Origin of the sequence: Nocardioides panacisoli, assembly GCF_039537325.1 — a bacterium.
GTDB lineage: Bacteria > Actinomycetota > Actinomycetes > Propionibacteriales > Nocardioidaceae > Nocardioides > Nocardioides panacisoli.
Genome location: NZ_BAABAH010000002.1, coordinates 168,550 through 393,968, shown reverse-complemented (window position 1 = coordinate 393,968; position 225,419 = coordinate 168,550). Strand labels below are relative to the sequence as shown.

The 225,419-nt window shown below is 72.6% G+C and carries 220 protein-coding genes and 1 pseudogene (2 of these 221 only partly in view); 133 read left to right on the top strand and 88 right to left on the bottom strand.

What is annotated here, in order from left to right:
- Together ABD709_RS04890 and ABD709_RS04885 are read left to right on the top strand one after the other, a co-directional pair.
- A protein-coding gene (locus ABD709_RS04890; RefSeq protein WP_344772867.1) for a YihY/virulence factor BrkB family protein crosses the window boundary here: on the top strand, window positions 1-675 show its 3' portion. 414 nt of this gene lie to the left of the window's left edge; the window shows 675 of its 1,089 coding nt (coding positions 415-1,089); its start codon lies beyond the left edge, outside the window; its stop codon occupies window positions 673-675.
- 8 nt (window positions 676-683) lie between these two features.
- Window positions 684-980, top strand: coding sequence for a DUF4235 domain-containing protein (locus ABD709_RS04885; protein ID WP_344772865.1), 297 nt, complete (start codon window positions 684-686; stop codon window positions 978-980).
- A gap of 6 nt (window positions 981-986) precedes the next feature.
- On the opposite strand, the gene ABD709_RS04880 is transcribed toward ABD709_RS04885, so the two are convergent.
- Window positions 987-1,160, bottom strand: coding sequence for an acyl-CoA thioesterase family protein (locus tag ABD709_RS04880; RefSeq protein ID WP_344772863.1), 174 nt, complete (start codon window positions 1,158-1,160; stop codon window positions 987-989).
- Entirely contained in the window at window positions 1,157-1,423 is a 267-nt protein-coding gene (locus ABD709_RS04875; protein ID WP_344772861.1) for an acyl-CoA thioesterase, read from the bottom strand. Before ABD709_RS04875 ends, ABD709_RS04880 begins: the two co-directional genes overlap by 4 nt.
- A gap of 101 nt (window positions 1,424-1,524) precedes the next feature.
- On the opposite strand from ABD709_RS04875, the gene ABD709_RS04870 reads away from it, so the two are divergent.
- The 4 genes from ABD709_RS04870 to ABD709_RS04855 all read left to right on the top strand — a co-directional run bounded on the left by ABD709_RS04870 (window position 1,525) and on the right by ABD709_RS04855 (window position 7,754).
- The gene (locus tag ABD709_RS04870; RefSeq protein WP_344772859.1) at window positions 1,525-2,112 is read left to right on the top strand and encodes a TetR/AcrR family transcriptional regulator; all 588 of its coding nucleotides are present in this window, start codon (window positions 1,525-1,527) and stop codon (window positions 2,110-2,112) included.
- 171 nt (window positions 2,113-2,283) lie between these two features.
- On the top strand, window positions 2,284-4,065 hold the full coding sequence (locus ABD709_RS04865) for a DUF429 domain-containing protein (protein ID WP_344772857.1): 1,782 nt from the start codon (window positions 2,284-2,286) through the stop codon (window positions 4,063-4,065).
- Between the two features lie 97 nt (window positions 4,066-4,162).
- Window positions 4,163-4,969: a methyltransferase domain-containing protein gene (locus ABD709_RS04860; protein ID WP_344772855.1), complete on the top strand. Its 807-nt coding sequence runs from the start codon at window positions 4,163-4,165 to the stop codon at window positions 4,967-4,969.
- 7 nt (window positions 4,970-4,976) lie between these two features.
- Window positions 4,977-7,754, top strand: coding sequence for a helix-turn-helix transcriptional regulator (locus ABD709_RS04855; RefSeq protein WP_344772853.1), 2,778 nt, complete (start codon window positions 4,977-4,979; stop codon window positions 7,752-7,754).
- Here ABD709_RS04855 and ABD709_RS04850 read toward each other — a convergent pair.
- Complete coding sequence (locus tag ABD709_RS04850) at window positions 7,735-7,896, bottom strand: hypothetical protein (RefSeq protein WP_344772851.1); 162 nt, start codon at window positions 7,894-7,896, stop codon at window positions 7,735-7,737. The genes ABD709_RS04855 and ABD709_RS04850 overlap by 20 nt on opposite strands.
- Window positions 7,897-7,933: 37 nt before the next feature.
- Between ABD709_RS04850 and ABD709_RS04845 the strand changes: the two genes are divergently transcribed.
- A complete protein-coding gene (locus ABD709_RS04845; RefSeq protein WP_344772849.1) occupies window positions 7,934-8,650 on the top strand; it encodes a VOC family protein in 717 nt (238 codons plus the stop codon).
- 6 nt (window positions 8,651-8,656) lie between these two features.
- On the opposite strand, the gene ABD709_RS04840 is transcribed toward ABD709_RS04845, so the two are convergent.
- The gene (locus tag ABD709_RS04840) at window positions 8,657-9,775 is read right to left on the bottom strand and encodes a sensor histidine kinase (RefSeq protein ID WP_344772847.1); all 1,119 of its coding nucleotides are present in this window, start codon (window positions 9,773-9,775) and stop codon (window positions 8,657-8,659) included.
- On the bottom strand, window positions 9,768-10,448 hold the full coding sequence (locus tag ABD709_RS04835) for a response regulator transcription factor (RefSeq protein ID WP_344772845.1): 681 nt from the start codon (window positions 10,446-10,448) through the stop codon (window positions 9,768-9,770). Before ABD709_RS04835 ends, ABD709_RS04840 begins: the two co-directional genes overlap by 8 nt.
- An 88-nt stretch (window positions 10,449-10,536) precedes the next feature.
- Here ABD709_RS04835 and ABD709_RS04830 point away from each other — a divergent pair, with 88 nt between their 5' ends.
- From ABD709_RS04830 to ABD709_RS04820, 3 genes are all read left to right on the top strand, one after another.
- Window positions 10,537-11,172, top strand: coding sequence for a M15 family metallopeptidase (locus ABD709_RS04830; RefSeq protein ID WP_344772843.1), 636 nt, complete (start codon window positions 10,537-10,539; stop codon window positions 11,170-11,172).
- 33 nt (window positions 11,173-11,205) lie between these two features.
- Window positions 11,206-12,993, top strand: a complete 1,788-nt coding sequence (locus ABD709_RS04825) for a M1 family metallopeptidase (protein ID WP_344772841.1) — start codon at window positions 11,206-11,208, stop codon at window positions 12,991-12,993.
- Window positions 12,994-13,070: 77 nt separating this feature from the next.
- A complete protein-coding gene (locus ABD709_RS04820) occupies window positions 13,071-13,331 on the top strand; it encodes a TraR/DksA family transcriptional regulator (protein ID WP_344772839.1) in 261 nt (86 codons plus the stop codon).
- A 254-nt stretch (window positions 13,332-13,585) separates the two neighbouring features.
- On the opposite strand, the gene ABD709_RS04815 is transcribed toward ABD709_RS04820, so the two are convergent.
- Window positions 13,586-14,278, bottom strand: coding sequence for a DinB family protein (locus ABD709_RS04815; RefSeq protein ID WP_344772837.1), 693 nt, complete (start codon window positions 14,276-14,278; stop codon window positions 13,586-13,588).
- Between the two features lie 54 nt (window positions 14,279-14,332).
- Between ABD709_RS04815 and ABD709_RS04810 the strand changes: the two genes are divergently transcribed.
- Together ABD709_RS04810 and ABD709_RS04805 are read left to right on the top strand one after the other, a co-directional pair.
- Window positions 14,333-15,589: a kynureninase gene (locus tag ABD709_RS04810; protein WP_344772835.1), complete on the top strand. Its 1,257-nt coding sequence runs from the start codon at window positions 14,333-14,335 to the stop codon at window positions 15,587-15,589.
- A 12-nt stretch (window positions 15,590-15,601) separates the two neighbouring features.
- Window positions 15,602-15,967 carry a DUF1330 domain-containing protein gene (locus tag ABD709_RS04805; protein WP_344772833.1) on the top strand — a complete coding sequence of 122 codons (366 nt, stop codon included), beginning with the start codon at window positions 15,602-15,604 and terminating at the stop codon, window positions 15,965-15,967.
- A 6-nt stretch (window positions 15,968-15,973) separates the two neighbouring features.
- Here the strand turns inward: ABD709_RS04805 and ABD709_RS04800 are convergent, their stop codons facing one another.
- Together ABD709_RS04800 and ABD709_RS04795 are read right to left on the bottom strand one after the other, a co-directional pair.
- Complete coding sequence (locus tag ABD709_RS04800) at window positions 15,974-16,423, bottom strand: TspO/MBR family protein (RefSeq protein ID WP_344772831.1); 450 nt, start codon at window positions 16,421-16,423, stop codon at window positions 15,974-15,976.
- 29 nt (window positions 16,424-16,452) lie between these two features.
- Window positions 16,453-17,100 carry a maleylpyruvate isomerase N-terminal domain-containing protein gene (locus ABD709_RS04795; protein WP_344772829.1) on the bottom strand — a complete coding sequence of 216 codons (648 nt, stop codon included), beginning with the start codon at window positions 17,098-17,100 and terminating at the stop codon, window positions 16,453-16,455.
- Window positions 17,101-17,197: 97 nt separating this feature from the next.
- Between ABD709_RS04795 and ABD709_RS04790 the strand changes: the two genes are divergently transcribed.
- On the top strand, window positions 17,198-17,758 hold the full coding sequence (locus ABD709_RS04790) for an NYN domain-containing protein (protein ID WP_344772827.1): 561 nt from the start codon (window positions 17,198-17,200) through the stop codon (window positions 17,756-17,758).
- A gap of 16 nt (window positions 17,759-17,774) precedes the next feature.
- On the opposite strand, the gene ABD709_RS04785 is transcribed toward ABD709_RS04790, so the two are convergent.
- Window positions 17,775-18,332: a methyltransferase family protein gene (locus tag ABD709_RS04785; RefSeq protein ID WP_344772825.1), complete on the bottom strand. Its 558-nt coding sequence runs from the start codon at window positions 18,330-18,332 to the stop codon at window positions 17,775-17,777.
- Between the two features lie 32 nt (window positions 18,333-18,364).
- On the opposite strand from ABD709_RS04785, the gene ABD709_RS04780 reads away from it, so the two are divergent.
- Genes ABD709_RS04780 through ABD709_RS04770 form a run of 3 tightly spaced genes read left to right on the top strand, consistent with a single transcriptional unit; the run spans window position 18,365 to window position 19,670 of the window.
- Window positions 18,365-18,667, top strand: a complete 303-nt coding sequence (locus tag ABD709_RS04780; RefSeq protein WP_344772823.1) for a hypothetical protein — start codon at window positions 18,365-18,367, stop codon at window positions 18,665-18,667.
- Window positions 18,664-19,074 (top strand): NAD(+)--rifampin ADP-ribosyltransferase, encoded by a 411-nt coding sequence (gene arr, locus ABD709_RS04775; protein ID WP_344772821.1) that lies wholly within the window; start codon window positions 18,664-18,666, stop codon window positions 19,072-19,074. Before ABD709_RS04780 ends, arr begins: the two co-directional genes overlap by 4 nt.
- 41 nt (window positions 19,075-19,115) lie before the next feature.
- Entirely contained in the window at window positions 19,116-19,670 is a 555-nt protein-coding gene (locus ABD709_RS04770; protein ID WP_344772819.1) for a hypothetical protein, read from the top strand.
- Between the two features lie 7 nt (window positions 19,671-19,677).
- Here ABD709_RS04770 and ABD709_RS04765 read toward each other — a convergent pair whose 3' ends face one another.
- Window positions 19,678-20,118, bottom strand: coding sequence for a VOC family protein (locus tag ABD709_RS04765; protein ID WP_344772817.1), 441 nt, complete (start codon window positions 20,116-20,118; stop codon window positions 19,678-19,680).
- A 43-nt stretch (window positions 20,119-20,161) separates the two neighbouring features.
- On the opposite strand from ABD709_RS04765, the gene ABD709_RS04760 reads away from it, so the two are divergent.
- From ABD709_RS04760 to ABD709_RS04745, 5 genes and pseudogenes are all read left to right on the top strand, one after another.
- A complete protein-coding gene (locus ABD709_RS04760) occupies window positions 20,162-21,340 on the top strand; it encodes a sensor histidine kinase (RefSeq protein ID WP_344772815.1) in 1,179 nt (392 codons plus the stop codon).
- A complete protein-coding gene (locus ABD709_RS04755) occupies window positions 21,337-21,984 on the top strand; it encodes a response regulator (protein ID WP_344772813.1) in 648 nt (215 codons plus the stop codon). The genes ABD709_RS04760 and ABD709_RS04755 overlap by 4 nt, the downstream gene beginning before the upstream one ends.
- Window positions 21,985-22,067: 83 nt before the next feature.
- A complete protein-coding gene (locus ABD709_RS04750) occupies window positions 22,068-22,823 on the top strand; it encodes an ABC transporter ATP-binding protein (protein ID WP_344772811.1) in 756 nt (251 codons plus the stop codon).
- A pseudogene (locus ABD709_RS21415) lies at window positions 22,820-23,296 on the top strand (FtsX-like permease family protein); the annotation flags it as partial. The gene ABD709_RS04750 and the pseudogene ABD709_RS21415, both read left to right, overlap by 4 nt.
- 124 nt (window positions 23,297-23,420) lie before the next feature.
- On the top strand, window positions 23,421-24,203 hold the full coding sequence (locus ABD709_RS04745; protein WP_344772809.1) for an ABC transporter permease: 783 nt from the start codon (window positions 23,421-23,423) through the stop codon (window positions 24,201-24,203).
- Window positions 24,204-24,226: 23 nt separating this feature from the next.
- Here ABD709_RS04745 and ABD709_RS04740 read toward each other — a convergent pair whose 3' ends face one another.
- Window positions 24,227-26,146, bottom strand: coding sequence for an FtsX-like permease family protein (locus ABD709_RS04740; protein ID WP_344772807.1), 1,920 nt, complete (start codon window positions 26,144-26,146; stop codon window positions 24,227-24,229).
- A 3-nt stretch (window positions 26,147-26,149) separates the two neighbouring features.
- Window positions 26,150-26,884: an ABC transporter ATP-binding protein gene (locus tag ABD709_RS04735; RefSeq protein WP_344772805.1), complete on the bottom strand. Its 735-nt coding sequence runs from the start codon at window positions 26,882-26,884 to the stop codon at window positions 26,150-26,152.
- A gap of 109 nt (window positions 26,885-26,993) precedes the next feature.
- Between ABD709_RS04735 and ABD709_RS04730 the strand changes: the two genes are divergently transcribed.
- Window positions 26,994-28,322 (top strand): sensor histidine kinase, encoded by a 1,329-nt coding sequence (locus ABD709_RS04730; protein ID WP_344772803.1) that lies wholly within the window; start codon window positions 26,994-26,996, stop codon window positions 28,320-28,322.
- Entirely contained in the window at window positions 28,319-28,963 is a 645-nt protein-coding gene (locus ABD709_RS04725; RefSeq protein WP_344772801.1) for a response regulator, read from the top strand. The genes ABD709_RS04730 and ABD709_RS04725 overlap by 4 nt, the downstream gene beginning before the upstream one ends.
- A gap of 42 nt (window positions 28,964-29,005) precedes the next feature.
- Here ABD709_RS04725 and ABD709_RS04720 read toward each other — a convergent pair whose 3' ends face one another.
- Complete coding sequence (locus tag ABD709_RS04720) at window positions 29,006-29,149, bottom strand: hypothetical protein (RefSeq protein ID WP_344772799.1); 144 nt, start codon at window positions 29,147-29,149, stop codon at window positions 29,006-29,008.
- Entirely contained in the window at window positions 29,146-29,358 is a 213-nt protein-coding gene (locus tag ABD709_RS04715; protein ID WP_344772797.1) for a DUF6458 family protein, read from the bottom strand. Before ABD709_RS04715 ends, ABD709_RS04720 begins: the two co-directional genes overlap by 4 nt.
- A gap of 128 nt (window positions 29,359-29,486) precedes the next feature.
- Here ABD709_RS04715 and ABD709_RS04710 point away from each other — a divergent pair, with 128 nt between their 5' ends.
- Window positions 29,487-30,659, top strand: coding sequence for a serine/threonine-protein kinase (locus ABD709_RS04710; protein WP_344772795.1), 1,173 nt, complete (start codon window positions 29,487-29,489; stop codon window positions 30,657-30,659).
- On the top strand, window positions 30,656-30,955 hold the full coding sequence (locus tag ABD709_RS04705; RefSeq protein WP_344772794.1) for a hypothetical protein: 300 nt from the start codon (window positions 30,656-30,658) through the stop codon (window positions 30,953-30,955). The genes ABD709_RS04710 and ABD709_RS04705 overlap by 4 nt, the downstream gene beginning before the upstream one ends.
- Window positions 30,956-31,008: 53 nt before the next feature.
- On the opposite strand, the gene valS is transcribed toward ABD709_RS04705, so the two are convergent.
- Window positions 31,009-33,648, bottom strand: a complete 2,640-nt coding sequence (gene valS, locus ABD709_RS04700; RefSeq protein ID WP_344772793.1) for a valine--tRNA ligase — start codon at window positions 33,646-33,648, stop codon at window positions 31,009-31,011.
- Between the two features lie 58 nt (window positions 33,649-33,706).
- Here valS and ABD709_RS04695 point away from each other — a divergent pair, with 58 nt between their 5' ends.
- Entirely contained in the window at window positions 33,707-34,894 is a 1,188-nt protein-coding gene (locus ABD709_RS04695; RefSeq protein ID WP_344772791.1) for a SpoIID/LytB domain-containing protein, read from the top strand.
- A gap of 84 nt (window positions 34,895-34,978) precedes the next feature.
- Window positions 34,979-36,157 carry a calcium-binding protein gene (locus tag ABD709_RS04690; protein WP_344772789.1) on the top strand — a complete coding sequence of 393 codons (1,179 nt, stop codon included), beginning with the start codon at window positions 34,979-34,981 and terminating at the stop codon, window positions 36,155-36,157.
- Here ABD709_RS04690 and ABD709_RS04685 read toward each other — a convergent pair.
- Window positions 36,154-39,546 (bottom strand): pyruvate carboxylase, encoded by a 3,393-nt coding sequence (locus ABD709_RS04685; protein WP_344772787.1) that lies wholly within the window; start codon window positions 39,544-39,546, stop codon window positions 36,154-36,156. The two genes, ABD709_RS04690 and ABD709_RS04685, sit on opposite strands and share 4 nt — an antisense overlap.
- 116 nt (window positions 39,547-39,662) lie before the next feature.
- Here ABD709_RS04685 and ABD709_RS04680 point away from each other — a divergent pair, with 116 nt between their 5' ends.
- Window positions 39,663-40,649, top strand: coding sequence for a calcium-binding protein (locus tag ABD709_RS04680; RefSeq protein WP_344772785.1), 987 nt, complete (start codon window positions 39,663-39,665; stop codon window positions 40,647-40,649).
- Window positions 40,650-40,825: 176 nt separating this feature from the next.
- Here the strand turns inward: ABD709_RS04680 and ABD709_RS04675 are convergent, their stop codons facing one another.
- Complete coding sequence (locus ABD709_RS04675) at window positions 40,826-41,224, bottom strand: type II toxin-antitoxin system PemK/MazF family toxin (protein WP_344772783.1); 399 nt, start codon at window positions 41,222-41,224, stop codon at window positions 40,826-40,828.
- Between the two features lie 7 nt (window positions 41,225-41,231).
- Window positions 41,232-42,161: an NAD-dependent epimerase/dehydratase family protein gene (locus ABD709_RS04670; protein ID WP_344772781.1), complete on the bottom strand. Its 930-nt coding sequence runs from the start codon at window positions 42,159-42,161 to the stop codon at window positions 41,232-41,234.
- 123 nt (window positions 42,162-42,284) lie between these two features.
- On the opposite strand from ABD709_RS04670, the gene ABD709_RS04665 reads away from it, so the two are divergent.
- Complete coding sequence (locus ABD709_RS04665) at window positions 42,285-43,043, top strand: TetR/AcrR family transcriptional regulator (protein WP_344772779.1); 759 nt, start codon at window positions 42,285-42,287, stop codon at window positions 43,041-43,043.
- Between the two features lie 42 nt (window positions 43,044-43,085).
- Here ABD709_RS04665 and ABD709_RS04660 read toward each other — a convergent pair whose 3' ends face one another.
- The 4 genes from ABD709_RS04660 to ABD709_RS04645 all read right to left on the bottom strand — a co-directional run bounded on the left by ABD709_RS04660 (window position 43,086) and on the right by ABD709_RS04645 (window position 46,969).
- On the bottom strand, window positions 43,086-43,625 hold the full coding sequence (locus ABD709_RS04660) for a hypothetical protein (protein WP_344772777.1): 540 nt from the start codon (window positions 43,623-43,625) through the stop codon (window positions 43,086-43,088).
- A gap of 19 nt (window positions 43,626-43,644) precedes the next feature.
- A complete protein-coding gene (locus tag ABD709_RS04655; RefSeq protein WP_425575034.1) occupies window positions 43,645-45,450 on the bottom strand; it encodes an acetyl/propionyl/methylcrotonyl-CoA carboxylase subunit alpha in 1,806 nt (601 codons plus the stop codon).
- Between the two features lie 74 nt (window positions 45,451-45,524).
- The gene (locus tag ABD709_RS04650) at window positions 45,525-46,499 is read right to left on the bottom strand and encodes an NAD-dependent epimerase/dehydratase family protein (RefSeq protein ID WP_344772773.1); all 975 of its coding nucleotides are present in this window, start codon (window positions 46,497-46,499) and stop codon (window positions 45,525-45,527) included.
- A 17-nt stretch (window positions 46,500-46,516) separates the two neighbouring features.
- A complete protein-coding gene (locus ABD709_RS04645; RefSeq protein WP_344772772.1) occupies window positions 46,517-46,969 on the bottom strand; it encodes a hypothetical protein in 453 nt (150 codons plus the stop codon).
- A 64-nt stretch (window positions 46,970-47,033) separates the two neighbouring features.
- Here ABD709_RS04645 and ABD709_RS04640 point away from each other — a divergent pair, with 64 nt between their 5' ends.
- Window positions 47,034-48,224: an acyl-CoA dehydrogenase family protein gene (locus ABD709_RS04640; protein WP_344772771.1), complete on the top strand. Its 1,191-nt coding sequence runs from the start codon at window positions 47,034-47,036 to the stop codon at window positions 48,222-48,224.
- 31 nt (window positions 48,225-48,255) lie between these two features.
- Here ABD709_RS04640 and ABD709_RS04635 read toward each other — a convergent pair whose 3' ends face one another.
- The 4 genes from ABD709_RS04635 to ABD709_RS04620 all read right to left on the bottom strand — a co-directional run bounded on the left by ABD709_RS04635 (window position 48,256) and on the right by ABD709_RS04620 (window position 52,141).
- On the bottom strand, window positions 48,256-48,855 hold the full coding sequence (locus ABD709_RS04635) for a Maf family protein (RefSeq protein ID WP_344772770.1): 600 nt from the start codon (window positions 48,853-48,855) through the stop codon (window positions 48,256-48,258).
- A gap of 82 nt (window positions 48,856-48,937) precedes the next feature.
- Entirely contained in the window at window positions 48,938-50,020 is a 1,083-nt protein-coding gene (locus ABD709_RS04630; RefSeq protein WP_344772769.1) for a DNA glycosylase AlkZ-like family protein, read from the bottom strand.
- A 36-nt stretch (window positions 50,021-50,056) separates the two neighbouring features.
- Entirely contained in the window at window positions 50,057-51,718 is a 1,662-nt protein-coding gene (locus ABD709_RS04625; protein WP_344772768.1) for a DUF885 domain-containing protein, read from the bottom strand.
- A 60-nt stretch (window positions 51,719-51,778) separates the two neighbouring features.
- A complete protein-coding gene (locus ABD709_RS04620; RefSeq protein ID WP_344772766.1) occupies window positions 51,779-52,141 on the bottom strand; it encodes a DUF4345 family protein in 363 nt (120 codons plus the stop codon).
- A 122-nt stretch (window positions 52,142-52,263) separates the two neighbouring features.
- On the opposite strand from ABD709_RS04620, the gene ABD709_RS04615 reads away from it, so the two are divergent.
- Complete coding sequence (locus ABD709_RS04615) at window positions 52,264-53,346, top strand: hypothetical protein (RefSeq protein WP_344772764.1); 1,083 nt, start codon at window positions 52,264-52,266, stop codon at window positions 53,344-53,346.
- A 65-nt stretch (window positions 53,347-53,411) separates the two neighbouring features.
- Here ABD709_RS04615 and ABD709_RS04610 read toward each other — a convergent pair whose 3' ends face one another.
- On the bottom strand, window positions 53,412-53,627 hold the full coding sequence (locus ABD709_RS04610) for an acyl-CoA carboxylase subunit epsilon (protein ID WP_344772762.1): 216 nt from the start codon (window positions 53,625-53,627) through the stop codon (window positions 53,412-53,414).
- A 150-nt stretch (window positions 53,628-53,777) separates the two neighbouring features.
- The gene (locus ABD709_RS04605; RefSeq protein WP_344772760.1) at window positions 53,778-55,397 is read right to left on the bottom strand and encodes an acyl-CoA carboxylase subunit beta; all 1,620 of its coding nucleotides are present in this window, start codon (window positions 55,395-55,397) and stop codon (window positions 53,778-53,780) included.
- Between the two features lie 42 nt (window positions 55,398-55,439).
- Here ABD709_RS04605 and ABD709_RS04600 point away from each other — a divergent pair, with 42 nt between their 5' ends.
- The 6 genes from ABD709_RS04600 (at window position 55,440) to ABD709_RS04575 (ending at window position 60,345) form a co-directional block, all read left to right on the top strand.
- Window positions 55,440-56,285: a biotin--[acetyl-CoA-carboxylase] ligase gene (locus ABD709_RS04600; RefSeq protein ID WP_344772758.1), complete on the top strand. Its 846-nt coding sequence runs from the start codon at window positions 55,440-55,442 to the stop codon at window positions 56,283-56,285.
- A 27-nt stretch (window positions 56,286-56,312) separates the two neighbouring features.
- The gene (locus tag ABD709_RS04595) at window positions 56,313-56,837 is read left to right on the top strand and encodes a PH domain-containing protein (RefSeq protein WP_344772756.1); all 525 of its coding nucleotides are present in this window, start codon (window positions 56,313-56,315) and stop codon (window positions 56,835-56,837) included.
- On the top strand, window positions 56,830-57,795 hold the full coding sequence (locus tag ABD709_RS04590) for an adenylate/guanylate cyclase domain-containing protein (RefSeq protein ID WP_344772754.1): 966 nt from the start codon (window positions 56,830-56,832) through the stop codon (window positions 57,793-57,795). The genes ABD709_RS04595 and ABD709_RS04590 overlap by 8 nt, the downstream gene beginning before the upstream one ends.
- Before the next feature lie 72 nt (window positions 57,796-57,867).
- Window positions 57,868-58,200, top strand: coding sequence for a winged helix-turn-helix domain-containing protein (locus ABD709_RS04585; RefSeq protein ID WP_344772752.1), 333 nt, complete (start codon window positions 57,868-57,870; stop codon window positions 58,198-58,200).
- A gap of 33 nt (window positions 58,201-58,233) precedes the next feature.
- Entirely contained in the window at window positions 58,234-59,154 is a 921-nt protein-coding gene (locus ABD709_RS04580) for a PfkB family carbohydrate kinase (RefSeq protein ID WP_344772750.1), read from the top strand.
- A 75-nt stretch (window positions 59,155-59,229) separates the two neighbouring features.
- On the top strand, window positions 59,230-60,345 hold the full coding sequence (locus ABD709_RS04575) for a 5-(carboxyamino)imidazole ribonucleotide synthase (protein WP_344773037.1): 1,116 nt from the start codon (window positions 59,230-59,232) through the stop codon (window positions 60,343-60,345).
- Here ABD709_RS04575 and ABD709_RS04570 read toward each other — a convergent pair whose 3' ends face one another.
- Genes ABD709_RS04570 through ABD709_RS04550 form a run of 5 tightly spaced genes read right to left on the bottom strand, consistent with a single transcriptional unit; the run spans window position 60,346 to window position 65,012 of the window.
- Complete coding sequence (locus tag ABD709_RS04570; RefSeq protein ID WP_344772748.1) at window positions 60,346-61,029, bottom strand: response regulator; 684 nt, start codon at window positions 61,027-61,029, stop codon at window positions 60,346-60,348.
- The gene (locus ABD709_RS04565) at window positions 61,026-62,243 is read right to left on the bottom strand and encodes a sensor histidine kinase (RefSeq protein ID WP_344772746.1); all 1,218 of its coding nucleotides are present in this window, start codon (window positions 62,241-62,243) and stop codon (window positions 61,026-61,028) included. Before ABD709_RS04565 ends, ABD709_RS04570 begins: the two co-directional genes overlap by 4 nt.
- A gap of 35 nt (window positions 62,244-62,278) precedes the next feature.
- On the bottom strand, window positions 62,279-63,253 hold the full coding sequence (locus ABD709_RS04560) for a D-alanine--D-alanine ligase family protein (protein ID WP_344772744.1): 975 nt from the start codon (window positions 63,251-63,253) through the stop codon (window positions 62,279-62,281).
- A complete protein-coding gene (gene alr / locus ABD709_RS04555) occupies window positions 63,250-64,374 on the bottom strand; it encodes an alanine racemase (protein WP_344772742.1) in 1,125 nt (374 codons plus the stop codon). Before alr ends, ABD709_RS04560 begins: the two co-directional genes overlap by 4 nt.
- Window positions 64,371-65,012 (bottom strand): M15 family metallopeptidase, encoded by a 642-nt coding sequence (locus tag ABD709_RS04550; RefSeq protein ID WP_344772740.1) that lies wholly within the window; start codon window positions 65,010-65,012, stop codon window positions 64,371-64,373. Before ABD709_RS04550 ends, alr begins: the two co-directional genes overlap by 4 nt.
- A 104-nt stretch (window positions 65,013-65,116) precedes the next feature.
- Between ABD709_RS04550 and purE the strand changes: the two genes are divergently transcribed.
- The gene (gene purE, locus ABD709_RS04545) at window positions 65,117-65,629 is read left to right on the top strand and encodes a 5-(carboxyamino)imidazole ribonucleotide mutase (RefSeq protein WP_344772738.1); all 513 of its coding nucleotides are present in this window, start codon (window positions 65,117-65,119) and stop codon (window positions 65,627-65,629) included.
- Between the two features lies 1 nt (window position 65,630).
- Here purE and ABD709_RS04540 read toward each other — a convergent pair whose 3' ends face one another.
- On the bottom strand, window positions 65,631-66,077 hold the full coding sequence (locus ABD709_RS04540; protein WP_344772736.1) for a CoA-binding protein: 447 nt from the start codon (window positions 66,075-66,077) through the stop codon (window positions 65,631-65,633).
- A 35-nt stretch (window positions 66,078-66,112) separates the two neighbouring features.
- Here ABD709_RS04540 and ABD709_RS04535 point away from each other — a divergent pair, with 35 nt between their 5' ends.
- The gene (locus ABD709_RS04535; RefSeq protein ID WP_344772734.1) at window positions 66,113-67,282 is read left to right on the top strand and encodes an acyl-CoA dehydrogenase family protein; all 1,170 of its coding nucleotides are present in this window, start codon (window positions 66,113-66,115) and stop codon (window positions 67,280-67,282) included.
- Here the strand turns inward: ABD709_RS04535 and ABD709_RS04530 are convergent.
- Entirely contained in the window at window positions 67,239-68,249 is a 1,011-nt protein-coding gene (locus tag ABD709_RS04530) for a hypothetical protein (RefSeq protein WP_344772732.1), read from the bottom strand. The genes ABD709_RS04535 and ABD709_RS04530 overlap by 44 nt on opposite strands.
- A 23-nt stretch (window positions 68,250-68,272) precedes the next feature.
- Here ABD709_RS04530 and ABD709_RS04525 point away from each other — a divergent pair, with 23 nt between their 5' ends.
- Together ABD709_RS04525 and ABD709_RS04520 are read left to right on the top strand one after the other, a co-directional pair.
- A complete protein-coding gene (locus ABD709_RS04525; RefSeq protein WP_344772730.1) occupies window positions 68,273-69,451 on the top strand; it encodes a DUF4185 domain-containing protein in 1,179 nt (392 codons plus the stop codon).
- A gap of 83 nt (window positions 69,452-69,534) precedes the next feature.
- Complete coding sequence (locus ABD709_RS04520; RefSeq protein WP_344772728.1) at window positions 69,535-70,551, top strand: PaaI family thioesterase; 1,017 nt, start codon at window positions 69,535-69,537, stop codon at window positions 70,549-70,551.
- A 16-nt stretch (window positions 70,552-70,567) separates the two neighbouring features.
- Here the strand turns inward: ABD709_RS04520 and ABD709_RS04515 are convergent, their stop codons facing one another.
- Genes ABD709_RS04515 through ABD709_RS04495 form a run of 5 tightly spaced genes read right to left on the bottom strand, consistent with a single transcriptional unit; the run spans window position 70,568 to window position 74,650 of the window.
- A complete protein-coding gene (locus ABD709_RS04515; protein WP_344772726.1) occupies window positions 70,568-71,260 on the bottom strand; it encodes a RibD family protein in 693 nt (230 codons plus the stop codon).
- On the bottom strand, window positions 71,253-72,185 hold the full coding sequence (locus tag ABD709_RS04510) for a lysylphosphatidylglycerol synthase domain-containing protein (RefSeq protein ID WP_344772724.1): 933 nt from the start codon (window positions 72,183-72,185) through the stop codon (window positions 71,253-71,255). The genes ABD709_RS04515 and ABD709_RS04510 overlap by 8 nt, the downstream gene beginning before the upstream one ends.
- A gap of 32 nt (window positions 72,186-72,217) precedes the next feature.
- Complete coding sequence (locus ABD709_RS04505) at window positions 72,218-73,252, bottom strand: glycosyltransferase family 4 protein (protein WP_344772722.1); 1,035 nt, start codon at window positions 73,250-73,252, stop codon at window positions 72,218-72,220.
- Window positions 73,253-73,256: 4 nt separating this feature from the next.
- Window positions 73,257-73,655 (bottom strand): 6-pyruvoyl trahydropterin synthase family protein, encoded by a 399-nt coding sequence (locus ABD709_RS04500; protein WP_344772720.1) that lies wholly within the window; start codon window positions 73,653-73,655, stop codon window positions 73,257-73,259.
- Entirely contained in the window at window positions 73,655-74,650 is a 996-nt protein-coding gene (locus ABD709_RS04495) for a zinc-dependent alcohol dehydrogenase (protein WP_425575032.1), read from the bottom strand. Before ABD709_RS04495 ends, ABD709_RS04500 begins: the two co-directional genes overlap by 1 nt.
- 44 nt (window positions 74,651-74,694) lie before the next feature.
- On the opposite strand from ABD709_RS04495, the gene ABD709_RS04490 reads away from it, so the two are divergent.
- Both ABD709_RS04490 and ABD709_RS04485 read left to right on the top strand, forming a co-directional pair.
- Window positions 74,695-77,061, top strand: coding sequence for a CDP-alcohol phosphatidyltransferase family protein (locus ABD709_RS04490; protein WP_344772716.1), 2,367 nt, complete (start codon window positions 74,695-74,697; stop codon window positions 77,059-77,061).
- A 73-nt stretch (window positions 77,062-77,134) separates the two neighbouring features.
- The gene (locus tag ABD709_RS04485; RefSeq protein WP_344772714.1) at window positions 77,135-77,542 is read left to right on the top strand and encodes a hypothetical protein; all 408 of its coding nucleotides are present in this window, start codon (window positions 77,135-77,137) and stop codon (window positions 77,540-77,542) included.
- Here the strand turns inward: ABD709_RS04485 and ABD709_RS04480 are convergent.
- Both ABD709_RS04480 and ABD709_RS04475 read right to left on the bottom strand, forming a co-directional pair.
- Complete coding sequence (locus ABD709_RS04480; RefSeq protein WP_344772712.1) at window positions 77,489-78,202, bottom strand: anti-sigma factor family protein; 714 nt, start codon at window positions 78,200-78,202, stop codon at window positions 77,489-77,491. The genes ABD709_RS04485 and ABD709_RS04480 overlap by 54 nt on opposite strands.
- The gene (locus tag ABD709_RS04475; protein ID WP_425575031.1) at window positions 78,199-78,717 is read right to left on the bottom strand and encodes a sigma-70 family RNA polymerase sigma factor; all 519 of its coding nucleotides are present in this window, start codon (window positions 78,715-78,717) and stop codon (window positions 78,199-78,201) included. The genes ABD709_RS04480 and ABD709_RS04475 overlap by 4 nt, the downstream gene beginning before the upstream one ends.
- 66 nt (window positions 78,718-78,783) lie before the next feature.
- On the opposite strand from ABD709_RS04475, the gene ABD709_RS04470 reads away from it, so the two are divergent.
- The 6 genes from ABD709_RS04470 (at window position 78,784) to ABD709_RS04445 (ending at window position 82,688) form a co-directional block, all read left to right on the top strand.
- On the top strand, window positions 78,784-79,518 hold the full coding sequence (locus ABD709_RS04470; protein WP_344772710.1) for a dienelactone hydrolase family protein: 735 nt from the start codon (window positions 78,784-78,786) through the stop codon (window positions 79,516-79,518).
- Window positions 79,511-80,371 (top strand): SDR family NAD(P)-dependent oxidoreductase, encoded by an 861-nt coding sequence (locus tag ABD709_RS04465; RefSeq protein ID WP_344772708.1) that lies wholly within the window; start codon window positions 79,511-79,513, stop codon window positions 80,369-80,371. Before ABD709_RS04470 ends, ABD709_RS04465 begins: the two co-directional genes overlap by 8 nt.
- 64 nt (window positions 80,372-80,435) lie before the next feature.
- On the top strand, window positions 80,436-81,170 hold the full coding sequence (locus tag ABD709_RS04460) for a class E sortase (RefSeq protein WP_344772706.1): 735 nt from the start codon (window positions 80,436-80,438) through the stop codon (window positions 81,168-81,170).
- Between the two features lie 77 nt (window positions 81,171-81,247).
- Entirely contained in the window at window positions 81,248-81,823 is a 576-nt protein-coding gene (locus ABD709_RS04455; protein WP_344772704.1) for a hypothetical protein, read from the top strand.
- A 127-nt stretch (window positions 81,824-81,950) separates the two neighbouring features.
- Window positions 81,951-82,517 (top strand): hypothetical protein, encoded by a 567-nt coding sequence (locus tag ABD709_RS04450; RefSeq protein ID WP_344772702.1) that lies wholly within the window; start codon window positions 81,951-81,953, stop codon window positions 82,515-82,517.
- A gap of 54 nt (window positions 82,518-82,571) precedes the next feature.
- On the top strand, window positions 82,572-82,688 hold the full coding sequence (locus tag ABD709_RS04445; RefSeq protein ID WP_344772700.1) for a DUF1059 domain-containing protein: 117 nt from the start codon (window positions 82,572-82,574) through the stop codon (window positions 82,686-82,688).
- 27 nt (window positions 82,689-82,715) lie between these two features.
- Here the strand turns inward: ABD709_RS04445 and ABD709_RS04440 are convergent, their stop codons facing one another.
- Window positions 82,716-83,981 (bottom strand): LCP family protein, encoded by a 1,266-nt coding sequence (locus ABD709_RS04440; protein ID WP_344772698.1) that lies wholly within the window; start codon window positions 83,979-83,981, stop codon window positions 82,716-82,718.
- A 24-nt stretch (window positions 83,982-84,005) separates the two neighbouring features.
- Between ABD709_RS04440 and ABD709_RS04435 the strand changes: the two genes are divergently transcribed.
- Window positions 84,006-84,533 (top strand): acyl-CoA thioesterase, encoded by a 528-nt coding sequence (locus ABD709_RS04435; RefSeq protein WP_344772696.1) that lies wholly within the window; start codon window positions 84,006-84,008, stop codon window positions 84,531-84,533.
- Here ABD709_RS04435 and ABD709_RS04430 read toward each other — a convergent pair.
- Window positions 84,493-85,371: a LysR family transcriptional regulator gene (locus ABD709_RS04430; protein ID WP_344772694.1), complete on the bottom strand. Its 879-nt coding sequence runs from the start codon at window positions 85,369-85,371 to the stop codon at window positions 84,493-84,495. The two genes, ABD709_RS04435 and ABD709_RS04430, sit on opposite strands and share 41 nt — an antisense overlap.
- A 95-nt stretch (window positions 85,372-85,466) precedes the next feature.
- Between ABD709_RS04430 and ABD709_RS04425 the strand changes: the two genes are divergently transcribed.
- The 5 genes from ABD709_RS04425 to ABD709_RS04405 all read left to right on the top strand — a co-directional run bounded on the left by ABD709_RS04425 (window position 85,467) and on the right by ABD709_RS04405 (window position 89,811).
- Window positions 85,467-86,459, top strand: a complete 993-nt coding sequence (locus ABD709_RS04425) for a threonine ammonia-lyase (protein WP_344772692.1) — start codon at window positions 85,467-85,469, stop codon at window positions 86,457-86,459.
- Between the two features lie 109 nt (window positions 86,460-86,568).
- Entirely contained in the window at window positions 86,569-88,017 is a 1,449-nt protein-coding gene (locus ABD709_RS04420) for an LCP family protein (RefSeq protein ID WP_344772690.1), read from the top strand.
- Window positions 88,018-88,212: 195 nt separating this feature from the next.
- Window positions 88,213-88,875, top strand: a complete 663-nt coding sequence (locus tag ABD709_RS04415; RefSeq protein ID WP_344772688.1) for a Type 1 glutamine amidotransferase-like domain-containing protein — start codon at window positions 88,213-88,215, stop codon at window positions 88,873-88,875.
- Between the two features lie 34 nt (window positions 88,876-88,909).
- Window positions 88,910-89,473, top strand: a complete 564-nt coding sequence (locus ABD709_RS04410; protein WP_344772686.1) for a GNAT family N-acetyltransferase — start codon at window positions 88,910-88,912, stop codon at window positions 89,471-89,473.
- 86 nt (window positions 89,474-89,559) lie between these two features.
- A complete protein-coding gene (locus ABD709_RS04405) occupies window positions 89,560-89,811 on the top strand; it encodes a hypothetical protein (RefSeq protein ID WP_344772684.1) in 252 nt (83 codons plus the stop codon).
- A 17-nt stretch (window positions 89,812-89,828) separates the two neighbouring features.
- On the opposite strand, the gene ABD709_RS04400 is transcribed toward ABD709_RS04405, so the two are convergent.
- A complete protein-coding gene (locus tag ABD709_RS04400) occupies window positions 89,829-90,599 on the bottom strand; it encodes an inositol monophosphatase family protein (protein ID WP_344772682.1) in 771 nt (256 codons plus the stop codon).
- 133 nt (window positions 90,600-90,732) lie between these two features.
- Between ABD709_RS04400 and ABD709_RS04395 the strand changes: the two genes are divergently transcribed.
- The gene (locus tag ABD709_RS04395) at window positions 90,733-92,613 is read left to right on the top strand and encodes a glycosyltransferase family 2 protein (RefSeq protein ID WP_344772680.1); all 1,881 of its coding nucleotides are present in this window, start codon (window positions 90,733-90,735) and stop codon (window positions 92,611-92,613) included.
- Here ABD709_RS04395 and ABD709_RS04390 read toward each other — a convergent pair.
- The gene (locus tag ABD709_RS04390) at window positions 92,522-93,640 is read right to left on the bottom strand and encodes a phosphatase PAP2 family protein (RefSeq protein ID WP_344772678.1); all 1,119 of its coding nucleotides are present in this window, start codon (window positions 93,638-93,640) and stop codon (window positions 92,522-92,524) included. The genes ABD709_RS04395 and ABD709_RS04390 overlap by 92 nt on opposite strands.
- Before the next feature lie 128 nt (window positions 93,641-93,768).
- Here ABD709_RS04390 and glf point away from each other — a divergent pair, with 128 nt between their 5' ends.
- The 5 genes from glf to ABD709_RS04365 all read left to right on the top strand — a co-directional run bounded on the left by glf (window position 93,769) and on the right by ABD709_RS04365 (window position 100,985).
- Window positions 93,769-94,968, top strand: coding sequence for a UDP-galactopyranose mutase (gene glf, locus ABD709_RS04385; protein ID WP_344772676.1), 1,200 nt, complete (start codon window positions 93,769-93,771; stop codon window positions 94,966-94,968).
- Window positions 94,965-97,049, top strand: coding sequence for a glycosyltransferase (locus tag ABD709_RS04380; RefSeq protein ID WP_344772674.1), 2,085 nt, complete (start codon window positions 94,965-94,967; stop codon window positions 97,047-97,049). The genes glf and ABD709_RS04380 overlap by 4 nt, the downstream gene beginning before the upstream one ends.
- Window positions 97,050-97,059: 10 nt before the next feature.
- Window positions 97,060-97,965 carry an ABC transporter permease gene (locus ABD709_RS04375; protein ID WP_344772672.1) on the top strand — a complete coding sequence of 302 codons (906 nt, stop codon included), beginning with the start codon at window positions 97,060-97,062 and terminating at the stop codon, window positions 97,963-97,965.
- Window positions 97,966-98,751, top strand: a complete 786-nt coding sequence (locus tag ABD709_RS04370; protein WP_344772670.1) for an ABC transporter ATP-binding protein — start codon at window positions 97,966-97,968, stop codon at window positions 98,749-98,751.
- 152 nt (window positions 98,752-98,903) lie between these two features.
- Window positions 98,904-100,985 (top strand): N-acetylmuramoyl-L-alanine amidase, encoded by a 2,082-nt coding sequence (locus tag ABD709_RS04365; protein ID WP_344772668.1) that lies wholly within the window; start codon window positions 98,904-98,906, stop codon window positions 100,983-100,985.
- A gap of 18 nt (window positions 100,986-101,003) precedes the next feature.
- On the opposite strand, the gene ABD709_RS04360 is transcribed toward ABD709_RS04365, so the two are convergent.
- The gene (locus tag ABD709_RS04360) at window positions 101,004-101,714 is read right to left on the bottom strand and encodes a TIGR03089 family protein (protein ID WP_344772666.1); all 711 of its coding nucleotides are present in this window, start codon (window positions 101,712-101,714) and stop codon (window positions 101,004-101,006) included.
- Window positions 101,715-101,731: 17 nt separating this feature from the next.
- Between ABD709_RS04360 and ABD709_RS04355 the strand changes: the two genes are divergently transcribed.
- On the top strand, window positions 101,732-102,847 hold the full coding sequence (locus ABD709_RS04355) for a mannose-1-phosphate guanylyltransferase (protein WP_344772664.1): 1,116 nt from the start codon (window positions 101,732-101,734) through the stop codon (window positions 102,845-102,847).
- A 7-nt stretch (window positions 102,848-102,854) separates the two neighbouring features.
- On the opposite strand, the gene ABD709_RS04350 is transcribed toward ABD709_RS04355, so the two are convergent.
- The 3 genes from ABD709_RS04350 to cofD all read right to left on the bottom strand — a co-directional run bounded on the left by ABD709_RS04350 (window position 102,855) and on the right by cofD (window position 105,658).
- On the bottom strand, window positions 102,855-103,622 hold the full coding sequence (locus ABD709_RS04350; RefSeq protein ID WP_344772662.1) for a DUF3105 domain-containing protein: 768 nt from the start codon (window positions 103,620-103,622) through the stop codon (window positions 102,855-102,857).
- Between the two features lie 63 nt (window positions 103,623-103,685).
- Window positions 103,686-104,645, bottom strand: a complete 960-nt coding sequence (cofE, locus tag ABD709_RS04345) for a coenzyme F420-0:L-glutamate ligase (protein ID WP_344772660.1) — start codon at window positions 104,643-104,645, stop codon at window positions 103,686-103,688.
- Window positions 104,642-105,658, bottom strand: coding sequence for a 2-phospho-L-lactate transferase (gene cofD / locus ABD709_RS04340; RefSeq protein WP_344772658.1), 1,017 nt, complete (start codon window positions 105,656-105,658; stop codon window positions 104,642-104,644). The genes cofE and cofD overlap by 4 nt, the downstream gene beginning before the upstream one ends.
- Before the next feature lie 109 nt (window positions 105,659-105,767).
- Here cofD and ABD709_RS04335 point away from each other — a divergent pair, with 109 nt between their 5' ends.
- The 3 genes from ABD709_RS04335 (at window position 105,768) to ABD709_RS04325 (ending at window position 110,471) form a co-directional block, all read left to right on the top strand.
- Window positions 105,768-106,022: a WhiB family transcriptional regulator gene (locus ABD709_RS04335; RefSeq protein WP_344772656.1), complete on the top strand. Its 255-nt coding sequence runs from the start codon at window positions 105,768-105,770 to the stop codon at window positions 106,020-106,022.
- A gap of 143 nt (window positions 106,023-106,165) precedes the next feature.
- Window positions 106,166-109,036 carry a glycosyltransferase gene (locus ABD709_RS04330; RefSeq protein WP_344772654.1) on the top strand — a complete coding sequence of 957 codons (2,871 nt, stop codon included), beginning with the start codon at window positions 106,166-106,168 and terminating at the stop codon, window positions 109,034-109,036.
- Window positions 109,029-110,471: a DUF5719 family protein gene (locus tag ABD709_RS04325; RefSeq protein WP_344772652.1), complete on the top strand. Its 1,443-nt coding sequence runs from the start codon at window positions 109,029-109,031 to the stop codon at window positions 110,469-110,471. Before ABD709_RS04330 ends, ABD709_RS04325 begins: the two co-directional genes overlap by 8 nt.
- A 20-nt stretch (window positions 110,472-110,491) precedes the next feature.
- Here the strand turns inward: ABD709_RS04325 and ABD709_RS04320 are convergent, their stop codons facing one another.
- Entirely contained in the window at window positions 110,492-110,887 is a 396-nt protein-coding gene (locus ABD709_RS04320) for a metallopeptidase family protein (protein ID WP_344772650.1), read from the bottom strand.
- 102 nt (window positions 110,888-110,989) lie between these two features.
- Between ABD709_RS04320 and ABD709_RS04315 the strand changes: the two genes are divergently transcribed.
- The 13 genes from ABD709_RS04315 to ABD709_RS04255 all read left to right on the top strand — a co-directional run bounded on the left by ABD709_RS04315 (window position 110,990) and on the right by ABD709_RS04255 (window position 124,327).
- Window positions 110,990-111,346 (top strand): DUF3499 domain-containing protein, encoded by a 357-nt coding sequence (locus tag ABD709_RS04315; RefSeq protein ID WP_344772648.1) that lies wholly within the window; start codon window positions 110,990-110,992, stop codon window positions 111,344-111,346.
- 20 nt (window positions 111,347-111,366) lie between these two features.
- Window positions 111,367-112,743: a phosphomannomutase/phosphoglucomutase gene (locus tag ABD709_RS04310; RefSeq protein ID WP_344772646.1), complete on the top strand. Its 1,377-nt coding sequence runs from the start codon at window positions 111,367-111,369 to the stop codon at window positions 112,741-112,743.
- Window positions 112,740-112,913, top strand: coding sequence for a Trm112 family protein (locus ABD709_RS04305; protein WP_344772644.1), 174 nt, complete (start codon window positions 112,740-112,742; stop codon window positions 112,911-112,913). The genes ABD709_RS04310 and ABD709_RS04305 overlap by 4 nt, the downstream gene beginning before the upstream one ends.
- Before the next feature lie 7 nt (window positions 112,914-112,920).
- Window positions 112,921-113,949 carry an SIS domain-containing protein gene (locus ABD709_RS04300; protein WP_344772642.1) on the top strand — a complete coding sequence of 343 codons (1,029 nt, stop codon included), beginning with the start codon at window positions 112,921-112,923 and terminating at the stop codon, window positions 113,947-113,949.
- Between the two features lie 63 nt (window positions 113,950-114,012).
- The gene (locus tag ABD709_RS04295) at window positions 114,013-115,095 is read left to right on the top strand and encodes an acyltransferase family protein (protein WP_344772640.1); all 1,083 of its coding nucleotides are present in this window, start codon (window positions 114,013-114,015) and stop codon (window positions 115,093-115,095) included.
- Window positions 115,096-115,105: 10 nt separating this feature from the next.
- Complete coding sequence (locus tag ABD709_RS04290) at window positions 115,106-116,056, top strand: DUF808 domain-containing protein (RefSeq protein ID WP_344772638.1); 951 nt, start codon at window positions 115,106-115,108, stop codon at window positions 116,054-116,056.
- A 374-nt stretch (window positions 116,057-116,430) separates the two neighbouring features.
- Entirely contained in the window at window positions 116,431-117,888 is a 1,458-nt protein-coding gene (ahcY, locus tag ABD709_RS04285) for an adenosylhomocysteinase (RefSeq protein WP_344772636.1), read from the top strand.
- 69 nt (window positions 117,889-117,957) lie between these two features.
- Window positions 117,958-118,671, top strand: coding sequence for an MtrAB system response regulator MtrA (gene mtrA / locus ABD709_RS04280; RefSeq protein ID WP_344772634.1), 714 nt, complete (start codon window positions 117,958-117,960; stop codon window positions 118,669-118,671).
- The gene (mtrB, locus tag ABD709_RS04275) at window positions 118,668-120,311 is read left to right on the top strand and encodes an MtrAB system histidine kinase MtrB (RefSeq protein WP_344772632.1); all 1,644 of its coding nucleotides are present in this window, start codon (window positions 118,668-118,670) and stop codon (window positions 120,309-120,311) included. The genes mtrA and mtrB overlap by 4 nt, the downstream gene beginning before the upstream one ends.
- The gene (locus ABD709_RS04270; RefSeq protein ID WP_344772630.1) at window positions 120,308-122,074 is read left to right on the top strand and encodes an LpqB family beta-propeller domain-containing protein; all 1,767 of its coding nucleotides are present in this window, start codon (window positions 120,308-120,310) and stop codon (window positions 122,072-122,074) included. The genes mtrB and ABD709_RS04270 overlap by 4 nt, the downstream gene beginning before the upstream one ends.
- Before the next feature lie 74 nt (window positions 122,075-122,148).
- Entirely contained in the window at window positions 122,149-122,868 is a 720-nt protein-coding gene (locus tag ABD709_RS04265; RefSeq protein WP_344772628.1) for a ComF family protein, read from the top strand.
- Window positions 122,869-123,000: 132 nt separating this feature from the next.
- Window positions 123,001-123,618 carry a ribosome hibernation-promoting factor, HPF/YfiA family gene (gene hpf, locus ABD709_RS04260; protein ID WP_344772626.1) on the top strand — a complete coding sequence of 206 codons (618 nt, stop codon included), beginning with the start codon at window positions 123,001-123,003 and terminating at the stop codon, window positions 123,616-123,618.
- Between the two features lie 73 nt (window positions 123,619-123,691).
- Window positions 123,692-124,327, top strand: coding sequence for a response regulator (locus tag ABD709_RS04255; protein WP_344772624.1), 636 nt, complete (start codon window positions 123,692-123,694; stop codon window positions 124,325-124,327).
- Between the two features lie 48 nt (window positions 124,328-124,375).
- Here the strand turns inward: ABD709_RS04255 and ABD709_RS04250 are convergent, their stop codons facing one another.
- Genes ABD709_RS04250 through ABD709_RS04240 form a run of 3 tightly spaced genes read right to left on the bottom strand, consistent with a single transcriptional unit; the run spans window position 124,376 to window position 127,161 of the window.
- On the bottom strand, window positions 124,376-125,416 hold the full coding sequence (locus tag ABD709_RS04250; RefSeq protein WP_344772622.1) for an ABC transporter substrate-binding protein: 1,041 nt from the start codon (window positions 125,414-125,416) through the stop codon (window positions 124,376-124,378).
- A 37-nt stretch (window positions 125,417-125,453) separates the two neighbouring features.
- A complete protein-coding gene (locus tag ABD709_RS04245; RefSeq protein WP_344772620.1) occupies window positions 125,454-126,335 on the bottom strand; it encodes an ABC transporter permease in 882 nt (293 codons plus the stop codon).
- Complete coding sequence (locus tag ABD709_RS04240; RefSeq protein ID WP_344772618.1) at window positions 126,325-127,161, bottom strand: ABC transporter ATP-binding protein; 837 nt, start codon at window positions 127,159-127,161, stop codon at window positions 126,325-126,327. Before ABD709_RS04240 ends, ABD709_RS04245 begins: the two co-directional genes overlap by 11 nt.
- Window positions 127,162-127,256: 95 nt before the next feature.
- Here ABD709_RS04240 and ABD709_RS04235 point away from each other — a divergent pair, with 95 nt between their 5' ends.
- From ABD709_RS04235 to ABD709_RS04225, 3 genes are read left to right on the top strand one after another with little or no spacing between them, the layout of a single operon-like run.
- Window positions 127,257-128,894: a sensor histidine kinase gene (locus tag ABD709_RS04235; protein ID WP_344772616.1), complete on the top strand. Its 1,638-nt coding sequence runs from the start codon at window positions 127,257-127,259 to the stop codon at window positions 128,892-128,894.
- Window positions 128,891-129,565: a response regulator gene (locus tag ABD709_RS04230; RefSeq protein ID WP_344772614.1), complete on the top strand. Its 675-nt coding sequence runs from the start codon at window positions 128,891-128,893 to the stop codon at window positions 129,563-129,565. The genes ABD709_RS04235 and ABD709_RS04230 overlap by 4 nt, the downstream gene beginning before the upstream one ends.
- A gap of 39 nt (window positions 129,566-129,604) precedes the next feature.
- The gene (locus ABD709_RS04225) at window positions 129,605-130,810 is read left to right on the top strand and encodes a winged helix-turn-helix domain-containing protein (protein WP_344772612.1); all 1,206 of its coding nucleotides are present in this window, start codon (window positions 129,605-129,607) and stop codon (window positions 130,808-130,810) included.
- Window positions 130,811-130,888: 78 nt separating this feature from the next.
- On the opposite strand, the gene ABD709_RS04220 is transcribed toward ABD709_RS04225, so the two are convergent.
- From ABD709_RS04220 to ABD709_RS04170, 11 genes are read right to left on the bottom strand one after another with little or no spacing between them, the layout of a single operon-like run.
- Window positions 130,889-132,502, bottom strand: a complete 1,614-nt coding sequence (locus ABD709_RS04220) for a succinic semialdehyde dehydrogenase (protein WP_344772610.1) — start codon at window positions 132,500-132,502, stop codon at window positions 130,889-130,891.
- A 28-nt stretch (window positions 132,503-132,530) separates the two neighbouring features.
- Window positions 132,531-133,421: an oxygenase MpaB family protein gene (locus ABD709_RS04215; protein WP_344772608.1), complete on the bottom strand. Its 891-nt coding sequence runs from the start codon at window positions 133,419-133,421 to the stop codon at window positions 132,531-132,533.
- Window positions 133,418-135,298, bottom strand: a complete 1,881-nt coding sequence (locus ABD709_RS04210; RefSeq protein WP_344772606.1) for an AMP-dependent synthetase/ligase — start codon at window positions 135,296-135,298, stop codon at window positions 133,418-133,420. The genes ABD709_RS04215 and ABD709_RS04210 overlap by 4 nt, the downstream gene beginning before the upstream one ends.
- 17 nt (window positions 135,299-135,315) lie before the next feature.
- Complete coding sequence (locus ABD709_RS04205) at window positions 135,316-136,482, bottom strand: MlaD family protein (protein WP_344772604.1); 1,167 nt, start codon at window positions 136,480-136,482, stop codon at window positions 135,316-135,318.
- Window positions 136,479-137,510, bottom strand: coding sequence for an MCE family protein (locus ABD709_RS04200; RefSeq protein WP_344772602.1), 1,032 nt, complete (start codon window positions 137,508-137,510; stop codon window positions 136,479-136,481). The genes ABD709_RS04205 and ABD709_RS04200 overlap by 4 nt, the downstream gene beginning before the upstream one ends.
- Complete coding sequence (locus tag ABD709_RS04195) at window positions 137,507-138,643, bottom strand: MCE family protein (protein ID WP_344772600.1); 1,137 nt, start codon at window positions 138,641-138,643, stop codon at window positions 137,507-137,509. The genes ABD709_RS04200 and ABD709_RS04195 overlap by 4 nt, the downstream gene beginning before the upstream one ends.
- Entirely contained in the window at window positions 138,640-139,632 is a 993-nt protein-coding gene (locus ABD709_RS04190) for an MlaD family protein (RefSeq protein WP_344772598.1), read from the bottom strand. The genes ABD709_RS04195 and ABD709_RS04190 overlap by 4 nt, the downstream gene beginning before the upstream one ends.
- A complete protein-coding gene (locus ABD709_RS04185) occupies window positions 139,632-140,684 on the bottom strand; it encodes an MCE family protein (protein WP_344772596.1) in 1,053 nt (350 codons plus the stop codon). The genes ABD709_RS04190 and ABD709_RS04185 overlap by 1 nt, the downstream gene beginning before the upstream one ends.
- Window positions 140,681-141,742 carry an MCE family protein gene (locus ABD709_RS04180; protein WP_344772594.1) on the bottom strand — a complete coding sequence of 354 codons (1,062 nt, stop codon included), beginning with the start codon at window positions 141,740-141,742 and terminating at the stop codon, window positions 140,681-140,683. The genes ABD709_RS04185 and ABD709_RS04180 overlap by 4 nt, the downstream gene beginning before the upstream one ends.
- Window positions 141,743-141,746: 4 nt before the next feature.
- Window positions 141,747-142,589: an ABC transporter permease gene (locus ABD709_RS04175; RefSeq protein ID WP_344772592.1), complete on the bottom strand. Its 843-nt coding sequence runs from the start codon at window positions 142,587-142,589 to the stop codon at window positions 141,747-141,749.
- The gene (locus ABD709_RS04170; RefSeq protein ID WP_344772590.1) at window positions 142,586-143,404 is read right to left on the bottom strand and encodes an MlaE family ABC transporter permease; all 819 of its coding nucleotides are present in this window, start codon (window positions 143,402-143,404) and stop codon (window positions 142,586-142,588) included. The genes ABD709_RS04175 and ABD709_RS04170 overlap by 4 nt, the downstream gene beginning before the upstream one ends.
- 170 nt (window positions 143,405-143,574) lie before the next feature.
- Here ABD709_RS04170 and ABD709_RS04165 point away from each other — a divergent pair, with 170 nt between their 5' ends.
- The 12 genes from ABD709_RS04165 (at window position 143,575) to ABD709_RS04110 (ending at window position 156,706) form a co-directional block, all read left to right on the top strand.
- Window positions 143,575-144,333: a MerR family transcriptional regulator gene (locus tag ABD709_RS04165; protein WP_344772588.1), complete on the top strand. Its 759-nt coding sequence runs from the start codon at window positions 143,575-143,577 to the stop codon at window positions 144,331-144,333.
- Between the two features lie 2 nt (window positions 144,334-144,335).
- Window positions 144,336-145,172 carry an oxygenase MpaB family protein gene (locus ABD709_RS04160; RefSeq protein ID WP_344772586.1) on the top strand — a complete coding sequence of 279 codons (837 nt, stop codon included), beginning with the start codon at window positions 144,336-144,338 and terminating at the stop codon, window positions 145,170-145,172.
- Window positions 145,173-145,206: 34 nt separating this feature from the next.
- Window positions 145,207-145,614 carry a nucleoside-diphosphate kinase gene (ndk, locus tag ABD709_RS04155; RefSeq protein WP_344772584.1) on the top strand — a complete coding sequence of 136 codons (408 nt, stop codon included), beginning with the start codon at window positions 145,207-145,209 and terminating at the stop codon, window positions 145,612-145,614.
- A gap of 293 nt (window positions 145,615-145,907) precedes the next feature.
- Entirely contained in the window at window positions 145,908-146,939 is a 1,032-nt protein-coding gene (locus ABD709_RS04150; protein WP_344772582.1) for a rod shape-determining protein, read from the top strand.
- A complete protein-coding gene (gene mreC / locus ABD709_RS04145) occupies window positions 146,939-147,907 on the top strand; it encodes a rod shape-determining protein MreC (protein ID WP_344772580.1) in 969 nt (322 codons plus the stop codon). The genes ABD709_RS04150 and mreC overlap by 1 nt, the downstream gene beginning before the upstream one ends.
- The gene (locus ABD709_RS04140; RefSeq protein ID WP_344772578.1) at window positions 147,904-148,518 is read left to right on the top strand and encodes a rod shape-determining protein MreD; all 615 of its coding nucleotides are present in this window, start codon (window positions 147,904-147,906) and stop codon (window positions 148,516-148,518) included. The genes mreC and ABD709_RS04140 overlap by 4 nt, the downstream gene beginning before the upstream one ends.
- Window positions 148,515-150,650 (top strand): penicillin-binding protein 2, encoded by a 2,136-nt coding sequence (gene mrdA / locus ABD709_RS04135; RefSeq protein WP_344772576.1) that lies wholly within the window; start codon window positions 148,515-148,517, stop codon window positions 150,648-150,650. The genes ABD709_RS04140 and mrdA overlap by 4 nt, the downstream gene beginning before the upstream one ends.
- Complete coding sequence (gene rodA, locus ABD709_RS04130) at window positions 150,651-151,874, top strand: rod shape-determining protein RodA (protein ID WP_344772574.1); 1,224 nt, start codon at window positions 150,651-150,653, stop codon at window positions 151,872-151,874.
- A complete protein-coding gene (locus ABD709_RS04125) occupies window positions 151,871-152,365 on the top strand; it encodes an HIT family protein (RefSeq protein ID WP_344772572.1) in 495 nt (164 codons plus the stop codon). The genes rodA and ABD709_RS04125 overlap by 4 nt, the downstream gene beginning before the upstream one ends.
- Entirely contained in the window at window positions 152,365-154,053 is a 1,689-nt protein-coding gene (locus tag ABD709_RS04120; protein ID WP_344772570.1) for an MDR family MFS transporter, read from the top strand. Before ABD709_RS04125 ends, ABD709_RS04120 begins: the two co-directional genes overlap by 1 nt.
- Before the next feature lie 48 nt (window positions 154,054-154,101).
- Complete coding sequence (locus ABD709_RS04115) at window positions 154,102-154,683, top strand: TIGR03086 family metal-binding protein (RefSeq protein WP_344772568.1); 582 nt, start codon at window positions 154,102-154,104, stop codon at window positions 154,681-154,683.
- An 85-nt stretch (window positions 154,684-154,768) separates the two neighbouring features.
- A complete protein-coding gene (locus ABD709_RS04110; RefSeq protein ID WP_344772566.1) occupies window positions 154,769-156,706 on the top strand; it encodes a TIGR03960 family B12-binding radical SAM protein in 1,938 nt (645 codons plus the stop codon).
- Between the two features lie 7 nt (window positions 156,707-156,713).
- Here the strand turns inward: ABD709_RS04110 and ABD709_RS04105 are convergent, their stop codons facing one another.
- Genes ABD709_RS04105 through ABD709_RS04095 form a run of 3 tightly spaced genes read right to left on the bottom strand, consistent with a single transcriptional unit; the run spans window position 156,714 to window position 158,796 of the window.
- A complete protein-coding gene (locus tag ABD709_RS04105) occupies window positions 156,714-157,439 on the bottom strand; it encodes a hypothetical protein (protein ID WP_344772564.1) in 726 nt (241 codons plus the stop codon).
- Between the two features lie 56 nt (window positions 157,440-157,495).
- Window positions 157,496-158,107 (bottom strand): hypothetical protein, encoded by a 612-nt coding sequence (locus tag ABD709_RS04100; protein ID WP_344772562.1) that lies wholly within the window; start codon window positions 158,105-158,107, stop codon window positions 157,496-157,498.
- Between the two features lie 14 nt (window positions 158,108-158,121).
- Window positions 158,122-158,796 carry a DUF4190 domain-containing protein gene (locus ABD709_RS04095; protein ID WP_344772560.1) on the bottom strand — a complete coding sequence of 225 codons (675 nt, stop codon included), beginning with the start codon at window positions 158,794-158,796 and terminating at the stop codon, window positions 158,122-158,124.
- A 77-nt stretch (window positions 158,797-158,873) separates the two neighbouring features.
- On the opposite strand from ABD709_RS04095, the gene ABD709_RS04090 reads away from it, so the two are divergent.
- The 10 genes from ABD709_RS04090 (at window position 158,874) to ABD709_RS04045 (ending at window position 169,796) form a co-directional block, all read left to right on the top strand.
- Window positions 158,874-160,055, top strand: coding sequence for a winged helix DNA-binding domain-containing protein (locus tag ABD709_RS04090; RefSeq protein ID WP_344772558.1), 1,182 nt, complete (start codon window positions 158,874-158,876; stop codon window positions 160,053-160,055).
- 16 nt (window positions 160,056-160,071) lie between these two features.
- Entirely contained in the window at window positions 160,072-160,776 is a 705-nt protein-coding gene (locus ABD709_RS04085) for a TIGR03936 family radical SAM-associated protein (protein WP_344772556.1), read from the top strand.
- A gap of 322 nt (window positions 160,777-161,098) precedes the next feature.
- On the top strand, window positions 161,099-164,134 hold the full coding sequence (locus ABD709_RS04080; RefSeq protein WP_344772554.1) for an Rne/Rng family ribonuclease: 3,036 nt from the start codon (window positions 161,099-161,101) through the stop codon (window positions 164,132-164,134).
- Window positions 164,135-164,275: 141 nt separating this feature from the next.
- Window positions 164,276-164,656: a hypothetical protein gene (locus ABD709_RS04075; RefSeq protein WP_344772552.1), complete on the top strand. Its 381-nt coding sequence runs from the start codon at window positions 164,276-164,278 to the stop codon at window positions 164,654-164,656.
- A gap of 230 nt (window positions 164,657-164,886) precedes the next feature.
- Entirely contained in the window at window positions 164,887-165,189 is a 303-nt protein-coding gene (gene rplU / locus ABD709_RS04070; RefSeq protein WP_344772550.1) for a 50S ribosomal protein L21, read from the top strand.
- Between the two features lie 42 nt (window positions 165,190-165,231).
- Entirely contained in the window at window positions 165,232-165,492 is a 261-nt protein-coding gene (rpmA, locus tag ABD709_RS04065; protein WP_344772548.1) for a 50S ribosomal protein L27, read from the top strand.
- A gap of 77 nt (window positions 165,493-165,569) precedes the next feature.
- Window positions 165,570-167,120 carry a GTPase ObgE gene (gene obgE, locus ABD709_RS04060; RefSeq protein WP_344772546.1) on the top strand — a complete coding sequence of 517 codons (1,551 nt, stop codon included), beginning with the start codon at window positions 165,570-165,572 and terminating at the stop codon, window positions 167,118-167,120.
- On the top strand, window positions 167,113-168,228 hold the full coding sequence (gene proB / locus ABD709_RS04055; protein WP_344772544.1) for a glutamate 5-kinase: 1,116 nt from the start codon (window positions 167,113-167,115) through the stop codon (window positions 168,226-168,228). The genes obgE and proB overlap by 8 nt, the downstream gene beginning before the upstream one ends.
- Before the next feature lie 24 nt (window positions 168,229-168,252).
- Entirely contained in the window at window positions 168,253-168,825 is a 573-nt protein-coding gene (locus ABD709_RS04050; protein WP_344772542.1) for a DUF6801 domain-containing protein, read from the top strand.
- Window positions 168,768-169,796: an aldose epimerase family protein gene (locus ABD709_RS04045; protein WP_344773033.1), complete on the top strand. Its 1,029-nt coding sequence runs from the start codon at window positions 168,768-168,770 to the stop codon at window positions 169,794-169,796. The genes ABD709_RS04050 and ABD709_RS04045 overlap by 58 nt, the downstream gene beginning before the upstream one ends.
- 7 nt (window positions 169,797-169,803) lie before the next feature.
- Here ABD709_RS04045 and ppk2 read toward each other — a convergent pair whose 3' ends face one another.
- A complete protein-coding gene (gene ppk2 / locus ABD709_RS04040; RefSeq protein WP_344772540.1) occupies window positions 169,804-170,694 on the bottom strand; it encodes a polyphosphate kinase 2 in 891 nt (296 codons plus the stop codon).
- Between the two features lie 58 nt (window positions 170,695-170,752).
- Here ppk2 and ABD709_RS04035 point away from each other — a divergent pair, with 58 nt between their 5' ends.
- Genes ABD709_RS04035 through ABD709_RS04015 form a run of 5 tightly spaced genes read left to right on the top strand, consistent with a single transcriptional unit; the run spans window position 170,753 to window position 175,767 of the window.
- Window positions 170,753-171,922, top strand: coding sequence for a cysteine desulfurase family protein (locus ABD709_RS04035; protein ID WP_344772538.1), 1,170 nt, complete (start codon window positions 170,753-170,755; stop codon window positions 171,920-171,922).
- The gene (mnmA, locus tag ABD709_RS04030; RefSeq protein WP_344773031.1) at window positions 171,919-173,037 is read left to right on the top strand and encodes a tRNA 2-thiouridine(34) synthase MnmA; all 1,119 of its coding nucleotides are present in this window, start codon (window positions 171,919-171,921) and stop codon (window positions 173,035-173,037) included. Before ABD709_RS04035 ends, mnmA begins: the two co-directional genes overlap by 4 nt.
- Entirely contained in the window at window positions 173,034-174,050 is a 1,017-nt protein-coding gene (locus ABD709_RS04025; protein WP_344772536.1) for a uroporphyrinogen decarboxylase/cobalamine-independent methonine synthase family protein, read from the top strand. The genes mnmA and ABD709_RS04025 overlap by 4 nt, the downstream gene beginning before the upstream one ends.
- Window positions 174,051-174,094: 44 nt before the next feature.
- On the top strand, window positions 174,095-175,162 hold the full coding sequence (locus tag ABD709_RS04020; protein ID WP_344772534.1) for a hypothetical protein: 1,068 nt from the start codon (window positions 174,095-174,097) through the stop codon (window positions 175,160-175,162).
- 56 nt (window positions 175,163-175,218) lie between these two features.
- A complete protein-coding gene (locus ABD709_RS04015) occupies window positions 175,219-175,767 on the top strand; it encodes a type 1 glutamine amidotransferase domain-containing protein (RefSeq protein WP_344772532.1) in 549 nt (182 codons plus the stop codon).
- A 101-nt stretch (window positions 175,768-175,868) separates the two neighbouring features.
- Here the strand turns inward: ABD709_RS04015 and ABD709_RS04010 are convergent, their stop codons facing one another.
- Both ABD709_RS04010 and ABD709_RS04005 read right to left on the bottom strand, forming a co-directional pair.
- The gene (locus ABD709_RS04010) at window positions 175,869-177,533 is read right to left on the bottom strand and encodes an MFS transporter (RefSeq protein WP_344772530.1); all 1,665 of its coding nucleotides are present in this window, start codon (window positions 177,531-177,533) and stop codon (window positions 175,869-175,871) included.
- A 31-nt stretch (window positions 177,534-177,564) separates the two neighbouring features.
- Window positions 177,565-178,170 (bottom strand): TetR/AcrR family transcriptional regulator, encoded by a 606-nt coding sequence (locus ABD709_RS04005; RefSeq protein ID WP_344772528.1) that lies wholly within the window; start codon window positions 178,168-178,170, stop codon window positions 177,565-177,567.
- A gap of 166 nt (window positions 178,171-178,336) precedes the next feature.
- Here ABD709_RS04005 and ligA point away from each other — a divergent pair, with 166 nt between their 5' ends.
- Entirely contained in the window at window positions 178,337-180,466 is a 2,130-nt protein-coding gene (gene ligA, locus ABD709_RS04000) for an NAD-dependent DNA ligase LigA (protein WP_344772526.1), read from the top strand.
- On the opposite strand, the gene ABD709_RS03995 is transcribed toward ligA, so the two are convergent.
- The 9 genes from ABD709_RS03995 to ABD709_RS03955 all read right to left on the bottom strand — a co-directional run bounded on the left by ABD709_RS03995 (window position 180,454) and on the right by ABD709_RS03955 (window position 192,052).
- The gene (locus ABD709_RS03995) at window positions 180,454-181,629 is read right to left on the bottom strand and encodes a hypothetical protein (RefSeq protein WP_344772524.1); all 1,176 of its coding nucleotides are present in this window, start codon (window positions 181,627-181,629) and stop codon (window positions 180,454-180,456) included. The two genes, ligA and ABD709_RS03995, sit on opposite strands and share 13 nt — an antisense overlap.
- Entirely contained in the window at window positions 181,622-182,134 is a 513-nt protein-coding gene (locus ABD709_RS03990) for a SigE family RNA polymerase sigma factor (protein WP_344772522.1), read from the bottom strand. Before ABD709_RS03990 ends, ABD709_RS03995 begins: the two co-directional genes overlap by 8 nt.
- A gap of 165 nt (window positions 182,135-182,299) precedes the next feature.
- Window positions 182,300-185,107: an FAD/NAD(P)-binding protein gene (locus tag ABD709_RS03985; protein WP_344772520.1), complete on the bottom strand. Its 2,808-nt coding sequence runs from the start codon at window positions 185,105-185,107 to the stop codon at window positions 182,300-182,302.
- 41 nt (window positions 185,108-185,148) lie between these two features.
- Window positions 185,149-187,890 (bottom strand): fumarate reductase/succinate dehydrogenase flavoprotein subunit, encoded by a 2,742-nt coding sequence (locus tag ABD709_RS03980; protein WP_344772518.1) that lies wholly within the window; start codon window positions 187,888-187,890, stop codon window positions 185,149-185,151.
- Entirely contained in the window at window positions 187,887-188,672 is a 786-nt protein-coding gene (locus ABD709_RS03975) for an ABC transporter ATP-binding protein (protein WP_344772516.1), read from the bottom strand. The genes ABD709_RS03980 and ABD709_RS03975 overlap by 4 nt, the downstream gene beginning before the upstream one ends.
- Window positions 188,669-189,559, bottom strand: a complete 891-nt coding sequence (locus ABD709_RS03970; protein ID WP_344772514.1) for an ABC transporter permease — start codon at window positions 189,557-189,559, stop codon at window positions 188,669-188,671. Before ABD709_RS03970 ends, ABD709_RS03975 begins: the two co-directional genes overlap by 4 nt.
- Window positions 189,556-190,995, bottom strand: coding sequence for an aliphatic sulfonate ABC transporter substrate-binding protein (locus ABD709_RS03965; protein WP_344772512.1), 1,440 nt, complete (start codon window positions 190,993-190,995; stop codon window positions 189,556-189,558). The genes ABD709_RS03970 and ABD709_RS03965 overlap by 4 nt, the downstream gene beginning before the upstream one ends.
- A gap of 11 nt (window positions 190,996-191,006) precedes the next feature.
- On the bottom strand, window positions 191,007-191,300 hold the full coding sequence (locus ABD709_RS03960) for a 4Fe-4S dicluster domain-containing protein (RefSeq protein WP_344772510.1): 294 nt from the start codon (window positions 191,298-191,300) through the stop codon (window positions 191,007-191,009).
- Window positions 191,297-192,052, bottom strand: a complete 756-nt coding sequence (locus ABD709_RS03955) for a GntR family transcriptional regulator (protein WP_344772508.1) — start codon at window positions 192,050-192,052, stop codon at window positions 191,297-191,299. Before ABD709_RS03955 ends, ABD709_RS03960 begins: the two co-directional genes overlap by 4 nt.
- Before the next feature lie 189 nt (window positions 192,053-192,241).
- Here ABD709_RS03955 and gatC point away from each other — a divergent pair, with 189 nt between their 5' ends.
- Genes gatC through gatB form a run of 3 tightly spaced genes read left to right on the top strand, consistent with a single transcriptional unit; the run spans window position 192,242 to window position 195,581 of the window.
- Window positions 192,242-192,541, top strand: a complete 300-nt coding sequence (gene gatC / locus ABD709_RS03950) for an Asp-tRNA(Asn)/Glu-tRNA(Gln) amidotransferase subunit GatC (protein ID WP_344772506.1) — start codon at window positions 192,242-192,244, stop codon at window positions 192,539-192,541.
- Complete coding sequence (gene gatA / locus ABD709_RS03945) at window positions 192,538-194,067, top strand: Asp-tRNA(Asn)/Glu-tRNA(Gln) amidotransferase subunit GatA (RefSeq protein ID WP_344772504.1); 1,530 nt, start codon at window positions 192,538-192,540, stop codon at window positions 194,065-194,067. Before gatC ends, gatA begins: the two co-directional genes overlap by 4 nt.
- Window positions 194,064-195,581 (top strand): Asp-tRNA(Asn)/Glu-tRNA(Gln) amidotransferase subunit GatB, encoded by a 1,518-nt coding sequence (gatB, locus tag ABD709_RS03940; protein WP_344772502.1) that lies wholly within the window; start codon window positions 194,064-194,066, stop codon window positions 195,579-195,581. Before gatA ends, gatB begins: the two co-directional genes overlap by 4 nt.
- An 88-nt stretch (window positions 195,582-195,669) precedes the next feature.
- Here the strand turns inward: gatB and ABD709_RS03935 are convergent, their stop codons facing one another.
- Complete coding sequence (locus ABD709_RS03935) at window positions 195,670-196,611, bottom strand: hypothetical protein (protein WP_344773029.1); 942 nt, start codon at window positions 196,609-196,611, stop codon at window positions 195,670-195,672.
- Window positions 196,612-197,012: 401 nt separating this feature from the next.
- Between ABD709_RS03935 and ABD709_RS03930 the strand changes: the two genes are divergently transcribed.
- Genes ABD709_RS03930 through ABD709_RS03910 form a run of 5 tightly spaced genes read left to right on the top strand, consistent with a single transcriptional unit; the run spans window position 197,013 to window position 203,115 of the window.
- Window positions 197,013-198,623, top strand: coding sequence for a prenyltransferase/squalene oxidase repeat-containing protein (locus ABD709_RS03930; protein WP_344772500.1), 1,611 nt, complete (start codon window positions 197,013-197,015; stop codon window positions 198,621-198,623).
- Between the two features lie 6 nt (window positions 198,624-198,629).
- Window positions 198,630-199,544 carry a hypothetical protein gene (locus tag ABD709_RS03925; protein WP_344772498.1) on the top strand — a complete coding sequence of 305 codons (915 nt, stop codon included), beginning with the start codon at window positions 198,630-198,632 and terminating at the stop codon, window positions 199,542-199,544.
- 27 nt (window positions 199,545-199,571) lie between these two features.
- Window positions 199,572-200,654 (top strand): energy-coupling factor transporter transmembrane component T family protein, encoded by a 1,083-nt coding sequence (locus ABD709_RS03920; protein ID WP_344773027.1) that lies wholly within the window; start codon window positions 199,572-199,574, stop codon window positions 200,652-200,654.
- Between the two features lie 14 nt (window positions 200,655-200,668).
- Window positions 200,669-202,306 carry an ABC transporter ATP-binding protein gene (locus ABD709_RS03915; RefSeq protein ID WP_425575040.1) on the top strand — a complete coding sequence of 546 codons (1,638 nt, stop codon included), beginning with the start codon at window positions 200,669-200,671 and terminating at the stop codon, window positions 202,304-202,306.
- The gene (locus tag ABD709_RS03910) at window positions 202,303-203,115 is read left to right on the top strand and encodes an ECF transporter S component (RefSeq protein WP_344772496.1); all 813 of its coding nucleotides are present in this window, start codon (window positions 202,303-202,305) and stop codon (window positions 203,113-203,115) included. Before ABD709_RS03915 ends, ABD709_RS03910 begins: the two co-directional genes overlap by 4 nt.
- A gap of 76 nt (window positions 203,116-203,191) precedes the next feature.
- On the opposite strand, the gene ABD709_RS03905 is transcribed toward ABD709_RS03910, so the two are convergent.
- A complete protein-coding gene (locus ABD709_RS03905) occupies window positions 203,192-204,355 on the bottom strand; it encodes a PQQ-dependent sugar dehydrogenase (RefSeq protein ID WP_344772494.1) in 1,164 nt (387 codons plus the stop codon).
- Window positions 204,356-204,377: 22 nt separating this feature from the next.
- Window positions 204,378-205,334, bottom strand: a complete 957-nt coding sequence (locus ABD709_RS03900; RefSeq protein WP_344772492.1) for an alpha/beta fold hydrolase — start codon at window positions 205,332-205,334, stop codon at window positions 204,378-204,380.
- Between the two features lie 107 nt (window positions 205,335-205,441).
- Between ABD709_RS03900 and ABD709_RS03895 the strand changes: the two genes are divergently transcribed.
- Together ABD709_RS03895 and ABD709_RS03890 are read left to right on the top strand one after the other, a co-directional pair.
- Entirely contained in the window at window positions 205,442-206,542 is a 1,101-nt protein-coding gene (locus ABD709_RS03895) for an S-(hydroxymethyl)mycothiol dehydrogenase (RefSeq protein WP_344772490.1), read from the top strand.
- A complete protein-coding gene (locus ABD709_RS03890) occupies window positions 206,542-207,171 on the top strand; it encodes an MBL fold metallo-hydrolase (protein WP_344772488.1) in 630 nt (209 codons plus the stop codon). The genes ABD709_RS03895 and ABD709_RS03890 overlap by 1 nt, the downstream gene beginning before the upstream one ends.
- Here ABD709_RS03890 and ABD709_RS03885 read toward each other — a convergent pair whose 3' ends face one another.
- On the bottom strand, window positions 207,172-208,044 hold the full coding sequence (locus ABD709_RS03885; RefSeq protein WP_344772487.1) for an EamA family transporter: 873 nt from the start codon (window positions 208,042-208,044) through the stop codon (window positions 207,172-207,174).
- Window positions 208,045-208,094: 50 nt separating this feature from the next.
- Between ABD709_RS03885 and ABD709_RS03880 the strand changes: the two genes are divergently transcribed.
- The 4 genes from ABD709_RS03880 to ilvD are packed head-to-tail and all read left to right on the top strand — an operon-like array spanning window position 208,095 to window position 212,746.
- A complete protein-coding gene (locus ABD709_RS03880; RefSeq protein WP_344772486.1) occupies window positions 208,095-209,177 on the top strand; it encodes a beta propeller repeat protein in 1,083 nt (360 codons plus the stop codon).
- A 55-nt stretch (window positions 209,178-209,232) separates the two neighbouring features.
- Window positions 209,233-209,805 carry a helix-turn-helix domain-containing protein gene (locus tag ABD709_RS03875; RefSeq protein WP_344772485.1) on the top strand — a complete coding sequence of 191 codons (573 nt, stop codon included), beginning with the start codon at window positions 209,233-209,235 and terminating at the stop codon, window positions 209,803-209,805.
- Window positions 209,802-211,067 (top strand): MFS transporter, encoded by a 1,266-nt coding sequence (locus ABD709_RS03870; RefSeq protein ID WP_344772484.1) that lies wholly within the window; start codon window positions 209,802-209,804, stop codon window positions 211,065-211,067. The genes ABD709_RS03875 and ABD709_RS03870 overlap by 4 nt, the downstream gene beginning before the upstream one ends.
- Complete coding sequence (gene ilvD / locus ABD709_RS03865) at window positions 211,064-212,746, top strand: dihydroxy-acid dehydratase (protein WP_344772483.1); 1,683 nt, start codon at window positions 211,064-211,066, stop codon at window positions 212,744-212,746. Before ABD709_RS03870 ends, ilvD begins: the two co-directional genes overlap by 4 nt.
- 27 nt (window positions 212,747-212,773) lie before the next feature.
- Here the strand turns inward: ilvD and ABD709_RS03860 are convergent, their stop codons facing one another.
- Window positions 212,774-214,468 carry an APC family permease gene (locus ABD709_RS03860; RefSeq protein ID WP_344772482.1) on the bottom strand — a complete coding sequence of 565 codons (1,695 nt, stop codon included), beginning with the start codon at window positions 214,466-214,468 and terminating at the stop codon, window positions 212,774-212,776.
- Window positions 214,469-214,572: 104 nt separating this feature from the next.
- Here ABD709_RS03860 and ABD709_RS03855 point away from each other — a divergent pair, with 104 nt between their 5' ends.
- The 5 genes from ABD709_RS03855 (at window position 214,573) to ABD709_RS03835 (ending at window position 217,885) form a co-directional block, all read left to right on the top strand.
- Complete coding sequence (locus ABD709_RS03855) at window positions 214,573-215,136, top strand: pyridoxamine 5'-phosphate oxidase family protein (RefSeq protein ID WP_344772481.1); 564 nt, start codon at window positions 214,573-214,575, stop codon at window positions 215,134-215,136.
- A gap of 127 nt (window positions 215,137-215,263) precedes the next feature.
- On the top strand, window positions 215,264-215,746 hold the full coding sequence (locus ABD709_RS03850) for a hypothetical protein (RefSeq protein WP_344772480.1): 483 nt from the start codon (window positions 215,264-215,266) through the stop codon (window positions 215,744-215,746).
- Between the two features lie 71 nt (window positions 215,747-215,817).
- On the top strand, window positions 215,818-216,234 hold the full coding sequence (locus ABD709_RS03845; protein WP_344772479.1) for a VOC family protein: 417 nt from the start codon (window positions 215,818-215,820) through the stop codon (window positions 216,232-216,234).
- Window positions 216,231-216,932, top strand: coding sequence for a GNAT family N-acetyltransferase (locus ABD709_RS03840; protein WP_344772478.1), 702 nt, complete (start codon window positions 216,231-216,233; stop codon window positions 216,930-216,932). The genes ABD709_RS03845 and ABD709_RS03840 overlap by 4 nt, the downstream gene beginning before the upstream one ends.
- 29 nt (window positions 216,933-216,961) lie before the next feature.
- Window positions 216,962-217,885, top strand: coding sequence for a CHAD domain-containing protein (locus ABD709_RS03835; protein WP_344772477.1), 924 nt, complete (start codon window positions 216,962-216,964; stop codon window positions 217,883-217,885).
- On the opposite strand, the gene galK is transcribed toward ABD709_RS03835, so the two are convergent.
- Window positions 217,828-218,934: a galactokinase gene (galK, locus tag ABD709_RS03830; protein WP_344772476.1), complete on the bottom strand. Its 1,107-nt coding sequence runs from the start codon at window positions 218,932-218,934 to the stop codon at window positions 217,828-217,830. The two genes, ABD709_RS03835 and galK, sit on opposite strands and share 58 nt — an antisense overlap.
- Before the next feature lie 273 nt (window positions 218,935-219,207).
- On the opposite strand from galK, the gene ABD709_RS03825 reads away from it, so the two are divergent.
- The 4 genes from ABD709_RS03825 to ABD709_RS03810 all read left to right on the top strand — a co-directional run bounded on the left by ABD709_RS03825 (window position 219,208) and on the right by ABD709_RS03810 (window position 223,427).
- Window positions 219,208-220,977, top strand: coding sequence for an acetolactate synthase large subunit (locus ABD709_RS03825; RefSeq protein ID WP_425575024.1), 1,770 nt, complete (start codon window positions 219,208-219,210; stop codon window positions 220,975-220,977).
- Window positions 220,977-221,510 (top strand): acetolactate synthase small subunit, encoded by a 534-nt coding sequence (gene ilvN, locus ABD709_RS03820; RefSeq protein WP_344772475.1) that lies wholly within the window; start codon window positions 220,977-220,979, stop codon window positions 221,508-221,510. The genes ABD709_RS03825 and ilvN overlap by 1 nt, the downstream gene beginning before the upstream one ends.
- A gap of 77 nt (window positions 221,511-221,587) precedes the next feature.
- The gene (gene ilvC / locus ABD709_RS03815; RefSeq protein WP_344772474.1) at window positions 221,588-222,613 is read left to right on the top strand and encodes a ketol-acid reductoisomerase; all 1,026 of its coding nucleotides are present in this window, start codon (window positions 221,588-221,590) and stop codon (window positions 222,611-222,613) included.
- 226 nt (window positions 222,614-222,839) lie between these two features.
- Window positions 222,840-223,427, top strand: a complete 588-nt coding sequence (locus tag ABD709_RS03810) for a GNAT family N-acetyltransferase (protein WP_344772473.1) — start codon at window positions 222,840-222,842, stop codon at window positions 223,425-223,427.
- A 94-nt stretch (window positions 223,428-223,521) separates the two neighbouring features.
- Here the strand turns inward: ABD709_RS03810 and ABD709_RS03805 are convergent, their stop codons facing one another.
- Window positions 223,522-224,334 carry an ABC-2 transporter permease gene (locus tag ABD709_RS03805; RefSeq protein ID WP_344772472.1) on the bottom strand — a complete coding sequence of 271 codons (813 nt, stop codon included), beginning with the start codon at window positions 224,332-224,334 and terminating at the stop codon, window positions 223,522-223,524.
- Window positions 224,331-225,245, bottom strand: a complete 915-nt coding sequence (locus ABD709_RS03800) for an ABC transporter ATP-binding protein (RefSeq protein WP_344772471.1) — start codon at window positions 225,243-225,245, stop codon at window positions 224,331-224,333. Before ABD709_RS03800 ends, ABD709_RS03805 begins: the two co-directional genes overlap by 4 nt.
- Before the next feature lie 120 nt (window positions 225,246-225,365).
- Here ABD709_RS03800 and ABD709_RS03795 point away from each other — a divergent pair, with 120 nt between their 5' ends.
- On the top strand, window positions 225,366-225,419 hold the 5' portion of the coding sequence (locus ABD709_RS03795; RefSeq protein ID WP_344772470.1) for a DsbA family oxidoreductase. It continues 654 nt past the right edge of the window; 54 of the gene's 708 nt are visible here — the first part of the coding sequence; it begins with the start codon at window positions 225,366-225,368; its stop codon lies off the right edge, out of view.

Here is a 225,419-nt window from a genome sequence, read left to right as displayed (position 1 = left end):
TTCGCGCGGGGGACCAACCGGATCTACGAGATCGACGAGGGCCGGCCCATCTGGAAGCTGCGCCCGACGATGCTGCTCGTCACCCTCGTGACGGTGGTGCTGACCGCGCTGGTCGGCATGGCCCTGGTCGTGACCGGGCCGGCTGCCGATGCCGTCGGGAAGGCGATCGGAGTGGGCTCGACGGCGGTGACGGTCTGGAACATCGCGAAGTGGCCGGTCATGCTGGCGGTCGTCGTCGTGATCGTCGCGCTGCTCTACTACGCGACGCCCAACGTGAAGCAGCCCAAGTTCCGCTGGATCAGCGTCGGTGCGGTCGCGGCGATCCTGGTGTGGATCGTGGCGTCGGTGGCGTTCGGGTTCTACGTCGCGAACTTCTCCAGCTACAACAAGACCTACGGGTCGCTGGCCGGCGTGATCGTCTTCCTGCTCTGGCTCTGGATCACCAACCTGGCCCTGCTGTTCGGCGCCGAGCTGGATGCCGAGCTCGAGCGCGGGCGCGAGCTGCAGGCCGGTATCCCGGCCGAGGAGGCCATCCAGCTGCCTGCCCGAGACACCCGGAAGAGCGACAAGGCAGCCGAGAAGGAGCAGGAGGACATCGAGCGCGCCCGACAGCTGCGGCTGACCCATGGCGCCGACGACGACCTCGAGACGACGAGCACGGGAAAAGGACGATGACCGCCACGATGAGCGCTGAGAAGCAGACCAGCAAGTCCGCCAAGATCCTCTACCGGCCGTGGGGCCTGATCGGCAGCCTGCTCGGCGGTCTGATCGCCGGCCAGGTGTTCCAGCAGATCTGGAAGCGGGTCGATCCGCAGGGCACCGACGACCCGCCGAAGCCGCTCGAGTCGGAGTACCCCCTCAAGAAGATCCTGGTCGCCGCGGTCATCCAGGGCGCGATCTTCTCGCTCGTCCGGGCGCTCATCGCCCGCGGTGGCGCGCGGGCGTTCGAGCGGTGGACGGGGGAGTGGCCCGGCGACTGAGCCGGGTCAGGCCGCCGGCCGCTCCACCCCGGGGCCGAGGAGGGGAGCGGCCTTCTCCCACACGTCCGCGGGGATCGGCGTCGGCCGCAGGTCGCGCGCGTCCAGGAACACGACGACGCGCCGCCCGTCGGCGTGGCAGACGGCGCGGTCGGCGGAGAGCACCTGGAAGCGGTACGTCACGCTCGTCGTACGGCGCGCTCGACCCAGAAGTGCACGTCCACGTCGGTGATGCCCAGGACCGGCTGGTGGTAGGTCAGCTGCAGGTCGCGGATGACCAGCACCGACTTGCTCGGGTCGAGCCGCCAGCCCGCCTCCACCCAGAAGTCCTGGACCGCGTTGTCGAAGATCGTGGCGTAGCGCGCGTGGTAGAGCATGCCGAACCCGTCGAGGTCGGCCAGGTGGATCCGCTGGCGGACGACGACGCCCTGGCTGGTGTCGATCACGGGGCATCCCTCCTCTGAAGTATTTACGACCGATCGGTCGTGATGTGGTCGAGGCTACGCGCCGTCGCGATTTACGTCCAGTCGGACGTAGAGTGATCTACATGACCGAGACCGCCGTCGACGGCCGCCGCGCCCGCGGTGACGCGACCCGCACCAAGGTGGCTCGCGAGGCGGCGATGATCGCCACCGTCAGCGGGCTCGACTCGATCTCGGTCGGCGGCCTGGCCGAGCGTGCCGGCGTCAGCAAGAGCGGCATCCTCACCGTCTTCGGCAGCCGCGAGGCGATCCAGGTCGGCGCCGTCGCGCAGGCGCGGCGGATCTACATCGAGACGGTCATCGCGCCGGCCTGGGACAGCGAACCCGGCCGGCCGAGGCTGCGCGCCCTGGTCGGGAGCTGGCGTCGCTACCTCGAGGACCAGGTCTTCCCGGGTGGCTGCTTCCTGGCCAGCGCGATGGTCGAGTACGGCCACCGCGACGGGCCGGTCGCCGAGGCCGTGCGCCGGCTGCACCGCGAGTGGCTGGACCTGCTCGAGTCGGAGCTGCGCACCGCGGGCGCGGCGGACCCGGTCGCCGACGCCTTCCGGATCGACGCGCTCCTCGACGGCGGCAACAACCGCTTCCAGCTGTACGGCGACCGCGCCGACCTCGACCTCGGCTGCCGCCTGGCGCTGGAGGTCGTCGGCGACTGACCCGGCGGGCGCGGATTGGTTGCGCTAGGGCGCAGCCGGCGGCTCTGTTCAGTCATGGTTTGTCTCCAAGGGTGAGGTGCACCACTCATGGTGGTAAGCCCCCAGTTACCTGGCAAACGAATCCTTTGGGCGCAAGCCATCTGCTCAGGTGATGACTGGCAGGCTGCACCCATGCACTTCGTCGGAGTCGACCTCGCGTGGGGTGAGCGCAAGCCCACCGGTCTGGCCGTGCTGGACGACGCCGGCCACCTCCTGCACGTCTCGGCGGCGGACGGCGACGACGAGATCGCCGAAGCGCTGGCGCCGTACGTCGAGGGCGACTGCGTCGTCGCGATCGACGCGCCGCTGATCGTCGTGAACGAGACGGGCAACCGGCCGGCCGAGGCGGCGCTGAACAAGGACTTCGCCAGGTACGACGCCGGCGCGCACCCCTCGAACACGAAGAAGCCGGAGTTCGCCGACCGCCCGCGCGGCGCGCGGATCGCAGCGCGGCTCGGCCTCGACATGAACCCGCGGTCCGGTCGGTCGCGGCGGGCGATCGAGGTCTACCCGCATCCCGCGACCGTGGCCCTGTTCCGGCTCGGGCGCACGCTGAAGTACAAGAACAAGCCCGGGCGCGACCTCGAGGACCTCCGCGCCGAGCTGCTGGTGTTCGTCGGGCTGCTCGAGGGGCTCGCGGCCGCCGATCCGCCGCTGCTCGTGGAGGGCGACCCCGAGGGCGCGCGGGCGTGGCGGGCCCTGGCGAGCGCGGTCGCGAGCGCCCAGCGCAAGAGCGAGCTGCGCGTGGTCGAGGACCAGGTCGACGCGGTCCTGTGTGCCTACATCGGGATGTTCGCCACGCGGCGGCCCGAGGCGACGACGACGTACGGCGACTTCGAGACCGGCTACATCGTCACCCCGACGCTGCCCGACGACCTCACGCCGACGCCGCGCGGCAAGGCCGGCGCCGACGGGCCGCGCGACATCACCGCGGCGGTGACGGCGTACGCCGAGCTGCAGCCGGAGCTGCGTCTCGCCACCGAGCAGTACGTCGACCTGGTGCTCTCGATCCTCGATGACGCGGGCATCAACTACCTCACGGTCACCGGCCGGGCGAAGTCGGTCGCGTCGTTCGCGGCCAAGGCGGCACGGACCGAGGCCGACGGCAGTCCGGCGTACGCCGACCCGCTGGTCGACATCACCGACCAGATCGGGCTCCGGGTGATCACCTACGTGCAGAGCGACGTGCAGGCCGTCGTCGACCTGCTCGGCGACCAGATGGTTGTGCACGACGACCGGGACATGGGCCGGGAGACCGCGAGCCTGGGCCGGTTCGGCTACGCGAGCCGGCACCTCCTCGTCGGCCTCGACCCGGACCGCGACGCGCAGCCGGCGTACGAACGGCTCCGCGGTCGGATCGCCCAGGTCCAGATCCGGACGGTCCTGCAGCACGCCTGGGCCGAGTTCGAGCACGACATCCGCTACAAGGGCACGATCCCGGAGGAGCACGTGCCCGACTTCGACCGTCGGTTCACGCTCGCGGCGGGCCTGCTCGAGCTGGCCGACCAGGAGTTCTCGACGATCCGCGACCGGCTGCGCGGCGGCACGACCGACCCCGCTGAGGAGGATGAGGGCGAGGACGACGACCCACGGATCAGCCCGCGCGAGCTCGCGGCCTTCCTCGCCGGCCAGTACGCCGACGCCGGGTGGTCGCGCACGGACCACTACGAGTGGATCGCCGGCCTGGTCCTCGAGCTGGGCATCACCTCGATCGCCGAGCTCGGCGACGTGCTGCGCCCGATCGACGCCGCGATGCTGGTCGAACGGATGGACTACCGCTACCCGCCCGGCGCCGTGCGCCGGCTCGACGACGCGCTGCTCTGGACCTATGGCGACACCTACGTCGACCTGCGCGGCAACGCGCACCGGGCCGCGGCCCTTCGGGCGCGTCTGGCGAAGATGCGCGCCGGCTGACCGCCCCGCGCCAATCCGGGGGAGGCACCCCCATGCGCCGGCCGCGCGGGCGCGGCAGCCTCGCTGTCACCAGATCCGAGAGGGGACAGTGATGACGATGTCGGTTGCGAGGACGTTCCGCGAGGCAGAGGTGGGCGACGCCGCCGCGGAGCTGGAGAGGTACCTGCGCGGCACGTCCGCGCTGGAGAAGGTCATGGCCGGGAAGGCCACGCGGGCGCGGTGGCTGGCGGCCAGGGCCCGGTCGGTGCTCGACGCCGGCTGCGGGACCGGGGACATGCTCGCCGAGCTCGTCGCCGAGGACGGCTGGGAACGGATCGTGGGCGTCGACCACAACCCCGACCTGCTGGCTGCGGCCCGCGAGCGCCTGGGGGGCGACCGCAGGGTCGAGCTGGTCCGCGCGGACGCGACCCGGCTGCCGTACGGCGACGGCGAGCTCGGCGCCGCGGTGGTCGAGCGCACGCTGCAGCACGTCGAGGACCCGGCCGCCGTCGTCGCGGACGTCGCCCGCGTGGTCGCGCCGGGCGGGACCGTGCTGCTCGTGGAGCCCGACTGGTCGACGCTCGGTGTCGCGTCCGGCGACCCGGCGATCACCGACGCCGTGCTCGCGTGCGTTCGCGAGCAGATCCGGCACCCGCGGGTCGGTCGCGACCTGCGGCCGCTGCTCGCCGACGCCGGGTTGACCGATGTCGTCGTGGACGCGGAGGTGCACGAGACCGCGGACCTCGGCGTCGCGCGGTTCCTCGCGCTGATCGACGACGGCCTCGCCGCGCTGCGGGCGCGGGGCGAGGCGCCGACCGCCGCCCTCGACGCCTGGGAGGCCGAGCTGGCGGCGGACGCGGCCACGGGGCGCTTCTCGGCATCGCTGGTGCTGTTCGTCGCCGCGGGCACGGCGCCTGCTCGATGATGTGCAGATGACGACGGCCGCCTACCAGCCGCGGGGCGACGAGCTCGCCGCCTGGGACCGGCTGTCGACCGGCGCGCGAGCGGGGCGTGGGGGCCTCCTCGCGATCGCCGGGCCGGCCGGCTTCGGCAAGACCACGCTGCTCGACCTGCTCGGGTCGCGTGCGGCCGGAGCCGGCCTCCGCCCGCTCCGGGCGAGCGGGCGGCTGCTGCACCGCAACGCCGCGCACAGCGCCACCCGGCAGCTCCTCGAGTCCGTGGACCTCGCTGCGGTGCCGGACGCGTTCGAGGGCGTCGCGGCCCTCGCGCGGCCGCTGCTGCTGGGCGAGAACACCAGCGCCGACGAGTTCGCCCAGCAGCACGCGCTGTTCTGGCTGCTCGCGCACGTCGCGGCGGCCGGGCCGGTCGCCGTGATCGTCGACGACGCGCAGTGGCTCGACCCCGCGTCGGCCGGCTTCCTCGCCTACCTCGCCGAGCGCCGGACCGAGCTGGCCGTGGCGATCGCGGTCGCGGGCCGGAGCGTCGGGTACGACGACGAGGTGCTCCGGCTGATCCGCACCCGCGCCGATGCCCGGTGCACCCTCGTGCCGCTGCGCCCGGACCAGGTGGTGTCGGCCGTGACGGGCGACGGCTCGCTCGATGCGGAGCTGGTCGAGACGGTGGCCGAGCTGTCCGCCGGGAACCCGTTCCTGGTCTCCCAGCTCAGCCGCGCGCTGCGCGACGGCCGCACGATCCCGGCAGGAGCGGTGGCCGACCCCGACGTCGGAGTCGTCGTCCGCGACTTCGTGAGCCTCCGGAGCGCGGAGCTGTCGCGGCCGGCCCGCGTGCTGCTCGAGGCGGCGGCGGTGGCTGGTGACGGCCAGCCGTGGAGCCTGGCGCGCGTGCTGGCGGGACCGGAGGCGGCCGACGACGCGCCGCGCGTGGAGCTGCTCGACGCGCAGCTGCTGCTCGAGGACGACCGGCTGGTCCGCTTCCCGCACGCGCTGGTCTGGGAGGCGGTCCTCGACGCGATCCCGCCGGCCCGGCGGGCGGCGGGGCACAAGGTGGCGGGTCTCGAGCTCGCCGGCCAGGGTCGGGTCGCCGAGGCGGCGTCGCACCTGCTGCTCACCGAGCCCGGTCACGACCCACGGGTGGTGGACGCGCTCGTCGAGCAGGCGGCGGACGAACGCTCCCACGGTGCTCCGGGCTCGGCGGTCACGCTGCTGCGGCGCGCGCTCGCCGAGCCGCCGTCTCCCGAGCAGGCGACCGATGTCGTGCTCATGCTGGGTGAGGCGCTGCTCGTCGTCGGCGAGGTCGGCGAGGCCGCGGAGCTGCTTCGCCGCACGGTCCGCGGCTCCGTCGACGTACGCCGCCGCGTGTCTGCCGCCCGTACGGCGGCGCGCGCCTTCGTCTTCGCCGGCGACCCGCACCGGGGCGTCGAGCTGCTCGAGCAGGTGGGCCGGTCCCTCCCCGAGGACGACCCGGGCCTCCGGGAGATCCGGACCGAGGTCAGCGGCATCGACCAGACCGAGCACTCGCTCGCGGCCGGCGCGGCGCTCGCCGCGAGTGCGACCGACGACGGCAGCGGCTTCGACCGCCGCGCCGCCGAAGCGATGAGTGCCTACGACCGGTCGATCGTCTGGACGGGCACCGCGCGCGAGCAGGTCGCCCGGTTCGAGGACCTGCTGCCCGAGGCGATCGAGGTGCTCGGCGTCGAGTCGCCGCTCACCGGGATGCTCCTCAACGCGCTCGTCGTGTCCGGCGGCCAGGGGTGGCCGGCCGCTCGATCCGCGATCGCACGGATCGACTCCGTGGCCCGGACGCAGGGTTCGACGGTGGGCGTCGCCGTCGTGGCGTCGATCAGGTCGCGGCTGCTCTTCCTGGAGGGCCGGCTCCGCGAGGCCGAGGCGGACGCCGAGCTGGGGCTGGAGCTCGCCCTCCGGGGCAGCCCGCTCGTGCTCCCCTACGCCCTCTCCGGCCTGGTGCTGAGCCGCACCTTCCAGGGCCGGCTCGAGGAGGCGGCGGAGGTGCTGGAGGGTCACGGCTACGCGGAGCGGGAGGTGCCGCAGACCTCGCCGGGCGCGAACCTGCTCCTCGCCCGGATGGTGCTGCGTCGCAGCCAGGGCCGGGTCGACGAGGCGCTCGGAGATCTCGAACGCATGGCGCCGTTCGCGCGGGGCCGTGCCGGGTGGCCCTCGCCGTGGACACCGGACGTCGTGCGGATCCTGCTGGCGGCGGGGGAGCGGGACCGGGCCGAGCACATCGCGCGGGACCACCTGAGCGCGGCCGAGGCCTGGGACGCGCCGCTGCACCTCGCCGAGGCGCGCCTCCTCGCAGCGTCCTTCGACCGCGACCGGGCGCCGGCCCTGCTCGCTGGTGCATGCGAGGCGCTCGGCGAGCTCCCGGCGGGTCTGACCCGGGCGCGCGTGCTGCTCGCGCTGGGCGCCGCACGGCGCCGTGCCAACGCCCGCGCGGACGCGCGTGAGCCCCTGCTGGAGAGCCTGTCGCTGGCTGCCGCGGCGGGCGCCGAGCCGCTGGTCGCGGAGGTCCGCGAGGAGCTGGCCGCCGCGGGGCTCCGGCCGCGGCGGGTCGAGCGCTCGGGCGTCGCCGCACTCACTCCGAGCGAGCTGCGGATCTGCCGGCTGGCGGCGGCCGGCCTGTCCAACCCGGCGATCGCCCAGGAGCTGTTCATCTCTCCCAAGACGGTCGAGAACCACCTCTCGAGCGCGTACACGAAGCTCGACATCCGCACCCGCGGGGAGCTTCGGAAGCTCGAGCTGAGCCCTTCGGTCAGCGACGGTTGCGGATGACGACGATCGCGACGACGACGAGGACCAGCAAGAGCAGCACGATGGTGCCCGCCTGCCCGCCCAGCAGGTGCCGCAGGCCGAACCCGAGACCCGGCGCCCGGCGGAGGAGCGGCAGCACGAGAAACCCGGGCGACCACAGCACCGATCCAGCCTAGCCTTGGCCCGATGAGGCGATCTCGATGACGGCGGACCTCCACGCCCTCACCTTCGCCGCGCACGATCCGACGGGTCTCGCGCGGTTCTGGGGCGGGCTGCTCGGCTGGGAGCAGAGCACGGACCGCGGCGGGAGCGTCGCGATCACTCCGCCCACCGGGGCCGGCTGCGCGCTGCGGTTCGTCCCCAGCGACCTGCCGAAGACCCGGCCGAACCAGATCCACCTCGACCTGACCAGCGAGTCGCCGGAAGCCCAGCTCGCGACCGTCGAGCGCGCGCTCCGCCTCGGCGGCCGGCCCCTCGACATCGGTCAGGGCCCCGAGGAGGAGCACGTCGTGATGGCCGATCCCGAGGGCAACGAGCTCTGCGTGATCGAGGCCGGCAACCGGTTCCTCGCGGACTGCGGCACGATCGGCGCGATCAACTGCGACGGCTCGCAGGCCGTCGGCTACTTCTGGAGCAAGGCACTGGACTGGCCGCTGGTCTGGGACCAGGACGAGGAGACCGCGATCCAGTCGCCCCGCGGCGGCAGCAAGATCGCGTGGGGCGGACCGCCGTTCGCCGCGAAGACCGGACCGGCGCGGCTGCACCTCGATCTCGTCGCGAACGGCGATCTTTCCGTCGAGGTGGACCGGCTGCTGTCGCTCGGGGCGCGGCCGGCCGGCGTCGCGCCGTGCGCCGCGGAGTGGGTCCCTCTCGAGGACCCGGACGGCAACGAGTTCTGCGTGTCCCCGACGGCCTGAGCCGCATCAGGCCAGCGGCGGCAGCCGGACCGTGACGCAGAGTCCACCGTCCGGACGGGCGGCGACGGTGAGGGTCCCGTCGTGGGCGTCGGCGATGCTGCGGACGATGGCCAGCCCGAGGCCGACGCCCGCGTGATCGGCGCGGACGCGTCCGCCGGCGCGCTGGAACGGCTCGACCAGCGTGGCGACCTCGGCCGGGTCGAGCAGGGGGCCGGTGTTCTCGACGGTGAGCCCGACCGCACCGTTGTTGCCGGTGGCGATCCGGACGCTGCCGTGCTCGGGCAGGTTGTGCACGATCGCGTTGTGGACGAGGTTCGTCGTCAGCTGCAGGAGCAGCGCGTTGGAGCCTCTCGTCAGGGCCCGCGGGGCGGACGTCTCGATGGTGACGCCGCGCTTCTCGGCGAGGGGGAGGAGCGTCTCCGTCGCCTCCTCCACCAGGAGGGACAGGTCGACGTACTCGCGTGCGAAGGAGCCCTGCTCCGCGCGGCTCAGCAGGAGCAGTGCCTCGGTGAGGTCGATCGCCCGGGTGTTGACGGCCTGCAGCCGCTCGAGGAGCTCGACGGGGTCGTGGTCGGGGTCGCTGCGGGCGACGTCGAGGAGGGTGTGGGTGATCGCCAGCGGCGTGCGCAGCTCGTGCGAGGCGTTGGCCGCGAACCGCTTCTGCTCGGCGGCCTGCGCCTCGAGCCGGGCGAGCATGGTGTCGAACGCGTCGGCGAGGTCGCGGAACTCGTCGTGCCGGCCGGGAAGCTCGATGCGGTGGGAGAGCGAGCCGTCCGCGGCGATGCGGGTGGCGCGGGTGATCCGTCCGAGCGGCGCGAGCATCCGGCCGGCCAGCAGCCACCCCCCGCCCAGCCCGACGACCAGCAGCACCCCGAGCGCGATCGCCGCCTTCGGCGCGAACGCGCGCCACAGGTCCGCTCGTCCGGGGATGAAGAGCACCGGGCTCCGCGACCCGTCGCCCGGCGCGCTGCCGCCGCGACCGCCCAGGGTGATCGCGCCCTCGGGCACGTAGCGCAGCAGGAACACCCACACCACCGCGAGCAGCAGGGCGCCCGCGAGCATCAGGAAGGCCGCGTAGCTGAGCGTGAGCCGCAGCCGGACGCTGAGCCCGGGTGGCCTAGCCACGCTGGTCCGTCCCCGGTACGTCGATCCGGTAGCCGACCCCGGGCACGGTCGCGATGACCCACGGCTCGCCGAGCCTCTTGCGCAGCGCGGAGACGGTGATCCGCACCGCGTTGGTGAACGGGTCGGCGTTCTCGTCCCACGCCCGCTCGAGCAGCTCCTCGGCGCTGACCACGCCGCCCTCGGCAGCCACCAGCACCTCGAGGACGGCGAACTGCTTGCGGGTCAGCGCGACGTACTGGCCATCGCGGTAGACCTCCCGCCGGAACGGGTCGACGCGCAGGCCGGCGACCTCGCGGACGGGCGGCCGGTGGTGGGCGCGGCGACGGTCGAGGGCGCGGAGCCGGAGCACCAGCTCGCGGAGCTCGAACGGCTTGGTGAGGTAGTCGTCGGCGCCCAGCTCGAAGCCGGTCGCCTTGTCGTCGAGCCGGTCCGCCGCGGTGAGCATCAGGATCGGCAGGCCGCTGCCGGAGGCCACGATGTGCTGGGCGACCTCGTCGCCCGACGGGCCCGGGATGTCGCGATCGAGGACGGCGATGTCGTAGCCGTTGAGGCCGAGCAGCTCGAGTGCCGTGTCGCCGTCGCCGGCGATGTCGGCCGCGATCGCCTCCAGGCGGAGGCCGTCGCGGATGGCCTCTGCCAGGTAGGGCTCGTCCTCGACGATCAGCACGCGCATCGGGGTCGATGCTACGAGCGCACGGATATCGCGGGCATATCGAAATCCGCATACGGCCCGGCAACGCCGCCGAGCCTGGACTGGGTGCATGCTCTCCACTCGTCTCGCGCCGGCCGCTCGCCGCCGCAGCCCGGCCACCGGCCTCGCGGTCCTCCTCGTCACCGTCGCGACCGTGGTGGCGGCGCTCGTCGTCCACCACTCGCTCGCGTCCTCGGACCGCTCCGCGTTCTCCGTCCTGCGCGGGGTGCACGGCGCCCACCACGACGGCATCGGCGTCGAGGACGGCGTCGTCCCCGACGGCGTGACGGTCTTCGACGACCACTACCCGGCCGTGACGCGGCTCGATCCCGACCTCCTCGACGCGCTGCGCCGGGCGGGCGGCGACGCCGCGTCGTCCGGCGTCACGCTCTACGTCAACAGCGGCTGGCGGTCCGCCCCGTACCAGCAGGAGCTGCTCGACGAGGCGGTCGGGAAGTACGGCTCCGAGGCCGCTGCCGAGCGATGGGTCTCCACCCCGGAGACGTCGCTCCACGTGGCGGGAGAGGCGGTCGACATCGGCCGTCCCGATGGGGCCGCCTGGCTGACCGAGCACGGGTCGGCGTACGGGCTGTGCCGCGTCTACGCCAACGAGCCCTGGCACTTCGAGCTGCGTCCCGACGCGGCCGCGCTGGGCTGCCCGGCGACGTACGCCGACCCGACCCAGGACCCCCGCATGCAGCAATGAGCGATGCGCGGGAGCGCTCGCTAGGTTGGTCCGGTGACTCGTGCGTTCCCTGTCGACCCCCACTCCTACGCCCGGCCCAACGAGGTCGTCGTCCAGCACCTCAGCCTCGACCTGACGGCCGACTTCGAGGAGCACCGGCTGGCCGGCAGCGCGACCTTCGACCTGGAGCACCGGTCCGCGGGTGCGACCGAGCTGGTCCTCGACACGTGGCACCTCGACATCAGGAACGTGGCCGGCGCCGACGGCGCGGCGCTGCCCTGGGAGCTCGGTGAGCACGACCCGGTCCTGGGCCGTCCGCTCACCATCCAGGTCGGCGCCGCCGACCGGGTCGTCGTCAGCTACGCGACCGACCCGGAGGAGGCGCGGGCCGTGCAGTGGCTGGAGCCGCAGCAGACCGCGTCCGGCAAGCAGTTCCTCTTCACCCAGTCCCAGCCGATCCTGGCCCGCACCTGGATCCCGTGCCAGGACAGCCCGGCCGTCCGGGCGACCTACGACGCCACCGTCCGGGTGCCGAGCGACCTGATGGCCGTGATGAGCGCGGAGAACCCGGTCGAGCGGTCGGCCGACGGCGTCTACCGGTTCGCGATGCCGCAGCCGGTGCCGGCGTACCTCATCGCCCTCGGCGTCGGCGACCTCGAGTTCCGGGAGATCGGCAGCCGCAGCGGCGTGTACGCCGAGCCGTCGGTCGTCGAGGACGCCGCATGGGAGTTCGCCGACACCGAGCGGATGATCGAGGCGGCCGAGCGGCTCTACGGGCCCTACCGGTGGGGCCGCTACGACATGCTCGTGCTCCCGCCGAGCTTCCCCTACGGCGGCATGGAGAACCCGCGCCTCACGTTCGTGACGCCGACGGTGCTCGCCGGCGACCGCTCGCTCGTGACCCTCATCGCGCACGAGCTCGCGCACTCGTGGTCGGGGAACCTGGTCACCAACGCCACGTGGAACGACGTGTGGCTCAACGAGGGCTTCACCGTCTACTTCGAGACCCGCATCGACGAAGAGATGTACGGCGCCGCGTACACCAGCATGATCCTGCGGCTCGGCCTCCAGGAGCTCGAGCGCGCCGTCGAGCAGGAGAAGCCGCGCGACACCTGGCTCGAGCTCGACCTCACCGACCCGGACGACGGCCCGTCGAAGATCCCCTACGAGAAGGGCTCGCTGTTCCTGCGGCTGATCGAGGAGACGGTCGGCCGGGAGCGGTTCGACGCGTTCCTCCGCACCTACTTCGACACGTTCGCCTTCGAGTCGATGGACACGCCGACGTTCCTCGGCTACCTGGACCGCGAGCTGCTGCGGCACGCGAGCGTCACGCCCGAGCAGCTGCAGGTCGAGGCCTGGGTGCACGGTCCCGGCGTGCCGGAGAACGCGCCGCACTTCGAGTCCGACGCCTTCGACCGCGTCGACGAGCAGGTGACCCGGCTGCTGACCGGCACCCCGGCCGCGGACCTGAGGACCGACGACTGGGTCTCCCAGCAGTGGGTCGCGTTCGTGCGGGCGCTGCCGGTCGACGCACCGGCCACGCTGCTGGCCGAGGTGGATGGGCAGTTCGGGTTCAGCGGCAGCGGCAACATCGAGGTCGCCACCGCGTGGCTCGAGCTCGCCGTCGAGTCCGGCTACGCGTTCGCGGCGCCGGTCGTCGACCAGGCGCTCAGCGACTTCCTGACCCGGCACGGGCGGGCGCTCTACATCCGCAAGGTCTACGAGAAGCTCGCGGCGACCGACCGGGGTCTCGCGCGTGCCCGGGAGATCTACGCCCAGGCGCGGCCGGGGTACCACTCGGTCTCACAGGTCACCATCGACAAGATCGTCGGTCGGCCCTGACCCCGCGGGAACGGCTCGAGGCCGAGCGGGCCGAGGCGCTGCAGCGGCTGCGGAGCCTCACCGAGGAGTACGAGGGCGTGGTCGCCGCGTCGGTGGACACGAACGCCGACGACGAGCACGACCCCGAGGGCGCGACGATCGCGTTCGAGCGCTCCCAGATCGGTGCGCTGGTCCGTCAGGTGCGCTCGAGCCTGGCCGAGGTCGACGCCGCGGTCGAGCGGCTGGAGGCCGGGACCTACGGCGTGTGCGAGGTCTGCGGCGCACCGATCGGCGACGGCCGGCTCGAGGCCCGGCCGGTCGCGCGGACCTGCATCCGGTGCGCGGCCGCCGGGCGCTGAGGTCCGGCGACCACCCCTCCGACAAACTGGTCGGGTGGTCAGTCTCCTGTTGTCGATCACCTTCGCGTGCGGGGTGGTCATCGCCGTCGCGCACGTGCTCAACCACCAGTTCGTCGCGCCGCGGTACGACGTCGCCGCCAACCTGACGGCATTCGCCTGCGCGGATGCTGCCTCGGTCCTGCTCGGCCACTGGTGGCCGGCCGCGTTCTCGACTGTCGCCTTCCTGTGCTGGATCGCCCTCGGGGTACGGACCTTCAACGCGACGATGCGATCTCCAGGTCGCGCACGGCGTAGCGAAGGTGCGCCCACTCCTCGTTGAGGATCACCTGCAGGCAGGCCAGCACGGTCATCTCGTAGTCGGGCGCCCACGGGTTCGAGCGCGTCTCGGCGAGCACGTCGTCGGTGACGGTGGCGAGGTAGTGGCGGACCATCGCCTGGTGCTCCGCGCGGACGGCGAGCACCTCCTCGTAGGACTCGGGGTCGCGGAACCCGCTCATGTCGCCGCCCTCGGGCTCGTACTCGGCGAACGGCTGGCCGATCGGGTGGAACGGCCGCTCCCGGCCGAGGACCGCGCCGTGCAGCCAGGCGTTCGTCGCGAGGACCAGGTGACGCAGGGTCTGGGCGAACGACCACTCGTCGTCGATCGAGACGTCCTCGTGGCCGGCGGCTCGTGGGAGCAGCTCGGCCCAGGCGGCCTCGACGGCGGCCCAGGCCTCGCGCAGGCCCGCGGGACGCGTGGCCGACTTCAGCTCACGGCCGGGGAACCGGCGGTTGAGCTCGCTCTCGACGTAGGGCACGACGTCGACGCCGTTGACGAGGAACGGCAGCTCGGGGATGTCGTGGTCGTCGATCTCCATGCCGGCCGCGTTGGAGCCCCGGATGACCGCCTTCGAGAAGTCGCACCGCACGAAGCGGGCGCCGGAGAAGTCCTGCTCGATGAAGTCCATGCCGGAAGGCTGGCACTCGCCGCCGACAGCGAGGCGCGGTGCTTGGATGGCGCCATGGCCGGCGACGAGGTGCTCGAGAACCTGCCCGCCCACCTCGTCGAGAAGGCGGCGAGGCTGGACGCGCACGATCCGCTGGCAGAGCTCCGCGGCGAGTTCGTGAGCACGCCGGGCGTCATCGCCTACCTCGACGGCAACTCGCTCGGCCGTCCGCTCCGCTCCACGGCCGATCGGCTCGGTAGGTTCGTCCGCGAGGACTGGGGCGACCGGCTGATCCGCGCGTGGGACGAGAACTGGATGGCGATGCCGACCGGGGTCGGCGACCTGCTCGGTCGCGTCGTCCTCGGCGCGGCTGCCGGCCAGACGGTGGTCGCCGACTCGACCACGGTGCTGCTCTACAAGCTGGTCCGTGCGGCACTGACCGCTCGCCCGGGCCGCAGCGAGATCGTGGCGGACACCGAGAACTTCCCGACCGACCGGTTCCTCGTCGAGACGATCGCGGCGGAGCTCGGGCTCACGGTGCGCTGGATCGCGCCGGACCCGGCCGAAGGCGTCACGCTCGACGAGGTGCGGGCCGTGCTGGGGGAGCGGACGGCGCTGGTGCTGCTCAGCCACGTCGCCTACAAGTCGGCGTACATCGCGGACCTGCCGGGCATCACCGCAGCCGCGCACGCGGTCGGTGCACTCGTCCTGTGGGACCTCTGCCACTCCGCGGGCGCGGTCGCGGTCGACCTGGACGCGGCCGACGTCGACCTGGCCGTCGGGTGCAGCTACAAGTACCTCAACGGCGGCCCGGGCGCGCCGGCGTTCGCGTACGTCGCCGAGCGCCTGCAGGACGAGCTCACCCAGCCGATCACCGGCTGGATGGGCGCCGCCGAGCCGTTCGAGATGGGACCACGCTTCGCCCCGGCCAGCGGCATCCGCCGCTTTGTCAGCGGCACGCCACCGATCCTGGCCATGCTGCCGCTGGTCGACATGCTCGGCCTGCTCGAGAAGGCCGGCATCGAGGCCGTGCGCACGAAGTCCGCACTGCTGACCGGGCTGGCCCTCGAGATCGCCGACGAGGCCCTCGCGCCGCTCGGCGCCGCGGTCGCCTCGCCACGCGACCCGTCCGTGCGCGGGGGACACCTGACCCTCGAGCACGACGCGATGGGCGACGTCGTCGCCCGGCTCTGGGAGCGCGGCGTGATCCCCGACTTCCGCCGTCCGCGCGGCCTCCGCGCCGGGCTCTCGCCGCTCAGCACCAGCTTCGCCGAGGTCGCCGTCGCGCTGGCGCACGTCCACGAGCTGCTCGAGCCCGCGTCCGGCAGGTGACAGGATCACGCCATGGCGGTAGACCCCAGAGGACGCGACCTGAAGGACTTTCTCGAGAGCGACGACGGCGGACCGGTGGTCATGCTCAACCTGCTGCGCTTCAAGCCGGGCGGCCGGGAGTCCTACGACCGGTACGCCGCCGCGGTGGCCGAGCGGTTCCTGCCGCGGGTCGGCGGCGAGATCCTCTACGCCGGCGACGGTCGCACGGCGCTGGTGGCCGAGGACGGGCAGGCGTGGGACGCCGTGCTGATCGTGAAGTACCCCTCGCGCGAGGCGTTCAGCAGGATGGTCGCGGACCCGGAGTACCAGCAGGTCACCCGGCTGCGCACCGAGGCTCTCGAGGAGGCCGTGCTCCAGCCGACCTCGCCGTGGGGCTAGCCAGCGCTAGGACCGTGGCTCGCTGACCGCGGTGTTCAGGGCGGTCGCGAAGCCGCACCAGGCCAGGTACGGCGTGAGGAGCGCGGCCGCGAGCTTGTCGTCGCGGCGCAGCGCCACGATCTCGGCCGCGAGCGTCGCGTCGAGGGCGCCGATGACCGCCAGTGACGCCGGCTTCCTGCCCGCGCTGAAGAACACCGAGGGCCACGCCGCATTCAGCGCGAGCTGGGTGAGGTGGAGCCGCCGCGCGCGCGGCGAGGCGCCGTACGCCCGCCAGCCCGCGACCGCGATCGTGGCGTAGAGGGTCGTCCAGACCGGACCGAACGCCGCGGCGGGCGGTGCCCAGTCGGGCTTCTCGAGGGTGGCGTAGGTGCTGGGTGCGTTGCGGGAGCCGAGCCCTCCGAGCCCGGCGGCACCGAGGACGGGCAGGACGGCGAACGCGAGGCGGCGTAGGTTCACGCGTCCTGCTTAGCCGCCCGGTCCAAGCCTCAGAGCGACACCGGGAACGCCGGCGGGAGCTCCGTCGGTGCGGGAGCGCGGCCGAGACCGGCGAGGACCGCCGACCGGTCCTCGAGGCCGGCGGGGAGCTCGGCGTCCGCGACGGCCTCGAGCGTCCGGCGGGCCCACGCGAGCCCGCTCGGCGAGTCGTCGAGGCCCAGGTCGAGCTGGTGGATCGCCAGCTCGACGACCCACGTCCCGATGAAGTCGCCGCTGCGGATCCGCCTCCCCTGGAACTCGATGACGCCCTCTGGCATCGCCCGCACCGCGCCGACCGCGCCCGTGACGGCGTCGCGCAGGTGCTCGAGGGCGCCGCTGGGGCGCGAGTACGCGCTCGACGTCCGCCTCAGCCAGAGGATGTGCGGGACCTGGTCGTCGTCCCGGTTGTCGGGGTGCTCGCTCCAGTAGGTCGCGGCGTCGCACTCCGGCTCACCGTCGGCGCGCCGGGTGCTGCCGAGCGCCATCTCCTGCAGCCCGATCCGCACGTGCACGAGGACGTCCAGCAGAGCCCAGCCGTGGCACCGCGAAGCCCCGAGCAGCTGGAGGTCGTCGCACGAGGCGACCGCGGCCAGGAACTCGTCCGCCTGGGCGGCGAAGGCCTCGACGGCGTCGTGGTGGGGAAAGGTCAGCGGCCGCACGGTCCCCAGGCTATGCGGACGGCCGGGGGTGTCGGCGAGAAGCAGGAGGCGGGTCGGCACCCAGCCATTCAACATCGAGGGGTCGTAGTCTCACCCCATGGCTGACGGGTCGCGCTCGACGTACGTGCTGGTCGACGGGGAGAACATCGACGCGACCCTCGGGACGTCGATCCTGGGCAGGCGACCGCGTCCCGAGGAGCGGCCGCGGTGGGACCGGCTCCTGCAGTTCGCCAGCGACCACTGGGACCAGCCCGCGGTCGGGCTCTTCTTCCTCGCCGCGACCACCGAGCTGCCGATGGCCTTCGTGCAGGCTCTCCTCGCGATCGGCTACCGCCCGATCCCGCTCTCCGGCGGGCCGGGCGAGAAGGTCGTCGACATCGCGATCCAGCGGACCCTCGCCGAGCTCCGGAACCGCGAGGCCGACGTCATGCTCGTCAGCAACGACGGCGACTTCGTGGAGCACACCAGCGACCTCCTCGACGGCCGCCGGGTCGGGCTGGTCGGCTTCGGCGAGTTCCGCAACAGCGCCTTCGCGGAGCTGACCGTGCGGGGCCTGGAGTCCTTCGACCTCGAGTACGACGTCGCCGCCTTCAACACCCAGCTGCCCCGGGTCCGGATCATCCCGATCGACGAGTTCGACCCCGCGCAGTTCCTGTAGGCGTCGCTCGACCCGGTCACCAGATGCCGGGGACCAGGCGCCGGCGGCCCGCCGCATAGGCCGCGTAGGACTCGCCGAGCGCGGCGTGGAGCGCGCGCTCCTCGACCCGGATCCGTACGGCGAGGCCCAGTGCGGGCAGGACGGTCGACGCGATCAGGGAGAGCCAGTTCTCCACGGCCGTGCCGACACCGAGGAGCGTGAGCAGCAGCCCGGTGTAGCTCGGGTGCCGCACCCAGCGGTATGGGCCGTGGTCGATGACCGGCTGCTCGTCGCTGACGCGCACCACGACGGTGAAGAACGGCCCGAGCACCCAGACCGCCCACTGGCGCAGGACGATGCCGAGCCACACGAGCACGATCCCGACGACGTCCATCACCTGGGCGCCCGAGTGGATCGCGCCGACCCGCGTCGACCTGCACCAGGTCGCCAGCAGGGCACCGAGCGCGATCGCTGCGATCACGACCAGGATGCTGCCGCTGTCGACCCGCGACCCGTGGCGGCGAGTGGCGCTGCGCAGGCGGATGGAGATCTCGGACACCACGAACGCCACCGCGGAGATCGAGAGCAGCGTCATGAGGCTCAGTGTGGTCGTTCTACGCTGCACAGGTGAGCGAGCCGCCCGAGCTGACGCCGGACGGGCACCACGTCGTGATCGACGGCCGCCGCTGGCGGGCGACGGACCCCGCGATACCCGAGGAGCGGCGGGCCGAGCTCACGCGGATCCTGATGGCCTGGCGGCGCGAGGTGCGCCGTACCAAGGGCACCGAGGAGGAATCGGCCGCCCGCGCCGGGGTGCAGGCCACCAAGGTCGCCCTCGGCGAGCGCGGCACCCCGTGGTGGGAGCAGACCGACGAGGAGCGCGTCGCCCGCTGGAGCGCTCAGGTCCCGGCACCTAGCCTGGAGCGGTGACCGAGGTGCTCGACGAAGGACCGTTCTTCCATGGCACGAAGGCCGACCTGCAGGTGGGCGACCTGCTGACCGCGGGCTTCCGATCGAACTACCGGCCCGAGGTGGTGATGAACCACATCTACTTCACCGCGCTGCCCGGCGGTGCGGGGCTCGCCGCCGAGCTGGCGGCGGGCGAGGGCGAGCCACGCGTCTACGTCGTCGAGCCGACGGGAGCGTTCGAGAACGACCCGAACGTGACCGACAAGAAGTTCCCGGGCAACCCCACCCGGTCCTACCGCAGCGAGGAGCCGCTGAGGATCGTGGGCGAGATGGACGACTGGCCGCGGCAGACCCCCGAGGACCTCCAGGCATGGCGTGACCGGTTGGCCGCGATCCTGGAGAGCGATCGCGGCGAGATCATCAATTGACCGGCGGCCGGCGCCGGGGACCCCGGACCTTCGACCCGGACGTGATCGGGGACGCGGAGGCGCGTGCCTGGGCGTCGTACTACCGGCGCGAGTGGCGCCCCTTCCTGCGGGCTGCGGTCGAGATGGTGCACGAGGGCTTCGGGATGAGCAGGCTCCGGAGCCTGCGCGGCGCCTATCTGGTGCTCCGGGCCAACCAGAAGTGGGCGCCCTACCCCGACAACGACCCGGAGGCGGCCCGTGCGTACATGCGGCGCTTCTACGCCTTGGTGCTGCGCGACCACGACAGCGACCTGCGGCTCGATCCGGGCGAGGCGTCGCGCCGTGAGGTCGAGTGGTGGCGCCGCCACCGGCAGCACCAGTACGGCGCGGCCGGCGGCGACCAGCCGCTGGTGGACTCGCTCGTCGAGCTGTACTCCTACGTCTACGACGTGCCCGGCGACGCGGTCCGCGAGGCCGCCCGGCAGCGGGTGCTCGCCATGCAGCACTCCGATGCCTGGGTGAAGGCCGGCTGCGACCTCGCCGACCCTCTCCTCGCCCAGGAGCGCGAGGCGCTGCTGGCGTCGTACCGCTCGCTGCGGGCGGCCGTCGGGAGCTGAGGCGGCGTCAGCCGAGGTGCTCGAACAGCGACACCACGATCCCCTCGGGCCCGCGCACGTAGGCCATCCGGACGCTGTTCTCGTACTGGCCGACGCCGGCGACGAGGCCGTAGCCGGCGGCTTCGACAGCAGCGAGTGCGGCGTCGAGGTCACCGACCTCGAAGGAGACGTTGCGCAGCCCGACCTCGTTGGCCATCGCGGTCGGGGAACCGGGCAGGTTGCCGGGTGTGACGAAGCTCGAGAGCTCGAGCCGGGAGCCGCCGTCCGGCGGCCGCAGCATCGCGATGTCGCACCGGGCGTCCGGGAGGCCGCAGACGGTCTCCACGAACTCGCCCTCCACCGAGCCGGTGCCCTCGACCTCGAGGCCCAGACCGACGAAGAACGCGACCGCCGCGTCCAGGTCAGCCACCGTGATGCCGATGTGGTCGAAGCGCTGTATGTGTGCCATGGAGCAAACCTCTCATTGGCGACCGCTGCGCATAATGGCGACCATGACCACGGAGGGGTCGCCGCCCCCGGCCGACGTATGGCGTGACGCCACCCGCGTCACGATCCGCCGCGTCGCTGTGGACGTGGGTCTGGCTCTGGTGTTCGCGGGCGTGCTCAGCGCGATCCAGCTCCAGATGTCGGCGGCGATGGTGTGGGCCACGCTGGTGCTGTCGCTGGGCCTGGCGGTCCGTCGGGTCTCGCCCTGGCTGGTGCTCGCCACAGGAGTCGCCGCGGCCCTGATCCAGGTCCTCACCGGAGAGATCGCCGCCTACGGCGACGTCGCGTACGCACCCCTGGCCTTCGCGCTCGGCGCGCACGTGTCGAGTGCCGTACGACGTACCGCCCTCGTCGCCGCGGCCGTCGCCGTGGCCGGTGCCGGCCTCTGGTCCGGCCTCGTCGGGAGCGAGATGTTCGACGCGTCGCTCTCCGCAGGCATCGGCATGGCCGCAGTGACAGCTGTGTTCATCGGCGGCGGCTGGACGGCCGGCTTCGTGCGGTGGCAGCGCCGGCAGGCGATCCAGGCGCAGGTCGATGCAGCCTTCGCCGGCGCCGAGCAGAAGCGGATCGAGGAGCTCTACCACCAGGAGCAGGAGCGGAGCAGGATCGCCGCCGACATGCACGACCTGGTGGCGCACTCCTGGGCCGTGGTCGCCGCCCAGGCCGACGGCGCCCGGTACGTCCTGCGCGAGGACCCGGATCGCGCCGAGGGTGCGTTGAGCGTCATCGGCGAGACCGCCCGGTCGGCGATGAACGACGTACGCGGCCTGCTGGCCGAGCTCCGGGGCTTCGAGCAGTCACCGGCGGTCGCGGCGCCGATCGCCGATCGCGTCATCGACCGGATGCGCCGGACCGGACTGGTGATCGAGCACGCCCGCTACGGCTCCGCGCATCCCGGCGACGTCGGCGACGCCGCCGGCTTCGTGCTGACGGAGTCACTCACCAACGCCCTCAAGCACGGCGACCGCGGTCGTCCGGTCGAGGTGGTGGAGGACTGGCGGGACGGCTACGCGCTCCGGGTCGCCAACCCGCTGCAGCCGGGTGCGGAGGCGCGACGAGGGACCGGCCACGGGTTGCGCGGCATGACCGAGCGGGTGGCCGCCGCCGGTGGACGGTTGTCGGCGGGACGCCAGGACGGCCTGTGGATCGTCGACGTGCGGATCCCCGCGGGCGCGGCCGGGTGAGCGTCCGGGTCGTCCTCGTGGACGACGAAGCGATGTTCCGCGCCGGCATCTCGATGGTCGTGGACTCCCAACCCGACCTCGAGGTCGTCGGCCAGGCCGACGACGGCGCCGAGGCCGTCGAGGTGGTCGAGCAGACCCGTCCCGACGTCGTCGTGATGGACATCCAGATGCCCGGCCTCGACGGCGTCGCGGCGACCCGGGCGCTGGGCGAGCGGTTCGGCGAGGCGTGCCCGCGCATCCTGGTCCTCACCACGTTCGATCTCGACGAGGCCGCGGCGGCGGCGATCGAGGCCGGCGCGAGCGGCTTCCTCCTCAAGGCGGCCGACCCCGCCTTCCTCCTGGCCGCGATCCGGGCGGTGGCGTCGGGCAGCCAGGTCGTGGCGGCCGGTGCCACGCGGCAGCTGTGGGAGCGGTTCCGGGCCAGGCCGACCCGGCCGCCGGGTCCGGAGTACGACGAGCTGACCGAGCGCGAGCGCCAGATCCTGCGGCGCGCGGCCGAGGGTCTCTCCAACGCCGAGATCGCCGAGGCCGAGTTCCTGGCCACCGGAACCGTGAAGACGCACGTCTCGCGCATCCTGTCGAAGCTCGGCCTCCGCGACCGGGTCCAGCTGGTGGTCTACGCCTACGAGCACGGCTTGATCTAGGCCTCGCGTACATCGCAGGAGGTACTCCAGGAGCTGACCGCAGACAGATGGCAGAGGCTCCGCCGGTTCCTAGCGTGGGACGCATGACGCAGACGAACCCGCCGGTGCTCTCGATCCGCGCCGCCACCAAGACCTACGGGAGCGCGACGGCCGCGGTCACGGCGCTCGACGCCGTCACGCTCGACATCGAGGCCGGCCGGTTCACCGCGGTCATGGGACCGTCCGGCTCGGGCAAGTCCACGCTGATGAACCTCGCCGCCGGCCTGGACGACCCGACGTCGGGGGAGGTGTGGCTCGACCACCACCCCTTGCACCGGCTCAGCGACGAGGAGCGCACGGTGCTGCGCCGTACCCACGTCGGCTTCGTCTTCCAGGCCTACAACCTGGTGCCGACGCTCACGGCGTACGAGAACGTCGTGCTGCCGTTCGACCTCGCCGGCCGAGGGCTCGGCCCCGAGGACCGCGCCTGGGTCGACCGGCTGATGACCGACCTCGGCCTGGACGCCCGTCGCGACCACCGCCCCGCCGAGCTGTCCGGGGGACAGCAGCAGCGGGTCGCGATCGCGCGGGCACTCGGCTCCCGGCCGCGGATCGTCATCGCCGACGAGCCGACCGGAAACCTCGACACCCGCTCGTCGCGGGAGGTCCTCGACCTCCTGCGCGCCGCGGTGGACGACTACGGCCAGACGATCGCGATGGTCAGCCACGACCCGGTTGCCGCCGCGCGTGCCGACCGGATCCTGCTCATCGCGGACGGCCGGATCGTCGGCGACCACGACCGCTGCACCCCGGCGGAGATCGCCGGGCTGCTGATCGACCTCGAGGTGGGGGCGGCATGAAGGCCGCACTGGTCCTCGGCTCCGTGCGCCAGCTCGGCACCATCGCGGTCGTCGCCGGCATCGGCGGGGCGTACGCCGCCCTGCTGGTGATGGTCAGCGCCATCCTGGCGACCAACAGCGACGCGTCCGGGTTCGGCGCGATCCTCGCCGTGGTCGCGACCGTGTTCATCGCGATCGCCCTGTACGTCTCCGCCGTCGTGATCGTCAACTGCATCGACACCGTGATGGCGGGGATGCTGGCCCGCATCGCCCTGCTCCGGCTGCTGGGAGCGTCGGCCAAGTCCCTGCGCTCGGCCGTCACCCGGCGGACCACCGTCGTCGCCGCTGTGGGCGTCGTCGCCGGCACGGCGGTCGGGTCCGCGGCAGCCTGGATCATGCGGATCGTGCTCGTCGACCAGGGGGCGCTGCGCCGGATGGACTACCCGGTCGTGAGCCCGTGGCTGGTCGCCCCCGTCCTCGCGGTCGTGCTGACCACCCTGGTCGCGGCTCGGGTGGGCACGCGCGGCGTCCTGCGGGTCCCGCCCGCCGCCGGGATGCTCGGCGCAGCGACGGAGGCCCCCCGTCGCGGCGCTCCGAGCCCTGCGCGCGTGGTCGTCGATGGCCGTCATCGGGGCCGGCGTGGCGCTGCTTCTCGGCTCGGTCCTGATCGGCGAGAGCCGAGCGACGGCGAGCGGCTTCATCGTGGCGTTCCTCGGTGCGGCCACCTCCGGCGCCGGGCTGCTGCTCGGAGCCCGCCTGGTGATCCCGGCAGCCGTGGCCGGGCTCGGCCGGGCGCTGGGGGACTCGCCCCCGTCCCGGATCGCCCGGCGCAACGCGGTGAAGAACCCGCTGCGCACCACGCGGACGACGATGGGCCTGGTGATCGGCGTGACCCTGGTGACGACCTTCGCCGCCGGCACCGACGCGCTGCGCAGGTCGGTCGCCTCCTGGACGCAGGGCCCCGCCGACCGGCAGGCGTCGCTGTCGGCGCTGTCGACGGTGACCGCGGTCCTCGTCGTGGTCATCCTCTTCTCGGCCGTGATCGCCGCCGTCGGCTTCGTCAGCACGATGTCGCTCACGGTCATCGAGCGCACCCGGGAGATCGGCGTACTGCGGGCGCTGGGCTTCACCAGCACCCAGGTGCGGCAGATGGTCGTCCGGGAGGCGGCGGCGCTGGCGTGCTCGGCGATCGCGCTCGGGGTCGTGCTCGGCATCGTGTTCGGCTCCGTCGGGGCCCAGTCCATCGTCGGCGGCCACAACCAGGGGTTCGTGTGGGGACGGCCATGGATCGTGCTCGCGACGATCGTCGCGGCCGCGGCCGCGCTCGTGCTGGTCGCCTCCGTCGCTCCCGCGCGGCGGGCGGTCCGGGTCCTTCCGGTCGAGGCGCTCCGGACGGCGTGAGCCGGCTTCGTCGTACGCCGAGGTCACTCGCGGGCCGCGACGAGCCGGATGGGCGCGTCGCGAGTGGCCGACCACCCGGCCGCTGCGGCAGCGGCGGCGCCCGCGACCAGCACGGCGGCGCCGAGACCGGCGGCGAGCCCCCAGGGGATCTCCATGACCGGCACCCCCAGGGTGGCCTCCATCCCGTGCCGGATGCCCAGCATGCAGACCGCGACGACAGTGGCGCCGAGCGCGATGCCGATCGCGCCCACGCCGAGGGACTCGATGGCGACGGCGGCGATCATCTGGCGGCGTGACGCGCCGGTGACCCGGGCGACGGCGAACTCGCGCCGTCGCTGCGCGGTCCCCACCGCCACGGCGTTGACCAGGCTGAGGAAGGCGTACAAGCCCCCCAGCCCGGCCAGGGCCAGCATCACGCTGCCGTTCTCGGTCGACTGCTCGCGGGCGAGGTCGTCGGCCCACTCCGACACCGTGGACACCGTCCCGAGGCCGGCGAGCTCGCGGCGCACGTCGGCAACGGGCGTCCCGGGTGCGATCTCGACGAAGGTCGTCGTCGGCGCGTGCCGGAGCCGGGCGGCCGGGATGTCCGCCCGGTCGACCAGTACGTCGGCGCCGCCCGCGATCGTGGTGTCCACGCGAGCGACGACCTCGAGCTGCCGCCCTCCGACGCGCACCGTGGTCAGGTCGCCCAGTCCGTCGTCGAGGGCCGAGGGCCCGAGCACGGCGCTGCCGGGTGCGAAGGCGGTCAGCTCGCCCGAGTCGAGGGGCTGATGGGTGAGCCGCGTGTACCCGGCGGGGTCGACGGCGGTGACGAGCGCAGCCCCCACCGGCCGCCAGCCGCCACGAGCCCGAGGTGCTTGCAGCGGAACGTCGACGTCCGTCTCCGGGTCGACGACGGCGACGCCGGGGACGGCGCGGATCCGGTCGCTCACGTCGCCGTGCGACACGACGACCAGGTCGGCCGAGCTCTGCTGGATCCGCTCCACGCGGGTCGCCTCGGTCTGCGTCGACAGGATCCCGAGGAGGCCGACGACGAGTCCGACGAGCACGATCACCGGACCCGCCGTGGTGGCCGAACGGCGTACGCCGTCCCGCATCCCCGCCTGCGCGAGCTCGCCGAGGACGTGCCGACGCGCGGGCAGTGCGAAGGCTCGGGCGACGAGGGGCACGACGAGCGGGCTCAGCTGCTGCAACGCCACCGACCCGGCCACGATCACGAGCAACCCGACGAGGACCGAGGTCAGCACGTTGCCGGAGGACTGGACCAGCAGCGCGCCGCCCACCGCCGGTACGCCGAACAGCAGCCCCCACGTCCAGCGGCCGACGGTCATCACCCGGCTCTCGGTGCCGGTCTCGCGCAGTGCGTCGAGCGGCCGGACGCGCCCCGCCCTCCGCGCGGCGACGAGAACTCCTGCCAGCGCGGAGCCGAGGCCGGCGCCGAGGTCGACGAGAAGGATCCAGGACGGGAAGCGGAGATCGAGAACGCTCGCGTCGAGGCCCGCGCGGTGCACGAACCGCAGCTCGACCGCGGTTGCGACAGGTCCGATGAGCGCGCCCAGCCCGGTACCGACCACGCCGACGATCACACCCTCACCGACGAGCAGGCGACGTACCTGACGACGGGACGCCCCGCTGAGGCGGAGCAGGGCGAGCTCCCGTCGCCGTTCCACGACGGTGAAGGCGAGCGTGGACCCGATGATGAACACGGTCAGGAACAGGCCGAGGGTGATGGAGATGCCCATCAGGGAGGTGACTCCGTCGGCGGCCGTCCGGATGGCGCGAGCCTCGGCGGGCGTCGCGCCCGGCGCCGCGTGGGCGCGGTCGGCGGCCACCAGGAGCACGCTGCTGGACTGCACCAGCGCCACGCCGAGCGCCACGCTGAGCACCGCGCCGATGAACAGGGTCCAGCGGTCGCGGACGGTGTGCAGGGCGACCGACCACATCGCTCAGCCCTCCAGCGCTGCGAGGCGCGCGGCCACCTGCGCGGCGTCCGGGCGCTCGAGCCGGTCGACGAGCCGGCCGTCGGCGAGGAACACGACGGTGTCGGCCCGGGCCGCGGCGGCGGGGTCGTGGGTGACCATGGCGATCGTCTGGCCCCGGTGGTCGACGAGTCCGCGGAGCAGGGTGAGGACAGAGCGGGCCGAGCCCGTGTCGAGAGCACCGGTGGGCTCGTCGGCGAAGAGCACGGCGGGCTCCGTCACCAGCGCCCGCGCGATCGCGACCCGCTGCTGCTGTCCACCGGACAGCTCACGCGGCCGGTGCCGGGCGCGGTCGGCGAGGCCCACGGAGGCGAGCACGTCGTGCACCCGACTGCCCTCCACCTTGGCCCCTCCCAGGCGCATCGGGAGAGCGACGTTCTGCGCCGCGGTCAGCGCCCCCATCAGGTTGAAGGACTGGAAGCAGAAGCCGATCTCGCTACGCCGGAGCCTGGTCAGCAGCGCCTCGGAGGCGCGGGTGAGGTCGTGCCCCGCCAGCCACACCTGGCCGCGGTCGGCTCGCTCCAGTCCGGCGGCCACGTGGAGCAGCGTCGACTTGCCCGAGCCGGACGGGCCCATCACCGCGGTCCAGGAGTGTGCCGGCACCTCGAGCGTGACACCGTCGAGAGCGGTCACCGCGTTCCCGCCCCGACCGTAGGAGCGTCGTACGTCGTAGAGGCTCAGGGCGAGTGAGGCGTTGTCCATGGCTCCCATTCCAGCGATTCCGAGGGCTCCGAGCACGCCGTCCAGCGGGCGTCTCGGGGGTAGCGCCAGCACTACCGACCGGGACCGTTCCGGCCCGTAGCGTGTCCCCGTGCGAACCGCGAGCCCTCCCGACGCCAGTGCCTGGCAGGCACTGCGGCGACGGCGGTTCCTGATGTCGCGCTGGCCCTGGCGAGCGCTGCTGCACACGGTGGCGACGTCGGTCGTCTGGGCCGCCTTCATGATCCCGGCGCTCGCCGTGATCGTTCCGGTCGGGGCAGCGATCGACCGGCTGGCGCACGGGCAGGTCGTGGCCGCGGCGGCCCTGCTCCTGCTCGGCCTTGCCCTCGGCGGCGTCCTCCTGCCCCTGCTCGCCTCCCCGCTGATCGCCCTGGACCGCTGGCGGGCCCGACTCGTCGATCCGACCCCGCTTCCGCGGTCGCCGCGGCCACCCGCCGACCCGGCTCACTGGCTGCGGGATCGCTGGCTCACGGCGACGCGGTGGCGCGAGACGGGCTACCTCGTCGCCGTCCTGACCCTCGAGAGCATCGTGCTCGCGGGGGTGAGCCTGTTCGGGACGTCAGCCGTCGTGCTGATGGCAGCTCCCTTCCTCGCCTCGCGCGACGACCCGATCAACGTGGGGGCGTGGCACGCCGACGGTCCGGCCTCCGCCCTGCTCGTCGCCGTACTCGGAGTGCTGCTGCTCGTCGTGGTCGTCTACGGCTGGACCGCCGGGGCATGTCTCCAGGTCGGTCTCCTGCGTCGCACCCTCGACGCGCACCGGAGCGAGGCGCTGGCCGAGGAGCTGACGCGCGTCGACGCCTCGCGCACCCGCCTCCTCGAGAGCTTCGAGAGCGAGCGGCGGCGCATCGAGCGTGACCTGCACGACGGCGCCCAGCAGCGCCTGGTCACCCTCGCGATGGGACTCGGCGTGACCCGGCTCGAGGTGGTGGACGCGCTGGGTGCCGACCACCCGGCAGCCGCAGGGGTCGCGACGGCCCACGAGCAGGCCAAGGTGCTGATGGACGAGCTGCGGGCGTTCGTCCGGGGCATCCACCCGAAAGTGCTCACCGACGTGGGACTCGTGGCCGCCCTCGACCAGCTCACCGCGGACCTGCCGCTACCGGTCGCCGTCAGCTCGTCGCTCGATCGTCGTCCCGCCAGTGCTGTCGAGAGCGCGGCGTACTTCGCCGCGTCCGAGGCGCTCACGAACGTCGTACGGCACAGCCACGCCACCTGCGCCACGGTCAGCGTGAGCCGGGTCGACGGCGAGATCGTGGTCGAGGTGACCGACGACGGGCACGGCGGCGCCATGCCCCGGCCGGACTCCGGGCTGACCTGGATGGCCGATCGCCTCGCCGCCGTCGACGGCACGCTCGAGGTGTCCAGCCCGCCCGGTGGCCCTACGGTGGTGCGCATGCGGATCGCGGAGCCACGATGACCCGCGTCGTGCTCGCCGAGGACGGCACGCTGCTCCGCGAGGGGCTCGTCGGTCTCCTCGGGCGACTCGGCTTCGACGTCGCCGCAGCCGTCGGTGACGCCGACGCCCTGATCGCCGCCGTCGAGGAGTACGACCCCGACCTCGTCGTCACCGACATCCGGATGCCTCCCGGTTTCAGCGACGAGGGCCTGCGCGCGGCGTGCCAGCTGCGCGCGCAGCGCCCGCTGCCCGTCGTCGCGCTCAGCCAGTACGTCGAGCGCAGTTATGCCGAGGAGCTCCTCGACTCCGCGGGCGGTCGCGCCGTCGGGTACCTCCTCAAGGACCGCGTCGTCGACGTCGAGGAGTTCGGTCAGGCGCTGCGGACCGTGGTCGGCGGCGGCACGCTCATCGACCCCGAGGTCGTCCGGCAGCTGATGCGCCGCTCGGATCCCCTCGACCGGCTCACCCCGCGCGAGCGCGAGGTGCTCGCCCTGCTCGCCGAGGGCGACTCCAACCTGGCGATCGCCGACAAGCTGACCGTCACCGAGGCCGCCGTCAACAAGCACGTCGGCAACATCCTGGCCAAGCTCGACCTTCCGCCCAGCACCGACAGCAACCGCCGGGTCCTCGCCGTCCTCACCTGGTTGCGCCGGCGCGACTAGCAGCGGTAGGGCCGGATGTGCGCCCGAGTCGCCGCCGGAGGGTCAGCCGTCGATGAAGACCTCGGAGCAGGTGGCGCACAGGTGCTCGCGCACCTGGACGCCGCCGTCCTCGGTCTCGACGCTCACCAGGCGCCAATCGTGGTCGTGCTCGGGAGTGGCGCGCTCGGCGAGCGCTTCGCTGGTCACATCGGTCCGTTGTCGCGGTAGACGACGGTCTGGTTGGCAGCGCGCCGCGGGCGGGCCCAGAGGAAGGACAGCACGATCGCCAGGATGCCGCAGATGATCAGGATGACGCCGAGGGCCTGGTCGTTGATGAAGCTGAGGTCCACGGTGATCACGTCGAAGGCCAGGATCAGGCCGAGGACGAGCAGGACGATGCCGAGTCCGATGTACATGATCCGCTGGTGCCCCGTTTTGCCGTCGCCCATACCTGTGTGGAGCGACACCTCCGCGGGTACCGACGTCGGCGCGCAGGGGGTCGCGCGCGGTCGTCCCCGGAGAAGCGGTCATGGCCGGAGGTTCGATGACAGGTACGGAGCAAGAGGCGGCTGCGGCGGACCCGCCGCTGCTGGCAGACCGGTACGACCTGATCGAGGTCATCGGCCGCGGCGGGATGGCGGACGTCTACCGCGCGACCGACGTACGGCTCGACCGCCCTGTCGCGGTCAAGATGCTGCTCAGCCACGCGAGCGACCAGGCCGCGCGGGACCGGTTCATCGCCGAGGCGCGCACGCTCGCCGTGCTGTCGCACCGCGGACTGGTCACCCTGCTCGACGCCGGCTTCGGCTCCGGTCTGGTCGACCACGGACCGCCGGGCGTCGCGCCGCTCCCGGACCGGCCGTTCTTGGTGATGGAGCTGGTCGACGGCCCGAGCCTGGCCGCCCTGATCGGGCAGGGTCCGCTGCCGCTCGACCACGTCGGCAGCATCGCCGTGCAGGTGGCCGAGGCGCTGGCGTACGTCCACGCGCAAGGCGTGGTCCATCGGGACGTGAAGCCGGCCAACGTCCTGGTCGGCCCCGAGCTCGTGAAGCTCGGGGACTTCGGTGTCGCGCGGCTGGTCGAGCAGACGACCCGGCACACGCAGACCGGACAGACGATCGGTACGGCGGCCTACCTCGCGCCCGAGCAGGTCGAGGGGGCAGAGGTCAGCGGCGCGACCGACGTGTACTCGCTCGGCCTGGTGCTCCTCGAGGCGATGACGGGGCGGCGCGAGTACGAGGGGGCTCCGGCCGAGGCGGCGCTGGCCCGGCTGCACCGTGCGCCGGCGGTCCCGCCCGACGTCCCGCCGGCCTGGCGCGACCTGCTGATGGCGATGACCGCCCTGGTGCCGGCGGATCGTCCGACCGCCGCCGAGGTGGCGGCCACGGTCCCGCGCGGGGCGGCCGGGCCGCCTGCTGGTGTCACGCGGCCGATGCCGGCCGCAGGGCCGACGACGACGCAGGTACGGCGCGCGGTGCCCGGCGAGCCGCGTGAGCCCGTCGGTCAGAAGGCCCGTGCGGCGGTCGACCGGGTCAGGGCGCTGCCGCGCGAGACCGTGGCCCTCGTCGGCGGTGTCGCGGCGCTGCTGCTGTTCCTGGTCCTGATCGCGGTCTTCGCCGGTGGCGGCTCGGCGTCGGACCTCCCGGGCAACACCCCGACGCAGCTACGGGAGCCGCTGTCGGACCTGCACCAGGCCGTGAACGGGGACGGGGGATGAGCGCGGTGCGGCGGGTCGGTGTCGCAGTCGCGGCTGCGGTGCTCGCGGTGGGTCCGGCGGGCTGCTCGAGCGACGAGCCGCCGGGCACGGCGGTGCCGGCGCTGTCCGACCGGCTGGACAAGGTCGACGCCGCCATCGAGGCCGGTGACTACGACAGGGCGCGCGAGGCCGTGCACCAGCTGGTCGCCGACACCGCGCACGCCGAGGTCGACGGCGACATCAGCAGCGACCAGGCCGACCGGATCCTGGAGTCGGCGAAGAGCGTGCTCGCCGCGATGCCCGAGGGTGGCTCGTAGGCCCCGGGTCTCGTGACGGTCGCTGCGCGACCTCCTCGACCACCAAGGGCCGGCTACTCGGTGGGCGATTCGATCTCGGCGTCGACCGTGAGCTCGGCGAGCGAGTCGTCGACGGTGAAGACCAGGTCGCCGGTGATCTTGCCGGCGGCGCGGAGGTCGTCGGCGGCCGACTCGGCGTCCCTGACGAGCTTCTCGGGGCCCCTGACCTCGACCCGCGCCAGCGGGGTCTTCATGTTGACCTTGGCCTGCGACTTGGCGCCCCGGATCCCGGCGAGGGCAGCGGCGACGGAGTCGATGATCCTGGCGTCCTCGGCGGCGGCGCTACCGAGCGCGGTGACCGTGGGCCAGGCGGCGTGGTGGACCGAGCCCTCCTGCCACCACGACCAGACCTCCTCGGTGACGTAGGGCAGGAACGGCGCGAGCAGCCGCAGCTGGACCTCGAGCGCGGTGGCGAGCGTGGCCTTGGCCGAGCGCGTCGCCGGGTCGTCCTGGCCGTCCTCGCCGGGTGCGGCGTACGCGCGCTCCTTGACCAGCTCGAGGTAGTCGTCGCAGAACTCCCAGAAGAACTTCTCCGTCGTCTCGAGCGCGGTCGTGTAGTCGTAGGCGTCGAACGCCTCGGTCGCCTTGACGATGACGTTGGCCAGCCGGCCGATCAGGGCGGTGTCGACCTTCTCGGTGATGAGGACGGTCGAGAGCTCCGTCGCGCCGACCGAGCCGAGGACGAACTTCGAGGCGTTGAGGACCTTCATCGCCAGCCGGCGGCCGACCTTCATCTGGGTCTCGTCGAAGGGCGAGTCCAGCCCCGGACGGGCGATCGCGGCACGCCACCGGACGGCGTCCGCGCCGTACTTGTCGAGGATCTCGTTGGGGACGACGACGTTGCCCTTGGACTTCGACATCTTCTTGCGGTCCGGGTCGACGATGAAGCCGGAGATCATCGCGTGCGACCACGGGGCGCTGTGGTTCTCGAAGTGCGCACGGACGACGCGTGAGAACAGCCAGGTCCGGATGATGTCGTGCGCGTGGGTGCACAGGTCCATCGGGAAGACCCGCTGCCACAGGTCCTCGCCCTCAGCACCCTGCTCCCAGCCGCCGGCGATGTGCGGCGTCAGCGACGACGTCGCCCAGGTGTCCATGATGTCGGGGTCGCCGATGAAGCCGCCGGCCTTGCCGCGCTGGTCCTCGGTGTAGCCCGCGGGCGCCTGCGTCGACGGGTCGATGGGCAGCTCACCCTCGGTCGGCAGCAGCAGGTTGTCTGTCGTCGGCTCGCCCTCCTCGTCGAGCGGGTACCAGACCGGGAACGGGACGCCGAAGAACCGCTGACGCGAGATCAGCCAGTCGCCGTTGAGGCCGCCGACCCAGTTGTCGAAGCGGTGCTTCATGTGCGCCGGGATCCAGTCGATCTCGGCGCCGCGGGCGAGCATCGCCTCGCGGGTGGCGACGTCGCGGCCGCCGTTCTTGAGGTACCACTGGCGGGTGGAGACGATCTCGAGGGGCTTGTCGCCCTTCTCGTAGAAGTTCGCCATCCGCTGGGTGGGCTTGGGGTCGCCGGCCAGGTCGCCGGTCTCCTTGAGCTTCGCGACCATCGCCTCGCGGGCGGAGTGGACGGTCTTCCCCTTCAGGTCCTCGTACGCCGACGCAGCGGCCTCCGACCGGAGCCACTCGGGCGTCTCGCGGGCGAACCGGCCGTCGCGGCCGATGACGGTGCGGACGGGGAGCTGCAGCTCGCGCCACCAGGTGACGTCGGTGAGGTCACCGAACGTGCAGCACATCGCGATGCCGGCGCCCTTGTCCATCTCGGCGGCCGGGTGGGCGAGGACCGGGATCTCGACGCCGAAGACCGGCGAGGTGACGGTGCTGCCGAACAGCTCCTGGTAGCGCTCGTCGTCCGGGTGCGCGATCAGCGCGACGGCGCTGGCGATCAGCTCGGGCCGGGTGGTCTCGACGTAGACGGGCTTGCCGTCGGGGCGGTGGTAGGCGACCCGGTGGTAGGCGCCGGCGTACTCCCGGGCCTCGAGCTCGGCCTGTGCGACCGCGGTCTGGAAGGTGACGTCCCAGAGCGTCGGCGCCTCCTGCAGGTAGGCCTCGCCCCGGGAGAGGTTGCGCAGGAACGCGCGCTGGCTCACGGCCTGCGCCCTCGCGCCGATCGTCGTGTAGGTCGTGTCCCAGTCGACCGAGAGGCCGAGGGTGCGCCACAGCGACTCGAACACCTTCTCGTCCTGCTCGACCAGCTGCTCGCACAGCTCGACGAAGTTCGGCCGGCTGATCGGGATCTGCCGCTTGGGGTCGGGCTTCTCCGGCGGCGTGAACTCCGGGTCGTAGGGCAGCGAGGGGTCGCAGCGGACGCCGAAGTAGTTCTGGACGCGGCGCTCGGTCGGCAGGCCGTTGTCGTCCCAGCCCATCGGGTAGAAGACCGACTTGCCCTGCATCCGCTGGTAGCGCGCGATGAGGTCGGTGTGGGTGTAGGAGAAGACGTGCCCGACGTGCAGGCTGCCGCTGACGGTCGGCGGCGGGGTGTCGATCGCGTAGACGTTCTCGCGCGGCTGGGTCCGGTCGAAGGCGTAGGTCTTGGCGTCCTTCCACCTCTCGGCCCACTTCTGCTCGAGCCCCTCGAGCGCAGGCTTGTCCGGTACCGCGACGGCACCGGGCTCGGTGCGCGTCGGGTCGGGTGCCTGCGTCTGCTGCTCGGTCATGCCCAGAGACTATTGCGCGGGGGTTGGGCGCCTGAAATCTGCCGTTACCCTCGGACGGATGCGCCTGCTCGCCAGTGTGACCGTGCTCTCAGCCGCGCTCGTCGCGATCGGTGCCCCCGCGGTCGCGCACACTCCGGCCGGTCCGGACGGTCACGGCAGCGCGCGCCGCGGACCCGCGTCGATCCAGCTGGAGGGCCGCGGCTACGGCCACGGGCACGGGATGTCCCAGTACGGCGCCCAGGGCGCCGCCACCCAGGACGGCAAGAGCTACCGCCAGATCCTGCGCTTCTACTACCCCGGCACCGATTGGGGGACGGCCGGACGGACGGTGTCGGTGCAGATCTCGGCGGACACCTCCGACGACGTGGTGGTCGCGAACAGGTCGCGGCTCCGGGTACGGAGCGTCGCCACCGGCGACAGCTGGCCGCTGTCGCAGCAGGGGGCCAAGCGGTGGCGGATCGTCCCGACCGGTCACGGCCGCGACAGCCAGGTCGCCGTACTCACGGACGGCTGGCACAGCGTCCGCGACATCAGGGGCGAGGCGGAGCTCACCGCCGGCGGGCGACCGATCCGGCTGTTCCACCCGGGCGGCTCCACGCGCTACCGCGGGGCGCTGCGCTCCGCGATCGTCGGCGGCGGCCGCGAGACGGTCAACGTCCTGCCGCTGGACAGCTATCTGCGCGGCGTGGTGCCGCAGGAGATGCCCGCCTCCTGGGACCCCGAGGCGCTCAAGGCGCAGGCCGTCGCGGCCCGCACCTATGCGGCGTTCGAGCGGCGCAACCCGGTCGCGTCCGACTACCAGATCTGCGACACCTCGTCGTGCCAGGTGTACGGCGGCGCGAGCGCCGAGCAGCCCGGGTCGGACGCCGCGGTGCGCGCCACCCGGCACCAGGTCCTCACCAGCGGCGGGAAGCCGGCGTTCACCCAGTTCTCGGCGAGCAACGGCGGCTGGACGGTCGAGGCCGACGAGCCCTACCTGCGCGCGGCCCGGGACCCGTGGGACCCCTGGTCGGGCAACCCCTACGCACATTGGACCGTCCGCGTCCCGGCGACCGCGATCGAGCGCGCCTACCCGTCGATCGGTGACTTCCGGCGGCTGAAGGTGACCCGCCGGGACGGCAACGGCGCCTGGAACGGGCGGGCGCTGCGCGTGCGGGTCGTCGGCGGGCGCGGGTCGGTCGCGGTGAGCGGAGACCGGTTCCGCAGCGACCTCCTGCTGCGCTCGACCTGGTTCCGGGTCGGGTGAGTAGTGACGTTCGGCAACCGTCTCACCCCGTGGTCACCGGCAGATCTTTCAGAACCCCTGCCCGCCCGCATCGTTGGTCCCGTCATGCGTATGTTCCTGACGACCCTGATCGCCAGCCTGCTGGCCGCCGTCGGGCTGACCGCCGCGGCGGCCCCCAGCTCCGCAGTGCCGATGTGCCGCGGCCAGGCCGCGACGATCGTCGGCACCGACGGTGACGACGACCTGTCCGGCACGCCGCTGCTGACCGACGTCGTGTTCCTCGGCAAGGGGAACGACACCTACCACGGCGACTCGTCGAACGACGTGATCTGCGGCGGCCAGGGCAAGGACGTCATCTCCGGCGGCGACGGCGACGACATCGTCGCCGGCGGCTCGGGCAACGACCGGATCGGTGGCGGCAACGACGACGACAAGGTCTTCGGCGGCAGCGGCGACGACACGATCGTCGAGGCCGACGGCGACGACAAGATCGCCGGGAACGGCGGCAAGGACCTGCTGACCTACGTCAACGTGCCCGTCGGCATCACCGTCGACGGCGCGACCGCGACGATCACGGGCGCGGGCAGCGACGAGTACGGCCAGGTCGAGCTGGTCCGCGGCACCCGTCAGGTCGACACGATGCAGGGCGGTCCGGAGGACGACGCGTTCGACGGTCTCGCCGGCGCGGACGTGATCGACGGCGCCGGCGGCAACGACCTCCTCATCGGGCGCGGCGCCACCCTGCGCGGCGACGCGGGCGGCGACATCCTGCAGCCGCGGGGCGGATCGGCGTACGGCGGCGGCGACGTCGACCTGCTCAAGCTCTCCCGCGGCGCGACCGGTCACGGCGGCGGCGCCAACGACCACATCAGCTTCGGCAAGGGCGGCTCCGCCGGCTTCGGCGACGGCGGCAACGACCTGTTCCTGCTGACCATCCGCAAGGCGACCGGCGACGCCGACGGCGGGAAGGGCGCCGACGGCCTCAACCTGCAGAAGGTGAAGACCGGCGCGCTGATCGACCTGTCAGCGGGGACCGCGCGCTGGAAGGACGGGAGCCTGACGCTGGCCAGCATCAACCTGGTCCGCGGCAGCCGCGGCAACGACCGGATCACCGGAACCAGCGGGCGCGACTTCCTCGACGGCAAGGCGGGCGACGACGTGCTGCGTGGCCTGGGTGACGACGACATCCTCAGCGGGAGCAAGGGCTTCGACCGGGCCGACGGCGGTCCGGGTGGCGACATCTGCGGCACCGAGGTCGCGGTGAACTGCGAGATCCACAGCTAACCCAGGACGAGGATCAGGTCCCCGCCCTCCACGGGGCGGGTGCCCTGGATGGCGAGCCGCTGCACGGTGCCGGCCCTCGGCGCCGTGATGGCGGCCTCCATCTTCATCGCCTCGATCGTCGCGACCGTGGCGCCGGCCTCGACCGTGTCGCCCTCCTCGACGGTCACGGTCACCGCGCCCTGGAACGGCGCCGCGACCTGGCCCGGGTCGTCCGGGTCGGCCTTCTCGGTGTCGGCGACGTCGGCGGAGACACTGCGGTCGCGGACGGCGACCGGCCGGAGCTGGCCGTTGAGCGTGGCCAGCACGGTGCGGAACCCGCGCTCGTCCGGCTCGCTGATCGCCTCGAGGCCGACCAGCAGCTTCACGCCCTCGGCCAGGTCGATCTCGTGCTCCTCGCCGCGGCGCAGGCCGTAGAGGTAGTCCAGCGTCGGCAGGACGGCGACGTCGCCGTACCTCGCCTGGGCGGCCTCGAAGTCCTTGGTCGGGCCGGGGAACAGCAGCCGGTTCAGCGTCGCTCGGCGGGTCGCGCTGCCCTGCCCGAGGCCGTCGCGCTGCTCGTCGTCGAGCTCGGCCGCCGGCGGGGTCCAGTCCCGGCCCTCGAGCGCCTTGCTCCGGAACGGCTCCGGCCAGCCGCCCGGCGGGTCGCCGAGCTCGCCGTGCAGGAAGCCGATGACCGAGGCCGGGATGTCGTACTTGTCGGGGTGCTCGGCGAAGTCGGCCGGGTCCGCGCCGCGCCCGACGAGGGCGAGGGCGAGGTCGCCGATCACCTTAGACGAGGGCGTGACCTTGGGGATGTTGCCGAGGATGTCGTTCGCGGCGGCGTACATGTCCTCGATCTGCTCGAACTTCTCGCCGAGGCCGAGCGCGATCGCCTGCTGCCGCAGGTTGGAGAGCTGACCGCCGGGGATCTCGTGCCGGTAGACGCGGCCGGTGGGTGAGGCGAGCCCGGACTCGAACGGCGCATAGACCCGGCGCACCGCCTCCCAGTAGGGCTCGAGCGCGCTGACCGCAGCGATGTCCAGGCCGGTCTCGCGGTCGGAGTGGTCGGTGGCCGCGACCAGGGCGGTGAGGCTCGGCTGCGACGTCGTGCCGGACATCGACGCGGTGGCCGCGTCCACCGCGTCGACGCCGGCGTCGATCGCCGCGAGCAGGGTGCCGAGCTGGCCGCCCGGAGTGTCGTGGGTGTGCAGGTGCACGGGCAGGTCGAACCGCTCGCGCAGCGCGGTGACCAGCCGCCGGGCGGCCGGGGCGCGCAGCAGCCCGGCCATGTCCTTGATCGCCAGCACGTGCGCGCCGGCGTCGACGATCTGCTCGGCGAGGCCGAGGTAGTAGTCGAGCGTGTAGAGCTTCTCGCCGGGGTCGGACAGGTCGCCGGTGTAGCAGAGCGCGACCTCGGCGAGCGCCGTACCGGTCTCGCGCACCGCGTCGATCGCCGGTCGCATCTGGGACACGTCGTTGAGTGCGTCGAAGATCCGGAACACGTCCAGCCCGGACGCGACGGCCTCCTCGACGAACGCCGTCGTCACCTCGGTCGGGTACGGCGTGTAGCCGACCGTGTTGCGGCCGCGGAGCAGCATCTGCAGGCAGACGTTGGGCAGCGCCTGGCGCAGCTCGGCCAGCCGCTCCCACGGGTCCTCGGAGAGGAAGCGGAGTGCGACGTCGTACGTCGCCCCGCCCCAGCACTCCATCGACCACAGCTGCGGCGTCATCCGGGCGACGTGACCGGCGACGGCGAGCAGGTCGCTGGTACGGACCCGGGTCGCCAGCAGGCTCTGGTGCGCGTCGCGGAACGTGGTGTCGGTGACGGCGACCCGGTCCTGCGCGCGCAGCTGCCGGGCGAACTCCTCGGGGCCGAGGTGGAGCAGCTGCTGGCGGGTGCCGTCGGGTGCGGGCACGGCGAGCTCGACCTCGGGCAGCTTGTCGCGGGGGTCGACCGAGACCGGCGGCTCGCCGTACGGCTTGTTCACGGTGACGTCCGCGAGGTAGGCGAGCAGCTTCGAGCCGCGGTCGGCGCTCGGGCGTGCGGTCAGCAGCCGCGGATGGGTCTCGATGAAGGCGGTCGTGATCCGGCCGGCGGCGAAGTCGGGGTCGGCCAGCACCGCCTCGAGGAAGCCGATGTTGGTGGAGATGCCGCGGATCCGGAACTCCGCCAGCGCGCGCCGGGCCTTCTCGACCGCCTTGTCGAAGGTGCGCCCGCGGCAGGTCAGCTTGGCGAGCATCGAGTCGAAGTGCGGGCTGACCTCGGCGCCCGTGTACGTCGTACCGCCGTCCAGCCGGACGCCCGGACCGCCGGGGGAGCGGTAGGTCGTGATCTTGCCGGTGTCCGGGCGGAAGCCGTTGGCGGGGTCCTCGGTGGTGATCCGGCACTGCAGGGCGGCACCGCGCAGCCGGACCGAGTCCTGCGAGAGGTCGAGGTCGGCGAGGGTCTCGCCGGCCGCGATCCGCAGCTGCGACTGGACCAGGTCGACGTCGGTGACCTCCTCGGTCACGGTGTGCTCGACCTGGATCCGCGGGTTCATCTCGATGAAGACGTAGTTGCCCTCCGGGTCGAGCAGGAACTCGACGGTGCCCGCGTTGCGGTAGCCGATGTGCCGCGCGAACGCCACGGCGCTGGCGCAGATCCGGTCGCGCAGCTCGGGGTCGAGGTGCGGCGCCGGCGCGATCTCTACGACCTTCTGGTGCCGCCGCTGCACCGAGCAGTCGCGCTCGAACAGGTGGATGACGCCGTCCGGGCCGGTCCCGTCGGCGAGGATCTGCACCTCGATGTGGCGTGGGTCCACCACGGCCTGCTCGACGAACACCGTCGGGTCCCCGAACGCGGCCTCGCCCTCCCGCATGCAGGTCTCGATCGCCTCCTTGAGCTTCGCCGGGTCGTCGACGCGCCGCATGCCGCGGCCGCCGCCGCCCGCGACGGCCTTGACGAAGAGCGGGAACGGCAGCTCCGACGCGGCCTCGGTGAGGGCGTCGGCGTCCGTGGACGGGTCGACGCTGCGGAGCGTCGGTACGCCGGCCTCCTTGGCCGCCGCGATCGCCCGTGCCTTGTTGCCGGTGAGCTCGAGGATCTCCGAGGTGGGTCCGACGAACGTGATGCCGGCGTTCTGGCACGCCTCGGCGAGAGCCGGGTTCTCGGACAGGAAGCCGTAGCCCGGGTAGACCGCGTCCGCCCCGCACTCCACCGCGACCCGGACGATCTCGTCGGGGTCCAGGTAGCTGCGCACCGGGTGGCCGCGCTCGCCGATCTCGTAGGCCTCGTCGGCGCGCAACCGGTGCTCGGAGCCGCGGTCCTCGTAAGGGAACACGGCGACCGTGCGGGCGCCCATCTCGTACGCCGCCCGGAACGCCCGGATCGCGATCTCGCCTCGGTTCGCCACGAGCACCTTCGAGAACATGCGGCAACCCTAGTGACCGGCGCGGAACCGAAATCCCGGAAGCGCTGCGCCGCTCGCCCCGCGGAACGTAAAGTCGCCGGGCTCGCCCAGGGAGGGCGGCCAGGGGGAGGTCTCGGATGGTCAGCAGGTTGCTCGCGCGCGCAGGTGTGGTCGCGGTCGCGATCGTCGGTACGACGGTGCCGGTCGCGGTCGCGGACGGCGCCCACGCACACGACACGGCCGTGGGGGAGTGCTCGCCCAAGCACGCGACGATCGTCGGCACGGACGGTGACGACGCGATCGTCGGCACGCCCGGGGCCGACGTCATCCTGGCCAAAGGCGGCGACGACGTCGTGCGGGGTGGCGGCGGCCGGGACGTCATCTGCCTCGGCGAAGGAAACGACCGCGCTCACGGCGGAACCGGCGACGACCAGATCGTGGGCGGCGCCGGCGACGACGACGTGTCCGACAGTGGTGCCGGCTTCGGCTACATCGATGGTGGCGGGGGCGCCGACCGGGTCACGTCGACGGGCGATTTCGAGCTCGTCAACGGCGGCGGTGGCGCCGACACCCTGACCGTGACCGCGGACTACGGGAGCGTGGTGAACGGCGGCGGTGGCGACGACACCGTGACGGTGTCTTCCGACACGGCTCCCCAGGACGCGCTGTGGCTGGACGGTGGGCGCGGCGCCGACGCGCTGTCGCTGACGCTTCCCGCAGCTGCACAGCGCGCCCGGCTGAATCAGGGGTCGTCCTCCATCATCGTCTTCGGCACCAGCGGCGGTCTGGAGCGCTGGGAGACCCTGGCGCTCTCCGGCGACATCGAGTGGACTTACATCGGACGCAACGTCGCCGAGAGCCTCACCGTCGACGGCGGCACCCTGACCGCGCTGATGCGCGGCGGCGACGACGTGGTCCAGGGCCCCACCGGTGACGACGTGATCACGGGCGGCGACGGCGCGGACACGCTGCGCGGCGGCGCCGGTGACGACATCCTCGACGGCGGCGCCTCGACCGCCGACGAGCTGTACGGCGAGGACGGCAACGACATCGGCCGCGATGCCGACGGCGCCGCCGTCTGCGACTCCCTCGAGCTCGGCAGCTGCGCCGCACCTGCCGGCTGACGCACTCGAGGTCCTGCTGGGGAGTGCTTCGGGCACCGGGGAGCGGGCGGGTGACGAATCATCACGGTATGCAGCCGAATGGTCACCTCCCGTGCGGAATCCCACCCGGGAAGCGCCGAGTCGCCTGCATACCGTGATGATTCGTCAGCGACGCGACGCCGAGCCGACGCCCTAACTCAGGCGTACCGCTCGCGGGCGGCGAGGACCGCGTCGAAGGTCTTCTGGTCGAGGGCGGCGCCCTCGCGCCGCACCTCCGACTCCTTCAGCACGAGCAGCCGGTCCAGCCGCACCTCGCTGGGCCGGCGCTCGCGGTCCCAGGCGCCGGTGCCGACGTCCATCCAGTGCCGGCCGGCGCGGGCCTCCTGCTCGGCGTCGCGGTCGTGGTCCTTGCTCGTCATCACCAGGCAGCTCAGGACCGCGTCACCGTCGGGGCCGTCGGCGCCGATCACCAGGACCGGGCGGTCCTTGCCGCGGGAGGCGTCCTCCTCGAAGGGCACCCACGCCCAGCAGACCTCGCCCGGGTCGGGCCGGCCGTCGCGCTCGGGGCGGTAGGACGTCTCGATCTCGCTCGGCACGCGCTCATCATGCCTGGTGGCGCCACCAGTCGACGGTGGTCTTGACCGCGACGTCGAACGGCGTCGGCGCCAGGCCGAGCCGTGCCTCGCTCTGCGTCGAGTCGAGCACGAACGGCTTCGTGAACTGGTAGCTCATCTCCGCGAGCTCGCGCGTCTCACCGTGGACCAGGCCGATCGCCCGGATCACCCCGGCGGGGATGACGCCCACCTTGGGCTTCGCGACGCCCGCGGCCGCGGCGACCGCCGCCACCATCTCCCGCTGGGTGCGCGGCGGGTTGGTCGGCGCGTGCACGAACGAGTTGTGCAGCTCGGGCGTCCCGGCGGCGCGGATCATCGCCGCGGCCAGGTCGGGCACGTAGGTCCAGGAGTGCGGCTGGTCGAGGCTGCCGACCACACGCACGGTCTTGCCCGCCAGCACGGTGGGGACCATCCGCTCGCCGGCGTGCGCGTTGCGCACGTGCGGGCCGAAGAAGTCCGAGGCGGCGACGCTCACCGTCGGCGCGGGGGAGGCGGCGCGCGCCGCGAGCAGCTCGACCCGGACGGCCGGCTTGCCGAAGTCGGCATCGCGCGGCGAGTCCTCGGTCATCGGTCCGTCGACATGGCCGTAGGCATAGAGGCTCTCGGGGAAGACGACGACCGCGCCGGCCCGGCCCGCAGCCTCGAGCACCAGCCGCTCGGCCTCGGGCAGCTCGGCGCGCCAGGCGGCCGCGGTGTACGCCGACCCGTGGATGCAGTGGTGGACGGCAACCGCGCCGGCGAACGCCTCGTCGAGCAGCTCGGGCCGGGAGACGTCGACCTTGCGGCGCTCGACCAGGGGGTGCTCGGGGCCGCTGCCGGAGCGCGTGAGCAGGCGGACGGGGTGGCCGGCGTCGGCGAGCTGGAGCGCGACGGTGGTGCCGACGGGGCCGGCGCCGGTGACGACGTGGAGCGAGTTCATGGGGTCCTCCGTGATCAGGGTGAATGAGAGAGCAGTGCTCTCAGGAATGACTCTGGCACTGACGGACCAGAAAAGCAAGAGCGGTGCTCACATTTGATGCCGATGCTCTGTATGCTCGGCGGCATGCCCACTCCCAGGGACCGCGCCCGGCTCCAGACCATGCAGGAGATCGTCGAGATCGGCCGCCGGCATCTCGCCGAGCAAGGGGCCGCCGCGCTGTCGCTGCGCGCGGTCGCCCGCGACCTCGGCGTCGTGTCCTCGGCCGTCTACCGCTACGTCAAGAGTCGTGACGAGCTGCTGACCCTCCTTGTCGTGGCCGGGTACGACGAGCTCGGCGACGCGGTCGACGCGGCCGTGGGCGGCGTACCCGAGGACCGGCACCGAGAGCGCTTCCTGGCGCTCGGGCGGGCCGTGCGCACCTGGGCGCTCGCCGAGCCCGCGACGTACGCCCTGCTCTACGGCGGCCCCGTACCCGGCTACGCGGCCCCGGGCGACCGCACGACCGCGCCCGGGACGCGGGTCCCGCGCACGATGCTCGAGATCGCCGCCGCAGCGCGTGCCGCGGGCCGGCTCGAGCCTCCGCCCCCAGCGCGCGTGACGAAAGCGCTCGCGACCGGCCTCGACGGCGTCCGCGACCAGTTCGACGTCGACCTGCCCGATGCTGCGCTCGTCCGCGGCGCGCTGGTCTGGTCCGCTCTGTTCGGCGCGGTCAGCTTCGAGGTGTTCGGGCAGTACGGCCCGGACCGCCTCGGCGACCCCGAGGACCTGTTCGAGCACCATCTCGCGGCGCTCGCCGACGACCTCGGCCTCGTGCCGGCGCGGGATCTTGCCGAAGCCGGCGCAGCCGTCGACAACACGGGCGCCGACCGCCGCAACTCCTAGGTTGAGCATCCCGCCGGCGCTTGGTCGGCCGACCTCAGCGGCTCAGCCGGAGAACCCGCGGTCCTGGCTCCACGCGACGTCGGACTCGGTCCAGTCGACGGACTCACCGGCGATCTGCGGCTCCCCCCAGAGCTCGCCGGCGTCGTAGAGGCGCCAGTCGTCGAGGTCCGTCGTCACGACCGCCTGGCCCTGGTCGGGCGCCTGCTGGAGGAAGGCATCGCTCCCGTAGCAGCCGAGGGTCGCCGCGACCACGTCGCCCTTGGTGGCGGCGTTGACGAAGAGGCAGCCGTCCCCGGCGGTGTAGAGCACCTTCGGCTCGGTCCACGAGCCGGGGTCGTCGGGATCGGAGTGCTGCTGGTAGACGGTCTCGATGTGCCGGGGGTCGATCCAGATCACCACGCGGGTGCCGTCGTCCATCTCGAGGTCGACGCGACCGTCCTCGCCCGGTGCCGTGTCGCCGCCGGAGTACGCCGACCGCGCGGGCGCGGCCAGGTCGGCGCCGAACTTGAACGAAGGTCCGCCGCAGCCCGCCAGGGTCAGGAGCAGCAGACCGACGACGGCGGCGGACGTCAGGGACTTCACGGCGCCATGGTGCCAGGCGTCAGTCCTTGATCTCGCAGACGACCTCGCCGTTGCCGATGGTCGCCCCGACCTCGGCCTTGAGCCCGGTGATCTTGCCGGCCTTGTGCGCCTTGAGCGGCTGCTCCATCTTCATCGCCTCGATGACGACCACGGCGTCGCCCTGGGCGACCTCCTGGCCCTCCTCGACCACGACCTTGACGATCGTGCCCTGCATCGGGCTGGTGACGGAGTCGCCGGAGGCCGTCGCGCCGGCCTTCTTGCCGGCCGAGCGCTTGGGCTTCTTGCCGCCGCCGGCGGCGGGACCTGCCGAGATCGCGCCCAGGCCGCCGGGCAGGCTGACCTCGAGCCGCTTGCCGCCGACCTCGACGACGACGGTCTGCCGCTCGCCGTCGTCCTCGGCCTCGCCGCGCTCGCCGCCGTAGGGGGCGATCTGGTTGTCGAACTCGGTCTCGATCCAGGTCGTGTAGACGCCGAAGGAGCCCTCGCCGGTCGGGTTGGAGGCGCCGACGTAGGCCGGGTCCTCGAGCACGACCTGGTGGAAAGGGATGACGGTCGGCATGCCGTCGACCTCGAACTCGGCCAGCGCGCGCCGCGAGCGCTCGATGGCCTGCTGCCGGTCGCGGCCGGTGACGATCAGCTTGGCGATCAAGGAGTCGAACGAGCCGGGGATCGTCTGGCCGTTGACGTAGCCGGAGTCCAGGCGCACACCCGGGCCGGACGGCGGGTTCCAGGCGGTCAGGGTGCCCGGCGCCGGCATGAAGTTCGTGCCGGCGTCCTCGGCGTTGATCCGGAACTCGATGGAGTGGCCGCTGATCTCCGGGTCGCCGTAGCCGAGCTCCTCCCCGGCCGCGATGCGGAACATCTCGCGGACCAGGTCCAGCCCGGTGACCTCCTCCGACACGCAGTGCTCGACCTGCAGGCGGGTGTTGACCTCGAGGAAGGAGATCGTGCCGTCGGCGGCCACGAGGAACTCGCAGGTCCCGGCGCCGACGTACCCGGCCTCCTTCAGGATCGCCTTGGAGGAGTCGTAGAGCCGCTTGAGCTGGTCCTCGGAGAGGAACGGCGCGGGCGCCTCCTCGACCAGCTTCTGGTGCCGGCGCTGCAGCGAGCAGTCTCGGGTGGAGACCACCACGACGTTGCCGTGCTTGTCGGCCAGGCACTGGGTCTCGACGTGGCGCGGCTTGTCGAGGAACTTCTCGACCAGGCACTCGCCGCGCCCGAAGGCGCCGACGGCCTCGCGGACCGCGGACTCGTAGGCGTCGGGGATCTCCTCGAGCGTGCGGGCGACCTTGAGGCCGCGACCGCCGCCGCCGAAGACCGCCTTGATGGCGACCGGCAGGCCGTTGGCCTTGGCGAACTCGACGACCTCGTCGGCGTCCTTGACCGGCTCCTTGGTGCCCGGAGCCAGCGGCGCGTTCGCCTTCTGCGCGATCTGCTTGGCCTTGGCCTTGTCGCCGAGCGCGTCGATCGCCTCCGGCGAGGGGCCGATCCAGACCAGCCCGGCGTCGATCACCGCCTTCGCGAACTCGGCGTTCTCGGCGAGGAAGCCGTAGCCGGGGTGCACCGAGTCGGCGCCGGACTGCTCGGCGACCGCGATGATCTTGGCGATGTCGAGGTAGGAGTCCGCGGGCGTCGAGCCGTTCAGGGAGTAGGCCTCGTCGGCCAGCCGGACGAACACGGCGTCGCGGTCCGGCTCGGCGTACACCGCCACGCTCCCGATCCCGGCGTCCTTGCACGCACGGATCACCCGGACCGCGATCTCCCCGCGGTTGGCGATCAGGACCTTCTTCAGCGGCTTGACGTCGGGCACGGTGGGGCTCCTCATCGGGCTCGGTTCGACTTCGGGAGTCTAGGGGCAGGTCACCGGAAGGGGCCCCCGGGGTGCGTTGCTTGGGACGGTCAACGTCTCTGCGCGAGCTCGGCCTCGACGGTCTCGCGGATGCCCTCGCGTACCGGCCGGTGCGTCCAGCCGAGCTCGTTCTCCGCCTTGGCGGAGCTGCCGTAGTAGGTGCCCATGCCGGCGCGCGCCGCCTCGGCGGTCATCGCCTGGGGAAAGGGGACGAAGCGCTCCAGCTGCCAGGTCAGCGCCGCGAACGCCCGGATGAGGGGGCGCGGAAGGAGGATCACCGGCGTCCGAGCGCCGGCGTCCTCCTTGACCCACCCGAAGACGTCGGCGTACGGCGCCTGCTCGCCCGCCAGGATGTAGGACTCGCCGTCGCGCCCCTTCTCCATCGCCAGCACGTGGCCGCGGGCGACGTCCTCGACGTGGCTCCACGACGAGCCGCCGCCCCGCGGTCCGAGCGTGGGTCGGCCGTCGATGATCTGCCGGGTGAGCTGGCCCAGCGAGCTGCCGGTGTCGCCCGGGCCGTAGATCACCGACGGCTGCACGATGACGACCGGCAGGCCGCGCGCGGCGTACTCCTTGGCGATCTCGTGCGCCTCCCACTTGGTGCGGTCGTAGTTGGACGACCACGGCCCTTGGTGGTGATAGCTCTCGTCGCGGACCGCGCCGTGGGTGTCGGAGTTGAGCGCGATGGTCGAGGTGTAGACCGTACGCACGTCGCCCGCCCGCTCGGCGGCCTCGAGCGCGTTGCGCGTGCCCTCGACGTTGACCCGGCGCAGCGTCTCCGCCTCACGCCGGCCGTGCTTGTACCAGCCGGCGACATGGAAGAACCCGTCCGCGCCGGCGAGCAGCCGGTCCAGCGCGGCCGTGTCGTCGAGGTCGCCGACGACGAGCTCGACGCCGAGGTCCTGGAGCGACGTCGCCCTGGCCGGGTCGCGCACCAGGGCGACCACGTCGTGTCCGGAGTCGCGGAGCTGGCGGGCGAGCACCCCGCCGAGGAAGCCGGTCGCGCCGGTCATCGCATAGCGCATGACCGGCATCATGGCACTCAGGAGCCGGGCTGGTAGACCATCAGGAACACGATGCCGGCGTAGATCAGGCCGGTGATCCCGCCGAGCGCGGCGGTGCGGCCGACCAGCGCGTCGACCGCGCCGCCCTCGCGGATCGTGGTCGTCGCCTTCTTGAGGGTCGGGACCATGCCGGCGAGCACGAGCGCGACGGAGACCGCCCACAGGACCAGGGACAGCCAGATCCACAGGTCGCCGATGTCGGCGACCTGCTCGCTCTCGTCCCACGGCGCCTTCGCCGACATCAGGCCCATGCCGATGATCACGACGACCACGGAGGCGTAGGAGTAGATCGTCAGGGTCCGGGCGGCCGACTCGGTCGCCCCGGCGTCCGGCTTGCGCAGCCCGCGCGACGCGGTGGTCGCCGCGCCCACCAGGGGGCCGATCGCGAAGATCGCGGTGAGCAGGTGCAGCGCCAGCATGATCTTGTACATGGGGTCGAGGGTAGGGAGCCGCTGGGGGTTAACGAACGTTAACCTCGTGCCCTAGACTCCGGGCATGAGCTTTGAGCTGTCGCGGGAGCACGAGGAGTTCCGCCGCACCGTCCGCGAGTTCGCCGAGTCCGAGATCGCGCCGCACGTCCCGAAGTGGGACAAGGACCACCACTTCCCGACCGATGTCGTGCAGAAGATGGGCGAGCTCGGGCTGTTCGGGCTGACCGCGCCGGAGGAGTACGGCGGCGCCGGGCTCAGCGCCGAGGACGGTCCGTTCACCTCGCTCTGCCTCGCCATCGAGGAGCTCGGCCGGGTCGACCAGTCGATGGGCATCACCCTCGAGGCGGGCGTCGGGCTCGGCATCAACCCGATCCAGACCTTCGGCACCGACGAGCAGAAGCAGGCCTGGCTGCCGGACCTGGTCGCCGGCCAGCGGCTCGCGGGCTTCGGTCTCACCGAGGCCGGCGCCGGCTCGGACGCGGGGGCGACGCGCACCAAGGCCGTGCTCGACAACGGCGAGTGGGTGATCAACGGCAGCAAGCAGTTCATCACCAACTCCGGCTCCGACATCACGTCCCTGGTGACGGTGACGGCGAGCACCGGCTCCTCCGAGGGTGGCCGGCCGGAGATCTCGGCGATCGTCGTACCCGCCGGAACGCCCGGCTTCACCGCGGAGCCGCCGTACGACAAGCTCGGCTGGCACATCTCCGACACCCACCCGCTGACCTTCGAGGACTGCCGGGTGCCGGCGGACAACCTGCTCGGGCAGCGCGGCCGCGGCTTCGCGCAGTTCCTCGCGATCCTCGACGACGGCCGGGTCGCGATCGCCGCCCTCGCTGTCGGGCTGATCCAGGCCTGCGTGGACCTGTGCGTGGAGTACTCCCTCGACCGCCAGACCTTCGGTGCCCCGATCGGCCGCAAGCAGGGCGTCGCCTTCCAGGTCGCCGACCTCGAGGTGATGCTGCACGCCTCGCGGCTGCTGACCTACCGCGCCGCCGCGATGAAGGACGCCGGCGCCGACGCGACGTCGACCAAGCAGTTCAAGCACGCCGCCTCGATCGCGAAGCTCTACGCGACCGAGTCCGCCGTCACCGCCACCCGGATCGCGACCCAGGTCTTCGGCGGCTACGGGTTCATGGAGGAGTACGCCGTCGCCCGGTTCTACCGCGACGCCAAGATCCTCGAGATCGGCGAGGGCACCTCGGAGGTCCAGCGGATGCTCATCGCCCGCGGCCTCGGCCTCCCCGTCGAGTAGAGCCGAGCCGGCTCGCGAGGCGACGCGGCGGTCAGCGGGCCCAGAGGTCGGTCCAGGAGTGGCCGAGCTCGAGGACCAGCTCGCGGAGCAGCGGGAGGCTGACGCCCACCACGTTGTGGTGGTCGCCCTCGATGCCGGTGACGAAGGCCCCGCCGAGCCCGTCGACGGTGAACGCCCCGGCGACGTGCAGCGGCTCGCCGCTGGCGACGTATGCCGCGATCTCCTCGTCGGAGACGTCGGCGAAGTGCACGGTCGTCGACGCGGTGGCCGCCGCGACCCTGCCGGTCGTGGCGTCGCGCAGGCAGTGGCCGGTGTGGAGCACGCCGGTGTTCCCGCGCAGGTCCTGCCAGCGTCGCGTGGCCTCCTCCTCGGTGCCCGGCTTGTTGAGCGCCTCGCCGTCCAGCTCGAGCACCGAGTCGCAGCCGAGCACCAGCGCCCCGTCCGGTACGTCGTCCCGCGGCGCGACCGCCGCGCACTTCAGCTCAGCCAGCTGCAGCGCCATCTCGATCGGCGGCAGCCCGTCGGCCTGCGACTCGTCGACCCCGGACACGATGACCGTCGGGTCGAGGCCCGCCGAGCGGAGCGTCTTGAGCCGGGCCGGCGATGCCGAGGCGAGCACGAAGTTCGTCACGCCGCGAGACCTTAACGAACCGCGTGCGACCGGGCGGGGCGGCGCCGGCCCCTCGCTCCCGGGGAGTGAACCGAACACCGAGTTACCCCCGGACCACCTCCACGCCGAGCCAGTCGGCGAGGGCCTGGATCTCGGCCTCGACGGCGTCGCCGATGTCGGGGGCCCAGGGAAAGTCCTCGTGCACGGCGAAGACCCGGAGCAGGCCGGCCTTGCGGTCGGCCTTGGCGTCGAGCTTCCCGACCAGCCGGTCGCCGTGGAGGATCGGCAGCGCGAAGTAGCCCCAACGGCGCTTGGCGGCGGGCTTGTACATCTCCAGGACGTACTCGAAGTCGAACAGGTCGAGCGCCCGGTCGCGGTCGTAGACGAGCCGGTCGTACGGCGACAGCAGCGCGGTGCGCGGCTCGAAGTCCGCGCCGGTCAGGCCCAAGGCGTCGGGGTGGGCCCGCCACTCGCCGGCGAGCCCCTCGACCACGCACGGCTCGCCGCGGTTGGCCGCGGCGACCTCCTCGCCCTGCAGCTTGGTCGTCGGCCGGGCGATCCCCAGCGAGGCGAGCCGGCGCTCGTCGAGGACCGCCTTGGCGTCGTCGTAGGACGGCACCTCGAGATCGGCGGGATAGACGCGCTCGGGGAGGTCCCACGTGCGGAACTTCCCGCGGCGGCCGCTGATCGCGACCTCGCCGACACGGCAGAGCAGCTCGAGCATGCGCTCCACGTTCTTGTCGTTGGTCCAGCCCGACGACTGCCACGGCACCTGGGCGGTGTCGGGCACCTCGGCGGCCACGAGCGGGCCCTCGGCCGCGAGCAGGCCAACGACGTCGGCGCGGAACCGGGCGTTGGCCTCCAGCCACTCGTAGCCCGTGGCGTGCATCCGGTCCCGTGCGGTGGCGAGGACCAGACCGATGTCGTCCATCGGCCGCACGAAGGAGGAGTGCTCGACCAGGGACCGCTCCTCCTCCAGGGCGAACCTCAGGTCGGAGTGCTCGTAGGCGTCGCCCAGCCGCGACCACGACACCAGGTCGACGTTGGGCGCGATCGCGGCCGTCGGGTCGATCTGCAGCAGGGTGAGCTGGTCGACCGTCGCGACCAGCGACTCCGGCCTCACAGCGTCGAGCAGCTGCGCACGCACGGCGATCCGGCGGGCGTCCTGGAGGCTCAGCTCGAGCATGGGCGCGACGCTAGGACGCCGTACCGACACCCGGCCTCAGAGCCGCGCCAGCGCCGCCTTGAGCGGGTCGAGCCCGAGAGAGCCCAGGTCGAGCGCAGCAGTGTGGAACGCCTTGAGGTCCCAGCTCGCGCCGGCGCGCGCCTTCGCCTCGTCGCGGGCCTGCAGCCAGATCCGCTCGCCGAGCTTGTAGGAGGGCGCCTGTCCCGGCCAGCCGAGGTAGCGGTTGACCTCGAACCGGACCTGACCCTCCTCGTGCCACGAGTGGGCGAGCATGAACTCCAGGACCCGGCCGGCGTCCCAGACCTCGCCGGGCCGCCAGCCGAACGGGTTGTCCTGGGGGATCTCCAGGCCGAGGTGCACGCCGATGTCGACGATCACCCGCGCGGCCCGGAAGCGCTGCATGTCGAGGAACCCGATCCGGTCGCCCGGGTCCTCGAAGAACCCGAGCTCGTCCATCAGCCGCTCGGAGTAGAGCGCCCAGCCCTCGCCGTGGCCGCTCACCCAGCACATCAGCCGCTGCCAGCGGTTGAGCAGGTCGGCGCGGTAGACGGCCTGGGCGCACTGCAGGTGGTGGCCCGGCACCCCCTCGTGGAAGACCGTGGTCGTCTCGCGCCAGGTCGAGAGGTGCTCCTGGTCGTCGGTGAACGAGAACCACATCGTCCCGGGCCGCGACAGGTCCTCGGACGGCGGCGTGTACCAGGCACCGCCGTCGTTGACCGGCGCGACCTTGCAGGCGAGCGTCCGGATCGGCTCCGCGATGTCGAAGTGCACGCCGTTGAACTCGGAGAGGATCCGGTCGGACTTCTCCTGCATCCAGTCCTGGAACGCCTCGCGGGTGCCGAGGTCGCGCGCCGGGTCGCTGTCGAGCGCCGCGAGCGCGTCCTGGAGCGAGCCGCCCGGCACGACCCGCTGCGCGGTCGCCGCCATGTCGTCCTCGATCCGCTTCAGCTCCTGCCAGCCCCACGCGTAGGCCTCCTCGAGGTCGACCGTCGCCCCGAGGAACTCCCGCGACGCGAGCGCGTAGTGCTCCCGCCCCACGCCGTCGGCCTCCCTGCCCCGCGGGGTCATCTCGCTCTCGAGGAAGTCCGCGAAGGAGGAGTACGCCGACGCCGCGGTCTCGGCCTGCTTCGCCACCGCGTCGCGCACGCCGTCCGGCGCCTTGGCGGCCAGGTCGAGGAAGTAGTTGCCCGGCCCGCTCTTGGTCCACCCGCGGATCTGCTTCGCGTGCTCGGCGTACTGCCGCCGCGCCACGACGCGCCCTGCCCCGGCCTCCTCGAGCAGGGTGGTGCGATAGGCCTCGAGCGTGCCCGGGACGGCGGCCAGCCGCGCCTCGATCGCCTCCCACTCCTCGGGGGTGTCGGTGCCCATCAGGTCGAACGCGCCGCGGACCTCGTTGCTCCACCCGGAGATCACCGACAGCTCGTGCCGCGCGAGGCCCGCATCGATCCGCTCGACCTCGATCCGGTTGCGCTCGAGGAACGCGTCGCGCGCGATGGCCTCGCGCTCGTCGCTGGGCGTCAACGCCGTGACGTCGGCGACGGCGGCGCGCACCAGGTCCTCCCGCGCGGCGAACCCGTCCGGGGTCAGGTCCGGCATCAGGTGGTCGTAGCCCGGCACGCCGATGGCGGTCGCGAGGATCGGGTCGGCGGCGGAGACGTCGTCGACGTACTGGTCGGTCCGAGAGTCAACAGGGCGCATGGCGCGACCCTATGTGAGCAGGGTTACAACGCGCATCGGCCCCGAGGCCGAAGCCGGCGATCAGGCGGTGAGCGCCTTGCGATGCTGGCGTGCGCCGAGGACGAGCGCACCGGCGAGCGCGATCTCCAACGCCATGAAGCCCTTCATCTTGGGGCTCAGGCCGCCCTCGAAGTAGCTGGATCCGGCGCGTCCGGCCGCCATGCCGGCCGTCGCCACGCCGATCACGGTGCCGGAGCTCGGCGCGGCGGCGAGGGTCGCTGCCAGCGCGAGCGGCATGCCGCCGTACACCGCGCGGAGCTCGGTGCGCGCGTCCGCATGAGGTGCGGCGACACCCACCACCGAGGTGACCACGTCGGGCTTGAGGAACGAGACGACACCCATGCCGGCGAACGACGCCGCGCCGATGGCGATCAGACGGTTCATGCCGCCATCCTGCCCGGGTACGGCGGCCGCCGCCTCAGACCGCGGTAGGAAGTGCTCTGGGATGCGCCGCAACGAACAGCGCGGCAGGCACGTCTTCTCGGTATGGGTAGGAGCAGGAGTCGGTGAGCAATCAGTCTGGGCAGCAGAGGGCGTGGTCGGCGGCCGGCATCGCCGCGCTTGCCGTCGCGGTCGTCGTGGCGATCTCGGTGCTGATCGGAGGCGGCGGCGACCGTGACAGTGATCGGACCTCCGACAACGCTTCGGGTCCGTCGACTGCCTCAGCCCTGGCGGACGGCCAGCGGTGGATGAGCTTCCGCGATGTCGAGGTCGGGGTGCCTGAGGCCTGGCCGCTCGATGACAGCTCCAGCAGGCCGGACTGCGTGCACGGTGCGGAGGACGGCCGGTCGTGGGGCGTGCCAGACCACCACTACGTCGAGGTCAGTACGGGGTTCGGCGGGGTCGCCGCGGTTGGCTGCATGCCGACGGAGCAGCCCGCGGACATGCCGTCGGCCTTCGGAGTACTGCCGTTCGGGCTGTGGCAGTCCCACGTCACGCTGTCTGATCCCAACACCGACAACCCCGACGGCACGTGGACCTATCGCGACTGGACCCTGACGCGAGCCACCGCCGGTGACGTCCAGATCTCCGTGCTCGAGTCGCCGGCCGACGCCGGCCTCGCGTCGGGGGTGACGGCTTCTCTCCGCGTGGTGACCACCAACGTCGACGGGTGCCCGGTCGAGGCCGACGTCGAGCGAGCTGGCTTCCAGCGCCCGGAGGCGCCCGGCGTGCCGACCGCCAACTTCGACGGTGTCGTCGCTGTCTGCCAGTACGACCGGAGCGGCGCTACGCCGTCGGGTCTGGTCGGCTCGCGACAGATCACCGGTGTCGCGGCCCGTCGACTGGTCGATGCCATCGGCGCCGCTCCGGACGGCGGCGGTCCGGACCGACCTCAGAACTGCACCCATGACGAGTTCGGCGACACGGGCATCCTGTTGCGGTTCCTGCCGTCGGACTCCGTGACCCGCGACGGGTCTTTCCCCGAGGCATACGTCTACTACGACTGGTGCTTCGGGAACGGGATCATCGACTCGTCGGACGAGCGGGCGCTGACCGTCGCCGACTGCCGTCCGCTCTTCGGCGGGACCGTGCGGCTCTGGACCACCCAGAGCAACGTTTGGCCGCTCTGCGCCGAGTCCGATCGCTGAAAGACATCCATGACGCCGTCCGATCGCAGTCACCGGGTGACTGCGATCGGACGCCATCGACCGAGCTAGAGCGCGCTGGCCCGCCAGGCGCCAGGCCCATGGCTGATCGGCCTGCGCATCCGGCGGGCGGGGTTGGCCCACTCCGACCTCGGCGGCTCGGGCGCCGGCTCGCCGCCGCCCAGCGCCGAGAACACCGCCACCACGGCCGCGATCTCCTCCGGGGTCGCGTCGGGGTTGACGACGCGGAGGAGGGGCTGCTGGGGCTTGTCGTCAGTGGTCATCGTGATCCTTCTTGTTGCGGTTGTCGGGGGGCCGCCGAGCCGGCGCAAACTTCCGACGGCTCGCTTCGCTCGCGGGGGGAAGTTTCCGCCGGCTCGGCTCCAACGCTGAGCAGCAGGCAATATCCCGCTGCAGGCTCCGCTGCGCTCCGCCTACAGCGGGATATTGCCGTGCTTCTTGGGCGGGAGCACCTCGCGCTTGGTGCGCAGGAGCCGCAGGGCACGCACGACCTCGACGCGGGTCTCGTGGGGGGCGATGACGGCGTCGACGTACCCGCGCTCGGCGGCGATGTAGGGGTTGGCGAGGGTCGTCTCGTACTCGTCGATCAGCTCGGCGCGGCGGGCGTCGACCTGCTCGGCGGAGGCGCCGCTGTCGGCGAGCTCCTTGAGCTCGCGCCGGTAGACGATGTTGGCCGCGCCCTGGGCGCCCATCACGGCGATCTGGGCGGTCGGCCAGGCGAGGTTGATGTCGGCGCCGAGGTGCTTGGAGCCCATCACGTCGTAGGCGCCGCCGTAGGCCTTGCGGGTGATGATCGTGACCAGCGGGACCGTGGCCTCGGCGTAGGCGTAGATCAGCTTCGCACCGCGGCGGATGATGCCGAGGTGCTCCTGGTCGACACCGGGCAGGAAGCCGGGGACGTCGACGAAGGTCAGCACCGGGATGTTGAACGCGTCGCAGGTCCGCACGAACCGCGCGGCCTTCTCCGAGGCGTCGATGTCGAGGGTGCCGGCGAACTGCATGGGCTGGTTGGCGACCACGCCGACCGAGTGGCCCTCGACCCGGCCGAAGCCCACGACGATGTTCGGCGCGAACAGCGGCTGCACCTCGAGGAAGTCGCTGTCGTCGAGCACCGAGGTGATGACGTCGTGGATGTCGTAGGGCTGGTTGGGGCTGTCCGGGATCAGCGTGTCGAGCGCCATGTCCTCGTCCGAGAAGGACAGGTCGGCATCGTCGGGGTACGTCGGCGGCTCGTCCATGTTGTTCTGGGGCAGGAAGGACAGCAGCGCCTTGACCCACTCCAGCGCGTCCTCCTCGTCCGAGCCCATGTAGTGGGCGTTGCCGGACTTGGTGTTGTGCGCGCGGGCGCCGCCGAGCTCCTCCATCGTGACGTCCTCGCCGGTGACGGTCTTGATCACGTCGGGACCGGTGATGAACATCGCCGAGGTCTTGTCGACCATCACGGTGAAGTCGGTGACGGCCGGGGAGTAGACGTGGCCGCCGGCGCAGTTGCCCATGATCAGGCTGATCTGCGGGATGACGCCCGAGGCGTGCACGTTGCGGCGGAAGATCTCGCCGTACAGGCCGAGGGAGACCACGCCCTCCTGGATCCGCGCGCCCGCGCCCTCGTTGATGCCGATGATCGGGCAGCCGGACTTCATGGCGAGGTCCATCACCTTGGTGATCTTCTCGCCGTACACCTCGCCCAGCGAGCCACCGAAGACCGAGAAGTCCTGGGAGAACACGCACACCTGGCGACCGTCGATCGTGCCGTAGCCGGTGACCACGCCGTCGCCGTAGGGCCGGTTCTTCTCCAGCCCGAAGTTCGTCGACCGGTGCCGCGCGAGCTCGTCCAGCTCGACGAAGGAGCCCTCGTCGAAGAGCTGCTCGATCCGCTCCCGCGCGGTCTGGCGGCCCTTCGCGTGCTGCTTCTCGATCGCCTTGTCGGAGCCCGCGTGCACCGCCTCCTCGAGGCGGTTCTCCAGGTCGGCGAGCTTGCCGGCGGTGGTGTGGATGTCGGGCTGGTCAGGCGTGTTGGTCGGTTCGGCAGTCACGGGTGCTTGGCCTCCTTGAGCTCATCGGGAAGGGTAGTAGGCGTGACCCTCGGCCCTGACCCTCGCCCACCCTTTGATTCCCAGGCCCGCCCACCCTTCGACCGCCAGGCGCTGGAGGAGGCCTTCTCGGTTCTGCCCGACCTGGACCTCGAGCTGCTGCCCGAGGCAGCGTCGACCAACCAGGTGGCCGCCGAGCGGGCGAGGGCGGGCGCGGACGAGGGCCTGGTCGTCGTCGCGGACCACCAGACCGCGGGCCGCGGCCGGTTGGACCGCACCTGGGAGACGCCGCCGGGCACCGCGGTGACCTTCTCGATGCTGCTCCGGCCGAGCGTGCCGCCGGCGACCTGGCCGTGGCTGCCGCTGCTGACCGGGCACACCGTCGCGAAGGCGCTGCGCGCCGAGGGGTACGACGCCCACGTGAAGTGGCCGAACGACGTGCTCGTCGAGGAGCGCAAGGTGGCCGGGATCCTGGTCGAGCGGGTGGACACCCCGGACGGTGCGGCCGCGGTGGTCGGGGTCGGCGTCAACGTCGGCCTGACCGAGGACGAGCTGCCCGTGCCGACGGCGACCTCGCTCGCGATCGAGGCGGGCGGGTCCGACGGCGTGCCGAGCCGGGACAGCGTCCTCCTCGACGTCGTCGCCGCGATCCGCGAGGGCTACGACACCTGGCAGGTCGGCGGGGAGGGGGCGGCCGCGAGGCTCGCGGCGTCCTACGCCGAGAGCTGCGCGACCATCGGGCAGCAGGTGCGGGTCGACCTGCCCACGGGCGAGGCGATCGTCGGGCGGGCCACGGCCATCGACCCGGACGGCCGGCTGGTCGTCGAGACCGGGTCCGGCGCGCAGCGGGTCGGTGCGGGCGACGTCGTTCACGTGCGTCCCGCGACGTAGGCCCCTCTCGAGTGGGAGGATGCGGCCGTGGCCATTTCGCAGAAGCTGCTCAACCCCGGCGAGACGCTGGTCATCAGCTGCCGCCAGCACCCCAAGGCCCTCTTCGGCCCGATCCTCGCGCTGGTCTTCTTCCTCGCCGTCGGCGTCGCCGCGCAGGTGCTGCTCCCCGACGGCTGGGGCGTCGTCAAGCTCGTCGTCTGGGTGCTGTGCGTCGTCGCGATCCTCTGGTGGACGGTCCGGCCGTTCTTCGAGTGGCTCACCACCGTCGACGGCATCACCGACCGTCGGCTGATCACCCGGCACGGGATCCTCACCCGCAAGGGGCACGACATCCCGCTCGCGCGGATCAGTGACGTCTCGATCGAGATCAACCTGACCGACCGGCTGTTCGGCTGCGGCAGCCTGATCATCACCGACGCCTCGACCTTCGGCGAGGTGCGCCTCAACGACATCCCGCACGTCGAGCAGACCCAGCTCAAGCTCAACGAGCTGCTGAACGCGCTGCACGGCGGTGGCGGCGCGCCCACGCGCCGCGCCGACGAAGGTGTCTGACCCGGAGGCCTCCGGGGACCCCGCCGCCGCGATCCTGGGGGAGACCCCGAGCCTCACTGCCGGTGAGGTCGCCGAGCAAGCGGGCATGCGGGCGGAGGACGCCCGCCGGCTGTGGCGGGTCCTCGGCTTCCCCGAGCTGCGCGACGAGGCGGCGTACACCTCCTCCGACGTCGAGGCGCTGCGGGCCGTCGTCGGGATCCTCGGCGACGGCATCGTCGACCTCGACATGCTCTTCCAGATCGCCCGCGGCGTCGGACTGACCATGGGCCGGCTCGCGGACTGGGAGGTCGGCGCCCTCATCCAGCACATCGCCAACGACGACACCCTCGAGGTCGGCGCGGCGACGCCGCTGCTGCTGGAGAAGTACGGCCGCACGTTCGAGGAGCTGCTGCTCTACTCGTGGCGCCGGCACCTCGCCGCCGCCCTGACCCGGATGGAGTCGCTGCGCTCCGTCGACGACGAGGACCCGCAGAGCACCGACCTCACCGTCGGGTTCGCCGACATCGTCGGCTTCACCGCGCTGTCCAACGAGCTCACCCGAGAGCGGATCGGCGACCTGGTCGAGGTCTTCGAGGCCAGGTCCGGCGACGTCATCGGGACCAACCACGGGCGGCTCATCAAGAGTATGGGCGACGCGGTGCTGTTCGTGAACGACGACCCATTCGCCGCGTTCGAGACCGCCGAGGGGATCATCAACGTGATCGGGCGCGACAGCCGGATGCCGGACGTGCGGGTCGGGCTCGCCAGCGGACCCGTGGTCATGAGGCTCGGCGACGTCTTCGGACCGGCCGTGAACCTCGCCGCGAGGCTCACACAGGTTGCCCGCCGCAACCGGATCATCGTCGACCAGACCACTGCGGGTTTGCTGCCCGCGGAGCAGATCGAGTGCCGCCCGCTGCCCCCGCGACCGGTCCGTGGCTTCGGCATCGTCGAGCCCGTCGCAGCACGCCGGGTCTAGCGCAGATATCGGTACGGCAAAACTTTCCTCGAAACGCGTTGGCTGCCCGGTTCCGGCCCTACCTTGTGGCCTGTGATCGAGGTGCAGGACGTGCGTCTGGACCCGGAGGGCCGGCGCGTCTGGCGCGGCGACCGGGAGATCGTGCTCTCCCGGAAGGAATTCGACCTCGTGCACGCCCTGATCTCGCGCGCCGGTGAGGTCGTGAGCCGCGAGGACCTGATGCGCGACGTCTGGCACGCGGACTTCTGGACGTCGTCGAAGACCATCGACGTGCACCTCGGTTGGGTACGCCGCAAGCTGGGCGACGACTCCCGGCACCCGGTGCTGATCACGACGATCCGCGGGCGCGGGCTGCGCTTCGAGGTGGGCGCCCTCGACCTCAACGGAGTCCGTCCCGCCAACTAGGCGTCCCGCTCGCACCTGGTGCGACCATGCACCATGCGCTCGGTCCTGGTCGTCGGTGAGTCCCTCGTCGACGTCGTGCTCCATCCCGACGGGTCGGTGCGCGAGCACGTCGGCGGCAGCGCCGCGAACGTCGCCGTCGCCGTCGCGCGGCTCGGGGTGCCGGTGCGGCTCGCGACCGCCTTCGGCGACGACGAGCACGGCCGGATGATCACCGACCGGCTGCGGTCGGACGGCGTAGGGCTCGCCTCGGAGCCGCTCGTCGTCGCCCGTACGTCGACCGCGGTCGCGCGGCTCGCCGAGGACGGGTCCGCGTCCTACGAGTTCGACCTCGACTGGCGGCTCGGCCCGGTGGAGCCCGACGAGGTGGGCGGCGGGCCCTCGGCCGTGCACGTCTGCTCGATCGGGGCGCTTCTCGAGCCGGGCGCGACGGCGGTCGCCGAGGTGGTCCGCGGTGCGGGAGCGCGGGCGACGATCAGCTACGACATCAACCTGCGGCCCGCGATCACCGGCACCGGTCCCGACGTGGTCCGCCGGGTCGAGGCGCTCGCCTCGCAGGCGGCGGTCGTGAAGGCGTCCGACGAGGACCTGGAACAGCTCTACCCGGGTCGGTCCGCGGACGACAGCGCCGCGGCGCTGCGTGCGCTCGGCTCGCGCGCCGTCGTCGTCACGCGCGGCGGCGCCGGCGCCAGCGCCTGGACCGGCTGCGGCCGGGTCGACGTGCCGAGCCCCCGGGTCACGGTGGCCGACACCATCGGGGCCGGCGACACCTTCATGGCGGGGCTCCTGGTGGCCCTGGCCGACCGCGACCTGCTCGGAGCCGTCCACGCGGAGGACCTCGGCGCCCTCGAGGCCGACGAGTGGGCGCAGGTGCTGGGCTTCGCCGCCGCCGCGGCGGCCCGCACGGTCGGCCGGCCGGGCGCCGACCCGCCGACCCGGGCGGAGCTGGCCGGCTAGTACCGTGCGCCCGTGCCCGACCCAGTGCCACCAGCTCCGCGCGTCGCCGTCATCGGAGGCGGCCAGCTGGCCCGGATGATGGCGCAGCCGGCGATCGCCCTGGGCGTCCCGCTCCGCCTCCTCGCCGAGGCCGAGGGTGTCTCCGCCGCGCAGGTGATCCCCGACCAGCTCGTCGGCGACTACCGCGACCTCGCCACGCTCACCCGCGTCACCGAGGGCTGCGCGGTCGTCACCTTCGACCACGAGCACGTCCCCACCGAGCACCTGCACGCGCTCGAGGACGCGGGCGTCGCCGTACGGCCGGGGCCGGAGGCACTGGTCCACGCGCAGGACAAGATCGTGATGCGCGAGGCGATGGCGCGGCTCGGCGCCCCGCAGCCGCGCTGGGCGGTCGTGGCCTCGGCGGCCGACGTCGCGGAGTTCGGGTTCCCCTGCGTGCTGAAGGTCAGCCGCGGCGGCTACGACGGCCGCGGTGTCTGGGTCGTCCGGGAGCCGGCCGACGCCGAGGAGCCGCTGGCCGCCGCCGAGCGCTCCGGTGTCCGGCTGCTCGCCGAGGAGCTCGTGGACTTCCGCCGCGAGCTGTCCGCGCTCGTCGCCCGCTCGCCCAGCGGCCAGGCGGCGGCGTACCCCGTGGTCGCCACCACCCAGCTCGACGGCATCTGCCACGAGGTGATCGCGCCCGCGCCCGGCCTCGACCCGGACCTCGCCGGCCAGGCGCAGCAGCTGGCGCTGGGGGTCGCAGGTGAGCTCGGTGTGACCGGCATGCTCGCCGTGGAGCTCTTCGAGGTCGACGTCGACGGCACCCCCGGGATCCTCGTCAACGAGCTCGCGATGCGCCCGCACAACACCGGCCACTGGAGCCAGGACGGCGCGATCACCTCGCAGTTCGAGAACCACCTGCGTGCCGTGCTCGACCTGCCCCTCGGCTCGCCGGCGCCGCGCGCCCGCTGGACGGTGATGGTCAACATCCTCGGCTCGGCGCGCGAGGACGTCGGGCACCTCTACGACGGCTACCCGCACGCGCTCGCCCGGGACCCGCGGCTGCGGGTGCACCTCTACGGCAAGGAGCTGCGGCCGGGCCGGAAGGTCGGCCACGTCAACGCCTACGGCGAGGAGCTCGACGAGGTGCTCGAGCGGGCCCGGCACGCCGCCGGCTGGTTCCGCGGCGACCTCGGCGACGAGTCGGAGTAGTCAGCCCAGCAGCAGCCCGTGCTCGTGGGCGAAGACCACGATCTGCACGCGGTCGCGAAGCCCGAGCTTGCGCAGGATCGCGCCGACGTGGGTCTTCACCGTCGACTCGCTGAGGTGGACGGCGCCGGCGACCTCGCTGTTGGACAGCCCGCGCGCGACGGCGTCGAAGATCTCGCGCTCCTTGTCGGTGAGGGCGAGGTACGGCGGCGGGGGCACCTTGGGCGCTGCGAAGGTCCGGTCGAGCAGCCGTGCCAGGTCCTGCGGCGCGAGCACCGCGTTGCCGGCCGCGACCGTGCGGATCGCCTCGGCCAGCCGCTGCGGCGTCGTGTCCTTGAGCAGGAACCCGCTCGCGCCGTACCGGATCGCCGTCGCCGCGCGGTCGTCCAGGTCGAAGGTCGTGAGCACCACCACCCGCAGCGGCCGCTGGCGGCGCGCGACCCGCTCCGGCGCGAGCAGCTGCCGGGTCGCTTCGACGCCGTCCATCTCCGGCATCCGCAGGTCCATCAGGACCACGTCCGGCTCGGTCTCGTCGGCGACGCCGATCGCCTGGAGGCCGTCGGCGGCGGTGCCGACCACCCGCATGCCGGCCTGGGCGTCGACGATCACCCGGACGCCCTCGCGGAACAGGTCCTGGTCGTCGACGAGGACGACCCGGATGTCCTCCGGCTCGGCCGCCGTGCTCATCGCGAGCTCGTCGGGAGCCAGGCGGTCACCGTGAACGTCGGGGCACCCGTGCCGGTGCGCGGACGTACGTCGAGCCGTCCGCCGACCGACTCCAGCCGGCGGCGCATGCCCTCGAGGCCGTTCCCGGCGGTCGGCGAACCGTCCGGCAGCGCCGCCATCGGCACCGTCTCCACGCCGGCCATGTCGATCACGTTGCGCACCTCGATCCTCAGCTCCTCCTGCCAGTGCCGCTCCACGTGGACCGGCTCGTCGCGCCGCCCGTGGCGGATCGCGTTGGTCAGCATCTCCTGCAGCACGCGGTAGGCGACGGTCGCGAGCTCGGGCGGGAGCGGCCGCGGCTCGCCGATCTCGGAGGCGATCACCTCGTGCCCGCTCGCCCGCACGCCGTCGATGAGCGTGTCCAGGTCGCCGCGGGGCGGCCGGTCGTCGGTGGCGCCGAGCACGTGGCGCACGTCCTGCAGCGACGTCCGTGCCGAGGTCGCGATCGTCGCCAGCGTCTGCTTGAGGCGGGTGGGGTCGTCGTCGGGCAGGTACTGCGCCGACTCGGCCTGCGCCAGGATCACCGCGAGCGAGTGGCCCACGACGTCGTGGACGTCCCGCGCCAGCCGGGCCTGTCCTTCGCGGAGCTCGGCCATCTCGGCCGCCCGGTCGCGCTCGCGGGCCGTCTCGACCTGCTCGGCGCGCACCCGGGACTCGCGCCGCAGCACGCGGAGCAGCAGGCCCACCAGCCACGGCACCATCAGCACCGCCGAGCCGAGGACCAGCGCGCCGGTCAGCGTGTACCCCGTCGGGCCCGAGCCGAGGATGTCGTAGTAGGTGCGGTTGGCCGGCGGCATGCCCCGGTCCATGCCTGCCCCGAGCACGATGACGGCGGCGATCGTCGGGACGGAGACGATGCTCGCGACGAGCGTGAAGACCGAGCCGTAGCGGGCGCAGCCGTAGGCGATCACGGCCGTCGCCACCTGCACCAGGAGCAGCGGCACGCTGTACCAGAGCTGGATCAGGGCCAGGGCCCAGAGCAGGCCGAGCGCGAGCGAGGGCCGGAGCCGGTACGCCGCCACGGCCACCGCGAACGCGCAGACGAAGAGGAGCCGGTCGCGCTCGGCCACCGGCGTGAAGACCAGGCTGTAGTGCACCTCCCACGCGCCCAGGAACAGCACGAGGGCGCCGACCCCGACAGCCGGGAGCCAGCGGGCCACCTGGTCGCGGGTCACGGGTGCATCGTCCCAAGAAGCGCTGCCGAACCCCGTCACCCGGTCCTCAGCGCGTCCCGCACCATCCGGTCCAGCAGCTCGGGGTAGGCGATCCCGGCCGCGGCGAGCATCCGCGGCGCCTGCGAGTGCTCGGTCAGGCCGGGCATCGTGTTGACCTCGAGCAGCACCGGGCCGCCGGAGCCGTCCGGGGTCAGGAAGAAGTCGATCCGGGCCAGTCCGCGGCAGCCGAGGGCGTCGTACATGCGCAGCGCGGCGTCCTCCAGCGACCGCCGCTCGTCCTCGGTGAGGTCGGCCGGGACGCGGAGGTCCGCGGTGCCGCCGTACTTCGTGTCGTAGTCGAAGATCCCGGGCCCGACGATCTCCAGCGGCGGTGCGACGAGCCGGGTGCCGTCGGCGGACCCGAGTACGGCGACGTCCACCTCGCGGCCGTCGACGACGTCCTCGACGAGGACCCGGTCGTCGTGGGCGAAGGCCTCCTTGAGGGCGCGCTCGAGCCGGTCGGGGTGGTCGACGAGCGAGACGCCCTGGGACGAGCCCGCGGTCACCGGCTTGACGACGACCGGTCCGCGCCAGGCGTGGTCGCCCGCCTGCTCCGCGGTGAGCACCTCGCCGGCCGCCACCCGGATGCCGGCGGCCGCCGCGACCAGCTTGGTGAGGTGCTTGTCCATCGCGGTCGCGCCCGCCGCGGCAGGGGAGCCGACGCAGGGCAGCCCGGCGAACGCGCAGACCGCGGCGATCGTGCCGTCCTCGCCGCCGACACCGTGCACCGCGGGGAAGACGACGTCGCAGCTGCTCATGACCGCGATCGCGCCGAACACGCCCAGCGGCTTCCCGCCCGCGTCCTGCCAGCCGCCGCCGCGCGTGATGGTCAGCGACACCACGTCGAAGGCCGCGGCCGGCAGCGCCGCAGCCACGGCAGCAGCGGAGGCCAGCGACACCTCGTGCTCGCTGTTCGCGCCGCCGCCGACGACAGCGACCCGGATCCGGCCGTCGGCCACCAGCCTGCTCATCTCGCCACCCGCGAGCCGATGCCGGTGACGATCTCGTGCTCGATCGTTCCGGACCAGAGGGCCCACTCCGCGGCGGTCGGTTCGCCGGTGTCACCCGGGCCGAACACCGTCGCCACCTCGCCGGGGCGGACCGTCAGGCTGCCCACGTCGACGACGACCTGGTCCATGGAGATGGTGCCGACCACGGGACGGCGGCAGCCGCGGAGCAGCACCTCGGCCCGGCCCGACGCGGACCGCGGGAGGCCGTCGGCGTACCCGAGGGGGAGCAGGGCGAGCCGGGTCGCTCGATCGGCCACCCAGGTGTGGCCGTAGCCGACCGGCGTCCCGGCCGGCACGTCGCGCACGGAGACGACCGGCGCGGTCAGCGTCATCGCGGGGCGCAACGGGGTGGTCCCGGTCGGGTCGATGCCGACGAGGCCCGCGCCGACCCGGCACAGGGTGTGCCGGCTGAGCGGGTCGGTGAGCGTCGCCGCGGTCGCGGCGAGGTGGCGCAGCGGTGGCCGCAGCCCGTGCCGGCGCGCGACCGCGATGCCCCACGCGAACCGCTCGCGCGCGACCCCGTTCGCCGGGTGGCCGGGCCGGTCCGCGCGGGCCAGGTGCCCCATGACGCCGACCACCCGGACCGTGCCCGCGACCTCCGCCCGCCGGGCGGCGTGACAGAGGCGCGACCAGTCGGCGGGCGCGGCGCCGTCGCGGGCCATGCCCACGTCGAGGTGCAGGTGCACGCGGGCCGCGCGACTGGTCCGGGCGGCAGCCGCCACGACGGCGGCGAGGTGCGCGCGGCTGGGGACGGCCACGTCGACGCCGGCCGCGATCGCCGCGCCGAAGTCCGCGTCGGGGGTGTTCAGCCAGCTCAGCATCGGCGCGTCGATGCCCTCGAGGCGAAGTGCCAGCGCCTCGTCGATGCTCGTGACGCCGAGCCAGGAGGCGCCGTTCCGGAGTGCGGTCCGCGCGACCCGGCCGGCGCCGTGCCCGAACCCGTCGGCCTTGACGACCGCCATCAGCGCGCCGCCGGACCGGTCGGCCAGCAGCCGGGTGTTGCCCGCGATCGCCGCGAGGTCCACCTGCAGCTGCGGCCGCGCCCGGGTGCCGACGACCGGCTCGGCGAGCAGGGCGGTCACCGGACGCCCCCGACCGGAACCGCGGCCTCGACCGGGCCGTACGGCGCCCGGGCCGCGCCGGTCATCAGCGCCCAGTACCGGTCGCCGTGGCTCCAGTGCCACCACTCGGTCGGGTAGTTGACCAGCCCCACCCGGGTCAGCGCGTCGGCGAGCAGCAGGCGGAGCGCCCGGGCCTCGAGGCCGACGTCGGGCGAGGCGAAGTAGCAGCGCCCGCGGCTGCGCTCGGGCGTCGCGTCGATCGCGGTGCCCAGGTCCAGCGGCACGCCGTCGGCGTCCACCAGGGTCAGGTCGACCGCCGCGCCGGCGACGTGCGGCGCGACCTCGAGCGGCGCGACGAACCGGCTGACCAGCAGCCGGATCTCGGCGTCGCTCGCGTCGGCGTACGTCGACCGCACCTCGTGGGTGTAGCGGTCGATGATCCGCTGCTGGTCGGCCGGTGAGCGGTGCCCCTCGACCACGCGGAGCCGGATGCCGGCGGGCAGGCCGAGGTCGGCGGTGTAGAGCCGGTCGGCGAGCCCCGAGCGGACCCGGGCACCTCCCGGCGCGATGCCCGGGCACAGCTCGACCAGCGGCTCGCCGGTCTCGACGACCGGCACGGCGGCGACCCGTGGGTCGGAGAGGAGCAGCGGAGGGTTCATGGCAGGAACGCTAGGAATCACCCCGGGTACCGCGGATCCGTCCGAGGTGCCGACCTGCGGCACCTGAGGACGAGCGGAGGAGACCCGGCACTAGCCTTCGGCCCATGAGTGCACGGGTGGGCATCGTGATGGGGTCGGACTCCGACTGGCCGGTGATGCAGGCCGCGGCGGACGCGCTCGCCGAGTTCGCGATCGACTACGAGGCCGACGTCGTCTCAGCCCACCGGATGCCGGAGGAGATGCTCGCCTGGGGCAAGGCGGCGCACACCCGCGGTCTCCAGGTGATCATCGCGGGCGCCGGGGGAGCGGCCCACCTGCCGGGCATGCTCGCGTCGGTCACGCCGCTGCCGGTGATCGGCGTTCCGGTGCCGCTGAAGTACCTCGACGGCATGGACTCGCTGCTCTCGATCGTGCAGATGCCGGCCGGGGTGCCGGTGGCCGCGGTCGCCGTCGGCGGTGCGCGGAACGCGGGCCTGCTCGCCGTACGCATCCTCGCCGCGACCGATCCCGCGCTGCAGGAGCGGATGACCGCGTTCCAGGCGGACCTCAAGGCCACCGCGGAGGCGAAGGGCGCCGTCGTGCGGGACGCCGCGGGACTGCCGCCGGTGGTCGAGTAGCTCAGGCGCCCGGGGTCCGCTGCGCGCGAGCCCGGTAGAACCACTCCTTGGCCGGGCAGGTGTCCATCACCATCGGCACGCCGGCGTCCGTCGTGCGGCGGAAGGCATCCTCGTCGACGACGCCCATCTGGAACCACACGCCGCCGGCTCCGATCGCGACCGCCTGGTCGGCGAACTCGCCGGCCGCCTCGGAGCGGCGGAACACGTCGACGACGTCGATGTGGAACGGCACGTCGGCGAGCGTGGCGTAGACGAGCTCGCCGAGGACCAACTTCTCGCCGTCGGCCGAGGGGTGGATCGGGACGATCCGCTTGCCTCGCTGCTGCAGCTCCTCGGCGATGGAGTACGCCGTCCGGAACGGGTCGCCGCTGAGGCCGACGACGGCCCACGTCTCCGCCTCCAGCATGGCGTCGATCACATCGGGGTCCTGCCAGGTGGGAGCAGCCATGAGGGAGGAACATCGGACGTCCTAGGATTCTTCCCATGAGCGATTTCCCGCTGTACGCGCCGTCGGAGGAGCACCAGGCGATCCGCGAGGCCGTGCGTGCGATCTGCGACGACAAGGTCGCGCCGTACGCCGCCGACGTCGACGAGAACGCGCGCTACCCCCAGGAGGCGCACGACGCGCTCCAGGCGGCGGACTTCCACGCCCCGCACGTCCCCGAGGAGTACGGCGGCGCCGGCGCCGACGCGCTCGCGACCTGCATCGTGATCGAGGAGGTCGCGCGGGCGTGCGTGTCGTCCTCGCTGATCCCGGCGGTCAACAAGCTCGGCTCGCTCCCGGTCCAGATCGGCGGCGGCGAGGAGATCAAGAAGAAGTACCTCACCAAGCTGGCTGCCGGCGAGGGCGGCTTCTCCTACTGCCTCTCCGAGCCCGACGCGGGCTCGGACGCGGCGAACCAGAAGACCCGCGCGGTCCGCGACGGCGACTCGTGGGTGCTCAACGGCGTGAAGCGGTGGATCACCAACGCCGGCGTCTCGGAGTACTACACCGTCCTGGCGATGACCGACCCGGAGAAGCGCTCGCGGGGCATCAGCGCGTTCGTGGTCGAGAAGTCCGACGAGGGCGTCTCGTTCGGCGCCCCGGAGAAGAAGCTCGGCATCAAGGGCAGCCCGACCCGCGAGGTCTACTTCGACAACGTCCGCATCCCCGAGGACCGGATCATCGGCGCGGAGGGGGAGGGCTTCGAGATCGCGATGAAGACCCTCGACCACACCCGCGTCACGATCGCCGCGCAGGCTGTCGGCGTCGCCCAGGGCGCCCTGGACTACGCGTTGGGCTATGCCCAGGAGCGCACCCAGTTCGGCCGGCCGATCGCGGACAACCAGGGCCTGCAGTTCCTCCTCGCCGACATGGGCATGAAGATCGAGGCGGCCCGGCAGATGACCTACGCCGCCGCCGGCAAGTCCGAGCGCGGCGACGCGGACCTCACGTTCTTCGGGGCTGCCGCCAAGGCGTTCGCCTCCGACGTCGCGATGCAGGTCACCACAGACGCGGTCCAGGTCCTCGGTGGCTACGGCTACACCCGCGACTACCCGGTCGAGCGGATGATGCGCGACGCCAAGATCACGCAGATCTACGAGGGCACCAACCAGGTCCAGCGGATCGTCATCGCCCGCCAGTTGCTCGCAGGGGTGCAGTCGCAGATCTGACCTCGACGGGCCGCATCGCGCGTGCGGTCAGCACGGTCACGGTGGCGATCACACCCCAGGCGGCCAGCATCGCCCATGGGGCGGCGCTGCCGTCGGCGTGTCCGACTGCCCCTCGGGCGACCTGCCAGGCGGCCGTCGGCGGTGAGATCCGGTCGATCGCGTGCCACGGCTCGGTGAGCAGGTCCGGGGTAACCCCGGTCAGCAACGGGAGCGTCGGTCCGACCAACAGGGCGACCGCGACGGCGATGCCGGGGAGACCGAGCAGCGACTCGGCGGCGAGCACGAGCCCTCCGGTGACCGCGACCGTGCCGGTGGCGGCGGCGACCAGGGTCACCAGCGGCTGCAGACCAGGCAGGTCGACCAGCGCGCCAGAGCCCAGGCCGGCGACGACGCCGGTCAGCAGGAGCAGCGCGAGCCGGCGGAGGCTGCTGCCGCCGTCGCGGTCGACCCGTCCCCCGACCAGCGTGGCGGCGACCGCGCCGAGCACGCCGATGCCGCACCACGCTCCGGCGAGGACCCCTGGCACCCATGCCGACGCCGCGGCGCGGTCGGGATCGACGCGCTGGAGCTGGAGCGTCCGCCCGAAACCCTCGCTGACGGCGGCGAGCCGGTCCGCCACGGCGTCGACGTACGGTCTCGTCCTGGTCGTCGTGACGAACAGCGTGTCGGACGTGGTCGTCAGGTCGAGGACGACGACCGCGTCGAGCCGCCCGTCCGCCACGGCCTGCCGGCCGCGGTCAAGCGCGGCGGACTCGCGGAGGGCCCCGGTGCCGATCGGCACGACGTCGATCGGCGTGCCGGGCAGCGACGACAGCGCGCCCGTGAGCGCCTCGACGACGATCGGCGGCGCGGCGACCCCGACCCGCGCGTCGTGCAGCTCCGCGCCTGCACGAGCCTGGTGGAACGTGGCAACGACCGGGAGTACGAGGAGGACGCCGACCACAGCCAGGTAGGCAGACCTCCGCACGGTCGCCACCCTAGTCTCGGGCTGTGGGTTCGGAGCCGGGGTGGGCGTGGCGGCTGAGGGTCGCTGCGGTCGTGCTCCCGGTCGGCATGCTCCTGGTCGGCACGGCGCTCCTCGTGCCGCAGGACGGGACCACCGGCGGCGGGGGAGACGTGCCCGGAGCGACGCGGACCCGGTGCGTCGACGTGAGCACCGTGCGCAGCGTCGCGGACCTCAACCGGTTCGTCACGAGGCTGCGCGGGGACCCGGCATTCACCGGCGGCGACGTCGGCGCGAGCGTCGCGCTGCAGGACGACCGGCAACTCTTCTTCTTCGGCGACACGCTGCGTGACCCGTCCTTCGCCGGCCCGCAGTTCGTCCGCAACTCCGCGCTCCTGGTGTCCCCGACCTGCGTGAGCGTCGTGCTCCCTGCCGATGACGGGGCGGTCGTCCCGGACCGCGACGACGGCGTCGGCTACTGGCCGATGTCCGTCGCCCGGGTGGAGCGCCCCGGCTACGACCTCGTCGGCGTCGCGCTGCAGCGGGTCCGGTCCACCGGCGGAGGCGGGGTCTTCGACTTCGAGGTCCTGGGTCCTGCCCTCGCGGTCTTCCTGGTGCCGCGCGGCGGCGTGCCTCAGCTGGTGGCCCAGCAGGACCTCGGCCCGGACCGCGTCGACGTCGCTGCCCCGATGTGGGGAGCGGCGACGGCGGTCGACGGCGGCTGGGTCTACGTGTACGGCACGGCCCGCGCGCCGCAGCAGGCGTACAGCGGGTTCTCGCTGCGCGTCGCCCGGGTCCGGCCGGACCAGCTGCTCCACACCGACCGCTGGCAGTACTGGGACGGCGCGGCCTGGCAGTCCGACCCGGACGCGGCCGCGGTGCTCATCGGTGCGCAGGGCGGGGTGTCGCAGACGCTGAGCGTGTTCGAGCAGCGCGGCCGGTGGTTCGCGATCAGCAAGCAGAACGACGTGCTCGGCCGAGACCTGGCGATCTGGACCGCGCCGGGACCGAGCGGTCCGTTCCGGCTCGCGGCACAGCCGGTCGCCATCCCGTCGGACGCGGCGACCGGGACGCTGCGGTACCTCCCGCTCGCTCACCCCGACCTCTTGCCGCGGCCCGGGACCGTCGTGGTGTCCTACAGCCAGAACGACACCGACTTCGGAGACGTCCTCGACGATCCTCGGCTGTACCGTCCGCGGTTCGTCCGGGTGGCGCTCCCACGCTGAGCGTCGGGTCGGTACGTGGAGACCGCTCCGTAGTCGTGCTAGCCACCTTGTCGCCGGTTCGCCCGGGATCCGACGATCGGGGCATGAGCGACGTCGCGGTGTGGCAGCAGCCGGTGATGGGGGAGACCCTGCCTCGGGCGGCACTGGCCCTGCCCGGCCTCGAGACGCTGGGACTCCTCACCAGGGGCCGGGTGGCCCCGCCGCCGGTGTCGTACCTGACCGGGATGAACCTGGTCGAGGTCGGGCCCGGCACGGCAAGGTTCGACATGCCCGTCACCGGATGGCTCGCGGGTCCCTACGGCCGGCCCTACCTGGGCGTGCTGGCGATCCTCGCCGACGGTCCGCTCGGGTGCGCCATCCACACCGTCCTGCCCGCCGGGCAGGGGTACACGACCACCGAGCTGTCGCTCAGCCTGGTCCGGCCCGTCCCCACCGAGGGGACCCTGGTCGCGACCGCACGCGTCATCTACGCCGGACGGTCGACGGCGCTCTCGGACGCCGAGGTCACGACCGACGACGGGCGGCTGATCGCCCACTGCACCACGCGCTGCTCGGTCTTCCCCGCCCCGCCGGCGGCCGAGCCGTTGGGGGAGCACCCGGTGCGTGACGTCTCGCTGCCCGCCGACGCTCCCTTCCGCCTCCCGGTGCGCGGCCTGGTCGTCCCGGACGAGGTATGGGCGACCCGGTCCGGGCTCGAGGTCCTCGGGGCGCACGCCTCCGGAGAGCTCGCGCCGCCGCCGATCGGCGAGCTTCTCGGGCTGGGGCCGGTCGCCGCCGCCGACGGCGCCACGACCTTCACGCTGCCCGCGCACGGGTGGCTCGCCCAGCCGCTCGGACTGGTCGAGGGCGGGATCACCGCATGCCTCGCGGACTCCGCGATGTCGGCGTCGGTGCAGACCACCGTCGCCGACGGCCGCGCGTACGCCCCGGTCGACCTGCGGGTCAACTTCCTCCGTCCCGTGATGCCCGACGGCCGCACGCTGACGGCCACGGCCGAGGTCGTCCACCGCAGCCGGTCGATGGCCTACACGCGCGCCGACGTCGTGAACGCCGACGGCAAGGTCGTGGCGACGGCCAGCGGCACCGCGCTCTATCGCTGAGCGACCGGTCGCCGGGTCAGCACTCGCCGAACCTGTCCGAGAGCGCGTAGCGCAGCAGGACCACGTCTCCGATCGGCCGCGTCTCCACGAGGGTCGCGCGGCTCTCCGGGCACCAGGGGAAGCGGCCGTCGTCGACGAACCGCCGGGCCCGGGAGTCGCCGACGAAGAAGGGCGCAACGACGAGCTGGAGCTCGTCGGCGAGCCCGTCGGTGAGGAACTGGGTGTGCACCGAGCCACCGCCCTCGACCATCAGCCGGCGTACGCCCCGCTCGTGCAGGTCCTCGCTGACCCGGCGCATCCGCACGCAGCCGCCGCCGTCGACGACCGTGGCGACCTCGCCCAGCCGCCGCCGGGCTGTGGTGAAGGTGCCGGTGGGGCAGTAGACGAGCTTGTCGCCGTCGCCCTTGGCGAAGAACGCGGCGTGCGGGTCCAGCTCGCCGTGTCGGGTCAGGGTGACCTTGGCAGGGGTGTCCGGCAGGCCGGATGCCGTACGGCGACGCCGGCGCTCCTCGGCCCGGACCAGCAGCCGCGGGTTGTCCTTGCGGACGGTGGTGGCGCCGACCAGGATCGCGTCGCAGCCGGCCCGCACCTCGTCGACCCGGTCGAAGTCGGCGTCGTTGGACAGCAGCAGCCGCGGTCCCCTGGCGCGGTCGACGTACCCGTCGAGCGACATGCTGCAGCTGAGCAGGGTGTAGGGCCGGTCAGACACGTGCCGCCTCCTCGCCCCTCGACTCCGACACCACCATCGTGACGCTCCGGGGCCGCGTTGCGCGACCTCCCAGCGCCAGGAGGCCCGGAAGCGTGGCGACGAAGGACAGCACGCCGAAGGTGACCGCGACCTCGACGCCGGCCGCGCCGCCCAGCCCGGCCGCGGCGAACACCGCCGCGGCCGCTCCCTCCCGCGGCCCCCAGCCGGCGACGTTGAGCGGCAGGGCGGCGGCGACGAGCACGACGAGGGCCAGCGGCACCAGCTGGGTCACGGGCGCGTCGACGCCCGAGGCGCGGGCGGCGACGACGAAGACGACCACGTGTCCGCCTGCGGCGAGCGCCGACAGGCCGACCACGCGCGGCCAGACACCGGCGGCCGCAGGGGCCCGACGGAGCTCGCGTCGCACCGCCGGCCCGACCCCGGCCGGCAACAGCACGATCACGACTCCGAACCCTGCGGCCGCCAGCGAGCTCCAGAGCACGATGGCGTCCAGCGGAGCGGGGAGCAGCGGCGCGGCGGCGACGGTCATCGCGACCTGCGCCACCTGCCCGCTCACCCGGTCCCACAACACCGAACGCAGCCCGCGGCCGACGGCTCCCGCGTCCCGGCCGTGCTGCACCGCGCGGTCGACGTCGCCGAGCACGCCGCCGGGCAGCACGGAGTTGAGCAGCTGGGAGCGGTAGCAGGCGCGGTACGCCGCGCCGACCCCCACCGGCACGTCGAGCCGCTCGGCGAGCAGGCTCCAGCGCGCCGCGCAGCACCAGGTGGTGCCCGCGGTGACGGCGAGCGCCAGCACGACGGCGGCCGGGCTGGCCGCGCGGACGCCGTCGAGGAAGGGGCCCCCGCCGAGGCGGACGGCGACCACGACGAGCACCAGGACCCCGCCCAGCGGGCGGGCCCAGGCCCAGAGGGTCGTCCTGCTCATGTCGTGTCCTACGGTCCTCGCTCGGCGTCGGTTCAACGCGACGCCGCGTCGAGTGCGGCGGCGACCTGCTGCGCCGTGTCCTGCCAGGTCGCGAGTGTGTCCCGGCGACGCGCCGCGGCGCTGCGCAGCCGGCCGCGGAGGTTGCTGTCGGTGAGCCACCGGCGCAGTCCGGCCGCCAGTGCGGCCGGGTCGTCGGGCGGGACGAGAAGACCGGGCGACGCGGTGGCGCTGCCGCACCCGAGTGCCTCCGGGGTCCCGCCGACGTCGGTGGCGACGACCGGCAGGCCGCGGGCGACGCCCTCGGCCAGCGCCATGCCGAACGCCTCGTGGCGCGACGCCGAGACGACGAGGTCGGCTTGCGTCCGGACCCGCTCGAGCCGGTCGCCGACGAGCGGGCCGAGGAGGTCCACCCGGTCGCCCAGACCGGCCTCCTCGAGGGCGACCCGCAGGCGGCGTACGTGCTCGGGATCGAGGTCGAGCGCCCCGACGCACGTGCACCGCCAGTCGAGGTCGGCGATCGCGGCCAGGGCCGCGACCAGGGTGGCGTGGCCCTTGCCGGGGGTGACGGCGGCGACGCAGAGCAGCTCGCGGCCGCTCGGACCACCCACCGCCAGCGGGCCGGGATCCGTGCCGGGCAGGGCCACCGCGACCCGCGAGCGCTCGAGCCCGTAGTGGGCGAGGACCCACTGCCGGGTCCACCTGCTCGCCGCGATCGTCACTCGTGCAGCACCGAGCGCCCGGGCCTCTCCCGCCGCCGTGTCGGGCTCGGCCTGGCCGAGCGGCATGTGCAGCAGCACCGCCAGCCGCAGCCGCTCGGACTCCGCCGCCAGCTCGTCGCCCGCGACCGAGCCGATCAGGCCGTCGACGAGGACCGTCGCGCCCCGGGGGAGGCCGGCGAGCAACCGGGCGAGCGCGCCACGGTCGGCCGCCCCGACGCGGTGCAGCAGCACGAGCCGCCCGAGCCGGGCGAGCTCGGCGGCGAGCCGGCGGTCGTAGACGTTGCCGCCGCTCGGCCGCGCCGGGTCGTCGATCCCGCTGGGCACCACGAAGTGGACGTCGGTGCTCATCGGCTCACAGCGGCCGGCTGTAGCTCGCCCACGCGACGTGCGACTCGTGCAACGTCACCTCGACGCCGCGCAGGCCGCCGGCCCCGGCGCCGAGCCGGCCGGCCGCGGCGCTGTCGGCGATCCGGTCGGCGATCCACCGGGCCAGCACCTCGGTGGTCGTGTTCAGGCCGGCCAGCGCGTCCACCTCGTCGAGGTTGCGGTGGTTCAGCTCGGCGAGCACGGCGTGCAGCTGCTCGGTCGCCAGCGCGATGTCCACCACGATGCCGTCGCTGTCGAGCTCCTCGCGCGAGAAGGTCGCGTCCACGACGTACGTCGCCCCGTGCAGCTGCTGCGCCGGGCCGAACACCTCGCCGCGCAGGCTGTGGGCGACCATCACGTGGTCGCGGACGGTGACACGGAACATCAGCGGGGTCCTTCCTCGTAGCGGATCGTGTGGCACAGCGCCGGCCGCGCCCCCGAGGCGAGCTCGGCCAGCACGATGGGCAGCTCGTCGAACGGCGAGCTGCCGGTCAGCAGCACGTCGAACGCCGGGTCGCGGAGCAGCTCCAGCGCGAGCGCCAGCCGGTCGCGGTGGCTGCGGGAGCCTCGACGGGCGGGGGAGACCGCCCCGACCTGGCTCGCGCGGATCGTGAGCCGCGAGCTGTGGAACGCCTCGCCGAGCGGGATGCTGACCTCGCGGTCGCCGTACCAGCTCAGGTCGAGGACCGTGCCCTCCCGCGCGACCAGCTCCAGCGAGCGGCGCAGCCCCGCCTCGGTCGCGCTGGTGTGCACGACCAGGTCGCGGCCCGGGGCCGCGGCGGAGGGGTCCGCGAACCCGACGCCGAGCGCCGTCGCGACGTCCGCCCGGGTGGCCTCGGGATCGACGAGGGTCACCTCCGTGCCGGGGATGCCTGCGATCAGACGGGCGACGCAGCAGCCGACCATTCCCGCGCCCACGACCGCCACCCGGTCCCCGACGAGCGGCGCGGCGTCCCAGACCGCGTTCACCGCCGTCTCGAGGGTGCCCGCGAGGACCGCCCGCTCGGGAGGGACGTCGTCCGGGACCGGCACGACGGCAGCGGCCGGGACGACGTACGCCGTCTGGTGCGGGTGCAGGCAGAACACGGTGCGGCCGCGCAGCTCGTCGGGACCCTGCTCGACGACGCCGACGCCGAGGTAGCCGTACTTCACCGGCCCGGGGAAGTCGCCCTCCTGGAACGGCGCGCGCATCGTGTCGTGCTGGCTGGGTGGCACGCGTCCGGCGAACACGATCGTCTCCGTGCCGCGGCTGATCCCCGAGACGACGGCGCGGACCAGCACCTCGCCGTCCGCCGGCTCGCGGAGCTCGACCGGGCGGATCTCCCCGCGGCCGGGCTCCACCAGCCAGAACGCCCGTGCGCCAGGATGAACCACCGACATGTCCTCTTCGTAGCAGGGTTGTCCACGAACGACACGGAGGCGCCATGGAGCGGGTTCATGCCGGGCGGAGGGTCCACCTCGCCCCGGCCGCGGGGATCGCCGGCACCGTCGTGCTGCTCGCCGTCCTCGACGCGACCGTCGGCCTCGGCCCGGAAGGCTGGCTGGCCGGCGTGCTCTGCGGCGCCGGGCTCGCGGCCGGGCTCGATGCTGCCCTGGTCCGTCACGGCGTCGGCGGCCCCGGCCCGGCCGGGGTGATCACCCTGGTCCGGGCGGTCCTCGCCTGCGCCGTGGCCGGCCTGGTCGCCGACGCGCTCGTCGGCTCCCGCGCCACCGTGACCCTGGTCGCGCTCGCCTCGGTGGCGCTCCTCCTCGACCTGGTCGACGGGCCCGTCGCGCGACGCACGGGCACGACCTCCGACCTCGGCGCCCGCTTCGACATGGAGTCCGACGCGTTCCTGATCGCGGTGCTCAGCGTCGCGGTCGCCCCCGTCGCGGGTGTGTGGGTGCTCGCGATCGGGGCGATGCGCTACCTGTTCGTCGCCGCCGGCCGGCTGGTCCCGTGGCTGCGGCGGCCCGTGGCGCCGCGGCGGTCCGCGAAGCTGGTCGCGGCCGTCCAGGGCGTGGTGCTGGCCGTCGCCTCGGCCGACGTGCTCCCGCTCGTCACCGTCCGGGTCGCCCTGGCCGCCGCCCTGGTGCTGCTCGTCTGGTCGTTCGCCGGCGACCTGCGCGTGCAGTGGCCGCTGCGCCACGAGGCGATCGAGCCCGACGGGTCGGCGTACGTCGACCCGGCCGCGCCGACGGTCCCGGCAGCGGTGCTCACGGTGGCCGCGGTCGGCGGCCTGTGGCTCGCGCTGGTGCTTCCGGACCCCCTCGACGGGCTCGACAACGGCGACCTGCTGCGGATCCCCGTCGAGGGGCTGCTGCTCGTCGGTCTCGCGGCGCTGCTGCCGCCGCTGCCGCGCCGGCTGCTCGCCGCCACGTTCGGGCTGCTGGCGGGCGTGCTGGTCGTGCTCCGCGCCCTCGACACCGGTTTCGACACGGTGCTGGACCGCCCGTTCCACGTGCTCAGCGACTGGTCCTACCTGGGGAAGGGCGTCGGCGTCCTCGGCGACTCGATCGGCCATCCGGCGGCGGTCGCCGTCGCGGCCGGCGCGGCGGCGCTGACCGTCGTCGTCCTCGTGGTGCTGCCGTGGCTGGCGCTGCGCGTCGCCCGGGTGGCCTCCGAGCACCGCCGCCCCGCCCTGCGCACCGTCCTCACGCTCGGTGTCGTGTGGGCGCTCTGCTCGGTGTTCGCCGGTCCCGCGGCCCACGTGGCATCGGCGGCGTCCGCGGGGCTCGCGGTGGACACGGTCGACCAGGTGCGGGCGGACTACGCGGACCGGCGCACCTTCGCGGCGCAGATCGACGACGACGCCTACGCCGACGCACCGGCCGACCGGCTGTTCCCCGGTCTCCGTGGCAAGGACGTGCTCCTGGTCTTCGTCGAGAGCTACGGCCGGGTCGCGGTGAACGGCGCCTGGTTCTCGCCGGCGATCGACGACGTGCTGCGCACCGGGACCCGGCGGCTCAGCGAGGCCGGCTACGACGCCCGCAGCGCCTACCTCACCTCGCCCACCTACGGCGCGGGCAGCTGGCTCGCGCACTCGACCTTCCAGTCCGGGCTGTGGGTGGACAGCGAGCAGCGCTACGACCAGCTCCTCGGCAGCGACCGCCAGACGCTCACCTCGTTGTTCGAGCGGGCCGGTTGGCGCACCGTGTTCGACGTGCCGGCGAACACCACCGACTGGCCCGAGGGCGCGGACTTCTACGGCTACGACCAGATGTACGACGCGCGCACCTCGGGCTATGCCGGACCGCAGTTCGGCTACGCGTCGATGCCCGACCAGTACACCCTCGACCACTTCCGGCGCACCGAGCTCGGCCCGGGGCCGCGCAAGCCGGTGTTCGCGGAGCTGGACCTGGTGTCCAGCCACCACCCGTGGGCGCCGCTGCCGCACGAGGTCCCGTGGAGCCGGCTCGGCGACGGCTCGGTCTTCGACGGCATGCCCGCGCAGGGGGCACCTGAGGCCGACCCGATCTCGGACCCGCACGCGGTCCAGCGGGCCTACGGCCAGTCCATCGAGTACACGATGCGCACGCTGGTGTCCTGGCTGGTCCGCTATCCCGACCCGGACCGGGTGCTGATCGTGCTCGGTGACCACCAGCCGCACTCCTACGTCACCGGGGACGCGCCGGGCCACGACGTGCCCGTCTCCGTGATCGCGCAGGACACCGCCGTCGCCCGGCGGATCCGGGACTGGGGCTGGCAGCCCGGGCTGCTGCCGTCGCCGACCGCGCCGGTGCTGCCCATGGAGGTCATGCGCAACCGGCTGCTCGACGCCTTCGGCTCGAGCCCGGTCGGCGCGCGCTGAACTCCGGCCCGGCGGGATCCGTGTTGCCGGTGCGCCCCGACCGTCGGGGCGCGCGAGCGACAAGGAGTGCGTCATGCGCATCCGGATCCTGGCGGCAGTGGCCGCCCTCGTCTCGGCAGGCGTCCACCTCTACCTGTGGTCGGACGGCATGCGGCACGAGCACCTCGTCGGGCCGGCGTTCATGGTCAATGCCGTCGCCGGCGTCGTCATCGCGGTGCTGCTGGTGACCTGGCGGCACTGGGTGCCGCTGTTCCTGGTGGTCGGCTTCGGTGCGTCGACCCTCGGTGCGTTCGTTCTCGCCTCGACCGTCGGCCTGTTCGGCACCCACGAGTCCTGGACCGGCAACTATGTGTGGGCCGCGGCGATCTCCGAGGCCGTCGCGATCGTGGCCGGATTGTGGGCCGCGACCGCGGAGGGCCGGTGGGCCTCACTCCGTCAGTCGGAGGACCGGCTCCCCGTCGGTGGTGCGCACCACCACTGAGCTGATGTCGGTCGCGTCGGTCGCGGTCGCGGCGCTGAGCCGCATCTCGCGGCCGACGACGCCGCGCCAGGTCGCGACCCTCTCGACCTGGCCGTCGGCGGTGCGGACGAACAGGGCGTAGGTCTCGTCGAGGGCGTTGGCGTAGGACGGGGCATAGGTGCAGGTCAGGTCGAGCCGCGTGCCCCACGCGACCGGGGTGAGCGACAGCGCCCCGGTCACGTCCTCGTCGACGCGGTCCATCGGACGGGCCGGGGCGGTAGTGACCGTGGGTCCGGGAGAGGACGCCGACGTGGCCGGTCCGTCGCCGCCGTCGACGGTGCTCACCACGACCGCCGAGCCGCCGACCACGACCGCCGCCGCGGCGGCGGCGAGGCCGGCCGTCCGCAGCACACGGGTGCGCTGGGTACGCCGTACCTCCTTCACGACGGCGGGCAGCAGCGTCTCGGGCACCGGCTCGCTCCGCGAGACCTCGTCGAGCACCTCGGGGGAGACCCGCGAGAGCAGGCCGGGGAGGCCGGCCAGCTCGCGCACGCTGCGCGAGCACTCGGCGCACCCGGCGAGGTGGCGCTCGAACTCCGCGCGCTCCGCGGGCGCCAGCGACCCCAGGACGTAGGAGCCGTCCAGCAGCGCGAACCGGCACTCGGCCTGCGGCTCGGTCATGACCCCACCCCCGTCTCCTCCAGCTGCAGTCGCAGCGCGCGCAGCGCGTAGTGCGTCCGCGACTTCACCGTGCCCTCAGGGATCCCGAGCCGGTGCGCCGCCTCGGCGACCGACCGTCCGTTGTAGTAGCACTCCAGGAGGACCGCGCGGTGCTCGGCCGACAGCCGGGTGAGGCAGTCGGCGACGACCCAGGAGAGCAGCATCCCGTCGGTGCGGTCCTCGGTCGGCTCGATGTCCGGAAGCTCGGCCACCGGGACCTCGCTCCGGGCGCGCCGGGTGCGCCACTCGTCGATCAGGATGTTGCGCGCGACCGTGAACAGCCAGGACCGCACCGAGCCGCGCGACTCCTCGAGGACGTCCGCGTGCCGCCAGGCCCGCAGCAGGGTCTCCTGAGCGATGTCCTCGGCGCGCGCCCGGTCGTTGCCGGTCAGGTGCAGGCAGAAGGCCCACAACGCACCGGCGTGCTCGTCGTGCAGCTGGCGCATCGCGGCTGTCGGGCTCACGGACTCGGGCATCACACCTCCTGTCGGTGACACGGAGCGGCGGCGTCCCCGGTTCAGTCTGTCGCTAACGTCCTGCCCATGGCGACGAGAATCGAGATCGCAGCCCCCGACGGCCCCGCCGAGGCCTACCTCGCGGGCGAGCCGGGGCGGCCGGGCGTGCTGCTCTTCATGGACGCGATCGGGCTCCGGCCGCGGATCGCGGAGATGGCCGACCGGATCGCGTCCTGGGGCTACACGGTGCTCGCGCCGCACGTCTTCTACCGCGACGGCTCGGCCGCCGAGCTGTCGCCGGACGGGCCGCTGCTCACCGAGAAGGCCCGGTCGGAGCACTTCAAGGGCGCCATGGCCCGGGTCCGCGGCCTGACGCCGGACCGGGTCGCCGCCGACGAGCGCGCGTGGGTCGACGCGCTGCTCGAGCGCGCCACCGGCCCGATCGCGGCGACCGGATACTGCTTCGGCGGCCGGCTGGCGACGAGGGTGGCGTGCGACCTGCCCGACGTCGTCGCCGCCGTCGGCGGCTGGCACACCGGCGGGCTGGTCACGGACGGGGACGACAGCCCGCACCTCGGCCTGGCCGACGCCCGGGCCGAGTTCGTCTACGGGCACGCCGACCAGGACCGGTCGATGCCCGCCGCTGCGGTCGCGACGCTCGAGGAGGCGCTCACCGCGGCCGGCGTCATCCACGACAACCAGGTCTTCGAGGGCGCCCGGCACGGCTACACGATGTCGGACACCGCGGTGTACGACGAGGCCGCGACCGAGCGCCACTTCGAGGCGCTCGAGGCACTGCTCGCCCGGACCATCGGTGGCTGAGGTGGGACCCGGCCTGCGCCCGCTGCGCCGGCGGGTCGGTCGCGCCCTGCTCGAACCGTTGCCCGACCCGCTCCGCCGGGCCGCGGAGCTCACCGGCCGCACCCGCTCGATCGCGGGGAAGCGGGTCCTGGTCACCGGCGCCTCGTCGGGCGTCGGTCGCGCGGCCGCCGCGCTGCTCGCCGAGGAGGGCGCGGTGGTGCTGGCGGTCGCCCGCCGGGAGGACGAGCTCGACCGGCTCGCCGCCGAGACCGGCGCGCACCCGCTGCCCTGCGACCTCACCGACCCGGACGCGATCGACGCGCTCACCGACGACGTGCTCGCCCGGTTCGGGGGAGTCGACGTCCTCGTCAACAACGCCGGCCACTCGATCCGGCGCTCGGCGGAGGACACCGTCGCGCGGCCGTACGACCACGACCGGCTGATGCGGCTCAACTACCACGCACCCGTCCGGCTGACGCTCAACCTGCTGGCCTCGCTGCGGGAGAACCGGGGGCAGGTCGTGAACTCCTCCACGTGGGGCGTGCCGGGCGGGCTGATGCCGAACTTCACGGCCTATCACGCCTCGAAGGCCGCGCTCAGCGCGTTCGCGCGCAGCCTGCAGGCCGAGGAGCGAGCCCACGGTGTGGTCATCACCTCCCTGCACTTCCCGCTGATGCGGACGCCGATGATCGCCCCCACCGAGGAGTACGCCGCGCGCCCGGCTCTCGAGCCGCACGAGGCGGCGGCGTGGGTCCGGGTCGCGATCCGGCACCGGCCCGTCGAGCTCGCGCCGACGTACGCCTCGATCCTCGACGTCCTCGGCGTGGTCTCGCCCCGCCTGGCCGAACGGATGGTCTCGGCCGCGCGGATGTGACCCATGATGGGTCGTGACCCCGCGGCCCACCGTGCGTTGGACCGTGAGCGACGAGGAGGGACCGATGAGCGACACCCAGACCCGGGTCCGGCGAGAGCGGCCGACGACACCCGAGCCCGAGAAGGGCCGCGGGCTGCTCTGGGCCGGCGTCGCGCTGATCACCGCGGGCGCACTGGTCCTGGCGTGGGTGGCCTGGGAGTTCTGGGGGACCAACTGGGTCTCCCACCGGCACCAGCAGACCGTGCTCTCCCAGCTCAAGGACGGGTGGGCCGACGGCACCGACGGTGTCCGCACCGACTTCGGCCGCGCGACGGCGATCCTGCACGTGCCGCGGTTCGGCAAGGACTACGCAGAGCCGGTCCTCGAGGGCACCTCCGACGAGGTGCTCGCCGCCGGCATCGGCCACATGGAGGACACCGCCGACGCCGGGCAGGAGGGCAACTACGTCCTCGCCGCGCACCGGGTGACCCACGGTGAGCCCTTCGCCCAGTTCCCGTCCCTGAAGGCGGGCGACAAGGTCTACGTCGAGACGCGGACGAAGACCTACACCTACGTGCTCGACAACGGCGGCACCGACCTGATCGTCCCGTTCACGACGGACTGGGTCATCCAGCCGCACCCCGTCAACCCCGACGGGGGCGTGCAGCCGCCCTACGACGAGATCGAGGGAGCCCAGCCCGGCGGTGGCAGCACCACCGCGAAGCTGATCACGCTGGTGACCTGCTCGGAGATCTTCCACACCGACAACCGGTCGGTCGTCTTCGGCCACCTGGTCGACGTCACGCCCTCCGAAGGATGAGCCTCAGCAACCTCGAGCTGTGGTTGAATGATCGGGTTCGCTCCCTTGCGCTCCCGTCTGCTCCCAGGAGGTACGTCGTGCTTCGGCGTCTTCTCGTCACCCTTGCCCTGCTCTCCGTCGCCGTCTTCGTGCTTCCCGCCGCCGGCGCCGACGCGGCCCCCTACAACCCGCGGATCCCGACGACGACCCACATCACGGTCGTCACGCACGGTCCGGGGAACGACGTGACGCTCCTGATCCGGGTCACCGCCAACGGCGGCGGCACGCCCAAGGGCTCGCTGGACCTCGGGGTCTCGCCCGCGTCCGCCGCGGGCCGGGACGCCCGCGCGGCGTCCGGCACGCCCTGGCACAAGACCGTCGCCTACAACGGCGGCCGCATCTCCGTGACCGGCCCCGCGGTCGGCCGCGGCAGCTACGTCGCCACCGCGGCCTTCGACGCGTCGCGTCACAAGTTCCTGAACTCCAGCGACCTGACCCGCTTCCGGCTGGGCAACGGCTCGCCGCACAACGACGACAACGACAACGACAACAACGGCATCCTGCCGGGCACCGGTGGCCCGAACCTGCTCTGGCTGCTGCTCGGTGGTGGCCTGCTGGTCGCCGGCTCGGGGGCCGTCGTCGTCGCCCGGCGGCAGCGCACCGCCACCGCCTGACGTCGTACCTCCCGGCGCTGGCGGACCGCTTCCCGGGGTCCGCCAGCGCTTTCGGGTATTTTCCGGCGTTCGCGTCACCTCGGGGGACGTCCGTCGTTGCAGGGGTAACCCAGTGGAGGGGAAATAAGTGATCGGGAGACTGGCAGTCGCCACCGTTGCCCTGGCCGCAAGCCTGGTCGGGGGCGTTTCCGCGGCGCACGCGGCGCCCTACAACCCGCGCGGCGACGTGGACTGCAGCATCGCCGTGACGGCGCACCACGCCGGCAACCACGTGGTGTTCCGGGTGGGTGCCCACGCGAACTCCAACCCCCAGCCGCGCGGCACCGTGACGCTCACCGTCACGGGGAACGACCCGGCCCTGCCGTGGAGCAAGTCGGTCCACTACCCCGGCCACGCGGTGCGGGTCGTCGGACCGGTGCTGCCGCGCGGTGACTACCGGGTGTCCAGCCGCTTCACGCCGGCGAACCCGAGCACGTTCAAGGGCTGCCGCGCCACGGCGCCCTTCAGCATGGGCGTCGGCCCGGACAACGGCCACCACCACGGCCCGGGCGGCAACGGCACCGGCCCGCTGGGCGTGCTGCCGGACACCGGTGGCCCGGACGTGATGTGGCTGCTGCTCGGCACGACGCTCATCGGCGCCGGCGCGACCTCCGTGGTCGTCGCCCGCCGCCGCCGCGCCGCGGCCCTCGCCTGAGCAACCACCCCCGGCGATACTGGGACCATGCCTTCGCTTCGCTGCCCTTGTGACGTGACCCTGCGCGGGGAGACCGACGACGAGCTGGTGGAGAAGGTGCAGGAGCACCTTGCCGCCGAGCATCCCGGCCGGGAGTACTCCCGCGAGGAGATCCTGTTCATGGCGATGTGAGGACCTGCTCCTCACCGCACCGTCGGCTCAGCCGACGCCCTTCTGGTCGCACACCGCGTTGGTGACGTCGTCGGTCTTGTCCTCCTTGACCAGGTCGAACAGCTTGTCGGCACGCGCATGGTCGATGAGCACGTCGTTGATGCCGTTGCCGTCGATGTCCTCGTACTTCGACGGCAGCGTGCAGGTCCTTCCGGAGTCGCCCGTCGTCTTGGTCATCGCCGAGGCGAACTCCATGGCCTCCAGGGCGTTCATGCCCTCCCCGACGGCCACCGCGCCCGGCGCGGCCTGGTTGATCTTCCAGTAGCGGATGGGGTTGATGACCGACCACGGCGTCGCGACCTTCTTGCCGATCTCGCCGACCACCTCTCGCTGCCGCTGCACCCGGTCGAAGTCGGAGTTGATGGTGGCGCGGGTGCGGGCGTAGCCGAGCGCGGTCGGGCCGTCGGCCTCCTGGCAGCCCTTCTCGACGTCGAGCTTGGCCTTGGGGTCCTTGATGGCCTGCTTCGGGCAGATGGTGATCCCGCCGACGGCGTCGACGATGTCGACGAAGCCGCCGAAGCCGATCTCGACGTACCGGTCGATCCGGATGCCGGTCGTCTGCTCGATGGTCTGGGTCAGCAGCTTCGGGCCGCCGAAGGCGTAGGCCGAGTTGATCAGCTGGTTGTCGCCGTGGCCCGGAACAGTCACCCGGGTGTCGCGGGGGATCGAGACCAGCAGGTTCGGGCCCGACCCCGTGTGCAGCAGCATGATCGTGTCGGTGCGCTGGCCGCCGGCGTCACCGGTGCCGTACTCCTTGCGCTGCTCCGGCGTCAGGTCGCCGCGGGAGTCGCTGCCGACGATGAGGTACGTCGTGCCGGGCTGGTCGTCCGGGCGGTCGCCGCTCGGCTCGAACGCGACCTTGTCGACCTTGTGCCAGGTCCACAGCGGCACCGCGACGAGGTAGACGACCCACAGCGCGATCAGCGCGGCGACGATCTTCAGCCAGCGACCGGGACGCGCCCAGCCGCTGCGGCCGCCGGACGACGAGCCGGGGCCCGGGCTGCCGGGCGGTGGCGCGACGGGTGGCGGGGTCGGCCGGGCGCTCGGCGGCTGGGCGTAGGGCTGCTGGCCGACCGGTCCCTGGCCGGACGGCTGCGGCTGGACGGGCAGCCGCACGGTCTGCTCGGGATGGTCCGGCGCGCTCCGGACCGGCGGGGGCGGCGGGGGAGGGGGCGTCGAACCACCCTGCTTCCCGTAGAGCCAGTCGAAGCCGGGCTTGTCGCCCCCGGAACCGGTGCCGCCTGCATCGGACATGCGCCAGACGCTACCGTCAGGTGCGTGACCGACTCGAAGCCGCCGTCGTTCTCCCGGATCGAGCTGGCCACGGTCACGTCGCGCGCGCAGACCAACCTGCTCGGCAACATCCACGGTGGCGAGATCGTGAAGCTCGCCGACTCCGCGGCGGGCGTGGTGGCCCAGCGGCACAGCGGCGGACCGGCCGTCACCGCGGCCCTCGACGAGATGGCCTTCCTCGAGCCGGTGCGCGTCGGGGACATCGTGCGCACCTTCGCCCAGGTCAACTGGGCGGGCCGGTCGTCGATGGAGATCGGCGTGCGGATCGAGACCCAGCCGTGGGACGCCACGACCGACAACGTGCACGTCGGGTCGGCCTACTTCGTGTTCGTCGCGATCGACGGCAGCGGCGGCCCGCGGGAGGTCCCGCGGCTGGAGCCCGAGACCCCCGACGACGAGCGGCGGCTGCGCGAGGCGGAGATCCGTCGCGCGCACCGGCTCGCGAAGCGGGCCGAGATCCAGGCCGGCCGGGTCAGCGAGCAGCGTCCTGGAGCGCCAGCGCCACAGCCGTGACGGCGGCCGGGGCGGGCGCGGCGCCGTACGTCGACACCTGCACCCGCCGCGCTGCCCCGGGGACGGGTCGGCGTACGACCTCGGGGTGCTGGTGGGCGCGCAGCGCGAGGCCGGGCAGCACGGTGACGCCCAGGCCGGTGGCCACCAGCGACTGCACGGCGACGTAGTCGTCGCTCGCGAAGGCGATCCGCGGAGCGAACCCGGCGCTCTCGCAGAGGGCCAGCAGCTCGCGGCGGCAGCGCTCGCAGCCGGTGACCCAGCGGGTGTCGGCGAACCGGGCGAGCCCCTCGTCGGGGCCCCCGAGGTCGGTGCCCGCCGCGCCGACGAGGTAGAGCGGGTCCTCGAGCACCGTCGTCGAGGTGATCGCTCCGGCCTCGGGCTGGTCGGGATAGGCGAAGGTCAGGGCGAGGTCCGCTCCGCCTGCACGCAGCAGGTCGGCGGCCTCGGGCGGCTCCGCCTCGATCAGGTCGAGGGAGAGCCCGGGGTGCCGCTCGGCGAGCAGCGTCACCGCGGCCGGGACCAGGGTGGCCGCACCCGAGGGGAACGCAGCGACCCGCACCGTGCCCGCCTGGAGGCTCGTGGCTGCGGACAGCTCGGCCTCGGCGCGGGCGAGCAGTCCGAGGATCTCCTCCCCGCGCTGGGCCAGGCGTACGCCGTCGGGCGTCAGGCGGATGCCGCGCCCCACGCGTTGCAGCAGCACGCTGCCGGTCTCCGCCTCGAGGCGTCGCAGGTGGTGGGAGATGGTCGGCTGGCCGTAGTGCAGCGTCTCGGCGGCAGCCGAGACGCCTCCCGTGCGGTGCACGGCGACGAGCGCCTCGAGCCGGCGGAGGTCGATCACGGGCCCCAGAGTACGCCCAAAGTTCGATGGCATCGATGGATCACTGCTACGAGGACTATTGGACCGATAGGTCGTCTCGCACCGACGATGGAGTCATGACGACGACGGCGACGACGGTGCCGACGGACCTGACCTTCGCAGCGGTGGAGCACGCCGCGGAGGTGGTGGCAGCCGAGGTCGCGCCGACCCCCCTCCTCTCGCACCCGCTGCTCGACCGCAGCGTCGGAGCGCGAGTGCTGGTGAAGCACGAGAACGCGCTGCCGACGAGCGCCTTCAAGATCCGCGGCGGGATCTACCTCGCGTCCGCTCTCGGCGACGAGGAGGTCGCGGGCGGCCTGGTGACCTGCTCGACGGGCAACCATGCACAGTCGATCGCGCACGCGGCCCGGCTTGCCGGGACGACCGCCACGGTCGTGATGCCCGGCTGCGCGCCGGAGGGGAAGCGGGCGGCGGTCGAGGCGCTCGGCGCTCGGGTCGTCGTCGAGGGCGACACCATGGCGGACGCCGCCGCCGGGGCGCGGCAGCTCGCCGCGGCCGGAGCGGCGTACATCGACCCGACGGACCCGCGGATCATCCTCGGCCACGCCACGCTCTACCTCGAGCTGTTCCGGGCGCGCCCCGACCTCGCCGCGGTCTACGTGCCGATCGGCAGTGGCACCGGCGCCGTCGGCGCCTGCCTGGTGCGCGACCGGCTCGCTCCCGGCTGCCGCGTCGTCGGTGTCCAGTCGACCGCGGCGCCGGCGGTGTGGCGCTCGTGGCGCAGCGGCGAGATCCAGAGCGCGGAGGCGACCACCCGGGCCTCCGGCCTCGCGACGTCGAACGGCTATCCCAACACCCACCCGCTGCTCCGCGCGGGCCTCCAGGACTTCCTGCTGGTGCCGGACGAGGACCTCGACGCCGCCGCCCGGCGGCTCGCCACCGTGGCCCACACCCTCGCCGAGCTCGCGGGCGCCGCCTCGCTCGCCGGACTCCTCGCCGACCCGGCCCGCCCCGGGACCGCCCGACCCGGCTCTCCCGATCGTCCGGTCGCCGTCGTCGTCACCGGGGGCAACGCCTCCTCCGACGAGATCGCCCGCCTCTCCGCCTGAGCGAACGCCGACTCGGCGGGGTGGTGCGGCGCGTCGCGACCGCTGTGACAGGTGTGACTGGTGATACTGAGCGGACTGCTCACCTTCCCCTGTGCAGGAGATTCGCCCCATGGTCGACCTGTCCTCGCCGTCCGGCAACGCCGGCGGCGCCCGCCCGCGCAGCCTCGTCGAGGACCGGGCCGCGCGGGTCCGGTTCCGCCGCGCGCTCGCCTACATGGCGATGACGCTGGTCGCGCCGGGCTCGGCCCAGCTGCTGGCCGGCAACCGGAAGGTGGGCCGGGTCGCGTTGCGGATCTGGGTGGGTCTCGTCGTCGTCGGCGTCCTGCTGATGACGATCAGCTACTTCGACCACGGGTTCGCGCTGCGCCTGGCCTTCAAGCCGACGCTCCTGCTGTTCGCCCGGCTCGGACTGATGGCCGGAGCGATCGCGTGGGCGGCGCTCTTCGTCGACGCGTGGCGGCTGGGGCAGCCGCTGACCCTGCGGATGGAGCACCGGCGGTGGGCGGTCGGTGTCAACGGGGTGCTCTGCTTCGGCGTCGCCGGAACCCTGCTGTTCGGCGCGCACCTGGTCGGCGTGCAGCGCGACTTCGTGATCGCGATGTTCGGCGACGGCGACGTGACCGGGGCGCACGACGGCCGCTACAACGTGCTGCTGGTCGGCGGCGACTCCGGCGCCAGCCGCTGGGGCCTGCGCACGGACTCGTTGACGCTGGCGTCGATCGACGCCGACACCGGCCGCACCGTGCTGATCGGCCTGCCGCGCAACATGACGAACTTCCCGTTCAAGGACGGCTCGGTCATGGACCAGCAGTTCCCGGACGGCTTCGACTGCGACGACTGCTACCTCAACGGCGTCAACACCTGGGTCGGTGACCACCAGGACCTCTTCAAGGGCTCCGACGACCCGGGCATGGACGCCACGATCTCGGCGGTGGAGGGGATCACCGGCCTCGAGGTGAACTACTGGGCGATGGTCGACCTCCAGGGGTTCCGCGACCTCGCGAACGCGGTAGGCGGCGTCACCATCAACGTCCGGCAGCCGATCGCGATCGGTCCGACCGGGGACGTGACCGGCTACATCGAGCCGGGCCGGCAGAAGCTCAGCGGCGACACGCTGCTCTGGTACGCCCGCTCCCGGGCCACCTCCGACGACTACTCCCGGATGGCGCGGCAGAAGTGCGTCATGAACGCGATGCTGCAGCAGCTCAGCCCGCAGACGGTGCTCACCCACTTCGAGCAGCTCACCAAGGCCTCCGAGGGCACGCTGTCCACCGACCTGCCGGCGTCGGAGGTCGGCCGGTTCATGGACCTGGCGATGAAGGCGCGGAACCAGAAGATCTCGACGCTGTCGCTGGTGCCGCCCCTGGTCAACACCGCCGACCCGGACATCTCCCTGATCCAGGACAAGATCCAGGAGACCATCGACAAGGCCGAGGGCGACGGCCCCGCCCCGTCGAAGCACGCCAAGAAGCCCAAGGACATGAACGAGGGCTCCTACGGCTCCTACGCCGACGGCTACACCGCCAACGACACCGGAGACCTGGGCGCCGCCTGCTGAGGGGGTCTTGCCGCGGCAGCGACGGGTACCGCAGGGCCGCGTGCTCGTCGAAGTCTTCCTTCGGGTAAGACACGCTCATGCCCGCGGGTGCGAGCGCGGCGAGCACGCCCCAGTGTTCGTGCGCGCCGATGAGTTCTCCATGCTCCCGCGGTCGGTCTCCCCGGGTCCAGCACTGCACTCACCCGAGGAGGCACGGTGAAGCTCTTGCTCACCTCTGGCGGCATCACGAACGACAGCATCCGGAAAGCGCTCGTGGAGCTGCTCGGGAAGCCGGTGCCCGACAGTCGGGCGCTCTGCGTGCCCACCGCTCAGTGGGGGCACCCGAGCTGCGGTCCCTCCTCCGTGCGGGGCTTCGTCGCGGCCGAGGCGCCGTTCGACCGGCTGACGGGCCTCGGCTGGGCCTCGCTCGGCGTCCTCGAGCTGACCGCGCTGCCCACGATCGGCGCCGAGCGGTGGCAGCCCTGGGTCCGGGAGGCCGATGTGGTCCTGGTGGACGGCGGGGACGCGACCTACCTGGCGCACTGGATCCGGGCGTCCGGGCTGCTCGAGCTGCTGCCGTCCCTTCCCGACCTGGTCTGGGTGGGTGTGAGCGCGGGCAGCATGGTGCTGACGCCACGGATCGGGGACGACTTCGTCGCGTGGGCATCAGCGCCGGACGATCGCACGCTCGGCGTCGTCGACTTCTCCATCTTCCCGCACCTGGACGCCTTCCCGACCAACACGATGGCTCACGCGGAGCGCTGGGCCGCCGACCTCGGCGGGCCCGCCTACGTCATCGACGAACAGACCGCGATCACGGTGGTCGACGGTGTCGTCGAGGTGGTCTCCGAAGGGCGATGGGCGCAGTTCGGGTCGTGAGCCGTCGGCGCGGTCACGAGGCATGATCGCTGGCATGTCCCTGCCCAGCCCGACCCTGCGGACGGCTCGGCTGCAGCTGCGGCCGTTCGCCGACGCCGACGCCGCCGCACTCTTCGCGCTGCACAGCGACGCGCACGTCCTGCGGTACTGGGACTCGGCGCCGTGGACCGATCCTGCCCGCGCCGGGCACTTCGTCGAGCGGTGCCGCCAGCTGGCGGCCACGGGGACGGGCGCGCGGCTGGCTATCGAGCGCGCCGGGGACCGGACGTTCCTCGGCTGGTGCAGCCTCACCCGGTGGGACCCCGGCCGCCGGAGCGCTGCGCTGGGCTACTGCCTGGGCGAGGCCGCCTGGGGACAGGGGTACATGACGGAGGCTGCCGGCGCTCTGCTGCAGTGGGCGTTCGGGGCCATCGACCTCAACCGGGTGCAGGCCGAGACCGACACGCGGAACGTGGCGTCCGTGCGGGTGCTCGAGAAGCTCGGCTTCGTGCGGGAGGGCACGCTGCGGGAGGACTGCGTCGTGAACGGCGAGGTCTCCGACTCCTTCGTCTACGGCCTGCTGCGACGGGAGTGGCGCGCGCCCGCGGACGCGCTGTGAGCGGAAGCACGCGCACGGGACCTTGAGTCAGCGGTGCGATCGGTGCTGCTCTATACCGAGCAGAACCGGCACCAGGAGAGAAGACCATGCCCGACATTTCCGACATCACGGCCCGTGGCCAGGACATCGCAGCCAAGGCGATCGGCGCGGCCGACTCGGTCGTCGGCGCCGCCCGCGACGCAGTGCGCGACCGAGCTCCCGCGCTCGAGAGGGTCGCGGACCTGGTGCCGGACCCGAGCGACGTCGTCGACCAGATCACGGCGACCGCGAACGAGCTGCTGGTGCTCGGGCAGGACGTCCAGAACAAGGTCATCGCCGCTCTCACCGCCAACGCCTGAGCCGGCGGTCCGGGGAGTCACCGGAGCGGCTGCACCGCCGCGACGACCTCGTCGTACACGTCCTTGTCCGGTGCGCACACCAGACCCGGGCCGAGCCGCCGCGGGTCGAAGGGGTCGCCGTCGATCATCCCGATGTGGCCGCCTGCCTCGGTCAGGATCAGCGCGCCGGGCAGGTGGTCCCAGGGCTTGCTGTGGTTGTAGACGTGGGCGCGGGAATCGCCCGCCACGAGGTGCGGGTAGTCGACCCCGCAGCACGCCCACGTCAGCTCGAGGGTGCCGAGGTCGCCGAGCTCCTTGCCGACCCACTTCCGACGCGCGGTGCGGTACGGCGACCCGGCGCCCTCGGTGAGCGTGAGCCGCTCGCCGTTCAGCCACGCGCCGGCGCCGCGCTCGGCCACGTACGCCGCCTCGTGCTGCGGCTGCCAGATCCAGCCCCGCACCACGACTCCGTCGCGCATCTCGCCGACCATCACGGCGTGGTCGGGTGAGCCGTGCACGAAGTTCTTGGTGCCGTCGACCGGGTCGACCGTGAACCCGTGGTCGGCGGCGGCGAACCGCGCCAGCAGGTCGGGGTCGGTCGCCTCGGCCTCCTCGCCGAGCACGACCGCGTCGGGATAGGCCTCCAGCAGCGCCCGGGTCAGCAGCTCCTCCGACTCGTGGTCCGCGATGGTCACGAGGTCGCCCGGGTTCTTCTCCTGGACCTGGTCGTCGCCGAGCTTGCGGAAGCGCGGGTTGATGACCTTCTCGGCGACGTCCTGCAGCAGCCGGAGTACGGCGTCGGTGTCCACGGGATTCACGGTATCGGGACGGTGGGACGGTCGCCCCGCTCCGCAGCGGGATCGTGCACCCGCCGCTCCAGCACTTCGGGCTCGATCCTCACCCGGCGCCCGATCGCTCGCCTGCTCGCCTAGGGTTACGGCCGTGCGCGTGGTGGCTGTCGTGGTGACGTTCGACCGGCTGCCCCTGCTCCAGAGGCTCGTCGAGCGCCTCGGCGAGGACGTCGCCGCCGGGCGGCTCGCGGAGGTGCTGGTCGTCGACAACGCGTCGAGCGACGGCACGGGCGAGTGGCTGACGGGTTTCGAGACTCGCTCTTCTCGCACCTCCACCACCGGCGAGGCGTGGCTGCAGCACCGCACCCTCGACCGCAACACGGGCGGGGCAGGGGGCTTCCACGAGGGGGTGCGCTGGGCGGTCGAGGAGACGGACGCCGACCTGGTGTGGCTGATGGACGACGACGGGCTGCCCGACCGCGACTGCCTCGAGCGGCTGCTCCGCGAGCCCGACCTCGACTTCTGGGGTCCCGTGGTCGTCGACGAGGAGCAGCCGGACCGGCTGGTCTTCCCGATCCGGCTCCCGGGCGGCACCCGGGTGGTCCACGACCTCGACGACGTCCGCGGCGCCGCCGGTCCCACCGGCCGGCTCGACGACATCGTCATCCCGTTCAACGGGGTCCTGCTCACCCGCGCGCTGGTCGAGCGGATCGGCTACCCGCGCGCCGAGTTCTTCATCTGGGGCGACGACCACGAGTACCGCCTGCGCGCCGAGCAGGCCGGCGCCCGGATCGCGACCGTCGTCGACGCCGCCGTCCGGCATCCCGCGGTCGGCAGCCTGGGCACACCGATGATGCTCGGCCGGACGACCTACAACCACACCCCGAGCGACCTGAAGCACTACTGCATGGCGCGCAACAACACGGTCAACCTCCGCGACTACCGCGGCTGGCCGCACGTGCTGCTCTTCTGGCTCAAGACGGTCTGGTTCTACCTGTTCACCCGCCCGCAGCCGGCCCGGATCGTGATGAGTGCGCGGGCGGCGTACGCCGGGCTGCGGGGAGACTTCACCGGCCACGAGAGGTTCCTGGGTCCCGACACGCCCCCGCTCGTCCCTCGCGCGCGCCACTCGACCGGCGGAAGGCACGAGACGACGGCGATCGTGGTCGTCACCTACAACCGCGCGGACCTGCTGGAGACGATGCTGACCGGCCTGGCCAAGCTCGACCCGGCACCCGAGGCCGTCATCGTCGTCGACAACGCCAGCTCCGACCGCACGCCCGACGTGCTCCTCGGGGCCGAGGTGCCCGGCCTGCAGGTGATCCGCAGCGAGGAGAACCTCGGCGGAGCCGGCGGCTTCCACCGCGGCGTCGAGGCGGCCCACGACCAGGGCTTCGACCGGATCTGGCTGATGGACGACGACGTCGTACCGGCGCCCGACTGCCTCGGCGTGCTGCTCGACCTGGACGAGGACTGCCTGATGGCGGTGCGCGAGGACAGCCGCGGCAGCCTCGCCGAGTACGCCGCCCTGCGGTTCGACCTCGACCGCCCCTGGGCGATCAAGCCGAAGACCGCCTCCGTCGTCAGCGAGTACGCCGACCGCCCGGCCATGCCGCCGGTCGTCCTCCTCGAGAACGTCGCCTTCGAGGGCTTCATGGTGCGGCGCCGCGTCGTGGACGCGATCGGCCTGCCCGACGAGACCTTCTTCATCTTCTACGACGACTGCGACTACGCCCTGCGGGCGCGACGGGCCGGCTTCCGGATCCTCGGCGTGCGGGACGCGGTGCTGGTGCGCCAGCTGGACTTCGACCAGCAGCACGACCTCGCCGGGTGGAAGGGCTACTACATGTACCGCAACCTGTTCGCGGTGCACCTGCGCTACGGCAGCAACGCAGCCGTCCGGCTCAAGCCGTGGCTGATCACGGCCGGCGTGGTCGCCGTCAGTCCGCTGCGGGGCGGTCGGGCAGAGGCGCGGAACGCGGTGCGGGCGCTACGGGATGCGCGACGGATGGCCCCACCCCCTCCGGTGTGAGTCGCAGCCGCCAGCCGACCCGGTTCCCGGTCGCGACGCCCGCCGACCAGACCGCGAAGGCGCCGAGCGCGAACCCGCCGAGCACGTCGCACGCGAAGTGCCAGCCGAGGTAGACCGTCGCCAGGATCGTGGCGACCAGGAAGATCCAGCTGAAGACCCGCACCCAGCGGGGGAGGGCGATCAGCTCGCCGATCAGGCAGATCGTCACCATGATCCCGACGTGCAGCGACGCGAACGCGGCGATCGTCTGCAGCGCATGGGTGCCCACCGGGTCGGCGAGAACCGAGACCCGGTCGTCCCACATCGCGTGCTGGAGGTCGCTCACGTAGGTGTGCGGCAGCGACGCGAACTCCGAGGAGTCCGAGTAGATCGGGCCGACCGTCGGCAGCAGCACGTAGAGCAGGGCCCCGACCGCCCAGTCGACCGCCACCGCGGTCACGTACCACTCGCCCGCCCGCGTGTGCCGGGTCCAGACCAGCGCGATGGCGATCGTCGCCGGCACCAGGCCGATCCAGAGGACGTAGACCCCGGAGAAGAAGTGCGCGGCGAGATCGGTGCCGAACCACGCGTGCAGGACGGCAGCGGGGTCGTGCCCGGCGAACAGGAACTGGTCGATGTCGGCGAGGTTGTCGTCGTAGATGTGCGGGTGCACGAACGGCGCCATGTTCTTGACGTTGCGGAACGCCGCGTAGGACAGGTACCAGGCCGCGAGCCCGCTGAGCGCGAACCGGAGGTGCGACGCGGGCCAGCGCTCGGTGACGACGCCGCGCCACTGCGCCACCAGGCGGCCGGCCCAGCCGGCGCCCGGCCGGCCCGCCCGCCGCAGGACCCGCGGGACGATGTCGAGCCCGATCGCACCGAGCACGATCAGCGGCATCTGGACGTAGGCGGGCATCACGTCGTCGGGGTCGCGGATCGGGATTCCCTGGGTCAGCGACATGACCACGGACGCTCCCGCGAGCGCGACTCCGGCGACCCAGGCGAGCCAGAACCTGGGCGCGGAAGCTGCGCGGGAAACGTTGTGCACCTCAACAGGATATTTCGTCCACGCGCGAAACGCTCGTCAGCCCCTCCCGGCGCGGCTCGCTGTGACCCAGACCGCACGCCGCGCGGCGGATGTGGGGCCAGGCGCCCAGAACCGTAGACTGACCCACCGTGTCCACTCCTGCTGCGCCCGACTCACCGCTCCCGGACCTGGTCGTCGTCGGCTCCGGCTTCTTCGGCCTGACCATCGCCGAGCGGTGCGCCAACGAGCTCGACCTCAAGGTCCTGGTGCTCGAGCGTCGGCACCACGTCGGTGGGAACGCCTACAGCGAGCGGGAGCCCGAGACCGGCATCGAGGTGCACAAGTACGGCGCCCACCTGTTCCACACGTCGAACGAGCGGGTCTGGGAGTACGTCAACCGGTTCACCGACTTCACCAACTACCAGCACCGGGTCTTCGGCAAGTACGACGGCCAGGTCTACTCGCTGCCGCTGAACCTCAGCCTGATCAACGTCTTCTTCGGGAAGTCGCACACCCCCGACGAGGCCCGCGCGCTGATCGCCGAGCAGGCCAGCGAGTTCCGGACCGAGGACGCCAGCAACCTCGAGGAGAAGGCGATCTCCCTGATCGGCCGCCCCCTCTACGAGGCCTTCATCAAGGGCTACACCGCGAAGCAGTGGCAGACCGACCCGACCGAGCTGAGCCCGGACATCATCACCAGGCTCCCGGTCCGCTACAACTTCGACAACCGCTACTTCAACGACAAGTACGAGGGCCTCCCGGTCGACGGCTACACCGCCTGGCTCGAGCGGATGGCGGACAGCCCCAACATCGAGGTCCGGCTCGAGACCGACTTCTTCGACGTGCGCGACGAGTTCCAGGGCAAGGTGCCGATCGTCTACACCGGCCCCGTCGACGAGTACTTCGGCAACTCCGAGGGCCGGCTGTCCTGGCGGACGGTCGACCTGGAGGCCGAGGTCGTCGACGTCGACGACTTCCAGGGCTGCTCGGTGATGAACTACAACGACCAGGGCGTCCCCTACACCCGGATCCACGAGTTCAAGCACTTCCACCCCGAGCGCACCTACCTGCCGGGCAAGTCGGTGATCGTGCACGAGTACAGCCGGTTCGCCGAGGAGACCGACGAGCCGTACTACCCGATCAACACCGCCGAGGACCGCGAGAAGCTGCTCCGCTACCGCGACCTGGCCAAGAAGGAGCCGATGACGCTCTTCGGCGGCCGGCTCGGCACCTACAAGTACCTGGACATGCACATGGCGATCGGCTCTGCCCTCTCCATGTACGACAACAAGCTGAAGCCGCACTTCACGGAAGGTGCGCCGCTGACCAGCGGAGGAGTCGACGAGTGACCGTCACCAAGGGCCAGACCACCCAGCTGCAGGACCTCACCGGCACGCCGTCGAACGAGCCGCTCCCCGGCACCGTGACGCGGCTGCTGCAGCGCCAGATCCTCCCGGTCGACTACGACCAGGAGGTCATGCCGTTGTACGTCGACCTCGACCCGGCGATCCTGGACGCCGACAAGTACGAGGTCGGCACCAACAAGGCCGCCCGGGAGATGAACGCCTTCCAGATGCGGCAGTCGGTCTCGTCGGGCCGCTCGGTGCACCCGGACCAGATCCGCTCCCGCACCGCCTACGCGCTCGACGCGGACGAGATGGTCTCCTTCGGCACCTACTTCAACGCGTTCCCGGCGAGCTACTGGCGCCGCTACACCGTGGTGGAGGCGGTCACCCTGACGGTCACCGTCGAGGGCGCCGGGGCGCGGGTGGTCGTCTACCGGTCGACGGCGAACGGCCGCACCCAGCAGGTGTCCTCCGCGGAGACCGAGGAGCAGGGCCCGAGCGCCCTGGTCTTCGACCTCACCCTGAAGCCGTTCACCGACGGCGGCTGGTACTGGTACGACGTCATCTCCGGCGACCACGAGGTCGTCGTGGCGTCGGCCGAGTGGACCGCGCAGGTCCCGGCCGACCGCGCCCAGCACGGCACGGTGGACATGGCGATCACGACCATGAACCGCCCGGACTTCTGCGCCAAGCTGCTCTCGCAGATGGGTGACGACGAGGTGCTGCGGCCCTACCTCGACACCGTCTTCGTCATGGAGCAGGGCACCCAGAAGGTCGTCGACTCCGAGTTCTTCCCCGCCGCCGAGAAGAGCCTGGACGGCCTGCTGCGCGTCATCGAGCAGGGCAACCTCGGCGGCTCGGGCGGCTACGCCCGCGGCCAGCTCGAGTCGCTGCGCAAGGGCACGGCGACCTACATGATGTGCATGGACGACGACGTCATCTGCGAGCCCGAGGGCATCGTCCGAGCCGTCACCTTCGGCGACCTGTGCCGGCGCCCCACGCTGGTCGGCGGCCACATGTTCAACATCTATGCCCGCTCCCAGCTGCACAGCTTCGGTGAGGTCGTCTCGCCGTGGACGTTCTGGTGGGGCTCCGCGCCGGGCGTGTTCATGAACTGGGACTTCGGCAGCCGCAACCTGCGCTCGGCCCGCTGGCTGCACAGGCGCGTGGACGTGGACTACAACGGCTGGTTCATGTGCCTGATCCCGCGGCAGGTGCTCGAGGAGATCGGCCTGTCGCTACCGGTCTTCATCAAGTGGGACGACTCCGAGTACGGCCTGCGCGCCAAGGAGGCGGGCTACCCGACCGTGAGCTTCCCCGGTGCGGCGGTGTGGCACGTGCCGTGGACCGACAAGAACGACGGGCTGGACTGGCAGGCCTACTTCCACCACCGCAACCGGTTCGTCGCTGCGCTGCTGCACTCGATCTACCCGCGCGGTGGCCGGATGGTGCAGGAGAGCTTCAACCACCAGATCAAGCACCTCGCGTCGATGCAGTACTCCACCGCGTGGATCCGTCACCAGGCGCTGCTCGACGTGCTCGCGGGTCCCGACCAGCTGCACGAGGACCTGCCGACCAAGCTGGCCGACATCCGGAAGCTGGCGAGCGGCTTCCAGGACGCGAAGCTCGAGGCCGACCGCGACGCCTTCCCGCCCGTACGCCGTCACAAGCCCCCGCGCAAGGGCCGCGGCGACGACGCGGTGCCCCGCACGTGGGAGGTCCGGCTGGCCGCGCTGAAGGCGCCGATCAAGCAGCTCAAGAAGCCGCGGCCGACGGCTAAGGCCAACCCGGAGGCCGAGCTGCCGGCGATGGACTCGCAGTGGTACCGGATCGTCAAGTACGACTCGGTCGTGGTCTCGATGCCCGACGGGCAGACCCAGACGTTCCTGCAGCGCGACCCCGAGCAATTCAAGTCGCTGCTCAAGGACACGGTCGCGATCCACGCCAGGCTCAAGCGGGAGTGGCCGCGGCTCGCGCAGCTCTACCGCGACCGGCTCGGCGAGATCACCTCGCCGGAGGCGTGGGAGCGGACGTTCGCGCCGTGGGCCGGCCCCGACGAGGCGGTGGAACGCACGAATGATTGACAATGGCCCCGTGGAGCGATTGGAGTCCGTGCCGCTCGCACCCCCGTCGTCGAACAACGGCCTGCTCGCCGTCTTCCAGCGCCGCTACCTGCTCCGCCTGCTCGTCCGTCGCGAGATCAGCGCCCGCTACCAGGGGTCGTTCCTCGGCCTGATGTGGTCCTACATCAACCCGTTGTCGCACTTCCTCGTCTACTGGGCGGTGATCGGCGGGATCCTCGGGCTGCACAAGACGGTGCCGAACTTCCCGGTGCACATCTTCGCCGGCCTGATCGTCGTGCACTTCTTCACCGAGACCTTCGGTGCCGGTACCCGGTCCATCGTCCGGAACCGGTCGATCGTGCAGAAGATGCCGCTCCCGCGGGAGATGTTCCCGGTCGCGACGATGCTGGTCTCGCTCTACCACGTGGTGCCGCAGGTCGTGATCATGGTGGTGGCATGCCTGCTCTCCGGGTGGACCCCGGACCTCTACGGCATGGTCTGCGCGTTGCTCGGCATCGGCGTGATCATGTTGATCGGCACGGCCTCGGCGCTGATCTTCAGCGTGGCGAACGTGTTCTTCCGCGACTTCGGGAACATCGTCAACGTCCTGCAGATGTTCGTCCGGTTCGGCGTGCCGATGATCTACCCCTACAGCATCATCGACGAGCGCTTCGGCCGGTTCGCGCAGTTCTACACGTGGAACCCCCTCGCGGACGCGGTGCTGCTGTTCCAGCGGGCCTTCTGGGTCGGCACGACGGCAGGGCCCGACGACCACGTGCCCGGTGGCTACCGCACGGTCGCCTACACGGCCGCGCACGACATGCCGCCGAACCTGATCCTGATCGGCCTCGCCATGGTGGCCGTCGGTGCGCTCTTCCTCCTCCTCGCGCAGCTGATCTTCACCAAGTTCGAGAACAAGATCCCGGAGCGGCTCTAGATGACGCGTTCGATCCAGCTCGACAACGTCTCGAAGATGTTCACCCTGCGCTACCACCGGACCTTCAAGGAGATCACGGTGGCGATGGCGCGGGGCCACCAGATCAGCCACACCTTCAAGGCCGTCGACGACGTCTCCTTCACCGTCGAGCAGGGCGAGGCCATCGGCCTGATGGGCCTCAACGGCTCGGGCAAGTCCACGCTGCTCAAGATGATCAGCGGCGTGATGAAGCCCGACGAGGGCACCGTGCTGACCCGCGGCCGGATCGCCGGCCTGATCGCCACGGGCGCGGGCTTCCACCCACAGCTCACCGGCCGCGACAACCTGGTCCTGAACGCAGCGATCCTGGGGATGAGCGAGCAGGAGCTCAGTCGCAAGTTCGACGAGATCGTGGAGTTCTCCGGCCTGGAGAAGAAGCTCGAGACCCAGGTCGGCTACTACTCGTCGGGCCAGAGCGCGCGGCTCGGCTTCTCGGTCGCGATCCACGTCGACTCCGACATCTTCCTGGCCGACGAGGCGCTCGCGGTGGGGGACAAGCCCTTCAAGCGGAAGTGCATGCAGAAGATGAAGGAGGTCCGCGACAGCGGCCGCACCATCTTCTACGTCAGCCACGCCGCGGCCTCGGTGAAGAAGATGTGCAGCCGGGTGATCGTGCTCGAGGAGGGCCGGCTCGGCTTCGACGGTGACGTCGAGGAGGGCATCAAGTACCTGCACTACGACGGTGACGAGCTGGACGAAGAGGGCGATGAGCTCGACGCCGACGAGGACACCGGCGACGACGTCTGACCCGATCGGTCGACTTTCTGCGATCGTCCGGCGTGTCGGCTGGAAATTACACTCTTGTAGTTACTCGCGATCTCTTCCCAACGCGTGTGACTGATGTGAAAGTTGCTTCTCGTGTGACAACTTCCCCCGCACACGACTGGAGCAGGATTCTCATGCTGTCGAGCACGTCCCGGACGCGTTTCATCACCGTCTGCCAGCAGCTGCTGGCGCTGGCGGTGGTACTGGCGTTCCTCACTCCCGCAGCCCGCACGATCACGATGGACGTGCGCCCGCCGGCGCACGGCGGTGTGGCCGGGGACGTCCGGCCGGACGCCTACCTGCGGGCGGCGGAGCGGCCGTCGCGGGTCCCCGCCGCGCCGGTCGACCCGAAGGTCAGCGAGTACAGCATGACCGCGCCCGCCGGCGCCCGGCTCGCTCCCGGGATGCTGAAGGCGTCGGCCCGCCGTACGCCCGGCGGCGGCCAGGAGATCGTCAGCCGGAAGCTGCCGGTGCGGGGGTACGGCGCCGTGGGCGTCACGTGGCAGCACGGTGACGACCTCGCCCAGGACCAGATCAAGGTCCAGGCGCGCTACCGCATGAACGGCTCCTGGTCGGCCTGGACGCCGGTGACCTACGACGGCGACCACGGCCCCGACCCGGGCAGCGCCGAGGCGCGGAACGCCCGGCCGGGCACCGACCCGCTGTTCGTCGGCAACGTCGACGACGTGCAGGTGCGCGTGGACACGAAGAGCACCGCGCCGGCGGACATGAAGCTCGCGGTCGTCGACCCGGGCAAGGCCACCACCGTCGCCCGCCAGGCGCCGAGGATCGACACCGGCGCCGGCGACGCGGGTACCGAGGAGGTGCCGTCCCCCGACGGGAACGGCGGCCTCGACCTCTCGGCGCAGGTCGTCGCCCCGAAGCCGAAGATCTTCTCCCGAGCCCAGTGGGGGGCCGACGAGAGCATGAGGGACAAGCCGTCGCTGCACTACGGCGACGTGCACGCCGGCTTCATCCACCACACGGTGAACGCGAACGACTACACGCGGGCCGAGGTCCCGGCGATCATCCGTGGCATCTACGCCTACCACACGCAGTCCCGCGGCTGGAGCGACATCGGCTACAACTACCTGGTCGACCGGTTCGGCCGGATCTGGGAGGGCCGGTACGGCGGCGTCGACCGCGACGTCGTCGGAGCTCACACGCTCGGCTACAACGACGACTCGTTCGCGATGTCGGCGATCGGCAACTACGAGGTCGCGCACCCCTCGGACGCGATGCTCGACGCCTACGCCCGGCTGTTCGCCTGGAAGCTCGGCCTGCACGGCATCGGAGCCGGCTGGAAGCGCACCTGGGTGACCTCGCGCTACTTCCAGGCGATCAACGGCCACCGCGACGCCGAGTCGACCGCGTGCCCGGGCAAGTACCTCTACGCGAAGATCCCCGACATCCGCGCCGCCGCCGTCCAGGACCAGGGCAGCTGGAGCGGCCGGGACCTCCAGTCGGACTACGTCGGCTCGGAGCGCCCCGACCTGGTCGCGCGCCAGGGCGGCGACTCCGACGTGGTGCTGCTGCCGGTGCACAAGCGCAAGGGCGTCTACTCGCTCGGTGCCCCGGTCGACACGGGCCTGCACCTGCCCGGCGCCCGCAACATCATGCGGGTCGGCGACTGGGACAAGGACGGGATCAACGACCTGGTGACCCGCAACGACCACGGTGCCCTCGACCTCTACCGCGGCCTCGGTGACGGGAAGTTCGACCAGGCCCAGGTGATCGGCACCGGCTTCGGCCGGGTGCAGCTGCTCACCGCGGTCGGCGACTTCACCGGCGACGGGTTCCCCGACCTGATGGGCCAGCCGCGCGGCGGCCAGATGCGGATCTACCCCGGCAACGGGCTCAAGGGCCTCAAGGTGAGCTACCCGGCGATGACGACGGTCACGGCGCAGCGGATGATCGGCGTCGGCCGGTGGGACTTCGACGGCGCCCCCGACGTGCTCACCCGCTCCGGCGACACCCTGCAGCTCCGCACCGGCAACGGCCCCGGCGGACTGGCCGGCACCAAGCCGGTCACCCTGGACGTCGCCGGCTACGACTGGCTGGCGGGCGTCAGCGACGTCGACATGACCGGGCACTCCGACGTGATCGCGCGCCAACGGTCCAACGGGCAGATGTACCTGTTCCCGGGGACCCGGAGCGGGTTCGGCGACCGGATCGCGCTGGGGAAGGTCGGCGACGCGTACAACTACATCGGATGACCTGGGGAGGCCTGGGGCCTAGGCGGGGAAGCGAGCCGTGGCGCGCTCGGCGACGTACGTCGCCTCGAGCCGCTCCGGCTCGGCCCGGGCGACCAGGACCAGGGAGCCGTTGCGAGCCAGCGGTTCCGTGAAGGTCGCGACACCTGGTGGGGAAGCCGGGTTCGCGACCGAGAGGAGGCGGCCGCCGTCGGCGACGAGAGTCCCGGCGGCGGCCGTCGTCCACACCTCGCCCTGGCTCTGCGTGTCCGTCGCCGCGTCGTCCGCGGTCGGCGGGTCCCAGGGCGCGAACGCGTCGGGCTGCGACCAGATCTCGACCCCGACGTCGTGCACGCCGACGGGCACCGGCTCCGCGAACCGTACGCCGAGCGGCAGCAGCGAGCAGGCCAGGACGGTGGTGGCTGCGGCCCGGGGCGCCCAGCGGGCGAGCGCCTCGGGGCCGCACACGACCGCGTCGGGGTCGTCGGCGGCGGTGAGGACCAGCCCCGCGTTCCACGCGGCACCGACGAAGACCGTGCCCAGCCAGTGCGGCGGCAGGTCCACGCGCAGCCTCATCCCCCGCTCGAGGCCGAGCTCGTCGACGAGCAGCGAGGACGCCTTCGCCACCCAGTTGGCGTAGGTCGTCACCGACAGCTCGACCCGCTCGCCGGTCGCGTCGTCGTAGAACGTCACGAGCGGTTGTCCGGGATCGCGCCGGAGCCGCTCGGACAGGACCTCGCTGAAGGTGGTCACGCCGTTATTGTCGCGCCATGCGTGAACTCGACGGTTTCTGGGCCGTGGTGCCGGCCGGTGGCGCCGGCACCCGGCTGTGGCCCCTGTCCCGGTCGGGCTCACCGAAGTTCCTGCACGACCTGACCGGCAGCGGGAGCACCCTGATCCAGGAGACGCACGACCGGCTGGCGCCGCTCGTCGGACCACGCTTCCTCGTCGTGACCGGACGCGCCCACGAGGCCGCGGTCCGGGAGCAGCTGCCCTCGCTGGGCGCGGACGACCTCGTCGCGGAGCCGTCGGCCCGGGACTCGATGGCCGCGATCGGCCTCGCCGCGGCGATCCTCGAGCGACGGGCCGAGCGCACCGGCGAGGACCTGGTCATGGGCTCGTTCGCGGCCGACCACGTGATCGCCGACGTCGAGGCCTTCGCGAGGACCGTCCAGGAGGCGGTCGCGGCGGCTCGCGAGGACCACCTGGTGACCATCGGCATCGAGCCGACCTTCCCGAGCTCGGCGTTCGGCTACATCCACCAGGGCGATCCGCTGCCGGGCCACGACCGCGCGTGCGCCGTCGCGGAGTTCGTCGAGAAGCCGTCGGCGGAGGTGGCGGAGGAGTACCTGGCGGCCGGCGGCTACCGGTGGAACGCGGGGATGTTCGTCGCGCGCCCGACCGTGCTGCTGGGGCTGCTGGAGGAGCAGGACCCCGGCTTCGCCGCCACCCTGCGGGCGATCGCCGCGGAGCCCGGCCGGCTCGCGGAGCTGTGGGAGCAGTGCCCGAAGATCGCCATCGACCACGCCGTGGCCGAGCCCGCCGCGGCCGCGGGCCGGGTCGCGACGGTGCCGGGGGACTTCGGCTGGGACGACATCGGGGACTTCGACTCGCTGGCCGGCCTGCTGGAGCGCCGGCCCGGCGCGAAGCTCGCGACGGGTCCGCGGGACCTGACCGTGCTGGGGGACGGGGACGCCGTCGTCGCCCTCGAGGCGAGCGGGGTCGTCGTGCCCGCCTCGGGCCGCGTCGTCGCGGTCGTCGGGCTGGACGACGTGGTCGTCGTCGACACCCCCGACGCCCTGCTCGTGACCACGCGGGCACGCGCGCAGGACGTGAAGGCCGTCGTCGCCGCGCTCAAGGAGCGCGGTCGCACCGACCTGACCTGACCTGGCGTCAGGCGCCCGGCTGGTAGCCGCCGATCGGCTCGGGGGCGTTGGTGTAGGGGAACTTCGCCATGAAGTCCTGGACCGCCTCGCCGCTCGGCTCGGAGCAGTACTGCCACTCGCCGTACTGGTCACCGGCGCTGTCGACCGTCCACGCCGTCAGCGCGATGTGCTTGCCGTCGGGGAACGGGTCGCCGTCGTCCTTGGTCCACGGCACGGCCTTGAACGAGTAGCGGTTGTTGGTGTCGCTGGCGTCGAGGCGGGCGGCGATCGACTTCACGTCGGCGAGCATGCTCGGGCTGTTGGCCGCGGTGTCGTCGTACCAGAGGATCGTGTAGCCGTGCTCGAGGTTGTGCACGAGCTCCTCGAGCTCGGGCCGGTTGTCCTCGGTGTAGAAGCGCTGGTGGATCGGCACCGGGGCCTGGCCGGGCTCGTTCCAGTGCGGCCCGAAGGCCGGCGGGGAGTCCGGGTAGTTGATCTGCGTGCCGGTCGGCTCGTGCTGCTGGTTGCCGTTGGCCTTCTTGCGGGTGATGTCGCTGCACACGTCGGCCGCGGGCGCGCCGATCTCGGTCAGGGGCTTGGTGCTGTTGCCCTTCTGGTGGACCCAGGTCCAGACCGGCTTCCACGCGGCGGCGACGATGATCGCGGCCGCGATCGCCACGCAGATGACCACGATGATGGTGCCCTGGCGCTTCTCGGCGCTCTTCTGCTTGCGCCGGATGTCATCGATGACCTTCTGGCGGTCCGAGCGCACGGACGACTTGCTGGTCTTGGCCACGGTGCGGGCTACCCCTGCTTCTGGTCGACCGGTGCGGTCGAGGTGGAGATGATCGCGGCGAGTCTACGGAGTCATCGGTCGGATCCGCAGATCGGTGCGTGGATCGGCCCCGTCGGCGGCCTCCGGCTCGACGGTCCACCCGTGCGCGAACGCGAGTACGGCGGCCACGGCCGCCCGGTCCGCCGGGCACCGGACGACGCCCTCCGCGGCCACCGCGGGCACCCCGGCCCGGCCGAACGCGTCGACCATCTCGTCGACCGTCGCGACCGACCCGAACGGCACCTGGTCGCCCGCGGCCGCCGCCACGGCCCGCACCACGGCCTCCCGAGCGCCGTACCCGAACAGGTCGGCGCCCTCGGCCCGGACGAGGACCGCTGCGCCCGGACCGTCCTCGCCGGCCGGCAGCACCAGGTCCGGGCGTCCGCGCAGCACCGCGAACGGGCGGCCGGCGAGCTTGCCCTGGGCGAGCTCGGCAGCCGAGGCGATCTCGTCGGCGAGTGCGGGGGCGGTGACCGCGAGCTCGTTGCCGTGCTCGTCGACGCGGCCGGCGTAGGACTCGAGGACCACGACGCCCGCGGCGCCGATCGCGAGGTCGGTCTGGCCCTCGCGCCAGGTGCGACCGGCGGTGTCGGTGACGATGACCCCGACGTTGGCGCCCCCGCGCTCTCGGACCGCCGCCCGCAGCGTGCGGGCGGAGACGTCGGGGTCGAGCGGCAGCAGCACGACCGATCCGTTCGGCACGTTGGAGGCGTCCACGCCGGCCGCGGCCATCGTGAGCCCGAGCCGGTTGCGCACGATCCGGGTGCGGCCGCGCACCGCGACGGTGCGCTCGGTCTCGGCGTCGATCCACTGCTCGCGGTCGCCCTGAGCGACGCGGCCCTCGGCCTTGCTGACCACCTTGCTCGTCACGACGACCACGTCGCCGTCCGCGAGCGGCTCGTCCAGCGCGCCGAGCAGCAGTGCGGCGAGGTCGTCGCCGGCGCGCACCTCGGGCACGCCGTCGGGCGCGACGACCGTGATCACTTCGGGGCGACCAGGTCGACCGCAGCCGCCGCCATCGCGGCGGTGGCGTCGTGGTCGGTCATCATCAGCGGCACGGCGGCGCAGCCGATGCCGGCGGCCCGGAGCCGCTCCACGTCCGCGGCGTCCCGCTCGTCGACCAGCCAGCCGTCGAGGACGCCGCCGGCCGAGCGGGCGCCGTAGTGCAGCCCGACACCGGCGGCGCTGACCTCGACACCGATGGAGGTCAGCATCTGCTGGGCCATGCCGCGCACGTGGGTGCCGCCGACGATCGGGGACAGGCCGACGACGGGCGCGGGTCCCGAGACCAGCGCGTCGCGGAGCCCGGGCACACCGAGGATGGTGCCGACCGACACGACCGGGTTCGACGGCGGCAGCACGACCAGGTCGGCGCCGGTGATCGCCTCGACCACCCCGGGGCCGGGCTTGGCGTCGTCGAGGCCGACGAACACGACCGCCTCGGCGGGGACCTCGGCGCGCAGCCGGACCCAGTACTCCTGGAAGTGCACCACCCGCCGGCCGCTGGGGGAGTCGGCGTCGGCGACCGCGACGTGGGTCTCGACCCGGTCGTCGGTCATGGGCAGCAGCCGGACGCCTCGCCCCCAGACCGGGTCGAGCCACCGCCGACACAGAGCCTGGGTCACCTGGGACAGCGGGTAGCCCGCGTCGAGCATCTGGGTCCGCACCAGGTGGGTGGCGATGTCGCGGTCGCCCAGGCCGAACCAGGTGGGCTCGACGCCGTACGCCGCCAGCTCCTCCTTCGCGCTCCAGGTCTCGTCGCGCCGGCCCCAGCCCCGCTCGGGGTCGATGCCGTCACCGAGGGTGTACATGACCGTGTCGAGGTCGGGGCACACCTTGAGCCCGTGGATCCACCAGTCGTCGGCCGTGTTGGCCACGACGGTGACCTCCGCGTCGGCCGCGACACCCGGCAGGGTGCCGTTCCCGATGCCGTGGAGCAGGCCCTGGAGGAACCTCGCGCCGCCCATTCCTCCCGACAGGACGGTGATCTTCTGCATGGGGGAAGTCTGGCGTATAGCAGATCCGCACTTGACTCCGAGGGTATGACATGCATGTAATTCCCACAGTGTTGTTCCTAGGTTCGTCGGGGTCGAAAGGGGCGGAACCGTGAGGGAACTCTTCCTGGTAGAGGCAGAAACAGAAGAAGTCGGTTGGCAGGAGCGCGCGCTGTGCGCGCAGACCGACCCCGAGGCGTTCTTTCCCGAGAAGGGCGGCTCGACGCGCGAGGCCAAGAAGGTGTGCCAGACCTGCGAGGTGCGGGTCGAGTGCCTCGAGGCGGCGTTGATGCAGGACGAGCGGTTCGGCATCTGGGGCGGCCTGTCCGAGCGTGAGCGTCGCAAGCTGAAGAAACGAGCGGTGTAGCGCCAGCCGGGAGCGAGGCACGAGCTCCCGGCGTCGGCGCGGAAGGTCGGGCAAGCGCGCGGCCGAGCCTGCGAGGGCGCGGCCGCGCGTCGAAACCCATGAGCATTCGGACCTGATGGGTGCCGCCGCTAGTGTGAACCGCCGTGCCTGCCGTCGTCGTCGTCCTCGTCACCCATGACGGGGCGGCCTGGCTGCCCGCGGTCCTCGAGGGGATCCGGGCCCAGACGACCCCCGTCGCGGGGGTGGTCGCGGTCGACACCGGCAGCCTCGACGACAGCGCCGAGCTCGTCGAGACGCTGGCGCCGTTCGTGCCGACCACGGTGCTGCGCGCCGACGCCGCCACCTCCTTCCCGCAGGCCGTCGCCCGGGCCGTCGAGCACGTCGAGCAGGCCGGCACCCACCCCGACTGGCTCTGGCTGCTGCACGACGACAGCAACCCCGACCCCGCAGCACTGACCGAGCTGCTCGCGGTCTCCGGCCAGCGGCCCGAGGCCGAGATCCTCGGCCCGAAGCTGCGCGAGTGGCCCTCGCTGCGCCGGCTGCTCGAGCTCGGCGTGACGATCAGCGGCACCGGCCGGCGCGAGACCGGCCTCGAGCGCGGCGAGTACGACCAGGGCCAGCACGAGGACGTCCGCGAGGTGTTCGCGGTCAACACCGCCGGCATGCTGGTCCGGCCCGCGGCCCTCTCCGCGCTCGGCGGCCTCGACGAGAACCTGCCGATGTTCGGCAACGACCTCGACCTCGGCTGGCGCGCCGCCGCGGCGGGCAAGACCACGCTGATCGTTCCGAAGGCCGTCGTCTTCCACGCCGAGGCCGCCCACCGCGGCGTACGGCGGACCGCGCTCACGGGGCGGCACACCCACTACCAGGAGCGGCGCGCGGCGCTCTACACGCTGCTCGCGAACGGTCGCGGCCGCTGGCTGCCGTTCCAGGTGGTGCGGCTCGCGCTCGGCACGCTCCTGCGCATCCTCGGCTTCCTCGTCGTGCGCTCGCCGGGCGAGGCCCTGGACGAGCTGGCCGCGCTGCTCTCGGTGTACGCCCACCCCGGCCAGGTGCTCGCGGCGCGGCGCACCCGTGCCGCGATGTTCCGCGACGGCGGCGACACCGACCGGGTGCGCCGGCTGCTCGCGCCGTGGTGGCTGCCCTACCGGCACGGCCTGGACTTCGTCAGCGACGTCGCGGCCGCACTGACCAACCAGGCCGCGGACGTGGCCGAGCGGCGCCGCGAGGCCGCGGCGGCCCGCGACCCCAACCCGCCCGTCGCGCGCCACCGCGACGAGGAGGACGAGGCGCTGGCCGACACGGGGATCGCCGTGCGGTTCCTCACCAACCCGGTCGCGGTGGCGGTGGCGGTGATCGTCCTGGTCCTGGTCGCCGGGGCCCGCGGCGCGTTCGGCGACGTCGTCGGCGGTGCGCTCTCCCCGTCGCCGAGCGGCGCGGGTGACTGGTGGCGGCTGCACCTCGAGACCGACCACCCGATCGGCTTCGGCACCAGCGTGCCGGCCCCGCCGTACGTCCTCCCGCTCGCGCTGCTGGCCAGCCTGCTCGGCCCGACGACCACGATGTCGGCCCTGCTGGTGCTGTCCGCGCCCCTCGCCCTCTGGGGAGCCTGGCGGTTCCTGCGCGTGGTCGGCCGGCTGATGTCGACGTACGGCGCCCCGCGCTGGCTGCTGCTGTGGGGGTCGACGACCTACGCGCTCGTGCCGCTCGTCGCCGGAGCGTTCGAGGGCGGTCGCTGGGGCATCGTCGCTGCTTCCGCGCTGCTGCCGTGGGTGGCGCACGCCGCCCTCGGCTTCGCCGAGCCCGAGGCGTCGCGCCGGCAACGCGCCGGCTGGCGGGTCGGCCTGCTGCTCGCGCTGCTGACGGCGGTCACGCCCACCGCGTGGTGGCTGTTCCTGGCCCTCGGCGTCGTCGTGCTGGTCGCCGGCAACCGGGTCGTCCCGGGAGCCGCGCGCGACCGCACCGTCTGGGGCCCGCCCGCGCTGGCCCTCGGCATCCCGCTGGTGCTGCTGCTCCCGTGGTGGCTGCCGCTCGCGCTCGACGGGGCGTTCGTCGGCAGCCTCCTCGACGTCGGCCGCTGGCCGACAGACCCGACCACCGGCCCGGAGCTGGTGCTCGGCCGCCTGGGCGACCTCGGCGCGCCGTGGTGGGCCGGGCTGGTGCTGCCGGCCCTCGCGCTCGTCGCGCTCGTCCCCCGCGCCACGCGCATCGGCGTGGTCGTCTGCTGGCTCGTCGCGGCGGTCGCGGCGCTGGTCGCCGTACCCCTCGGGCTCGTCGACGTGGACCTCACCGGCGTCGCCGGGCAGCAGCTCGGTCTGGGACCGGTGCTGCTCGTCCTGCACGGCGCGTGGATCTCCGCGATCGTGATCGCCGGCGTCGCCCTGCGGGACGTCTCGCTCTCCCGGCCCGCGACCGCGGGGGTCGTGGCGGCCGGCCTGGTCGGCCTGCTCGCGCCCGCGGTCGGGCTGGTCTGGTTCGCCGGATGGGGCGGCAGCGACCTCGCCGACGAGCCGGACTCCGGCATCCCGGCCCACATGACCGAGGACGCCGAGCTCGGCCTCGCCAACGGGATCCTGGTGATCCGGGGGAGCATCGAGGACGGGCTGACCTACGACGTCGTCCGCGACGACGGGCCGACCGTGGGCGAGGACGAGATCGCGGCGCTCACCGACGAGGACAGCGACGTCACCGGGCTGCTCACGGTGCTCGCCACCGCCCCGTCCGCCGACGCGGTCGAGCAGCTGCGCGAACGCGGCGTTAAGTACGTCGTCCAGCCGGCCCCGGCCGACGGCGACGTCGCCTCCCGCTTGGATGCCACGCCCGGTCTCGAGCGGGCCAGCGCCGACGACCGCTCCACCCGCGCCTGGGAGCTCACCAAGCCGCCCCCCGCCGACGCGGTCGACGGCAGCCTGACCGGGTGGCGGCTGGTGCTCGTCGGCGCCCAGCTCGTCGTGATCGTGTTCGTCGTCGTGCAGTGCCTGCCGACGATCCGGAGGAGGCGCGCAGATGTCTGACCAGCAGCCGAGCGGGCGCCGGGCGGACCGCAGCGGCGCCCCGCAGGGCGGCGGCCGCCGCGCCGAGAGCGGGCGGAACCGGAAGATCGACGTGGTCGTCGTGCTCGCCATGATCCTGCCGACGGTGGTCGTGGTCGCCGTCGCGGTGAACGAGGACGACTCGCTGCCCGCCTCCACGCTGCGGCCGCCCACCAGCGCACCGCTGACCGACGCCGCCGTCGTCTGCCCGGGTGCCGCGGTCCCCGGCGACGTCTCGCTGACCCGGTCGCCCGGGGTGCAGGGCGGCCGCGTCGAGGTGCGTACCGGCACCACCCGGCTCGACGCCGGCAGCCCGGTCGACGTCGTCCCCGACCGCGTCGCGACGGTCCAGGAGGACTCGGCCCCGGTCGAGATCTCCGGCCACGACGCGGCCGCCCCCGGCCTGGTCGCCGGGCGAGGCGGGCCGACCGCGCCCGCCGAGTGCCGGCCGCCGGCCTTCGACGAGTGGTTCGTGGGCCTGGGTGCCGCCGCGCGGAACAGCTCCGAGCTCGAGCTGGTCAACCCCGACGGCGGCCGGGCGATCGTCGACATCGCCCTCTACGGGCCGCACGGACCGGTGAAGTCGGAGGACCTGCGCGGGATCACCGTCGGTCCCCACGAGGTGAGCACGTTCGACCTGTCCAAGACGATCCCGAGGCGGGTCGACCTGGCCGCGCACGTGACGGTCACCCAGGGCCGCGTCGTCACGACCTTCCGGCACACCATCGACCTGCTCGGGCAGAGCCGGGTGACGACCGACTACCGGCTCTCCCAGGCGCAGCCGCAGACCGAGAACCTGCTCCTCGGCGTGCCGGACAGCGGCCCCCGCCGGCTGTTCGTGATGAACCCCGGCCAGGACGAGCTGCGCGCGCAGGTGCAGATCGTGACCAAGGACGCCACGTTCACGCCCGAGGGGGCCAAGGACATCGTCGTCGGTCCCGAGGAGCAGGGCTGGGTCAACCTCGACTCCTACCTGCCCAAGGACGCGATGAAGGACTCCTTGGGGCTGCTCGTCACCTCCTCCGAGCCCGCGGCGGTCGGCGTGCGCACGCTGGTCGGGGACGACGTGGCGCAGTTCAGCAGCCTGCCGCGGATCGAGAGCGATGCGGTCGCCGTGCTCCCGACGGGGGAGAAGCGGCTCGTCCTCGGTGACGCCGAGCGCACCGGCGTCGTCCACGTGACCTCGACGGACGCCTCCGGCAAGGTCCTCGACACCCAGGACGTCCAGGTAGGGGCCGGCAGGGGCTCAGAGGTCGACCTGCCCGCCGAGGCCGTCGCCGTCACCGTGGAGTCGCGCACGACCCCGGTCGCGGGCGAGGTCCTCGTCTCCGGACCAGCGAGCGACCCCGGGCTGGGGGTCGTCCGGCTCCGGGACGCGGAGGTCGCCGCCGAGGTGCCGGTCGTCCGGCCGGACTGAGGCTCCCGGAGCGAGACCGCTCAGTCGCCCGGGTAGCGAGGGTCCACGTCGGAGGCAGGGATGCCGAGCAGCTCGGCCACCTGCTCGACGAGGACGGTGAGGATCATCGCCTCGAGCTCGCCCCGGTCCGAGGCGCGGTGCTCGAGCGGCCGGCGGAACAGCACGATCCGGGTCGGGCGGGTGCCCGAGCCCCGGATCAGCGACGACAGCGGAACGTTGCCCGACTCCCAGTCGTCCGGGAGGTCGGGGATGTCCTCGACGGCGTACTCCACGAGCCCCAGCCGGTCGGCCCACCGGTCCTCGAGGTCGTCGACGATGTCGATGACGATCTCGTCGAACACCTCGCGCCGGGTGCGTGGCCGGGGCGGCCGCCGGTGCGGGCCGAGCGAGGACGGCAGCACCGCCGGACCCCGCATCCCACGTCCCCGCCGGTCGCGGGACCGCCGGCGTGCGCCACTCTCCTCCACGACCCGCGAGCCTAGTCGGCGGGGGTTCGCGGTGGTTGTAGCGTTCGCCGCGTGAGTCTCGCCCGTCGCTGTTCGCGCACCGGATGCGCCCGCGCGGCGGTGGCCACGCTCACCTACGTCTACGCCGACCAGACGGCCGTGCTCGGCCCGCTGGCGACGTACGCCGAACCGCACGCCTACGACCTGTGCGACCAGCACAGCGAGCGCCTGTCCGCGCCGCGGGGCTGGGAGGTGCTCCGGCTCGCGATCGAGAGTCGCGACCCCGAGCCCAACCACGACGACCTGCTGGCGCTGGCCGACGCCGTCCGGGAGGCCGGCCGGCCGGTGGCTCCGCGCCCCGAGCCGGTGCAGGGCGCCGGCCGCGAGGTCGCCCGTCGCGGGCACCTCCGGGTGCTCCAGTCGGACTGAAGGGCGCTAGGGTCGCCACCATGTCGACGACCTGCTCGCCGGACAACCTCAACGCGGTCTTCAAGGCCTACGACGTCCGCGGCACCGTGCCCGACCAGCTCGACGAGGAGCTCGCGCGCGCCGTAGGGACGGCGTACGTCCAGGTGCTCGGCGTGCAGGCGGTCGTGGTCGGCTACGACATGCGGCCCAGCTCGCCCGGCCTGGCCGGCGCGTTCGCCGACGGCGCGACCGCGGCCGGCGCCGACGTGACGATGATCGGCCTGGCGTCGACCGACCAGCTCTACTTCGCCTCGGGCCACCTCGAGCTGCCCGGCGCGATGTTCACCGCGAGCCACAACCCCGCGCAGTACAACGGCATCAAGCTCTGCCGCGCGTTCGCCCAGCCGGTCGGCGCCGAGAGCGGGCTGCTCGAGATCCGGGACCGGGTGGCCGAGGGCGTGGGCACCAGCGGCAGCGGGTCCGGCTCGATCTCCGAGACCGACGTGCTGCAGGCCTACGCCGCGCACCTGCTCACCCTCGCGCCGGTCCGGGGCCGGCGCCTGAAGGTCGTGGTCGACGCCGGCAACGGGATGGCCGGCCACACCGCGCCCGCGGTGTTCGAGCGGCTCGCGGACCAGGTCGACCTGGTGCCGATGTACTTCGAGCTCGACGGCACCTTCCCCCACCACGAGGCGAACCCGATCGAGGCGGCCAACCTGGTCGACCTGCAGGAGCGGGTGCTCGCCGAGAAGGCGGACGTCGGCCTCGCGTTCGACGGCGACGCCGACCGCTGCTTCCTCGTCGACGAGCGCGGCCGCGCGGTCTCGCCGTCGACGCTGACCGCGCTGATCGCCTCCCGCGAGCTCGCCAAGGAGCCGGGCGCGACGATCATCCACAACCTGATCACCAGCCGCGCGGTGCCCGAGATCGTCGAGGAGCTCGGCGGCAAGCCGGTCCGCACCCGCGTCGGGCACTCCTACATCAAGGGCACCATGGCCGAGACCGGCGCGATCTTCGGCGGCGAGCACAGCGGCCACTTCTACTTCCGCGACTTCTGGCGCGCCGACTCCGGGATGCTCGCCGCGCTGCACGCGCTGGCGGCGCTCGCCGAGACCGACCAGTCGCTGTCGGAGGTGCTCGCGAGCTACGAGCGCTACCCGCTCTCGGGCGAGATCAACTCGACGGTGGCCGACCAGCAGGCCGTGCTGACCGCGCTGGAGGAGAAGTACGGCGACCAGGACGGCGTCACGATCGACCACCTCGACGGGCTGAGCGTGCAGCACGCCGACTGGGCGTTCAATGTGCGCGCGTCGAACACCGAGCCGCTGCTGCGGCTCAACGTCGAGGGGGAGGACATCGCGACCATGGAGAAGATCCGCGACGAGGCGCTGGCCGTGATCCGGGGCGGTGCGGCATGAGCACGCTGTCCGAGGAGCTGCTGGCGATCATCGTCTGCCCCGACTGCCACGGCGAGCTGGCCGTCGACGAGGGCCAGACCGAGCTGACCTGTCAGTCCTGCGGACTGGTCTATCCCGTCCGCGACGGCATCCCGGTGCTGCTCGTCGACGAGGCCCGCAAGCCGTCGTGACGCCGAGATGACCTGGTTCGACGAGTCCCGCCTCGACGACGAGCTCGCGCTGGGCTCGGCGGACCTGCGGCTGCGCACGCTCGCCGAGTCCGGCTCCCGCGTCCGCCGGGAGTACGGCGCCGCCGCGGACGCCATCGCCGAGGGCGTGACCCGGGCGTCCGACACCCGCCCCCGAGCCGTGATCGCGGCCGGTCCGGACTCGCGGCTGCTGCGAGCGGTCCTCGAGCCGTGGTGCCCCGTGCCGTTCGTCGCGTGGCCCAACCACGCCCTGCCGGGCTGGGCCGGCAGCCTCGACCTGGTCGTCGTGCTCGCTCCCGAGCGGGCCGACGTCGGTGCCGCCTCAGCGGTCGCCGAGGCCGCACGCCGCGGCTGCCAGGTCGTCGTCGCGTGCCCGGCCGAGTCGATGGTCGCCGAGCACGCCGCCGGCCGGTGGACCACGATCCTGCCGACCACGACCGGCGACCAGCTCGCCACCGCCGTCGTCATGCTCGCGTTCCTGCACCAGATCGACCTCGGCCCGCACGCGACGCCGGACGCGGTCGCCGAGGCGCTGGACGCGGTCGCCATCGACTGCTCACCGCACCGCGACATCTCGATCAACCCCGCGAAGATGCTCGCGATCACCCTCGCCGACGCCAACCCCGTCCTGTGGGGCGGGTCGGTGCTCGCGGCCCGGGCCGCGCGCCGGGTCGCGGAGTCGATCCGCCGCACGTCCGGCCGCGCCGCGCTCGCCGGCGACGCCGAGCACCTGCTGCCGGTCATCGAGGCCGCCCGTCCGCGCAACGTCTTCGACGACCCGTTCGACGGGCAGGAGGAGAGCGGCCGCCGCCCGGTGCTCGTGATCCTCGACGACGGTGCCGACGAACCGGTGGCCCACGAGGCCCGCGAGCGGCTCGAGACGGCCGCGCGCGAGCACGACGTACGTGTGGAGATCGTCACAACCGACGCGGACGGCGAGGTCGCCCGCTACGCATCGCTGCTGCTCAGCGGCACCTACGCCGCCGAGTACCTCAGGCTGGGGCTCGTCGAGGACTGAGATTTCCGCTCAGCGCGATTTTGCTGAGGATGCTTCTCAGGTTGGTTGGTTACCTGTGTAGCGATGACACGGAGAACTCGGGACCCCTGGCTCGACAACGCCAAGATGGCGTTGGTCGTGCTGGTCGTCGTCGGCCACTCGTGGGACCTCCTCCCTCTGGAGGGCCTCGACCGGCACCTCAAGGACTTCCTCTACGTGTGGCACATGCCCGCGTTCATCCTGATCACCGGCTACCTCTCGCGGAACTTCACCTACACGCCGCAGCGGATCTGGCAGCTGGTGCGCACGGTGGCCGTGCCGTACGTCGTGTTCGAGGGCCTGCTCGCGCTGTTCCGCGTCTACGTCGGCGGCGAGCACCTGGAGACCCTGTTCCTCGACCCGCACTGGCCGATGTGGTTCCTCGCGGCGCTCTTCTTCTGGCGGCTGCTCACCCCGGTGCTGAAAGACATCCCGGCTGCCGTCGTCGTCGCCGTCACCATCAGCGTGCTCAGCGGCTTCGTGACCAGCGAGTGGTTCTGCGTGCTGCGGATCCTCGGCTTCCTGCCGTTCTTCGTGATCGGGCTCAAGGCGACGCCGGAGCGGCTCGAGTGGCTGCGCGGCACGACGCCGCGGATCCTGGCGGTCGTCTCGTTCGCCGGGATCTGGCTGCTCTCCACCTACACCAACACCTGGGCCAGCTCGGAATGGCTCTACTACCGGTCGCCGTACTCGCTCTTCGACGTCGGTGACGTCCGCGCGTTCGCCACCCGCCTGGTGGTGCTGGCGCTCGGGTTCGTCGGCGCCCTCGCCTTCCTCGCCCTCGTGCCGCGCCGCGACGGCTGGTTCGCCCGGATGGGGAAGTACACCCTGGTCGTCTACCTGTGCCACGGCTTCGTCGTGAAGGCCGCGGAGTACCTCTCCTACCCCGAGTGGACCTACCAGCACCCCGTGCTCAGCCTGCTCACGACGACCGCGGGCGCGGTGGCGGTCGCCCTGGCGCTCGCCTCGCCGCCGATCGCGCGCCGCCTCGAGGTGCTCGTCGACCCGCTCGGCAACGCCGAGAAGCGGGTCGACCAGGCTGTCGACCTGACCGTCGTCAGCCAGGAGGCTGGGCCGGAGGCCGTGCAGGAGGAGGAGTCGAGAAGCACCGTTCTGGCGGGCCGATAGCCTTCAGGGCATGTCCGCCGGCCTGTTCGCGCTGCTCGACGACGTCGCCGCCTTCGCCAAGCTCGCCGCCGCGTCGGTCGACGACGTCGGCGCCGCCGCGGGCCGTGCGACGACCAAGGCGGCAGGCGTCGTGGTCGACGACACCGCGGTTACGCCGCAGTACGTCCACGGGATCGCCGCCGAGCGCGAGCTGCCGATCATCAAGAAGATCGCGATCGGGTCGCTGCGCAACAAGCTGCTGGTGATCCTCCCGGCGGCGCTGCTGCTCAGCAACCTGCTCCCGGACGCGCTGCCGATCATCCTGATGGTCGGCGGCACCTACCTCGCGTTCGAGGGCGCGGAGAAGATCTGGGAGGCGCTGCGGCACCACGACGACCACGTCGGCGACCTCCCGACCCCGACGCCGCAGCACGGCCCGGACGCCGAGCGGCGGATCGTCGCCCAGGCCGTCCGCACCGACCTGATCCTGTCGGCCGAGATCATGGTGATCGCGCTGAACGAGGTCATCGACGAGAGCTTCTGGGCGCAGCTCGCGATCCTCGCCGTGGTCGCGATCGTCATCACGATCGCGGTGTACGGCGTCGTGGCCGTCATCGTGAAGATGGACGACGTCGGCCTCCACCTCGCCGAGCGCGACTCCGAGGTCACCCAGCGGGTGGGCCGTGGTCTGGTCGCCGCGATGCCTCGCCTGCTGACCGCGATCGCAATCCTCGGCACCGCTGCGATGCTCTGGGTCGGCGGCCACATCCTGCTCGTCAACCTGGCCGAGGCCGGCTGGTGGCACTGGCCCGAGGAGCAGGTCCACCACCTCGAGCACGCGATCCACGACGGGACTGCCGCCCTCGGCGGCTTCCTGGCCTGGTCCGCCAACACCGTCGTCTCGGCCGTCGCCGGCCTGCTCGTCGGCGCCGTCGTCGTGCTCGTCGTCCACCTGCTCCCTCTCGACCGCCCCGCCCACTAGTCGAACCCCGCCTTCGAGCCTGTCGAACCGTCAGTTCGGACACGTCGAACCGTCAGTTTGGGCACGCCGAACCGCGCCTTCGGTCGCGTTGGACCGCGCATCCGGCGCAGACCCAGACGATCGCGGGCCCTCCCGTGTTGTGCTCGAACTGACGGTTCGACGTGTCCGAACTGAGGGTTCGACGTGTCCGAACTGAGGGTTCGACGGTTGCTCGAGAGGGGCCGGACGCTCTTCACCTTCGTCCGGTGAGCTCTCGGGATGATTCTCCGGGGGAGCGGGCGCGCTTGTAGGGTGTCCTGGTCATGCGCGGGAGATCCCGTCGAAGTGCAGATGCGCCGCAGGACGCCCCTCACGATCACGAGGACGAAACTTTCATGGACTACAAGGTCGCTGACCTGAGCCTGGCCGAGTTCGGCCGCAAGGAGCTCACCCTCGCCGAGCACGAGATGCCCGGCCTGATGGCCATGCGGGAGCGGTACGGCGCCCAGCAGCCGCTCAAGGGTGCCCGGATCGCCGGGTCGCTGCACATGACCATCCAGACCGGCGTCCTCATCGAGACGCTGGTCGCGCTCGGTGCCGACGTGCGTTGGGCCACCTGCAACATCTTCTCCACCCAGGACCACGCGGCCGCCGCCGTCGTCGTCGGGCCGAACGGCACCGTCGACGACCCGCAGGGCACGCCGGTCTTCGCCTGGAAGGGCGAGACCCTCGCGGAGTACTGGGACGAGGCCGAGAAGGTCTTCGACTTCACCGACGAGTCCGGCAACCGCGTCGGCCCGAACATGCTGCTCGACGACGGTGGCGACATCACCCTCCTCGTGCACAAGGGCGTCGAGTTCGAGAAGGCCGGGGCCGTGCCGGGCCAGGACACCACCGACAACGAGGAGTACAAGGAGGTCCTCCGGGTCCTCGCGCGCTCCCTCGAGGCCGACCCGCAGAAGTGGACCAACGTCGCCAACGGCATCAAGGGCGTCACCGAGGAGACGACGACCGGGGTGCACCGCCTCTACGAGCGGTTCAAGGAGGGCTCGCTGCTCTTCCCGGCGATCAACGTCAACGACTCGGTCACCAAGTCGAAGTTCGACAACAAGTACGGCTGCCGCCACTCGCTCGTCGACGGCATCAACCGCGCCACCGACGTGATGCTGGCCGGCAAGACCGCCGTCATCTGCGGCTACGGCGACGTCGGCAAGGGCTCCGCGGAGTCGCTGCGCGGCCAGGGCGCCAAGGTCGTCATCACCGAGATCGACCCGATCTGCGCGCTCCAGGCGGCGATGGACGGCTACGAGGTCAAGCGCCTCGAGACCGTCGTCGACTACGCCGACATCTTCGTGACGACCACGGGCAACTTCAACATCATCCGCACCGAGCACTTCGAGCGGATGAAGAACCAGGCCATCGTCGGCAACATCGGCCACTTCGACAACGAGATCGACATGGCCGGTCTCGCGAAGATCCCGGGCATCGTCAAGGACGAGATCAAGCCGCAGGTCCACCAGTGGATCTTCCCGGAGAAGGACGGCGCAGCCGGCAAGAAGGTCATCGTCCTCAGTGAAGGCCGCCTGCTGAACCTCGGCAACGCGACCGGCCACCCCTCGTTCGTGATGTCGAACTCCTTCACCAACCAGGTGCTCGCCCAGATCGAGATCTTCACCAAGGCGAGCGACTACGAGGTGGGCGTCTACGTCCTCCCCAAGCACCTCGACGAGGAGGTCGCCCGGCTGCACCTCGACGCCCTCGGCGTCGAGCTCACCGAGCTGACCAAGGAGCAGGCCGACTACATCGGCGTCGACGTCGCCGGCCCCTACAAGCCGGAGCACTACCGCTACTGAGCAGCAGGTACGACGCCCCGCACCCGTCCGGGTGCGGGGCGTCGCGCATTTCCCGCCTAGCATTGGGGTGTGAGCCAGCAGGCAGCCGCGGCGTCGTACCCGACCAAGGGTCGGGTCCTCGTCGTGGACGACGACGCCCCGTTGGCGGAGATGCTCTCGATCGTGCTCCGGCAGGAGGGCTTCGACAGCCGGGTCGTGGGGCGTGGTGACGCCGCGCTCGCGGAGTTCCGCGACTACCGGCCCGACGTGGTGCTGCTCGACCTGATGCTGCCCGGCCGCGACGGGATCGACGTGTGCAAGGACATCCGGGCCGAGTCCGGGGTGCCCATCGTCATGCTCACCGCCAAGAGCGACACCGTCGACGTGGTCGTGGGGCTCGAGTCGGGTGCCGACGACTACGTCGTCAAGCCGTTCAAGCCCAAGGAGCTCGTCGCGCGGATCCGCGCCCGGGTGCGGCGCTCGGACGCCGTACCGTCCGAGACGCTCAGCATCAGGGACCTCTCGATCGACGTAGCCGGTCACTCGGTGACCCGCGACGGCGAGGAGATCCCGCTGACGCCGCTCGAGTTCGACCTGCTGCTCGCCCTCGCGCGCAAGCCGTGGCAGGTCTTCACCCGCCAGGTCCTGCTCGAGGAGGTCTGGGGCTACCAGCACGCCGCGGACACCCGCCTGGTCAACGTCCACGTCCAGCGGCTCCGGTCCAAGATCGAGCACGACCCGGAGCACCCCGAGATCGTCGTGACGGTCCGGGGCGTCGGCTACAAGGCCGGCAGCGGCAGTTGATCCTCGCGTACATCCGTCGCGCGCTCACCTTCTGGCGGCGCTCGATCCAGGCGCGGGTCGTGATGAGCACCGTGGTCCTCACGGCGGTCGTCATCAGCGCGGTCGGGTGGCTGCTGCTGCAGCAGACCCGGGACGGCCTGGTGCGGCACCGGGTCGACGTCGTGCTCTCCGAGGTGAACGCCGAGATGTACGAGACCCGCAACCGGCTCGCGAGCGCGTCCGGCACCGAGGTCAACGTCAGCAAGCAGCAGCGCGACCTGGTCGACCCGATCATCGAGAGCGGTGAGAGCCGCGGCTTCTACGTCGTGCTGGCCGGCCCGGAGGGCAACGACGTGCCGCTGAGCGTCGGCGGCGGGATGTACAGCGGTGGCCTCGACGTCTCCAGCGTCCCGGCCGCCCTGGAGCGCCACTTCGACGCGGTGAACCGCTCGACCGCCTGGACCTACACCTCGATCGTGCACACCGACGACGCCGGCAGGACGACCGAGGTGCCCGGCGTGATCGTCGGCTCGCAGGTCCAGCTGCCGGCGGACGGACAGACCTACACGCTCTACTACCTCTTCCCGCTCACCGACGAGCAGGAGACCCTCGGCCTGGTCACCCGGGCGTTGCTGACCGCGGCCGGGCTGCTGATCGCGCTGGTCGCGGGCATCACCTGGCTGGTCACCCGCCAGGTGGTCACGCCCGTCCGGATGGCCCGCCGGGTCGCGGAGCGGCTCGCCGCCGGCCGGCTCCAGGAGCGGCTCCGGGTCTCGGGGGAGGACGACCTCGCCCGGCTGGCGCTGTCGTTCAACCAGATGGCCACGAACCTGCAGCGCCAGATCCGGCAGCTCGAGGAGCTCAGCTGGGTCCAGCGCCGGTTCGTGTCCGACGTCTCCCACGAGCTGCGCACCCCGCTCACGACCGTGCGGATGGCCAGCGACGTGCTGCACGACGCCCGCGGGCAGTTCGACCCCGTCACGGCGCGCGCCGCCGAGCTGCTGCAGGTCGAGCTCGACCGGTTCGAGACGCTGCTGGTCGACCTGCTCGAGATCAGCCGGTTCGACGCCGGCGCCGTGGTCCTCGACCTCGAGGACGTCGACCTCACCGACATCGCGCACCGGGTCGTCGACGCCGCCCAGCCGATCGCCGACCAGCGGGGCGTCAAGGTCGTCGTGGAGCACCCCGACGCGCCGGTGCGCGCCGAGGTCGACGTACGCCGGGTCGAGCGGATCCTCCGCAACCTGGTGTCCAACGCGATCGACCACGCCTACCCGGATGCCGACCAGCCGGTGAGCATCCGGCTCGCCTCCGACGAGCACGCCGCGGCGGTCACGGTGCGCGACCACGGAGTCGGCCTGGCGCCGGGTGAGTCGGCGATGGTGTTCAACCGGTTCTGGCGCTCGGACCCGGCGCGGGCCCGCACCAGCGGTGGCACCGGCCTCGGCCTCGCGATCGCCCTGGAGGACGCCCTGCTGCACGGCGGCTGGCTCCAGGCGTGGGGACGGAGCGGGCGCGGTGCCCAGTTCCGGCTGACCCTGCCCCGCTACGCGGGCGGACCGCTGCGGCACAGCCCCCTGCACCTCGCGCCCGCCCTCGCCAACGTCGCCGAGGACGTTCCCGAGCCCGACGACGAGGAGACCAGCGGGGTGACGACGTGAGGCGGCCCGCCGTCCTCGTCGCGGCCCTGGTGGTCGGCGCCGCGTGCCTGACCGGCTGCGTGCGCGTGCCCGACGACGGCCCGGTCGTCACGTCCAAGGCCGGCAGCCAGCTCGACGAGCAGCCCGCCGGTCAGGCGGACGCAGTGCCCCCGGCGCCCGGCGCCTCCCGCCAGGCGATCGTGACCGGGTTCCTCGACGCCATGACCGCGTGGCCGGTGCAGACCAACGTCGTCAAGGAGTACCTGACCGACGACTCCGCCGAGGCGTGGAACCCCGAGGCCGGCACCATCGTCTACTCCGACTCCTCCCCGCCCGAGCCCGAGGACGACGGCGCCGGGGTGTCGGTGCACCTGTCCTCCGGCGACCGGCTCGACGCGAGCGGCGGCTGGCGCGGCTCGCTGGGGCCGCGTGAGGAGACGCTGCACTTCAAGATCGGCGTCGAGGACGGCGAGTTCCGGATCATCGACCCGCCGAACGCGCTGATCGTGCCGGCGTCGTGGTTCCAGCAGCGCTATCGCCAGGTCTCGGTCTACTACTTCGACCCCACCTCCAAAATCCTCGTTCCCGAGCCGGTCTTCGTCCCCGTCGGCCAGCAGCTCGCGACCAGCCTGGTCAGCGCACTGCTGACCGGCCCGCCCCGACGGCTGCGCGACGTGATCACGACGTACGTCCCGCACGGCCTCGACGAGGGCCTCTCCGTCCCGGTCTCCGACAGCGGGGTTGCCGAGCTGTCGCTGTCCGGGGACGCTCCGCAGCCCTCGCCGGACTCGGCGCAGCTGATGCTCGCCCAGTTCGCCTGGACGCTGCAGCAGGACCCCCAGGTGACCGCGGTCCGGCTCAGCATCGGGGGGACCGGCGTGACGCTCCCGAGCGGGGCGACGCAGTACGACCTGGCCGACGCGGCGGACTTCGACCCGGCGGGCAACCTCGCGGCCGGCGAGCTGTTCGGCGTGCGGAACGGTCGGGTCGTGTCCGGCACGCCGGACCTGCTCGCCCCGGTCACCGGGCCGTTCGGGAAGCCGGGCTACGGCCCCGCCGAGCTCGCCGTGGCACCGCAGGGCGCCCGGGCTGCGATCGTCACCCAGGACCGCGCCCACGTGCTGGAGGGCCCCGTCCTCGACGTCAACAGCCCGACCCAGGTCACCACGATCGTGTCCGACGGCGTCGACCTGGCCCGCCCGACCTGGGACTATGCCGGCCGCCTCTGGCTGCTCGACCGAGGGCCGGACGGCGCCCGTGTGCGCGTCGTCGAGGGTCGCGACGACGACAGTCCCCGGGTGCGACACGTGCGGGTGCCGGGCGTGACCGGCCAGGACGCGCGGCGGCTGCTGGTCTCCCGCGACGGGACCCGGCTGGTCGCCGTGGTCCGTCGCGGCGACGCGACCCACCTGGTGATCGCCCGGGTCACCCTGGGCGTGAACGGCCGCGTGGACGGTGCCGGTCTGTCGACCGTGATCGGCGGCATCGGCGGGGCGTCGCGGATCGTCGACATCGCCTGGACCAGCCCGTCGACCATCGCCGTGCTCACGCCGGTCCGGCGGGGCTCCCTGTTCGAGGTGGACACCGTCGTGGCGGACGGCTCGACCCTCGGCGAGGACGCGGGGTCGACGATCGTGACCGGGAGGGTCCGGGGTCTCGCCGGCTCGCCGGATGTCGACCAGCCCTCCTACGCCGTGCTCGGACGCGGCCTCACCGACCTCGTCACGAGGGTCGCCACCGAGATCGGCGGCGGAGCGGTGACGCTGCTCGACTACGCCGGCTGAGCTCGGGCGCCCTTCCTCCACAGGGGCGTCGCGGGCGGCTTGCCTGCCGCGACCGGACCGGGATCAATGGCGGGGTGACGCTGATCGACGGCTTCCTCGACCTCCTGCTCGGCTCCGCCTGCGTCGGCTGCGGGCGCGCGGGGCGGCCGTTGTGCCGGTCGTGCCGCACCACGCTGCCGGCCGAGGCGCACGTCGCCTGGCCCACGCCGACGCCGGCCGGGCTGGCGCCGCCCTTCGCGACGGGGGAGTACGCCGACCTGCTCCGTGCGCTGGTCGTGAGCCACAAGGAGCGGCGCGCCTTCGCCCTGACCCGGCCGCTCGGGGACCTGCTCGCGATCTCGGTGCGCTCGGCGCTCGCCGAGCTGGTGCCCGGCCGGCCGGCCGACCCGGTGCTGCTCGTGCCCGTGCCGTCCCGGCCGGCCGCTGTCCGGGAGCGCGGGCACGACCCGACGCTCGCGATGGCGCGGCGCGCGGCCCGCGGCCTCCGCGCGGCCGGCGGATCGGCGTACGCCGACCCGCTGCTGCGGCTGCGCCCGGGCGTCGCCGACCAGGCCGGCCGCGACGTGGCGCAGCGGGCCGCCAACCTCACGGGGTCGATGGCGTGCCCGTCCGCGGCCCTCGACCGGGTCGGGCGGCGGGTCGCCGCAGCGCACGTCGTGGTGTGCGACGACGTCGTCACGACCGGTGCGACCGCGCGGGAGGCGCAGCGAGCCCTCGCAGCGTCCGGCATCCGGACGCTCGCCGTCGCGGCGGTGGCGGCGACCCGGCGGCGGTCGGCACCAACACGCCGGTGAGGACGTTCGACCCCTTTTGAGAAGGGCCCCGACGCACTAACGTCTCAACATGGAGTCCGCGCCGGTCGTCTGAAGCGCGGACCCCCGCGCGGCCTCCTCCGAACCCCATCGACAACACCGTGGAGGTCACTGATGGACGTCGTGGTCACCGGAAGGCACTGCGAGATCTCGGAGCGATTCCGCGAGCACGCTGCCGAGAAGCTGGCGAGGCTCGAGAAGCACGACCATCGCATCATGCGGGTGCACGTGGAGGTCGATTGCGAGCCGAACCCGCGCCAGCACGACAACGCCGTCCACGTGGAGCTCACGGCCTACTCGAAGGGCCCGGTGATCCGCGCCGAGGCCTCCGCCGACGAGAAGATGGGCGCGCTGGACCTCGCGCTCGACAAGATGGCCGCCCAGATGCGGCGCGCCGCCGACCGCCGCCGCGTGCACAAGGGTCGGCGCACTCCCGTCTCGGTGGGTGAGGCGCTCGCCTCGGTCGCCGAGCCCACCGTCGCCGAGGCGGACTCCGACGCGGTCGAGGAGCGTCAGGTCGGGCCGATCACGGTGACCGGCGACGGCCCGCTCGTGGTGCGCGAGAAGACCCACCCGGCCAGCCCGATGACGCTCGACCAGGCGCTCTACGAGATGGAGCTGGTCGGTCACGACTTCTACCTCTACGTCGACAAGGAGAGCGAGCGGCCGGCCGTGGTCTACCGCCGGCGCGGCTACGACTACGGCGTGATCTCCCTCGATCTGGGGGCGTGAGCGCCGCGCGGCGTGGCACTTCAGTGCAATAGTGGCCCTCGTGGGCACACCTAACGAACCGGTTCGAGTGCTGGTGGTCGACGACCAGGAGCTCTTCCGGCGGGGCCTGACCATGCTCCTCGGCACCGAGGACGGCATCGAGGTCGTCGGAGCGGCCGGTGACGGCGTGGAGGGCACGCAGCTGGCCGTCCAGAGCGCGCCCGACGTCGTCCTGCTCGACGTCCGCATGCCGAAGCGGTCGGGCATCGAGGCGTGCCGCGCGATCAAGGAGGCCGCACCGGCCACCAAGATCATCATGCTGACGATGTCCGACCAGGAGGCCGATCTCTACGAGGCGGTCAAGAGCGGCGCGTCCGGCTACCTGCTCAAGGACTCCTCGATCGAGGAGGTCGCCCAGGGCATCCGGGTCGTCGCCGACGGCCAGTCGCTGATCAGCCCGTCGATGGCGGCGAAGCTGATCGACGAGTTCAAGACGATGTCGAAGCCGAGCAAGTCGCAGGCCCCGGCGCTCAAGCTCACCGACCGCGAGCTCGAGGTGCTCCAGCTGGTCGCCCGCGGCCTCAGCAACCGCGACGTCGCCCACCAGCTCGCGATCAGCGAGAACACCGTGAAGAACCACGTGCGCAACATGCTGGAGAAGCTGCAGCTGCACTCGCGGATGGAGGCGGTCATGTATGCCGTCCGCGAGAAGCTCGTCGAGATCAACTGAGACGGCCGCGGCCCCGCCAGGGGACCGCGGCCGCTCAGGCTCGACGGGTCAGCCCGCGTTCTCGACGAACTGGGTCGTGTAGGTCTTCGACAGGTCGATGTCGTCCTTCTTCTCCTCGACGTCCGGGTTGAACGTGCCGAGAACGTCGAGCACGGTCTCCGGGCCGCCCTCGGGCATCACGCCGTCGTCGGTGAAGCTCGGCATCGAGTCCTTGATCGACTGCTCGTAGAGCGCGGGGTCCCCGCCGTTGTAGTCCTCGGGCATCTCGGCCGCGATCTGCGCCGGGCTGTGCGTGGAGATCCACTGCAGAGTCTTCACGAACGCGGTCGCGACCTTCTGCACGGTCTCCGGGTTCTGCTCGACGTAGTCGCAGTCCATGTAGAGGCTCGCCGCCGGGTAGAGGCCGCCGAGCGCCTCCTTCGTGCCCTCCTCGGTGCGCATGTCGAGCAGCACCTTGCCGAGGCCCTGCTTCTCCACCTGGGCGATGGTCGGGTCGGTGGTCATGCCCGCGTCGATGCCGTCGTTCTGCATCGCGGCGATGAAGTCCGAGCCCGCGCCCGCGGTGACGGTCGTGTAGTCGGAGGTGTCGACGCCGTTCTTGGTGGCGAGGTACTGGGTCAGGTAGTCGGTCGACGAGCCGGGGGAAGTGACGCCGAGCTTCTTGCCGTCGAAGTCGGATGGTCCCGAGATGTCCGCGTCGTTGGAGACGACCTCTGCTTCGCCGGGCACCTTGGCGAGCTGGACGACGCTCTCGACGCACTTGCCGGCCGCCTGCAGCGTGACCGAGTGGTCGTAGAACCCGACCACACCGTCGACCTTGTTGGCGATCAGCAGGTTCTCCGCCTCGGCGCCGGCTGGCTCGGTCTTGAGGGTGACGTCGACGCCGGAGTCCTTGAAGTAGCCGAGGTTCTCTGCCAGCTTCGCCGGGAGGTAGATGACCTTGTCGATGCCGCCGACCATGATCGTCATGCTCGGGTGGGCGGAGTCGTCGACGTTCTCGGCGCCGGAGCTGCGGCACCCGCTGAGGCCGGCGCCTGCCGCGACGACCGCGACACCTGCGGCGAGGACGCGCTTGCTGGAGATGGGCATGGTTGTTCCTGTTCTTCTCGTGGGGATGTGGTGCCGGTCAGATGCCGGCGGCTTCGGACGACGACGGCGGTCGCCAGCTGGTGAGTCGCTTCTCGAGCCTTGTGATCAGCCACTCGGCGACCAGAGCCAGAGCGGTGATGATCAACATGCCGGCGTAGATGCCGGGGGTGTCGAAGTTGCCCTGGGACTGACGGATCAGCAGCCCCATCCCTCGGTCGGCCCCGGTGAACTCGCCGACGACCGCGCCGATCAGGGCGAACCCGAAGGCGACGTGCATGCTCGCGAGGATCCAGGAGGTGGCGCTCGGGAGCACGATGGAGCGCAGGAGCTGCCAGCGGCCGGCGCCGAGGATCCGGGCGTTGTCGACGAGCACCTTGTCGACCTCGCGGGCGCCTTGGAAGGCGTTGAAGAAGACCGCGAAGAAGACCAGGACGAACGCGGTGGCGACCTTCGAGCTGATCCCGAGCCCGAACCAGATCACGAAGAGCGAGGCGAGCACGATCCGCGGGATCGCGTTGGCGCCCTTGATGAAGGGCGCGACGACGTCGGCGAGGAACCTGCTGCGCCCGAGCAGGACGCCGAGCACCACGCCACCCAGGACGCCGGTGATGAACCCGAGCACGGCCTCCTCGAGGGTGACGCCCATGTTCTCCCAGATGGAGCCCATCGAGGTCCCGTCGGTGAACCAGGTGACGAGCTTGTCCCACACCTCCGAAGGCATCGAGTAGAAGAACGGGTCGATCACGGTGCGCGCCGCGAGCTCCCAGGAGCCGAGCCACACAGCGACCAGCCCGAGGCGGACGGCGAGCACGCCCCAGCGTCGGCGGGCCGCGCGGCGGCGAGGCGACGACGGGGTGGTGGACGCGACGGGTGCGCCGACGCGGGTGGTCGGCTCGGCTGCTGCCGTCTCAAGCGACACGGGAGGCTCCTCGGGCTCGGGTGATCTCGACTTCCTCGCGGAGGCTGTCCCACACGGTGCGGTACAGCTCGGTGAACTCCGGCGTCAGCCGGATCTCCTCGACCTTGCGAGGGCGGGGCAGGTCGACGGGGACGATGTTCTTGACGGTGGCGGGGCCTGCGGTCATCACGACGACGCGGTCGGCGAGGGCGATCGCCTCGGTCAGGTCGTGGGTGACGAACACGACTGCGGCACCGGTGCCGGACCAGAGCTGGAGCAGCTCGTCCTGCATCAGCTCGCGGGTTTGCACGTCGAGCGCGCCGAACGGCTCGTCGAGCAGCAGCAGCGACGGCTCGCCGATCAGCGACTGGGCCATCGCCACGCGCTTGCGCATGCCGCCGGAGAGCTGGTGGGGATAGCGGTCCTCGAAGCCGGCGAGCCCGACCCGCTCGACCCAGTCGCGGGCCCGCTCGTGGGCCTCCTTCCTGCCCAGCCCGCGGTAGCGGAGCCCGACGGCGACGTTGTCGAGGACGTTCTTCCACGGCAGCACGGCGTCGGACTGGAACATGTAGCCGACCCCGTCCGGGATCCCGTCGACGGGCCGGCCGTGGACGTGGACGGTCCCGCTGGTCACAGGCTCGAGGCCGGAGACGAGCGAGAGGGTCGTGGACTTGCCGCAGCCGGTCGGTCCGACGATGGTCACGAACTCGCCGGCGGCGACGTCGATGGTGACGTCGGTGATCGCGGTGAACGGGTCGCCCGAGCGGGTCGCGAACATCTTGGTCGCGTTCCGCAGCGAGATCGCCGGGCCGGCCGTGTGCCGCGCCGTGGGGGTGGGTGCTGTCATGCCGCGGGACGCTATGAGCGGGTGACCGCGGTCACAATCCTTGTGCGCGTTGCGGCGGCATTGCGCACAAGCCGCGTTGTGTGCATTCTGCTCAGATGGCTTCTCGGCGCGGTTCCAGCACGTCGTGGCGCCGTCCGGAGCTCGTCACGCGGACGATCGCGGTCACCTCGGTGCTGCTCAGCGTGGTCGTGCTGCTGTGCACCGTGGCGGCCGTCGTGCTGCTGCGACGCGACCTCACCACGCAGTACGAGCAGCGCGCGCTCGCGATCGCGCGTTCGGTGTCGGAGGACCCGCTGTTCGCGCGGGACGTGACCGTCGGCTCGCCGACGGTGGACGGCCCCGTGGAGGCCGAGGCGGAGCGAGTACGGCGGGCGACCGGTGCGCTCTACGTCGTGGTCACCGACGACCGGGGGATCCGGTACAGCCATCCCGACCCGGACCGGATCGGGGAGCAGGTGAGCACCAGCCCGGAGGAGGCGCTCGCGGGCCACGAGGTGACGACGGTGGAGAAGGGCACGCTCGGGCTGTCGGCGCGCGGCAAGGTGCCGCTGCGCGACCCCGACGGTGACGTCGTGGGCGAGGTGAGCGTCGGCATCGACATGAACCGGATCGACTCCGACACCCGCCAGCTCGCGACCACGCTCGCCGGGGTCGCGCTGGCGACCCTCGCGCTCGGCCTGCTCGGCGCGTGGGTCGTGGGTCGGCGGCTGCGACGCAGCACGCTCGGCCTCCAGCCCGAGCAGATGGCCGACCTGCTGCGCGAGCACGAGGCGGTGCTGCGCGGTGTGCGCGACGGCATCATCGGCGTCGACAACGAGGGCCGGGTGACCGTCACGAACCCGCAGTCCGAGCAGCTGCTCGGGACGATCCCGCCGCGCGGTGCGCCGCTGGACCCGGACGAGGTCGATCCCGTCGTCATCGACCTGATGGAGCAGGAGCCGGCGCCGACGGGGGCGCTGCGGCTGCTCGGCGACAAGGCGGTGCTGGCGACGCGGCTCGTCGTACGTCGTGAGGGCCGCGACCTCGGTCAGGTGCTGATCCTGCGCGACCGGTCCGACCTGGACACGCTGGCGCGCGAGCTCGAGGCGACCCGGGCGCTGACCGACGCGCTGCGGGCCCAGGCACACGAGCACAGCAACCGGCTGCACGCCCTGCAAGGGATGCTGCACCTCGGCCGGCTGGACGAGGCGGAGGCCTACCTGGACGAGCTGTCCACCGAGCGCACCTGGCTGCCCGGCCTGGACGACGCCTACCTCGCCGGCCTGCTCGCCGCGAAGTCCGCGGCGGCATCGGAGGCCGCGGTGCGCCTGGTGGTGGACGAGGCTACGTACGTCGACGGATCGCTCACCCGGCCGCTGGACACCATCACCGTGATCGGGAACCTGCTCGACAACGCGGTCCGCGCCGCGGCCCTCGGCGGCCGGCGTCCGGCGACGGTGACCGTGACCCTGGCGTCCGACGGCACCGACCTGGTGGTGCACGTGGTCGACAGCGGCGACGGCATACCGACGGGGTCGCTGGAGACGCTGTTCGACCACGGCTTCACCACCCGCGAGGACGACTCGCCGGACCACGGGATCGGGTTGAGCCTGGCCCGGCACACCGCGCGGGCGTTCGGCGGCGACGTCGTGCTGCTCGACCCGGGCGGCCCGCCGCCGGCGGAGCACGGCGCGGTGTTCGAGGCACGGCTGCGTGGTGCCCTGCACCGCACCGACGAGGAGGTGGCACGGTGACCGGTCCGATCCGGGTGCTGGTGGTCGACGACGACTTCCGGGTGGCCCGGTTGCACGCCGAGATCGTCGCGAGGGTGGCGGGCCTCGAGGTGGTCGGCCTGGCGCACACCGGTGCCGACGCGCTCGCTGCGGCGGCCGAGCACCGTCCCGACCTGGTGCTGCTCGACGAGTACCTGCCCGACGAGCGCGGCTCGGCGCTGATCCGGCGGCTGGATGCCGCGGTCCTGATGGTGACCGCGGCGGACGACGTCGCCGCCGTACGCCGTGCGCTCGCGGCCGGTGCCGTGAACGTCGTGCTGAAGCCGTTCAAGCCGCCGGTGCTCGCCGCCCGGCTCGCCGCGTTCGCACGGTTCTGGTCGGCGCTGGACGGCGCCGGTCCGGTCGAGCAGCGCACGCTGGACGGTGCGATGGCCGCGCTGCACGAGGGCGACGCCCCCGCGTCGGCGCTGCCGAAGGGCCGGTCGGCCGTGACCGCCGACGCGATCCGCGAGGCGCTGGTGGCGGCGACGGAGGCGCTGACCGCCGCCGACGTCGCCGAGGCGACGGGGGTCTCCCGGGCGACCGCGCAGCGCTACCTGTCCGACCTGGCGCGGTCGGGGCGGGTCGAGCTCAGCCTGCGCTACGGCACGACCGGGCGCCCGGAGCACCGGTACACCTGGCGCTCGGCGTGATGCCGGCCGCTGTCCGTGGCCGCCTCTAGGGTCGGAGCCGTGGAGTCGTTGTCGTTGGCGCAGGCGCGCCGGGTCGCGCTCGCCGCCCAGGGGTTCCTCGACCCGCCGCACGCGATGCCGACGATGCGGACGCTGCAGCGGACCTTGGGGCGCACCGGCGTGCTGCAGGTCGACTCGGTCAACGTGCTGCAGCGGGCGCACTACATGCCGCTCTACTCGCGGATGGGTCCCTACGACACCGACCTGCTGCGGCGCGCGACCGAGGGGCGCCCCCGGCGGCTCGTGGAGTACTGGGCGCACGTCCAGGCGCTGATGCCCGTCGACCTCTGGCCGCTGATGCGGCACCGGATGGACCACTACCGGCAGCGGCAGTACAAGTGGTGGAAGGAGGTCCCCACCGACATGCACGACGGGCTGATCGCGGAGATCCGCGATCGCGGGGCCTCGACCGCCCGCGAGCTCGACACGGGGGCGCCCCGGTCGGGGCAGAAGTTCTGGGGCTGGAACTGGTCGCAGGCGCGGATCGCGCTCGACTTCCTCTACATGACCGGCGAGCTTGCGATCGCCGGCCGCAACACCCAGTTCGAGGTGCTCTACGACCTCCCCGAGCGGGTGATCCCGCCCGAGGTGCTCGCCCGGCCGACGCCGACGAAGGCCGAGGCCGAGCTCGAGCTGATCAGGCGGGCGGCGCGCAGCCACGGCGTCGCCACGGTCCACGACCTCCGCGACTACTACCGGCTGTCGCTCCTCGTCGACGCGCAGGCCGCGGTCGACGTACTCGTGGAGGAGGGGGAGCTGATCCCCGTCACGGTCGAGGGCTGGAAGCGGCCGGCCTACCTGCACCGGGACGCGCGCCTCCCGCGCCGGATCGGCGCGCGCGCCGTGCTGAGCCCGTTCGACCCGGTGGTGTGGGAGCGGGCGCGGACCGAGGCGCTCTACGACTTCTTCTACCGGATCGAGATCTACACGCCTGTCGCGAAGCGGGTGCACGGCTACTACGTGCTGCCGTTCCTGCTGGGCGACCGGCTCGTCGGCCGCGTCGACCTCAAGGCCGACCGCGCCACCCGGAGCCTGCTCGTGCAAGCCGCGTACGCCGAGCCGTGCGCCACCCCCGAGACCGCCGGCGAGCTCGCCCTCGAGCTGCGCCGCCTCGCCGACTGGCTCGACCTCGACGACGTCGTCGTCGCCCCCCGCGGCGACCTCGCCCCCGCCCTGGCCGCCGAGGTCGACGCCGCGGCCGCCTGAAGTCGAGCCTCGCACCTCAACCACCGGCGCAGGCTCGGCGCTGGGGCGCCTCGCACCTCAACCACCGGCGACAGCCGGCTACCGCAGGCGAAGGGCCTTGAGGAGCTTGAGCTGGCCGTTCCCCATGCCCACGAACTTCTCGACGGGCAGGTTCGGCGGAGGGCCGAGGGGGACCAGGCGCTGGGTGGCGACGGTCTGCGACTCGGTGTACTTGCGGATGCCCTCGGCGCCGTGACGGCGGCCGAGGCCGCTGTCGCCCATGCCGCCCATCCCGGCCTCGATCGAACCGGCGGCCGCGGCGGCGCCGTCGTTGACGTTGACCGAGCCCGCGCGGATCCGCTGGGCGAGCTGCTCGGCGGTGGCGGTGTCGCGCGACCAGATGCTCGCGGAGAGGCCGTACCGGCCCTCGTTGGCCTTCTCGATCGCCTCCCGGTCGGTGCCGACGCGGTAGAGGGACACGACCGGGCCGAAGGTCTCCTCGAGGCAGACCGGCATCGCGGCCGTGACGCCCTCGAGCACGGTCGGCTCGTAGACCAGCGGACCCAGGTCGGGCCGGGCGCGGCCGCCGGCCAGCACGGTGGCGCCACCGGCGGCGGCCTCGTCGACGTGCCGGGCGACCGTCTCCAGCTGGGCGGGAGAGGCGAGCGAGCCGACGTCGACGGAGTAGTCGAAGGTCTGGCCGACGGTCAGCGCCTTCGTCGCCGCGACGAGCGCGTCGCGGAAGGCGTCGTAGACGTCCTCGTGCACGATCACCCGCTCGATGTGGATGCACATCTGGCCGGTGTTGCCGAACGCGGCGGCGACGCAGCCGGCGGCGGCCTTCTCCACGTCGGCGTCGGCGCGGACGACCAGCGGGTTCTTGCCGCCGAGCTCGAGCGAGGCGGCGATCAGCCGCTCACCGGCGCGACGGCCGACCCGGCGGCCGGTGGCGGTCGAGCCGGTGAAGCAGATGTGGTCGACGCCGTCGGCGGTCGGGTCCTGCGGCCCGATCAGCGCCTCGCCCACCACCGAGCCGGAACCGACGACGATGTGCCACAGCTCGGTCGGGAGCCCGGCCTCGGCCATGAGCGCGCGCGTCCACAGCAGGGTCAGCGGCGTCTGCGAGTCGGCCTTGCTGACCACGCCGTTGCCGGCGAGCAGTGCGGGGATGACGTCGCCGACGGCGAGGTAGAGCGGGTAGTTCCAGGGCGAGATCATCCCGATCACGCCCTTCGGCACCCGCACCTCGCGGACCTTGGTGAGGCCGGGCATCGCGCCGCGGACCCGGTGGGGCGTGAGGTAGCTGCGGCCGTGCCGCGCGTAGTGCCGCGCGATGTTTCCGACCTGGAGGATCTCCTGCCACGCGCTGAACCGCGCCTTGCCCATCTCCCACTGGATCAGGTCGAGCACCTCGTCCTGCCGCTCCACCAGCAGGTCGTGGAAGCGCAGCACGACGTCCGCGCGGGCGCCGTACGGCACCAGCGCCCAGGCGCGCTGGGCGTTCCGGGCGCTCGCGACCGCCGCGGCGACGTCGTCGGCACTGCTAGCCGGGACATCGGCGATCGGCTGGAGGTCGTACGGCGAGAGGGCGCTCGTCGTGGCGCTGTCGCCGGCGCGGCCGGGGTCGCGGAAGACCCAGCGTCGCCACCCGTCGAGGCGCTGGTCGGTCACCCAGGACGGGCGGACGGTGGAGGGAGCGACGGTGCTGGTCATCGGAGCGGTTCCTCGTGTTCTTCGGGGATCAGGGGTAGGGAACGGGTTCGGGGCGGGTGGTTCCGTCGCGGCGGGTGCGCCGGCCGCGCAGCAGGGCGAGCGGCGCCAGCCGCACCGGCTCGGGCAGCCCGTTGCCGAGCCGCGAGACGAGGCGTAGTCCCGCGACGCGGCGCCGGGTACGCCGCGACGGCGCAGGCAGCCCGATCCGCGCGCGGAAGTCCGGGTCGAGCGTCGCCGCGATCACGTCGCGCTGCAGCGCCAGCATCGGCGAGGCGAGCCGCTGCAGCGCGGCGTCGGCCCACCGCCGCGGCACCGGCAGCCAGCGCGGCGCCCGCGGGGCGGCGTACAGGATGTCCTGCACCACCGGGTTGTTCTCGAGCCTCGGCAGCTGCTCGCGCCAGCCCGCCCAGAACTCCTCGCGGGTCTCCGGCAGCTGGTCGGGCCGTACGCCGATCAGCAACCCCAGCCGCTGCCATTCCTCGAACAGCTGCTGGTCCTGCTCGTCGGTCAGACCGGGTCCGAAGTCGCGCAGGAACAGCCGGGTGCCCTCGTAGGCGGTCCAGTGCACCCACGCATAGGCCTGCGGGTTCAGCGCGTGGTAGCTGCGACCCTGCGCGTCGGTGCCTCGGATCGAGGCGTGCATCCGCAGCAGCCGCTGTCCCTCCTCGGCAGCGGCGCGGCCGCCGTAGACGCTGCGGACCACGGACTGCGTCGTGCGCCAGAGCCGGCCGTAGGGATCGGTCTTGTAGACCGACTGCTGCTCGACGCCCGCGCCCACCATCGGGTGCGCGACCTGGTGCAGCAGGAGCCGTACGGCGAGCAGCAGCGCGCGCTGGTCGCCGGCGGCGTACCAGACGATCCCGCCCGGGCCGAGCGGCTCCGCGGGCAGGGTCACCGGCGGGGTGGCGGTCGCGGTCATCGCGCGTAGAGGCGGTCGAGCACGTCGGCGTACTTCGCGTGCACGACGCGGCGCTTGAGCTTCAGGGTCGGAGTCAGCTCCTCCGACTCCGCGGTCCACTCGACCGGGAGCAGCTCCCACGCCTTGACCTGCTCGGGCCGCGACAGCCGGGCGTTCGCGGCGTCGACGGCCTGCTGCGCCATGTCGAGGAACGCGGGGTGCTGTGCGAGCTCGGCCAGGTCGGCGGACCCGACGCCGAGCCGATCGGCGACGACCGGCGCGATCTCCGGGTCGAGCGTCAGCACCGCGACGACGTAGGGACGGGCCTCGCCGAACACCAGCGCGTGGCCGACGATCGGGCTCTCCTTCAGCAGGTTCTCGACGTTGGAGGGCGCGATGTTCTTGCCGGAGCTGGTGATGATCATCTCCTTCTTCCGGTCCACCACCTTGAGGAAGCCGTCGTCGTCCAGCTCGCCGATGTCGCCGGTGTGCACCCAGCCGTCCTCGTCGATCAGCTGCCGGGTCGCCTCCTCCTGGCGGTAGTAGCCGTCCGAGGTCACCGGCCCACGGGCGAGGATCTCGCCGTCCTCGGCGATCCGGATCTCGATGCCGGGCAGCGCGCGGCCGACCGTCCCGAGCCGGAACTGGTCGGGACCGCACGCGGTCACCGCGGCGCAGGTCTCGGTCATGCCGTAGACGTCGTAGATCCGCATGCCGAGCCCCGCGAAGAACCGCGCGACCTCCAGCGGCATCGGCGCGGCCGCGGACGCGGCCCACTCGCACCGGTCGAGGCCGAGCAGCGCGCGGAGGAAGCCGAGCAGCGCCCCGTCCACGGCCTCGTAGCGCGCCGTCAGCTCCGGGGAGGGTGTGGCGCCGTACTCCTGCGCCTCGACGTACTCCAGGCCGACCGCCATCGCCTGCTCGACCTGCGCCCGCTTCTCCGGGTCGGCCTCCGCGGCCAGCTTCGCCGCGACGCCGGTGCGGATCTTCTCCCACACCCGCGGTACGCCGAAGAACCGCGTCGGCCGCACCTCGCCGAGCGCGCCGAGCAGGAGCGCCGGATCCGCGATCAGGTGGACGTGGGCGCCGTGCGTCTGGGGGATGTACATGCCGAGGCTGCGCTCGGCGATGTGCGCGAACGGCAGGTAGGAGATCGTCTCGTTGTCGCCCTCCACGCCGGCGACGTCGAGCGAGCAGAAGCACTCGTAGAGCACCGAGTGGTGGCTGAGGACCACGCCCTTCGGGCTGCCGGTGGTGCCCGACGTGTAGAGGATCGTCAGCGGGTCCTCGGGCTTGATCGCCGCGGCGCGCTCGATGAGGTCGCTCGCGTGGTCCGCCCGCCACGCCGCCCCGGCCGCGACGAGCTCCTCCCAGGTCACGAACCGGTCGTCGTCCTCCGGTGCGGGGACGTCGACGAGGACGACCCTGCGGATCGACGGGGTCTCGGCGAGCGCGCGCTCCCACCGGGCGAGGTGGTCGGCGGTCTCCAGCACGACGACCGTCGGCTGCGCGTGGTCGGCGACGTAGGCGACCTGGTCCGGCGACAGCGTGTTGTAGACCGACATCGTGACCGCCGCCGCGTGCACCGCGCCGAGGTCGGCGAGCACGTGCTCGATCCGGTTGCCCGCCATGATCGCGACCCGGTCGCGCGGGGCGACACCGGCCTCGAGCAGCGCTCCCGCGACGTCGAGCGCCCGGTCGCGCGTCTCGCGCCAGGACAGCGTCCGCCAGCCCGGTGCGTAGCCGCCGGAGAGGTCGATCCCGACCTTGTCGGAGTACGCCGGCCGGTCCCCCTGCTCGTCGACGATCGTGGCGAACGCTGCGGGCAGGGTCAGCCCGGCGATCCGCTGCTCGATCTCGTTCCGCTCGGCGAGGGTGTCGGTGCTGCTCGGGCTCATCGGGGTCCTCTCGGTGGTTACTGGTGGGGCACGCTCGCCGACCCGCGCACCTGGGTGCCGGGCGGCGGGTTGACGCAGTGGACGTCGGTGTACGGCGTCCGGTGGCTCAGGTCCTGGATGTCGCGACGGTGGTCGGGCGAGTAGACGCAGTTCTTCAGGATGCGCGGCACCAGCAGCACCCGTCCACTGCCGTCCCGCGTGCTGCCGGCCATCACGTCGGCCTGCAGCGGCACCCAGTCGAGCCAGTGCTGGAGACCGCGCAGGTGCCGGGCCGCCATGTCCGTCAGGGGACCGCCGCCGGCGAGCAGCCGGCGGACCGCGGGCGACGACCGGTGCCACCAGCGGCTGAGGCGGGGGAGCAGGTCGGTCGCGGCGACCACGGTCCGTCGTACGTCCGGGGTGGCGGTCGCCAGCGCCGCGGTGACGGCGTCGAGGTCCCGCGAGATCCGCCGGACCTGCGGGCCGAGGTCCTGCGCGGTGGTGAGCGGCGTCGCGCCGCGGACGACGAGGTGAGTGAGCTTCGGCTCGAGCCGCCGGAGCATGGCGAAGCCCGACTCGAGCTCGATGGCGAGCGACCGCAGGTCGACGTGCCCGTCGCCGCTGCCGAAGATCGTCGCCGTCTCGCGCGCGATCGTCTGCACGTCGTCGACGTCGAGGTGCCGCATCAGCGACTGCGCGTCGGCGAGCACCTCGGGCACGCTCAGCGGCACGGTCGTGTCGTCGACCGGGATGGTGTCTCCGTCGGCGAGGAACGGCCCCCTGTCGGTTCGGGGTCGGACGTCGAGGTACTGCTCGCCGACCGCGGAGAGGTCGCTGACCTCGAACACGCTGTCGCGGGGGACGTCGACGTCAGCGTCGATCTGGAGCACGGCGACCGCGCGCACCTGCGGCTCGTCGGCCAGGCGCACGTCGGTCACCTCCCCGATCCGCTGGCCGCGGTAGGTCACGACGGAGCCGTCGTGCAGCCCGGCCGCCTGCGGCAGCTCGACGGTGACGGTCGTGGGGTCGCTGAACAGGGTGCCGCCGACGACGGTGTCGGCGACGTAGACGAGGCCGCCGACCATGATCACCAGGACGAGGGCCTGGGCGAGCCGGGTCCGGCGGCGCCAGAGCTGCGAGCCGGCAGCGGCGCGGTCGGCGGCGTCGCTGGTCACGGACCGGGCGACCTCGGTCGGCGACGTCATCGCGACCCCCTCCCGTCGGGTGCCGGCGTGGGGAGCGGCGGCTGACCGCCGTGCTGGCCGCCCTGCAGGGCGTCGGGGTCGAGCAGGAAGGTGAGGTCGAAGTTGGCGTAGTCTCCCGGCGCGGCCTGGTTGCTGCCCTTGGCGAACGCGACCAGCCCGGCCATCACGCCGTCGATGTTGCGCCGGTTGTCCAGCAGCGTCTGCAGGACCGGGCGCATGTCGTCGAGCTGCGCCACGAGGTCGTCGCGAACGGCCCGCGTGAACGGCGTCGCGACCGAGTCGAACCGGTTCAGCGACTCCATCGCGTCGACCAGCTTCGCCCGCTGGTTGCTGAGCGAACGGACCAGGTCGGTGAGGTCGCCCAGCGATCCGGTGATGACGGGCAGGTCGCCCCGGAGCCGGCTGGTGAGCCGGCCGAGGGAGCGGGTCAGGCGGTCGACGCGCGGCAGGTCCGCGACCAGGCCCGAGACCGCGCTGTCGAGCCGGTGCAGCAGCTGCCGCGCGTCACCGGCGTTGCCGGTCAGCGCGACGTTGAGCTGCTTGATGATCGTCGAGATGTCACCGAAGCTGCCGCCGGTCACGACCGTGGAGAGCGCGCTGAGCAGGTCGCTCACGTCCGGCGCGGTCGAGGTCTCCGCGACCGGCAGCGTGTCGCCCTCGGCGAGGACGTCCCCGCCCCGGCCGGGCAGCAGCTGCACGAACGCGGTCCCCATCGGTGAGGTCAGGCGGATCTCCGCACGCGACGTCGAGCGCAGCCGCACCGACGTCGACAGCTCGAGCTCGACGTCGGCGAGCCCGTCCGCGGCCGTCACCGAGGCGACCTGGCCCACGGTGGAGCCGTCGAGCTTGACCGGCGCGTCCACCGGCAGGTTGAGCGCGTCGGTGAACTCGGCGGTGATGGTGTAGGTCGGCCCGCTCACCAGGTCCGGCAGCGGCACGTCCTCCAGGCTCAGGCCGCATCCGGCCGCGCCGCCCAGCCCCGCCACGAGCGCCACGGCGGCGAGCGCTCGGCGTGCTCCGCGGATCACGGGATGCCTCCCGGGATGCTGTTGAAGACGCCGTCCAGGATCCCGTCGAGGATGCCGGTGCCCTGCTCGTTGAACAGTGCCGTGCACACCCCGGCGCCGGCCGGCCCGGTGAGGGCGGCCGCGAAGACCTGGCAGACGTGGCTGCGGAAGGCGGCCGAGAACGGCCCGGCGCTGAACGCGAACTGCACCCGCAGCCGGCCGAGCCGCCAGTCGTAGGCGCGCGCGAAGTTCTCCGCCATCGTCGGCATCACGTCGAACGCCTCGGCCAGCGACGCCTGGTGGGCGCGGACCTGGTCGACGACCTGGGACAGCGCGGTCAGGTCGTCGCTCAGCGCGCCGCCGTGCGCCCGGAGGAAGGCGTCGGTACGCCGCACCAGGTCGTCGAGCGTGGTGAGCGTCGCCGTGAGCTCGTCGCGCTGGTCGGACAGCACGCCGGTGGTCGTCGCCGCGGCTGCGGTGAAGCGGCGGATCGTCCGGTCGCGCTGCGCGAGCACGTCGACGAGCTCCACCAGGTCGTCGGTGACCGTGGTCAGGGACTCGTCCTTGGAGTTGATCACGGCGAGTGCGTCCCGACCCTCGGAGAGGGCCTGCCGCAGGTGGCCGCCGTTGCCGTCCAGCGCGTCGGCGGTGGTCGCCAGCAGCTGCCCGAGGTTCTTGCCGCCCGCGTTCTTGCCGAGCCCGGCGTCGAGCGCCCGGACCAGGTTGTCGACGGCCGTCGCGATCTCGTCGATCGTGGCGGGGGCGCGGGTGTGGGAGGCGTCGATGTGCGCCCCGGTCTGCAGGGTGGGTCCGCCCTCGTAGGCCGGCCCCAGCTCGACGTACCGGTCCGTCACCAGCGAACCCTGCAGGATCTCCGCACCGGCGTCGCGCGGCAGCTCGGTGCCGGGGTCGAGGTGCATGACCACGCGCATCGTGGTGCCCTGCGGCTGGACCTCGGTGACCTCGCCGATGTGCACGCCGAGGTAGGTGACGTCGTTGCCGACGTAGAGGCCGGTGGTGTCCGCGAAGTCGGCGGTGACGACCATCGCGCCGTCGTCGGTGCCGCCGAGCCAGCCGGCCATCCGCGAGCCTTGAAGGATCAGGACGAGCACGACGATGCCGCCCGCGGCGAGCACCAGGTTCCGGCGGCTCACTTGCAGTCCTCCGGGGTGAGGGAGCAGACCAGGTCGTCGGGGACGATGGCGTAGGGCGCGTTGACGCCCAGCCACGGACCGTCACCGGTGGCGTTGGTGAAGACCCGCATGGTGGGGCCCGCGAGCCGCAGCGTCCGGTCGAGATCGGCGCGGTGCTCCCGCAGCACCTGCAGCACCGAGCGCAGGTCGGTCAGCGCCGGCGCGAGCCGCGGCGCGGACTCCTTGACGACGGCCGTCAGGCCGACGACGAAGCGGTGGGTGTCGCGCAGCAGCGCGGCCAGCGTGCGCCGCTGCTGCTGCACCATCCGCAGCGCGAGGGTCCCGTTGGCGAGCACGCGGTCGAGCTGGTCGGTCTGGTCGAGGACCAGCCGGGTCACCTGGTGGGTGGAGGAGAGCAGGTCGTCGAGCTGCTGCTCGCGGTCCTGGACCACCCGGGAGACGCCGGTGATGCCGTCGAGCGCGTCCCGCAGGTCGTCGGGGGAGACCTTGGCGTCGGTGGACAGCACGTCGATGGCTCGCTCGATGCCGGGCATGTCGAGCTTGCGCACCTGCGGCGTGGAGTCCAGCCAGAACCGCTCCATCGTGTAGGTGTCGACGGCGTGCTGGATGCCGATCGTGCCGCCGTCGGCGAGTGCGTTCCCCGAGCCGACCGACAACGCGAGGAACCGGTCGCCGAGGATCGAGAGCAGCTTCACCTCGACGCTGCTGTCGTCGGTGACCCCGAGTTCCTCGGGCGACTGCTCGAGGGTGAAGGCCACGTCGACCTCGTCGCGGTCGGCCGTCACCGAGCTGACCTCCCCGACCTTGAGCCCGGCGAGGCGTACGTCGTCGCCGGACTCGAGGCCCGCGGCGTGGTGCAGGCGCGCGTGGTAGACCGGCGCACCACGGAGGATCTGCAGGCCGCCGACGACCAGGCCGGCCAGCACGAGGCCGAGCACGATCCGCAGCGGCAGTCCGAGCCGGCTCCACACGCCTCCGAGGGTGGCCATCAGCGGCACCTCCTGGAGTGGTGGTTGCCGGTGACGCCGAGGTCGAGCTTGTAGGGGAAGCCCTTCATCTGGCCGGCCAGCGTGCAGACGTAGACGTTGAGGTAGCTGCCGTAGCCGAGGGTCCGCAGGTAGGTGTCGAGCTGCTCGGGCAGAGCACGGCCGGTCGCGGTGAGCTGCGGCAGCCGGCCGGCGAGGTAGCCGAACCACGGCTGGCTGAGCCGGCTCACGTCGATCAGCTGCCGGCCGGTGCTGTCGACCAGGTCGGCGGTCGTCCTGCTCAGCCGGGCGATGCCCTGCAGGCTGGTCGCGATCCGGTCGCGGTCCTGGGCGAGCCCGGACGTCAGCGAGTCGAGGCCGTCGACGAGCCGGTCGATCTCCTGGCGGTGGGCGTCGGTCGTGCGGAGCACCAGGTTCACGTTGTCGACCACGGCCGAGATCGCCTGGTCGCGGTCGGTGATGCCGTGGGTGAGCTCGGCGGTCTGCCGGAGCAGGTCGCGCAGGGTCGAGCCCTGGCCCTGCAGGACCTGGACGATGTTGGCGGCCAGCTGGTTGATGTCGCCGGGCTGGAGCAGGTCGAAGACCGGCTGGAACGCGTTGAAGAGCGCGGTCAGGTCGAGCGCCGCGTCGGTGCGCGACAGCGGGATGGTCGCGCCGTCGGCGAGCAGGCCGTCCGCCCGGCCGCGCGGGGAGGACAGGGCGACGTACCGCTGGCCCATCAGGTTGAGGTAGTCGATCGACGCCGTCGCATCGGCGCCGAGGTGCTGGTCCGGGTCGACGCTCATCGTCACGACGGCGAGGCCGCGCCGGTCGCCGGTCCCGACCTCGGCGGACTCGACACGGCCGACCCGCACGCCGGCGACCCGTACGTCGTCGCCCGCCCGCAGGCCGGTCGCGTCGCGGAACACCGCGGTCACGGTGATCGCGTCGGCCGGCCGCGCGTGCGCGAGGGTGCCGGCCACGGTCGCGGTGAGCACCAGCGCGAGGACGACGAACCCGGCGACGCCGAGCACGGCGCCCGGGTGCCGGCGGAGCTCGCTCAGCTGCCGGCTCATCGGCCGCAGCTCCGGCCGGGCAGGTCGCCGTAGCGCGGGCAGTCCTGCGGCCCGTAGGGGTCCAGGAACTGCGTGGACAGCACGCCCTCCATCTGGATCTTGCCGTTGCGAACGACGTCGGCGCCGTTGCGCAGCAGCGTCGGCACCTTGGCGAGGAGGGAGGAGAACGCGTCGTGGCGCTCGGCGAAGACCTGGAGGTTCGCCGCAGTGGCGTCGAGCAGCTGCGCTGCCGCATCGCCGTGCTCGAGCAGGAACGACGTGAAGCCGTCGCGACCGTCGAGCAGCTCGGGCAGGTCCGCCAGCAGGGCGCTCGTGTCGTCCTGGTGCTGCACGAGGACCCGTGCCAGCGGCCGGGTGTGCCGGATCGCCGAGACCAGCTGCGGCTCGGCGTCGGCGAACAGGTCCGAGTCCTGGGCGAGCAGGTCGAGGTCCTGACGGACCTGCGGGTGCACCCGCTCCCACCGGGCGAGGAACGCGTCGCCGTCGGCCATCAGGTCGGCGATCTTCGCGCCGCGTCCGTCGAGGGCGTCGGCGAGCTGGGTCAGCGCCGTGTCCCACTGCGACGGGTCGATGGAGGCGAGCAGGTGCTGCGTGGCCGAGAACGTCGCCATCAGCCGCAGGGTGCGGTGCGAGGTGTCGGCCGGTACGACGTCGCCGTCCGCGAGGTGGTCGCTGTCCGGCCGCGCCGACACCAGGTCGACGTACTCGTTGCCGAAGAGGGTGGACGGCAGCACCCGCGCGCGGACGTCGGAGGGGACCATCGCGGCCTGGTCGGGGTCGACCAGCACCTCGGCGACCAGGTGCTTGGGGTCGACGGAGACGACGCGGCCGATGCGCAGGCCGGCGTACTTCACGTCGGAGTTGATGCCGAGGGTGTCGCCGACGGTGGGCAGGTTGACGGTGAGGCGGACGTCGCCGCTGAGCACGCCGAGGGTCTGCAGGCCGAGCACGGTCGTCACCAGCCCGAGCGCGAGGACGCCGCAGAACCCGCCGACGGCCAGCCGGAGCCGCAGCACCCGCGGCTCGAGCCGCGAGTGCTGGAAGAGGACCTCGGTCATCGGCTCACCCGGAGATCTGGACCTGCTGGTCGGCGCCCCAGAGGGTGAGCGTGAGCAGGATGTCGATCACGGTCAGCGAGATGATGCTCGCGCGGATCGCGCGGCCGGTCGCGACACCCACGCCCTCGGGACCGCCGCTGGCGGTGAACCCGTGGTAGCAGTGGATCAGGGTCACGACCGTGGTGAGCACGACGACCTTGATCGCCGAGTAGACGACGTCGACCGGCGCCACGAACGTGCGGAAGTAGTGGTCGTAGGTGCCCGCCGACTGGCCGTAGAAGGTCGTCACCATGAAGTCGGTGGCGACGTAGGTGCCGACCAGCCCGAGCAGGTAGAGCGGGAGCACCACGATCCAGGAGGCCACCAGCCGGGTGCTGACCAGGTAGGGGATCGGGCGGATCGCCATCGCCTCGAGCGCGTCGATCTCCTCGCTGATACGCATGGCCCCCAGCCGGGAGGTGAAGCCGCACCCGATCCGAGCCGCGAACCCCAGCGCGGCGACCATCGGCGCGAGCTCGCGGGTGTTGGCGTAGCCGGAGATGAAGCCGGTCAGCGGCGCCAGCCCGATCACGTCGAGGCCCTGGTAGCCCTCGAGGCCCACCTCGGTGCCCGTCAGCGTCGACAGCAGCAGCACCACGCCGACCACGCCGCCGCCCACGAGGAACAGCCCGCTGCCGAGGGTGACCTCGGCGAGCACCCGGCCGACCTCGTGCCGGTAGCGGGTGACGGCGAGCGGCAGGCCGGCGGCGACCTGCCACGCGTGGACGAGCTGCGCGCCGATGCCGGCGAGCGGCTCGACGACGACTCCGTCCACGACCTCGACGGGGTCCGGCACCCGTGAGCTCATCCGATCGGCCCTCCGGCGAAGTTGCTGTAGACCTGCGAGATGACGAAGTTGGCGGCGAACAGCAGGACGAAGTTGGTGACGACCGCGCTGGTCACCGCCTCACCGACGCCCTGCGGCCCGCGGCCTGCGCCGAGCCCCTTGTAGGACGCGACGATCCCGCAGATGACGGCGAAGACACCGGCCTTCACCAGCGACAGCGCGAGGTCGGACAGCTGGGCCAGGGTGGTCACGGAGGCGAGGTAGCTCCCGGGTGGGAGGTCCTGCAGCACCACGCTCACCAGCAGCGTGGTGATGATCGTGAAGAACATGACCACGCCGTTGAGCAGCACGGAGACCACGACGAGTGCGACGGTTCGCGGGACCACCAGCCGCTCGAGGACGGGCAGGCCCATCACCTCGATCGCGTCGATCTCCTCGCGGATCCGCCGCGAGCCGAGGTCCGCGCAGATCGCCGAGCCCGCGACGCCGGAGAGCATCAGCGCGGTGATCAGCGGCGACGCCTGGCGGACGACGGCCAGCGTGTTGCCCGCTCCGGTGAACGCGACCGCGCCCACCTCCTGGGCGAGCACGCCGACCTGCAGCGCCAGGATGATCCCGAACGGCACGGAGACCGCGAGCGCCGGCAGGGTGCAGACGCGGATGGTGAACCAGGTCTGCAGGACGGTCTCCGCGAGGGAGAACCGGCGCCGCACCAGCGACGTGACCAGCGCCGAGAGGACCTGCCGGGCGAACCGGACCATGCCGGTGACCTCGGCCAGCGGGCCCCGGACGACGGCGAGCGCAGCGCGCGAGCCGCTCGCCGATCCAGCCGACATCTTCGTCCCCTCTGTGACAGTTCTACTGTGACACTCGTACTGTCCACGCGCCGATGACGCTCGTCAACCTCTTCGGCGCGCGAATCCGCGATCCGGACGGCATCCACGCCTGAATTGCGGGTCGCGGGCCGCGGTTGTGAGTTGGGAATGACAGTTGTACTGTGACAGTCATGAGCACCGCGGCGGACCTCAGTGCCGACCAGTCGCCGTCCGGCGAGGAGTGGCTGACCGTCGACCAGCTCTCCGCCGCGGCCGGCCTCACCACGCGGACCACCCGCTACTACGCGAGCCTCGGGCTGCTGCCGCCGCCCGCCAAGCGGGGCCGGATGGCGTGGTACGACCAGGGTCACCTGGCCCGGCTGCAGATGATCCGTGCGCTGCAGGACCACGGCTTCACGCTGCAGGCGATCGAGCGCTACCTCGCGTCGGTGCCCGCGGACGCCGACGTCGAGGACCTCGCGGTCCAGCGGGCGATGCTCACCTCCTGGACCATCGCGGGGCCGGGCGACCTGAGCCGCCGCCAGCTGGAGAAGTACGCCGACCGCCGGCTCACCGACGAGGAGGTCGCGGTCATCGAGGAGCTCGGGATGCTGCGGCGCACCGGCTCCGGGAAGTCCGAGCGGTTCACCCCCGTGCACGGGTTCGAGGTCGCCGTACAGCTGCTGGACCTCGACGTGCCCGTGTCGGGCATGCGCAAGGCCGGGGAGGCCATGTCGCGGCACATGACCGCGCTGGCCGAGGAGCTCACCGAGATCCTGCACGACGAGGTCGTCGAGCCGATCCGCAGGTCGCCGCACTTCTCGCTCGACGACGCCGAGCACCTCGAGTCCACCGTCGCCGACCTGCGCCGCCTGACCATCGAGGCGATCGTCAGCGCGTTCCAGCGCTCCGCCAACGCCGTCATCGCCCGATCGCTCCGCCGGAGGTGAGCATGACCACCGAGACCACCCGCCCCGAGCCGCCCGACCTGGCCCAGCCCGGGCCCGTCCGGCCGGAGATCGCCGAGATCGCCTGCGAGCAGGCGTTGCTGCTCGGCGCCGGATCGGCGGTGATGCTGCAGCTGGCGATGAAGGGCGTCGGCCTCGGTGTCGCCGAGCACAGCACCACGCTGTCGCGGCCGATCGACCGGCTCCGCACGACGCTGACCTACGTCTACGTGATGGCGATCGGCACCGAGGAGGAGAAGCGCGCGATCGCCCGCCTGGTCAACCGGGCGCACGTGCCGGTGCGCTCGGAGGGCCGCTACAGTGCCTTCGACCCCGAGCTCCAGCTGTGGGTGGCGGCGACGCTGATCTACACCGGCGACTTCCTCTACGAGAAGATCTTCGGCCCGCTCAGCCCGGAGGACCGCGAGGAGTACTACCGCTTCGGGCAGGTCTTCGGCACGGCGCTGCAGGTGAAGCCCGACATGTGGCCGGCCACGCGCGCCGAGTTCGACCGCTACTGCGAGGAGTCCCTGCTGCGGCTCGAGCCCGACCCCGCGGTCCAGGGCTACGCTAAGCAGCTGCTGAGCACCGACGGTGCGCCGCTCGCGACCCGGCTCTCGATCCCGCTGCAGAGCCTGATGACCCGCGGCAACCTCGACCCGCGCACCCGCGAGGTGCTGGCGCTGCCGTGGTCGCGCCGCGAGCAGCGGCTCTACGACCTGTTCTGGAAGGTGTTCCCGCCGCTCTACCGGATGGTGCCCCGCCGGCTCCGCCACCTGCACGCCCACCTGGTGATCGCCGACATGCGACGCCGGATGCGCCGAGGGAAACGGGTCATCTGACCCCGGTGGGCCGCGACCTACTAAGGTCACCGCCGTGACCCAACGCACGCTGGTCCTGATCAAGCCCGACGCGGTCCGCCGCGGCCTCGTCGGCGAGGTGCTCTCGCGGTTCGAGGCCAAGGGCCTCGCCATCGTCGCCATGGAGCACCGGACCATCGACGCCGCGCTGGCCGACGCGCACTACGCCGAGCACGTCGAGAAGGACTTCTACCCGCCGCTCCGCGACTTCGTGACCAGCGGTCCGCTGGTCTCGCTCGTCCTCGAGGGCGACGAGGCGGTCGACGTGGTGCGCGCGATCAACGGCGCCACCGACGGCCGCAAGGCCGCCCCGGGCACGATCCGCGGCGATCTCTCGCTCTCCAACCGCGAGAACCTGGTGCACGGCTCGGACTCGCCGGTGTCCGCCCAGCGCGAGATCGCGCTCTGGTTCCCGAGCCTCTGACGCGCGTGCTGCAGGTTCCCCAAGGGATGTAGGAAACCCCGCGCCTCCCACGGCGTACAACCATGGGGGAGCGCAGATTTCTCTGCATACCTTGGGGAACCTGCAGATCGACGCGAGTCACACCTGTCACAGATGTAACACGCCGCCTCGGCGTGGCGCCCGGGGGAGTGCACGGGTTTTCCTTACGCTCACGAGCGGAGGACCCCGGATCGTGCGCTCGGTGTCCTTCCCGGTGTTCCCGGTGACGGGGAGGCCGGCTTCCCCGAAGTCGCGCGAACGGGCCGGAGGCATGCGTGGGTGCGAACTCCCTCATCGGGCGGGACCTCGCCGTCGACCTGGGGACGGCCAACACGCTCGTCTACGTGCGCCGCCGCGGCGTCCTCGTCGACGAGCCGAGCGTCGTCGCCCTCAACGACCAGACCGGCGAGGTGATCGCGGTCGGCCACGAGGCGAAGAAGATGATGGGCCGCACGCCCGACGACATCACCGCCCTCCGGCCGCTCCAGGACGGCGTGATCGCCGACTTCGAGGCGACCGAGGCGATGCTGCGGCACTTCATCGCCCGCGTCCACCGGCGCCGCTACTACGCCAAGCCGCGGATGGTGATCTGCGTCCCGAGCGCGATCACCCCCGTCGAGCAGCGCGCCGTGAAGGAGGCCGGCTACCAGGCCGGGGCCCGGCGCGTGTACGTCGTCGAGGAGCCCATGGCCGCCGCGATCGGCGCCGGGCTGCCCGTGCACGAGCCGACCGGCAACATGGTCGTCGACGTCGGCGGCGGCACCACCGAGGTCGCGGTCATCTCCCTCGGCGGCATCGTCACCAGCCTCAGCATCCGCACCGCCGGCGACGACCTCGACCACTCGATCATCGCGTGGCTGAAGAAGGAGCACGGCCTGATGGTCGGCGAGCGCACCGCCGAGCAGGTCAAGATGACCCTCGGCTCTGCGTTCCCGACGGCCGGCGAGCCGGAGGGCGAGGTCCGCGGACGCGACCTGGTGTCCGGGCTGCCGCGCACGGTCACCGTCACCAGCTCCGACATCCGCAAGGCGCTGGAGGAGCCGCTGCACGCGATCGTCGACGCGGTCCGCGTGACCCTCGACCAGACCCCGCCCGAGCTCGCCGGCGACATCATGGACCGCGGCATCGTGCTCACCGGCGGGGGCGCGCTGCTCCGGGGGCTCGACGAGCGGATCCGCGACGAGACCGGGATGCCGGTCCACGTCGCCGACGACCCGCTCGTCTCGGTGGCCATGGGTGCCGGCCGCTGCGTCGAGGAGTTCGAGGCGCTCCAGCAGGTCCTCGTGACGAACCCGAGGCGCTTCTGATGTCCCTCGACACCCCGTCCCGGCCCGCCCCGGACGCACCCGACGCGCAGCGCCGCCCCGTGCGCCGGGTCGGCCGCCCGCTCGAGCGCGAGAACCGGCAGAGCCTGCCGTCCCGGTCGCTCGTGGTGGCGCTGGTGCTCGCCTGCCTGACCCTGATGGTGGTCGACAAGGCCGGTGGCGACTCGTCCCCGGTCGCCGCGGCGCGGCGGTCCGTCGGCGAGGTGTTCGGTCCCGCCGAGGCGTTCGCGTCCACGGTGATCGGCCCGTTCGCCGCCGTACCCGGCCTGCTGCACACGAACGGCCAGCTGCGCGACCGCATCGACGACCTCGAGGCCGAGAACGCCCGGCTGCGCAGCGAGGCGCACACCGCCGGCTACACCGCCCACCGCCGGGAGTCCGCGCGTGACCTCTGCGCCGTCGCCGGCGGGCTCGGCTACGCGCTCACGCCTGCCCGGGTGGTCGCGTTCGGGTCGGCGCAGTCCTTCTCCGACACCGTCACCATCGACGCCGGCTCCGACAGCGGGCTGCACCCGGACATGACCGTGCTCGACGCGGACGGCCTGGTCGGCCGGATCACCTCGGTGACCAGTCACACCGCCACCGTGCTGCTCGCCGTCGACAGCGACTCGACCGTCGGCGGCCGGATCGGCCAGAACATGGAGCTCGGCTTCGTGCGGGGCCGCGGCGACACCGGCGACGACGGACGGCTCGAGCTCCAGCTCGCGGACCGCAGCGTGGTGCCGCAGACGGGCGAGTCCGTCGTGACCTGGGGGAGCGAGGGCGGTGCGCCGTACGTCGCCGGCGTCCCGATCGGCGAGATCACCCACGTCTACGAGTCGCTGCGCGACACCTCCTACCGCGCCGTCCTGAAGCCGTACGTCGACTTCACCTCGCTCGACCTGGTCGGCGTGGTGGTGCCGTCCGGCAGCAAGCACGCGACCATCGAGGCCGACGGGAGCTGCGGATGAGGAGCACCTCGCGCCTGGTCGCCGTCATCGTCGCCGTCGTGGTCGCGCTGCTGGCGCAGGTGACCGTCCTCCCGGAGATCGCGCCGCTGCTCACCTGGCACGGCGTCGGGCCGGGGCCGGTGCTGCTCGTCGTCGTCGCCACCGCGCTCGTGACCGACCCGCGCTTCGCGACGCTGACCGGCTTCTTCGCCGGCCTGCTCCTGGACCTCGCGCCGCCGGCGGACCACCTCGCCGGCCGGTGGGCGCTCGCGCTGCTCGTCGTCGGCTACGTCGTCAGCCGGCTCGCGCACGACCACCAGCCCGTCGCGCCGGGCCCGCTGGAGCTGGAGAGGGCGGCGCACGGGCGGCCGCCGTGGACCCTGGTGCTGGCCGCCGCGGCCGGCGGGTCGTTCGTCGGCAACTCCGTCTTCGCGCTCTCCGGCGTGCTCCTCGGCGACCACGCCGGCGGGCTCACCGACCTGCTCCGCGTGGTCGGCATCGCACTGCCGTGGGACGTCGCCGCCGCCCTGGTCGTCGTACCGCTGACCACGTGGCTCTTCGCCCGCCTCGCCGCGCCGCAGCCCGGCCTGCGGCTCACCCCGCGCGCACCGTGGAGGACACCGACGGCATGAGCCCCTCCTCGGAGCGCCCGCGCGACCGCCGTGGCCGGCTGCGGCTGGTCGTCATCCAGGCGCTCGTGTTCTCGTTGCTCGGCACCCTCGGCGCCCGCCTCTACTACCTGCAGGTGATGTCCGGCGCGGAGTACCAGGGCCAGGCGGCCGCGCAGTCCGTCCGCGAGATCGTGGTGCAGCCGCAGCGCGGGCTGATCGTCGACGACGAGGGGCGCCCGCTGGTCAGCAACCGGCTCACCTGGGTGGTGTCGATCGACACCACGCTGCTCGGCCGGATGGACGAGAGCGACCGCCGCGCGCTGCTGCGCCGTACCGGCCGGGTGATCGGCGAGAAGCCACGCGCGATCGCGCGGAAGCTGGTGCTGTGCGGCAGCGACGGCGCCGTCGCGGGGAGGTGCTGGAACGGCTCGCCCTACCAGCCGGTGCCGGTCGCGACCGACGTCGCGCAGGACGCCGCCCTGCGGATCAAGGAGCAGGGCGAGGACTTCCCGGGCGTCATCGCCGAGGAGCAGACGGTCCGCGACTACCCGCGGCCGTTCGGCATCAACGCCGCGCACCTGCTCGGCTACCTGAGCCCGGTGACCAAGGACGAGCTCGACGCGGCCGAGGCGGACGGCGACACGACCATCAACGGCGCGTCGGTCGTCGGCCGTGCCGGCGTCGAGAAGGAGTACGACGCCTTCCTGCGCGGGCAGCCCGGCTACAAGCGGGTCGCCGTCGACTCCGGCGGACGGGTGCTCGGGGACGTGAGCGACGTCGCGGCCCAGCCCGGCGACACGCTGGTGACCTCGATCGACGCGAAGGTGCAGTCGGTCGTGGAGAAGCAGCTCCACCAGATGATCACGACCGCGCGGGCGACCTACGACCCGGTCACGCACCGGAACTTCGCCGCCGACGCCGGCGCCGCGGTGGTGCTCGACGCCGACACCGGCCGGGTCGTGGCGATGGCCAGCGAGCCGACCTACGACCCCTCGGTCTGGTCGGGCGGGATCACCCAGCAGCAGCTGAACCGGCTCTACTCCGCCAAGGCCGGCACACCGCTGCTGAGCCGCGCGTTCCAGGGCCAGTTCGCGCCCGGCTCGACGTGGAAGCCGTTCATGACCGCAGGCGCGTTCCAGAACGGCTACGGCCCGGACAGCATGCTCAGCTGCCCGCCGGCGATCCAGATCGGCAACCGGCTCTTCCACAACTTCGAGTCCGAGAGCTTCGGCCCGATCACGTTCGCCAAGGCGATCGAGGTCTCGTGCAACACCTTCTTCTTCCAGGTGGGCATGCACTACTGGCTCCAGTACGGCTCCGACCCGACGAACACCGACGCCAAGGACCCGCTGGTCGAGGAGGCCGAGCAGTTCGGGTTCGGCAAGCCCACCGGCGTCGACCTGCCGGGGGAGTCGTCCGGCAGGATCGCCGACCGGAAGTGGAAGCTCGCCTACTGGAAGTCGATGAAGGACTACTACTGCGGGATCGCGCACCACCCGCAGGACGGCAAGACCAGCGACTTCGTCTACAAGTTCGCCGGCGAGTTCTGCACCGAGGGCTACATGTACCGCGAGTACGACGCCGCGAACTTCGCGATCGGTCAGGGGGACACGGTCGTCACCCCGCTGCAGCTCGCCCGCGGGTACGCCGCCCTGGCCAACGGCGGCACCCTCTACGAGCCGCGCGTCGGCAAGGCGATCGTGTCTCCCGACGGGAAGGTGATCCGGCGGATCCACCCGAAGGTGCAGGCGCACGTGACGCTGCCGGCGGCGGTCAAGGCCTACATCGACGGCGCGACGCTCGGCGTGAGCCGCGAGGGCACGATGGCCTGGAAGATGGGCGGCTTCCCGCTCGACCAGGTGCAGGTGCACGCGAAGACCGGGTCCGCGGAGGTCTACGGCAAGCAGGCGACGTCCTGGGTCGCGTCGTACACCAAGGACTACGTCGTCGTGATGATGGTCAGCCAGGGCGGCTGCGGCTCGTGCACCTCCGGGCCGGGCGTCCGGAAGATCTGGGAGTCGCTCTACGGCATCAACGGCGAGTCGGTGAACCCCGACCGCTCGGTGATCCCGGGCGTCACGCCGCCGGACGGGCTGCCGGTGTTCGGCAAGGACGGCTCGGTGCTCCCCCCGGTCCGCGAGGAGGAGGACTAGATGGTCGCGAGCTCCACCCAGACGCAACGGGCGGCGCAGTCGCGCCGTACCGACGGTTCGCCCTGGGCCGCGCGGCTCGCCCAGCTCGACTGGCTGCTGCTCGGGTCGGTCCTGCTGCTCGGCGTGATCGGCTGCGTCCTGGTCTGGTCGGCCACCGTCGAGCGCGACGACCTCACCGGCGGCGACCCGCGGGCCTTCCTGCTCAAGCAGGGCGTCAACCTGGTCATCGGGTGCGGCCTGCTCGCCGTCGTGACCGGCACCGACCACCGCTGGGTGCGGATCCTCGCCCCGGTCGGCTACCTCCTGGCCGTGGTCGGCCTGGTGCTGGTGCTGGTGATGGGCACGACCGTCAACGGGTCCCGCTCGTGGCTGATGATCGGCGGCCTCTCGCTGCAGCCGTCGGAGCTGGCGAAGCTCGCCGTGGTCGTCGGCATGGCCCTGGTCGTGGCCGAGCGCACCGAGGGACGGCGCGACCCGGGCAGCACCAAGGACGTCGTGCTGATGCTCTGCGTGGCCGCGGTGCCCGCGCTGCTGATCCTCGCCCAGCCCGACCTCGGAACCATGCTCGTGCTCACCGCCACGGTGTTCGGCGTGATCGCCGCCTCCGGCGCGGACCGGCGCTGGCTGGGCGCGCTCGCCGGCGGCGGCGTGCTGGTCGCCGCAGGTGCCGTCCTGAGCGGGTTCCTGAAGCAGTACCAGATCGACCGGTTCCTCGCCTTCACCAACCCCGACCTCGACCCGCGCGGCGCCGGCTACAACGTCGAGCAGGCACGCATCGCCGTCGGCAACGGCGGCCTCTTCGGGCAGGGGCTCTTCCACGGCTCCCAGACCCGCTCCGGGTTCGTGCCGGAGCAGCACACCGACTTCGTGTTCACGGTCGCCGGCGAGGAGCTGGGGCTGGTCGGCGCTGCGCTGATCGTGGCGCTGCTCGGGGTCGTCCTGTGGCGTGCGCTGCGGATCGCCTCCCGCGCCGACGACGTCTTCGGCCGGATCGCGGCGGCGGGCATCGCCTGCTGGTTCGGGTTCCAGGCGTTCCAGAACATCGGGATGTGCCTCGGGATCATGCCGGTGACCGGCGTGCCGCTGCCGTTCGTCTCCTACGGCGGCTCGTCGATGTTCGCCGGCATGCTCGCCGTCGGCCTCCTCGAGAACATCCACCTCCGCACGCTCTCCGCGCCCGCAGCACGCCTCACGCCCGCCAAGCGGGTCCTCGTCCGCGGGTGAGCGCGGACTTCCGCGCCGACCGCGTCGGCAGTGCGCTGCGCGGCGAGAACCCGACGGTGCTGCGTCGCCTGCGTGCCGGCTTCGCCGTCATCGGCGACGTTCAGCACCTGCCGGGCTACTGCGTCCTGATCACCGACACGCCCGGCACCGACCAGCTCACCGACCTCCCGCCGGACCGGCAGCTGGTGTTCCTCGAGGACATGGCCGTCCTGGGCCGGGCCGTCGCTGCGGTCTGCGCCCGTCGGGACCCGGGGTTCCGGCGGATCAACCTCGAGATCCAGGGCAACACCGACGCCTTCCTGCACGCCCACGTCACGCCCCGTTACGACTGGGAGCCGGCCGACATCGTCGGCTGGCCCGCCGCCCTGCACCACTGGACCGGGCGGGTCGACCCGGCCCAGCACGAGCTCGGTCCGCGGCACGACGAGCTGCGCGCCGAGCTGGTCGCGGAGATCGACCGGCAGCGGGGGCCCGGTACGATCGTTGACTGATGTCAACTTCCGCTGCGCCCGTCCCGCACGGGAACGCCGAGTCGGGTGAGTACTCCCACCGGCAGGTCCTGACCATCCTGTCGGGCCTGCTGCTCGGGATGTTCCTGGCGGCGCTCGACCAGACCATCGTCAGCACCGCGATCCGCACCATCGCCGACGACCTGCACGGGCTCGACGCCCAGGCGTGGGCCACGACGGCGTACCTGATCACCTCGACGATCACGACCCCGATCTACGGCAAGCTCGGCGACCTGTGGGGCCGCAAGAAGCTCTTCATGTTCGCGATCGTCGTGTTCACGATCGGCTCGGTGCTGTGCTCGTTCTCGACGTCGATGTACGAGCTGGCGGCGTTCCGGGCGTTCCAGGGCCTGGGTGCCGGAGGCCTGATGACGCTGGTGCTCGCGATCATCGGCGACATCGTCTCCCCGCGCGAGCGCGCGAAGTACACCGGCTACTTCATGGCCACCTTCGGCACCTCCAGCGTGCTCGGACCGGTCATCGGCGGGTTCCTCGCGGGTGCGGACTCGATCCTCGGCATCACCGGCTGGCGCTGGGTGTTCCTCGTCAACCTGCCGATCGGCATCTTCGCCATCGCGGTCGTCTTCCGCACCCTGCACGTCCACCACCAGCGCCGCGAGGCTCGCGTCGACTGGATGGGGGCGGTCGCCCTGGTGGTTTGCCTGGTGCCGCTCCTCACCGTGCTCGAGCAGGGCCGCAGCTGGGGCTGGGGGTCTGCCGGCGCGGTCGCGTGCTTCGTGGTCGCTGCCGTCGGTCTCGTCGCGTTCGTCGTGATCGAGCGCCGGATGAAGGACGACGCGCTGATCCCGCTCGAGCTGTTCACGATCCGGCCCGCAGCGGTCACGATCGTCGCGAGCGTCATCGTCGGCGCGGCGCTGTTCGGCGGCATGATGCTGCTGCCGCTCTACATGCAGATCGTGCACGGCGCGAGCCCGACCCAGGCCGGGTTCATGATGCTGCCGATGGTCGCCGGCATGATGACCGCCTCGATCACGGCGGGCCGGATCATCTCCCGCACCGGGCGCACCCGCCTGTTCCCGATCTTCGGGTCGCTGACCATGGGCCTCGGCATGCTCCTGCTGGCGCAGATCGACGCGGACACCCGGCTGTGGCTGGTCATGATCTTCATGGCGAGCGTCGGGTACGGCGTCGGCAACTGCATGCAGCCGCTGATCCTGACCGTCCAGTCCGCGGTGCCGCCGACCGCGATCGGCGTGGCCACCTCGAGCGCGACGTTCTTCCGGCAGATCGGCGGCACGATGGGCGTCGCTGTCTTCCTCTCGCTGCTGTTCGGCCTCGTCGGCGGCAACATCCAGGACGAGATGAAGGCGGAGCTGCCGAGCGTCGCCGCGGCCGCGAAGGCCGGGGACTTCACCCCGAACGCCACCGACCAGCGCGTGCTGGCCGGCGACTCCGCGCTGCTCTCCGGGCTCACCGAGGACTCCTCGGTGATCAACGAGATGAGCGAGCCGGTCGCCCACCCGATCAAGCAGGGCTTCGCCGAGTCGATGACGCCGGTGTTCTGGTCGGCGGCGGGGCTCGGCCTGCTCGCGTTCCTCGTGCTCCTGCTGATGCCCGAGGTGGAGCTGCGGTCGACCTCGGCGATGGCGGCGCGGGCTGCCGCCGGCGCGACCTCGTCCGGCCCGGCCGGCCCCGCCGAGCCCACCTGACCCGTTCGGGTCATGCGCGCTCCGGCCGGGAGGAGCACCATGGCAGGCATGGAGCCGATCGACCGGGCCGAGCTCTACCGCCGTACCGTGGAGGCGTGGAACGAGCGCGTGGCCGCAGTGCCACGCGACGCGTGGTCGGGCCCCACGCCGTGCGAGGACTGGACCGTGCGCGAGCTGGTCAACCACGTCACCGGCGAGAACCTCTGGGCCCCGCCGCTCTTCGACGGCGCGACCATCGAGGAGGTCGGCGACCGGTTCGACGGTGATCTCCTCGGTGAGGACCCTGCTGCCGCGGCGCGGGCCGCGGCCGACGACGCGGTGGCCGCGGCGGACCGGGTCGCCGCGGACGGCACCGTCCACCTGTCCTTCGGCGAGACCCCGGTGGAGGAGTACCTCGCCCAGCTCGCCGCCGACCACCTGGTCCACGCATGGGACCTCGCCGCAGCCACCGGTGGAGACCGCCGGTTCGATCCCGACCTGGTCGCCGCGGTCGCCTCCTGGTTCGCCGACCGCGAGGAGCTGTACCGGTCCGCCGGCGCGATCGGTCCCGCCGCGGCCGGCACGACCGACCCCCAGGACGACCTCATCGCCCGGTTCGGCCGCGACCCCGGCTGGCAGCCTGCGGGCTGATCGCCGAGTCGGCTCAAGCTTGAGCCGACTCGGCGAACGGTCGCGGGTTTCGGCGCGCCCGGCGGGTCGCCGTACGCTGGAACCCATGTCCGTCGCGTCCCTCTTCGACCGCCTGGAGCCGCACCTGCTCTCGGTGTCCAAGCCGATCCAGTACGTCGGCGGCGAGCTCAACTCGGTGGGCAAGGACTGGGACTCCGTGGATGTCCGCTGGGCGCTGATGTACCCGGACGCCTACGAGGTCGGCCTGCCCAACCAGGGCGTCCAGATCCTCTACGAGGTGCTCAACGAGCGCCCGTGGATCCTGGCCGAGCGCACCTACTCGGTGTGGCCGGACATGGAGCAGGTCCTGCGCGAGCAGGGCATCCCGCAGTTCACCGTCGACAGCCACCGCCCGGTCGGGGCTTTCGACCTGTTCGGGATCAGCTTCTCGACCGAGCTGGGCTACACGAACATGCTCAACGCGCTCGACCTCGCCGGGATCCCGATCCGCAGCGCCGACCGCACCGACGAGCACCCGGTCGTCATCGCCGGCGGGCACGCGGCCTTCAACCCCGAGCCGATCGCGGACTTCGTCGACGCGGCCGTCCTCGGTGACGGCGAGGAGATCGTGCTCGCGATCTCCGAGGTCGTCCGCGAGTGGAAGGGCGAGGGCAGCCCCGGCGGCAGGGTGGAGCTGCTCCGCCGCCTGGCCGCCTCCGGCGGCGTCTACGTGCCCCGCTTCTACGACGTGTCGTACGACGACCGCGGCCACCTGGCCGCCGTGGTGCCCAACCACCCCGACGCGCCCGACCGGGTGCGCAAGCACACGCTGATGGACCTCGACTCCTGGCCCTACCCGGCCAACCCGCTGGTCCCGCTCGCGGAGACCGTGCACGAGCGGTTCAGCGTCGAGATCTTCCGCGGCTGCACGCGCGGCTGCCGGTTCTGCCAGGCCGGCATGATCACGCGGCCGGTGCGCGAGCGGTCGATCGAGACGATCGGGAAGATGGTCGACAACGGCGTCAAGAAGACCGGCTTCGAGGAGGTCGGCCTGCTGTCGCTGAGCTCGGCGGACCACACCGAGATCGGCGAGGTCGCCAAGGGCCTGGCCGACCGCTACGAGGGCTCGAACGTGTCGCTCTCGCTGCCGTCCACCCGGGTCGACGCCTTCAACATCACGCTCGCCAACGAGTTCTCGCGCAACGGCCGTCGCTCCGGCCTCACGTTCGCGCCCGAGGGCGGCAGCGAGCGGATGCGCCGGGTGATCAACAAGATGGTCACCGAGGAGGACCTGATCCGCACCGTCGCGACGGCGTACTCCAACGGCTGGCGGCAGGTGAAGCTCTACTTCATGTGCGGCCTCCCGACCGAGACCGACGACGACGTCCTCCAGATCGCGGAGCTCGCCAAGAAGGTCATCGCCAAGGGCCGCGAGGTCTCCGGGCGCAACGACATCCGGTGCACCGTCTCGATCGGCGGGTTCGTGCCGAAGCCGCACACGCCGTTCCAGTGGGCCAGCCAGCTCGACGTCGAGACCACCGACGAGCGCCTGCGCAAGCTGCGGGAGACCGTGCGCGCGGACAAGCGGTTCGGCCGGGCGATCGGCTTCCGCTACCACGACGGGCAGCCCGGCATCATCGAGGGACTGCTGTCGCGGGGCGACCGGCGCGTGGGGCGGATCATCGAGGAGGTCTGGCGCGACGGCGGCCGCTTCGACGGCTGGAGCGAGCACTTCTCGTTCGAGCGCTGGGCCGCTGCGGCCGCGCGGGCGCTCGAGGGCACCGGCGTCGACCTCGACTGGTACACGACCCGCGAGCGCGACTACGACGAGATCCTGCCCTGGGACCACCTCGACTCCGGCCTCGACAAGGACTGGCTGTGGTCGGACTGGGAGGACGCGCTCGCCGCGGCCGACGGCTCCGAGGTGGAGGTCGAGGACTGCCGCTGGACCCCGTGCTACGACTGCGGCGTCTGCCCGGAGATGGGCACCGAGATCCAGATCGGTCCCACCGGCCGGCAGCTGCTGCCGCTCAGCGTCGTCTGACCGCCCCTCAGGGGATCTGGGTCGGGTTCGCGAGGCTCTCCGTGAGCATCCCGCCGTCGCGGTCGACGGCGAAGCACAGCACGGTGCTGTCGCCCGCCTCCGAGGCTCCGCGGGGCGGCTCGTACGACCCGAGGCGCACGGTCGGAAGCTCCGCGCGGTGAGCGACGTACGCCGCCAGCGCGGGGCGGCACCGGTGGGCGGCGGTCGACCGGACCGCGTCCGCGGAGGCCGCGCCGACGGGCACGACGTCGACGACCTCGCCCTGGTGGGGAGCGTCGCACGGCAGCACCCGCACGGTGGCGTCCCCGGACAGCGGCGGGAGCGCGTGCCGGCTGGTCGAGGGGAGCCGCTCGTCGTCGAAGCAGTCGCCGGTGTGCAGGTCCTCGGCCCGGAACGACCCGAGGTCCGGGGCGGGTGTGCCGGGCGGCGCCGGCTCCGGCTGCCACCAGTCGAGGGCGCGCGGGACGACGTACCCGAGGGCGAGCAGCTGCGCCGCCGAGATCACCAGCGCCGCGACCGCCTTCAAGCGGCCGGGCCCGCGTCCGTCGCTGCGATCGAGAGCGACGACGGCGAGCGCGATCGCGACCAGCGCGGGAGCACCGCACAGGCACCCGGCGAGCGAGAGGCCGAGCGCCCAGCTCGACATGGCCTGGTCGGGCGCGGGCTCCTGGGCGCGCCAGCGCGCGAACCGGCCGTATCCGGCCGTCTCGTCGTCCTGGCCCGGGTCGATCATCGGGCCACGTCATCCTGGACCGCGTCGCCGTCGATGCGCTGGACGCTACCCGAGAATCAGCCGAGCCGGCCGTGCAACGGGCCGCCGTCCGCGCGGACCAGCAGGCAGGCGACGTGGTCGCCGGTGACCGGGTGGGCCGTCTCGGTGAGGCCGAGGAGGAAGTACCGGTCGTCGCGCAACAGCTTCCTCTGGTCCCCGTCGAGGAACTGGCGGCAGTGCTCCTGGACCTGGCTGTCGTCGTCGATGTCGTAGTCCCTCGCCTCGGTCGCGTCGAGGACGTTGATCTGCAGCACCTCGGCGTCGTGCGCCGTCGCGCAGTCGACCTGTTGCATGCCCGTGACGGAGTCGTCGGTGTTCGGGTCGAACCCGGCGCCGATCAGGCACTGCCCCGCGACGAGGTCGTTCGTGGACAGCGTCGTGTCGTCGGACCCGCTGCCACCGCTCCCGGTGCTGTCGTCCGCCGCGCCGTGGATCGCCAGCCCGACGACCGCTGCCACGGCGGCGACGGCCATGCCCGCGCCGCCGAGCACCATCGCGCCACGCCCGCGCCGGGTCGACGCCACGACGGGCGCGGCCGACGGCACCGGGGCGGCCTCGTCGTCGGCCTGGGGGTCGGTGCCCGGCTCGTACGGCGTGAAGCCCTCGCTCCCGCCGTACGGGCCGGACATCCTGCTGCCTCCTGCTAGAGGATCGGCGCCGAGCGCTTCGACTCGATGTAGCAGACCAGGTGGTCGCCGACGTTCACGTCGTTCGGGTCCTCGATGACCGCGTTGAGGTCGTCGGTGAAGTCGGCGAGCTTCGCCAGGTCGTCGGGGTCGATGACCTGGGGGCAGAACCCGGTCATCTGGTCCTTGATCTGGTCGATGTTGTCGCTGTTCACCTCGGCGACGCCGACGATCTCGGCGTCGTGCTCGCTGGTGCAGTCGGCCTCGCGCATGAGCACCGAGTTGGTGTCGTTGTCGTTGTCGAGGTTCACGCACTGGCCGACCTTCGCCTCGCCGGGCTCGACGATGCTGCTCAGGAAGGACAAGCCTCCGGCGACGCCGATCGCGGCGAGCACCCACACGATGACGCCGAGGATCCCGAGGACCAGGCCGGTGATGGCCAGACCGCGTCCCTTGCGCTGACCGTTCTTGGTCCGGGACAGCCCCATGAAGCCGAGCACGACGGCGACGGGCGCGCAGCACACCAGGCTCGAGACGAGGGCGGCGATCGAGACGCCGTCGGTCTTCGCCGGCTGCGGGGCGCCGTACGCCGGCTGGGGCGCACCACCGCCGTAGGGAGGCCCGGGAGGCCCGCCGTAGGGGTTCTGGTCGCCGGGGTTGCCGTAGGGATTGCCGCCGTAGGGGTTGCTCACGCGCCGCAGCGTAGTGGTCGCGGCGTCCTGGGGTGCGGCTTTGTCAGGCTGTCGGCGCGTGGTGCGACCCTGGGACGGTGCGGCACATCAGCGACGACGAGCGGCGCGCGCGGCTCGCCCGGCGGCACGGTCTCGCCGAGCCGCTGTCATCGGTCGACGAGGCGACGCGGGCGATGACGGTGCTGCACGCGACCGAGGCGGCCTCCGTCCACCTCGCGTTGTGGGCACGGGTCGGCGGCGTGACCGTGGCCGACGTCGACGAGGCGCTCTACGACGCCCGCACCCTGGTCAAGCAGCTCGCCATGCGGCGCACGCTCTTCGTCTTCCCGCGCGACCTGCTGCCGGCGGCGTGGGGGAGCGCCGCCGCGCGCGTCGCCGAGCAGCAGCGCGCCCTGCTCGCCAAGAACGTCGCCGCGGCCGGGATCGCCGAGGACCCGGCTGCGTGGATCGAGGCGGCCTGCACGGCCGTGCTCGACGTCCTCGGCGACGGGACCCCGCGCACCACGGCAGAGCTGCGGGCCTCCGTGCCCGAGCTCGAGGGCCGGGTCACCATCGGCACGCCGGAGAAGAAGTGGGGCGGCGAGTTCCCGATCGCACCTCGGGTGATGACCCTGCTCGGTGCGGACGGCCGGGTGCTGCGGGGGCCCAACGCCGGCCACTGGCGGCTCAACCGGCCCACCTGGGTCCGCGCGGACCACTGGCTCGACGAGCGGCCGGAGCCCTGGCCGCAGGACAAGGCGTACGCCGAGCTGGTCCGCCGCTGGCTGCGCACGTTCGGCCCCGGCACCGAGGGCGACATCGTCTGGTGGCTCGGCGCGACGAAGACCGTGGTCCGGCGGGCGCTCGGCGACCTCGGAGCGGTGCAGGTCTCGCTCGACGGTCGGGACCCCGGCTGGGTGCTGCCCGACGACACCGAGCCGGTCGAGCCCGGGCAGCCGTGCGCCGCGCTGCTCCCGACCCTCGACCCCACCGTGATGGGCTGGAAGGACCGGACCTTCTACCTCGATCCCGCGGACCGGCCCTACCTGTTCGACGTCAACGGCAACGCCGGCAACACGGCCTGGTGGGACGGCCGGATCGTCGGCTGCTGGGTCCAGGACGACGATGCCGTGGTCCGGGTGATCCCGCGCGGACGGCTGCCGAGGGGTGCGCGGGCCGCCCTCGACGCCCGGGCCGAGGCGCTGACCGCGTGGCTGGACGGCACCCGGATCGTCAACGTCTACGCCTCCCCGCAGATGCGGGGCGCCACTCTGACCTGACCTACGATCACGCTCCGTGAGCCGCAACCAGCCCGAGCAGCAGGCACCTCCCGTCCAGCGGCTGCGGGTGCGCTACACCAAGCGCGGCCGGATGCGGTTCAGCAGCCACCGCGACGTCAGCCGGGCGGTCGAGCGGGCCGTCTTCCGCGCGGGCGTCCCGATGGCCTACTCCTCCGGCTTCCACCCGCACCCGCGGATCTCCTACGCCGGCGCGTCGCCCACGGGCGCCGCCAGCGAGGCGGAGTACCTCGAGCTCGGGCTCGCCGAGCAGCGCGACCCCGAGCAGGTCCGGCGCGACCTGGACGCCGCGCTGCCCGACGGGCTGGACGTGGTCACCGTCGCCGAGTCACCCGGCGGCTCGCTCGCCGACCTGCTCGTCGCGAGCCGGTGGCGGGTCGTGCTGCCCGACCCGGCGGGGGTGGCGGAGGCGGTCGCGGCGTTTCTCGAGACCGACGCGGTCCCCGTCGAGCGGATGACGAAGAAGGGCTTGCGGACCTTCGACTGCCGTGCCGCCGTCCTGAGCCTCGAGGTGGCGGTCGACCAGTCGGCGGAGCTCGACCTCGTGCTGCGGCACACCGTGCCCGCGGTGCGGCCTGACGACGTGCTGAGCGGGATCGCGCAGGTCAGCGGGCTCGCCGTACCGGCTCATCCGCTGCTGACCCGGCTCGGGCAGGGACCGCTCGACGAGGACACCGGAGTCCTCGGCGACCCGCTGGCATAGCCGGCCCTCCAGGCGCGGCGATGCCGCCGGCCCACGCGGGCTGTGCGATACTCGCCACAGGTCGATGCGGCCGCGAACCACACCCAGGATCGCGCCGGTCGATCCGACGACGTTCTCGCCGGGCCGAAACCGCGGTCCGGCACAGTGGAGGGCGACTCGTCGCCAGACGCGACGCGCGAGCGACCGCGGCAGGTGGGGAGCCGTGTTCCGGTGACGCACGCGGAGGAAGTCGTCCCGCAGAAGGCTTACGCCGTCGGTGTGGATTCCCGCCCGGGCGGCGATGACACACCCGGACGCTCGCGGCCGGGTCGAGGAGCAGCACATGGCTGACGACCAGAACGTGAACGCCGACGCCCCGCAGGCGACGACCCCGGACTCCGGGGACGGGGCCGCGGCCGACAAGCCCGCGCCGCGCAAGAAGGCGCCCGCGAAGAAGGCGGCCGCGAAGAAGGCGGCGAGCAAGCCCAGGACCGCCAAGAAGGCCGCTGCGGCACCTGCCGACACGCCCGAGAGCGCCGGCGAGGCTGCCTCGCCCGCGGAGGACGCGCCGAAGAAGGCGGCACCGCGGAAGCGCGCGCCGGCCAAGAAGGCCGCCGCGAAGAAGGCGCCCGCGGACACCCAGGTCGACGCCCCGACCGCCGAGCCGGCGGAGGACGCGTCCGGGCCGGCCACGCTCCCGCTCTTCCAGGCGCCCGAGAAGACAGCACCTCGGAAGCGGGCCTCGAAGGCGGCCGCGACGCCCGACGCCGAGCCGGCGGAGGAGCAGACCGAGGAGCAGGCCGAGCAGAAGGCGCCCACCCGGACCAAGGCCAAGTCCGGCAACCGGCCGGCCAAGGGAGCCAAGGCAGAGAGCGCCGACGGTGCCGGCAAGGCCGGCAGCAAGACCGGCAGCAAGGCCGACGAGAAGACCGAGGCACCCGAGCCGGCCGCCGAGGGCGACGCACGCACCGACGACGAGGACACCGAGGCCGGCGAGGGCGGCACGTCCGCCAGCGGCCGCCGGCGCCGGCGCCGCGGTGGCCGCCGCCGACGCAAGCCGGGCGAGAGCGGCGAGGACGCCCAGGACTCCGACGACGAGGGTCCCGAGGACGAGGCCGAGAAGACCGACGACGGCGACTCCGAGGGCAGCGACGCCGAGGGTGGCGGCGGGTCCTCCTCGTCGCGACGCCGGCGCCGCAGGCGCCGCGAGGGCGACTCGGGCGACGGCGGCGGCGACGACCCGCACAACACCGTCACCCGCGTGCGCAAGCCGCGCTCGGCCGAGGACGAGATCACCGCGGTCGCCGGCTCGACCCGGCTCGAGGCCAAGAAGCAGCGCCGCCGCGAGGGCCGCGAGGCCGGCCGGCGCCGGGCGCCCATCGTCAGCGAAGCCGAGTTCCTGGCCCGTCGTGAGTCCGTCGAGCGGGTGATGGTGGTCCGGCAGCGCGACGAGCTCACCCAGATCGGCGTGCTCGAGGACAAGGTCCTGGTCGAGCACTACGTCGCGCGCGAGTCGCAGACGTCGCTGATCGGAAACGTCTACCTCGGCCGGGTCCAGAACGTGCTGCCGTCGATGGAGGCCGCCTTCATCGACATCGGCAAGGGCCGCAACGCCGTCCTCTACGCCGGCGAGGTCAACTGGTCCGCGCTGGGCCACAAGGAGGGCTCGCCGCGCAAGATCGAGTCCGTCCTGCAGTCCGGCCAGACGATCCTGGTGCAGGTCACCAAGGACCCGATCGGGCACAAGGGCGCCCGGCTCACCAGCCAGGTCAGCCTGGCCGGCCGGTTCCTCGTCTACGTGCCCGACGGCACCACCAGCGGCATCTCGCGCAAGCTGCCCGACACCGAGCGGGCCCGTCTGAAGACCCTGCTCAAGGAGATCGTTCCGGAGTCGGCGGGCGTGATCGTCCGCACGGCTGCGGAGGGCGCCTCCGAGGACGAGCTGACCCGCGACGTCGAGCGGCTCAAGGCCCGCTGGACCGACATCGAGGCCAAGGCGGCCAAGGGCAACGGCCCGCAGCTCCTGTACGGCGAGCCGGACCTCACCCTGAAGGTCGTCCGCGACCTGTTCACCGAGGACTTCGCCAAGCTCGTCGTCCAGGGAGACGACGCCTGGGAGACCGTGCACGACTACGTCGAGCACGTGGCCCCCGACCTGGCCGGCCGGCTCGAGCATTACAAGACCGACGGTGAGGACGGCCGCACGCGACCGGACCTGTTCGCGGCCTACCGGATCGACGAGCAGATCGCCAAGGGCCTCGACCGCAAGGTCTGGCTGCCTTCGGGCGGCTCGCTGATCATCGACCGCACCGAGGCGATGACCGTCATCGACGTCAACACCGGGAAGTTCACCGGCTCCGGAGGCAACCTCGAGGAGACGGTCACCAAGAACAACCTCGAGGCGGCCGAGGAGATCGTCCGCCAGCTCCGGCTGCGCGACATCGGCGGCATCATCGTCGTCGACTTCATCGACATGGTCCTGGAGTCGAACCGCGACCTGGTGCTCCGCCGGCTGGTCGAGTGCCTGGGCCGCGACCGGACCCGCCACCAGGTCGCCGAGGTGACCTCCCTCGGCCTGGTGCAGATGACCCGCAAGCGGATCGGCACCGGCCTGCTCGAGGCGTTCAGCGAGAACTGCCCGCACTGCCAGGGCCGCGGCGTGATCGTGCACGAGCTGCCGGTCGAGCCGCGCCGCGGTGGCGGCGGCGGCGACGAGGAGCCGCGTCGCGGCCGGCGCCGCCGGGGCAAGGGCCAGGGCGACCAGGGCGACGAGGGGCAGGCTGCCAAGCCCGTTCCGTCGCCCAAGGACGTCGCGGCGATGGCGAAGCCGCCGGCCCCCGAGGACGAGGACGCCGAGGACGACGGGCAAGAGGTCGACGCGCAGGATGTCGACGAGCGGGACGTCGACGAGCAGGTCGCGGAGGCGCCGGCCGTCGCGGCCGAGGCCGCGCCGGAGCCCCTCGAGCCCGCCGCCGTCGAGGCCAAGGCGGGCGAGCCCGCGGCCGCTGAGCCGGAGCCCGAGCCCGAGGCCGCCGAGCCGGAGGCCGCCGAACCGGAGGCCGTCGAGCCCGAGGCCGCTGACTCCGAGGCTGCCGAGCCCGAGGCCGCCGAGCCGGAGGAGGCGCCCGCGCCTCCTGCGCCGCCGACCGTGGTCACCCGTACCCGCCGCCGCGCAGCGAGCCGGCCCGCCGGCCCGCCCGCAGCGGCCGCCGCGGCGGAGCCGACCGTCGGTGCGATCGGCAGCCCGCCCGTGGACGGTGCGATCGAGCCCGGGATCGGAGACGTCGACCCCGCGGGCGCCGTGTCACCGGAGGTGCATGCGGAGGAGCCGCACGTCGAGCACGTCCCGATCAAGAAGAAGGGCGCCCGCAAGCGCTGACTCCCGCCCGGTTCGTCGCATTGTTGGCAAAGTCGGCCGCTCGCACCACATTTCGGCACGCCTGAACGGGCCGTGCTTCGATGCGCAGCGGGCCGTGTGAGGCCTTCTCGCGGTCAAGAAGATGCGCCGAAGGGAACATTCATGAAGCTGCTGCCTGCCATCCTGCTCTCAGCCGTCCTCGCCCTCGGGACCGCTGCATGCGGCGACAACAACGACGACAACGGCGGGAGCGGCGGCTCCGGCGACTCCAGCTCGGACAGCGGCGGCGGCAGCGACTCGAGCAACGCCGACGTCAAGGCCTACTGCGACGCGGTCAAGGACTACGTCGACAAGGTCAACGCGGCCGTCAAGTCCAAGGACGTCTCGCAGCTCACCGACCTCCAGTCCGAGTCCCAGGACCTGACGGACAAGGCGACCGCCCTGAGCACGGCCAACCTCAGCGCCGACGACGCGCAGGAGGTGGCCGACTGCACCAAGGAGGCCACCGACGCGCTCAGCGACCTGAGCTCGATCGGCCAGTAGCCGCAGTACCCACCGGTCACCGCTCCTGCCGCGCCGGCGGGGGCGGTGACCGGCGTTTTGCGGCCCGGGCGCAGCGTCCGTAGTATTGATCGTCGGTGCGCCCCAGGCGTGCCGTTCTGCTGGCACCCGGCGCCGGCTCCTCCTCGACCGAGGCGGGCCGCGACGTGACGTGCTGCGGACACAAGAGTTTGACCCCGTGCTTGACGGCCAGGACTACTAAGGAGACCGCGGTGTACGCGATCGTGCGCGCAGGCGCGAAGCAGGAGAAGGTCGCTGTCGGCGACGTCATCGAGATCGACAAGGTCTCCACGCCGGTCGGTGACACCCTGACCCTGCCCGTGGTCATGGCGGTCGACGGCGAGACCGTCACCACCACCGGCCTCGACAAGGCCGCCGTCACCGTCGAGGTGCTCGGCGCCACCAAGGGCCCCAAGATCGTCATCCAGAAGTACAAGAACAAGACCGGTTACAAGAAGCGCCAGGGTCACCGCCAGAAGTACACCCAGGTCAAGGTCACCGACATCAAGCTCTGAGCCTGCTCCACCGGCAGCTCGACACACCGAAGGACTGAAGAGATGGCACACAAGAAGGGCGCGGCGTCCACCAAGAACGGCCGCGACTCCAACGCCCAGCGCCTCGGCGTGAAGCGGTACGGCGGCCAGGTCGTCAACGCCGGCGAGATCATCGTCCGCCAGCGCGGCACCCACTTCCACCCGGGCTCGGGCGTCGGCCGTGGCGGCGACGACACCCTGTTCGCGCTGGTGCCCGGCGCGGTCGAGTTCGGCAGGAAGCGCGGCCGCAAGGTCGTCAACATCGTCCCGGCGGACGTCAGCTGACGCTCCGCACAGCGATTCGTGGAAGGGCGTCCCGCGTGGGCGCCCTTCTTCCATTTCCTCACTGAGAGACTCCACCCATGGCTGTTCCCACCTTCGTCGACCGGGTCGCGCTGCACGTCGCAGCGGGGCGGGGCGGGAACGGTGTCGCGTCGGTCCACCGGGAGAAGTTCAAGCCGCTCGGCGGTCCCGACGGCGGCAACGGCGGGCCCGGCGGCTCGGTGATCCTGCGGGTCGACCCCGACGTCACCACGCTCGTCGACTACCACCACAGCCCCAAGCGCAAGGCCGAGTCCGGCGGGCACGGGGCGGGGGACCACCGCAACGGCGCGCACGGCGCCGACCTGGTGCTGCCGGTGCCGGACGGGACGGTCGTCGCGCTCCCGAACGGCGACGTGCTGGCCGACCTGGTCGGGCCCGGCACCGAGATGATCATCGCCCAGGGCGGGAAGGGCGGCCTCGGCAACGCCTCGCTCGCGTCCCGGACGCGCAAGGCCCCCGGGTTCGCGCTGCTCGGCGAGCCCGGCGACGAGCTCGAGATCGTGCTCGAGCTCAAGGTCGTCGCCGACATCGGCCTGGTCGGCTTCCCGAGCGCCGGCAAGTCGAGCCTGATCGCGGCGATCTCCCGGGCCCGGCCCAAGATCGCCGACTACCCGTTCACGACCCTGGTGCCGAACCTCGGTGTCGTCTCCGCCGGCGACACGACGTTCACCGTCGCCGACGTCCCCGGCCTGATCGAGGGCGCCGCCGAGGGCAGGGGTCTGGGCCACGACTTCCTCCGTCACATCGAGCGCTGCGCGGCCCTCGTGCACGTCCTGGACACCGCCACCCTGGAGCCCGGCCGCAACCCGGTCGACGACCTCGACGTCATCGAGGACGAGCTGCGCCGCTACGGCGGGCTCGAGGACCGCCCCCGCCTGGTCGCGCTGAACAAGGTCGACGTGCCCGACGGCCGCGACATCGCCGGCATGGTCGTCGACGAGCTCCGGGCGCGGGACCTGCGGGTCTTCGAGATCTCGGCCGCCTCGGGCGAGGGAACCCGCGAGCTGGTCTACGCGATGGCCGAGATCGTGCAGGCGGCCCGCGCCGCGAAGGCGACCGTGGAGACCAAGCGGATCGTGCTGCGGCCCAAGAGCGTCGGGGCCGACGAGTTCACGGTCACCAGGACGGGTGCCGGCTGGCGGGTGCGCGGCCAGAAGCCGGAGCGGTGGGTCCGGCAGACCGACTTCAGCAACGACGAGGCCGTCGGCTTCCTCGCCGACCGCCTCAACCGGCTCGGTGTGGAGACCCGGCTCCTGCAGGCGGGCGCCGAGGAGGGCGACGCCGTGCTCATCGGCCCGGCCGACGACTACGTGGTCTTCGACTTCAAGCCCGGCATCGACGCCGGGGCCGAGAACCTCTCGCGCCGTGGCGAGGACGCCCGGCTCACCGAGGACCGCCCGGCGGCCCAGCGACGCCGCCAGATCCAGGAGGCGCTGCCCGAGCGCGCTGAGACCGAGACCCGCGCCGACGTGGCGCGGCGGATCGACCGTCCGGAGGAGTACGGCCCGCAGGCCTACGAGATCGGGTCGGCGGACGACCCGGATTTCATGTCCGACGACGGGTGGGACGAGGACTTCCCCGGTGAATGACCGGCAGGTCGTGGCGGACGCCCGCCGGATCGTGGTCAAGGTCGGCTCGTCCTCGCTGACGACGGCCGAGGGCGGCATCGATCCCGCCCAGGTGAGCGCGCTGGTCGCCGTACTGGCCGAGGCGCGCTCGCGGGGAGCCGAGGTCGTCCTCGTGTCCTCCGGCGCGATCGCGGCGGGCCTGGCGCCGCTCGGCCTGCGCAGGCGGCCGCGTGCACTCGCCGCGCAGCAGGCGGCGGCGTCGGTCGGGCAGGGACTGCTCGTGCACCGCTACACCGAGGAGCTCGCCCGGCACGGGCTGACCGCCGGCCAGGTGCTGCTCACCCTCGACGACGTCACCCGGCGCTCGCACTACCGCAACGCGCAGCAGACCTTCACCAAGCTCCTCGAGCTCGGCGTGATCCCGATCGTCAACGAGAACGACACGGTGGCGACGACCGAGATCCGGTTCGGTGACAACGACCGGCTGGCGGCGCTGGTCGCGCACCTGGTCCGCGCGGACCTGCTGGTGCTGCTGTCCGACGTCGACGGGCTGTACGACGGCCCGCCGCACCGGCCCGGAGCCCGGCTGATCGCCGAGGTGCGCACCGATGCCGACCTCGACGGGGTCCGGGTCGGTTCGACCGGAGCCGCCGGCGTCGGCACCGGGGGGATGACGACCAAGGTCGAGGCCGCGCAGATCGCCACCGGCGCGGGCATCCCGGTCGTGCTGACCTCCGCCGAGCACGCCGCGGCGGCGCTGGCGGCACAGCCGGTCGGCACGCTCTTCCACGCCACGGGCAAGCGGCGCCCGACCCGGCTGCTGTGGCTGCGGCACGCGACCGAGGCGAAGGGCACCGTCGTGCTCGACGCCGGAGCCGTGCGCGCGGTCGTCGAGCGCAGGGCCTCCCTGCTCGCCGCGGGGATCACCGGGGTCGACGGTGGCTTCGTGGCCGGCGACCCGGTCGAGCTGGTCGGCCCGGACGGCGCCGTGGTGGCCCGCGGCCTGGTGAACTTCGACGCGGCCGAGCTGCCCGCGCTGCTCGGCCGCTCCAGCAAGGAGCTCAAGCGCGACCTCGGCCCGGGCTACGAACGTGAGGTGGTTCACCGCGACGACCTCGTCGTCCTCTGACGCGAGAGGCGCTAACGTCCGAGCATGCGTGCTCCCCGTCTGATCGTGCTCGCCCTGCTCGCCGCGCTCGGCATCTCTGTCCTCGTCGCTCCGTCGCCCGCGTCGGCGGTCACCCGGACGCTGCGGACGACGTACCTCTGCGAGGTGAACGGCAACAGCGCCCACGTGCGGGCCCGGATCCGGGTGGACCTGCCACGGCAGCTGCACAAGGGCGACCGGATGCATGCCCGCCGCGTGAACGTGCGGCTGGTGCTGCCGGCGAGCATCGTGGACTACATGCGCGGCCTCGGGGGACGGTCCGTCGAGGGCACGAGCTGGGACGCCTTCTACCGGGTCGAGTCCCACCAGCGGCAGATCAAGCGGCTGCGGGTCCCGGACACCGACATCCCGTCCTCGGGACCGATGGTGCTGCACGCGCACGGCCGGGCGGTGGGCTACCGGTTCCGCCACACCGGAACCTTCCCCCTGCACGCCGGTCACGCGTTCACGACGCACGCCACGATCCACCGCGGGCTCGGCGACCTGACCTCGACGATGGGCTGCAGCGTGGTCCTCGGCTCGCCGACGCGGATCGGGACGATCCGCGTGGTCCGCTGAGTCCGGTCCGCGTACGGCGCGAGCCGTACGGCGAGACCGCCGCCGGCGCGCCGGTCGAGCGCTGGTGGGTCGAGGGGGACCGGCTCCGGCTCGCGGTGCTGACCTACGGGGCCCGGCTGCAGTCGCTCGTGGTCCCCGACAGGGACGGCCGCGCCGGTGACGTGCTCCTGGCCCTGCCGGACCTGGCCGCCTACGAGAGCGACGAGACCTACACCGGCGCGACCGTCGGGCGGTTCGCCAACCGGATCGCGCACGGGCGGTTCGTCCTCGACGGGCACGAGCACCGGGTGCCGGTCAACGACCGCGGTCACGCGCTGCACGGTGGCCCCGGCGGCTTCCACCAGCGGGTCTGGTCGGCGGAGCCGGTCGGGGGCGGGGTGCGCCTGTCGCTGGCCAGCCCCGGCGGCGAGATGGGCTTCCCGGCAGGGCTGGTGGCCACGACGACGATCACCGTCGCCGGCGAGGAGGTCGCGATCGAGCACGGCGCGACGGCGGACGCCCCGACCGTCGTCAGCCTCACGCAGCACCCCTACTTCGCGCTCGGCGGCCCGGTCGCGGACCAGCGCCTCCAGGTCGCCGCGTCCCGGTACCTCCCGGTCGACGACGGGTCGATCCCGCTCGGGGACCTGGCCCCGGTCGAGGGCACCGGCTTCGACGTCCGCGCGGAGACCGAGGTCGACGGCTCGACGTACGACCACTGCTGGGTCCTGGACGACCCGGGAGCCGGTCCGGCCGCCCGGCTCAGCGACCCGGCGAGCGGCCGGGTCGTGGAGCTGTCCACCGACCGACCGGGGCTGCAGGTCTACACCGGTGACGCGCTGCCGGCACCGCGGACCGGCCTCGCGCTCGAGGCCCAGGCGTTCCCGGACACCCCCAACCACCCCGAGTGGCCGACGTACGGCGACAGCGTCCTCCGGCCGGGCGAGACCTGGTCGGCGGTGACCAGGTGGCGGTTCACCACGGACGCCTGAGCGGTGCTCAGTCGCCGACCGCGTCGATGCCGCGCTGGACGATGAGCGGGTCGGGGCTGCCGACCACCGCGGGGTCCTTGCCGTCGTACTCGAAGCGGGAGAGGAAGTAGCGCATCGCGTTGACCCGGGCGCGCTTCTTGTCGTTGCTCTTGACCGTCGTCCAGGGCGCGTAGTCGGTGTCGGTCTGCCGGATCATCGCCTCCTTGGCTGCGGTGTAGTCGTCCCACTTGTCCAGCGACTGGATGTCGATGGGGGAGAGCTTCCACTGCCGGACCGGGTCGACCTGGCGGATGATGAACCTGGTCCGCTGCTCGGACTGGGTGACGGAGAACCAGAACTTGGTGAGCGAGATGCCGCTGTCCACGAGCATCTTCTCGAAGAGCGGGACCTGGGTCATGAACCGCTCGTACTCGTCGTCCTCGCAGAAGCCCATCACCCGCTCGACGCCGGCGCGGTTGTACCAGGACCGGTCGAAGAGCACGATCTCGCCGGCGGTCGGCAGGTACTGCACGTAGCGCTGGAAGTACCACTGGTTGGACTCGCGGTCGCTCGGCTTGGTCAGCGCGACCGTCCGGGCGTAGCGCGGGTTGAGGTGCTCCATGAACCGCTTGATGGTGCCGCCCTTGCCGGCCGCGTCGCGGCCCTCGAAGAGCAGCACGTGCTTGCTGCCGGTGGCGTTGACCCAGTTCTGCAGCTTGAGCAGCTCGACCTGCAGGAGGTACTTCGTCTCGTCGTACTCGTCCCGGGACATCCGGTCCGCGTAGGGGTAGTTCTCGCGCCAGGTGTCCACCGCCCGGCCTTCGGCATCGAGCAGCACGGGGTCGTCGTCGTGGTCCTCCCCGATCGTGTGACCCTCGATCTGGAGCTTGTCGATGTACTCGCGGACGTCCTGCAGCATGCTGTGCAGGCTAGGGGAGGCGGTTGAACGCGGGGTGACGCCGTACGCTGGGTCCGTCATGAGCACGCCGGTCTACCTCGACCACGCCGCGACCACGCCGATGGTCCCCGCGGCGGTCGACGCGATGACGGCCCACCTCCGTGAGCCGGGCAACCCGAGCTCGCTGCACGCGTCGGGCCGCCGGGCGCGCCGGATCGTCGAGGAGTCGCGGGAGACGATCGCCCAGGCGCTCAACTGCCGGCCCGGCGAGGTGGTCTTCACCTCCGGTGGCACGGAGGCCGACAACCTCGCGGTCAAGGGCCTCTACTGGTCGCGCCGGGCCGCGGACGACGTACGGCGCCGGCTGCTCGCGACCTCCGTCGAGCACCACGCCGTGCTCGACCCGCTGCACTGGCTGGCGGAGCACGACGACGCCGACCTCGAGCTGGTCCGGGTCGACGAGCTCGGCCGGCTCGACCTCGACGCGCTCGCGGCCAGCATCGAGCGGGACCCCTCGACGGTTGCCCTGGTGACGGTGATGTGGGCCAACAACGAGGTCGGCACGACGCAGCCGGTGACCCGCGTCGTCGAGATCGCCGCCGCGCACGGCATCCCCGTCCACACCGACGCCGTCCAGGCGCTCGGCGCGGTGCCGGTCGACTTCGCCGCGTCCGGCGTCGACGCGATGTCGCTGTCCGGCCACAAGGTCGGCGGCCCGCAGGGCGTCGGCGCGCTGGTCGTGCGCCGGGAGATCGAGCTGACCGCGCTGATGCACGGCGGCGGGCAGGAGCGCGACGTCCGCAGCGGCACGCTCGACGTACCGGCCATTGCCGGTTTCGCGGCGGCCGTCGAGGTCGCGGTGAAGGAGCAGGCCGAGCGCGCGGCCCGGGTGGCCGAGCTGCGCGACCACCTGGTCGCCGAGATGCGCCGGGTGGTCCCGGATGCCGTGCTCAACGGCGACCCCGCCCACCGGCTGCCCGGCAACGCCCACTTCAGCTTCCCGGGCTGCGAGGGCGACTCGCTGCTGATGCTGCTCGACGCCCGGGGCATCGAGTGCTCCACCGGATCGGCGTGCTCGGCCGGCGTGCCCCAGCCCTCCCACGTGCTGCTCGCGATGGGCCGCGACGAGGAGGGCGCCCGCAGCTCGCTGCGGTTCACCCTCGGTCACACCAGCACCGAGGCCGACGTCACCGCGCTGGTCGAGGCGATCGGCCCGTGCGTGGAGCGAGCCAGGGCCGCACGGGCATGAGGGTGGTCGCCGCGATGAGCGGCGGCGTGGACTCGGCCGTCGCCGCCGCCCGTGCCGCTGAGGCCGGTCACGACGTGACCGGGATCCATCTCGCGCTGTCCAGGAACCCGAAGTCCTACCGGTCGGGCGCCCGGGGCTGCTGCACCATCGAGGACGCCAACGACGCGCGGCGGGCGGCCGACGTGATCGGCATCCCGTTCTATGTCTGGGACCTGTCCGACCGCTTCCACGAGGACGTGGTCGAGGACTTCATGGCCACCTACGCCGCCGGCCGCACGCCGAACCCGTGCCTGCGGTGCAACGAGAAGATCAAGTTCGCCGCCGTGCTCGACCGGGCGCTGGCGCTCGGCTTCGACGCCGTGGCGACCGGGCACTACGCGCGGCTCGAGAACCGACCGGACGGCGTACCGGAGCTGCACCGCGCCGTCGACGACGGCAAGGACCAGTCCTACGTCCTCGGGGTGCTCGACGAGCGGCAGCTGCGGCACTCGCTGTTCCCGCTCGGCGACACCCCGAAGAGCGAGGTGCGCGAGGAGGCGGCGCGACGGGGGCTGCTGGTCGCGGACAAGCCGGACAGCCACGACATCTGCTTCGTCGCCGACGGCGACAACGCGGGCTGGCTGCGCGAGAAGCTCGGGGAGCGGGCCCCCAACCACGGCGGCGAGATCGTCGACGACGAGAGCGGCGAGGTCCTCGGGAGGCACGGCGGGACCTACGGGTTCACGATCGGCCAGCGCAAGGGGCTCCGGATCGGCCGGCCGGCCGCCGACGGGCGGCCCCGCTACGTCCTCGACATCGAGCCGGTGTCCGGCACCGTGCGGGTCGGTCCGCACGAGCGGCTCGCGGTGACGTCGATCCGCGGCGAGCAGCCGCGCTGGTGCGGGCCCGCACCGGCCGCGGGCACCCGGCTCGACGGTCCGGACGTGACGGTGCAGCTGCGCGCCCACGGTGCCGAGCACCGTGCGGTGGTCGCGGTCGCCGAGGACGGGATGGACATCGAGCTGCTCGACCCGGCCCACGGCATCGCGCCCGGCCAGGCGGCGGTCGTCTACGACGGCACGCGCGTCGTGGGGTCGGCGACGATCACGGCTGCCGAGCGGGCCAGAGCCTCGTGAGGGCCACCGGGATCGGCTCGTTCCCCGGAGACACGCAGCGCGACTTCGACGAGGCGCTCGCGGTGGTGGTCGGTGAGCTGGCCGGCGAGCACGGGCTGCCGTTCGTCCCCGAGGTACCGGGTCGCGGCGCGGCCGCCGGGATGATCGGCCGGACCGTCGGGCTGCTCGGCGAGCTGGACGCCGACCTGCAACCGGCCGGGTGGCGGCTGACCGGCACCTCCGGCGCGCCCGCGGTCGACCAGCGCCGCGCCAGGAGCCTGCTCGCGCAGGACCTCGATGCCGTCGAGGAGCAGACCGAGGACTACCGCGGCGGCTTCAAGACGCAGCTCACCGGGCCGTGGACGCTCGCGGCGACCGTCGAGCGCCCCCGCGGGGACCGGGTGCTCGCCGACCACGGGGCCCGGCGCGACCTCGCCCAGGCGCTGGCGGCGGCGGTCACCGACCACGTCGCCGACCTTCGCCGCCGGCTGCCGGGCGCCGCCCCGCTGGTCGTGCAGCTCGACGAGCCGGCACTGCCCGCTGTGCTGGCCGGCTCGGTGCCCACGGCGTCCGGCTTCGGCAGGCACCGCACCGTGCACCCGCCCGAGGCCAGCGAGGCGCTCGGCTGGGTCCTGGGCGCGGTGCGGGACGCCGGTGCGGAGCCGTGGGTGCACTGCTGCGCCCCGGACGCGCCGCTGACCCTGCTGCGGGGGGCCGGCGCCCGCGGGCTGGCGGTCGACCTCGGCCTGGTGCCCGCCGGCGGCCACGACGTGCTCGCCGAGGCGCTGGAGGCGGGGGACTCCGTGGTCCTGGGCGTCGTGCCGACGTCCGAGCCGTCCGCGCCGCCCACCGAGAAGTCGGTCGTCGAGGGCGTCCTGCGCTGGCTCGACCTGGTCGGCCTCGACCTCGAGCAGGTGGCGGGCTCGCTGCTGGTCGCGCCCACCTGCGGGCTCGCGGAGGCCGGTGGTGCGTGGGCCCGGCGCGCGCTCGGGCTGGCGGCGAGCGCGGCGCGCTCGCTGGGCGAGGGCCGGTAGCCGCCCGTCCACCGCGGACGGGGCGGTCGCGAAAGGAGTCTCGGGTGTCGAAGCGGGTCCTGCTGGTCGTGCTCGGAGCGGTCGTCGTCCTCGGCCTCGCCGCCGCCGGTGGCGCCTGGTGGGTGAGCCGGCCGGACACCTCGCCGGCCCCCGCCACCAAAGAGGCGCTCGCCGCGGTCGCGGTCGACGTGCTGGGGATCTCGCCGTCGTCCTACGAACCGAACCCGGGTTACGACGTCCCCGAGCCGCTCGGCGTCGAGGTCAACTGGCACCCCGGCGGGTCGTCCGACGCGCACTACCTCCACCTCCGGGTCGGACCGGCGCAGCCCGCTCCGGCGCGGTGCACGCCGTACTACTCCTGCGCCGAGTGGACGGTCGGCGACGGCACGATGTACCTCCGCTGGCAGGAGGAGCAGCCGGAGGAGGACCCCGGCATCCTGGTGCTGACCTACGCGATCCACGGCGAGGACCGCACCGTCGTCTACGCCGGCCAGCAGATCCGTCGCGACCCGCGCGAGCAGGACGACCTTCCCGTCACCATCGACGACCTCGAACGGCTGGTCACCGACGACCGGTTCTCGGCCACGACGACCCAAGAGATGGTCGAAACGGACCTCCCGAAGTGGCCGGACGACGAGGCCGCCGCGGCCGAAGCCGTCCCGACGACGCCGGGCGTGCTCGCGCAGTGGATGCGCGAGGACGGCGCGACGCAGCCGCGGAGCGCCGGGCCGATCGGCACGGAGAAGTCCGGCGACCGCGCCGTCGGCGTGGAGCTCCGCTCGTCCGACCACACGACGTCGCTGGTGGTCGTCGCAGCCGATGCGGCCCGCGTGCCGACCTGCGGCCCCGGCTGGCACTGCCGGACCAGGCGCGGGGTGACGACCGGCTGGCGGCAGGGCGTGGCGATCATGCTTCGCGAGAGCCGGGACTCCGTCGTCCTCGGGACCGTGCGCTCGAACACGATCGTCGGCGGCCTGCCCGAGCCGTCGTGGGAGTTCGGGCGCGCGGGCCGGGACTTCGAGTCGCTGGTCCGGGGCTTCGCGAGCTACGGGCTCACCACGACGCGGGGGTACGCCGAGGGGGTCCGGCCGGTGCGGGGGCTCGTGGAATAGCAGTCCGGCGACGGGGTACTTGGACAGGCGTTCAGCAGCCCTTGGAGGAGGACCCCATGACCCACCTGACCGGCAAGCGCGTCGCGATCATCGCGAGCGACTACTTCGAGGAGGCGGAGCTGGTCACTCCGCGCGACGCCCTGCGCGAGGGCGGCGCCGAGGTGAAGGTCTACTCGCCGACCGGGGAGCCGATCCAGGCGATGCAGGGCGACGTCGAGCAGACGCAGAAGGTCGAGGTGGACGGCAGCCTCGACGACGTGGTCGTCGACGAGATCGACGCGCTCGTCGTGCCCGGTGGCACCGTCAACGCCGACCACCTGCGGACGGACACCACCGCCCAGAAGCTGGTGCGCCAGGCCGCCGGCGCCGGCAAGCCGCTCGCCGTGATCTGTCACGGTCCGTGGCTGCTGGTGTCCGCCCACCTCGTCGAGGGTCGCCGGCTGACCAGCTGGCCGAGCCTCGCGGACGACGTACGCAATGCCGGAGGCTCGTGGATCGACGACGAGGTCGTGATCGACGACTACCTCATCACCAGCCGCAAGCCCGACGACCTCCCCGCCTTCGTCGAGGCCATCTCGACCGCCCTGGCCGGCGCTCGCGTGTAACCCGAGCCGGTGCGCGAGACGCCGCGAGTCGGCAGAAGTTCGCAGTATGTGTGCGAGCTTCTGCCGACTCGACGGTCGTACGGCGAGCGCGTCGCCAGGAGTCAGGCGACGGGCAGCGCCGCCTCGGGTGCGTCCGTGGCCAGCTCCGTGTGCTTCACGTTGAGGAAGGTCCAGATCACGCCGGAGGCGACGATCATGAGGACGGCCGCGACCATGAAGGCGTGCACCGCCCCGTCGGGGAAGCTGCCCTGGAAGAGCGCAGCGTGCAGGAACGTCACGTCCGTGCCCGGCACGGTCGCGGCGGGGTCGACACCCGCCTTCTGCAGGCCGGTCGCGACCGGTCCGGCGAGAGCGGCCGACGTGCCGTTGAAGTAGTGCAGCGCCACGGTGCTCAGCGTGGCCACGCCCAGCGCGCCGCCCACCTGCTGCATCGTGTTGAGCACGCCCGAGCCGATGCCCGAGTCGGCCGCCTCGATGTGGTGCATCGCGGTCTGCATCATCGGCACGAAGGTCGAGCCCATGCCGATCGACATCAGGACCACCCACGGGAAGATGTGCGCCCAGTAGCTCAGGTCGCTGCCGATCGCCTGGTTGCTGCCCACCGCCCGCAGGACGTCGGCCGCCGAGTTGTCGACCGAGATCCGCGAGAACATGAACAGCGAGACCGCGGCGAGCAGGGTGCCGGTGCCCGCGATGTAGCGCGGGGCGATCCTGCCCACGAGGTTCGAGGAGATGCCGGCGCCGATCACGATGCCGAACGAGAACGGCAGGAACGCGAACCCGGCGTGCAGGGCGCTGTAGCCCATGATCTGCTGGATGAACTGGCTGAGGTAGAAGAACATCGCCATCATCGCTGCCGGCGCGATCGCCATCGCGATGAAGCTCGTGGCCCGGGTGCGGTTGGCGAAGATCCGGATCGGCAGCAGCGGGTGCTCGACCTGCGACTCGATCCGGATGAACGCGACGAGCAGGACGAGTCCGGCGGCGAGCGAGGCGATGGTCTGCCAGCTGTCCCAGCCGTAGTCCGCCTGGCCCGCGCGGGACAGGCCGAAGACGATGCCGAGCAGGCCCAGGGTGCCGGTGACGGCGCCCGGGACGTCGAGCTCGCCGTGGTGGGTCTCGGACTCCTTGAGCACGCGGGGCGCGAGCGCGGCGGCGGCGAGGCCGATCGGGGTGTTGATCAGGAAGGTCAGCCGCCAGCCGCTCACGTCGAGGCCGAAGACGGCGTCGAGGTCGGTGAGGTAGCCGCCCAGGATCAGGCCGATCGCGGCGCCGACGCCCGACATGGTGGCGTACGCCGCCATGGCGCGGCTGCGCTGCGGGCCGGCCGGGAAGGTCGTCGTGATCAGCGCGAGCGCTGCGGGCGCGGCGAGGGCCGCGCCGACGCCCTGGAGGGCCCGCGAGCCGAGCAGCATGGCCTCGTTCTGGGCGAGGCCGCCGAGCAGCGAGGCGATCGCGAAGGTCGCCAGTCCGAGGATGAACAGCCGGCGCCGGCCGTAGAGGTCACCGAGGCGGCCGCCGAGCAGCAGCAGGCCGCCGAACGCGAGGGCGTAGCCGGTGACGATCCAGGTCAGGTTCGCCTGGGAGATCGCCAGGTCGGTGCCGATGTAGGGGAGCGCGATGTTGGCGATGGTGCCGTCGAGCACCACCATCAGCTGCGCGGTGAGGATGAGCGCGAGGGCCAGGCCCGGGTGCGCGCTCTTGGGCGTCGCGTCGACCTCGTCCACCCGGTTCTGGGCAGGGTCGAGCGCTTCGACGTCGGTCATGAGAGTTCCTTTGCGGGTGCGAGGAGGGATGTCAGCCGCGGGTCACGGCAGGAAGGATCACCAGGTCGATCACCTTGGTGACCAGCTCGGCGGTGGGCGGCTCCCCGAGGAGGAACGCCCGGTGCAGACAGATGCCCGGGAGGGCTGCGGTGATGAGGTCGAGGTCGATGTCCGAGCGGATCTCGCCGCGGTCGATGGCCCGCTGGAAGATCCCCTCGGTGATGTGCTTCTTGGGGCCGATGAAGTCGCGGCGGAAGGCCTCCGCGAACTCCTCGTCCCGGCTGATGGCGGTGATGACGCTGCCGAGGATCGCCATCTGCTGGGGGTCGGTGATGCCGCCCATCCCGCAGAAGACGCTGAGCAGGTCACCCCGCAAGGTGCCGGTGTCGGCAGCGACGATCGGCGCCTTGTCGTGGATCAGCGCGTCGATGACCAGCTGCGCCTTGCCGCTCCACCGCCGGTAGAGCGTCGCCTTGGACGCCTTGGCGCGGGTGGCGACCGCATCCATCGTCAGCCGGTCGTAGCCGACCTCGGAGAGGATGTCGAGGGTCGCGTCGAGGATCTCCTGCTCACGCTCGCCCTCGACGCGGGGTCGGGTGAGCGAGGCGAGGGCTTCCTTGGCACGAGCGGGGGACATGACGACCTCTCAGAATGAAACGGAACTGTTTCGTTTCGTCAGACAGTACGGAACGGTTTCGTTCTATGCAAGTCCTTCTCCGGACTTCTTCGTTCCGACCCTGCCACTGCGCACCGACATCCGTGCTGTCCTCGTGCTGTCGGTGGCGCACGGCAAGATGGGGCCCATGAGCGACGCCCGTCCGGCCCAGGTCGACACCCAGGTTGAGGCAGCCCCGCCGGAGGCCCGCGAGGAGCACCGCACCCTCGTCGAGGCCGTCGAGGACGCGCGCTGGCGCTACTACGTGCTCGACGACCCGACCCTCTCCGACGCCGACTTCGACACGAGGATGCGCCGGCTCGAGGAGCTCGAGGAGCGCTACCCCGAGCTGCGGACGCCGGACTCGCCGACGCAGAAGGTCGGCGGCGCGGTGTCCACCGACTTCCGGGCGGTCGACCACCTGCGCCGGATGGAGAGCCTCGACAACGCGTTCTCCTTCGAGGAGCTGGAGTCGTGGTACGCGCGGCTGGGGCGCGACGGCATCGAGGCTCCCGAGCTGCTGTGCGAGCTCAAGGTCGACGGGCTCGCGATCAACCTGCTCTACGAGAAGGGCCGGCTGGTCCGCGCGCTGACCCGCGGCGACGGGCGCACCGGCGAGGACGTCACCCCCAACGTGAGGACGATCGCCGACGTACCGCACCGGCTCACGCCGACCGAGGAGTTCCCGGTCCCGGACCTGATCGAGGTGCGCGGCGAGGTCTTCCTGCCACCGGCGGCCTTCGAGCGGCTGAACGCGTCCCTGGTCGAGGCGGGCAAGCCGATGTTCGCCAACCCGCGCAACTCGGCCGCGGGGTCGCTGCGCCAGAAGGACCCCAAGGTCACCGCGACCCGCGAGCTCGGCATGGTCTGCCACGGCATCGGTGCCCGCGAGGGGTTCGAGCCGACGGCGCAGTCCAAGGCCTACGACGCCCTGCGCGCGTGGGGCCTGCCGACCAGTGAGCGGGTCCGGGTGCTGCCGACCCTCGCCGAGGTCGAGAAGTTCATCGCCTACTACGGCGAGCACCGCCACGACGTGACCGAGCACGAGATCGACGGCGTCGTGATCAAGGTCGACGACGTCGCGCTGCAGCGGAGGCTGGGGTCGACCAGCCGGGCGCCGCGGTGGGCGATCGCCTACAAGTACCCGCCCGAGGAGGTCAACACCAAGCTCTTGGAGATCCGCGTGAACGTCGGCCGCACCGGCCGGGTGACCCCGTTCGGGGTCATGGAGCCGACGAAGGTCGCCGGCTCGACCGTGGAGCGTGCCACCCTGCACAACGCCTACGAGGTCAAGCGCAAGGACGTCCGGCCCGGCGACACCGTGATCCTGCGCAAGGCCGGTGACGTGATCCCCGAGATCCTGGGGCCGGTGCTGGCGCTCCGGCCCGAGGGTCTGCCCGCGTGGGTGATGCCGACCGAGTGCCCCTCGTGCGGCACCACCCTCGCCGAGCAGAAGGAGGGCGACAAGGACCTGCGCTGCCCCAACACCCGCAGCTGCCGGGCGCAGGTGCTCGAGCGGGTCTACCACGTCGCCAGCCGCGGCGCGTTCGACATCGAGGGCCTGGGCTCCGAGGCCGCCTACGCGCTGGTCGAGGCGGGCGTCGTCGAGAACGAGGGTGACGTGTTCTCGCTGACCGCCGAGAAGCTGCTGAAGGCCCCGCTCTTCACCCGGGCACCCAAGAAGGGGGAGGACGGGCCGCAGCTGACGGCCAACGCGGTCGGCCTCCTCGCGAACCTGGGTGAGCGCAAGCAGGTCCCGCTGTGGCGGGTCCTCGTCGCCCTCTCGATCCGCCACGTCGGCCCGACCGCGGCGCGCGCGCTCGCCACCGAGTTCGGCTCGATGGAGGCGATCCGTGCCGCCACCGAGGGGCAGCTCGCCGATGCCGAGGGAGTGGGGCCGACGATCGCCGAGGCGGTGATCGAGTGGTTCGCCGTCGACTGGCACCGCGCGATCGTCGACAAGTGGCAGGCCGCCGGGGTGGCGATGGAGGACGAGCGCGACGCGTCCGTCGCCCGCACCCTCGAAGGCCTCACCGTCGTGGTCACCGGGTCGCTCGAGGGCTTCAGCCGCGACGAGGCCAAGGAGGCGATCCTCGCTCGCGGCGGGAAGGCCGCGGGATCGGTGTCCAAGAAGACCGACTACGTCGTCGTCGGCGAGAACGCCGGCTCCAAGGCGGCGAAGGCCGAGGAGCTGGGGCTGACGATCCTCGACGAGGCCGGCTTCGTCACGCTGATCGAAGCCGGCCCCGCGGGGATCGGATCAGCTCAGGACTCGTAGACGCGTCCGCCGAGCCGGACCTCGGCCGGGTCGGGCGCCGGTTCGCAGTCGCCGGTGCTCGCCTCGCCGTGCTTGCCGATCCTGACCGGGCATGCCGGCTCGTTCTGCGCGCCGTCGGAGTCCGGCACGTCGACGTCGGTCGTGGCGCAGTCGCCGGTCACGGAGTCGCAGGTGGTGAGCTTGCCGCCGGCGACCTTGAACAGGTCGCCGTCCGCGGTCCAGCCCCAGTCGTAGGCAGCGCCGGGCACGCTCACGTGCGAGCCGGTGGCCACGTCGTAGACGTCGGAGGGCGTCGGCTTGCCGCTCATGCCCGCGTCCTCGTCGACCACTATGGCGAACCGCCCGTCCGGGGACAGGTCGAGCGAGCCGTTGGCCGCGACGTCGAGGAGCGTCTTCCCGGTGGCGAGGTCGGTGACCTCGAGGTGGCCGGCACTCGCGGAGGTCGCGTGGCCGCCCGCGACCTCCCAGATCGAGCTGAGGTCGGAGGGCCCGACGTCGCCGGTGCGCCACTGCACGGCGTACGTGTCCCCGTCGTAGCCGTCCTGGACGTACGCCGTGTCTCCGTCGAGCGCGACGGGGAACCAGTTGCCCTTCGTGTCCCCGACGTCGACGCGCGCGGCCTCGCGGTCCGCCGTCACGTCGTACACGACCAGCTGGAGCGTGCCGTCGACGTTCTGGCCGTAGACCACGTAGGGCTGCGCCGGGTCGGTGGCGTGGACCGTCTCCTCGGTGACCAGCCCCAGCGGGTGCACGGTGCCGTCGGGGGAGACCAGCGAGAACCGCTGCGGGCCGCCGCCGTCGCTCCAGGAGTTGTTTCCGTGCCGCACCAGCACGCCCGCGGACGTGTAGTAGATCGACTTGACGGCCTTGTCGTCGATCTCGGCGGTGTGACCGTCCCCGAAGTACAGCGTGGTGCCGACGGTGAACGTGGGCGCCGAGCCCGTCGTCGCGGCGGGGTCGGCGGCCGTGCCGGAGTCGCCGCCGGTGAGCGCCGCCACGCCGCCGATCGCCACCACCGCGGCAGCAGCGGCCGCGATGCCGACCAGCCCCTGGCGACGACGCCGTAGGCCGCGGGCGCGGTGGAGGATCGCGCCGGCCGGCGGCGCCGGGACGTCGAGCCCGTCGGCCTCCTCGACCAGCAGGTCGTTCAGTCGTTCAGTCATGGGTTGCTCCGATCGGGAGGACGGCCTCACCCAGCAGGGTGCGGAGCCGTTCGATGGCAGCGGAGGTCTGGCTCTTCACCGTGCCCTCGGTGACGCCGAGGGCGGTGGCGACCTGCGCGATGCTGAGGTCTTCGTAGTAGCGCAGCACGATCACCGCTCGCTGCCGCGGCGGCAGCTGCGCGAGGGCGTCCAGCACGGTGGGCCGGGTGCTCGGGTCGGTCTCGTGCCCGGCGTCGGGGAGCACCAGCGTGGGCTGCTCGTTGCGCCAGCCCTTCTTGCGGAACCAGGAGGACGCGGTGTTGACGAGCGTCGTCCTGGCGTAGCCGGGTGCGGCCTCGATGCTGCGGACCCGGCGCCAGTTGGCGTAGGTCTTCGCGAGCGCCGTCTGGACGAGGTCCTCGGCCTCGGCGGCGTCGCCGAGCATGAGGTACGCCGTCCGGTACAGCCCCGCCCAGCAGGCGTGCACGAGCTCGCTGAACTCGTCGTCGGTGGGTGGTCGTGACATCGGCACTTCCCTTCGTCGGTCACCCTGACAGATGCCGCGGGAGGGTGCGGGGGTTGGGCGCCGGTGCAGATTTCCCAAGGGATGCAGGAAAGCCTGCGCTCCCCACGCCGTACAACCATGGGGAAGCGCAGATGTCGCTACATCCCTTGGGGAACCTGCGCGACCTCAGGCGGTGACGCCGGCGCCGGCGTCGACCGCGACGCCGGTGCCGAGGGAGAGGGCGTCCCGGCGACGGTCGTCGAGGGGGGAGGGGCGGCGGTCGAGCCGGCCGTCGAGCAGGGCCCGGGCGGCGTCGGTGTCGCCGGCGTTCACCAGGCAGAGCAGCAGCGTCTCCTCGACGACCTCGCGCTGGGCCGCGGAGCCGCCGACGGTGACCAGCTCCGGGAGGGTCGTGGCGAGCGTGCGAGCGGCGTCGGCCCAGCGGTCCTCGCAGGCCGCGGCGAGGCCGTAGCAGACCGAGGCCACGACACGTCGGGTCGGCGCCTCGGTGGCGCCGCGGCACCAGGCGGCGAGCGCGTGCAGGCGCGCGACGTCGCCGGCGGCGGCGTGGGCGAGCGCGGCGTGCAGGGCGGTGAACGGCGTACCGGGCCGGTCCAGCAGCTCCGGGTCGGTGGCCAGCAGGACCGGCTGCACGGGTGGCACGGCCTCGGTCGGGTCCCAGGCGCTCGTCGTCACCTGCCAGCGCCACAGCAGCGACGCCGAGTCGACGAGGGCGCGGACGCCGGTGACGGCCGGCGGCGCGAGCTGGGAGTAGTAGCGGCGGCGCACGGCCTCGGTGTCGCCGAGGGCCAGCTCGTGGAGGGCCGCGTGCCAGGAGAAGTGCGCGCGGTGGTCGGCCGATCGGCCGCTCTCGGCGACCCAGTGGTCGAGCCACTCCCGGCCGGTCGCGTGCTGCCCGGTCTCGTACAGCACGTGGGTCATCGCGTGCACGGCGTGACCGGACGACGGCTCGCACGACAGCGCGCTCTCGGCGAGGAGCCCGCCCTCGTCGAAGCGGGACTGGTCCTGGCGGATGAAGGCGAGCAGCGAGATGTACCACCAGTGGTCGCCGTACGCCGGCGCCAGCCGCTCCACCAAGTCCCAGACGTCGCGCTGGACGTCGATGATCCCCGAGAAGGCGATGGTCGGCACGGCGGCGGAGACCGCGAGCACGTCGCGCGGATGCTCGTCGATGTGCCGCAGCAGTGCCCGGGCACCCGAGCGGCGCGGGTCGCGCACCCGGCGGCCGACCAGGTCGACGAGGCTGCGCTCGCGGTCGTCGCCGCGCTTGCGGACCGCGGCGCGGGCGGCGGCGAGCGAGGCCTTCACGTCGCCGGCGGCGCCGGCCTCGTGGGCCAGCATCGCCAGCGCGGCGTGCGCGGCCGCGAAGCCCGGGTCGAGCTGGGTCGCCTCGCGGATCAGCTGCTCGCCGCCACTCTGCAGGCGCATCACCCGCTCGAGGCCGGTGTTGTACGCCGCCGCGGCCTCCGCCGTCGTGGAGATCGGCAGGCCGAGCGGGTCGCGCGGCCGGGCCACGGGGTGGGTGCCCGGGACGAGGCTCCCGTCCGCGAGCCGGCGGGGGAACGGCGCGACGGCGTGCAGCACGTCGGCGGCGAGGGCGAGTGCCTGGGTGCGGATCTCGGGGACGGCCGTGGACTCCCAGAGCTCGCCGCGGCGCAGCGCGCCCAGCGTCCACAGCGGCGCGTCCGGCCGGCCGTGCTCGCCGACGAGCCGGCCGTTCGCCGTACGCACGCCCATCCCTGCGGTCGCGACGGTCGCCAGCGCCCGGCCGTCCCGGGGTCGGAGCAGGTCGTCGAGGAACGGGTCGCCCAGGGTGCGCACGTCGAGCCGCGGACCGGTGCAGTTGACGACCCAGCCGACGTCGAGCGCGCGGCCGCCGAGCGTGACCCGCAGCCCGCCACGGGGGAGGGGCTCGGCGTCGAGCACCTCGCCCGCGCCGACCGTGAGCCGGCCGGTCCGCCGCAGCTCGCGCACGGTCGAGTCCGAGGACGGCGCCATCCGGTGGCGCAGCACGTTCCACGCACCCGCGTCCCGGGCGAGGAACGCGCGACGGTCGTCCTCGTCGAGCCGGCCCCACAGCGTCGCGAGGCGGAACCGGAGCCCGTCGACCGCCGGTCGCCAGTCACCGGTGGCGCGGCGGACGCCGGCGATGTGCTCGGCGGCGCGCTCGCGGTGCCCGTCCAGGCTGCTGCCCCAGTCGTCGACCTCGGGGATCGCGGCGGGCCGCAGCGCCGGAGCGTGCCCGTGCGGCAGCCGGCCGTTGCGGGAGACCGCGTGCACGACCCGGTCGGGCGCGCCGTGCGCGCCGTCGGAGCAGTCGGCGAGGCTGAGCGTGACGTCGACCATGGTCAGGCCGGTGCCCACCAGCAGCACGTCGGTCGGCGCGGTCCGGGACCGGCGTACGACGTCCAGCGCACCGGGCGCCCAGGGGTCGGGGACGAAGAACGCCGAGTCGCGCAGGCTCTGCGGCGCCCAGTCGTGACCGGCCGCCGGCAGCCCGGTGGCCACGACCACCGCGTCGGCCACCAGCTCACCGCCGTCGGCCAGGGTGACGGCGGCGCCGCGCTCGAGCAGGCGCGCGCCTGTCGCCCGCGTGCGCCGGTGCGCCACCGTCACCCCATCGGCCTGCCCGATGGCCTCGGCGAGCGTGTCGTCGAGGTAGCAGGCCCACTCGCGCCGCGGCGCGAAGTCGTAGGTGTCCCCGCTCCGCCCGTGGCGCCGGCGCCACGCGACGAAGTGGCTCGGGTCCTGGGGGAGCGCGCTCATCCCGGCGGCCGGGACGTTGAGCAGGTGCCGGTCGTCGACCGTGCCGAACGCCGTCCCGCGGGCCCACCGGTCGGCGGGGTCCACGAGGACGACCTCGACCGCGGTCGAGCGCCGGCCGGCCTCCCGGACCAGGTGCAGCGCCGTCAAGCTGCCGGCGGCGCCGGCCCCGACGATCACGACCCGGGGACGCCGGCTCGACCTGCTCATCCGCGCTCCTTCAAAGACACATAATCGAGTGGATTACTCGACTATACCTGGTCCCGCAGCTGACGTCGCGCATAGCCGCGCACATCGGCGTCCGTGTCCTTGGTCGCGATCTCCAGACCGTCCCGCACGTCGGGACGAGCCGTCCACCGGCCCAGCGCGATCACCGCCGCCTTGCGCACGTCGAGGTGCGGGTCGGCGACGGCGGTGAGCAGCGCCGGTACGGCGACCTCCTCGCCGCACCCGCCCAGGCCGCGCGCCGCACCGGTCCGGACCTGCCAGGCCGGGTGCTCGAGCCCGTCGACGCAGAGCCGGTCGAGGCCGCCGGCACCCGAGACGCCGGCGGCCGCTTCCAGGGCCGCCGCCCGGACCAGCGGCTCGTCGTCGCCGGCGAGCCGCACCAGGGTGTCGGCGCCGTCGCCCAGCCGGCCGAGGCCGTGCGCCACGGCGACGCGGATCTCCCGCTCGGGGTCGGCGGCCGCGCCGGCGACGCCGGCGACGTCGTCGAGCGACACCAGGCCGCGCACGGCCTGGAGCCGGACCCGGACGTCGGGGTCGGCGACCGCCGCGCTGAAGTCCTCGGTGGACCCGAGCACGAGCGCGCGCAGGGTGTCGAGCACAGCCGCGCGGACGACCGGGTCGTCGCTTCCGCGGGCCGGGTCGAGCGCCCGGGCCAGCTCCGGCTCGGCGGGCAGCACCTCGACCAGCTCGCGCAGCGCGGTGGCCGCGGCACGCCGTACTCCCTCGTCAGCGTCGACGAGGGACCGGGCCAGCAGCAGGCCGGTGCCGGCGGGGACGATCTCGGTCACGGTGGCGACGGCGGTACGGCGCACCTCCGCGTCCTCGTCATCGAGGAACGACTCCAGCTCGGCAGCGCTCGGACCGGACTCGGCCAGCTCGAGCAGCTCCAGGATCCGCGGCGAGCGCAGCGTCGTGGCGCCCGCCTGTGCGTCCTCGACGAGCACCGGGCCGGTCGCCCGGTGCTGGGGCTCGATGACCGTGAGCAGCCCCTCCTCGACCGGCTCGGGCACCTCGATGTCCGCCACGGGCACCAGGTAGTCCGCGACCGGACGGCGCACGAACTCCATCGCTCCGTCCGCCCGCCGGCGGACGTTGAGGTGGAAGAACCAGTTGGTGTCGTCGCGCTCGGGGAGGTCGGCCCGCTCGTGGTAGAGCCCCCAGCGGCTCTCCTCGCGCACCATCGATGCCCGCGCGGCGAGCTCCGCGCAGTCGCGGATGAACGAGACCTCCGCGCAACGCATGAGCTCGTGCGGCGTCCGCGCGCCCATCTCGTCGAGCTCGCCGCTCATCCGGGTGAACGACTCGATCGCGATCTCCAGCTTCTTCGCGGTCTTCGGCGGCGCCACGTAGTCGTTCACGAAGCGGCGCAGCTTGTACTCCACCTGCGGCTGCGGCGGACCGTCCGGCCGGCGCAGCGGCGCGTAGATCAGCTCGTGCGCGGCCGCGACCTGCTCCTCGGGGAGCGACTCCGGCCGCTGGTGGTGGGTCGCGGCGTGGGTGCCGGCAAGCTCGCCGAACACGAACGCGCCGATCATGTAGTTGTGCGGCACGCACGCCAGGTCGCCCGCGGCGTAGAGCCCCGGCACGGTGGTCTGGGCGTCCTCGTCGACCCACACGCCGGACGAGGAGTGCCCGCCGCACAGCCCGATCTCGGAGATGTGCATCTCCACGTCGTGGGTGCGGTAGTCGTGGCCCCGGCCGGCGTGGAACGTGCCGCGGGTGGGTCGCTCGGTGTGGTGCAGGATCCCCTCGAGCTCGCTGACCGTCTCCTCCGGGAGGTGCGTGAGCTTGAGGTAGATCGGGCCGCGTGCGGAGTCGATCTCGCGCTTGACCTCGGACATCATCTGCCCCGACCAGTAGTCGGAGTCGACGAACCGCTCGCCCTCGGCGTTGACCTGGTAGCCACCGAACGGGTTGGCGACGTAGGCGCAGGCCGGGCCGTTGTAGTCCTTGATCAGCGGGTTGATCTGGAAGCACTCGATCCCGCTGAGCTCGGCCCCCGCGTGGTAGGCCATCGCGTAGCCGTCGCCGGCGTTGGTGGGGTTCTCGTAGGTGCCGTAGAGGTAGCCGCTCGCCGGCAGCCCCAGCCGTCCGCACGCACCGGTGGCGAGGACGACCGAGCCGGCGGCCACGGTGACGAACTCGCCGCTGCGGGTGTCGAAGCCGACGGCTCCCACCGCGCGGCCGCCCTGCGCCGGATCGGTGAGGACGCGGACCGGCATGATCCGGTTCTCGATGGTGAGCTTGTCGCGGATGTGGCGCTGCCGCATCACCCGGTAGAGCACCTTCTTGACGTCCTTGCCCTCGGGCATCGGCAGGACGTACTTGCCGGACCGGTGCACCTGGCGGACGGCGTACTCGTTGTGCTCGTCCTTCTCGAACTTCACGCCGTAGCGCTCGAGCCGCTTGACCATGTCGAAGCCGCGGCTCGCGGTCTGCCACACGGTGCGCTGGTTGACGATGCCGTCGTTGGCGCGGGTGATCTCGGCGACGTAGTCCTCGGGCTTGGCCTTGCCGGGGATCACGGCGTTGTTGACGCCGTCCATCCCCATGGCGAGGGCACCGGAGTGCCGCACGTGCGCCTTCTCCAGCAGTACGACGTCCGCGCCCGCCTCCGCCGCGGTGATCGCGGCCATGGTGCCGGCGGTGCCGCCGCCGATGACCAGCACGTCGCACGACAGCTCGCGCCGTTCGTCGACAGGCGGGATCGCGACGCTGGCGCGGACGCCCGCGGGCGCCCCGGTCGGGGTGTCGGTCGTCGTCATGCCACGGCCCTTCCTGCCTCGACGGGCGCCAGCGACCGGGTGGTCGACAGGTCGGCGAGCACCCGGGACCGGAACGCCGCGCCCGGGGGTGCACCGGGGTCGCGGGGTCGGTCGACCGGGTGCTCGCCGACGATGCCGTCGCGCCCGAGCACGACGATCCGGTCGGCCAGCAGCAGCGCCTCGTCCACGTCGTGGGTCACGAAGACGACGGTGCAGCCGGACGTACGCCAGGCTTCGATGAGCAGCCGCTGCATGGACGCGCGGGTCTGGGCGTCGAGCGCGCCGAACGGCTCGTCCATGCAGATCAGGCCGGGCTGGGCGGCGAGCGCGCGGGCCAGCTGGACCCGCTGCCGCATGCCGCCGGAGAGCTGACCGGGCAGCCGGTCCGCGAACCGGGTCAGGCCGACCCGGTCCAGCCAGTCCTCGGCGCGACGCCGGCGCTCGGCGCGCGACAGGCCCTGGACCGCGAGCGGGAGCTCGACGTTGCGGCGGGCCGAGCGCCAGGGGAGCAGGGCGTCGTCCTGGAAGACCAGCGCGCGGTCGGCGCCGGGGCCGCGGACGACCCGCCCGTCGGCGACGATCTCGCCGCTGATCGGGCGCACCAGGCCGGCGATGGCCCGCAGCAGCGTGGACTTGCCGCAGCCGGAGTGGCCGAGCACGACCAGGATCTCGCCGGGGGCGACGTCGAGGTCGAGGTTCTCGACGACGGGCTCGCCTGCGTAGCCGAGGGTGAGGTCGGTCGCGCGGACGGCGGACGCGGACGAGCCGCTGGGGGTGGTCACGACTTGCTCCTTTGTTCCGAGGGCAGCCAGCGGGTGAGCCGCCGGCCGACGAGCTCGACGCACCCGGAGGTGATCCAGCCGATGGCGCCGATCGACAACATGCCGACCAGGACGTGGGGGTAGTCGACGATCGTGTAGGCCTGCCAGGTCCGGTAGCCCAGGCCGAAGTCGCCGGAGATCATCTCCGCGGAGATCACGCAGATCCACGCGACGCCCATGCCGACCGACAGGCCGCCGAAGATGCCGGGGACGATGCCGGGGAGGACGACCGACGAGAGCAGCTGGCGCCGGTTGGCGCCCATGGTCAGCAGCGCGTCCTCCCACACGCTGGGCAGGGCGCGCACGGCGTGCCGGGTGCTGACCAGGATCGGGAAGAACGCCGCCGTGGCGGTGATGAAGACGATGCCCTGCTCGTTGGTGGGGAAGAGCAGGATCGCGACGGGCACCAGGGCGATCGCCGGGATCGGCCGGGTGATCTCGAGCAGCGGCTGCAGCACGTCGGCGGCCCAGCGCGAGCGGCCGAGAAGCACGCCCACCCCGACGCCGAGCACCGAGGCGATCGCGAAGCCGGACAGGATCCGCACCACGCTCTGGGCCAGGTCCTGGTAGTAGAGCGAGGTCCCGAGCTGCACCCGGAACGCGTCGAACACCTCGACCGGGCCGGGGAGCCGGTTGAACCGCAACCACAAGACCACGTCCCGGTCGGTGAGCAGCTGCCAGATCCCGAGCGCGACGGCGACCGACGCGAGCCGGACCGCCCAGCGCCGGACCCGGACCGCCGGCGACGTCCGCGGCCGGCGCCGCGCCGGCGCGGCCGCGAGCTGGCCGAGGTCGTCGACCGGCTCGGTCGCGTCGACGGCGGGTGCCGGTGCCTCGACCGCGGTCATCCCGCGCTCCTCGCGGCGTCGAGCGCCTCGTCCCAGGTCAGCTCGTGGGTGCCGGGGTGCTGGCCGGCGTACTGGTCGGCGGACTCGCGGGTCGCGAACGGCACCAGCTCGTCGCCGTCCTGCAGCCAGATCATCCGGTCGGCGAACCAGCGGGTGCCGGTCTCGGCGTCCGGGATGTACGCCGCCCGCAGCGTGCCGCCATCGTCGAGCACGTCGGCGGCGTTCTCGAGCAGGCACTCGGGGTTCGCGACCGGGCGGGTGTCGTCCTCGCCCTGGACCCAGATCTCGCCGGCGAGCGCGGGGTCCTCGACCTTCTCGTGGCAGACCTCGTCGGTGCCGGTGATCGCGGCGGGGTTCGTCGTCGACGCGGCGGCGTGGTCGTAGCCGTCGCCGTACGCCTCCTTGATCAGCGAGTCGTCGACGAAGGAGTCCACGTCGACCGGGTCGGTGAGCACGCCGATCGACTTGAGGAACGGGACGTCGTGCTGCAGCGCGTCGACCTGGTCGGTCTTGAGCGTGGTGTCGAAGGTGGAGACGCCGTTGCGGCCGTTGTAGAGGTAGACCACCTCCGGCGGCAGCCCGGTCTCGTCGGCCACGATCTGCGCGGCCTCCATCGGGTGCTCGTGCAGGAAGTCCGTCGCCTCGATCTGCGCCTCGAGGAAGGCCTGCACGATCTCCGCGTGCTCGTCGGCGTACTCGTTGCGCACGACGGTGCCGTGCAGCGTGGGGAGGTCGAGCTCGCCGCCGTCGTAGACCAGGCGGGCGTCGTCGCGGAAGGCGAGCAGCCCGGGCCAGGCGACGAACTGCGAGACCGCGTCGACCGAGCCGGCCTGCAGCGACGAGGCGCCGACCGAGGGGTCCTGGTTCTCGATGGTGACGTCCTGGGCCGGGTCGATCCCGTCCTTGTCGAGGGCCTGGACGAGGGTGCCGTGGCCGGCCGAGCCGACGCTGGCGGAGATCGTCCCACCGTCGAGGTCGTCGAGAGTCTGGACCGGTGAGTCCTTCCCGACGACGACGCCGTTGAGCGCGCCGTGCGGGTTGTAGCCGGTCACCGCGACCATCGAGTCGCCGTCGTCCCCGGTGCCGGCGCGCGAGCCGTTGATGAGCAGCGGGTAGTCGCCCATCGAGCCGATGTCGATCTTGCCGGCCAGCATCTGGGCGGTGATCGGTGCGCCGGTGTCGTAGTCCTGCCAGTCGACCTTCAGGTCCGGGTCGATGTCGTGCAGCTTGTCCTCGAAGTAGCCGAGGTGGCGCAGCAGGGTGCCGGCCGTGACGGTGTTGATGGTCTTGGACTGGTAGCCGATCGTCACCACGTCGTCGGCGCTGTCCGAGGCGCCGGCCACCGAGCACGCGCTGAGACCGGAGGCGGCGATGCCGAGGGTGGCGAGGGCGGCGAGCGCGCGGCGGCTGGACGGGGCGGGGCGGGCGGGTCTCACGGAACGGCTCCTCATCGGACGAGGTAGGGGATGTTGACGGTGACGGCGCCGGTGGGGCAGCGGTCCGCGCACGGGCCGCAGTACCAGCACTCGTCGACGTGCATGTAGGCCTTGTTGGTCTCCGGGTCGATCGCCAGCGCGTCCAGCGGGCAGACCTGGACGCACAGGTTGCAGCCCTCGATGCACAGCGACTGGTCGACCGACACGGGCACCTGCGCGCGGTAGTCGACGAGCGGGATCGGCGTGCTCCCGTCGCTGCAGCCCGCCTTCCGGCTCGGCGGGGTCGGGGCGGTCGGGCTGGTCATCGGGCCTCCAGAGGGGTGCGTCGGGTGGTGCCGTGCAGGGTCAGCCGGTCGCCGCGGAACCGGATGAACTCGAGGTCGACCGGGCGGCCGTCCTCGAGGTGGGTGAGCCGCTCGACCATCAGCAGCGCGCTGTGCCGCGGCACGCCGAGCACGTCCGCGCTGTGCGCGTCGGCGCTGACCGCCTCGACGGTGAGGTCCGCGTGGCCGAGCCGGCTGCCGGAGACCTCCTCGAGGAGCGCGAACACGTCCTGGGACGCGAGGTCCCGGTCGAGCAGCTGCCGGCCGAGGTCGGGCACGAGGTAGGTGAGGTCGAGGGACACCGGTACGCCGTCCAGGTGCCGGAGCCGCTCGACGTACACGACCTCGTCCCCGGTCGCGAGGCCGAGGTGCTCGCGGACGCCGGCGGGCGGCCGGATCACGGCCAGCGCCCGCACCTCGTTGTGGATCGTGCCGCGGCCGTGAAACACCTCCGCGAGGCCCTCGAGCCGGTCCAGCCCGTGCGGGTGCTTGCGGGCGACGACCGTGGTGCCGACGCCGGGGCAGCGGTCGACGAGGCCCTCGGAGCGGAGCAGCTCGAGTGCGGCGCGCACGGTGTTGCGGGTGGTGGCGAACTCGGCGACGAGCTCGGCCTCGGACGGCAGCGCGCCGGTGAAGTGGCCGAGCAGCACCTGGCGGCGCAGCACGTCGGCCACCTGGCGGGCGCGATCGGCGCGTCGCCGGGGCAGCTCGGCCACGGCTTCGGAGGAGGACATGGCGGAAACGCTACTAAGTCAATATAGATTCCTGAAACACCACGGGATTACGCCACCGGAAATACCTTGCACCCGGCTCTGACCTGCGGGTATCCGCGGACCCGCCCCCGATCCGCCACCCCGGGTGTCTCGGCATCCGAGACCGCCCCGGCCTCGGCTCGTCGGACGGCCGGTCCCTAGGATTGGGTCATGGCTGAGATAACCCGAGACGAGGTCGCGCACCTGGCCGACCTCGCCCGGATCGACCTCGACGACGCCGAGCTGGACCACCTGGCTCCGCAGCTCTCGGTGATCCTCGAGTCCGTGGCGTCCATCCGCGGCGTCGCCGACGACGACGTCCCGCCGACGTCGCACCCGGTGCCGCTCACCAACGTGTTCCGCGAGGACGTGGTGCAGCCCTGCCTGACGGCCGAGCAGGCCTTGTCGGGAGCCCCCGCCAAGGAGGACGGCCGGTTCTCCGTGCCGCGGATCCTGGGGGACGAGCAGTGACCGAGCTGATCAGGAGGACGGCGGCCGAGCTGGCCGCCGCGCTCGCCGCGGGGGAGACGACCTCGGTCGAGCTGACCCAGGCGCACCTGGACCGGATCGCGGCGGTCGACGGCGACCGGGACTCCGGGGTGCACGCGTTCCTGCACGTCGACGCCGACGGAGCGCTGGCACAGGCCGCGGCGTCGGACGAGCGGCGCCGGGACGGGGAGCCGCTGGACGTCCTCGACGGCGTGCCGATCGCGGTCAAGGACGTGCTGGTGACCAACGGGCTGCCCACCACCTGCGGATCCCGGATCCTCGAGGGCTGGGTGCCGCCCTACGACGCGACCGTCGTCCGCCGGCTCAAGGCGGCCGGCCTCCCGATCCTCGGCAAGACCAACATGGACGAGTTCGCGATGGGCTCCTCCACCGAGCACTCCGCCTACGGCCCCACGCGCAACCCGTGGGACCTCGGCCGGATCCCCGGGGGCTCCGGCGGCGGGTCGGCGGCCGCTGTCGCGGCCTACGAGGCCCCGCTGGCGATCGGCACCGACACCGGCGGCTCGATCCGCCAGCCCGGCGCGGTCACCGGAACCGTCGGCGTGAAGCCGACCTACGGCGGGGTGTCCCGCTACGGCCTGGTGGCGCTGGCCAACTCGCTCGACCAGGCCGGACCGGTCACCCGGACCGTCATGGACGCGGCGCTGCTGCAAGAGCTGATCGGCGGCCACGACCCCCTGGACTCGACCTCGGTCGACCAGCCGGTCCCGGCGCTCGTCGATGCCGCACGGCAGGGCGCGTCCGGCGACCTGACCGGCGTCCGGGTCGGTGTGGTCACCGAGATGTCCGGTGACGGGTGGCAGCCGGGCGTGATGGCCCGGTTCCAGGAGTCGGTCGACCTGATGGTGCGGGCCGGCGCCGAGGTCGTGGAGGTCTCCTGCCCGCACTTCGTGCACGCGCTGGCGGCCTACTACCTGATCCTGCCGGCCGAGGCGTCGAGCAACCTCGCGAAGTTCGACGCGATGCGCTACGGCCTGCGCGTCGTGCCGGAGGGGAACCCGAGCGCCGAGGAGGTCATGAAGGCCACCCGCGACGCCGGCTTCGGCGACGAGGTGAAGCGCCGGATCATCCTCGGCACCTACGCCCTGTCCAGCGGCTACTACGACGCCTACTACGGCCAGGCGCAGAAGGTCCGCACCCTGATCAGCCGTGACTTCGCCGCGGCGTTCGAGCGGGTCGACGTACTCGTGTCCCCGACGGCGCCGACGACGGCGTTCAAGCTCGGCGAGAAGCTGGACGACCCGCTGGCGATGTACCTCAACGACCTCGCCACCATCCCTGCCAACCTGTCCGGCGTCCCGGGCATCTCGGTGCCCGCCGGGCTCGCGAACGAGGACGGCCTGCCGGTCGGCCTACAGGTGCTCGCCCCCGCGCTCGCCGACGACCGGTGCTACCGGGTCGGTGCCGCGCTCGAGACCGTGCTCGCGAGCCAGTGGGGCGGACCGCTCCTGGACAAGGCCCCGGCCCTGGACGGAGGAGACCGATGACCACGACCACCGACACGCTGGTGCCGTTCGACGAGGTGCTCGAGCGCTACGACCCCGCGCTCGGGCTCGAGGTGCACGTCGAGCTCAACACCGCGACGAAGATGTTCTGCGGGTGCCCGACGGAGTTCGGCGCCGAGCCCAACACCCAGGTCTGCCCGACCTGTCTCGGCCTGCCCGGCGCGATGCCGGTCGTCAACGGGAAGGCCGTCGAGGCGGCGATCCGGATCGGCCTGGCGCTCAACTGCGACATCGCGGAGTGGTGCCGGTTCGCCCGGAAGAACTACTTCTACCCGGACATGCCGAAGAACTTCCAGACCTCGCAGTACGACGAACCGATCTGCTTCGACGGCTTCATGGACGTCCCCGTCGAGACGGGCGACGGCGAGACGCAGGTGTTCCGCGTCGGCATCGAGCGCGCGCACATGGAGGAGGACACCGGCAAGTCCACCCACGTCGGAGGCGCGACCGGCCGGATCCACGGCGCGGACTACTCGCTCGTCGACTACAACAGGGCCGGCATCCCCCTGATCGAGATCGTCACCAGGCCGATCACCGGAGCGGGGGAGATGGCACCCGCCGTCGCGCGGGCGTACGTCGCCCAGCTGCGCGACCTGATCGTCGCCCTCGGGGTCTCCGACGCGCGGATGGAGCAGGGCTCGATCCGCGCCGACGTGAACCTGTCCCTGGCGCCGAAGGGCTCGGGTGTGCTCGGCACGAGGACCGAGACCAAGAACGTCAACTCGCTGCGCTCGGTCGAGCGGGCGGTGCGCTACGAGATGTCGCGGCACGCCGGGGTCCTCGACGGAGGCGAGCGGGTGCTGCAGGAGACCCGGCACTGGCACGAGGACACCGGTGTCACGACGTCGGGCCGGGAGAAGTCCGACGCCGAGGACTACCGCTACTTCCCGGAGCCGGACCTGGTGCCCGTCGCGCCGTCCCGCGAGTGGGTCGAGGAGCTGCGCGCCACGCTGCCCGAGAACCCCACCCAGAAGCGGGCTCGCCTCCAGCAGGAGTGGGGCTTCTCCGACCTGGAGATGCGCGACACGGTGGGTGCCGGCGCGCTCGACCTGGTCGTGCAGACCGTCGAGGCCGGAGCCTCGCCGCAGACCGCGCGCAAGTGGTGGCTCGGCGAGCTGGCGCGGCGCGCCAACGACACCGAGACCGCGATCGACGCCCTGGGGGTGACCCCGGCCGACGTCGCCGCCGTGCAGGCGCTCGTCGACGAGGGCACGATCAACGACAAGCTCGCCCGCAAGGTGTTCGAGGGCCTCTACGCCGGCGAGGGCACGCCCGCCGAGATCGTCGAGAAGCGCGGTCTGGCGGTCGTCTCCGACGAGGGCGCCCTGTCCGCCGCGGTCGACAACGCGATCGCCGCGAACCCCGCCGTCGCCGACAAGATCCGCGACGGCAAGGTGGCGGCCGCCGGTGCGCTGATCGGCGCGGTGATGAAGGAGATGCGCGGCCAGGCCGACGCCGGCCGGGTGCGCGAGCTGATCCTCGAGAAGCTGTCCTGACCCCTGGCCGGGCAACGCCGCATGTGCGGGGTTGCCCGGACCTCGGCGGCAACGGCCGGCCGGGCAACCGCGCACGTGCACGGCTCGATCAGGCGACCCTCGTGCGCGCCGGGAAGTGCGGGCGCCAGGCGTCGGAGAGCCGGGACGGCACGTCCGGCTCGCCCCGCTCCCGCAGGACCCGCCAGATCCGGGCGAGCGTGCGCCCGGGATCGCCGTAGATGCCGCTGGCGACGACGATGATGACGCGGTCACCGTCGTTCTCTGTCTCCTCACGACGGTCGAGGTCGGCCTCCCACTGGTGCTCGCGCTCGATGTGGTGCCGGCCGTCGTACTCGATCACGGTGCGCGACCTCCGGTACCTCAGGTCGTGGCGCCGCAGGACCATGCCGTCCTGGTCGCGGATCGCGAGGTTGACATCGGGCTCGGGCAGCCCGCCGAGGACGATCAGCATCCGCAGGCGCGTCTCCATGGGCGAGTCGACCCGCTCGCGGACGTACGCCGCGGCGGCTCGCGCGGGCCGGGCGCCCGAGCCGGACGCCCTCGCGCAGAACTCGCGCAGCCGCGCCGGTGTCGTCCGCCCGGTCCGCACCAGGTGGTCGCCCACGACGACGAGGTCCACGAGGGTGAGAAGCTCGCCCAGCTCCACGAACATCTGCTCGACGCCCGACACCCGGACGCCGCGCACCTCGCGCACCTGCGCGCTCGTTGACGCGAGATGGCACCGGATCCCGGCCCGCTCTCTGCGGTGCCGGCGGTCGAGCACCGACACGTGCTCGTCGGGAACGACCGGAATGGGAACGCCGTGGAGCCTTGCCGCCGACACATGGCTGGCGAAGGAGGTCGGATGGAACGGCACGAGTGCGGCTTCGGCGCGCAGGCTGGGAGTCAGCTCCACGGACGCCGCGACGTAGACGCCCCGAAAGACGCGTCGGAACCCGGAGCCCTCGAGGCGGCGGGGATCGAGGCCGAGCGCGACGGCGTCGGCCCGCGAGAACGGGCGGCGGATGTCCAGAGCCACGAGAACCAGCATGGCCACGCTCGTCTCCTGGCGCGTGGCCCTTCCACAGGGCTGGAGAACCGTGCACGTGCGCCGTCCGGTGGCCCCGATGTGTCCGTCATCGTTCGTCAACCGCGCACGTGCGCGGTCCGGCCGTCCGGTGACCCGTGTCACCGACCGGTCCACCGCTCGGCTGGCATTGGTCCGCGACCCGCGGCGAGAGGTAGCCTGCGGCGACACACATCAACACGCCCGCGGTGGGGGAAGCCGGTCGAATCCCGGCGCTGACCCGCAACCGTAGGTCGCACCTCTCGGGGGAGTGCGGCGAGCCGGAGCACCTGGCGCGGAGCGTCCTGACATCAACGCTGTCGTGGTGAGCAGCGGGTCGGGCGCCGCAAGGCTCCTTCCCCGCTGCGCAGCGGGAAGGAACCACCATGTCCCCGAACATCCTGCGCCGGACGGGAGCGATCGCCCTGTCGGGCGCGGTCGCCGCCGGCCTGACCCTGGCCGGGCCGGCCGCGCACGCGGCCACCGACCACCGGCCGGCGAACATGGCCGCCGGCTGGCTTGCTGGGGAGCTGGTCGACGGTGCGCTCCAGAGCTCGTTCGGCGGGCCCGACTGGGGCCTCACCATCGATGCCGGCCTCGCGTTCGAGGAGGTGGGCGGGCACGAGGCGGAGCTCTCCAGCATCGCCGCTGCCGTCGAGGGCCACGTCGCCGACTACGTCACCGGTGACAGCTTCGGCGACGCCGACAGCACGTACTCCAAGGCGACCGCGAAGGCGGCGTACTTCGCCGAGAGCGTCGGTGCGGACCCCACGGCGTTCGGCGGTGACGACCTGATGACCCGCCTCGGAGCGACCCTCCAGGCGTCCGGCCGGATCAAGGACATCTCCGCCTACGGCGACTACGCCAACGTGATCGGACAGGCCTTCGCCGCGCGCGTGCTGGTCGATCAGGCCAGCAGCTCTGCGGGCGCGGCGCTCAGCTTCCTGCTGAGCCAGCAGTGCGCGGCCGGCTGGTTCCGCCAGGACTTCACGCACGTCGGCGCTGACCCGGCGAACTTCGACCCGGGCACCGCGACGGACGCTCCTTGCTCGGCCGGCGCCGACGTCGAGAGCACCCCGAGCGTGGACACCACTGCGCTGACGGTGATGCTCCTCGAGCCCCTGGCCGGCACCGACCAGGACATCGCCGCTGCCCTCTCCGGCGCCGTCGACTGGCTCCAGAGTGCGCAGCGGACGAACGGCTCGTTCGACGACGGCGGGGACATCGGCCCGAACGCCAACAGCACGAGCGTGGCCGCCTGGGCTCTGCGGGTCGCGGGCGCCGACAGCGCTGCGGCCCGGGCCGCGACGTGGGTGCGCGCGCTCCAGATCGGTGAGACCGCCTGCGACGGCGCGGCGACGGTCGACGAGGGTGCCGTCGCCTACACGGCAGCGGACTACAAGGCCGCCGTCGCCGGCGGCGTCACCGACCGTGCCAAGTTCGACCGCGTCGCGACCCAGGCCGTTCCGGCGCTCCTGGCCGCGCCGGCCGCGACGACCAACCTCAAGCTCGGCGGTGCGCCCAGCTTCCTCGACGGCGGGACGAAGCAGAAGCTGTCACCGTCGGGCCTCGCCCCTGGTGAGCGGGGTTGCGCGAGCATCGGCGGCAATCACCGGTCCGTCGTCGGTGACGCCGACGGCGCGGCGACCGTGCTGGTCCCCGTGCCCGACCGCACCAAGCAGGTCACCGTCGCGATCGAGGTCGTCGGGCAGGCCGTGGGCACGCCCAGGGTGGCTCTCGCCGCCAAGCGCCTCCCGGTCGACCTGCGGCAGCGGGTGCAGCCCGGCGGGACGCAGCGTGTGGTCGTCGACGGTCTCTGGCCGGGCGAGAGTGTGGTCGTGAAGAATGCCGGCGACCTGGTCGCGCGCGGCCGGGCCGCGGAGGACGGCTCGTTCGTGGCGAAGTTCCCGGTGGCGCGCAAGGCGGGCAGCTGCGAGGTGGCCGTCCGTGGCCAGTTCGGTGACCGCCACGGCTCGACGTCCTACCAGGTGGGCTGAGCGACGATGCTGCGCAGGATTCTCGGACCGGTGGCGGCGACGGTGCTCGTCGCTGCCGTCGGCGTCCTGGGCGCTCCGGCGGGCACCGCGGATGCCGTGCCGCAGGCCGCCGCAAGGGCTGGGGCCTGCAGCGGCTCGGACGGCGTCACCGCGATCGTCGACTTCAACGAGCTCGGCGGCGGCGTGACGGCCGCGTGCGACCTCGGCGGAGGCGGCAAGGCTGCGTCGCAGCTGTTCCCCGACGTCGGCTACCCGCTGACCTACGCCCAGGAGGGTTCGGGCTTCGTCTGCCGTGTCTCGGGCGAGCCGGCCGAGGATCCTTGCGTCCGGACGCCGCCGGCGACCGCGTACTGGAGCCTTTGGTGGTCGGACGGCAAGTCCGAGAAGTGGGTCTACTCCTCCGACGGTGTCGGCAGCCTGACCGTCCCGGACGGCGGCTACGTCGCGCTGGCCTGGCACCAGGGCTCCGGCAGCGCGTCCCCGCCGGATGTCGTCCCGAGCGCGCACGACACGTCGACACCGAGCCCGACGGGCGGCGGTGGCGCCGGTGGGTCCGGCGGCCGCCACCACGGCAGCTCGCCGACCAGCCCCGCGTCGCCGAGCACGACCGGCTCGTCGGCGGTCTCGCCGTCGTCGAGCCCGACCGCCTCGTCGCACTCGCGCATGAAGAAGCACCACCGTCACCACGACGGTCCGGCGAGGACGAAGCACCACCGGCACCCGGGCACGGAGCCGACGCCCAGCGCGTCGGCCGACGGCTCTGCGACCCCCGCGGCCGGCGACATCACCGCCGGACCGCCGGCCGACGTCTCCGGAGAGGACGACGGCTCCTCCTTCCCCGTCTGGCTGGGCGTGGGCATCGCCGTCGTGGTGCTGGGAGCCGCGGTCGCCGTACCGGTCCTGCGCCGGCGGGCGGGATGATGCCCCGGTGAGGTGGCCGCGGTGAGGATGGCGCGCGACCTGCACCCGGTCGCGTGGTGGTGCTGGGCGATCGGCCTCGCCGCCGGCGCGTCCAGCACGACGAACCCGCTGCTCCTGCTGCTGCTCGTCGCGGTGGCCTCGGTGTGCGTGGTCGCCTGCCGGTCGGACCAGCCGTGGGCGCGGTCCTTCCGGCTGTACCTGTGGCTCGGCGCGTTCGTCATCGTGGTGAGGGTGCTGTTCCGGCTCCTGCTCGGCGGGAACGACGCGGGCCACGTGCTGTTCACGCTGCCCGAGATCCCGCTCCCGGACTGGGCGGCGGGCATCTCGCTGCTCGGGTCGTTCAGCCGCGAGGAGCTGCTCGCCGCCGTCTACGAGGGGCTGCGGCTCGCGGCGCTGCTGATCGCCGTCGGCGCGGCCAACGCGCTCGCCAACCCCAAGCGGCTGATGAAGTCGCTGCCTCCGGCGCTCTACGAGATCGGTACGGCGATGGTCGTCGCCATCACGGTGCTGCCGCAGCTCGCGGACAGCGCTCGCCGGGTGCGGGCCGCGCAGCAGCTGCGCGGCGGCACCCACGGTCGGGTGCGCGGCCTGCGGCGGCTGCTCGTCCCGATCCTGGAGGACGCGTTGGAGCGGTCGCTCGCGCTCGCCGCCGGCATGGACGCGCGCGGCTACGGCAGGGCGGGCTCGATCACGCCGGCGCAGCGGCGCAGCACGGGCGCGCTGATGGTCGCGGGCCTGCTCGGCCTCTGCGTCGGCGTCTACGCGTTCCTCGACCACTCCGCGCCGCGGGTGCTGGGCGGGCCGATGCTCGCCCTCGGCTGCGTGCTCGCGGTCGCCGGCTTCGTGCTGGCGGGCCGGCGGGTTCGCCGTACCCGCTACCGAGCGGACCGCTGGCGCCTGCCCGAGGGGGTCGTCGTGGCGTCCGGCGTGCTCGTCGGCGTCGGCCTCTGGGCCGTGCAGCACTGGGAGCCGCTCGTCGCCCACCCCGGCGTCGAGGGCACGCCCGGGCTCAGCCTGCTCGCCCTGGCCTCGGTGCTGTGCGGCGTGCTCCCGGTCTGGGCCGCCCCGCCGCCGCTGACCGTCGCGCGCAGGGAGCTGGTGCCGGCGTGACGGGGCTGACGGGGCTGCTGGAGCTGCGCTCGATCCGGTTCGGGTACGACGACGCCGGGCCGCGGGTGCTGGACGGCGTCGACCTGGCGGTCGACCAGGGCGAGCTGATGCTGCTCGCGGGCCCGACCGGTTCGGGCAAGTCGACGCTGCTCGGGGTCGTGGCCGGCCTCGTGCCGGCGTTCAGCGGGGGGACCCTGTCGGGCGAGGTGCTGCTGGACGGTGCGAGCGTGCTCGACGTACCTGCTCGCGACCGCGCGCACGTGATCGGCTACGTCGGCCAGAACCCGCCCGCCTGGTTCGTCACCGACACCGTCGAGGAGGAGCTCGCGTTCGGGATGGAGCAGCTCGGGCTGCCGCCGACGACGATGCGCCGCCGGGTCGAGGAGACCCTCGACCTGCTCGGCATCGCCGACCTGCGCCAGCGCGACCTGCGCACGCTGTCCGGCGGACAGCAGCAGCGGGTCGCCATCGGCTCGGTCCTCACGACCCACCCGCGACTGCTCGTCCTGGACGAACCGACGTCCGCTCTCGACCCGACCGCCGCCGAGGACGTTCTCGCCACGATCACCCGGCTGGTGCACGACCTCGACGTCAGTGTGCTCCTCGCGGAGCACCGGCTCGAGCGCGTCGTGCCGTTCGCCGACCGGATGTGCCTGCTCGACGGCGCCGGCCACGCCCGCGTCGGCGCGCCGGGTGACGTGCTCCTCGACTCGCCCATCGCCCCGCCCATCGTCGAGCTCGGCCGCCTCGCCGGCTGGCGGCCCCTCCCGCTGACCGTCCGCGACGCCCGCCGCCGGGCCCGCGAGCTGCCCCTCCCCGGCGCACCCACCGAACGACTCCTCGACACGACGGACCGGGATGCCGTCCGGGAGGTGCGCGACGATCGGCCAGTCGTCCAGGCCCGGAAGCTGGTGGTGATGCGGGGGCGGCGGGCGGCGCTGCGGGAGGTCGACCTCGAGCTGCGCGCGGGAACGGTGACGGCCCTGATGGGGCGCAACGGAGCGGGGAAGTCGACGCTGCTGTGGACCCTGCAGGGCAGGTACGGCGCCGAGCGCGGCACGCTGCTGGTGGCGGGCGACGACCCGCACGCGCTCAGGCCCGAGCTGCGACGGGCCCGCTCCGGCCTGGTGCCGCAGACGCCGGCCGACCTGCTCTACCTGGAGACCGTCGCGGAGGAGTGTGCGGCGTCCGATGCCGGCGCCGACGCCCCGGCCGGGAGCTGCGCCGCCCTGCTGGGCCGGATCGCGCCGGGGATCGCCCCGGCGACGCACCCGCGCGACCTCTCGGAGGGCCAGCGGCTCGCCCTCGCGCTCGCGGTCGTGCTCACGGCGAAGCCGCCGGTGCTGCTGCTCGACGAGCCCACCCGAGGCCTGGACTACGCCGCCAAGCACGCGCTGGCCGGCATCCTCCGCGACCTGGCCGAGGACCCCGCCGCTCCGCGGGCGGTGCTGGTCGCGACCCACGACGTGGAGTTCGCGGCCTACGTGGCCGACCGGGTGGTCGTGCTCGCCGAGGGCGAGGTCGTCTCCGACGGCCCGGTCCGCGAGGTGGTCGCAGAGTCGCCCGCCTTCGCGCCGCAGGTCAGCAAGGTGCTCGGCCCGGGCTGGCTGACGGTCGCCGAGGTCGCTCCCGCGCTGGCGGCCGCGCGATGAGCGAGGTCGTGCGCGGCGCCGTGCCGGTCCGGCTCCGGTCCACGCTGGTGCTCGCGATCGCGTCGGCGATCGGGCTGCTCATGCTCGGGTGGCCGCTCGTGCTCGCGGCCGGCAGCGACCGGGTCGACCCGCCGTTCCTCTTCCTCGGCCTGCTCCCGGTGGTCCTCGCCGTCGTCCTCGCCGAGCTGAGCGAGGGCGGGATGGACGCCCGGGTGCTCGCCATCCTCGGCGTGCTCAGTGCGATCAACGCGGTGCTGCGTGGCGTGAGCGCCGGGACGAGCGGGATCGAGCTGGTCTTCTTCCTGCTGATCCTGGGCGGCCGGGTCTTCGGCGCGGGCTTCGGCTTCGTGCTCGGCTGCACGTCCCTGTTCGCCTCGGCGCTGCTGACCGCGGGCGTCGGCCCGTGGCTGCCGTTCCAGATGCTCGTGGCCGGCTGGGTCGGCCTCGGCGCCGGGCTGCTGCCCCGCAGGGCCCGGGGTCGGTCGGAGATCGCGATGCTGGCGGCGTACGGCGTCCTGTCGGCCTACCTCTACGGCCTGCTCATGAACCTCTGGGGCTGGCCGTTCCTGCTCGGCGTCGAGGTCCCCGGCCAGGACGCGACCCAGCTGTCCTACGTCGCCGGCGCCCCGCTCCTGGAGAACCTGCACCGGTTCGTCCTCTACACGCTGCTCACCTCGACCGGCGGCTGGGACACCGGCAGGGCGATCACCAACGCCCTCGCCATCGCCCTGCTCGGCCCCGCCGTCCTCACCACGCTGCGGCGCGCGGCGCGGCGGGCGCGGGTGCTGCAGGTTTCCCAAGGGATGTAGCGAAGCTCGCGCCTCCCATGGTGCACAACCACGGGGAAGTGCAGATGTCGCTGCATCCCTTGGGAAACCTGCAGGGCTACGGCTCCACGACCAGGATCTGGTCGTCGTCCGGGCCGGGGTCGCCGCGGCCGTCGGTGTTGCTCGTCGTCATCCAGAGGTTGCCGTCGGGTGCGGTGACGACCGTGCGGATCCGGCCGTAGTCGCCCTCGAAGAAGCCCTCGGGGTCGGTGGCCTTCTTGCCCTGCACGGTGATCCGGTAGAGCCGCTCGCCCTGCAGGGCGGCCATCCAGAGGTAGCCGCCGTCGAAGGCGAGGCCGGACGGCGAGGCGTCGTCGGGCGGCCAGGTCAGCTGCGGGTTCGTGTACCCGCGCTGGTGGCTCATCCCCTCGACGACCGGCCAGCCGTAGTCGAGGCCGGGCTGGATCAGGTTCAGCTCGTCGGCGGTGTCCTTGCCGAACTCCGAGGCCCAGAGGTTGCCGCTGTCGTCCCAGGCGATGCCCTCCATGTTGCGGTGGCCCCAGGAGTAGACGACGGTGTCGAACGGGTTGCCGGCGACCTTCTTGCCCTCGGGGGTGATCCGCAGGATCTTCCCGGCATAGTTGTCGCGATCGCGGGCGAGCTTCTCGTCGCCGGTCTCGCCGGTGGTGACGTAGAGGTCGCCGTCCGGACCGAACGCGATCCGGCCGCCGTCGTGGATCTCGCCGTTGGGGATCCCGGTGAGCACCGGCTCGACCTTTCCCAGCTCGTCGTTCCTCAGCGTCGCCTTGACGACCTGGTTCTCCTTCGCGGTGCACGTGTAGAAGAACACGGTGCGGTCCTTGGCGAAGTGCGGGGAGACCGCCACGCCGAGCAGGCCGGCCTCCGCGGTGGGCACGACCTTCGGGACGGTGCCGGCCTCCACGACGTCACCCGGCTGGCCGTCGACGGGCGGGCTGACCAGCAGCACCTTGGCGGTGTCGCGCTCGGTCACGATCGCGCGCCCGTCGGGCAGGAAGTCGAGGCCCCAGGGCACGTCCAGGCCGGTCGCGGCCGTTGCCACCACCTGTGGCGTGGGGGAGACCGCGGCGGTCGTCCCGGTCCCGGACGGGCTGCTCGACGAGCTCTCGGAGGGTGTTGCGGACTCGCCGGCGGCGGACGCGCTGCCGGTGATCTCGACGACGCTCTCGTTCCCTCCCTGCGAGCAGGCGGTCGCGGTCAGGGCGACGGTGACGAGGAGGGCGGGCAACGCGCGATGCAGCACGTCGCTGACGTTAACGCCTGAACTACTCCGCGTCCTCGAGCGACTCGATCAGATCGACCTGCTCGACGAACTCCAGCAGCAGCTCGTGCACCAGGTCCGGCTGCTCGAGCTGGATGAAGTGCGAGCCGCGCAGCTCGAAGTACTCCGCCGACGCGAGGCGTTCGGCGGCGGTGGCCATGTCGCGCGCGCCGGCGAGGACGTCGTACGTCGCCGCGACGAAGCGGACCGGGATGTCGATCCCGCTCAGCGACACCCGCGCGTGCTTCGACGTGCCGAGCGCGAGGTGGGCGTACCACTCCACGGGCGTGGTCAGGAACTCCTTGATCCCGACGGCGACGGCCTCCGGGTCGGGCACCGGGAACATGAACCCGCTGTGGGTCAGCACCGCGACCACTTTCGGGCCGATGGGCAGCCGGGTCGTCACCGGCGTGATCGCCCAGCCGGCCAGCTTCGCGGCCCGGCAACCGGTGATCGTGAGCAGGCGCGCGACCGGGTGGGGAAGGCGGAACGGCGCCAGCATCGTCCGGAACGTGTCGCCGGGCACGCCGGCGACCGCGAACAGGCCCTTGACCCGCTCCGGGTTGCGGACCGCGAGCTCGAACATCGTGTTCACGCCCATCGACCAGCCCATCAGGACCGCGCGGTCGACGCCGAAGTGGTCCATGACCGACAGGCCGTCCTCGACGAAGTGCTCGATCTCGACGTGCCGCTTGTCCCGCGGGCGCTCGGAGCCCCCGACGCCGCGGTGGTTCCACGAGATCACCCGTACGCCGCAGTCGGGCTCGAGCAGCGCCGGCCACATCCAGGCGTTGGTGCCGAGGCCGTTGCACAGCACGACGGTCGGCCCGTCGATCACGCCCTCGGGGTCGTTCGTCCACGCGCGGACGTAGGTGCCGTCGTCGGAGAGGATGTCGCGGAACGCGACCTGCCCGACGACGTCGTAGCCCGACGTCTCAGGGTGCTGTGCCGGCGTGACCATGCGCCAAGTGTGCCCGAGGGGCTCGGTTCCCGCGGTGAGGTGGGCCACGTGCGTTGCGTGCCCCACTACGTTGGGTGACCGGCGACACACGAGGCCCGGGAGGTCCCATGCAGCAGGTCACGGCGGTCATCGCGCGCTCCAAGGGAGCGCCCGTCGAGCTGACGACGATCAACGTGCCGGACCCGGGCCCGGGCGAGGCGGTCGTGAAGGTCCTCGCCTGCGGCGTCTGCCACACCGACCTGCACTACCGCGAGGGCGGCATCAAAGACGACTTCCCGTTCCTGCTGGGCCACGAGGCCTCCGGGATCGTGGAGTCGGTCGGTCCCGACGTCACGGGTGTCGCGCCGGGCGACTTCGTGGTGCTCAACTGGCGCGCCGTGTGCGGGGAGTGCCGGGCCTGCAAGCGCGGCGACCTGCACTACTGCTTCAACACCCACAACGCGACCCAGCGGATGACGTTGACCGACGGGACGGAGCTCTCGCCCGCCCTCGGCATCGGCGCGTTCGCGGAGAAGACCCTGGTCGCCGCCGGACAGTGCACCAAGGTCGACCCGGGCGCACGGCCGGCGGCGGTCGGCCTGCTCGGCTGCGGCGTGATGGCCGGGCTCGGCGCGGCGATCAACACCGGCGCCGTCACCCGCGGCCGGTCCGTGGCCGTCATCGGCTGCGGCGGGGTCGGCGTCGCCGCCGTGGCCGGCGCCGCGCTGGCGGGCGCGAGCCCGATCATCGCCGTGGACATCGACGCGCAGAAGCTCGAGGCCGCGAAGCGGATGGGCGCGACCCACACCGTCGACTCGTCTGCCGCCGACCCCGTCGAGGAGATCCGGCGGATCTGCGCGGAGCGGTTCGAGGGGGCCGAGGGCGCCGACGTGGTGGTCGAGGCCGTCGGCCGGCCCGAGACCTGGCGCCAGGCGTTCTACGCGCGCGACCTGGCCGGCGTGCTGGTGCTCGTCGGGGTGCCCACCCCGGACATGAAGGTGCCGGACATCCCGCTCATCGACGTCTTCGGACGGGGTGGCGCGCTCAAGTCCAGCTGGTACGGCGACTGCCTGCCGAGCCGCGACTTCCCCGTCCTGGTGGACCTCTACCGGCAGGGCCGGCTCGACCTCGACGCGTTCGTCACCGAGGAGATCGGCCTCGGTGACGTCGAGGCGGCGTTCGACCGCATGCACCACGGCAACGTGCTGCGCTCGGTCGTGGTCTTCTAATGCCGGCGCGGGTCGACCACGGCACGGCGAGCGGCACCTTCTCCCTGGACGGGGAGACCTTCGACGTCGAGAACAACATCTGGGTGGTCGGCGACGACACCGAGTGCCTCGTGATCGACGCTCCGCACTCGGTCGACGCGATCATGGCCGTCGTCGGCGACCGCCGGGTGCGTGCGATCGTCTGCACCCACGCCCACGACGACCACGTCCGCGTCGCCCCGGAGCTGCGGACCCGGACCGGTGCGCCGGTCCTGCTGCACCCCGACGACCGCCCGCTGTGGGAGCTGACCCACGGCGGCCCGGACGACGTGGACGCCTGGCTGTGGGACCTCGACCTGGCCGACGGGCAGGTGCTCGAGGTGGCCGGCACCACCCTCACGGTCCTGCACACGCCGGGCCACGCGCCCGGTGCGGTGTGCCTGCATGCTCCGGACCTCGGCTGCGTGTTCACCGGCGACACGCTCTTCCAGGGCGGTCCCGGCGCGACCGGCCGCTCGTTCAGCGACCTGCCCACGCTGGAGGCCTCGATCCGTGCGCGGCTCTTCGGGCTCCCCGACGACACGGTCGTGCACACCGGTCACGGCGCCGACACGACGATCGGCGCGGAGGCTGCGGCGCTGGGGCGCTGATCAGTCGGGCACCGGCTCCGCGATCGGCGAGGACGTGACGCGGGTCGCGCCGATGCTCGCGACGATCACGCACCCGATCGCCGCCCACTGCAGGGCACCGAGGGTCTCGCCGACCACGACCAGGCCGGCCAGTGCCGCGGCCGCCGGCTCCAGGCTCATCAGCACGCCGAAGGTCGCCGGCTCGAGCCGCCGCAGGGCGACCAGCTCGCAGCTGTAGGGCACGACCGAGCTGAGCAGGCCGACCGCCGCACCGACCGCGATCGCGTGTGCACCGAACACGCCGTCGTCGCCGACCACGGCCAGCGTCGGGGTGAGGAGCAGGGTGGCGACCAGGCTGGCGACGGCGAGGCCGTCGAGACCCTCCCACCGGCGTCCCGTACGCGCGCTCAGCAGGATGTACGCCGCCCACGACCCGCCGGCGAGCACGGCGAACGCGAAGCCGGCCGCGTCGAAGCCGGTCCGCTCGGCCCCGAGCAGCGCGACACCGACCGCCGCGAGCCCGACCCACGCGAGGTCGCGCGGCCGCCGGAAGCCGAACGCCGCGATCGTCATCGGGCCGACGAACTCCACGGTCACCGCGATCCCGATCGGGATCCGCGAGAACGCCTGGTAGATCGCCCAGTTCATCGTGCCGAGCGACAGGCCGAACCCGAGCACGGTCAGCCACGCCGCCCGGTCGCGCCCGCGCAGCCGCGGCCGGCTCCACAGCAGGAGCACCAGCGTGCTCGACGCGAGCCGCAGCCAGACGATCCCCGTCGGCGGGATGTCGTCGAAGAGGGTCTTGGCGATGCCGGCGCCGAACTGCACCGAGAGGATCCCGATCAGCACCAGCCCGATTTCCCTCGGGTGGACCGATGACTTCGCGGGTGTCACTCGGTCACTCTAGGAATCAACACCTGGACCCTGCGCAGAGAGGCGGAGAGATGGGCACCGTGCTGCTGGTCGGAACCCGGAAGGGCCAATGGATCGGTCGGTCGGACGACCACCGTGAGGAGTGGACCTTCACCGGCCCGCACCACAACATGGAGGAGGTCTACTCCGGCCTCGTCGACACCCGCGGGAGCACCCCGCGGATCTTCGCCGGCGCGTCCTCGAGCTGGCTCGGCCCGCAGGTCCGGTGGTCCGACGACTTCGGCGAGACCTGGCAGGAGACGCCGGGCGGCGGCGTGCGCTTCCCCGAAGGGTCCGACGCGGCCGTCGAGCGGGTCTGGCAGCTGGTGACGGGAGCCGAGCCCGGCGTGGTCTGGGCCGGCACCGAGCCGGGCGCGATCTGGAAGTCGGTGGACAACGGAGAGACGTTCGCGCTCGAGGAGGGCCTCTGGAACCACCCCCAGCGGCCCGAGTGGGGCGCGGGCTTCGGCGGCCAGGCCTTCCACACGATCCTCCCGCACCCCACGGACCCCCGGTCGGTCACCGCGGCGATCTCGACGGGCGGCGTCTACCAGACGACCGACGGCGGTGCCTCGTGGAACCCGCGCAGCAAGGGGATCGCGGCGCGGTTCATGCCGGAGGGCCAGCAGTTCCCCGAGTTCGGGCAGTGCGTCCACAAGGTCACCCGGCACGCGAACCGCCCCGAGCGGCTCTACGTGCAGAACCACGGCGGCGTCTACCGCTCCGACGACGAGGGCCGTTCCTGGACCGACATCGGCGCCGGCCTGCCCAGCGACTTCGGCTTCCCGATCGTGGTGCACCCGCACCGGCCCGACACGATCTACGTCTTCCCGCTCGCGGGCGGCGACGGGCGGTTCCCGCCCGAGGGCAAGGCGCGGGTCTGGCGCTCCGACGACGCCGGCGAGTCGTGGACGGCGTACGGCGACGGGCTGCCGGACGAGTTCTACGTCGCGGTGATGCGCGACGCGATGTGCGCCGACGACCACGATCCCGCCGGCCTCTACCTCGGCGCCCGCAACGGCGCCGTGTGGGGCTCGGCCGACGAGGGCGTGACCTGGCGCAAGCTGGTCGAGGACCTGCCGGACGTGATGTCGGTGAAGGTCGGCACCTTCTGACCTGCCGGCGGCGCAGGGTATTGAAAGGAGTCTTTCGAAAGAGTACTTTCCATACATGCGCCGTCTCACCGACCCCCGCGAGCTCGCCGCCCTCGCCCACCCGGTCCGGATCGGGATCATCGAGCTGCTCTCCGTCGAGGGTCCGCTGACCGCGACCGAGCTCGCCGCCCGGCTGGGCGAGTCGCCGGCCAACTGCAGCTGGCACCTGCGCAAGCTCGCCGAGCTCGCGTTCGTCGAGGAGACCGGCGACGGTCGCGGCCGGCGCCGCCCCTGGCGGGTGACCGAGATCGGCCTCAGCTGGGACTCGGACGCGAGCCCGAACCCCGCGGCCGAGCAGGTGTCCCTCGGGCTGGCCGAGATGATGCTCGACCGGCAGCTGGACCGACTGCACCGGGCACGCGCGCGAGCGTCCGAGGAGCCTCCCGAGTGGCGGGACGCGATGGAGGCGAGCGAGTCCGCGACCTGGCTGACCGACGAGGAGCTCGCCGCGCGCAACCGCGAGATCCGCGCCATCCTGGTTCGCGACCTCGACCGCGTCACCGACCCCGCCAAGCGACCGGAGGGGTCGCGGCTGTGCGAGTTCGTGGCCTGGGGCGTGCCCGTGTCGTTCGGCGAGGCGTCGTCGTGAGGCGGGTCTTCGGTCAGGCGGGCTTCGGCCGACTGTACGGCGGCCTCGCGGCCTCGATGCTCGGCGACTCCATGATGCTGCTCGTCCTGAGCATCTGGGTGAAGACGCTGACCGGGTCCAACGCCCTCGCCGGGCTCACCTTCCTCTTCCTGGTCGTCCCCTCGCTGGCCGCGCCGCTGCTCGGCGTCCTCGTCGACCGGGTGCGCCGCCGGCCGCTGCTGGTCTGGGGCAACCTCGCGTCCGCCCTGGTGGTGCTCCCGCTCCTGCTGGTGCACGACGACGGCGATGTGTGGATCGTGTGGGCGGTCGCGTTCGGCTACGGCGTCAGCTTCGTCGCGCTGCCGGCGGCCCTCAACGGGCTGCTCAAGGAACTGGTGCCCGACGAGCTGCTCGTCGACGCCAACGCCGCGCTGCAGACGACCAAGGAGTCCTACCGGCTGTTCGGGCCGCTGCTCGGGGCGGCTCTGTTCGCGGGCCTGGGCGGCTGGTCCGTCGCTCTCGTCGACGCACTGTCGTTCGTGGTCGCCGCCGTCGCCATCGGGTCGCTCCGGCTCGACGAGGTCGTGCCCGAGCGCTCCGACGAGCCGGTCCTGCGGCAGATCGGCGCCGGCGTCCGGCACCTGGTCGACGACCGGGTGCTCGGCCACACCCTGGTCGGCGTCGGCGCGTCGCTGCTGGTCATCGGGTTCGTGGAGTCGTCGATCTACGCCCTGCTCGACGCGTTCCACCGGCCGGCGACCTATGCGGGCGTGTTCGTCGCGGCGATGGGGGTCGGCGCGATCGTCTCCGGGCTGCTGGCGTCGCGTCTCCTCCACCGGGTGGGCGAGGTCGCGGGCATCGTCGCGGGGCTGCTGCTGTTCGCGGCGGCGGTCGGCGGGGCGGCGGCCGCGCCGACGATGACCATGGTGCTGGTCTTCGCGACCCTCAGCGGTGCCGGGCTGCCGCTGATCGTCATCGGCTACCTCACCCTCCTGCAGCGCCGGACCCCGCAGCAGATCATGGGCAGGGTGTCCACGGCGGCCGAGGTCGTGATGGCGACCCCTCAGGCGATCTCCCTCGCGGTCGGCTCGCTGCTCGTGCTCGTGCTCGACTACCGGCTGATCTTCACGATCGTCGCGGTCGTCACCGCTCTCGGCGCGCTCCACATCGCGGTGGCGCTCCGGGCGCACATCGGGGCCGCGTGGCGGCGCTCGGCCGAACCGATCCACGGAACGGTCTCGGCGGCGGACGCCGTACCGCGGCCGACTAACCTGCAGGCATGACCGAAGCACCCGACATCAAGCCCCGCTCGCGCGACGTGACGGACGGTCTGGAGAAGACCGCCGCCCGCGGGATGCTCCGCGCGGTAGGCATGGGTGACGAGGACTTCGCCAAGTCGCAGATCGGCGTCGCGTCCAGCTGGAACGAGATCACGCCCTGCAACCTCTCGCTCGACCGGCTCGCCAAGGCCGTGAAGAACGGCGTGCACGCCGGCGGCGGCTACCCGCTGGAGTTCGGCACCATCTCGGTCTCCGACGGCATCTCCATGGGTCACGAGGGGATGCACTTCTCGCTGGTGAGCCGCGAGGTGATCGCCGACTCCGTCGAGGTGGTCATGAACGCCGAGCGGCTCGATGGTTCGGTCCTGCTCGCCGGCTGTGACAAGTCGCTGCCGGGGATGCTGATGGCCGCCGCGCGGCTCGACCTCGCGAGCGTCTTCCTCTACGCCGGCTCGATCATGCCGGGCAACGTGGACGGCAAGGACGTGACGATCATCGACGCGTTCGAGGCGGTCGGTGCCTGCCTGGCCGGCAAGATGACCCGCGAGGAGGTCGACCGGATCGAGCGGGCGATCTGCCCGGGGGAGGGCGCCTGCGGCGGCATGTACACCGCCAACACGATGGCCTCCGTCGGCGAGGCGCTCGGCATGTCGCTGCCGGGCAGCGCCGCCCCGCCGGCCGTGGACCGCCGGCGCGACGGCTTCGCGCACCGGTCCGGCGAGGCCGTGGTCAACCTGATCCGGCAGGGCATCACCGCCCGGCAGATCATGACCAAGGAGGCGTTCGAGAACGCGATCACCGTCGTCATGGCGCTCGGTGGGTCGACCAACGCCGTGCTCCACCTGCTGGCGATCGCCCGCGAGGCGGACGTCGACCTGACCCTCGACGACTTCAACCGCGTCGGCGACAAGGTCCCGCACCTCGGCGACCTCAAGCCGTTCGGCCGCTACGTGATGAACGACGTCGACAAGATCGGCGGCATCCCCGTGGTCATGAAGGCGCTGCTCGACGCGGGCCTGATGCACGGCGACTGCCTGACGGTGACCGGCAAGACGCTCGCGGAAAACCTCGAGGAGCTCGCTCCGCCGAGCATCGACGACGACGTGATCCGCAGCCTGGACCGGCCGATCCACAAGACCGGCGGCATCACCATCCTCAAGGGCTCGCTCGCTCCCGAGGGTGCCGTGGTCAAGAGCGCCGGCTTCGACGAGACGGTCTTCCGCGGCACCGCCCGCGTGTTCGACGGCGAGCGGGCGGCGCTCGACGCCCTGTCGGAGGGGAAGATCCAGCCGAAGGACGTCGTGGTCATCCGCTACGAGGGTCCCAAGGGCGGCCCGGGCATGCGCGAGATGCTCGCCATCACCGGCGCGATCAAGGGCGCCGGGCTCGGCAAGGACGTACTGCTGGTGACCGACGGACGCTTCTCGGGCGGCACCACGGGCCTCTGCGTCGGGCACATCGCGCCCGAGGCGGTCGACGCGGGGCCGATCGCGTTCGTCGAGGACGGCGATCCGATCGTGCTCGACGTGCTCAACCGGACCCTCGAGCTCGACGTCGACCCGGCCGAGCTCGAGAAGCGCAAGGACGGCTGGTCGCCGCTGCCGGCGAAGTACACCCGCGGCGTGCTCGGCAAGTACGCCAAGATCGTGCAGTCGGCCGCGCACGGCGCCGTCACCGGCTGAGCCGGTACGGCGCCGCGCGCCGTCGGTCTAGTCGAGCTGCTCGTCGCTGACCCGGGCCTCCTCCTCGGAGTCCTCGATGTGACGGGCCGCCTGCTCCGAGCTGAGCCGGAACTTGTAGGCGAGCAGGTAGACGACGACCGACAGGACGAGCATCGCTGCCGCCGACGACTCGAAGTTGAGCTTCGCGAGGTTGCCGGCCGCGGGCTCGGGATACTTGCCGAGCCACGAGACCAGCGTGACCCCGCCGAGCCACGGCAGCAGCCAGGCGGCGCCCGACGGCAGCTCGAGGTCGGGCAGGTGCACCTGGCCCATCAGGCTGAACACGCCGAGCAGGACGAAGCCGAGCAGCACGGCCAGCATCAGCTTCCACACGATGTCCCAGCCGGACCAGTACACGATCATGTTCGACGACCAGAACGCGAGCACCGGGATCACGTGGCCGCCGGGCAGCCGGAACGGCCGTTCGCGGTCGGGCTGCTGCTTCCGCATGGCTGCCAGCACCAGCGGGCCGGACGCGAAGGACATCACCGTCGCGGAGGTGATGAACCCGACCAGCTGCTGCCAGCTCGGGAACGGGAGGAACACGATCAGCCCGACGAAGAAGGTCACGACCAGGCTGATCATCGGCACCCCGCGGCTGGTCGTGCTGGCCAGCGCCTTCGGAGCATTGCCGTTGCGAGCCATCGCATAGGAGATGCGTGAGGTGATGGTCGTGTAGATCAGGCCGGTGTCGCCGGGCGAGACCACCGCGTCGATGTAGAGCAGGGTGGCGAGCCAGCCCATGCCCAGCAGCGTCGCGACCGCCGCCAGGGGGCCGAAGTCGTTGGTGAAGGAGAGGTTCGCCCAGCCCTTGTCGAGCAGACCCGGGTCGAGCGCGCCGATGAAGGCCACCTGCAGGGCCACGTAGATCACGCCGGTGATGAGCACCGACCCGACCACCGCGATCGGGACGTTGCGGCGCGGGTTGTCGGTCTCGCCGGCCAGCTCGATGCCCTGCCGGAAGCCGAGGAAGCTGAACACGATGCCGCCGGTCGCGATCGCGCTGAAGATGCCGTGGACGCCCTTGGGCGCGAAGCCCTCGGAGCTGAAGTTCGAGCCGTGGAAGGCCGAGAACAGGAACGCGAAGATGACGAGCGTGATGATCGCCAGCTTCCACCACACGAGCGCGTTGTTCAGCCGGGCGAACCAGCGGATGCCGAAGTAGTTGACGACCACGAACACCGCCATCAGCACGGTCGCCACGGCATAGCCGAGCGCGGTCAGCGAGTGCACCACCACCGGCGCGTCGCTGTTGCAGGCGGACAGGCAGTGCTCGGTGGTGAACGGGGCGTACTTCGTGGCGTACTGCAGCGCGCCCTCGACCTCGATCGGCGCGGTCGTCGCCACCGCCACCCACGTGATCCAGCCGCTGGTGTAGCTCGCGAAGGAACCGAACGACATGTGCGGGTAGCGCACCACCCCGCCGGACAGCGGGAACATGGTGCCGAGCTCGGCGTACACCAGGGCGATCAGCAGGATCATGACGCCGCCGAGGGCCCACGAGATGATCGCGGCGGGACCCGCCTGCGTCGAGGCGTTGAGCGCTCCGAACAGCCAGCCCGACCCGATGATCGACCCGACGCTGGCGAAGAGCAGCCCGATGATGCCGACGTGGCGGCGGAGGTTCGGTTGATCGGTGGAGCCGCCGCCGGCTGAGCTGCGGTCCTGGACGGTCGTGGTCATGGCAATCTCCCGAAGATCGGCGATGAACAGCGAGTGAGTACCCGCGGTTCGCGTCCACAACCGGTCGGCGTGCTCAGACGCCGAGGCGTGCGACGATCGTCCCCATGGGGAAGGTCCACGAGAGCATCGAGGGCCGCCTGCGCGCGTTCGTCGAGCGGCAGCACGTCTTCTTCGTCGCGACCGCGCCGCTGGCGGCGGACGGGCACGTCAACCTGTCGCCGCGCGGCGTGCCCGGCACGTTCGCGGTGCTCGACGCGCACACCTTCGCGTGGCTCGACGGCACGGGCAGCGGCAGCGAGACGATCGCGCACCTGCGGGAGAACGGCCGCGTCACCGTGATGTTCTGCGCCTTCGACGGCCCGCCCGACATCGTCCGCTTCCACGGCACCGGCCGCGTCGTGACGCGCTACGACGCGGAGTACGCCGAGCTGGCCGCGCGCTTCGACGAGCTGCCCGGCGCTCGTGCCGTCGTCGTCGTGGACGTCGAGCGGATCTCCGACACCTGCGGCTACGGCGTGCCGCTCATGGAGTACGTCGGCGAGCGCGACCTGCTGGGTCCGGCGTTCGCGCGCCGGGGCGAGGAGGGGTCCGCGGAGTACCGCCGCAACCGGAACCAGGTGAGCCTCGACGGGCTGCCGGCCTTCGACTACGACCCGCCCGCCGAGTGAGCGTTCAGATCCCGCTAAAAGTTTCAACAATCTCCGGGCCGGTTCGCCGCTGGCCCTAACGTGCCTCCCAGGGGAGGGAGTGTCCATCGCCAGCTCTCGGCAGGAAGGCAACTCCCAGATGCATCTGATGAAGCACCGCGTGGTCCGTGCGGCCCGCCCGGTCATGATGGTCGCGGTCGGCGCGTTGATGCTCGGATTCACCCTCGGGTCCGCGCCCGCATCGGCCACCAGCGGCAACCCCATCGACAAGAACTTCAACATCATCACCAAGACCGACGACACGCGGTCCAACGCCACCTGCGTGTTCAAGGTCAGCTCCGTGAACGTGCAGGGCGGCACCGCCACCGGCAAGCTCTCCGCCTCGGCCTCTCCGAAGGGCTTCCTGAACAGCTTCGGCAACAAGGAGGTCGGCGTCATCTGCCTGCTCCGCGACGCCGGGGGCAACGTGCTCGCCTCCAAGAGCGTGCACGCGAACAAGCCGACGATCCTGCAGACGAGTGACACCGTCACCGTTCCGCGGCTCGACGGCTACGAGCTGTGCACTGCCGTGTCCACCGAGACCGGTTCCGGCCAGATCTTCGGCAACGCGGTCTGCACGAACAGCTTCTGACACCTCGGTCGTGCGGCACGCGCCTCCGGGTGCGTGCCGCACGCACGTCGTACCTCTGGCACGCTGGCCCCATGGAGCAGCGGATCAGCTTCGTGACGCTCGCGGTCGCCGATCTCGAGGCGTCGCGGCGGTTCTACCTGGACGGCCTCGGCTGGACCGCCGAGCTCGACGTGCCGGGTGAGGTGCTGATGATCAGGGCCGGGGAGCACCTGCTGCTGTCCCTCTGGGACCGCGCGCACTTCGAGGCGGAGGTCGGGCCGACGATGACCGGGCCCGGCATCGCTCCCTTCACGCTCGCCCACAACGTCGCGACGCCGGGCGAGGTCGACGCCGTCCTCGACACGGCCCGGACGGCCGGGGCCGCCGTCGTGCACGCCGCCGAGCAGCGCGACTGGGGCGGTTACACCGGCTACTTCGGTGATCCCGACGGCTACCGCTGGGAGATCGCCCACAACCCGACGCCCCTCGGCGCGACCGTCCTGCCGTGAGCGCCACCGGTCCAGTGGGCGCCGAGGTGCCCGGCTGGGCGCCACGGGACCGGCCCGAGCCGACCGTCCTCGAGGGCCGCTACGTGCGCGTGGTCCCGCTGTCCTCGGCGCACTACTCCGACCTGCTCGCCGCGACCTGCGGACCCGGCGACGACGACCTCTGGACCTATCGCCCCGTCGAGCGACCCACCGACCTGGCGACGCTGTGGATGCACCTCGCGGGACTCGTCGAGGACCCCGAGCTGCTGACGTTCGCCTTCCTGCCGCTCGAGGGTGAGCGTGCCGGGAGGGCCAGCGGCATCACGTCGTACGCCCGGATCACGCCGGCCCACGGCCAGGTCGAGGCCGCCGGGGTGCTGCTCGGGCGAGCGATGCAGCGCTCGCGCTCGGCGACCGAGGCGATCCACCTGCTGATGCGGCACGCGTTCGACGACCTCGGCTACCGCCGGTTCGAGTGGAAGTGCGACAGCCTGAACGAGCCGTCCCGCCGCGCCGCCGCACGGCTCGGCTTCCGCTACGAGGGTCGGTTCCGCAACCACATGGTGGTCAAGGGACGCAACCGCGACACCGACTGGTTCTCGGTCACCGACGCCGAGTGGCCCGAGGTCAGGGCGGCGCACGAGACGTGGCTCGAGCCGGCGAACTTCGACGCCGACGGCCGGCAACGGACCGCGCTGAGCGACCTCACGGCCTCCTGACGTTCACCGGGCTCTGGCACCCTGACGCCATGGCGGGGCCGGGCACGACGGCGGGCGAGATGCTCCGTGCCGTCCTCCGCGACCTCGCCCGGTCCGTGGTCGAGCGGCAGCCGGCCGCCCTGGCGGACGAGCCCGACGCCGTCCACCAGCTCCGGACCGCGGTCCGCCGGCTGCGGAACGTGCTCGCGGCGTTCGGCGACCTGGTCGACCCCGCGACGGCCGGCGCGCTCCGCGCGCGGCTGTCGGCGTACGGCGACCGGCTCGGGCTCGCCCGGGACCTCGAGGTACGCGCGGCCGACGTCCGGGCGGCCGCCGACGCGGTCGGTCTCGCTCCCGGCCCGAGGGACCGGCTGCTCCGCGACCTCCAGGTGGCGCACGCGGCCGCGCACGCGCAGCTGGTGGCCTGGTGCCGGTCCGACCACGGCGCCGCACTGGCCGCGGTGCTGGGCACGGTCCTCGACGATGCGGGCGGCGTCGGCCCGGTCGGCGCCGCAGCCCGGCCGGGGGACGTCGTCGCGGCCGAGGTGCTGCTCGCGCAGGCGGACCGCGTGCTGGCGCTCGGCGCGGACCACCTCGGCGACCGCGACGTCGCGCACACGGTGCGCAAGGCCGGCCGGCGGCTGCGGCACGTGGCCGACGCCGTCGCCACGCCTCCTGCCGCCGTGCTGGGCGACGAGGCGCGGGCGCTGGGCGCCGCGGGTGCGACGGTCCAGAAGCTGCTCGGCGACCACCGCGACGCCGGGCTCCTCGCCGAGCACGTGCGGTCGGTGGTCGCGCTGGACGGCGACGCGGCGGCGTCCAGCGCGATGGTGGAGCACGCCGAGGGTCGCGCCGCGGCGGCGCTGGCCGACGTGCCCCGCGCGCTCGAGGACCTGGCGGTCCTTCGAGCTCGCGCTCAGGCCCGCCGCGCCCCCGCCGACGGGAGGGTCGTGAACCAGGCCGGCGACCGGTAGCCGGCGCGACCGAACGCCTCGGCGGTCGCGGCGGCAGCGTCGGTGGCCCGGCCCTCCTCGACGAGGGCGATCACCGACCCGCCGAACCCGCCGCCGGTCATCCGCGCGCCCAGCGCACCCGCGGCGAGCAGGGTCTCCACGGCCAGGTCGAGCTCGGGCACGGTGACGCGGAAGTCGTCCCGGAGCGAGGCGTGCGACGCCGTGAGCAGCGACCCGATGCCGGCCGTCCGTCCCGCCCGCAGCAGCTCGGCGGTCCGGCGCACGCGGTCGTCCTCGCTGACGACGTGCCGCACGTACCGCGCCTGCTCGTCGTCCTCGAGCCGGGCGAGCGCGGCGGCGAGGTCGTCCGTCCGCAGCGCCCCGAGGGCCGGTAGGCCGAGCACCGCCGCGGCCGCCTCGCACCCGCGCCGGCGGGCGGCGTACTCGCCGTCGGCGTGGCTGTGCCGGACCAGGGTGTCGACGACGAGCACGGTGAGGCCGTCGGCGGCGAGGTCGGCCGGGACGTTCTCGGTCGTGGTGGTGGCGAAGTCGCAGAGCAGCACCTCTCCGACCCGGCAGCGCAGCGACGCCATCTGGTCCAGGCCGCCGGTGGGTGCGCCCACGACGTCGTTCTCGGCCGCGCGGGCGACCGCGAGCAGGTCGTCGGGGGAGAGGCCGAGCTCGAGCAGGTCGTCGACCGCCGACGTCACCGAGCACACGACGGCGGCCGAGGAGGACAGGCCGGAGCCGGACGGCACGTCGCTGTCGACGCGGACCTCGAGCGGCGGGACGTCGTACCCCCGCTCGCGGAGCACCCACAGCGGCCCGAGGACGTAGCGGGCCCAGACGGGACCGTCGGACCCCGGAAGGGCCGCGAGATCGGCGGCGGTGAGGCGCACGTCGTCGGCCTCCTGCGCGGACGTCGCGACGTGCAGGTCGCGTCCCGGCGCGAGGCCGACCTCGGCGGTGCAGCCGTGCTCGATCGCGAACGGCAGCGCCAGGCCGCCGTTGTAGTCGGTGTGCTCACCGATCAGGTTGACCCGGCCGGGGGCTCGCCAGCGCACCGTCACGGAAGCAGTCTGGCAGGGCCTCACAATGAGACGCGCGTCTTGCCATCTGGGACGGCGGCCGGCCCCGCGTGCCGGGGCGGCGGCGGACGGCGTACGGTGATCCCATGCGTGAGCTGATTCTCGTACGCACCGGACGCGCCGGCTGAGATCGTCGACAGACGAGCCACCAGCGCGTCCACCCCTCGTTGCCCGGCAACCGAGGGGTTTTTTGTTGGGCAGACTGATCCACGGGTACGACGGCCACGCGGCACCCACGATGAGAAAGACGAACCGATGAGCGAGCAGCAGGGCACCGGCGCTCCTGTGACCGGAGCGCAGAGCCTGGTCAAGTCCCTCGAGGCGGCCGGCGTCACGGACATCTTCGGCATCCCGGGCGGCGCGATCCTCCCGGCGTACGACCCGTTGATGGACAGCCCGATCCGGCACATCCTCGTGCGGCACGAGCAGGGCGCGGGCCACGCCGCGCAGGGGTACGCCGCCGCGTCCGGCCGGGTCGGCGTCTGCATGGCCACCTCCGGCCCCGGTGCGACCAACCTCGTGACGTCCATCGCGGACGCCCACATGGACTCGGTCCCGATGGTCGCCGTCACCGGCCAGGTCGGCGCCTCGATGATCGGCACCGACGCCTTCCAGGAGGCGGACATCCGCGGCATCACGATGCCGATCACCAAGCACAACTTCCTCGTCACCGACCCGGCCGAGATCCCCCGGATCGTGGCCGAGGCGTTCCACATCGCCTCCACCGGGCGGCCCGGGCCGGTGCTCGTCGACGTCGCCAAGTCCGCGCTGCAGGCCACCACCACGTTCGACTGGCCCCGCGAGATCAGCCTCCCGGGCTACCGTCCGGTGACCCGCCCGCACGCGAAGCAGATCCGCGAGGCCGCGCGGCTGATCCTCGAGTCGCGCAAGCCGGTGCTCTACGTCGGCGGCGGCACCATCCGGTCCGGAGCGTCCAAGGAGCTGCTGGTCCTCGCCGAGCTGACCGGGATGCCGGTCGTCACCACCCTGATGGCTCGCGGCGCGTTCCCGGACAGCCACCCGCAGCACCTCGGCATGCCCGGCATGCACGGCACCGTCGCGGCGGTCGCCGCGCTGCAGAAGAGCGACCTGATCATCAGCCTCGGGGCGCGCTTCGACGACCGGGTGACCGGCAACCTCGACTCGTTCGCGCCGCACGCCAAGGTGATCCACGCCGACATCGACCCGGCGGAGATCGGGAAGAACCGGCACGCCGACGTCCCGATCGTCGGCGACGTCCGCGAGGTCCTCATCGACCTGGTGACGACCCTGCGCACCGAGTCCGAGGCCGGCCACACCGGCGACTTCGAGGGCTGGGTCGCCTACCTGGCCGCGGTGAAGACGAAGTACCCGCTCGGGTACGACGAGCCGCCCGCCGGCAGCCTCGCGCCGCAGTACGTCATCGAGCGGCTCGGCAAGATCTCCGGTGACAACTCGATCTACACCGCGGGCGTCGGCCAGCACCAGATGTGGGCCACGCACTTCATCTCCTACGAGCGGCCGAACACCTGGCTGAACTCCGGCGGCCTCGGCACCATGGGCTACGCCGTGCCGGCCGCGATGGGCGCCAAGGTCGCGATGCCGGACCAGACGGTCTGGGCGATCGACGGCGACGGCTGCTTCCAGATGACCAACCAGGAGCTCGCGACCTGCGCGATCAACGACATCCCGATCAAGGTCGCGATCATCAACAACGAGTCGCTGGGCATGGTGCGGCAGTGGCAGACGCTCTTCTACAACGAGCGCTACAGCAACACGGACCTGCACACCGGCCCCGAGCGGCGCATCCCGGACTTCGTGAAGCTCGCCGACGCCTACGGGTGCGTGGGCCTCGCGTGCGAGTCGCCCGACGACGTCGACGCGACGATCCGCAAGGCGATGGAGATCAACGACGTGCCCGTGGTCGTGGACTTCCGCGTGCACCGCGACGCCATGGTGTGGCCGATGGTCGCCGCCGGCACCAGCAACGACGACATCAAGTACGCGCGCGACCTCGCGCCCGACTTCGAGGAGGACGAGCTCTGATGTCGAAGCACACCCTGTCCGTGCTGGTCGAGAACAAGCCGGGCGTCCTGGCCCGGATCGCCTCGCTGTTCAGCCGGCGCGGCTTCAACATCGACTCCCTCGCGGTCGGCCCGACCGAGCACGACGAGATCTCCCGGATGACGATCGTGGTCAACGTCGAGTCGCTGCCGCTGGAGCAGGTCACCAAGCAGCTCAACAAGCTGATCGAGGTGATCAAGATCGTCGAGCTCGAGCCGAACGCCGGCGTGCAGCGCGAGCTGGTGCTGGTCAAGGTGGGTGCGACCGCCGAGAACCGCGGCCAGGTGCTCGACTGCGTGCAGCTGTTCCGCGCAAAGGTCATCGACGTCGCGCCCGACGCCGTGACGATCCAGCTGGTCGGCAACCCGGGCAAGGTCGCCGACTTCCTCCGGGTGCTCGAGCCGTTCGGCGTCCGGGAGCTCGTCCAGTCCGGGATGGTCGCGATCGGCCGCGGGCCCCGGTCCATCTCCGAGCGCAGCCGGCCGGTCGCCGTACCGGTGGCCCCCGCCAACTAGACGTTGGTCGAGTAGCCGCCGAGGAACGAGGCGGCGTATCGAGACCATCACCAACAACCAACGAAGGAGAAGCCCCAGTGGCTGAGATTTTCTACGACGACGACGCCGACCTGTCCCTGATCCAGGGCAAGCACGTGGCTGTCATCGGCTACGGCAGCCAGGGCCACGCGCACGCGCTCAACCTGCGCGACTCCGGCGTCGACGTCCGGGTCGGCCTCCGGCCCGGCTCCAAGAGCATCGCCAAGGCGGAGGAGGAGGGCCTCAAGGTCCTGCCCGTCGCGGAGGCGGTCGAGGAGGCCGACGTGATCGTCGTCCTCGCGCCCGACCAGTACCAGCGCACGATCTACGCCGAGGAGATCGCGCCCAACATCGCCGCCGGCGACACCCTGGTCTTCGGCCACGGCTTCAACATCCGGTTCGGCTACATCAAGGCGCCCGAGGGCGTCGACGTGATCATGGTCGCCCCGAAGGCTCCGGGCCACACGGTGCGACGCGAGTACGTCGCCGGCCGCGGCATCCCGGACATCATCGCCGTCGAGCAGGACGCCTCCGGCCAGGCGTGGGACCTCGCGAAGTCCTACGCCAAGGCGATCGGCGGCACCCGTGCGGGCGTCATCAAGACCACCTTCACCGAGGAGACCGAGACCGACCTGTTCGGCGAGCAGGCCGTCCTCTGCGGCGGCGTCTCCCACCTGGTGCAGGCGGGCTTCGAGACCCTGACCGAGGCCGGCTACCAGCCGGAGATCGCCTACTTCGAGGTCCTGCACGAGCTCAAGCTGATCGTCGACCTGATGTGGGAGGGCGGCATCGCCAAGCAGCGCTGGTCGGTCTCCGACACCGCGGAGTACGGCGACTACGTGTCGGGCCCGCGGATCATCGACGCCTCGGTCAAGCAGCGGATGCAGGACGTCCTCGCCGACATCCGGTCCGGCGCCTTCGCCGAGCGGTTCATCGGCGACCAGGACAACGGCGCCGTCGAGTTCCTCAAGCTCCGCGAGGAGGAGGCCGGCCACCCCATCGAGGCGACCGGCAAGGCGCTGCGCGCCCACTTCTCGTGGAAGCAGTCCGACGACGACTACACCGAGGGCTCCGCCGCCCGCTGACCCCTGCAGTCGGCTCATCTGCACGCGCTCGGAGCGCCGGGTCGACAGGGACTCAGCACCAAGCCACGCCGAGTCGGCTCAAGCTTGAGCCGACTCGGCACCAAATCACGCCGAGTCGGCTCAAGCTTGAGCCGACTCGGCGTGATTTTGGGGGGTGTGCGGACCGTCCGGGGTTTTCCTCCCCGGGTCGGATGCGGCGGGCGGCGGTGGCGGGCACGGTGGTGCCATGGTCGGGACGACGGTCGCGCCGGCGGCGACGGCAGATGCGGGGCGGGTGGTCCGGACCCTGGCCGACGCGTTCGCGGACGACCCGGTGCTGGCGTGGTTGCTGCCCTCCGGCCGCCGGGCCGGCCGGCTGACCGCACACTTCCGGGCCACCGTCGGCGGCGACGTGCTCGGCGACGGGCTGAGCAAGGTGTCGCCCTACGGCGCCGTCCTCGTCCATCCCGACGGCTGGCGGCAGTCGCTGCTGCACCAGGCCGGCCACGCGGCGTCGTACGTGCGCGCCTTCGGGCACCGGCTGCCGTGGGCGGTCGGGGTGCAGGCGGCGCTGGAGCGGCGCCATCCCCGGGAGCCGCACCGCTACCTGTCCTACATCGGGGTCGCGGCGGCCGGTCGCGGCCGCGGCGTCGGCTCCGCGCTGCTCGCCGCCGTGACGGCTGAGAGCGACGCGGCGGGGCTTCCGACCTACCTGGAGGCGTCGAGCCCGCGCAACGCCCGGCTCTACCGCCGGCACGGGTTCGTGACCGTGGACGTCGTGCGGCCGCTCGGCTCGCCGCCGCTCGAGCTGATGATGCGGGTGGTCGGGGGCTGACCGAATCACCCGGAACGGCGCGTCCAAAGACCCGGAATGGCGGTCGGTGACCGCCATTCCGGGTTTCTCGAACCACCATTCCGGGGGATTCGACCTACTTGACCTCGGAGCGCATCAGCATGCGCAGGCCGATGGCGAGGGGGAGGACCAGCCAGATCAGGGTGGAGACCCCCAGCTGGGCCCACTGCTCGCCGGTGACGCCGGCGTCGTACAGGGGGATGGTCGCCGTACGGAGGTCGAACCAGCCGGCGTTGTCCATCCACCACTGCTGGGCGTCGGCCAGTGCGCCGGAGACTCCGGGGAGGACCAGGGCGTAGACGAAGTAGCCGACGACGGCGCCGGGGGAGTTGCGCAGCAGCACGCCCAGCATGAAGGCCATCAGCATGTTGATCTCGTCGGCGAGCGCGATCTGCGAGAGCGTGCCGAGCGAGATGTTCCAGTCCGGCGTGACCCCGGCGATCCCGGCGTTGACCAGGTTGCCGATCGCGCCGGCCCCGAAGGCGACGGCGAGCGAGGCCAGGCCGACGGCGACGATCACCAGGAACTTCGCCTGGATCACCCGGCCGCGGCTGGGGACCAGGGTGAACGTCGTCAGGGAGGTGCGCTGCCCCCACTCGCTCGACACCGAGAGGGCGCCGAGGACCGGGAGGATCACGGTGACCGGGATCCCGACGGCGGCCGCGAAGTCGTCGTAGGTGAGCGTCTCGCGGTTGCCGAAGATCATCGTGGCCGCGGTGGCGATCAGGGACAGGATGCCGACACCGGTCAGCAGCCAGAAGCCGGTCCGGGTGTCGAACATCTTGCGCCACTCGACGTCGAGCAGGCGAGTGAACGGGATGGGGGCGGGGACCGAGCGCTCGGGGCGCGCGGTGGTCACGGGTGTCGTCTCCATGGTGGTGGCGGTCATGCCGCTGCTCCTTCGGCTGAAAGGTGGTCGCGCTGGCTCTCGGCGGTCAGCGCGAGGAACATCTCCTCCAGGCCGGCGCTGTCGGCCGCCCGGAGCTCGGTCAGGGGGATGCCGGCGGCGAACGCGGCCGCGCCGACGGTGGCGAGCCCCGCTTCGGCGAGTACGACGCCCGACGCGCCGGGTCGTGCCTTCAACCCGGCCGCCTGGAGTGCCGCGACCAGGGCGGACTGGTCGGCGGCGCGGACCAGGGTGCCGCCCGCGGCGAGCAGCTCCTCCTTGGTGCCCTGCGCGACGATCCGGCCGTTGCCGATCACGACGATGTCGTCGGCGATGACCTCGATCTCGTGCAGCAGGTGGGAGGAGAGCAGCACGGTGCCGCCGCCGTCGGCGAACCCGCGCAGCAGGTCGCGCATCCAGCGGATGCCGGCCGGGTCCAGCCCGTTGGCCGGCTCGTCGAGGATCAGCACCTCCGGGTCGCCCAGCAGGGCGGCCGCGATGCCGAGCCGCTGCCGCATGCCGAGGGAGTAGTTGCCGACCCGACGGGCGGCCTCCTCCTCGGTCAGGCTGACCCGCTCGAGCATCTCCCCGACGCGCGACTTGGGCAGGCCCATCGTGCGGGCCGCGATGTTGAGGACCTCCCGGCCGGTCCGGCCCGCGTGCTGGGCGGACGCGTCGAGGAGGACCCCGACCTCACGGCCCGGGTTGGGCAGGTCGGCGTACTCCCGGCCGAGGAGGGTGGCGGAGCCGGAGGTCGCCGGGGTGAGGCCGACGACGATCCGCATGGTGGTGGACTTGCCGGCGCCGTTGGGGCCGAGGAACCCGGTCACCCGGCCCGGTCGGGCGGTGAACGTGACCTCGTCGACGGCGCGAAAGCCGCCGTAGCTCTTGGTGAGTGACTCGATGGTGATCATGACGAGAAGACTCGCCCGGACCGCGTCCCGCGCGCGTCGGGCACAGCCCTTGAACCGGCCCTGACCCGACCCTGAGAGGGGTCAGGGATTATCCGTCGCCCGCTAGGGGTTGAGCCCCTCGTGCGCATCGACATCTGGTCCGACGTGGTCTGCCCGTGGTGCTACATCGGCAAG

Coding starts and splice junctions, on each gene's coding strand:
- ABD709_RS04885 (WP_344772865.1), top strand. CDS start 684: ATGAGCGCTGAGAAGCAGACCAGCAAGTCCGCCAAGATCCTCTACCGG.
- ABD709_RS04870 (WP_344772859.1), top strand. CDS start 1,525: ATGACCGAGACCGCCGTCGACGGCCGCCGCGCCCGCGGTGACGCGACC.
- ABD709_RS04865 (WP_344772857.1), top strand. CDS start 2,284: ATGCACTTCGTCGGAGTCGACCTCGCGTGGGGTGAGCGCAAGCCCACC.
- ABD709_RS04860 (WP_344772855.1), top strand. CDS start 4,163: ATGTCGGTTGCGAGGACGTTCCGCGAGGCAGAGGTGGGCGACGCCGCC.
- ABD709_RS04855 (WP_344772853.1), top strand. CDS start 4,977: ATGACGACGGCCGCCTACCAGCCGCGGGGCGACGAGCTCGCCGCCTGG.
- ABD709_RS04845 (WP_344772849.1), top strand. CDS start 7,934: ATGACGGCGGACCTCCACGCCCTCACCTTCGCCGCGCACGATCCGACG.
- ABD709_RS04835 (WP_344772845.1), bottom strand. CDS start 10,448: ATGCGCGTGCTGATCGTCGAGGACGAGCCCTACCTGGCAGAGGCCATC.
- ABD709_RS04830 (WP_344772843.1), top strand. CDS start 10,537: ATGCTCTCCACTCGTCTCGCGCCGGCCGCTCGCCGCCGCAGCCCGGCC.
- ABD709_RS04815 (WP_344772837.1), bottom strand. CDS start 14,278: ATGGACTTCATCGAGCAGGACTTCTCCGGCGCCCGCTTCGTGCGGTGC.
- ABD709_RS04810 (WP_344772835.1), top strand. CDS start 14,333: ATGGCCGGCGACGAGGTGCTCGAGAACCTGCCCGCCCACCTCGTCGAG.
- ABD709_RS04805 (WP_344772833.1), top strand. CDS start 15,602: ATGGCGGTAGACCCCAGAGGACGCGACCTGAAGGACTTTCTCGAGAGC.
- ABD709_RS04790 (WP_344772827.1), top strand. CDS start 17,198: ATGGCTGACGGGTCGCGCTCGACGTACGTGCTGGTCGACGGGGAGAAC.
- ABD709_RS04785 (WP_344772825.1), bottom strand. CDS start 18,332: ATGACGCTGCTCTCGATCTCCGCGGTGGCGTTCGTGGTGTCCGAGATC.
- ABD709_RS04765 (WP_344772817.1), bottom strand. CDS start 20,118: ATGGCACACATACAGCGCTTCGACCACATCGGCATCACGGTGGCTGAC.
- ABD709_RS04760 (WP_344772815.1), top strand. CDS start 20,162: ATGACCACGGAGGGGTCGCCGCCCCCGGCCGACGTATGGCGTGACGCC.
- ABD709_RS04750 (WP_344772811.1), top strand. CDS start 22,068: ATGACGCAGACGAACCCGCCGGTGCTCTCGATCCGCGCCGCCACCAAG.
- ABD709_RS04745 (WP_344772809.1), top strand. CDS start 23,421: ATGGCCGTCATCGGGGCCGGCGTGGCGCTGCTTCTCGGCTCGGTCCTG.
- ABD709_RS04740 (WP_344772807.1), bottom strand. CDS start 26,146: ATGTGGTCGGTCGCCCTGCACACCGTCCGCGACCGCTGGACCCTGTTC.
- ABD709_RS04735 (WP_344772805.1), bottom strand. CDS start 26,884: ATGGACAACGCCTCACTCGCCCTGAGCCTCTACGACGTACGACGCTCC.
- ABD709_RS04725 (WP_344772801.1), top strand. CDS start 28,319: ATGACCCGCGTCGTGCTCGCCGAGGACGGCACGCTGCTCCGCGAGGGG.
- ABD709_RS04715 (WP_344772797.1), bottom strand. CDS start 29,358: ATGTACATCGGACTCGGCATCGTCCTGCTCGTCCTCGGCCTGATCCTG.
- ABD709_RS04710 (WP_344772795.1), top strand. CDS start 29,487: ATGACAGGTACGGAGCAAGAGGCGGCTGCGGCGGACCCGCCGCTGCTG.
- ABD709_RS04705 (WP_344772794.1), top strand. CDS start 30,656: ATGAGCGCGGTGCGGCGGGTCGGTGTCGCAGTCGCGGCTGCGGTGCTC.
- valS (WP_344772793.1), bottom strand. CDS start 33,648: ATGACCGAGCAGCAGACGCAGGCACCCGACCCGACGCGCACCGAGCCC.
- ABD709_RS04695 (WP_344772791.1), top strand. CDS start 33,707: ATGCGCCTGCTCGCCAGTGTGACCGTGCTCTCAGCCGCGCTCGTCGCG.
- ABD709_RS04690 (WP_344772789.1), top strand. CDS start 34,979: ATGCGTATGTTCCTGACGACCCTGATCGCCAGCCTGCTGGCCGCCGTC.
- ABD709_RS04685 (WP_344772787.1), bottom strand. CDS start 39,546: ATGTTCTCGAAGGTGCTCGTGGCGAACCGAGGCGAGATCGCGATCCGG.
- ABD709_RS04680 (WP_344772785.1), top strand. CDS start 39,663: ATGGTCAGCAGGTTGCTCGCGCGCGCAGGTGTGGTCGCGGTCGCGATC.
- ABD709_RS04670 (WP_344772781.1), bottom strand. CDS start 42,161: ATGAACTCGCTCCACGTCGTCACCGGCGCCGGCCCCGTCGGCACCACC.
- ABD709_RS04665 (WP_344772779.1), top strand. CDS start 42,285: ATGCCCACTCCCAGGGACCGCGCCCGGCTCCAGACCATGCAGGAGATC.
- ABD709_RS04655 (WP_425575034.1), bottom strand. CDS start 45,450: ATGAGGAGCCCCACCGTGCCCGACGTCAAGCCGCTGAAGAAGGTCCTG.
- ABD709_RS04650 (WP_344772773.1), bottom strand. CDS start 46,499: ATGCGCTATGCGATGACCGGCGCGACCGGCTTCCTCGGCGGGGTGCTC.
- ABD709_RS04645 (WP_344772772.1), bottom strand. CDS start 46,969: ATGTACAAGATCATGCTGGCGCTGCACCTGCTCACCGCGATCTTCGCG.
- ABD709_RS04640 (WP_344772771.1), top strand. CDS start 47,034: ATGAGCTTTGAGCTGTCGCGGGAGCACGAGGAGTTCCGCCGCACCGTC.
- ABD709_RS04630 (WP_344772769.1), bottom strand. CDS start 50,020: ATGCTCGAGCTGAGCCTCCAGGACGCCCGCCGGATCGCCGTGCGTGCG.
- ABD709_RS04625 (WP_344772768.1), bottom strand. CDS start 51,718: ATGCGCCCTGTTGACTCTCGGACCGACCAGTACGTCGACGACGTCTCC.
- ABD709_RS04620 (WP_344772766.1), bottom strand. CDS start 52,141: ATGAACCGTCTGATCGCCATCGGCGCGGCGTCGTTCGCCGGCATGGGT.
- ABD709_RS04610 (WP_344772762.1), bottom strand. CDS start 53,627: ATGACCACTGACGACAAGCCCCAGCAGCCCCTCCTCCGCGTCGTCAAC.
- ABD709_RS04580 (WP_344772750.1), top strand. CDS start 58,234: ATGCGCTCGGTCCTGGTCGTCGGTGAGTCCCTCGTCGACGTCGTGCTC.
- ABD709_RS04575 (WP_344773037.1), top strand. CDS start 59,230: ATGATGGCGCAGCCGGCGATCGCCCTGGGCGTCCCGCTCCGCCTCCTC.
- ABD709_RS04570 (WP_344772748.1), bottom strand. CDS start 61,029: ATGAGCACGGCGGCCGAGCCGGAGGACATCCGGGTCGTCCTCGTCGAC.
- ABD709_RS04560 (WP_344772744.1), bottom strand. CDS start 63,253: ATGAGCAGGCTGGTGGCCGACGGCCGGATCCGGGTCGCTGTCGTCGGC.
- ABD709_RS04550 (WP_344772740.1), bottom strand. CDS start 65,012: ATGAACCCTCCGCTGCTCCTCTCCGACCCACGGGTCGCCGCCGTGCCG.
- purE (WP_344772738.1), top strand. CDS start 65,117: ATGAGTGCACGGGTGGGCATCGTGATGGGGTCGGACTCCGACTGGCCG.
- ABD709_RS04540 (WP_344772736.1), bottom strand. CDS start 66,077: ATGGCTGCTCCCACCTGGCAGGACCCCGATGTGATCGACGCCATGCTG.
- ABD709_RS04535 (WP_344772734.1), top strand. CDS start 66,113: ATGAGCGATTTCCCGCTGTACGCGCCGTCGGAGGAGCACCAGGCGATC.
- ABD709_RS04520 (WP_344772728.1), top strand. CDS start 69,535: ATGAGCGACGTCGCGGTGTGGCAGCAGCCGGTGATGGGGGAGACCCTG.
- ABD709_RS04510 (WP_344772724.1), bottom strand. CDS start 72,185: ATGAGCAGGACGACCCTCTGGGCCTGGGCCCGCCCGCTGGGCGGGGTC.
- ABD709_RS04505 (WP_344772722.1), bottom strand. CDS start 73,252: ATGAGCACCGACGTCCACTTCGTGGTGCCCAGCGGGATCGACGACCCG.
- ABD709_RS04500 (WP_344772720.1), bottom strand. CDS start 73,655: ATGTTCCGTGTCACCGTCCGCGACCACGTGATGGTCGCCCACAGCCTG.
- ABD709_RS04495 (WP_425575032.1), bottom strand. CDS start 74,650: ATGTCGGTGGTTCATCCTGGCGCACGGGCGTTCTGGCTGGTGGAGCCC.
- ABD709_RS04490 (WP_344772716.1), top strand. CDS start 74,695: ATGGAGCGGGTTCATGCCGGGCGGAGGGTCCACCTCGCCCCGGCCGCG.
- ABD709_RS04485 (WP_344772714.1), top strand. CDS start 77,135: ATGCGCATCCGGATCCTGGCGGCAGTGGCCGCCCTCGTCTCGGCAGGC.
- ABD709_RS04480 (WP_344772712.1), bottom strand. CDS start 78,202: ATGACCGAGCCGCAGGCCGAGTGCCGGTTCGCGCTGCTGGACGGCTCC.
- ABD709_RS04475 (WP_425575031.1), bottom strand. CDS start 78,717: ATGCCCGAGTCCGTGAGCCCGACAGCCGCGATGCGCCAGCTGCACGAC.
- ABD709_RS04470 (WP_344772710.1), top strand. CDS start 78,784: ATGGCGACGAGAATCGAGATCGCAGCCCCCGACGGCCCCGCCGAGGCC.
- ABD709_RS04460 (WP_344772706.1), top strand. CDS start 80,436: ATGAGCGACACCCAGACCCGGGTCCGGCGAGAGCGGCCGACGACACCC.
- ABD709_RS04440 (WP_344772698.1), bottom strand. CDS start 83,981: ATGTCCGATGCAGGCGGCACCGGTTCCGGGGGCGACAAGCCCGGCTTC.
- ABD709_RS04425 (WP_344772692.1), top strand. CDS start 85,467: ATGACGACGACGGCGACGACGGTGCCGACGGACCTGACCTTCGCAGCG.
- ABD709_RS04420 (WP_344772690.1), top strand. CDS start 86,569: ATGGTCGACCTGTCCTCGCCGTCCGGCAACGCCGGCGGCGCCCGCCCG.
- ABD709_RS04410 (WP_344772686.1), top strand. CDS start 88,910: ATGTCCCTGCCCAGCCCGACCCTGCGGACGGCTCGGCTGCAGCTGCGG.
- ABD709_RS04405 (WP_344772684.1), top strand. CDS start 89,560: ATGCCCGACATTTCCGACATCACGGCCCGTGGCCAGGACATCGCAGCC.
- ABD709_RS04370 (WP_344772670.1), top strand. CDS start 97,966: ATGACGCGTTCGATCCAGCTCGACAACGTCTCGAAGATGTTCACCCTG.
- ABD709_RS04365 (WP_344772668.1), top strand. CDS start 98,904: ATGCTGTCGAGCACGTCCCGGACGCGTTTCATCACCGTCTGCCAGCAG.
- ABD709_RS04355 (WP_344772664.1), top strand. CDS start 101,732: ATGCGTGAACTCGACGGTTTCTGGGCCGTGGTGCCGGCCGGTGGCGCC.
- cofD (WP_344772658.1), bottom strand. CDS start 105,658: ATGCAGAAGATCACCGTCCTGTCGGGAGGAATGGGCGGCGCGAGGTTC.
- ABD709_RS04325 (WP_344772652.1), top strand. CDS start 109,029: ATGTCTGACCAGCAGCCGAGCGGGCGCCGGGCGGACCGCAGCGGCGCC.
- ABD709_RS04320 (WP_344772650.1), bottom strand. CDS start 110,887: ATGCGGGGTCCGGCGGTGCTGCCGTCCTCGCTCGGCCCGCACCGGCGG.
- ABD709_RS04310 (WP_344772646.1), top strand. CDS start 111,367: ATGTCGACGACCTGCTCGCCGGACAACCTCAACGCGGTCTTCAAGGCC.
- ABD709_RS04305 (WP_344772644.1), top strand. CDS start 112,740: ATGAGCACGCTGTCCGAGGAGCTGCTGGCGATCATCGTCTGCCCCGAC.
- ABD709_RS04300 (WP_344772642.1), top strand. CDS start 112,921: ATGACCTGGTTCGACGAGTCCCGCCTCGACGACGAGCTCGCGCTGGGC.
- ABD709_RS04295 (WP_344772640.1), top strand. CDS start 114,013: ATGACACGGAGAACTCGGGACCCCTGGCTCGACAACGCCAAGATGGCG.
- ABD709_RS04290 (WP_344772638.1), top strand. CDS start 115,106: ATGTCCGCCGGCCTGTTCGCGCTGCTCGACGACGTCGCCGCCTTCGCC.
- ahcY (WP_344772636.1), top strand. CDS start 116,431: ATGGACTACAAGGTCGCTGACCTGAGCCTGGCCGAGTTCGGCCGCAAG.
- hpf (WP_344772626.1), top strand. CDS start 123,001: ATGGACGTCGTGGTCACCGGAAGGCACTGCGAGATCTCGGAGCGATTC.
- ABD709_RS04250 (WP_344772622.1), bottom strand. CDS start 125,416: ATGCCCATCTCCAGCAAGCGCGTCCTCGCCGCAGGTGTCGCGGTCGTC.
- ABD709_RS04240 (WP_344772618.1), bottom strand. CDS start 127,161: ATGACAGCACCCACCCCCACGGCGCGGCACACGGCCGGCCCGGCGATC.
- ABD709_RS04235 (WP_344772616.1), top strand. CDS start 127,257: ATGGCTTCTCGGCGCGGTTCCAGCACGTCGTGGCGCCGTCCGGAGCTC.
- ABD709_RS04220 (WP_344772610.1), bottom strand. CDS start 132,502: ATGACCAGCACCGTCGCTCCCTCCACCGTCCGCCCGTCCTGGGTGACC.
- ABD709_RS04215 (WP_344772608.1), bottom strand. CDS start 133,421: ATGACCGCGACCGCCACCCCGCCGGTGACCCTGCCCGCGGAGCCGCTC.
- ABD709_RS04210 (WP_344772606.1), bottom strand. CDS start 135,298: ATGAGCCCGAGCAGCACCGACACCCTCGCCGAGCGGAACGAGATCGAG.
- ABD709_RS04205 (WP_344772604.1), bottom strand. CDS start 136,482: ATGACGTCGCCGACCGAGGTCGCCCGGTCCGTGACCAGCGACGCCGCC.
- ABD709_RS04190 (WP_344772598.1), bottom strand. CDS start 139,632: ATGGCCACCCTCGGAGGCGTGTGGAGCCGGCTCGGACTGCCGCTGCGG.
- ABD709_RS04185 (WP_344772596.1), bottom strand. CDS start 140,684: ATGAGCCGGCAGCTGAGCGAGCTCCGCCGGCACCCGGGCGCCGTGCTC.
- ABD709_RS04180 (WP_344772594.1), bottom strand. CDS start 141,742: ATGACCGAGGTCCTCTTCCAGCACTCGCGGCTCGAGCCGCGGGTGCTG.
- ABD709_RS04175 (WP_344772592.1), bottom strand. CDS start 142,589: ATGAGCTCACGGGTGCCGGACCCCGTCGAGGTCGTGGACGGAGTCGTC.
- ABD709_RS04170 (WP_344772590.1), bottom strand. CDS start 143,404: ATGTCGGCTGGATCGGCGAGCGGCTCGCGCGCTGCGCTCGCCGTCGTC.
- ABD709_RS04165 (WP_344772588.1), top strand. CDS start 143,575: ATGAGCACCGCGGCGGACCTCAGTGCCGACCAGTCGCCGTCCGGCGAG.
- ABD709_RS04160 (WP_344772586.1), top strand. CDS start 144,336: ATGACCACCGAGACCACCCGCCCCGAGCCGCCCGACCTGGCCCAGCCC.
- mreC (WP_344772580.1), top strand. CDS start 146,939: ATGTCCCTCGACACCCCGTCCCGGCCCGCCCCGGACGCACCCGACGCG.
- ABD709_RS04140 (WP_344772578.1), top strand. CDS start 147,904: ATGAGGAGCACCTCGCGCCTGGTCGCCGTCATCGTCGCCGTCGTGGTC.
- mrdA (WP_344772576.1), top strand. CDS start 148,515: ATGAGCCCCTCCTCGGAGCGCCCGCGCGACCGCCGTGGCCGGCTGCGG.
- rodA (WP_344772574.1), top strand. CDS start 150,651: ATGGTCGCGAGCTCCACCCAGACGCAACGGGCGGCGCAGTCGCGCCGT.
- ABD709_RS04120 (WP_344772570.1), top strand. CDS start 152,365: ATGTCAACTTCCGCTGCGCCCGTCCCGCACGGGAACGCCGAGTCGGGT.
- ABD709_RS04115 (WP_344772568.1), top strand. CDS start 154,102: ATGGAGCCGATCGACCGGGCCGAGCTCTACCGCCGTACCGTGGAGGCG.
- ABD709_RS04110 (WP_344772566.1), top strand. CDS start 154,769: ATGTCCGTCGCGTCCCTCTTCGACCGCCTGGAGCCGCACCTGCTCTCG.
- ABD709_RS04105 (WP_344772564.1), bottom strand. CDS start 157,439: ATGATCGACCCGGGCCAGGACGACGAGACGGCCGGATACGGCCGGTTC.
- ABD709_RS04100 (WP_344772562.1), bottom strand. CDS start 158,107: ATGTCCGGCCCGTACGGCGGGAGCGAGGGCTTCACGCCGTACGAGCCG.
- ABD709_RS04080 (WP_344772554.1), top strand. CDS start 161,099: ATGGCTGACGACCAGAACGTGAACGCCGACGCCCCGCAGGCGACGACC.
- ABD709_RS04075 (WP_344772552.1), top strand. CDS start 164,276: ATGAAGCTGCTGCCTGCCATCCTGCTCTCAGCCGTCCTCGCCCTCGGG.
- rpmA (WP_344772548.1), top strand. CDS start 165,232: ATGGCACACAAGAAGGGCGCGGCGTCCACCAAGAACGGCCGCGACTCC.
- obgE (WP_344772546.1), top strand. CDS start 165,570: ATGGCTGTTCCCACCTTCGTCGACCGGGTCGCGCTGCACGTCGCAGCG.
- ABD709_RS04050 (WP_344772542.1), top strand. CDS start 168,253: ATGCGTGCTCCCCGTCTGATCGTGCTCGCCCTGCTCGCCGCGCTCGGC.
- ppk2 (WP_344772540.1), bottom strand. CDS start 170,694: ATGCTGCAGGACGTCCGCGAGTACATCGACAAGCTCCAGATCGAGGGT.
- ABD709_RS04035 (WP_344772538.1), top strand. CDS start 170,753: ATGAGCACGCCGGTCTACCTCGACCACGCCGCGACCACGCCGATGGTC.
- mnmA (WP_344773031.1), top strand. CDS start 171,919: ATGAGGGTGGTCGCCGCGATGAGCGGCGGCGTGGACTCGGCCGTCGCC.
- ABD709_RS04015 (WP_344772532.1), top strand. CDS start 175,219: ATGACCCACCTGACCGGCAAGCGCGTCGCGATCATCGCGAGCGACTAC.
- ABD709_RS04010 (WP_344772530.1), bottom strand. CDS start 177,533: ATGACCGACGTCGAAGCGCTCGACCCTGCCCAGAACCGGGTGGACGAG.
- ABD709_RS04005 (WP_344772528.1), bottom strand. CDS start 178,170: ATGTCCCCCGCTCGTGCCAAGGAAGCCCTCGCCTCGCTCACCCGACCC.
- ligA (WP_344772526.1), top strand. CDS start 178,337: ATGAGCGACGCCCGTCCGGCCCAGGTCGACACCCAGGTTGAGGCAGCC.
- ABD709_RS03995 (WP_344772524.1), bottom strand. CDS start 181,629: ATGACTGAACGACTGAACGACCTGCTGGTCGAGGAGGCCGACGGGCTC.
- ABD709_RS03990 (WP_344772522.1), bottom strand. CDS start 182,134: ATGTCACGACCACCCACCGACGACGAGTTCAGCGAGCTCGTGCACGCC.
- ABD709_RS03985 (WP_344772520.1), bottom strand. CDS start 185,107: ATGAGCAGGTCGAGCCGGCGTCCCCGGGTCGTGATCGTCGGGGCCGGC.
- ABD709_RS03980 (WP_344772518.1), bottom strand. CDS start 187,890: ATGACGACGACCGACACCCCGACCGGGGCGCCCGCGGGCGTCCGCGCC.
- ABD709_RS03970 (WP_344772514.1), bottom strand. CDS start 189,559: ATGACCGCGGTCGAGGCACCGGCACCCGCCGTCGACGCGACCGAGCCG.
- ABD709_RS03960 (WP_344772510.1), bottom strand. CDS start 191,300: ATGACCAGCCCGACCGCCCCGACCCCGCCGAGCCGGAAGGCGGGCTGC.
- ABD709_RS03955 (WP_344772508.1), bottom strand. CDS start 192,052: ATGTCCTCCTCCGAAGCCGTGGCCGAGCTGCCCCGGCGACGCGCCGAT.
- gatC (WP_344772506.1), top strand. CDS start 192,242: ATGGCTGAGATAACCCGAGACGAGGTCGCGCACCTGGCCGACCTCGCC.
- gatB (WP_344772502.1), top strand. CDS start 194,064: ATGACCACGACCACCGACACGCTGGTGCCGTTCGACGAGGTGCTCGAG.
- ABD709_RS03935 (WP_344773029.1), bottom strand. CDS start 196,611: ATGCTGGTTCTCGTGGCTCTGGACATCCGCCGCCCGTTCTCGCGGGCC.
- ABD709_RS03930 (WP_344772500.1), top strand. CDS start 197,013: ATGTCCCCGAACATCCTGCGCCGGACGGGAGCGATCGCCCTGTCGGGC.
- ABD709_RS03925 (WP_344772498.1), top strand. CDS start 198,630: ATGCTGCGCAGGATTCTCGGACCGGTGGCGGCGACGGTGCTCGTCGCT.
- ABD709_RS03920 (WP_344773027.1), top strand. CDS start 199,572: ATGGCGCGCGACCTGCACCCGGTCGCGTGGTGGTGCTGGGCGATCGGC.
- ABD709_RS03910 (WP_344772496.1), top strand. CDS start 202,303: ATGAGCGAGGTCGTGCGCGGCGCCGTGCCGGTCCGGCTCCGGTCCACG.
- ABD709_RS03900 (WP_344772492.1), bottom strand. CDS start 205,334: ATGGTCACGCCGGCACAGCACCCTGAGACGTCGGGCTACGACGTCGTC.
- ABD709_RS03895 (WP_344772490.1), top strand. CDS start 205,442: ATGCAGCAGGTCACGGCGGTCATCGCGCGCTCCAAGGGAGCGCCCGTC.
- ABD709_RS03890 (WP_344772488.1), top strand. CDS start 206,542: ATGCCGGCGCGGGTCGACCACGGCACGGCGAGCGGCACCTTCTCCCTG.
- ABD709_RS03880 (WP_344772486.1), top strand. CDS start 208,095: ATGGGCACCGTGCTGCTGGTCGGAACCCGGAAGGGCCAATGGATCGGT.
- ABD709_RS03875 (WP_344772485.1), top strand. CDS start 209,233: ATGCGCCGTCTCACCGACCCCCGCGAGCTCGCCGCCCTCGCCCACCCG.
- ilvD (WP_344772483.1), top strand. CDS start 211,064: ATGACCGAAGCACCCGACATCAAGCCCCGCTCGCGCGACGTGACGGAC.
- ABD709_RS03860 (WP_344772482.1), bottom strand. CDS start 214,468: ATGACCACGACCGTCCAGGACCGCAGCTCAGCCGGCGGCGGCTCCACC.
- ABD709_RS03855 (WP_344772481.1), top strand. CDS start 214,573: ATGGGGAAGGTCCACGAGAGCATCGAGGGCCGCCTGCGCGCGTTCGTC.
- ABD709_RS03850 (WP_344772480.1), top strand. CDS start 215,264: ATGAAGCACCGCGTGGTCCGTGCGGCCCGCCCGGTCATGATGGTCGCG.
- ABD709_RS03845 (WP_344772479.1), top strand. CDS start 215,818: ATGGAGCAGCGGATCAGCTTCGTGACGCTCGCGGTCGCCGATCTCGAG.
- ABD709_RS03835 (WP_344772477.1), top strand. CDS start 216,962: ATGGCGGGGCCGGGCACGACGGCGGGCGAGATGCTCCGTGCCGTCCTC.
- ABD709_RS03825 (WP_425575024.1), top strand. CDS start 219,208: ATGAGCGAGCAGCAGGGCACCGGCGCTCCTGTGACCGGAGCGCAGAGC.
- ilvN (WP_344772475.1), top strand. CDS start 220,977: ATGTCGAAGCACACCCTGTCCGTGCTGGTCGAGAACAAGCCGGGCGTC.
- ABD709_RS03810 (WP_344772473.1), top strand. CDS start 222,840: ATGGTCGGGACGACGGTCGCGCCGGCGGCGACGGCAGATGCGGGGCGG.
- ABD709_RS03805 (WP_344772472.1), bottom strand. CDS start 224,334: ATGACCGCCACCACCATGGAGACGACACCCGTGACCACCGCGCGCCCC.
- ABD709_RS03800 (WP_344772471.1), bottom strand. CDS start 225,245: ATGATCACCATCGAGTCACTCACCAAGAGCTACGGCGGCTTTCGCGCC.